The following is a 224603-nucleotide window of genomic DNA, read 5'->3' as shown; positions in this document are numbered from 1 at the left end:
TTCGACGATCACGTCGGTGACCGCGGTCGTGTCGAGTTCGGTCAGCGCGGCGTCGACCCGGCGCGCGGACTCCGAATCCGAGACGTAGACGTAGGCCCGTCGCGCCCCGGCGATCGCCGCCGCCAGCCGCAGCCCGTCCAGCACGAGATGCGGGCGGCGGCGCAGCAGCCACTTGTCCTTGACCGAGGCCGGTTCGCCCTCTTCGCCGTTGGCGACCACGACCGTCTCGTGGCCACGCCGCTGTGCGTCGCGCACGGTGGCCAGCTTCACCGCGAGCGGGAACGCCGCGCCGCCGCGGCCGCGCAACCCGCTGTGCCGGACCTCGGTGAGCAGCAGATCCGTGGCGCCCAGCGGCCCGTACCCGCCGACGGCCCGGTAGGCGGCCAAGTCCTCGACCTCGCCGACCGGCCGCAGCAGACGCGGCGCGCACCCGGGCAGCGCGCCCACGGTGAGCGCCCCGATCGCATCGAAAGTCTCTTGCATGGCAACCTCTTTCGGCTGAAGCTGACTCGCGGGGAAATCGCCCGTGCCGCTACGCTGGCGATCATGAGAACGGCGGTGGTGCGGATCGATGTGGATCCGGCCGGCGAATTGACCGGGGCGCGGCTGGCGGAGGGCGTGCGCGCGCTGCGGGGGAGCGCCGCGTCGCTCGGGGCCGAAGTGCTCGACAACGAAGTGGCGGGGAAGCCGCCGCATCGCCGGGAGATCCAACTGCTGGTCACCACCGACGATCCCGAGGCGACAGTGGCCGCGGCGGTGCGACTGTGCGCCACGGCGTTCGGCACCGAGCCGGTGCCCGGGGTCCTGACCTTCGTCAGCCGCGGCACCGACGACGACGCGCACGGCGTCCTCGCCGGATTCGGGCTCAGCGGCGAGGTCGTGCGGGAACCGGGCGGCGACGGCTTCGACATCGTCTACGTCACGCTGTCGGAGACCGAGCTGGCGCGGGTGCCGGAGAGCCGGATTCACACGGCCCTGGAGGCGTCGCTGAACTGTGAGGTCCGCATCCGCACCCGCTGAACGGCGCAGCCGGGCCACCGATCCCGGTAGCGGATAGCCGTCCATCAGTTGTCCAGGAACGACAGGATCGCTGGGGCGGCCCGCACCCAGGTCTCGAAGAGGTTGTAGTGCTGCACCTTTCCGGATCCGCGTGCCTCGACGGCCCGCTCCCAGGCATCCTCGGGCCACGGCGGATCGATCAGCGTCGAGCCCTCGATCAGGCAGCTCACCTCGAGCGAGGTGCGCTTGGGATGGTCGATGTCGTGCTCGCCGCCGCGAATGATCAAGGTGGGCACGCGAATTCGGTCGAACAGCTCGTCGTCCACGCCGGGAATGGTCTGTCCGGGCTTCGGGACGTACGCGTTGAGCCACCGCAGCGACAGCTTCACGAACTCGTCCCGGTCCAGCTCGAGCAGGCGCTGCTTGTTGCGCGGGTTCCGCTCGACGGCCTCCCGCCACTCCCGCATCCGCAGCAGCCCCGCGCTCCCGCCGCCACGCATGGCCTGCAGGCTCGGCAGCACGTAGTACGCGCCGAGATTGAACATGCCGTAAACCCCGCCGACGATGTTCCACAGCACCAGTTTGGTGACCCGCTCGGGGTAGAGGATCGTGGTCAGGATCGAGTCTCGCGCGCCGCCCGAACCGCCCGCGAGCACGCACGGCCCCGCATCGAGCGCCCTCAGCAGCCCGTCCAGCGTCTCGGCCCGCATGTGCGATTCGGTCTGCCCGTAGAACTGCACGTCGGAGGCGCCGCAATTGGGCCGGTCCCACAGCAGCACCCGGTAGCCGCCCGCGACGATCGCCTCGGCCAGCGGCCGCAGGCCGGGCACGTCCATGCCGAACCGTCCGCCCGGCGTCAGGACGACGAGTTCCCCGAGTCACCGAGGATTTCGTAGACGACCTCGCCGCCGTTCACCGCCACGGTGGGCATGGGACTTCCTTCCTGTTCTCCATACCGGCACGATCAGGCCAGCACGACGACGGAGTCACCGACGACGCGCACCGGATAGGTGCGGATGCTCCATTCGGGCTTCACCGCGGTGGTTCCGGTCGCCAGTTCGAAACCCCACTGATGCCACGGGCAGTAGATGAACTCCTGGTCGCGCACCATCACCTGGTCGCCGGGCACCGACTCGTCGACGATGGTGCGGCCGCGCGCGCGGCCCGCGCAGAGCGGTCCGCCCTCGTGCGGGCAGTAGTTCGCGATGGCGTAGAACGTCCCGTTGACGTTGTAGACGCCGACGCCGTGCCGCCCGATCGGCACCACTTTCGAAGAGCCGGGCGGGATCTCGTCGACCGTCGCCACGACATGCTCATGCCCCTGGGCGAGCCGGGGCTGTTCGGAGTCGGCCATCACAGCACCCGCCGCTGACCCTCGATGGCGGGCACCGACTCGGGCAGGTGATAGGTCTCGATCCCGTTGAGGTACATCACGCGGTCGCGGGCGTGCACCGGCAGGTGCTTCATCAGCCAGCGCGGATCGTCGAAGGTCCAGTGCGGGTAGTCCGAGGAGTACAGCAGGATCTTGTCCGCCGACATCCACTCGAACGCGCGGGTCAGTTCCGTCTTGTCGTCGGGGTAGTCCAGCGGCTGGGTGGTGAACTTGATGTGTTCCCGCACGTACTCCGAGGGCTTGCGCCGAATCCCGGTGAAGGACTTGCGCGCCTCGTAGATCGCGTCCATCCGCCACATCAACGGCAGGATCCAGGTGAAGGCGTGCTCCACGAACACGATCCGCAGCGTCGGGAACCGGTCGAAGACGCCGTCGAAGATCAGGCTCATGATCTGATTCGCCGCCAGCAGCGAGTAGGTGACCATGAAATCGTGGTTGTAGCTGGGGAATCCGACCGGCGGCATGGGCATCGTCTCGTACGCGCCGCGGCCCAGGTGGCAGCTCACCACCAGATCGTGCTTGGTGGCCGTCGCCCAGATCGGATCGTATTTCGGGTCGCCCCAGGACGGGCGCGGCTCCGCCTTGATCAGGATCTGCGCCATGAACGGATGCCCGGCCCAGTGCTCGATCTCGCGCACCGCGCTGCGCGGATCGTCGATGGCCGCGCAGATGGACCCGCGCCAACGCTGATGCCAGTTGTTCTTCGCGTCCAGCCAGTGGTTGGCGAGCCAATGGTTGACCCCGGTCGCCATCGCCGCGGTGGCCTCGGGCAGCCGGGTCGCCTTCACCGTCGGTTCCAGGATCGCGATATCCGATCCGGCGTCGACGATCAGCTGACGGAACGCCAATTCCGGGTCGCTGCCTGGGAATTCGCCGCCCTCGGGGAAGGCGTCGGCTCGCATCGCGAAGGTGTGCGCGTAATCGGGGGCGTCGTAGATGATCGTGTCGCCGACGCGATGGCTGAGGAAATAGTCGGTCCGGAACGGTTCGGGGATGTACTCCACGAGTTCCCCGCGCCGCGGCACGGGATGCACGTCCGAGTCGACCACCCGGACGGCGACCTGTTCGGGTGCCGGGGCGCGATGTTGCCGGTGTGCCAGCGTCATGGTCGTCTCCCTTTTCTGGACAGGGCTAGGTGGTGGCCGCCGCGGCCGGGACGTCGATGCCGTAGAGCCGGGACGCGTTGCGCCACAACACCTTCTCGCGCTGCTCGACGGTCAGCGCGGACGGCAGCGCGGGATCGGCGCCGCAATGCCAGTGCGGGTAGCTCGAGCCGAACATCACCATGTCCTCCTTGCCGGTGAAACCCAGCCATTCGGAGGCGAATTCGGTGTCGCCGGGGCCGTCGAGACCGCCCTGCACGAAGTACACGTGCCCGGGCAGGTAGTCGCTGGGCATGCGGGGCGCCCACGGTGTCTGTTCCAGATGGGGCCGGCCGAAGGTGTCCATCCGCCAGGTGAACGGGGTGAGCATGTCCGCGCCACCGTCGGCCCAGACGAATTTCAGCTCCGGGAACCGCTCGAAAACGCCCTCGGCGATCATGTTCATCAGGTGGTACACGTAGTTCAGCGACATGAACCCGAGGTACTGCTCGTAGGTCCGGGTGTGGCCCGAGGGAGTGGGCGGGAAGGCGATGCTCTCCCCGGTCTCGATGTGCGCGGCGACCGGCAGTCCGGCCGCGGCCGCGGCCTCCCACAGCGGCCAGAACTGCGGCTTGCCATAGAGTTCCCGCGATTGCAGCGGAATGCCGACCTGTACGACGCCGGGATGATCCGCGTACCTGTGGATTTCGCGCAGCGCCCCCGGAATGTCCTCGGGGTTGACCCGGATCGTGCCCCGGTATCGCGCGGCGAACCGGTTCGACTCCAGCCAGCGCGTCACCATCATCTCGTTGTGCGCGGCCAGTACCGCGGTGGTGAGATGCCGATCCGGCAGGATGCCGCGGGTCATCGGATGCAGCACCGCGACGTCCACGCCGCGTTCGTCGAACAGCTGCGCACCGGCGAACTCGGGATCCGAGCCCGGGTACCCCTTGTTCGGCCCGTGTTTGCTCGGCCCGCGCGTGCCCTCGGCATACTCCCCGCCCGGTGCGCCGTACCAATCCATTTCGGGATCCGGGATGCCGCGGCTGGCGAAGGGCTCGCGCAGGAAGCCGCGCATATCGCGGTTCGAGGTGAAGAAGATGTGCACGCTGGCGTCGATGACAGGCGTGCCGGTGCCGTCGGCCATCACTCGATGCGCGCCCGTTCGGGCCGCTCCGTCACCGGCGCGGCGAGTTCCTGCTTGTCGCAGATCCGCTGCAGCTTCTCCAGGGTCTCGTCCAGCCCGGGGCCCAGCCGCGGGCCGGGGGTGAAGGTGGCGGGCAGTTTCCGCATGCCCTGGATGACGCCGATGGTCTCGTAGTGCACGGTGCCCTCGGGATCGCAGCGGTAGTCGGGCATCCGGTCGAGCACGGCGGTGACCATCGACTTGAAGACGGTGCGCGCCACATTCGAGCCGATGCACCGGTGGATGCCGAGCCCGAAACTGAAGTGCCGGTTGCCCCTTCGGTCCAGTACGACCTCGTTCGGGTCGGGGAAGACCTGCGGGTCCCGGTTGGCCATCGCCCACGACAACCACAGGCGCTCACCCTCTTTGAATTGGGTGTTCACCAATTCCATGTCCGCGGCGATGGTCCGGCCGTCGCCGGGCGCCGGGGTGAAGTAGCGCAGGAACTCCTCGGTCGCGGAGTCGAGCAGGTGCTCGCGCTCCTTGCTGAGCAGTTCGCGCTGATCCGGGTGCTCCGACAGCCATTCCAGCGAATGCGCGGTGAGCGCGGTGGTGGTATCGAAGCCGCCGCCGATGATCAGCCCGAGCATGCCGAGCACCTCGAGGTCGGGCGCTGGTTCACCGTCGATGCGGAGCTTGACCAGACCGTCCACCAGGCCGGGCCGCGGGTTCTCCTTGATCTCGATCAGGTTGTTCAGCAGATCCAGACCCATGGCGCGGTGCATCTCCGCGACGCGCGGGGCGTCCGGCGAATCCTCGGGGGTGTACACCGCCGCGTGCACCGGCTCGCTGTACATCGACCACTGCCGCAACGGAATTCCGAGCATGGCCAGGGTCAGGACGGCCGGCACGATATTGGCGAGGTCGTCCACGAAGTCGATCCGGCCGCTCTCGATCTTCTCGTCGAGGGCGGCGCGGACGATCTCGTCGATCACCGGCTCCCAGCGCCGGACCGCGGCGGGGGACAGGTACGGGTTGACCGCCTGCCGATAGATCCGGTGTTCCGGGTCGTCCATCTCCAGGATGCCGCCGCGCACGGCCTGCACCCGCTGGGCGGTGGGGATCGAGATGCCCTTGTAGCCCTTGCGTTCTCCGCGCAGGTCGTGGTCGTTGGAGACGTGCGGGCAGCGGGCGAGTTCGAACACCTCGGTGCTGCCCGCGGCGACCCAGTGCCCGTCGTAGGTGTCACTCCAGGCCATCGGGCACTTGGCCTGCATCTCCTGGGTGATCTCCACGAACCGGTGCCGGTATTCGGGCGTGTGCCGATCGAAGTGGTACCGGTTCTTCTTACGGTCCTGGTCGGCGAGTGCGTCGTCGATGCTCACGATATTCTTCCTCCGCTGCTGACGGATCTCGTTGCCGCGCCGCGGGTTTCCCCGGCGATCAGATGTGGTAGTCGTACAACTTCAGATAGCCGCCGCCGTCGACGCGCATCTGCGTGCCGGTGACGTAGCGGGACTCCTCGGAGGCCAGATAGACCACCGCGTTGCTGATGTCCTCGGGCTCGACATACGGAATGGGCATGGCCTGCTGCACGCCGAACACCGGCTCGGCGTCGGCGCGGGTCGGGTTCTCCAGATCGGGTCGGAACGAGCGGTACATCGGCTCGCTCTGCAACATCGGGGTGTTGCAGTTGGTGGGGTGTACGACGTTGGCGCGGATGCCGCGCGGCGCCAGCTGGCGCGCCAGCTCGTAGACGTAGGCCGTCAGCGCCCGCTTCGAGTGCATGTAGGCCATGCCGCCCGGATCGTTGCCCGGGTTGTCGATCTTGTTGATATCGATCAGCGAGGCGGTGGAGCCGGTCGCGATGATCGACGCGCCCTCCTTCAGGTGGGCCAGCGAGACCTGGATGGCATTGATGGTGCCGATCAGGTTCGTGTTGATCACGTCGATCCAGGCTTGCAGGGCCGGTTGGCCCTTCATACCCGCGATACCGGCCTGCGCGATGACGATGTCGAGCTTGCCCAGTTCGCGAATGCCGTTGTCCACCGCGGCCTGCAATTGCTCGGCGCTGCGCACATCGGCTTTCGCGGTGACCACGCGCCGGCCGGTCTTGCTGACCAGGTTCGCGGTCTCCTCCAGGTCCTCGGGGCGCGCGAGCGCGTATCCGATGGTCGAGATGTCCTCGCACAGATCGACCGCGATGATGTCGGCGCCTTCCTCGGCGAGGCGGACCGCGTGGCTGCGGCCCTGCCCGCGCGCGGCACCGGTGATGAAAGCGACCTTGCCCTCGACACGTCCCACAGCTGACCCTTTCGTTCTTCTCTGCGACCGCGGCGGCAGCGGCGCCGTCGCGGCGGATCGCGCGCCTCGCTGAATGCCGTGGCGCCGACTGTGCACGGCCGCGGTGTCGCGGCCGTGACATGGAGCAAGAATTTTCCTTGCAGTAGATGAGAACGTTACTCTTGCCAAACTCTTGCCGCAAGGTCGCGCGGTGCCAAGGCATCTCCGGCGAACCCCTACTTGTGCTCGCCAAAAAGCCTGTCCACCACCGACGATCCCGCGAAACCTCGTTGAATCTCTGATTTCCGTTACATGAGAACGGTATTTTCATCGAAGGTCTGGAAGATCTCCTGGCGCGGCCCCGACCCGGTGGCCGCGATCGGTGTACATCGAGCGCGCGCGACGCGCCCACCTGCGGAAACGAGTGAGGCTCATGCGAACCGTCCCCGAGGAATTGCGCAACCGGTACGAGAGCGCGGGCTGGTGGCGCCGAGAAACGCTGGGCGACCTGCTCGGTCGCGGCCTCGCGACGGCGCCGGACGCCGTGTTCCGGGTGCACTCCGAGGTGCGCCCCTGGTCGGGCAGCGTGGGGGAGGTGGACCGGATCGCCCGGCGGCTGGCGGCCGGGTTACGGGCGCGCGGCGTCGGCCCGGGTGACGCGGTCGCGTTCCAGTTGCCCAACTGGATGGAGGCCGCGGCGACCTTCTGGGCATCGGCCTACCTCGGCGCGGCGGTCGTGCCGATCGTCCACTTCTATGGGCGCAAGGAGGTCGGGCACATCTTGACGACCGTGCGGCCCAAGGTCTTCATCGCCGCGGAACGCTTCGGCCGCACCGTCTTCGATCCGGAGGTGAGCGCGGCGGTGCCGATCGTCGGGGTGGTCGGCCGCGACTTCGACGACCTGCTGGCCGACGACCCGATGCCGGGCGTGGTCGCGGCCGATCCGGCGTCGCCCGCTCTCATCGCCTTCACCTCGGGCACCACGAGCGCGCCCAAGGGCGTGGTGCACAGTCATCAGACGCTGGGCTGCGAGGCGCGGCAGCTCGCCGAGCACAACGCGCTCGACCGGGGCACGATGCTCACCGCCACGCCGGTCGGGCATTTCATCGGGATGGTCGGCGCCTTCCTGCTTCCCGTGCTGCACGGCAAGCCGGTGCATCTGCTCGACGTCTGGGACGCCGGCCGGGTGCTGGCACTGATCAAGAGCGACGGGCTGACGGTCGGCGGCGGGCCGCCCTACTTCGTCACCAGCCTGCTCGATCATCCGGACTTCGCCCCCGAATATCTGGACAACTTCCGCTATGTCGGGCTGGGCGGTTCCACGGTGCCCGTCACGGTGACCCGGCGGCTGGCCGGTCTGGGCCTGGTCCCGTTCCGCGCCTACGGCAGTACCGAGCATCCCTCCATTACCTCCTCCCGCTACGACGCGCCGGAGTTCGAGCGCCTGTCGACCGACGGGCGGCCGCTGCCCGGCGTGGAGATCCGGCTGGCCGACGACGGCGAAATCCTCAGTCGCGGACCGGATCTGTGCCTGGGCTACACCGACGACGCGCTCACCGCGCGGGTCTTCGACGCCGAGGGCTGGTATCACACCGGCGATATCGGCGTCCTGCATCCGGACGGCCATCTGACGATCACCGACCGCAAGTCCGACGTGATCATCCGCGGCGGCGAGAACGTCAGCGCGCTGGAGGTGGAGGAACTGCTCGCCGAATTGCCGGAGGTGGCCGAGGCCGTGGTGGTGGCCGTGCCCGACGAGCGCCTGGGTGAGACCGTCGGCGCGGTGCTGCGGCTGCGGCCCGGTCATCGCCTGCCCGCGCTCGCCGCGGTGCGCGAGCACTTCGCGGCCGCCGGTGTCGCGCGGCAGAAGTGGCCGGAGCGGTTGTTCGAGGTCGAGGACTATCCGCGCACGCCCAGCGGGAAGGTCCGCAAACATCTGATCCGCGAGCGGATTGCCACATTCATCTGACGAGAATATGATTCTTGTCATTCGCGAATGGAGGTCTCATGAATTCTCCCGTCGATGTCGTCGTTCTGGGTAGCGGCGCCGCGGGCCTGACCGCCGCGCTGACCGCCGCCGTGCACGGCGCCTCGGTGGCCTTGTTCGAGAAGGCCGACACCGTCGGCGGGACCAGCGCGGTGTCCGGTGGCATCGCGTGGATTCCGGCGCACGACCGGGCTTCCGACGGCCCGCTGACCGTGGCCGACGCGCTGGCCTACCTGCACGCGCAGTCGCTGGGCTCGATGGACGACGAGCTGGTGGAGGTCTTCGTCCGCACCGGTGCGGCGATGGTCGATTTCGTCGAGGCGCACAGCGGGACGCGGTTCGAGATCGCCGATGGTTTCCCGGATTACAAGCCGGAGCTGCCCGGCGGCCGTCCCGGCGGCGGGCGGTCGCTGAGCCCGGTCGCCTTCGACCTCACCCGCCTCGGCGAGTGGCGCGACCGCATCACCTCCTTCCCCGCCGACTGGAGCAACGTCGGCTTCGACGCCGAGACCCGCGCCCGGCTGCACGCGCAGACCGGCAGCGACTCGGCCGACTTCTGCGTCGCCGGAACGGCTCTCGTCGCCGGGCTGCTGCGCGGCGTGCTCGACGCGGGCGTGGTGCCTCGCACCGGCGCGCGCGCCGTCGAATTGCTGTCCGAGGGCGGGGCCGTCACGGGCGTCCGGCTGAGCACCGCCACCGGCGAGACGGTCGTGCGGGCGCGCCACGGCGTCGTGTTGGCGACCGGCGGCTTCGAATGGGACCCGGGCCTGGTGCGCGCGTACCTGCGCGGCCCGATGCACGGCCCGGTGTCGCCGCCGAACAACACCGGCGACGGCCTGCGCATGGCGATGGCGCACGGCGCCGACCTCGGCACCATGAGCGAGGCGTGGTGGGTGCCGGTGGTGCGGATTCCGGGCGACACCATTCAGGGCAAGCCGCGCAGCCGCAGCGTGCGCCTGGAGCGGACCCGGCCGCGCAGCATCATGGTCAATCGCGCGGGGCGGCGGTTCGTCAACGAGGCGTCGGAGTACAACTCGATGGCGGGGGCGTTCCACTATCTCGACCCCAAGGGCGGCTACGTCAACGATCCGGGCTGGATCGTGTTCGACGCGGAACATCTGCGGCGCTACGGCTTCCTCGGCATCGCGCCGGGCGACGACGTGCCCGAATGGTTCTGCGAGTCGGCCGATTTCGCGGAACTCGGCGCGAAGACCGGTATCGACCCGGCTGGTCTCGCCGCGACGGTGGCCGCCTGGAACCGCAATGTTGCCGACGGGGCCGACCCCGACTTCGGTCGCGGCGCCAGCGCCTACGACGGCTGGTGGGGTGACGAGAACGCGGACACCGTCGCGGGCCGCACCCTCGGCCCGGTGGACACCGCGCCGTACTACGCCGTGCCGGTCACCGTCGGCGCCATGGGAACCAAGGGCGGGCCGCGCACCGACCGTGACGGCCGGGTGCTGCACGTCGACGGCCGGGTCATCCCCGGCCTGTTCGCGGCGGGCAACGCGATGGCCGGTGTCACCGGCCGGGCGTACGGCGGTGCGGGCGGCACCCTCGGCCCCGGCATGGTGTACGGCTTCCGCGCCGGGCACGCCGCCGCGACCGGCAAGTCGGTGGACATCTGAGCACGGCCCCGGGGGTCACGGAGGTAACGAATTTGTCTGAGTACGAAAGCATCTGGAGCGATCTGCAGGGCGTCGCGTTCACGCAGGGCTATCTGGAGGTCGGCGGCGTGCGCACGCGCTACCTGCACGCGGGCGACTTGAACAAGCCGGCGCTGGTGTTACTGCACGGGTCCGGCGGGCACGTCGAGGCGTATGTCCGCAACCTGGAAGCACACGCCGAACACTTCTCGACCTGGGTGATCGACATGCTGGGCCACGGCTACACCGCCCGCCCCGGCCATCCGCTCGAGGTGAAACACTATGTGGCGCACCTGATCGCGTTCCTCGACACGGTGGGCGTCGGGAAGGCCTGTGTCAGCGGCGAATCGCTCGGCGGCTGGGTGGCCGCGCGCACCGCCATCGATCACCCGGACCGGGTCGAGCGCCTGGTGCTCAACACCGCGGGCGGATCGCAGGCCGACCCGGAGGTGATGCGGCGCATCGTCACGCTGTCGATGGCCGCGGTCACCGACCCGACCTGGGAGACGGTGCAGGCGCGCATCAAATGGCTGATGGCCGACAAGTCGAAGAGTTACGACGACGTGGTAGCCAGCCGTCAGCGCATCTATCGGCAGCCCGGTTTCGTCGCCGCCATGCGCGACATCATGGCGCTGCAGGATCCCGAGATCCGGCAGCGAAATCTGTTGGGGCCGGACGACTACGGCCGCATCACCGCGCCGACACTGGTGCTCTGGACCAGTGACGACCCCACCGCCGATGTCACCGAGGGCAGGCGGATGGCGTCGATGATTCCGGGCGCGCGTTTCGAGGTGCTGCCCGGCTGCGGCCACTGGCCGCAGTACGAGGACCCCAAGGCGTTCAACGCCCTGCATCTGGAATTCCTGCTGGGCGGCCGGCCGTGACCGAGCAGAACAGTTCCGCCGCAACCGCTTCGGCTGTCGACGTCGACGTGCTGGTGGTCGGGGCGGGCCCGGTCGGCCTGACGCTGGCGAACATGCTCGGCATGTACGGCGTGCGCACCCGGGTGATCGAGGAGCGGCCGACGCTCATCGACTACCCGCGCGGCGTCGGACTCGACGACGAGTCGCTGCGCACCTTCCAATCGATCGGGCTCGTCGAACAGATCCTGCCGCACACGACACCGAACCAGATCATGCGGTTCGTCGACGGCAAGGGTCGGCTGCTCACCGAGATCGCCCCGAGCGACGCCTCATTCGGCTGGCCCAAGCGCAACGGCTTCGTGCAGCCGCTGGTCGACGCCGAGCTGCTCGCCGGACTCGACCGGTTCGAGCACGTCGAGGTGGTGTGGGGCACGGCCATGACCTCCTGCGCCGAGTCCGGCGAGCGCGTGACCGCGGAACTGACGGCCGAGTCCGGCACGTCCACCGTGACCGCGCGGTACGTGGTCGGCTGCGACGGTGGACGCAGCGCGACGCGGCGGCAGATGGGAGTGGCGTTCGAGGGCACCACCTCCTCGACGCGGTGGCTGGTCGTGGATTTGGCATCGGATCCGCTGGGGCACCCCAACAGTGAGGTCGGCGCCGACCCGGCGCGGCCGTACGTGTCGGTGTCGATCGCGCACGGCATCCGCCGCTTCGAATTCATGATCCATGACCACGAATCCGACGAACTGGCCGAGGATCCGGCGTTCGTGGCGCGGATGGTGGCGCCGTTCGTCCCGCACCCCGACCGTCTGGATGTGATCCGCCGCCGGGTGTACACGCATCATTCGCGCATCGCGAGTGCCTTCCGCAAGGGCCGCCTGCTGCTGGCGGGCGACGCCGCGCACCTGATGCCGGTGTGGCAGGGCCAGGGCTACAACAGCGGCATCCGCGACGCGGCCAACCTCGGCTGGAAGCTCGCCGCGGTGGTGCAGGGCCACGCCGGGGACGCCCTGCTCGACAGCTACGACCTGGAGCGCCGCAAGCACGCCCGCGCCATGATCGACCTGTCGACGATGGTCGGCAAGGTCATCTCGCCGACCGACCGCAAGGTCGCCGCGGTGCGTGACGTGCTGGTCCGGGCGGCCGCCGCGGTGCCGCCGGTGCGGCGCTATGTGCTCGGCATGCGGTTCAAGCCGATGCCGCGCTACGACCGCGGCGCGGTGGTGCACACCTGGTCCCGGTCCCCGGATTCGGCGGTCGGCACGCTGTTCATCCAGCCCCGGGTGGACACCCGCGAGCACGCGAACCTGCTGCTCGATGACGCGCTCGGACCTCGGTTCGCCGTGCTGTGCTGGAACAACCGGCCCCGCGAGGTGCTCGGCGCCGCGGCGTTCGAGGCGTGGAAGGCGTTGGGCGCGCGGTTCTTCGAGGCGCGGCCCGTGACCCAGCTGCACTGGACCGGTCACGACGATCCCGACGTCCTGGTGCTGGGCGACCGCGCGGGCGCGCTGAAGAAGTGGTTCGACGGCCAGCGCGACTCCGTGCTGTTCCTGCGGCCGGATCACTGCGTGGCGGGCGCGACCATCGCGCAGCTGGCCCCGGAACTGAGCGCGGACCTGCTGCGCACCCTCACGCTCCGACCGGGAGGAGGACACGATGCCGCTGGCCCTGTGCTGCGTCTCGCACAGCCCTCTGCTTGATCTCCCCGGACCGGAACGCGACCTGCTCGACGATATCGAGTCGGCGCTCGACCGGGCCGCGGAGTTCGTGCGCGAGTTCGATCCCGAACTGGTGGTGACGTTCTCGCCGGACCACTACAACGGGTTCTTCTACAAGCTCATGCCCCCGTTCTGCGTCGGTACGGCGGCGACCGGGGTGGGGGACTACGGCACCCACGCCGGCGCCCTCGACGTGCCCGCCGAGCTGGCCCGCGAGCTGGCCGAGTCGGTGCTCGCGGCGGGGGTGGACGTGGCCGTGTCGATGACGATGGAGGTCGACCACGGCACCGTACAGCCGTTGCAGCGGCTGCTGGGCGCGGCGACGGCCCGGCCGGTCGTGCCGATCTTCGTGAACTCGGTCGCGGTCCCGCTCGGACCGCTGCGGCGGGCTTCGGCGCTGGGAGCGGCTGTGGGACAGCATCTTTCGACCCTCGGCAAAAGGGTCCTGGTGCTCGGTTCCGGCGGCCTCTCGCACGATCCGCCGGTGCCGGCATTGGCCACCGCGACCGGTCCCGCCCGCGAACGCATCCTGCACGGCGGCACGATGACGGCGCGACAGCGACTCGCCAGGCAGGAGAGGGTGATCGAGGCCGCCCGCGAATTCGCCACGGGCGGTGGATCGTTGCGCCCGCTCAATCCCGAGTGGGACCGCGGCTTCCTCGCCGCGCTCGACGACGGCCGCCTCGGCGAGTTCGACACCTGGGAGAACGCCTGGATCACCGAGGTCGCCGGGAACTCCGCGCACGAGGTGCGCACCTGGGTGGCGGCCTTCGCCGCCCTCGCGAGCCAGGGACCGTACCGGACCGCGGTGCGCTACTACCGGCCCGCGCCCGCGCTGATCGCCGGTTTCGCCGTGCGGACCGCGCTGCCCGTGCACGACCTCGACTCGACCTCCGGGAGGCAACCGTGACCGTGGAACCCGAAGGCGCTCCGGCGACCTCCGCCGCACCGCGCGACGACTTCGACCACACCGTCGACGTCCTGGTCATCGGGTCCGGTGGCGGCGGGCTGACCGCGGCGCTCGCCGCCGAGGCGGAGGGGCTGGACACCCTCGTGGTCGAGAAGTCCTCGCACTACGGCGGTTCCACCGCGCTGTCGGGCGGCGGCATCTGGGTGCCGGGCGCACCGGCCCAGCGCCGCGACGGGTATCGGATCGACCCCGAGGACGTCGTGGAGTACCTGCGCCGGATCACCGAGGGCCTGGTCAGCGAGGAGCGGTTGCGCGCCTACGTGGCACGCGCGCCGGAGATGATGGAGTTCCTCGAGAACCGCAGCGACTGGCTGGAATTCGTGTGGAAGCCCGGCTACGCCGACTACTACCCGGAACTGCCCGGCGGCTCGCCCGAGGGCAGCACCATCAACGTGCCGCCCATCGATCTGCGCGAACTCGGTCCCGACGAGGAACTGCTGCTGCGCCCGCTGGCCCTCGCGCCCAAGGGAATCTGGCTGGGCCCCAAGGATCTTCGGCTGTTCTACCAGGTCCGCCAGCACTGGCGGGGCAAGGCCGTGCTGGTGAAGCTGGTATGGCGGATGTTCCGGGCCCGGGTGTTCGGCGACCGGATCGCCGCCATCGGCCAATCGCTGGTGGCCCGGCTGCGACTGGCGTTGCGCGAGCACGACATTCCGCTGTGGCTCGACGCCCCGATGACCGCGCTGATCACCGGCGCCGACGGCGCGGTGGTGGGCGCGGTCATCGAGAGGGACGGCCGCGAACTGCGCATCCGCGCCGAGCGCGGCGTGATCCTGGCGACCGGCGGCTTCGAGCACGACATGGCCTGGCGCAAGGAGCTGGAACCAGTTATCGACCAGGACTGGAGTTTCGGCAATCCGGCGTCGGTGGGCGACGGCATCCGCGCGGGCGAGCAGGTCGGCGCGGGCACCGATCTGATGGACGAGGCGTGGTGGTTCCCCGCCATCCAATGGCCCGACGGCCGTATGCAATTCATGCTCAACGAGCGCATGATGCCGTCCCAGTTCATCGTCAACGGCGCGGGCGAGCGGTACATCAACGAGGCCGCGCCCTACATGGACTTCGGGCACGCGATGATCGAGGGCCAGAAGTCGGGCGTCACGCACATCCCGAGCTGGCTCGTCACCGACACGCGTTCGTGGCGCCGGTATGTCGTGGCGGGACATCTGCCGATTCCCACCGTGCCGTTCGCGCCCGTGCCCACCGGCCGGAAGATGCCGCGCGCCTGGCTGGAGTCGGGCGTGGTCAAGACCGCGGACACGTGGGAGGAACTGGCGGCCAAGATCGATGTCCCGCCGGAACGCCTGCGCGCCACCGCGGAACGATTCAACGAACTCGCGCGCAAGGGCCACGACGACGACTTCGATCGCGGTGACAGCGTCTACGACAACTACTACGGCGATCCGACGCTGCCCAACCCCAATCTGTATCCGATCGGCAAGCCGCCGTACTACGCGTTCCGGATCGTCCCCGGCGACCTGGGCACCTCGGGCGGTCTGCGCACCGACGAGCACGCCCGGGTGCTGCGCGCGGACGGCACCCCCATTCCCGGTCTGTACGCGACCGGTAACACGTCCGCGGCGGTCATGGGCCGCAGCTACGCCGGCGCGGGCGCGACCATCGGGCCCGCGATGACATTCGGATACATAGCGGCCCAGCACATGACGTCTCATTCCAACGGAGGAAGCACATGAAGATCTCGCTGTTCTACGAATTCGCGCTGCCGCGGCCGTGGACCCACGACGACGAGCGCGAAATGTTCCAGGACGGCCTGGACGAGGTGGAGGCCGCCGACAAGGCGGGCTTCTCCACGGTGTGGCTCACCGAGCACCACTTCCTCGAGGAGTACTGCCACTCCACGGCGCCGGAGATGTTCCTCGCCGCGGCGAGCCAGCGCACCAAGGACATTCGCCTCGGCTTCGGCGTGATGCACATGCCGCCGGCCATCAACCACCCCGCCCGGGTCGCCGAGCGGGTCTCGACGCTGGACCGGATCTCCAACGGGCGCGTGGAATTCGGCACCGGCGAATCGTCGTCGGTAGGTGAGCTGGGCGGGTTCAACATCGACCCCGCCGACAAGCGCGGCCAGTGGGAGGAGGCCCTCGACGTCGCCATCCGCTGCATGATCGAGGAGCCGTTCACCGGTTTCAAGGGCAACCACATCGAAATGCCCGCGCGCAACGTGATTCCCAAGCCGCAGCAGCTGCCGCACCCGCCCGTCTGGGTGGCGTGTACCCGGCCGTCGTCGGTGCAGATGGCGGCCCAGAAGGGCATCGGCGCACTGAGTTTCGCCTACACCGGCCCCGGGCCGCTCGCCGAGCGCGTGCGCGGCTACTACCAGGAGTTCGAGGACAAGGCCGAACCGACCATCCCGCAGCTCAATCCGAACATCCTCGCCATCGGCGGCGACCTGTCGATGATGGTCGCGCCGACCGACGAGCAGGCCCTGCGGCGGCTCGACGTGGGTGGCGGCTTCTTCTCCTTCGGCATCATGCACTACTACATGACCGGCCAGCACACCCCCGGCCGCACCGGCGTCTGGGACCGCTACCTCGACGCGGTGAAGGAGGACGAGACGCTGGCCTACGGCCCCGGCCGCGGCGCGATCGGCTCGCCGGACACCGTGCGCGAATTCCTGCGCGGCTACGAGGAGAGCGGCGTGGACGAGATCATCCTGCTGCTCAACCCGCGCAGCCACGAGGGCACCATGGAGTCGATCGAGCTGATGGGCAAGCAGGTGCTGCCGGAGTTCATCGAACGCGACGAGAAGGCGGTCGCGGCCAAGGCCAAGCGGCTCGAGCCGATCATCGAGAAGGTGGAGGCGCGGCGGAAGCCGTTGGCCTCGCCCGCATTCGACGAGTCCTATGCCTTCGGCGGCCTGCCCACCGGCCGCGGCGGCAAGTTCACCGCCAGCGAGATCCCCGAGGCCATGGCCGAGATCAACGAGGGCCGGGTGCAGGCGGCGCAGCGCGCCAAGGACGAGCAGTAGCCGGACCGCGAGGACGAGGTGCCCGACGTGGGACGTGTGGACGAACTGTGGCGCTACGACGGCCGGCGGGTCGTCGTGACCGGCTGCGCCTCCGGGATCGGCGCGTGTGTGGCGGCTCAGGTCCGTGACCTCGGCGGCGAGGTCGTAGGGCTCGACATCGCCACGCCCGCAACCGAACTCGACGAGTTCCAGCAGGTCGACATGTCGGACGCCGCGTCGATCGACCGGGCCGTCGAGTCGGTCGGCGGTCCGGTGGACGCGCTGTTCAACGTCGCCGGGGTCTCGTCGGGCATCGGGGACCCGCTGCGGGTCGTCACGATCAATTTCCTCGGCCTGCGGCGGTTCACCGACGCGCTCACCGCGGCGATGGCCCCGGGATCGACGGTCGTGAGCGTCTCCTCGCTCGCCGCCGCCGGGTACCTCGCGCACCGGGAGCAGGTCCTCGGCCTGCTCGACACCACCGGCATGGCGGACGGAATCGCCTGGTGCGAAGGCAATCCCGACGCCCTCGCCGACGGCGGTTACCGGCTGTCGAAGGAAGCGATCATCTACTACACGATGCGGCAGGCCGTGCCCCTCGGGGCGCGCGGCATCCGGATCAATTGCACGGGACCGGGCGTCACCGAGACGCCGATCCTGGACCAGCTGCGCTCGGCGTACGGGCCGCAGTATCTCGACACCATCCCCAAACCGCTCGGCCGGGTCTGCGAGCCGGACGAGCAGGCGGCCGTCCTGGTGTTCCTCAACAGCCGGGCCGCGAGCTATGTGACCGGACAGGTGCTGTGGGTGGACGGCGGCAACGTGGCCGCGCGAATCACCGAAGGAGAATCATAAATGGCCAGCCTGACCGAATTCCGGCGCGTCGCAGCGGAAGTGAGCAACTGGGGTCGCTGGGGCGCCGCCGACGAACTCGGCACGCTCAACTTCATCACCCCCGACAAGATCGCCGCGGCGGCGCGGCTGGTGCGGCACGGCCGGGTGTTCCCACTCGGCATCGACTTCGACTCGTCCGGGCCGCAGGGCGCGTTCAAGTTCCGGCAGAACCCCGTGCACGTGATGACCGTCGACGGCGGCGACGCGCGGACGATGGCCGAATACGGGCCACAGTGGGCGGGCAACGGGTTCGGCCAGGAGTTCGGCGGCTTCTTCGCGGGCGAGGACAATCCGTTCCGGTTCAACGACGACATGATCATCATGCCGTTGCAGGCCGCGACCCAGTGGGACGCGCTGTCGCACGTGTACTACGACGACAAGCTGTACAACGGCTTCCCCGCCGACTCGGTGACCAGCGCCGGTGCGTTCCACTGCGGCATCGAGAAGGTCGACGGCAAGGGCATCACCAGCCGCGGCGTGCTGCTGGACCTGGTCCGCCACCGCGGCGCCGACGTGTTCCTGGAGCCGGGCAATCCCATCACCCCGGACGAATTGGACGAGGTCGCGCGCGCCCAGGGCGTCGAGGTCGGCCGCGGCGACATCGTGCTCGTGCGCACCGGCTGGCAGGCCCGATTCGCCGAAACCGGCGACGGCGCCGAGCCGTACTCGGGCTTGGACTGGATGTGCGCCAAGTGGTTACACGAACGCGAGGTCGCGGCGGTGGCGGCGGACAACCTGATGGTCGAGGACGTCGTCTCCGGGGTCGAGGGCACCTTCCTGCCGATGCACATGCTGTGCCTGCGCGATATGGGCCTGATGCTCGGCGAGTACTGGGACCTGACCGCGCTCGCCGCCGACTGCGCGGCGGACGGCGTCTACGAATTCCAGCTGATCGCACCGCCTTTGCGGGTCGTCGGCGCCGTCGGCTCGCCGCTCAACCCGATCGCCATCAAGTAAGCCAACCAGGAGGTTCCGGCTGTGACTGCAAGTACGACAAACGCGACCACCGCCGTCGGCATCGACGAGGGACGGCCGTTCGTCGTCGGCGTCGGCGGCACGTTGCGCGCGGATTCGTCGACCGAGCGCGCGCTGCGGCACTGCCTGACGGCGGTCGAGCGCCAGGGCGGGCGCACCGCGCTGTTCTGCGGCGCCGCGCTCGACCTGCCCATGTACAACCCGTACGACGCGAGCCGCACGCCCGGCGCGACCGAACTCGTCGACGCGCTGCGCCGCGCCGACGCCGTGGTGATCGCCTCGCCCGGCTACCACGGCGGCATCTCCGGCATGGTGAAGAACGCCCTCGACTACATCGAGGATCTGCGCGGCGACCCCACGGTCTACCTCGACAACAAGCCGTGGGGCTGCATCACCTGCGCCTACGGCTGGCAGGCAGCCGTCGGCACCCTGGGCCAGCTCCGCTCGATCGGCCACGCCCTGCGCGCCTGGCCCACCCCCTTGGGCGTCGCGATCAACTCCGCCGAGCCGATCTGGGGACCGGACGGCGCCCTCACCGACGACACCGTCGGCGCCCAACTGGAAGTACTGGCCACCCAGGTGCTGACCTTCGCCCCGACCGGCGGAGTACGGGCGTGAGCGTCCCACCCCGCGGGGCGGTCGTGGGGCGTTCGGTGGCTGCCGCCGTGGCCGCGCTGCGGGGTGGGCGCATGGTGCTCGTGGTCGGCGCCGAGAACGGCGGGTATCGCGGCCATCTGGTGCTGGCCGCCGAACACGCCACGGCCGAGGCGGTCAATGCCATGACGACGGTCGGGCGCGGGCTGGTGCAGGTGGCGGTGCCGTCGGCGGCGCTGGACCGGCTCGAGATTCCGCCCGCCGATCCGACGGCGACCGGACCGGGCCGTGAGTTGTTCCGAATGCCGGTGGGGCTCACGGGCGAGAGCGCCGGGGTGCGGGCGTCGCAGCGCGCGAGAACCATTCGGGCACTGGCCGATCCGGCCAGCCGCCCGGCGGACTTCACGCGTCCCGGCCACGTCTTTCCGTTGGGCTGTGCGGCCGGGGGAGTGCTGGCGGCGCCCGCGCCGCCGGAGGCCGCTGTCGACCTCGCCGGCTTGGCGGGGATGGCGGCCGCTGCCGCGCTGTGTGAGGTGTGTGCCGCCGACGGTGAGCTGGCGGAACTGCCCGAACTGCTCGAATTGGGCCGCCGTCATCGGCTGCCGGTCGTCTCGATCGACGATATCGTCACGTATCGCCGCCGTGAGCTGGCGCGTGTCCGCCGGTGCGGCACCGCGCGAATCCCCCTGTCGGCAGGCAGGTTCCGCGCGTACGGATTCACCGACGGGCTGGGCCGCGAGCACATCGCGCTCGTGTACGGGCATCCCGTCTCGAGTATCACTCCGCTGGTCCGAGTCCACGGGGAGTGCCTGTTCGGTGACGCGCTCGGTTCCCGGCTCTGCGGCTGTCGGACCGGCCTCGACCACGCCGTGGACCGCATCGCCCGCGCGGGCCACGGTGTGCTGGTCTACATCCGCACCGGCGGCGGCCGCGCACACCGCCCGACACCGTCCGGGAATACCGAGACACCGTATCCCGCAACACATCCCCTGGAGATCTGGGATCTCCGCACCGCCTTCGACATCCTGGACGAACTCGGCTTCCACGAGATCCGGCTCCTCGCCGACGACGGTCAGGCCACCGGCCCTGGGCACACCCAGCGGTCGGACCCCCATGTCCTCGATATCCCGGATTCCGCCAGTGATCCCGTGCGCATCCTCGAGCTTATTCCGCTGTGGGAGAACGCTTCCCGGGCGGAGACCGGGCCGCCTACCCCGGGTGCCCCCGGCGAAATAGGAAGGGCCTCATGAACGCACAGCGCAGGACCCTGGTTGTCGACGGCTCGACAACCAGCTACCTGGAGGCCGGATCGGGTGAACCGGTCGTGCTGCTGCACGGCGGTGAATTCGGGGTCGGCGCCGAAATCGGCTGGGAGCACACGATCGACGCCTTGGCCGAGCGCTACCGGGTGCTGGCGCCGGACATGCTGGGTTTCGGCGAGTCGGCGAAGGTGGTCGACTTCACCGACGGCCGCGGCCTGCGCATCCGGCACGTCGCGCGATTCCTCGCCCTGCTCGGCATCGATGCGGCGCATTTCGTCGGCAATTCGATGGGTGCGATCAACCTGCTGGTCGACGCGACCTCCGACGCGCCCCGGCTGCCGATGCGGAGCCTGGTGGCGATCTGCGGCGGCGGCGAGATCCAGAGCAACGAGCACATGCGCGCGCTCTACGACTACGACGCCACCTTCGCCGGGATGCGCCGCATCGTCACGGCGCTGTTCCACTCCCCGTCCTACCCGGCGGACGAGGCCTACGTGCGCCGTCGTTACGAGGCGAGCATCGCCCCCGGCGCATGGGAAGCGTTGGCGGCGGCCCGTTTTCGCCGCCCGGGCGCCGAGCCGCCGCCCGGCCCGTCGAGCAAGCGGGCGTACGAGCGCATCACCGTCCCCGCCCTCGTCGTCGAGGGAGCCGGCGACAAACTGCTCCCCGAGGGCTGGGCCGCGGAGATCGCCGGGCAGATCGCGGGCGCCCGCCACGCGACGGTGTCCGAGGCCGGGCACTGCCCCCAGATCGAGCGGCCCGAGATCGTCAACGACCTGCTGCTGACCTTCCTCGAAAGGAACGACATATGACCGACGAACTGACCGGCAAGGTCGCCGTCGTCACCGGCGGCGCCTCCGGAATCGGCGCCGCGACGGTGGCACGGTTCGTCGCCGCGGGCGCCAACGTCGTCGTCGGCGACCTCGATCCCGAGCGCGGCGCGGAGTCGGTGGCCGGCTACGGCGACGCGGTCGTGTTCCAGCAGACCGACGTCGCCGAACCCGAACAGGTCGAACGGCTGATCGACCTCGCGGTACGCACCTTCGGCGGCCTGCACGTCATGTGCAACAACGCCGGCGTGCCGGGCGCCATGCATCCCAGCCTGCTGGTCGACGACCTCGCCGACTTCCACCGGGTCCTCGGGGTGAATCTGCTCGGGGTGATGGCGGGCACCAAGTTCGCGGCCCGGCACATGGTCGACCACGGCGGCGGGTCGATCGTCAACCTGTCCTCGATCGGCGGCGTCCAGGCGGGCGGGGGCGTGCAGACCTACCGGGCCTCCAAGGCCGCGGTGATCCACTTCACCAAGTCCGCGGCGATCGAGTTGGCGCAGTACGGCATTCGGGTCAACTGCATCGCTCCCGGCAACGTGCCGACCCCGTTTCTCGCGGCGTCGGCCACCACGATGTCGGCCGAACGCATCGAGCGGTTCACCCGGTCGGTGCGGGCGTCGATGAAAGAGGACCGGCCGCTGCCGCGCGAGGGCACACCGGAGGATGTCGCGGAGGCGGTGCTGTATTTCGGCAGCGACCTTTCGGCATACGTCACGGGAACGGTGCTGCCCGTGGACGGCGGCACGGTGGCCGGTAAGCCGCTCAAGCCGCGCAAGAAGCCCGCGGAGCAGTCCGTCACCGCCCGTAGCTGATCATGCTCGCGTTAATTCAACTGCTTGACTTAAATCGCCCGGCGGCGTTGACTGGAAGTGCCGGTATTCGGAATCGAGAACGAGATTCCGATGCGGCCGCGCGGTCATCACGCCGTCCGGGCCGGGCCGGCGATCCGGAGGGAGCCGACATGGCTACGGTCGACAGATCCCGCGCCGAGCAGGTCACCACGACTCGCGAGGCCATTCTCGTCGCCGCGGAACGCCTGTTCGCCGAGCGCGGGATCGCGTCGGTGTCGAACCGGCAGGTGAGCGAGGCCGCGGGACAAGGGAACAACGCCGCGGTCGGCTACCACTTCGGCGCCAAGGCAGACCTGGTCCGGGCCATCGTGCGCAGGCATCACGCGCATACCGAGCAACTGTGCCGGGAGATGGTGGCGCGCGTGGGGGAGTCCGACGAATTGCGGGACTGGGTGAGCTGTCTGGTCCGCCCGGTCACCGAACACCTTGCGGCCCTGGGCAATCCGACCTGGTACGCGCGCTTCAGCGCGCAGTTGCAGCCGGACCCGGTCTTCCGCGATCTGATGTCGGACGAGTCGCTGGCCTCCCGGTCGCTGGTGCGCGTGGTGGACGGCCTGCAGCGCAGCCTGCCGGGCCTGTCACCCGAACTGCGCCGGGAGCGAAACTCCATGGCGCGCTTGCTGATCGTGCACACCTGTGCCGAGCGTGAGCGCGCGCTGGCCGACGACACGCTGCTGGGCCGCGCGAGCTGGGAGGAGACCGCGACCGGTTTGATCGACGCGATCACCGGGCTCTATCTGGCGCCGGTCACGCGATGACCGTCGTCACGCGGCCCCGAACGGCCGCGCGCAGAAAGGAAGTCGGGAGATGACGAGAGTCCCCCGCCGCACGGGTGTCTTGATCGTCGGCGCCGCGGCCGCCGGGCTGGCGACGGCGGAAGCGCTGCGCCGCCAGGGTTTCCGCGGTGCGATCACGATGCTGGGCGCGGAACCGCATCTGCCCTACGATCGTCCGCCGCTGTCGAAGCAGATCCTGTCCGGCGCCTGGCGGCCCGAACGTACCCTGTTGCGCGCGCCGCGCCTGCTGGCCGGGCTGGAGGTCGAACTGCTGCTCGGGCACCGGGCCCTCGCCCTCGACGTGGCCGGGCGCACGGTGCGCTCGACGGCGGGACCCATCACCGCCACCGACGCGGTCGTGATAGCCACCGGGGCCACCCCGAGGACGCTGCCGACCGTGCCCGGTCTGCGCGGCGTTCATGTGCTGCGCACCCTCGACGACGCCCTGGCATTGCGTGACGCGCTGACCCCCGCTGGGCTCGGGTACGCCTCGAGTGACCCTGGTCCGGCGCGGCCCCGGGTGGTCGTCGTAGGCGAGGGCGTCCTGGGCGCGGAAATCGCCGCGACCACAAGGCAATTGGGCCTGGACGTCACCATATCCGGCCCGCTGTCCGCCCCGATGGTGACCCAACTCGGCGAGTTCGCCGCCGCGCGGCTGGCCGAACTGCACACGCGCAACGGTGTCCGGCTGCGGCTCGGTGCGGGCGTCGACGGATTCACCGAGCGCGATGGTCGGGTCGCCGGCGTGACGCTGCGGACCGGCGAGACGCTGCCCGCCGATCTGGTCGTCGTCGCCATCGGCGCCGTGCCCGCGACCGACTGGCTCGCGGGCAGCGGGCTGACCCTGGCCAACGGCGTCGTCTGCGACGACAGCTGCCGGGCCGCGGCGGGTGTATACGCCGTCGGCGACGTCGCCCGCTGGCACGATCAGGACGCGAACGCGCCTGTGCGCCTGGAGAATCGGACGCACGCCTCCGAACAGGCGGGCGTGGTGGCGGCCAATATCGTCGGCGCCGAGCGGGTCTACCGGCCGATCCCGTACTTCTGGACCGACCAGTTCGACGCCAAGATCCAGGTGCACGGCACCATCACGCCCGACGCACAGGTCACGGTCGTGGACGGCGACCCGGCGACCGGCCGCTTCGTCGCCCGCTACGAGCGGGCCGGAGCGATCACGGCCGTGCTCGGCTGGAACATGCCCAAACAGGCTCGCATGCAGCGTCAGCATCTCGTGGATGCCCGCCGCGAGCCGCTCACCCCAGCGCACTCCCCGTAGGAAGAAGGTCCCGATGAAGGTGACTGTCGAACAGGACAAATGCATTGCCGCCGGGCACTGCGTCATGCATGCCGCGGCCGTATTCGATCAGCGCGACGACGACGGTGTGGTCGAACTGCTCGACGAGAACCCGCCCGCCGAACTCGCCGCCGACGTGCGGGAGGCGGCGGCGGTCTGCCCCGCCATGGCCATCCACGTCGAGGAATAGACCGAAAGCCTGCGGTTCGCCGCAGCCGACCACAGGAGTCACCGTGTCCGAAACACTGACCGACGCCACCGCCGCGACGGCAGGCATCCCCGACTATCCGATGCTCCGGTCCGCCGGCTGCCCGTTCGCGCCCCCCGAACAGGCGCTGCGGCTGGGCCGCGAGAAGCCGCTCAACCGGGTGCGGATCTGGGACAGCAGCACGCCGTGGCTGGTCACCGGCTATGCCGAGTTCAAGGCGCTGATGTCCGATCCCCGTGTCAGCGTGGACGATCACCGCCCGGGCTTCCCGCACTGGAACGAGGGCATGCTGGCGATCAAGGACAGCCGCCCCAAGTCGCTGTTCACCACCGACGGCGAGGAACACAGCCGGTACCGGCGAATGCTCACGAAGCCGTTCACGTTCAAGCGGGTCGAGGCGCTGCGCCCGGTGATCCAGCAGATCACCGACGAGCACATCGACAAGATCCTCGACGGCCCGCAGCCCGCCGATCTGGTTGCGGGACTGGCCCTTCCGGTGCCGACCCTGATGATCAGCGAGATGCTGGGCGTGCCCTACGACGACCACGAGTTCTTCCAGCTGCACGCCACCATGAACGTGGACCGGTTCGCGACCAAAGAGCAAGCGGCGGAGGGTCGTTCGCAGCTGGCGCGCTATCTGGTCGAGTTGGTCAAGAAGAAGCTGGACGAACCGGCCGAGGACGTGGTGACCGATATCGCCGAGCGGGTGCGCGCCGGTGAGATCGACATGCGCGAGGCCGCCCAGCTCGGTACCGGGCTGCTCATCGCGGGCCACGAGACCAGCGCCAACATGATCTCCCTCGGCGCGTTGGCCCTGATGGAGAACCCGGACCAGTTCGCGCTGCTGCGCGACACCGACGACCCGAAGGTCGTGGCGGGAGCGGTCGAGGAGTTGCTGCGCTATCTGAGCATCATCCAGAACGGCCAGCGCCGGGTCGCGATCGACGACATCGAGATCGCGGGCGAGACGATCCACGCCGGTGACGGCCTGATCTTCGACCTGGCCCCGGCCAACTGGGACGAGAAGCAGTGGGAACAGCCGGACAAGCTGGACCTGCGCCGCCCCGCCAACCTGCATGTCGGCTTCGGCTTCGGCCCGCACCAGTGCGTCGGGCAGCAGCTGGCCCGCGCCGAACTGCAGATCGTCTTCCACACCCTGGTCCGCCGCATTCCCACGCTGCACCTGGCGATTCCGTTCGACAAGGTGGAGTTCAAACACGACCGTCTCGCGTACGGCATCTACGAACTGCCCGTGGCCTGGTAGCCCGGCTGAGGCCTTCGTTCCGATCCACTGAGCGGCCGCTGCCGACCCCTATTACATCAAATCCATTTGATGTATTCTGCCCGTGTGGCAACCCAGACGCGAGTACCGGTGCCGCTGCTCATGCGGATAGCGGCACACCCGTTGCGCTGGGCGCTGATGACCGAGTTGGCGTCCAGTGACCGACGGGTGCGAGAGTTGGTCGCGGCCGTCGACGAGCCGCAGAACCTGGTGTCCTATCACCTGCGGCTGTTGCGCACGGCCGGTCTGGTGACGATGCGGCGCAGTAGTTTCGACGGTCGCGACAGCTACTACCACCTCGATCTGGCCCGCTGCGCCACGGCATTCGGTGACGCGGCCGACGCGCTGCATCCCTTGCTGGCGCCCGCCGAGCGGCAGTGGCCGAAGGGCGGCTCGGTGTTGTTCCTGTGCACCGGAAACGGCGCACGCTCACCGATGGCGGAGGCGCTGCTGCGGCGTCGCTGTGGCGGACGCGTCGAGGTGACCAGCGCGGGCAGCCATCCCAAGCCCGCCATGCACCCGAATACCGAACGCGTGCTGCGCGAGCACTTCGGCATCGACTTCGAACCCCGGCGGCCGCGGTCGCTGGAGGAGATCGCGAGTCGCCGTTTCGATGTCGTGATCACGTTGTGCGACAAGATCCGCGAGGTCCCGCGCGATCACGGCGCGGCGGTCACGACGCATTGGAGCCTGCCGGATCCGGCCGCCGCCGCGGCGACCGAGGAGGCGGCCTATCCCGAATTCCGGCGTATCGCAACCGAACTCGATACCCGCATCGGGTTCCTGGCTCTGTAGGGACGACAAGGAGGCCCGACCATGACCACCACCGCACCGAACGAACTCGCCCGCGTCCGATACCTCATCGACGATGTGCGCGAAGCTGTGGAGTTCTATACCACCCACCTCGGTTTCACCGTCGATTTCGATGCCGCGCCCGCATTCGCCGCCGTCGTCCGCGGCCCGTTGCAGCTGCTGCTCGCCGGACCCAAGAGTTCCGCGGGCCGCCCGATGCCCGACGGCGCCGTCCCGGTGCCCGGCGCGGGCTGGAACCGTATCCAGCTCGTGGTCGACGATATCGCCGCCGAGGTCGCGCGGCTGCGGGCAGCCGGTGTCACCTTCCGCAACGACATCCTCAGCGGCCCAGGGGGACAACAGGTTCTGCTGCAGGACCCGTCCGGCAACTTCGTCGAACTGTTTCAGCCCGCGCCCCGTCCCGCCCCGCGTGGATGACGGAACCCGACTCCACCGAGGTGGCGGGTCACGAGACATCGGGCCGGTTGCCTCGCCGTCTCGGGCTCGCCGATGCGGTGGTGATCGGGCTGGGTGCGATGCTCGGCGCCGGGATCTTCGCCGCGCTGGCTCCGGCCGCTCGTGCGGCGGGGTCGGGCCTGTTGATCGGCTTGGCCGTCGCGGCGGCGGTCGCGTATTGCAACGCCACCTCGTCGGCGCGGCTGGCCGCTCGCTACCCGGCCTCGGGCGGGACCTACGTGTACGGGCGCGAACGGCTGGGCGAGTGGTGGGGGTATCTGGCGGGGTGGGCGTTCGTGGTCGGCAAGACCGCGTCCTGTGCGGCCATGGCGCTGACCGTCGGGACCTATGTGTGGCCGCGGCACGCGCACGCGGTCGCGGTCGCCGCCGTGGGCGTGCTGACGGCGATCAACTATGTGGGAGTGCGGAAGTCGGCCTGGGTGACGCGCGGAATCGTCGCGGTCGTATTGACCGTGCTGGACGCCGTGGTCGTGGCCGCCTTCGGTTCCGGCGCGGCCGACGCGGCGCGCCTGGAGCTCGGATCCGATGTCACCGTGGCCGGTGTGCTGCAGGCGGCCGGGTTGCTGTTCTTCGCGTTCGCCGGGTACGCCCGCATCGCGACTCTCGGTGAGGAGGTGCGCGATCCGGCCCGCACGATCCCCCGCGCGATTCCCCTCGCACTTGCCATCACCCTGGTGGTCTATGCGATCGTCGCCGTCGCGGCGCTGGCCGTGCTGGGACCCGGGCGGCTGGCCGCGACGGTGGCGCCGCTGTCGGGCGTGGTCCAGGCCGCCGGTATGGACTGGCTGGAGCCGGTGGTGCGGACCGGTGCCGCGGTGGCGGCGCTGGGCTCATTGCTGGCGCTGGTCCTCGGCGTCTCCCGCACCACCCTGGCCATGGCTCGCGATCGCCACCTGCTGCACCGCTTGGCGGCGGTCCATCCCCGCTTCGGCGTGCCGCACCGCGCCGAACTCACCGTCGGGGTGATCGTCGCCGCGGTGGCCGCCGTAGCCGACGTGCGCGCGGCGATCGGATTCTCCTCGTTCGGCGTCCTGCTCTACTACGCCGTAGCCAACGCCTCCGCGTACACCCTCACCCCCGCCGAGGGCCGCCCGCCGCGCGCCGTACCGGTCCTGGGCCTGATCGGTTGCCTCGCACTGGCTTTCACACTGCCGCTGTCCTCGGTGACGTCCGGCGCGGCGGTGCTGGCGGCCGGAGCGGCCGTGTACGGCATCCGGCAGCGCGGCGCACATCGGCCGGTCAACCACACCAGCGATGCCGGAAAAGAATGACTGCGCGTGCCCGCCGATGATTCCTGGATCATCGGTCTCTGGCGATACTCGCACAGAGGGTGTGTCACGCGTCGGCGGAGTCGGAACCGTTGGGAGACAAGGCATCACCGTTCCAGGCTCGGCGTAGTTCTGCGAGCACGACGTGCAGCGCTGGGCTGTGGTGGCGGCGCGGGTGGGTTACCAGGTGGATGGCGCAGTGGGGGAGTGCGGGGCCGTCGAGGACGGTCAATGTGCCGGCGCGGATTTCGGACTCGGCGCTGATCGCGGGGAGGGCGGTCCAGCCCAGACCGACTGCCGCGCAACGCTTGATGGCCTCGATGCTGCCGAAGCGGGAGTGGCGTCCGGCGGTCGTGCCCGCCGCGGCGAGTTGGGCCGCCACATCGTCGCTGTAGCCGCAGCCCTCCTCGATGAGCAGGGCGTCGCGGGCGGCCAGGTCGGCCCACGTCACCGGGTCGCCGGCACGCTCGCTGTGGTCGAGCAGGAGCAACGGCTCCGTGCCGACCCGCTCGAGCGCGAGATCGGTGATCGGCGGCTGTGGCTCCATGGTCAGGGCGAGGTCGGCCGTGCCGCGGCGCACCGCGTCCAAGGCGTCGCCGACGCCGCCGGGGCTCAGCCGGATCCGCACCTCCGGCTCCCGCTCTCGCACCGCGCGGACCACGCCGGGAAGGCGGTAGGTGCACAACGATTCCGGCGCGATGATCCGGACCGTACCGGACGGGCGAGAACCCTTGCCGCCCAGCGCGATTGCCCGGAGCCGATCCTCCGCCGCGAGGACTTCCTCCGCATGCTCGATCAGCCGCGCGCCGACGTCGGTCACGACCACGCGCGTCGGCAGCCGGTCGAGCAACCGGCTGCCCAGCTGCCGCTCCAACTTCTGCACGTGACCGGTCACCGTCGACTGGGTGAAGCCGAGTTCGGCGGCCGCGCCGGTGAAACTTCCCGTCCGCGCGACGGCAAGGAAGCTGCGAAGGAGCCTCGTATCCATGGGCTATCGCAATCCGTGATCGCTGGTATCGATACTCATCGTTGGACAGAATACCGAGTCCGCCGAGAGGCTGGACCTGTGCTCGTGTTGCTGGTGGTGACCTTTCTCGCCTTCGTCGATTACGCCGCGCTGCTGCCGGTGGTTCCGCTGTGGGCCGCGTCGGGTGGCGCGACGGGCGCGGCGGTCGGTGGCACGACCGGCGTCATGATGGCCGCGACCGTCGCCACACAGCTGGCCGTGCCGTGGCTGTTCCGGCTCTGCACGCTGCGGACCATGATCATTGGCGGGGCGCTGCTGCTCGGCGCGCCGACGCCGCTGTATCTGCTCTCCACGGACCTCGCGCCGATCACGGCGATCACGGCCGTGCGCGGCATCGGATTCGCGCTCGTGGTGACCGCCGGGGCGACGCTCGTCGCGGATCTGGCGCCCGGCGGGAAGCTGTCGTCGTCGGCCTCGTTGTACGGCGTGGCCGCCGCGCTGCCCAATCTGGGTGCGCTCGCCGGCGGCGTCTGGATCGCCCGAAGCTGGGGCTTTCCAGTGGTATTCGGGGCGGCCGCGGTCGCCTGCCTGGCCGGTGCGGCGCTGGCCCCGCTGTTGCCCGGCGGGCGGCGCGCGGTCTTCCGGGCCGGATCGGTGGCCGACGGGCGCGCCATCGCCACGCCGATCGTGCTGTTTGTGGCGACGGCGGCATCGTTCGGTGCGGTGACGACCTTCCTGCCGGTGGAACTGCCGGAGGCGGGGATCGCGGCGTGGGCGTTGCTCGCGGCGTCCGTCGCCCTGGTGTTCGCGCGGCTCGGTGCCGGAGTGATCGGCGATCGATACGGCCCGGGTCGGTTGTTGCGAGGTTCGGTGCTGAGTTGCGCGGCCGGGCTGGCGCTCGTCGCGGCAGCCCCGAGTGCGCCGGTGCTGTCGATCGTCGGGGCGACGCTGCTGGGCGCGGGATTCGGTGCGTGCCAGAACGATTCGTTCGTGCTGACACTGTGCCGGCTGGGCGAGGGGCGCAGCGGCGCGGCGAGCACGATCTGGAACATCGCCTACGACGGCGGGCTGGGGCTCGGTGCCGTCGTCTTCGGCTGGTCTCTCGGCGGCCTGGGTTACACCGGCGCCTTCCTGGGGGCGGGCGGCGTCGTCGCGGTCGTGGTCGCGTTCGCCGGACAGTCTGTGCGGCGGGCCGTTCTCTCCGAACCACGTCGAGAATGACACTCTCTTCGCAGGAGAAGGTTAGTTGCCGCAAGGTATTGTTGCATTTACACTGAGATCACTTACCCCGAGGCTCGGTGTCGGCTGAATCCCGTCCGCGAACCGAGATGTAGTTCTGCGAGAGGTGAATCTCTGTGACCACCAGCGCGACCAGCGACGTCTACTACGACCCGTACGACGTCCGGCTCAATGCCGATCCCTACCCGATGTTCAAGCGGATTCGCGACGAACTGCCCGTCTACTACAACGAGCAGCACGACTTCTACGCGTTGAGCCGCTGGCAGGACGTCAATGCCGCGCTGCTGGACCACAAGACCTACAGCTCCGCGCGCGGCGCGATCATCGAGCTGATCAAGGCCGACATCACGATGCCGCCCGGCGTGCTGATCTTCGAGGATCCGCCGATCCACGACATTCACCGGAAACTGTTGTCGCGCATGTTCACTCCGCGCAAGATTCGCGAACTCGAGGTCAAGATCCGCGAGTTCTGTGCGCGCAGCCTGGACCCGCACGTGGGCACGGGGCGGCTGGACTTCATCGCCGACATCGGCGCGCAGATGCCGATGCGCACCATCGGCATGCTGCTCGGCATCCCGGAAGAGGATCAGGAAGCCATCCGCGACTTCGCGAACGAGCAGATGCGCACCGAGGAGGGCAAGCCGATGAAGGCCGCCGAGGAGGGCCTCGTCGGCGGCGACATCTTCGGCGCCTACATCGATTGGCGGGCCGAGCACCCCTCCGACGACATCATGACCGAGCTGCTCAATGTCGAGTTCGAGGACGAGACGGGTACGGTGCGGCGGCTGTCCCGCGACGAACTGCTGACCTACGTGAACGTCGTGTCCGGCGCGGGCAATGAAACCACCACGCGGCTGATCGGCTGGGCGGGCAAGGTACTCGCCGAGCATCCCGACCAACGGGCCGAATTGGTCGAGAACCCACGGCTCATTCCCAACGCGGTCGAGGAACTACTCCGATTCGAGCCGCCCGCACCGCATGTCGCGCGCTATGTGACCCGCGACGTCGAGATCCACGGCCGCACGGTGCCGCAGGGCAGCGCCCTGATGCTGCTCATCGGCGCCGCCAACCGCGACGAACGCCAGTTCCCGCCCGACGGCGACGTCTTCGACATTCACCGCGACACCCGCCAGCACCTGACCTTCAGCGTGGGCACGCACTACTGCCTGGGCTCCGCCCTGGCCAGGCTCGAGGGCCGAATCGCCCTGGAGGAGATCCTGTCCCGCTTCCCGCGCTGGGAGGTGGACCTGGACAACGCCAAATTGTCACCCACGTCCACCGTCCGCGGCTGGGAGACAATGCCCGCCAGCACATCCTGATCCGCGTGTCGGCCGCGCCGTGTGTTCACTGCGCGATGTGGCGTGCAGTTCCGTCGGCCGCCGATTCTTCGATGGTGGCGAGGAGTCGGTGGTGGCGCAACGCTGTCTCGAAGCTGGGATCGGGTTGCCGGCCTTCGGTAATGGCTTGGGCGACTTCCTGATAGAGGGCCGCGATGTTGGCCGGGGTGCCGGATCGCACGCCGGCGGGCACGGTGCGATACGCGTCGGGAACGGTCAGGAACTCGTCGCCGATCCGGATGTTCCAGTCGCCCCAGTGAATGTATTCCTCGGGCCGAGTCGGGGTAGCGGTCACTGTCGCGTCGCTACCGACGAGCTTCAGGAGGAATCCGTCCCGGGCTGGGCCGGTCCCGCCGTGCACGACGACGACGGCGGCCGCGCCGCCGGCCAGCATCCCGTGCAGCAGTACGTGATCGGGCGTGGCGTTGGGCGCCGTCCGCTCCGTTCCGGCGACGAGCACACGGTCGTGCGTGCGGGGTAACCGCGCGCTGACCTCGATCAAAGGGCCCGCGACGCGTTCGAGCGCGGACAAGAATTGACCGGCCATGATGGTCAGGATGTCGGTCCCCTCCGAAGGATCCAGCGCGAACGCCAGGTCCGGCCATATGCTGCCGCCGCCGAAAGGCGCGCCTTCGGCCGTCAGTACGACCGATTCGAGCGTGCCGATCCGGCCTCCGGCCAACAGGTCCGCGACGAAGCGGGCGCTCGGGGAATGCCGGCCCTGGAGAACGACCGCGTGCACCACACCGGCGGCGGAGGCGGCCTCGGTCAGCTCACCGGCTTCCTCGGCATCGATGCCCAGCGGCCACTCCGATACGACATGCTTGCCGGCGTCGAGCGCGGCCCTGATCACGGCGGCGTGCCCGGAGGCCCGCACCGAGACGACGACCATGTCGACCTCCGGGTGCGCGACGAGTGCGCGCGAGTCCGCGAAGGCATGCCGTACACCATGAGCGGCGGCCGCCCGGTCCGCGCTGGCCTGGTTGGTGGTCGCCACCGCGGTCACCTCGAACTGCTCGAGCGCGGCGAGCGCGGGCAAGTGTGAGCCGTCCGCCCAACCACTCGCCCCGACGACTCCGACTCGGATCATGTGCGGCCTCCTAGTTGTGTACCGTTAGGTATGAAACTAGAGGGGCGCGGCGCTCTGGCGCAAGAGGTAATGTACCGATAGGTAAAAAACACGACGAGAGTACGGAGGACGACATGCCCGGCGGACGCCCACGCTCGTTCGATGTCGACGCCGCACTCGATCGCGCGCTGGAGGCGTTCTGGCGGCAGGGCTACGAGGGCACCTCGCTGACGGACCTGACGACCGCGATGGGCATCAACAAGCCCAGCCTCTACGCCGCCTTCGGCAACAAGGAGGAACTGTTCGGCAAGGTGCTCGCCCGCTACCTCGGCGGCCCGGGCGCCTACGTCGACGAGGCACTGAACGCCGCCACCGGCCGCGAAGTCATCGAGCGGCTGATCCACGGCGCTATCGACCTGACCGCCGGCGAGGGCACGCCCCACGGATGCCTGTGCGTCAAAACCGTTCAAGCCTCCGGACCCGAGGCGCACGCCGCGCACCGAGACGCCGTCGCGGCACGCAAAGCCGGCGAGGTCGCCCTGCGCAAGCGGCTCGAGCAAGCTACCGACCTACCCTCCCGCCACGAACCGGCCACTCTGGCTGCACTCGTCCATACCGTCTCCGACGGCATCGCCGTCCAGGCCGCAGCAGGCCGCAGCCGCGCCGAACTACGCCGGATCGGCAACCTCGCCCTGCGCGCCCTGCTGGACTGAGATGGCTGGACCGATGACTTTCGGGTGAAACTTCCGTCGATACGACTGGGTGGATCGACGGATAGGAGTCCGGATATGGCGAGACCGTCTCGATCGAGCACTTCGGTGCGGGCGAACGGTGTGGATCTGGGTGTCGAAAGTTTCGGCGGCACGGAGGATCCGCTGATCCTGCTGGTCGGCGGGACGACGATGCTGTCCTGGCCCGACGCGCTGTGCGAGCGGCTCGCGGCGGGCGGGCGGCGCGTGGTGCGCTACGACCTGCGTGACTGTGGCGCGTCGACGACCCTCGACCCGGAGAATCCGGCCTACGACCTGCGGGATCTCGTCGCCGACGCGGCTGCGCTGGTCGAGGTGCTCGGTGCCGGGACCGCGCATCTCGGTGGAGTCGGCGTCGGTGGCATGGTCGCTCAGGTCGCGGCGCTGGACCACCCGGATGTGTTCTCCGCGCTGACCCTCGTCGGCACGCGGCCGGTGGCGCCGGGCCCGGTGGACGAGGATCTGCCGGACCACGACTCCGCGGTCATGGGTTCGCTGTTCTCCCACGCGCTGCCGGATTGGACCGACCGGGACGCTGTCATGGCGTTCGCCGCCGAGGGCGCCGAGTTGCTGGGCAACGATCCGGAGGAGGCGCGGGCGACGGCCGCCCGGATCTGGGACCGGACGCCGTCGAGCGATCCCGCTGTGCACCAAGCGAATCAGCTCGGGATGGTGTTCTCCCGCATCGACTGTGCCCCGCGCTGGCGGGGAAGGCTCGGTGAACTCGACGTGCCCACGCTCGTGGTGCACGGTCGCGCCGACCCGTTCTTCCCGGTCGGCAACGGCGCGGCTCTCGCCGCCGAAATCCCTAGGGCGCGACTGCTTGTGCTCGACGAGATGGGTACGGCATTGCGCCACAACACGTCCGACCAAGTCGCTGCCGCCATGCTCGCCCTGTAGCCGCCGCCTGGTCGCGCCGGCGTTCGCCGAGAGACTCGTTCAGCCGGCCGACCCGCTGGGGAGGCCCAGGAGAGCTTGCAGCGGTGAGGGCGCGGGAGGCTGCGAATTGTCCGGAACCGCACCGGTATACCGCGCATCCAGAACCGCACCCCTATGGATGTCGCCGGATTCCCAGCGCGGCTGGGGGTACACGAGGTAGCCGGGACTGTCGCTGTAATTTCCCGTGTAGTAGGGCGGGTCCTGCACCCATTTGCCCGGTTCCTGCTCGACGGGGCAGTCCGCGCGCATGCCCGCCCAGTTGTGCGGTCCGACCCAGGTCCGCTGCCCCGGAACCGTGACCCACTCCTGCGTCGCTCCGGGGTTGTGGCAGATCGCTTCCCAGTCGATGCGCTGGGTCTGATCGGTGTCATTGCGGCACACCATTGCCGTACACCAGACCCCGGGCGCGAGCGTCTCGACCTCCGGCCCCGGATCGGCGGCGGCCCGCGTTGCCAGCAGCCCCACCGCCACGACTCCGATCGCCGCAATCCCGACGGCCGTGCTCGCTCGTTGATTCACGTTGCGTCAACTCCTGTCTGGGCTATACCTAGGTGCCGACAATGACAGCGGCGCAGACTTGCGATCGTCTTAACATCGACTTGGGCGTCGCGAAATGCCAGATGGCACAGGGGAGTTCGGCGCTGCGGCGTAGATATCTACGCGACTGGTGACCTTACCGATTCGCGCCCCGTGTGGGCTGGTTAGTGTTTGAGCGATGACGGGAACGAGCGGTCCGATTCGGCTGTACATGTCGATGTCGGTCGACGGTTACATTGCCGGGCCGGACGATCGGCCGGGGCAGGAGCTCGGGCGTGGTGGTGGACGTCTTTTCAATTGGCTGGATGATCGGGAATCCGACGGCCCCAGCGGACAGGTTTATCGGGAGGCGCTGGCGACCGGCGCGGTGATCTCCGGACGTCGGACCTTCGAACTCGCCGGGCGTTGGCAGGGTGATCATCACGACGGGGTGCCGATCTTCGTCCTCACTCGGCATGTGGACGACGATGACGTGCCACCCGGCCATGCGCGATTCGTCACCGATGTCGAGGATTGCGCTCGTCGGGCTCGCGCGGCCGCCGGGGAGCGGCCGGTCATGGTCCATGGAGCGGGCGCGGCCCAAGCGCTCCTTCGAGCCGGGCACATCGATGAGATGGAGATTCATCTGGTTCCGGTCCTGCTGGGGGAGGGCCGTCGGCTCTTCGGCCATCTCGGCGGCGATCGCATCGAACTCGAGCTGGTCCGGCGGCTCGAGGACCGAGACGTCACGCACCTCCGCTACCGCGTGCGTCGACCCGAGGAGGTCGAGTGAAGACGCTTTTCGTCGCCTTCCGCGTGACAGACCTGGACCGCTCGCTCGAGTTCTACACCGTGCTGGGTTACGCCGAGCTGGGCAGGGTCGATGGGGGCGGCGGGAGTCGCCTCGTGATCCTGAAGTTCCCGGGCGAACCGGCGGCATCGCTCGAATTGGTCCACCAACCCGGTGGCGGGCCCGTCGACGGGGGCAGCGGCGTCGACCACCTCGCAATACAAGTGGATGACCTCGCCGCCACCGTGAAACGGCTGACCGTAGCCGGTCTAGAGCCAGGACCTGTCCAGCGCCCGGGCGGGCCCAGCGGCCCGATGACATCGTGGCTCACCGACCCGGACGGCTACCGAATCGAGTTGGTGGAGTGGCCTTCCGGACACGCCGACGGTCTCACCGCCGCAGACTTCTCTTGAAGTGCATTCCGGTCTGATCCTCAGACCCCGTGAGGATGAGCGAGATCATAAGCGCGCGAGAGCTTTTGGGGCACGACCATGCGCCAGGCGTCGACGACGAGCTCACGCGCCTCGGTCGGGTCCAAGGCCGCGAGGTCGGCGTGAATCCAGTTGAAGCGCATATCCGACGCCGACGGCAGCTGGAACTTGTGTGGCTCGCCGGCGACGAGCGCCGCGCGCTCCTCCTTGGGGAACGCGAAGCCCATCACGGTCTCGTCGAGAGAGAACGCCACGTACACGATCTGCTTGACACGGAACTTCAACCTGCCACGGACATAGACCTGGTACGACCGCTCCAACTCGGTCCCCAGCGAACTGACGTCCTCGATCACCGCCATGCCGGACTCCTGTCTCTCCCGAACTACGACGAGGGCACCACCCGAAATTCATCGGCGCGGTCGATCTAGGTTCATCGGGGTGAGCTTCAGAATCGCGGCATATGGTGTCTGCCTCGACCAACAGGCCACGTCACGTCGACTCCGGTCGGCGGCCTGATCCGGCACTGAACGCTCCCGAACACAGGCGTCGATTGCAGCAGGCCGAACGGGTACAGCTGCCACGGTGCGCGAACGGCTTGGGTGGTCCGGGTCGACATCGATGACGATATGGTCGGATGAATTCGTGGACAACCTGATTCCTGGAGGCCGAGTGCAGTCGATGACGGTGTCGGCCGATGATCGGGTTCTGCTTCATGTCGGTGTCGTGCCGTCGCCGCGGCGCGGTTGACGTTCCGGGTTCGGGTGGCTGTGGATCGATCGGCTACTGGTGCAGACTGGAGCGCATGGTGACAGATCCGATCGAGCTCGAACTCAGGCGCGGGGAACTGCTGGCGCAGTTGAGTGAGATGCGCCGCGCGGTCGCCGAACTGTCCGATGGGTATGCGGCTCTGCCCGAGTCGGGACTTGTCATCGATACCGTGGGAGCCGGGGCCCTGACCACCCCGGGCTACTGCATTGCCGGTGCGCGGGAAGTGTTGGCGGAGGCGCTGATCGAGTTGGATGCGGCCGGCGATGCGATGGAGCGGGCGGGGCAGTACACGGGTCGATTGCGCGGTGTCGTGTTCGACTGAAGGCGCTACCGCAGTCCGAGGGCGCGGGCGAGATAGGTTGTCCACCAGCGGATCTGGGGATCGTGGCCGGTCGCTTTCCGGCCGGTGAGTCCGGCGCTGCGACGGAACGCCGGACCGTACACGGACTCGGTGGCGAGGGCTTGATGGAGGGCGGCGACGGCGAGCCGGGTGTCGTCTATCGGGGTGCCGGCCGCATCGGGTCGCAGGGCGTGGAGTGCCTCGACGACCGGGTCGAGCATCCCGGCCCGCTCGTCGCGCCACCCGGCGGCGTGCAGCGCCACGCCCAGTTCGCCGTAGCCCCGGCGGTAGAACTCTGCCAAGACGTCGACCAGTTCGCCGAGATCGGCACCGTGGTCGAGCCAGGAGGACAACACCTCCTGCACTCCCTGGTGGATCTTCCTGCCGCCGTGCCGTAGCAGCGCTTGCAGCAATCCCTCCCGCGTGCCGAAGTGATGGTTGACCCCCGCATCGGTCATGCCGACGCGGGTGGCGACGGCTCGGACCTGCACGGCGGCCGGACCGCCCTCGACCAGGAGCGTCTCGGCCGCCTCCAAGATCAGGCGGCGTGCCTCGTCGGGCGTGCGGCGCACACGCGCATGTGTCATGCGGGCGACTTTACCTTGACAGGTCAAGGCGGTCTTCTTACGCTCTTACTTTGAACTGTCAAGGTAGTGGAGGAATCACCATGATCGACCTCACCGTTCCGCGCGCACGGCGACTCGCCCGCCCCGGGGCAGTCCTGTCCGGGGAGGAGGCCGGCGTAGGGCCGACCTACCTGCTACTTCACGCTGGTGGTGAACGCCGCCGGGTATGGCGGCCCGTCATCGACGTCCTCATCGATGCCGGATGCCGCTGCGTGGCCTTCGATCAACGCGGTCACGGTGACAGCGACGGCGAGCTGCGGGCGCTCGCCCCCTACGCGGACGACGTCGCTGCCATGCTCGATGCCGAGCCGCCGGGGTGCGTGGTCGTCGGCGCGTCCCTGGGCGGGCTCGCCGCGATGGCTGCCGTGGGTGATCCGGCGGTGCGCGCGCGGGTCGCGGGGCTGGTGCTGGTGGATTGCGTGCCCGACCTCGAACCCCATCGGGTTCGCCGCTTCCTCGCCGAGATCCGTGGGCTGCCCGCGAATCCCGAGTTCACCGACGATGCCCTCGCACACGTGGGATCGTTGCGGCGGGCCATGGCGGAGTTCGGGCGGCCCGTCCTGCTCGTCCGCGGCGGTGCGGGGTCGCCGGTCATTGACGACGACGTCGACCGGTTGTCGGAACTGGCCCCGCAGACCACCGTGGCCCACATCCCAGAGGCCGGACACCTCATCGCACGCGATCAGCCGGTGGTCCTGGCCGAGACCATCGCCTCCGTGACCGCCGACTGGCCGGCGCTGGCACTGCTGCGTGATCTCGGCGCGGGACACATCGACCACCCCGGCGGCAACCTGCTGGACCACCTTCAGCGCGTGAGTCGGCTCGTCACGACCTGGGGCGCGAACCGGCGTGTCCGCCTGGCCGCCCTCTGCCACGCCGCCTACGGCACCGACGGCTTCCCGCGCGTATTGCTGCCGCTCGATCAGCGCACCCGCCTGCGGTCCGCAATCGGTGACGAGGCCGAAGCTCTCGTCTACCGCTACGGCGCCTGCGACCGGAACAAGACCTACCCGCGCCTCGGCGCACCGCAGGTTCCCCTCACCGACCGCTTCACCGGCGAGACGTCCACCGTGTCCGGCTCCGACCTCGCCGACTTCGCCATCCTCACCATCGCCAACGAACTCGACGTCGCCCGCACCGCATCACTCACCCCCGACACCCGCCGCGACATCCGAACTCTCATCAGCGCATTGGAGACCTACGCGCCCGAGGCCGCAATTTCGGCCTCAGCCGACCCGGCCTTATCCTGAAAGATTCTCTAGCTCATCAAGCCGACAAATAGTGGCCCGTCCGCTGGCATCACACGTGAACCGCTGTCCGCCAACGTCGTTGGAGTATCGAAAGACTCTCGCCCGCTGATGCCCCGACCAGGATGGTGGATGGCTCGCCGGCCCCAGCCACCATCGCTCGCGGCCACCCCACGCTGGTTCCGCCGCACCCACCGAATGGAAATCGGCAACCGCCGAGCGTTTGAGCACCACTAAAGCGTCTATACGGCTGATGTGCCTCCTGCCGCGACCCGCCTCGCGCGACAGGGGGCACATTCACGTGATCGAATGCCCCGCCCGGCCATACCGCAAAGCCTCGAGATGGCGAGCAATCACCTGTGGCCGGTTGTGTTCGCGGAAGCCGTGTGCCCAACAGCGGCATAGAAGCTTGTGTGTGATTGCCCGACATCCGAGGATCAGACACCGACACCGAGCCATGCGAAGCCTCGGAGACTGTCCGTGCTGGACTGCTGCGGCACCACACACAATTCGCGGACATCGGCCATTCGCGATCATCCTCGGCGAGATGGCCCGGCCTGAGCGGACACTGATCGCGTGCTGGCGGCAGATTTCGCCGTGTAAAAGCGATCAGTGACCGGTTAGGCCGGGAGTGGGGATGGACCAGGGCATCGGGGTGAGTGTGTCACAGAGCGGGCTGATTGCCGTGCGCACGATATGGCGACGAATTCGGTATAGGTGGTGAGTCGAGGATCAGACCGCGAAGCGTCGAGGTGGCGGAGGAACGCGGCCCTTGGTCCGTAGTGAACGAAACCATCACCTCGTTGTCTCATAGGCAAGCCATTCGGTGAGGCTACGAGACCAGCCAGTGTTCGATCTGGTCCAGGTTCGGGGCGCGGAATATGGGTTCGCCGTGCTCGGCGTCGAGTAGCACCCAGTCGTACGGTGGACTGGGCGCATGGACGAGGTGATACCCCGCGCGAGTGGCTCGCATGGTGAGTTGCCTGGTTCGAGGTGAAATCGGGTCAGAGGTCACGGGTGCTCCAAAGTCCGTGTCGGCGCGATGAATCCGGGCTGATGCGTCCTGCGGCGACAAGCGCACGGAAGGCTGCGCGTTTGCGTGGACAGTCGTGGTCGCGGTGCAGTCGCATCGCGGTATGCGCGTCTGTGGGGGAGAGTGCGCCTTTTGGTGGGCCGCAGGTCCAAGCCTCCGGCCATGCGATCTGTCTTGGGCGGCCGCGGGTTTCGGTCCGCTGTGCGGAGGTGGGACGGTCCGGCGAAATGATCGGCCACACGCACCCCAACCCGAGTGCCGCGAAAATCCCGCCGCCTACGATCGCGAGGACGCTCTGCGCTATTTCCCACGCGCTCACTGGCGTTCACCGCTCGAGCCGGGTATTCCAGCCGGTGGGCGGAACCGCTAGCGCCGCGAGACCGTCGAGCACCTGCTGCAGAGTCTGCAGCTCCGTCGCGTCCGCGACGCTCGACGGGCCGATCCCGCTGCCGGCGAAGTCGATACCGCGTGCGTGTGCACGCTCCCGTGGACTCGACTGCTGCGGGGCGATCCGGCCGTGCTGGACCAATGTGCAGTAGGCGATCCACTTCCACCCGCACCGGTCGATTCGACAACTCCGATGCCGCTGCATTTGCTGGTGTGCGAGAGGAACTTCCGCCAATCCGCAGACGCGTGGCGTGGTGACGATCATGTCGCCGGTTACCTCGTGCATTCCGGGCGCTTCCTTTCCTCGAGCCGATGGCGGAGCCGAGTACCAGTGTTCGGCGCGCGGCCGGATCGCAGAACGACTAATAGTGGTCCATTCGAGGGAGAATGTGGGGAGGGTCGCACGATCGGGGACAACGTTGCGGCTCGGCTGGGAGGATGCGGCGTAGGGATCAGTCGAGATGGGGAGCGGGTGGGACGATTGACAGAACCGAACACCGAACTTGTCAATGCACGGAAGCGGGTTCGTTCGGCAACGACCGGGCATCCGCTGTCGCGCACGGAACTTGCCGAATCGGTAAACGCCTGGATATTCCGTGAACGTGGCCGGGTAATCCAATTGTCGGGGAACTACATCGGAAAACTCGAGCGCGGCCTGTTTCGCTGGCCCGGCGATGACTGCCGCGCCGGGCTGCGTGCTGTGCTCGGTACCGCGACAGACGCGGAACTCGGATTCCGTCGGCCGGACCGAGGACAAGGGACGGTTACTACGATGATGGCGAACGAGTCACCCACACCGGTGTCGGCAGGCGCGCGAGAGGAGGTGGACGAGGTGCTCCGTCGTACCTTCCTGACAAATGTCTCGCTTGCAGGGGTAGGTACCGCGCTGAGCCTAGAACTGGCACGGCACGGACTCAATCAGGCCGTGGCCGAGGGCGCGGTGGCAGACATCGCCGACTGGTACGAGATCGTGCGTGAATACGGCGACATCCATGTGACGGACACATCGAGTCGCCTGCATGAACTGCTGCTGACCGACGTGCTGAGCCTGCAGCTTGCCCTTGGACAGACTTCGAACGCTGAGCGGCGGCGGCGGTTCTACGAAATCGGAGCTCTACTGAGCCATTACATGGCGCAGGCGGTAGGTGATCTCGGTCAGCGCAGGGAAGCCATGCGGTGGTGGCGCACTGCTCGCCTCGCTGCCGAATCGTCCGGTGACCTGCATATCATGATGTATATCCGCGGCCGCGCGGCAATTCGGGAAATTTACGACGGCCGCTCACCTACGCTGATTCTCGAATCGATCGGCGAAGCCGACGAATTGATGGCTACCGGACCGGTAGTCGGGTTGCCGAGCTTGCTTGCGGCTCGAGCACAATCGTGTGCCCTGCTCGGTCGTGCGGACGAGGCCGAGGCCGACCTTCGAGCATTGCGCGACGTCTTCGCCGACCTCCCGTCGGACATGACGACATCTCACGGCTGGCATTGCTGGGCCTACCCCGAAGAACGAGTCCGGTTCGCAGAGAGTTTCGTTTACTCGCATCTCGGTAATGTCGCAGCGGCGGAAGCTGCGCAACAGGCGGCGCTCCGTCTATATCCGCCGAACATCGTGCGCGGGCCGACGCAGATCGAACTGCAGCGCGCCCTGTGCCATGTGCGTGGCGGAGACTGCACCGAAGGTGCTCGTCACGCGGTCGCGACGGTGGACCGGTTGCCTGTCGAATATCGCACTCGGTTCGTGATGGGTCTCAGCGAGCAGGTCTACGACGCGATTCCGTCGGGGGAACGCGGTCGAGCAGCAGTCGGGGACTTGCGGGAGTTGATCCGTTCGGATGCGATAACCTTGCAGCGCAAGGCGATTCGATCATGACCGGCACGGACTCGGAATTGAGTCTGGAGCGGTACGACGCAAGCGGCGCTCTGGCGTTGGCAGAGGAATTGAAGTCTGTGTATCTCGCGTCCCATCGAGAGCGGCAGGGGGATCCGTGGTACTCCCCGGAAAGGTTCTGGGATCGCCTCGAACAGTTGTATGCGCCGATACCGGAGTTCGAGTTGGTGGCGGGATGGGTTGACGGCAGGTTGATCGGATACGCGTTCGGCACACCGTATGGACGGCCGAAAACGGTGTTGGACAAGGCAGTACGTCGCTTCTCAGCTCTTGGCGCGGTGACGACCGATTCCGTCTACATCTTCCGTGAGTTCGGCGTGCATCCGGTGGCACGAGGCATGGGCTACGCGCGGCGCATTCACGATGCCTTGCTGGCCGAGCGTCCCGAATCGCTGGCGTACCTGCTCGTGCGTGAGGGCAATCCGGCGCGCAAGGTCTACGAGTCGTGGGGCTGGCGCGCCATCGGCCGGACACAACCATTCGCCGACTCACCGATCATGGTCGAAATGGCGAAACTTCTCTCCGTGTAGGCCGGGTCCCGGTGGGATGATCTGGTCTGTGCTGACACTGATCGTGTCGTGATGGCAAATTTCGCCTTGTGAGTGCGGTGAGTGATCGGGGGAGCAGGTTCCTATTCGGACTTCACGGGTGTGCGGACGACTGCCGGAGTCCCGCCGATGATGCCGTCATTCTCCAGTTGCAAGATCTCAGCCTTGGATAACCCCAGGCCCGTGAGCAATTCGGTGTTGTGCTGGCCGAGGAGGGGAGCGGGGGAGCGGTGGAACTGGTGGGGGCCTGCGGAGAAGCGGGCGGGGACGGTGCTGTGCCTGGCGGTTTCGGCGACCGGGTGGGAGACCGGTTCGAAGAAGGCGCGGTGATGTAGTTGGGGGAGCTCGGCCTGGCGGTGGGGTTGCATGACCTTGGCGACGGGGACGCCTGCGGGCCAGAGGGTTCGGATGATCTCGTCACTGTCGCGGGTCGCGCACCACGCGGCGAGATGCTCGTCGATCTGCGCATGGTGACGGCGTCGGCCCGCGGCGGAGGACAGTTCGGGCGTCAGTGCCCAGAAGGGATCGCCGAGTGCCTCGCGCAATGCGCGCCACTGCGCGTCCGTCGCTACGGCGATCGCGACCCAGCAGTCCGCCCTGCCGAATTCGTCCGAACCCGCTGCGCGGTACAGGTTCTGCGGCGCGGCCTCCGGCCCGCGGTTGCCGTCGCGTTCCAGCAGTGCGCCGTAGGCGGAGTACTCGATCACCTGCTCCGCGGCGACATTGAGGGCGGCGTCCACCATGGCGGCCTCCACCAGCACCCCTCGCCCGGTTTTCCGCCGGTGCTCCAACGCCAGCAGCAGCGCGTTCAACGCGTGCACCCCGGCGTTCGGGTCGCCGATCGAGTAAGGCTCCAACGGATTTCGATCCCGATGCCCGGTGAGCCAGGTCAGCCCGGAGGTGTCCTCGATGATGTAGGCGAAGGCGGGATTGTCACGCCAGGGACCGTCCAGGCCGAAGCCGGGCATCCGGACCATGATGGTGTCGGGCCGCCGCTCGCGCAGCGCCGGATAGTCCAGTCCGATCTGTTCCAGCACCCGCGGCGTGTAGTTCTCGACGACGACGTCGCAGGTGGCCGCCAGCCGCTTCAGCAGTTCGCGCCCGCGCTCGGTACGGAAGTCGACCGTCAGGCCCTTCTTGTTGGTATTGAGCCCGGAGAAGATCGGCGACTTCTCCCACCACTGATCCTCGGAGGCGGGCACACCCGCGATCAGCCTGGTGCCGTCCGGCCGTCCGGCGGATTCGACGTGCACAACCTCCGCGCCCAGCATGGCGAGGAAATGCGTGCACGACGGCCCGGCCCAGTACGTCGTCAGGTCCAGCACGCGAAGTTCCCGGAACGGCAAGGGATCCGGGCGCACCCGCGCGACGGCGGGCCGGTGCACCGGCGGGGCGGCGCGGTATCGCTCGGTGTGCTCACCGAGCCGCGGCGCGGCCGCCGGACCGCTCACCAGTCCGGGCCGGGTCCGATACGGCGGACCGGGCTGGACGAAACCGTCGCGCGGATTGACCGTGAAGGCCCGTCGCGCGACGTGATGATCCATGGTGGTGGCGTTGGCGCCGTGCACGACCGGTCCGTTGGGAATCCGGAAGGCGGTGGCGAGGTCGCGGATCACCTCGGCGGGCTGCTCGGCCAGCCAGGCGAAGATCTCGGGGGCGTGCTTGGTGGCGCGCTCGGTGATCGACAGGTCGGCGTCCTCGTCGATCCACTCCGCGTGCCCCACCATCGCGCACAGGTCGAACCACTGCTGCGCCGTGCCGCAACCCAGCGCCACCAGGCCGTCGGCCGCCGCGGCGACACCCGGCACGCTCAGCCGCCGCTCGGTGCGGAACGGCCGCCCCAGCGCCTCGAAGAACGAGACCGGGAAGTAGGTGAGGCCGAGAATCTGCGTCTCCAGGATCGACAGATCGACCAGCTCGCCGGCGCTCGAACCGAGCGTGCGCAGCCGGGAGGTCATGGTCGCCGCCGACGCGTACGCACCGGCGAACCATTCGCCGATCCGGCCGCCGACGTGCACCGGGGCCTGATCGGGTGCACCGCGCCCGAGTCCGACGATGCCACCGGACCACGCCTGCAGCGTGAATTCGGTTGCGGCGCGGCCACTCCACGGCCCGTCCAGCCCGAACGGCGTCACGGTGGTGACCACCAGGTGCCGGTGCGCGCGGCGGAGGACGGCGGGCGCGAACCGGGGATGCTCGGCCAGCCGCGAGCCCGGCGACCAGATCACGACATCGGCCGCCGCCAGCACCGCGTCGGCCAGATCGAGGTCGGCGGGGACATTCGGATCGGCGACCACACTGGCCTTGCCGCCCGCGAGAAATTCGAACAGCGCACCGTCACAGTCGTTTTCGATCTCGGCTCCCGAGGCCGACCACCGCCGGAGCGGATCACCCTCGGGCGGTTCGATCTTCACCACCTCGGCGCCGCCGTCGCGCAGCAGCTTGGTGCAGTACCCGCCCGCGATTCCCGTCGACAGATCGGCCACCACGCATCCGCGCAGCGGCGGCTCGACGGGCTGTTCGGTGCGTGCGGAATTCCTCGAAGCCATGTCTCCCACCAACTTTCTGCTCACCGATGCCCGCGCCGATCACTCCTGCTTGTCGCGGCCCGACTTGCTCAGCCGGAACTCCGGCGGGAACTGCGCGTCGTTGTCCTTCACCGAGTTGTTCAGCCCGCCCTCGAAGGCGTTGTCCAGCATCAGATCACCGTCGTCGTCGGCGTGGATGTGGCCGCCCATCGACTCGAAGAACCCGCTGAGCAGGCTGCCCATGTACTCGCCCTGATGCTGCTTCATCACCTCGAAGAAGACCTTCTGCATGAAAACCGTGTCGGTGGGCCGGTTCCGGGCACAGGCCAGCGCGTACTTCGCCGTCTCGGCCTCGAGATCCGCGCGGGCGACGACCTTGTTGAGGAAGTTGCAGTCGTACATCTCCTGCGCGCTGAACGCCCGCCCGGTGAAGACCATCTCCTGAAACCGCCGCAGCCCCATGGTCTGCGCCCACGTCCACATCCGCGGCCCCCAGCCGTAGTAGCGGAAGGACGGGTGGCCGAACAGCGCGTCGTCGGAGGAGATCACCAGGTCCGCGTCGGCGGCCTGATAGAAGTGCCAGCCGTAGCAGTAGCCCTTCACCTCGACGATGCTGATCTTCTTGAACTCCTGCAGGCTGCGGCACCCGGCCTGGGCATTGGCGTACCACTGACTGATGGTGGCGCCGTGCCGGAAGGACTCCTTCGGCGGATACCGCACCTCGTCCGGCCCGATCTTGTATTCGGCCAGCCGCGGCCCCTGCGAGGGCGAATTCTGCACCTCCATGAACTCGGGAAGGTCCGCGCCGCTGCCGAGGTCGTCGCCCGCGCCGCGCACGACCAGCACCTTCACCTCGTCGTCCACACTCGCGCGGTGCAGCAGGTCGGCGTAGCGCAGCCGCGCCGCGATGGTGGGCGCGTTGAGCTGATCGGGCCGGTCGAAGGTGATCGTGGCGATGCGGGTCTTCGGATCCTTGTCGAAGCGGATGATCTTCTCGGCCGCGGATCGGTCGTCGGAATCCGCCGTGGACTGGTCGGGTCCGGGCATGATCGGGGCTCCTTTGCCGGAGAGTGGAAGGGGAATCAGGGTTCCCAGTGCGGTGCCGAGGTCAGCACCTCGCGGCCGTCGTCGGTGATCAGGACCGCGTCGCGGCCGAACACCGCGCCGACGCCGGACTGCCACACATAGCCGGTGACCGACAGCACCATGCCCGGCTCCAGCCGCTCGGCCGCGGCGGTGGCCCGCAGGTGCGGCGACACGACCGGCGGGTCGAAGCCCATCCCGAGGCCCCGGGCGACCGGCATCGGCGGTAACGGTTCGCCCGCGGTCTCATAGGCGGTGAGCAGGTCGGCGGCCGCCGCGCCGGGCCGGCAGGCCTCGATCAGCCTGTCCCACAACGCGTCTCGCCGCCGGTACAACTTCGCGGCCTCGGCACCGGCTTCGCCGGCCGGATAGGTCCGCCCGACCTCACCGATGTATCCGTCGCCGAGGACACCGGCATGGACCGCCACCAGGTCGCCCGGGCGCACCAGCCGGTCAGATCCGGCCCGCCGCCACGGATGCTCCTTGGACGTCACCCAGACCGAATCCTGCGACGCGGGCGTGCTGACGCCACCGGCGGTCATCGCCTCCAGCAGCACGCCGATCAGCCCGTGCTCGCTACTGCCCGGCGTCAGCGCGGCGACCGTGGTCGCCAGGCCGGCCTCGGCCACCCGCAGCGTATTGCGCAGCACCGCGATCTCTTCCGCGGTCTTGATGCGCCGCGCGCTGCGCATGGCCTGCTCGCCGTCGACGAGTTCGGCGTTCGGGAACGCCAGCGGCAGCAGCTTCGCGAAGTTGGGCGAAAGCGCGTCCGTGCCAACCCGTTTCGCGGTCGCCGCGCCCTCGATGGCGCGCAGGACCGCGATGGTGGTCATCGGATTCCACGCGAGGCCGTAGAGGTGCTCGTGCGGAATGTCGTCGGGGATGCCCTCGTCCCAGGTGCTCAGCAGGTGCACCGCGCCCGTGTCGCGCACCACCGTCGCCACCGGCCCGAACGGCCGGGTCCCGGCGACCCACAGTTGCGGCGCGCCCGCGAGATAGCGGGCATTGGCCTGCCGGCCGAGAACGAGAATATCGAGGTCATGGGCTTGCATCTGTGCCAGTGCGCGATCGCGCCGCCCATGCCGCAGGGCGCGATCGTCGGGCATCACCTCAGTGGCCATAGGGCGCATACGGGTAGTCGGTGAGGGCGATCGAGCCCTCCTCGGTGATCACGATGATTTCCTCGCTTCGATAGCCGCCGGTGCCGTCCTCCCAGACCACCGGCTCCAGGACCAGCACCATGTTCGGCTCGAACACGAAGTTCTCGTCGAACTCGGGACCGAGATCGGTACCGATCATGGGCGTTTCGGCCGCGCTGACCCCGATTCCGTGACCCAGGTAGAAATGCGGCAGCCAGGGTTCGACGCCGTCGTTGGCGGCCGTCGCGGCCCGCGCGAGATCGGCCGCCGTCGCTCCGGCGCGGGTGACATCCAGTACGGCGGTGAGGATTTCGTGCCACCGCTCGAACTGCTTCTGCTGCCGCGCATTCGGCTCCTGACCGACCACCCAGGTGCGGCCGAAGTCGGAACAGTAGCCGCCGTAGGTGATGCTGACATCGGTCCACAGCACATCCCCGGCCTGCAATTCGCGCTCGGTGGTGAGCAGCGGCAGCGCCAGGTCGCCGTGGGTGGTCCAGACTCCCTCGGCCTTGGTGTCGGGCATGACCTGCCAGATCGCCTCCAGCATGGTGGCGGTGGCGCCCAGTTCGAAGGCCTGGCGGATGAAGCGCGCCGACAGGTCGATCTGCCGTCGTCCGGGCGCCAGCGCGGCCTGCACATCGACCATCGCCCGATCGGTGATGCGCGCGGCGGTGCGGATGCAGGCGATCTCGTCGGGTGTCTTGATCAGCTTCGCCGGGCCGACCACCAGCGCGGCGTCCGAGGGCGGTCCGCTCGGAAACAGACCGGACTCCGCCCGGCGCATGGCGCCGGTGCATTCGTCGACCGCGACCGTCGACCCGGACGGGATCAGATCGGCGAGCAGTTTCGCGAATTGCGCTACGCCCTCGTCGAATTCGAGATACACCGGCCCGTGCAGATGGTCGGCGGGCAGGTCGGTCTCCTCGGAGGTGCCCTCCCGGAACGGCAGGAACAGGTGCGGCCACGGGTCGCCCGCGACCACGACCGCGACCGGCCGTTCGACATGGGACAGCCCGGCGTCGCCGAGCGGCCAGTTGGTCCCGGTGGCGTACACGACATTGCTGTTGTTCAGCAGGACGAGCGCGTCGACGCCCTGCTGGGCCATGACCGAGCGCAGCCGCGCCCCCGTCTCGCGCCGCATGCGCGCCCGATCGGGAACCTCGGGAATCACGAGGGCCGGGGCGCCGGTGGTGGACGATGTCATGGCTACAGCCCCAGGAAATCGGTGATGTTGCCGCTGACGATCTTGGCGGCGTCCTCGGGGCCGACCGCCGCCACCACACCGGCGAGCGACTTTTCCGAATAGCCCCAGGTGCTTTCGTTGTGCGGGTAGTCCGACGACCACATGACGCGGTCCCGGCCGATGTGATCGATGAGCGACAGGCCCAGCGGGTCCACCATGAACGACGCCCGCATGTGGTTGTCCCAGTAGTACCGCACCTCGTGATCGATCGGGCGGTTGTACATGTGCTGGTACGACGCGTTCATGTGCTCGGCGTCCTGGATCGCCGACGGCACCCAGTTGATGCCGCCCTCGAACCAGCCGATGCTCAGGCCCGGATGCCGGTCGATGATGCCGCTGAACACGTACTTGGAGAACAACTCCCGGAACGGCGCGACATTGTGCATCATGCCGACCACCACGCTGTTGACCTCACACGGCGCCGACAGCGGCGATTCGCCGATGTGGTGGGAGACCGGCACCCCGGACTCCTCGATGGCATCCCACACCGGGATCATCGCGGTGCTGCCGTAGTCGATGACGTTGCCGTCGTCGTCCTTGCCGGCCGACAGCGGCAGCAGGAATGTCTTGAGCCCCAGCGACTTCAGCTCGTCGAGGGTGCGGCGAGTGCCGGCCGGGTCCCACCAGTTGATCAGGCCGACGCCGTAGAAGGAACCGCCGGAGCGTTCCTGCAGATCGGCGATGTACTCGTTGTAGACCCGGAACGCCAGCTCCCGGACCTCCTTGTCCGGGTAGAACAGCAACGCCAGCAAGGCATTCGGGAACGCCAGCTCCTTGGCGATGCCGTCGGCGCGCAGATCCGCGGCGCGCGCGTCGAAATTGGCGCTGCCCGAACCGTCCAGCGGGTCGTACTGCATCAGCACGCTGCTGAAATCGCCGGGCAGGAACGACTTTCCCTTGCGCCCGATCTGGTAGGCGCCGTCCTCGTACCAGATGCGCGGCGCGCGGTCCTTCATGTTCTCCGGGAACCGCTCGTAGAAGATGTCGTCGGCCAGTGAGATGTGATTGTCGGCCGAGAACACCTCGGTGCCCGCGGGCAGTCCGAGCGAACCCTGCGCGTGACCGCGGCGGTCCTTGGGTGGTCCGAAACCGCCGGGCGGGTACAACGAAGCACTGCTGGTCGAAACCGACATCTTGACCCTCCAATGGAGCTGTTCGTATCGCGGAAGTTCCCGTGCCGTCAGCGTGGATCGCGAGTGGCGGACCGCGCCGCGTCGATCCCCGTGGGAAGACTGCGGCTTCCGCATGGGAATGAAGTTATCACAGGAGGAGAGGAACGTATACACGTCTCGCTCAACACCGGCCATTTTCGGCGGTCTCATCTGCGAGAATGTGGTTACCGTCAGTATTCGCCGACATTGTCGCCATGCCGGGCAGGCATGAGACCCTTGTCACACCGGCAAAACCAACCTACTGTGTGTTCACTAGGTTTTGGAGAAGAGAGCAACTCGTGACTACTCCTCGTCCCTACGCCTCCCTGCTCGCCAAAGGGGAAGACCGCCGGCAGCGCATCCTGCGGGTCGCCCAGCGGCTGCTTACCCAGAATGGTTGGCGTAGTACAACTTTGGCCCAGATCGCCCGGGAAGCGGGGGTGAGCCCGGCCGGGCTGTTGCACCATTTTCAATCCAAGGACCAGCTGCTGCACGCGGTACTGGACGCGCGCGACGCCGCCGATGCCGCGGGCGCGGACCTCAGCGGGGACCTCATCGTGGAGATCCGCAAGGTCGCCGAACGGATCGAAAGCTCCCCGGATCTGGTGGGCACCTTCGTGGTGATGCTGGTGGAGAACCTGATGCCCGATGCCCCACTGCACGACCGCCTGCTCGACCGATGGAAGGTCGCCGTCGGCATCGTCGCCGACATCATCCGGCGCAACCAGGAGATCGGACGGTATCGGCCCGACCTCGACCCGGACATCCGGGCTATCGAAATCGTCGCTTTCATCAACGGAATGGAGATCTCATGGCTGCTCGATCACTCGATCCCGCTGACCGAGGTGTTCAACGAGTACACCCGGTCACTGGCCCGCGACTTAAGTCGGGACGGGGCACGATGAGGTACCGCCTCGACGTCGTCGCCACCAGCATCGTGGATGTCGTCGAGCACGCCGGGGGCTGGCTGTTCGATCGCGCCGTCGCCGGCTGGGATGTCACGGTGCTGCTGGCCGACCTGTCCGACTCCCGCCCGCTGCGCATTCTCGGCGCGGAGACGCTGGAGCTGGAATCGGTGCTCGCCGCGGGCGGTCAGGGTCGGCGGCCGCACGCGCTGGCGGTCGCGTGCGAGGTGTGCGAAGGAGACCCGCGCGCGCGACGCGGTCTGCTGAACGCGTTGGGGGACGGCGGAATCGAGGTCGTGGTCTGGGGCGAGGGCTGGCACACGCCGCCGGAGCACCGGGTGGATCCGGTGCTGCATCGGCTGAGCGTCGCGGCGCAGGCCTTCAAGGCCCAAGCCCTCACCGCCGCCGCGATGCCCGCCGCCGCGGTCGGTGCGACCGAAGTCTTCCGCAGCGGCCTGTCGGCATTGCCCTCGATCGGCGCCGACCTCAGCCCGGTGGGCTAGTTCGCGGGAGAAGGGCGGGACACACGAAAAGGGTTGCCCGCCTTACTCCCAGAGTGCTCCGCAGGGGAGCGGGGGAAGATCGGGGCGCACATCGTCGTCGACGGTGACCACCAGGCCCACGCACGCGAGTTCGGCCATGATGTCGGCGATCTGTTCCGCGCAGGCCTGGTAGTCCATGGCGAAGGCGCCGGTTTCGATCCGGATGTGCCGGACCCGCCGCGGTTTCCGCGCGGACGGGGCGTCCGCACTCCTACTCTGGGTAACCTCGTTACCAACCGGCGCGATCATGTCGTCGTCCTGCCTCACCGGGGGAGCCGGGCGGCTCGCTTTCGACGGAGGAGCGCCACGAGTAGTCCGGTGATCGCCAGCAGGGCCAAGCCGCCGTAGCGGGTGGCGTTGTTCGCGCCCGCGGCCGCCAGGATGTCGATCGGCTCGGCCGCCTTGCGCGGCGGCGCCGCCTGGGCGCTCGCGGGCGGCGGTGTGGAGGCGTTGTCGGCCCCGGGGAAGGCCGAGACATTACCGGCTTCGGCGGCGGCGGGGACCGACGAGGTGATCTCGTCGGCGAGGTTGGTGGCGAACTGGCCGATCAGCGTGCCCGCGACATCGGCCAGCGCGCCGCGCCCGAACTGCGCCGGCTTGCCGGTGATCGACAGATCGGTGTCGACGAAAACGTCGGTGGCGCCGTCGGTTTCGACGAGCTTGCAGGTGATGGTCGCCTTCGCCGTGCCGTTGCCGCGGGTCTCCCGGCCGCGCCCCTCGAGCACCGCGATGCCCGCGGCCTCGTCCTGGGAGACGACCTTGATGATGCCGCTGTAGCTCAGCCCGACCGGGCCCAGCTTGACCTTGATCTTGCCGTGGAAGTCGTCACCGTCGCGGGAGGTGATGGTGGCGCCGGGCACGCAGGGCGCGATGCGCTCCAGGTCGAGCAGCACCGACCACGCCTGTGCGGCGGGGACCGGGATGCTGAAGGTGTTGTCGAGTTTCATGGGAAGTCCTTCGCGGGGTCACGCTTGCTGTGTGCTGGGCGTGGCGGCATCGGGGGCGGCGGTCATCGAGTCGGCCGCGGCGCGGACCGCGCGGACGATGCCCTGATAACCGGTGCAGCGGCAGAGGTTGCCGGAGATCCCCTCGCGGATCTCGGCATCGGTGGGGTCCGGGTTGTCGCGCAGGAACGCCGTGACCGACACGATGAACCCCGGAGTGCAGAAGCCGCACTGTAATCCGTGCTCGTCGCGGAACGCCGCCTGCACGGGGGACAGTTGCCCGTCGGTGTCGGCCATGCCCTCGACGGTGGTCAGTTCCGCGCCGTCGGCCTGCACGGCGAACACCAGGCACGAGCGCACCGCCGCGCCGTCGAGCAGCACCGTGCAGGCGCCGCACACCCCGTGCTCGCAGCCGAGGTGGGTGCCGGTGAGATGGCACCGCTCACGCAAGTAGTCGGCCAGCGTCAGCCGTGGTGGCACCCGGTCGGTGCGCCGCGTGCCGTTGATGCGGACCTCGATGTCGACGTCAGTCATTGCTCGCCTCCTGTACGGCGCGCCGCCAGGCGCGCGCCACCATTGCCGCCCCGACCCGGCGCCGGTAGTCGGCGGACCCGTGCACATCCGAGGAGATGGCATCCAGCCCGGCCGTCGCCGAACGGCCGACCTCCTCGGCCTCCACCGCGTCGAGCGGCCGGCCGGTCAGTTCCGACTCGGCGGCGTGCGCCCGTACCGGGGTCGGCGCCAGCCCGAACAGGCCGATCGCGCAACGGTCGATCCGGGAATCGGCGTCCAGCCGGACCGCCACCGCGGCGCCCGCCATCGCGAAATCGCCACTGCGTCGGGCGAATTCCTCGATGGCGAAACCGCATCGGCCGTGCCAGGCGGGGAACGTGATCGCGGTGACGATCTCGTCCGCGGCCAGGTCGGTGGTCCACATTCCGGTGAAGAACTCGGCCGCGGGAATCGTGCGCTGCCCGCGTGGGGACAGGGCCTCGACGTCGGCGTCCAGGGTCAGTGCCACCACCGGGTACTCGCCGGCGGCGTCGGCATGGGCGATCGCGCCGCCGATCGTGCCCCGGTTGCGAATCTGGAAGTGCCCGATCAGCGGGGTCGCCCGCGACAGCAGCGGGACCGTCCGGCGGACCTCCTCGGAGCCGCCGACCTCGGCGTGTGTCATGCCTGCGCCGATCCGGACGCCGTCCGGACCGGCGGTGATGCCGCGCAGTTCGGTCACGCGGCGCAGATCGACCAGATGGTCGAACACCGCCAACCGTAGCGCCAGCATCGGGACCAGGCTCTGGCCGCCCGCGATGACTTTGGCCTCGTCGCCCAGATCCGCCAGCAGCGCAACGGCTTCCGACGCGGTCGCCGGGGCGTGATATTCGAACGTGGCCGGTTTCATCGGGTCCCCTCCTCGGCGGCGCGAGCCTGCTCGATCATGGTCACGATCCGGGACGGGGACAGCGGCAGTTCGCTGATCTCCACCCCGAACGGGGACAGCGCGTCGGCGACGGCGTTGAGGATCGCCGGCGTAGAGCCGATCGCGCCGCCCTCGCCCACACCTTTGAAACTGCCGGGGCCGGGGCTCGGCGTCTCGACGTGGCCGACCTCGATCGTCGGCACCTCCGCGGCGGTGGGCAGCAGATAGTCCAAAAACGTTGTGGCGACGGGGTTTCCGCTCTCGTCGTAGGCGAGGTGCTCGTAGAGCGCGCCGCCGATGCCCTGCACGGTCCCGCCGTAGATCTGGCCCTCCACCACACTGGGATTGATCATCGGGCCGCAGTCCTCGCTGACGATGTAGCGCAGCAGTTTCACCGCGCCGGTGTCGATGTCGACCTCGCAGGTGCATACGTGGGTCGCGTTGGCCCAGATGGCGATCTGCGGGGTCTTGTACCGGCCCGAGGACTCCAGTCCCGGCTGCATGCCCGGGGGCAGCGAGTCGGCCTGGAAGTAGGCGATATCGGCGATCTCCCGCAGGGTGAGGACGGACTCGGGCTTGCCGCGCACGGTGGCCCGGCTGGCGGAGAACTCGATCTCCTCCGGCGTGGTGTTCAGCCGGTGCGCCGCGATGGCGCGGATCTTCTCCCGCAGCACCGAGGCGGTCTGCTCGATCGCGCCCGCCGTCATCGACCCGGACCGGCTGCCGCCGGTGCCGCCGCCGAACGGCGTAACCGCGGTGTCGCCCTGGATGCTTCGCACATCCGCGAGCGTCACGCCGAGCGCGTCGGCGGCGAGCTGCACGACGGTGGTCTCGAGGCTGTTGCCCGCCGAGCCGCCCGCGACATACACGTTGACCTTGCCGCTCGGCTCGATCCGGATGGTGGCGCCCTCGGTGGCCAGGAACGGGCTGGCGCCGGTGGTCGGCTCCAGATAGGTGCAGGTGCCGACGCCGAGGTAGCGGCCCTGGGTGCGGGCCACGCGCTGGTCCTCGCGGAACGCGTCGTAGTCCAGCATCTCGATCGCCTGCTCCAGCGTCTCCAGCGGTGAGACGTGGTCGTGCGGCATGCCGTTCGGGTTCACCCGGGGGAATTCGTCGCGGCGCAACATGTTTCGCCGCCGCAGCTCGATCGGGTCGATGCCTATCTGCCGGGCCGCGTGGTCGAGCAGGACCTCGCGGCTGACCGACTCGAACTGCCACGGCCCGCGATAGGCCACCCGCCCGACCGTGTTGGAGTAGAGGAACTTCGCGTGGAAGGAGGCTTCGGTGATCCGGTACGGGCCGGGGAACAGCATCCCGACCGGAATGCCGCCGACCACCGGTGAGGGCGTCGGATACGCGCCGACGTTCTGGACGTGGGCGATGGACGCGGCGAGGATCGTGCCCTCGGCGTCGAAGGCCATGCCCACCGCGGCGTGCTCGTGCCGGGACATGCCGGAGGCCATCAGGTTCTCCTGGCGGTCCTCGATCCATTTCACGGCCGAGCCCAGCTTGCGGGCGGCCAGCAGCGCGCAGGTCTCCTCGCGCAGCGGCAACTGCTTGAGCCCGAACCCGCCGCCGGTGTCGCGGGCGATCACGCGCACCTGGTGCTCATCGATGCCGAGCAGCCGGGCGCAGAACGCGCGCACCTCGTGCGGGGACTGGGTGGAGACCCAGATGGTCATCTCCGCGCCCGGCGCGGACCACTCCGCCACGATGCCGCGGGTCTCCATCGGCACCGGCAGGTAGGCCTGCTGAAAGATCTTCTGGCGCACCACATGTGCGGCAGAGTCGAAGATCGGGTCGAGATCCGAGGCGGGGCGGCCGCCCATCTCCCCGGCCGAGTTGCCCGCGAAACCGGCGTGTACCAGGTTCGGGGACTCGTCGGCGGTGGTGTAGTCGACCACCGGGTCCAGCGGGTCGTAGTCGATGACGATCTGCTCCACCGCGTCCTCGGCCACGTACCGGTCCACGGCGATCACCAGGGCGACCGGGTCGCCGACGAACCGGACCTCCTCCTCGGCCAGCGGCGGCCGCGGGACCGGCGGCATACCGGCCATGTCGAGGTCGTAGGAGATCTCGTGGGCGCCGGGGTTGAGGTCGGCGGCGGTATAGACGGCCAGCACGCCGTCCATCTCGAGGGCGGCGGACACGTCGATCTCGCCGATCCGGGCGCGCGCCAGCGGGCTGCGGACGAAGCAGGCGTGCGCCATGCCGGGCCGCGTCACGTCGTCGACGAAGGTGCCCGCGCCGGTGACCAGGCGGGCGTCCTCGAGCCGCGGCACCCGGGTGCCGACGACGGTGGTTGTCGTGCTGGTGGTGGCCGTTTCCGTAGAACTCATCGGGCGGCTCGCTGACTGCGTCGACCGGCTTCGCCGGGCAACGGTGTGGTCGAAAACATCCGGCTCATCCTCTTGTTCGCCTCGGATACGGACGGAGCGCCTGCTGAGCATGTGTTTAGCATTAGCGTTCCCGCAGTGTCAATGTCATATATGTCGAATATGAGTATGACGCTAGAATATGATGAGAATAGCATTCTCGCCCAGGCTCGGGCGACGATCGCCGGGAGGTCACCGTGCGCGAACTCGCCGCGGAGCTGTTGCGCTGGCACGCCGCGAACACCGTCTATGCCCTCGCCACCATCGTCGGGGTGAGCGGCAGCGCGCCGCGTCCGCTGGGCGCGACGATGGCGGTGGACGAGGCGGGCAACGTCCGGGGCAGCCTCTCGGGCGGTTGTGTCGAAGGCGCGGTCTACGAACTGTGCCAGGAGGTCCTGGCCACGGGCGCCCCCGCCCGCCGCACCTTCGGCTTCAGCGCCGACGACGCCTTCGCCGTCGGCCTCACCTGCGGCGGCGAACTGGACGTCTTCGTCCACCGCGTCACCCCCGAGTCCTATCCGGCGATCGAGGCCGCCCTGGACATCGAGCACGCCGCGGCCATCGTGCGGGACCTGGACACCGGGGCGATCACGACCCTGCGGTCCCGTGTGGATATGGAGGCGGCGGATGGTGCGGGGGAGATCGTCGGGGTGGCAATGGATTCTGCGGTGGTGCGGGTGGGGTGGGCGATGCTGGAAAGCGGGGGGAGTGGGGTGCGGGTGGTCGGGTGTGCGGATCGGGAGCGGACCGTGTTTGTCGACTCCTTCGCGCCGCCGCCGCGGATGATCGTGTTCGGCGCTACGGATTTCGCTGTCGCGCTGTGCCGGGTGGGGAAGTTGCTCGGGTATCGGGTGACGGTGTGTGAGGCGCGGCCCGCCTTCGCCGACCGGGCGCGGCTGCCCGACGCCGACGAGGTGGTGCGGGACTGGCCGCATCGCTATCTCGCCCGGACGCCGGTCGATGCGCGGACCGTGCTCTGCGTCCTCACCCATGACCCGAAATTCGATATTCCCGTACTGAGCACGGCGCTGCGACTGCCGGTGGCCTATGTGGGGGCGATGGGTTCGCGCCGGGCCGATCGGGAACGCCGGGCGCAGCTACGTGCCGCCGGGGTCACCGAAAGTGAACTGGCCCTGCTGCATTCGCCGATCGGCCTGGAACTCGGCGGGCAGACCCCGGAGGAGACGGCGGTGGCCATCGGCGCGGAGATCGTGGCCGTCCGGCGCGGCGGGTCCGCGCGCCCGTTGTCCGCGACCGAACGGCCCATCCACCCGGAAGACGGCCCCCATGCGCCCCGCCGCCTCGCCGCGGGATGACGCCTCCGGGTCAGTCCAGGAACAGGTCGCGAGTGGGGTTCTCGCCGCCGCCGTAGCGGGTGAAGTCGGCGATCCCCGCGTAGCGCGACAAGGCGTCGACGTCGAGGAAGCAGTCACCGGTGACCCGCTTGGCCGGCTGCGTGACGATCGCGACCGCGGCATCGGCCATGATTTCGGGGCTGCGGGCGGAGGCGAGCTGCTGCTCGCCGTCGCGCAGGTTGGCGACCGCCGAGGTGGCGATGTAGGTCTCCGGCCACAGGCAGTTGAAAGCTATTCCGGCATCGGCGAATTCGGCCGCCCAGCCCTGCGAGAGCAACGTCATCCCGTACTTGGACAGGGTGTAGGCCGGATGCGCGCCGAGCCAGCGCGGTTTCAGGTTCACCGGCGGCGCGATGGTCAGCACGTGCGGGTTCGCCGAATCGCGCAGGTGCGGCAGGCACGCCTGGGTGAGCAGGAAGGTGCCGCGCAGGTTGATGTCCTGCATCAGGTCGAACTTCTTGGGCGACAGCCGCTCGGTGGGCTCGGTGGCGATGGCGCTGGCGTTGTTCACGCACACGTCGACCCCGCCGAAGCGCTCCACCGCGGTGTCCACCAGTCGCCGCACATCGGCCTCGTTGCGGACGTCGCCGACCACCGCGGCCGCCCGGCCGCCCGCGGCCTCCACCTCCGCGGCGGCGGTGTGCACGGTGCCGGGCAGCCGCGGATGCGGCTCGGCGGTCTTGGCGAGCAGGACGATATTCGCGCCCCGCCGGGCCGCGGCGAGCGCGATCGCCAGGCCGATACCGCGGCTGGCGCCGGATATCACCATCGTGCGATCGGTGAGCGGCTGTTGCTGGTCGGACATGGCACTCCTCGGGGCCGGAACCTGCCTTGAGCAGGCGTTCGCGCCAAACGGTATTGGCATTCTCCATTTACGGAAGTAGCATATTCGATGATGGACAACCAAGTGCACACCTCGTCCGGCATCCCGCTGGATCCGGTCTACGGGCCGGACGATCGGCGCGGCGACCCGCCCGCCCCGGGTGCCTATCCCTTCACGCGCGGCAACTTCGCGACCGGATACCGGGGACGGCTGTGGACGTTCCGCCAGTACTCCGGTTTCGGAACGGCGGAGGAGTCCAACCAGCGCTACCGGTACCTGCTCGAGCAGGGCGGCACCGGCCTGTCGGTGGCGCTGGACCTGCCCACCCAATGTGGCTACGACTCCGATGATCCCGAGGTGAGCGAGGAGGTCGGCCGCGTCGGCGTCGCCGTCGACACGCTCGCCGACGCCGAGGTGCTGTTCGACAGCATCCCGCTGGACAAGATCAGCACCAGCTTCACCATCAACGGCACTGCCGCGATTCTGCTGGCGTTCTACGTGGCCGCCGCGGAGAAGAAGGGCGTGCCGCGGGCGAAGCTCACCGGAACGATCCAGAACGACATCCTCAAGGAGTACGCCTCCCGCGGCACCTGGATCTGGCCGCCGGAGCCGTCGCTGCGGCTGATCGCCGACACCATCGAGTTCTGCGCGGCCGAGGTGCCGCGGTTCAACGCGATCTCGGTGGCGGGCGCGCACTTCCGCGACGCGGGCGCGAATGCCGTGCAGGAGATGGCATTCACCCTCGCCGACGGAGTCACCTACTGCGACACCGTGATCGCGCGCGGCCGGATGACGATCGACCAGTTCGCCCCGCAGATCTCGTTCTTCTTCTACACCCACGGCGACTTCTTCGAGGAGGTCGCGAAATACCGTGCGGGACGGCGTCGTTGGGCCACCATCGTGCGCGAGCGCTACGGCGCCGACACCGACAAGGCGTCGATGTTCCGGTTCGGCTGCGTCGCCGGTGGCGCGTCGCTGTATGCCCCGCAGGCGCAGAACAATCTGGTGCGGGTGGCCTACGAGGCGCTGGCCGCGGTGCTCGGCGGCGTGCAGTCGATGTTCACCGCCGCGTGGGACGAGCCGTTCGCGCTGCCCAGCGAGGAGTCGGCGACGCTGGCGCTGCGCACCCAGCAGATCCTCGCCTACGAGACCGGGGTGACCCGGGTGGCCGATCCGCTCGGCGGCTCCTACTTCGTGGAGAGCCTCACCGACGCCACCGAGGCCAAGATCATCGAGATCATGCACGACCTGGAGCAGCACGGCGGCATGGTGCGCTGCATCGAGGACGGATACCTGCAGGGCCTGATCGCGGACGAGGCGTATCGGCTGCATCAGGCGGTCGAATCCGGCGAGCACCCGGTGGTCGGGGTGAACCGATTCGTCTCCGATGAGCCGGCGCCCGATATCGGCACCTACGAATTGGACGCGGACGGCCGGGAGCGGCAGCTGAAACGCCTGGCCCGGGTGAAGGCGGAACGCGATTCCGCGGCGGTGCGCACGGCGCTCGCCGACCTGTCGCGGGCCGCGGAGGGAGACGACAATCTGATGCATCATCTGGTCGACTGCGCCAACGCCTACTGCACGGTCGGTGAGATCACCGCGGCGCTGAAATCGGTGTGGGGCGAATTCCAGCAGCCGGTGGTGTTCTGATGACGGCGCCCGCCCGCGTGCTCGTCGCCAAGCCCGGACTCGACGGGCACGACCGCGGCGCCAAGATCGTCGCCCGCACCCTGCGCGACGCCGGATTCGAGGTGGTGTACACCGGGATTCGGCAGCGCGTGGAGGACATCGTGTCGATCGCGTTGCAGGAGGACGTGGCCGTGGTGGGCCTGAGCATCCTCTCCGGCGCGCACCTCGCGCTGACCAAACGCGTGGTGGACGCGCTGCGCGCCGCCGGCGCCGGTGATATCGCGGTCGTCGTGGGCGGCACCATCCCGCAGGCCGATGTGCCGAAGCTGCTGGAATGCGGTGCGGCCGCGGTGTTTCCGACGAGCACCCCGCTGGAGACGCTCGTCAGCGAGATCCGTGCGCTGACCGGAAGCCCCGCGCAGTGAGCGGGCGCGATCCGGTGCGTGGCCGGAACTCTCACCCACGCAAGCAGTTTCGCGGCCGGGCGCCGCGCGCTGACCGCCACCGCGCCGCCGTGACCGGGCGCGACACGTATTCACGCAGTCTGGAGGACACGTGCGCATCGGAGTGATGATCGGGCCGGAGAAGGGGGACTCTGCGCGCAAGCTGGAGCGGATGCTCCGCGATATCGAGTGGGCCGAGTCCGCGGGACTGTCGACGGCGTGGATTCCGCAGATCCCCACCGACTTCGACGCCTTGATCACCATCGCCGCGATGGGGCTGCGCACCTCGCGCATCGAGCTGGGCACCGCGGTCGTGCCGTTGCAGGCGCAGCATCCGGTCGCGCTGGCGCGCCAGGCGCTCTCGGCGCAGGCGGCGGCCGGGGGACGGCTGGCGCTGGGCGTCGGGCCCTCGCACCACTGGATCATCCGCGACATGCTGGGCCTGCCCTACGAGAAACCGGCCACCTACACCCGCGACTATCTCGAGGTGCTGCGCGCGGGGCTGACCGGCCCCGGTTCGGTGGACGTGGAGAACGAGACGTTCACGGTGCACAATCCGCTCGATCTCGGGCCGGTGGCTCCGGTGCCGGTGCTCGTGGCCGCGCTCGGGCCGGTGATGCTGCGCATCGCGGGGGAGCAGGCCGACGGCACGGTGCTGTGGATGGCCGACGAGCGCGCGATCTCCGAGCACGTCGTCCCGAAGATCACCAAGGCGGCCGCCGACGCGGGCCGCTCCGCGCCGCGCGTGGTCGCCGGGTTGCCGGTGTGCCTGTGCGAGCCGGGGCGGGTGGACGAGGCGCGGGCACGCGCGAACCGGATTCTCGGCGAGGCCGAGGTGTCACCGAACTATCAACGACTGCTCGAGCAGGGCGACGCCCGCGACATCGGCGACCTGTGCCTGGCCGGTGACGAGGCCGAGATCGCGGCCGGGCTGCGGCGCTACGCCGACGCGGGCGCCACCGACATCTCGGTGCGGCTGCTGCCGATCGGCGACAACCGTGACGAACTCGTCGCGTCCAAGCAGCGCACGCGGGAGATGATCGCGGGCCTGGCCCGCGAAATGCGTTGAGCCGCAGGTTCAACCATGGCCGGGCGGCGCGCGGACGCCTCGCCGCATCCGGATGGCGGTGAAGGAGGAGCTGTGGGGTCGGACATGCCCGGAACGGATCGGGAGCGGCGCGGCGGGACCGGTTCCGGCCCACTGGCCGGAGTGCGGATACTCGAGGTCGGCACCATGCTGGCCGGGCCGTACGCCACCATGATGCTCGCCGATCTGGGTGCGGAGGTCACCAAACTGGAGCCGGCGGGTGGCGACATCTCCCGCAAGGTGAGCGACAGCTATTTCGCGAGCCTGAACCGGGGCAAGCGCAGCATCCGCCTGGAACTCGACAGCGAGCCGGGACGGAAACAGTTGGGTGAGCTGGTGGCGGAATCGCATGCGCTGCTGGTGAATTTGAAGCCGTCGGCGATTCGGCGGCTGGGGCTCACCTACGACGCGCTCCGGCGGTACAACGAGCGGATCGTCTGTGTCGCCATCACCGGCTACGGGCTGCACGGCGGCGACGATCCGGCATTCGACTACGTGATCCAGGCGGCGGCCGGGATCGCCGCGCTCACCGGCGATCCAGCGGGGCCGCCGACGCTGCCGGGGTACTCGTCGGCGGACAACTCGACCGGATTGACCGCGGCGCTGGGCCTGCTCGCCCAGATCGTCTCGGGTCGCGGCGGGCAGATCGACGTCTCGCTGTACGAGGTGATGCTCTCGCAGCTGAACTATCACGCCGCCGCCTACCTCAACGACGGCAAGCGCCCGCAACGCCGCCCCTTCGGCGCGCACTCGTATTACGTTCCCGCCCAGATCTTTCCGACCGCCGAGGGGCATCTGGCGCTGTTCGTCACGCACGACGGATTCTGGAAGAGTTTCGCCGCCGAGGCGGGCGTGGCGGGTTTCGAGCTGATGGCCGACCGGGTATCGCGCCGCGACGAGGTACTGGCCGCGGTCACCACCGCCTTGGCCGCCGACACCGCGACGGGCTGGGAAGCCCGCCTGCGCCCCCTCGGCATCCCCGCCGCCGCCGTCCGGGAACTACCCGACGCCCTCCACGCCAGCCCCGAGGCCGTCATCACCGCGGGCGAATACCGCTTGGTAGGCAACCCGATTCGTGTCGCGGGCTATGAGCCGGAGTACGGCCCGCCCCCACAGTTGGGCGAGCACGGGGGCTGAGTTCCCAGCCCGCCTCATCATCCCGGCGTCCCCAGCCCGTCCGTCATCCCGGCATGCTCTTGGCCGGGATCCATCGCGCAGACGTGGATCCCGGCCAAAAGCACGCCGGGATGACGGATGGCATGCCGAGTACGGGTGGAAGGCATGCCGTTTGTCGTTCGACCGCTCACTCGTCGTAGTTGACCGTGATGGATTCCGTGTCGGGGATGGCTTGGCAGGTGAGGACGTAGCCTTCGGCCAGTTCGTCGTCGGTGAGGGCGTTGTTCTGGCGGAGGGTGGCGCTGCCTTCGGTGACCTTGGCGATGCAGGTGGCGCAGTTGCCCTGTTCGCAGGAGAACGGGGGCGCCAGGCCGGCGCGGCGGGCGCTCTCCAGGAGGGTTTCGCCGTCCTTGCGTGGCACGTCCTTCTTCTTGCGGTTCAGTTTGATCGTCACCGTGCCCGCTCCGGCGGCCGAGACCTGGCCGGGCGCAGGGGCATTCGTGGCGGGTGAGGTGGCGGCCGCCTGCTGCGGTGCGTCGCCTTCCGGGACGGGCGCCGGTGCGCCGAACCGCTCGCTGTACACCAGGCCGGGGCCCGGCAGCGCCAGCTCGACCATCTCCATGAACGGTTCGGGGCCGCAGATGTAGGCGTCGGCGTGCGCGTCGGCGGCGACGAAGGCGTGGACCGCCGCGGCGTCGAGGAAGCCGCGGTCGGCGTCGAGATGGCGGACCACCTCCAGCCGGTCCGGATACTGCCGCACCAATTCGGCCAGCGCCGTCTCGAAGATCATCGAATCGGCATCGCGGTCGGCGCACAGCAACCGGACGCGCCGCCCGGTGGTCGCCAGGGCGCACTTGGTCAGCGACATGATCGGGGTGATCCCGCTGCCGCCGCTGAAGCCGAGCAGCGGCACGTCCGTCTCGCGCAAGCAGAACCGGCCCGCCGCGCCGGACATCTGGATCTCGTCGCCCTCGGTGAGGTTGTCCAGCATCCAGTTCGAGACCTTGCCGCCCGGAACGCGTTTGACCGTCGTCATCAGCTCGTCGTCGGTCTCCGGCGCGCTGGACATGGAATAGGAGCGGAAGAGCGCGGTGCCGTCCACGGGCACCCGGAAGGTGCAGAACTGTCCGGCCCGGTAGGTGATCGGCCCGCCGTGCGGCGCGAGCACGAATGTGCGCGCGTCCACGCTCTCCTTGACGATCCGGGTCACGGTCGCCGACTGGAACATCGAGGGTCTCGCCATGAACCGCATCCTCCTGGTAGGTAGATTCTAGTACTATGAGAATTATATTCTCACCCATGAGACGAGATCTCTCAAATATGTTCCCGAGCCGACTCCCCGAGGAGCGCCATGGATGTCCGTCTGACCAGCGAACAGCGCCAATTGCGCGACGCCGCCGCCAAATTGGCCGACGACCTGGGCCCCGGCTCGGTCGCCGACCTCGATGACGAGACCCGGCGGGCGCGGCTGGAGCGGGCCGTGGCGACGGCGGGCTGGCGCGATCTGCGCAGTGACGGCGCGTCCGGGGTCGAGATGGCGATCGTGGCCGAGGAGTTCGGCCGCGGCCTGGTCGACGTCGCGTTTCTCGGCCCGGCCCTGGCCGACGGGCTGCCGGGGCGGCCCGGCGACGGGCGCGGCTGGACCCTCGCGGTCGGCGATCGCGCGATCGACTCCCGCGGCAGCGATCGGGCGCTGATCGTGGACGGCTCCCGGATCCGCACCGCCACCGTCGGTGACGTGCTCCCCGGGGCCGACCTGACCCGTCAGACGGCCGCGCTCACCGGCGAATCGGAGACCGTCGCCGAACTTCCGGCCGACGACGCCACCCGCTGGCAGGCCCTGGCCCTCACCCTGACCACCGCCGATCTGCTCGGCGCCGCCCGCGGCGCGCAGGACCTCGCCGTCGACTACGCCAAGATGCGCGAGCAGTACGGCGCCACCATCGGCTCGTATCAGGCGGTGGCACATCTGCTCGCGGAGAACCAGGCCCTGATCGAGGGCGCGATCAGCGTGCTGCGGCACGCGGCGTGGGCGGTCGACGAACTCGCGCCCGCCGAGGCGTTGCGGGCCGCGCGCGTCGCGAAGGTCTACACCGCGCGGATGGCCCGCACGGTCTGCGAGGCGTCGATCCAGGTGCACGGCGGCATCGGCAATACCTGGGAGTGCCTCGCGCACGTGTATCTGCGGCGGGCACTGGTCTCGACCGAACTGTTCCCCGCCCGTCTGAAGGAGATCGATCTTGGACTTTCGTGATTCCCCGCAGGAGGCCGAGTTCCGGGCGCGGCTGCGCGCCTGGCTGGCCGAGACCGCGGGCCGGTTCCCCACCTCCGGTGACGAATACTGGGCCCGGCAGGGCGAATGGCATCAGGCGCTGTACGCGGCCGGGTTCTTCGGATCATCGTGGCCCAAGGAGTTCGGCGGGCACGAACTGCCGCCCGTGTACGACGTGATCGTGGACGAGGAACTGGCCATCGCCGGTGCGCCGCCCCGGCCCAGCCTCGGCTACCTGGTGCAGGGCCTGGGCCGGCACGGCAGCAAGGAACTCCAGCAACGGTTCCTGCCCGGCATGATCAACGGCACCGAGCGCTGGTGCCAGGGCTTCAGCGAACCGGGCGCGGGCTCGGACCTGGCGTCGCTGACGACCACCGCCACTCGCGACGGTGACGAGTACGTGGTGCACGGCCACAAGATCTGGACCAGCTACTCCGACGTCGCGGACTGGTGCCTGCTGCTGGCCCGCACCGATTCGGAAGTGCCACGGCACAAGGGAATTTCGGCGTTCATCATCGCCATGAAGCAGCCCGGCGTGGAACAGCGGCCGCTGCAGATGATCAGCGGCGTCACCCGCGAGTTCGGCCAGGTGTACTTCGACGGCGCGCGGGTGCCCGCCGATCAGATGGTCGGCGCGCCCGGCGACGGCTGGAAACTCGCCATGACCGTCGTCGGGCACGAGCGCGAGCCCTCCACCCTGGGATACGCGGCCCGGTACGGAAAGCTGGTGCGGCAGTTGGCCGCCCGGCTCGACGGCCCCGCGCCGGACGAACTGGCGTGGGCGGCCGTGCAGACCGAGATGCTGCGGCTGCATGTGCGCCGGCGGCTGTCCGAGCAATTGGACGGCGTGGTGCACGGCCCCGACGGCTCGCTCGACAAACTCCTCATGACCTGGGTGGACCAGTCGGTGGGTCATGCGGCCCTGGCCGTCACCGGCACGACCGACCCGGAACTGCTCGGCAGTTACTTCTACAGCCGCGCCCAGAGCGTCATGGGCGGCACCTCGCAGATCCAGAAGAACATCATCGCCTCCCGCATCCTCGGACTAGGAGTCTGACCATGTACGACCTACCGGACGTCATCGACGTCCAGTCCGACGGCCCGCTCCGGATCATCACGCTGAACCGGCCGGACGCGCTCAATGCCGTGAACGACGACCTGCACACCGGTCTGGCCCGGCTCTGGCCGCGGCTGGGCGACGACCGGGACGCCCGGGTCGCGGTGCTCACGGGTGCGGGCAAGGCGTTCTCCGCCGGTGGCGATTTCGCGTATCTGGCCGAGCTGAGCCGAGATTCGCAGTTGCGGGCGAAGACGATCGCCCACGGCCGCGACATCGTGCTCGGCATGGCGCGGTGCCGGGTGCCGGTGATCACGGCCGTGAACGGCCCGGCCGTCGGACTGGGTTGCAGCCTGGTCGCGTTGAGCGACATCGCCTACATCGCCGAGACGGCGTATCTGAAGGACCCGCACGTTCAGGTGGGCCTGGTCGCCGCCGACGGCGGGCCGCTGACCTGGCCGCTGCACACCAGCCTGCTGCTCGCCAAGGAGTACGCGCTCACCGGCGCGAAGATCGGCGCCGCGCGGGCCCGGGAGATGGGGCTGGTGAACCATGTGGTCGCCGATCCCATGTCCGAGGCGCTGGCCTGCGCGAAGCGCATTCTCGAACTGCCCCAGCAGGCCGTGGAGAGCACCAAGCGCCTGTTGAATCTGCATCTGGAGCGAGCGGTCCTGGCGACCTTGGACTTCGCCACCACCGCCGAGGACCTGTCGTTCCAGACCGACGACTTCCGGGCGGTGATCAGCAAGCTCACCGCGGCCAAGGAGTAACGGCGCGCGGTCGAAGGTCCCGGAACCCCCAGGCTCCGGGACCTTCGCGCGAAACTACTTGGGCGGGAATCGGAGTGCGCCGTCGAGACGGATGACCTCGCCGTTGAGGTAGTCGTTCTCGATGATCGAGGTGGCCAGCTGGGCGTACTCGACCGATCGGCCCATGCGCTTGGGGAAGGGCACCTGCGGGGACCAGTAGGCCTCGAGCTTGTCGGCGGCCTGTCCGTAGGCGGGCGTGTTCACGGTGCCGGGCGCGATCGTCACCACCCGGATGCCCAGCGGCGACAGGTCGCGCGCCGCGACCAGGGTCATGCCGACCACGCCGCCCTTGGCCGCCGAGTAGGGGATCTGGCCGGTCTGGCCCTCGAACGCGGCGATCGAGGCGGTGTTGACGATCACGCCGCGGGCGCCCTCGTCCAGCGGCTCGGTCTTGGCGATCGCGGCGGCCGACAGCCGCAGCACGTTGAACACCGCGGTCAGATAGAACTCGATCGTGGTGCGGAAGCCCTCGAGCGGCAGCGGCGAGCCGTCCTTGCCGACCAGCCTGCCGCCGGTGGCCGGACCGCCGTGGGTGTCGACCGAGATGCGCAGCGGGCCCAGCGATTCCGCCTCCGCGATGGCGGCGAGCACCGAATCCTCGTCGGTGGCGTCGGTGTGCACGTACCGGATCCCCAGCTCGGTTTCCAGCTGTTTGCCCTTGTCGTCGGCGACGTCGGCGACCACCACCTTCGCACCGGCGGCGTGCAGGCGTCGCACCGTCGCCTCGCCCAGGCCGCCGGTGCCGCCGACTACAAGGGCGGAGCTTCCACTGATCTGCATGTGATAATCCTATCTTGCAACTACGGCTCTCCTATTGAGAAAATAGCATTCTCGTCGTGTGTCGCACGAGCACCCGAGCGGTCGCGCCGAGTACCCGTCGCCGAATTGGAGGCCACCGAAATGCCTGAAGCCGTTATCGTGTCCGCGCTGCGGACCCCCATCGGTACCGCCCGGAAGGGAACCCTGCGCGACACCAACGCCTTCGATCTGGCGCACCACGTGGTGAGCGCGGCCGCCGAGGGGCTGGACGCCGCGCGCGTCGATGACGTCGTCTTGGGGGAGGGGCGGTACGGCGGCGGCGTGGTCGCCCGGCACGCGGCCGTCACCGCGGGGCTGACCGGCGCGCCGGGCCTGGCGCTGAACCGGCACTGCGCGGCGGGCATGTCCGCGGTGCAGACCGCCGCGGCCGGAATCCGCGCCGGCATGGACGAACTCGTCATCGCGGGCGGGGTGAACTCCGATTCCACCGCGCCGCGCGCTCGGTTCCAGGTCGGGCCGGACGAGTGGATCGATCCCTGGGTGTCGCCGAGCCATCCGGACCGCCCGGACGCCCCCGCCATGGACATGTCCATCACCGTGGGCTGGAACGCGGCCGTGCGGGCGGGTCTCACGCGCGCCGAACTCGACGCGTGGGCGCTGCGCTCGCACCTCAATGCGATCGCGGCCATCGACGAGGGCCGTTTCAAGGAAGAGATCGTGCCGATCGAGACGCCGCACGGCCTGTTCGACACCGACGAGCATCCGCGCCGCGACACCTCGCTGGAGAGACTGGCCGGGCTGAAGGTACTGCACCCGGAGATCGAGGGCTTCTCCATCACCGCGGGCAATGCCTGCGGCGCGAACGACGGGGCCGCCGCGCTGGCCGTCGCCAGCGACCGGCTCGGGCTGCCCGCGCTGGCCTATATCCGGTCGTGGGTGTCGGTGGGCGTCGATCCGGCCGAGACCGGCCTCGCCCCGATCGAGGCGATCACCCGGGCCGTCTCCCGCGCCGGGATCTCGCTGTCGTCGGTGCGGGTGATCGAGATCAACGAGGCCTTCGCGTCGGTGCCGATCGCCGCCATCCGCGCCCTGGACCTCGATCCGGACATCGTCAACGTGAGCGGCAGCGGCTGCTCGCTGGGCCACCCGGTGGCCGCCACCGGAGCGCGGATGATCGTCACCCTGGTACACGAATTGCGCCGCCGCGGTGGTGGTTTCGGTATCGCCGCGATGTGCGCGGGCGGCGGCATGGGCTCGGCGACGGTCATCGAGGTACCCGCTGCGTGAGTGCCGAGAACGAGCGTGGCGCAGCGGCTTCCGGAGTCGCCGGGGTAGTCGGCGCGTCCGTGGCCGATCTGCTCGCGCAGGCGCGATCCGGGTCGGCGCGGGCGGTGGGGCGGCTGCTCACTCTGGTGGAGGGGGAGCGGCGCGGCGAGGTGCGGGCGGCGTTGGAGCCGGTGCCGGTGCGGGTGGTCGGGGTGACCGGGCCGCCGGGCGCGGGGAAGTCGACCACCATCGCCGCGCTGGCGAGCGTCTATCGGGAGCGGGGGCTGCGGGTCGCGGTACTCGCGGTCGACCCGTCCTCGCCCTACAGCGGCGGCGCGCTGCTGGGTGACCGGATCCGCATGGCCCGGCACATCGATGACCCCGACGTGTTGATCCGATCGCTGGCGACCCGCGGCCATCTCGGCGGGCTGTCCGCCGCCGTGCCCGCCGCGATCCAGCTGCTCGGGGCGCTCGGCTACGACATCGTGCTGCTGGAGACGGTGGGCGTCGGGCAGTCCGAGATCGAGATCGCCGCGATCGCCGACCCCACCCTGGTGATTCTGAATCCCGGTGCGGGAGACGCGGTTCAGGCCGCGAAGGCCGGCCTGCTGGAAGTGGCCGACATCCTGGTCGTGAACAAGGCCGACCGGGAAGGCGCCCAGCAGACCGTCCGCGACCTGCGTGCCGAATCCGATGCCCCGATCCTCACCCTGATCGCCTCGCGCGGCGAACGCATCGCCGAATTGGCCGATGCGATCGAGGCCCACCACCGCACCGACACTCCCCAGCGCCGCACCGCCCGAGCCCGAGCCCAAATCCTCTCCCTCGCCCAAACCCGCCTCCGCACCCACGCCGACCTCGACCGCCTGGCCGCCGCCGTAGCCTCCGGCGAATGCGACGCCTACCACGCCGCCCAAACCCTGCTCCCCCTCGAGCACGAATAAGCGCTGTGCTCGAAGGGGAGCAGGGTATGCGGGCGCGGGAACGCCTACTGCTCGGGGAGGCGGACCATGGCTTCCTGGGCGTAGGAGGCGACGAGGGTGCCGTTTTCGGTGAGGATGTCGCCGCGGCCGTAGGCGCGGGCGTGGGCGAGGAGGGGGCTGTGCTGGCGGAGTAGGAGCCAGTCGTCGGTGCGGAAGGTGCGGTGGAACCAGAGGGTGTGGGAGGTGACGGCGGAGAGGAAGGCTGTGCCGTTGCCGCTTTGGGTGAAGCCCTCTTGCGGTAGCAGGGCCGTGCCGATCAGGGTGAGGTCGGTGGCGTAGGCGGCGATCGCGGGCGCCAGCGCGGGGTCGGCCTCCGGCGTGCGCATCCAGAACTCGAAATCCGGTGGGGCGGAGCCGAAGTCCTCGAGATCTACGACGGCCCGGGTCTCCCACGGGAGCAGATCCCACTGCACCTTGTGCTCGCCCGACAGCAGAGCGGGCGCGGCGGGTACGGTCTGCCGGTCCGGACCCTGCTCGGGAGTGTGCAGCGAGACCGACGCGGTCGCCACCACGCCCTTGGACTGTTCGGCGACGACCGAGACGGTGGCGAAGGAACGCCCGGCGTGATGGCGGTGCACTCGGTACCGGATCGGTTCGTCGGCGCTGCCCTCGCGCACGAAGATCGCGTGCAGCGACTTGATCTCTTTGTCCGGAACGCCTGCCGCGGCCGCTCGCGCGAACTGGGCGAGTAGCTGGCCGCCGAACACGCGGTGGTAGGCCAGGTTCAGGTTGCGGCCCTCGAATACGGCGTCGGCGTCCTCGGTGGACGATGCCGCGCTCAGATCGAGGCTGCTGACGAGATCACTCCACAAATCGGGCATGGCACCGAGTGTAAGACAATTCTCGCTAGACGAGAATATTATTCTCCGTGACGAGCGAAGCCGTGCGCGCAGAAATCCCACGCCTCGGCCGCCGTGATCGGGTGCTGGGTCTCCTCGGCGGAGCTGCCGGCGGACTGCGCGATGAACATCACGGTCTGCATCAGCATGGCCGATGTCCGACGGGAGTTGATATCCGCGCGCAGCTGACCGGCGGCCTTGGCCTTGTCCATCAGCTCGGTGAACAGCGACAGCATCGGCACGTGCGCGACCTTGACGTGTCCGGGGTGCGAGAGCAGCAGCTGCGGCGCGAAATCGGTGAACAGCGGGCGCCGGGCCGCGGGGTCGGGGCGGCACAATTCGAAGAGCAGCTCCACGGCCACCCGCAGCTTCTCTAGGGGTTCGGTCTGCCCGTCGGCGGTGGCGCGCAACTGGTCGGCGGTGCGGCCGAGGGCGTCCTCGAACAGCGCGAGCAGCAGTTCGTGTTTGCCGTCGAACTGCATGTAGAAGCTGCGCAGGGACTGCCGCGAGCGGTCCACCACCTCCTGCACGGTGAAGTCGGTGGTGCCCTTCTCTGTGATGATGGCCTGGGCGGCGTCGAGGAACCGCTGTACGCGCTGCTCGGCGCGCAGCTTGGCGGTGCGCAGCGAGCGCTCGACGGCGCGCTGCTTCCAGGCGGGCTTCTCGCTCGGCGTGGTCACCGGCGCCCCGGTTCTCGGTCATTTGAAGAGAACATGAATGTACTGTACCGGAGAACGACATGTTCAAGGTCGGTTCGGAACTAAAGCAATCTCCTTCTGGGAGACTTACCTTTCCTGACATGAGAATGTTATTCTCGCCTCACCCGATGACCGCGGCCGGCGCACAGTCCTGCCGACCCGGCGTTTCCCGGAGTTGAGGAGCTCGACGTGTACATCCGCTACGAGGCCGCCGATCGGATCGCCACCATCACACTCGACCGGCCCGAAGCGGCCAACGCGCAGAACCGGGAGTTGCTGGACGAACTGGACGCCGCCTGGGTGCGCGCCGCCGAGGACGAGGACGTGTCGGTGATCGTGCTGCGGGCGGAGGGCAAGCACTTCTCCTCCGGCCACGACATGCGGGCCACCGGCGGCGCGGACATCACCAAGATCACCCTGCAGCTCATCTACGAGACCGAGGCCCGCCGCTACCTGGAATATTCGCTGCGCTGGCGCAATATCCCGAAACCGTCGATCGCGGCGGTGCAGGGGCGGTGTATCGCGGGCGGCCTGCTGCTGTGCTGGCCGTGCGATCTCATCGTGGCCGCCGACGACGCGAAATTCTCCGATCCGGTGGTGATGATGGGCATCGGCGGCGTCGAATACCACGGGCACACTTGGGAAGCGGGCCGCGCAAGGCGAAGGAGATCCTGTTCACCGGGCGCTCGGTGACCGCCGAGGAGGCCCGGCAGGTCGGCATGGTGAATCAGGTCGTGCCGCGCGCGGAACTCGACGAGCAGACCAGGGCGCTGGCCGAGCGGATCGCGACGATGCCGCCGTTCGGGTTGCGCCAAGCCAAGCGCGCGGTCAATCAGACGCTGGATGTGCAAGGGTTCTACGCCGCGATCCAATCGGTGTTCGACGTGCACCAGACCGGGCACGGCAACGCGCTGAGCGTGAGCGGCTACCCGATCCTGGCCGCGCTGGACGAGATGAAGGCGAAGACCGAGTAGATCCGGCGACATCGTCTGCCGGGCGACCGGCAGCACCCGCACGGTCCGTCTCGCCTCGCGCAGGGGCACGGTGGCCGTACGGGACCACCGGCGCTCCGGGCGGACACGCTCCCGGCGCCACCGCTGTTCCCTTTCGAAACGAGGAAATCCATGCGCGATTCCATCCTTCGCCGGGCCGCGATCTGTTGCGGCGCGACCCTCGTCGCGGCCGTAGCGCTGACCGGCTGTGGGTCCGACGACGAATCCACCGACGCGTCGTCGTCCACGTCGGCCGCGGCGACCAGTTCGGCGGCGGCCCAAGCGGATCCGGCCACGACCAAGGCCGTCACCGACGTCTACACGACCTTCTTCGCCGGCACCACGCCGCCGCAGGACAAGGCCGCGGTGGTACAGAACGGCGATGTCTTCCGCCCGATCCTGGACGCGCAGGCGGCCAACCCGCAGGCGCAGGGCACCACCGTGACCGTGGCCGCGGTGAAGCCGGTGGACGCCGATCACGCCGACGTCACCTACACGCTGCTGATCGGCGGCAACCCGATGCTGCCCGACCAGACCGGCCAGGCGGTGCGGGAAGCCGGCAAGTGGAAGGTCGCCACCGCCACCTTCTGCGCCCTGCTGGCGATCCAGGGCGGTACCTCCCCGGCCTGCTGAACCCCTTACCCGGGAACCGAAAGTCCGGTGCCGCAACCCTTTCCGGCACCGGACTTCTCCATGTCGCCGCGGTAGCCCCTCGTCAGCGGATGTGCGGCTTCAGAGTTGGGCGAGGCGGGGGGCGGATCGCGACGTGCGGATGTGGGCGCCTGCGGCACGGGTGAGTTCCCTTGTGCTGCCTAGTAGGCCGTCCAGGACCAGGGTGCGGCGGATGTGGCGGTGCAGGTCGTGTTCGGCGGTGAAGCCGATGCCGCCGAGGACCTGTTGGCAGTGGCGGGCGGCGGTGAGTGCCGCCCGGCCCGCGGCGGCCTTGGCCAGGAGGGCGCCCAGATCGGTGTCGGCGTGGGTGAGGGCGGCTTCGGCGCCCTCCAGTGCTACGAGGGTTTCGGCGAGGCGGTGCCGGATGGCCTGGAACGAGGCGATCGGACGGCCGAACTGCTTGCGTTCCAGGGCGTGTCGGCGGGCGAGGGCCAGCATGGCGTGCCCGGTGCCGAGCAGCCACCAGCCGAGGGCGCGGCGTCCGGCGGCCAGCGCGGCGGCCGGGAGTTCGGCGCCGGAATCGACGGTTCGCAGCGGCAGTTCTTCGTCCACGGCGGAGCCAGGTTCGGCCGCCCGATCCCACATCACCCACGTGCCACCGGAGAACGGCAGCGGGATGGGTTGTGGCTCAGTCCATTCGGCGGCTTGCCGGACGACGTCGTCGAGTACGGCAGCGTGCGCCCCGGTCTCGCCGAGCAGCCGGAACACCAGCGGCACAGCGACATCGGGCAGCTCGACGAGCAACTCCGCCCACCCCAACTCGCCCAGCGCGTCATCGAGTTCGGCGGCGCTGCCGGTGGTCATCGCCTTGCGCAGCGCATCGGCGAGCAGATCCAGTTCGCCCGCGTCGAGATCGGTCATGCGCACTCCTCGTCCGCTAGTGCCTCGCCCAGAGGGATTGCAGTGGTAGGCCGTTCGTCATTCCGACATGGCCGATGACGGCAAGATGGCATCGGCCGCTCACTCCTTGCCCAGGTCCAGGAGGCGGCGGGCGATGATGTTGCGCTGGATCTCGGCGGTGCCGCCGTAGATGGTGGCGGCGCGGGAGTAGAGGTACTCGGTGCGCCAGTGGGGGTCGGTGAATTCCACTGCGCCGGGGAGCAAGTCGCGGGCGGTGTCGAACAGTCGTTGTTCGGCGGTCGCCAGCAGCACCTTGTCGATCGAGGTCTCCGCGCCCAGCCGGGCGCCCGCGGCGAGGCGGCGCTGGGTGGCGTGGGAGCGGCAGCGGACCGTGTGCAGTGCCAGGTACGCCGCGCCCAGCTCGGCGTCGTCGGGCTCGGTGGTCTGTTCCAGCACCTGGTCCAGCCGGGTGAACAGGTACGCGATCCGATGCCAGAAACACGTAGAGCGCTCGTAGGGCAGCAGATCCATCGCCACCCGCCAGCCGTCGCCGGGCCGGCCGAGCATGCGGTCGCCCGGGACCACCACGTCGTCGAAGAACACCTCGGCGAACTCGTCGACGCCGTGCATGGTGCGCAGCGGCCGCACGGTGATGCCGGGGGAGTCCATGTCGACGAAGAAGGCGGTGATCCCGTCGTGGCCCGGGCCGGTGCGGGTGAGCAGCACGCAGCGCGCGGCGTACTGGGCCAGACTGGTCCACACCTTCTGCCCGCTGATCACCCAATCACCGTCGCGGGGTACGGCTTTGGTGCTCAGCGAGGCGAGGTCGCTGCCCGACCCCGGCTCGGAGAAGCCCTGGCACCACTGCTCGCGCCCGGACAGCAGCAGCGGCACCATGGCCGCCGCCAGCTCCGGTCGCGCGTAGCTGATCATCGTGGGCGCGAGCACCTCGATCATCGAGTAGATGCCGGGTTCGGCGAGGTCGCGGGAGGCGACCTCCTCACCCAGCACCGCGCGCAGGGCGGCGGGCCCGCCGAGTCCGTTCACCTCGGCGGGCCAGCCGTAACGCATCCAGTCCGCGGCGTACAGCGCGCGCCGCACCCGCAGCAACTGCTCGACCTGCCCGTCCAGCGAGTGGTCCGGGCCGGGCGTCAGGTCGTTCGCGTCCAGCCAGTCGCGCAGGCCCGACCGGAATCGGGCGATCTGCTCGTCCGGGCCGGTCGTCGTGCCCGGCGCCGTCACTGCTCAGACCACCGGCTCGCGGACGATGTCGAGGTAGGCCGCGCCGGAGTCGGGCACCCGCGGCTGCTTCCACACCTCGACCGGGAACGACACCATCACCAGCGACTGCAGCAGGTGGAACAGGTTGCGCGCCTCGTCGGGCAGATCGCCCCATTCGTATTTGTCGCAGAACGCCATCGCGGCCTCGAGACGCGGGAACACCGTGTCGTAGAGGTCCTGCATCTCCGCCATCGAGGAGGCGAGCCGCTTCTGGTAGCGCTCCGGCTCGGTGGGCAGGATCCAGTCGGAGAACCGCGACCACTCGGCGAACTCCGCGGGGAGCTGCGGTCCGGTGCCGTTACTTTGCGCTGCCATTGCGGTACTCCTCGACGATTCGCTGGGCGGTCTTGTGCAGGTGGCGGAGCAGGATCTCCTGATCGTTGAGCGGGAACTCGGTGACCTCGCGGGTGGCGATCATGGTCTGGGTCGCCTCCAGGGTGTTCGCGTCCTGTAGCGCGTACTCCTTGAAGGTGACCGCGGCCAGTTCCTGGGCGAGCCGCTCGCGGGCGTTGCGGGCGGGCACGAAGTACAGGCTCGCCTCGAAGATGTGCCGGTCCACCGCGGTCGGCCAGTAGTGGTAGGTGAGGTACCAGCCGGGCGCCCAGAACAGCAGTGAGAAGTTCGGGAAGAACTCGAATTCGTCCACGCCCCAAGCTCGGTGGCGCGCGGGGTTGATGCCCTCGGGCATCGGGTCGAGCCCCTCGATGTCGGGCTTGTCCCACGGGCCGAACAGCCCGCTGCGCAGCACCCGCTCGATCGGCTTGACCATGTTCGGGTCCTTGGGCGGGGCCATGCCGCCCCAGGACGACACCATCGAGTGCGGCGCGTCGATCTCGTAGTGCAGCGCCTCGTAGCCGACGTTGGCCAGCTTGTCGGCCTCGTCCTTGACCGCCTGCTTCATGTGCAGGATCGGCGCGTGATAGAACTCGGCGAACGCGTCGATGAACAGCTTCCAGTTGCTGCCGATGTCGGCGCGGTAGCTGAACACCTCGGTCATCTGCTCGAACGGGTAGCCCTCCAGGCCCTTGGCGAATCCGCCCAGGTACTCGGTGAGCGGCTTGGCGTGCTCGTCGAGATTGACGAAGATGAACCCCTCCCACACCTCGCAGCGCACGGGCTTGAGGCCGAACTTGTCGGAGTCGAGGTCGAAGAATTCCTTCTCCTGCTGGACGAAGGTCAGCTCGCCCTCGAGGCTGTAGCGCCAGGCGTGGTACTTGCAGGTGAACTGGCGGCAGGTGCCGGCGGTCTCCTCGCCCGGGTAGTCGTCCCAGACCAGCTTGTTGCCGCGGTGCCGGCAGATGTTGTGGAACGCCCGCACCACGCCCTTGGTGTCCTTGACGATGATGAGCGAGGTGCCGACGCAGGCCAGCTCCTTGGTGAAGTAGCTGCCCGCGCGGGGCAGCCGGTTCACGCGCCCGACGTTGAGCCAGTTCTTGCGGAAGATCGCCTGGCGCTCGTCCTCGTAGAAGGCGGGGTCGATGGAGTCGGTGTAGTCGACCGGCTCGGTGCCCAGTTCCGGGTAGTTCTGGGTCCAGCTCCCGGCGGCCGGTTTGGTGAAGTGTGCCAACGGATTACCTTTCGTAGTCCGGCTGGTGCGCCGAAGGTGTCGGTAGACGGGCCGGCGGGCCGAGCCGGCCCGGATGCCGGTGGCCCTCCGGGCGTGCTTACGAGAATCACATTCTCATATTCGGCTATTAGGTTTCCATGCGGCTGCCATCGTGTCAACGGCCCACCCGCCGGAGCCCGCGAGGATCACACTCTCCAAACCGGGTGTATTGATTATCCAATTCTGAGAAGATAGTTTCCAAACCGGTGACAGAGCCCCTTTCGGGCGGCTCACGGAGGAGGAACCACGGTGAAACCGCAGCGCATAATCGTCGCCTTACTGGCGCTCGCGCTCCTGGTAGCGTCCGGCTGCGCCCGAGAGGGCGGCAGTCGCGGGACCGAGGAGGGCGGCTCGGGCACTGCCGCCGCGTCGGGCAACTTCGGCGACCTGACCGGCGTCTGCGGGCCGGGAAGCGCGAAAACCGCTTCCGCGCAGGGCGTGACGGCGAGTGAGATCCAGGTCGGGATGTTCTCCGACATCGGCTTCACGAAGAACCCCGACTTCGTCGACGCCGCCAAGGTGTTCACCTCCTGGTGCAACGCGGCGGGCGGCATCAACGGGCGCAAGATCGTCAACAAGCTGCGCGACACCAAGCTGATGGAGGTGCGCCAGCGCATGCTGGACGCCTGCCGTGAGGACTTCTTCCTCGTCGGCGGCAGCGCCGCCCTCGACGGCCTGGGCGTGAAGGACCGGCTGTCGTGTCTGCTGCCGGAGTTCCCCGCGCAGGTCACCCAGACCTCCAACACCGGCTCGGACCTGCAACTGGGCTCGGGCTCCTCGGCCTCGGAGCCGGTGAACCCGTACACCGGTTTCCAGGATTGGCTGATCAAGGAGGCCTACCCGGGTTCGGCCGGCGCGGTCGGCATGATCAACGGCGACTCGCCCATCACCAAGGTCATGGGCGACAAGATGGGCGAATCGCTCACCGCCGCGGGCGCGAAGATCGTCTACAACGAGCTGTACCCGATCGCGGGCGTCGCGGACTGGACGCCGTACGCGCAGGCGATCAAGTCCAACAACGTCAAGGGCCTGATCTTCTTCGGTGACTTCCGCTACCTGGCCAAGCTCGAAGACACGTTGACCAGCATGAACTACAAGCTGGACTGGATCGACGCGAACGCCAACTCCTACAACGACATGTTCCTCGACGCGGTCAAGAGTTCGCTGGGCACCCAGAACAACGTGCTCGACATGAGCGGCACCGCCCCGCTGGACGCGGCCGCGAAAGTGCCCGCGGTGCAACAGCTGAAGGATCTGTTCAAGCAGTATGCGCCCGACGCCGACATCACCTTCCAGGTGCTGCGCGCCTTCCAGTCGTGGCTGCTGTTCGCCAAGTCCGCCAGCGGCTGTGGCGACAACCTCACTCGCGCTTGCGTATACAACGCCGCGGCCGCCGAGACCGCGTGGACCGGCGGCGGTCTGCAGGCGCCCGTCGACCTGTCCAAGCCGCTGGCCGAGCAGACCCGCTGCTTCAACGTGCAGAAGGCCACCGCCGACGGCTGGGAGACCGCCGACTTCAAGCCCAACAACGGCGTGTTCCGTTGCGGTTTCACCGCGTACAAGTACACCCGGGACTTCGGCAAGCCGACCACCCTCGCCGATGTCGGCAAGAGCATGACCGATCTGAAGTGACGGAGCTGTCGCACTGATGGAGCAGTTCCTCGCCTTCGGGATCGTCGGTCTCAGCACCGCGGCGATCTATGCCGTGATCGGCAGCGGGCTGGTGCTCACCTACACCACGACCGGCGTGTTCAACTTCGCGCACGGCGCGGCGGGCATGATCTCGGCGTTCGTGTACTGGCAGTTGACCATCGGGTGGGGCTGGCCGGTGCCGATCGCGATCGTCGTGGTGCTGCTGATCTTCGCGCCGCTGTTCGGCTTGGTGTTCGGCAAGGCCCTGGCGCCGACCCAGGGTCTCGGCGACGCCGAGAAACTGGTGATGACCATCGCGCTGCTGAGCGGTCTCATCGTGCTGGCGCGGTGGGTCTGGGACCCCAACAAGTCGCGGTCGCTACCGCGGTTCTTCGCGGACCGGTCCTCGATCGATCTCGGCGCGGTGACGATCACCTGGCATCAGGCGCTCACCATGAGCGTCGCGGTGGTGGTGGCGGTGGCGCTGCGAATCCTGTTGTTCCGCACCAGGACCGGCGCCGAGATGCGGGCGACCGTGGACGACCGGGCGCTGGTGGGCCTCACCGGCGCCGATCCCGGCCGGGCCAACCGGGTCGCCTGGATCCTCGGCATCGAGCTGGCGGCGGTCGGCGGCATCCTCATCGCGCCGACCGTGGCGCTGGACGCCGCGCAACTGTCGCTGCTGATCGTGAGCGCTTACACCGCAGCCATTTTCGGCCGCCTGCGCAATCTGCCGATGACCTTCGCGGGCGCGGTGGTGGTCGGCCTGATGGAGAGCTATCTGACCGGATATCTGCCGCAGAACGAGTATCTGCCCGGTCTGCGGCTGGCGGCTCCCGCGCTGCTGCTGTTCCTGGCTCTGCTGATGTTCCCGCACGGCCGGTTGCGCGGCCGGGACCGCAAGCTGAAACCCGTTCCGCTGCCGACGATCAACGGGTCGCTGGCCTTCGCCGCGACCATCGTGGTGATCGGGCTGTTCCTGGCGACCATGCTCGGCGAGGCCGACCTGATCACCTACGGCGCCATGTTCGCCTGGGGCGTGATCGCGCTGTCGTACGTGCCGCTGCTCGGGTTCGCCGGGCAGATCTCGCTGTGCCAGCTCAGTCTCGCCGGGGTCGGGGCGGTGGCCTATTCGCACCTCGGCCCGGACGGCCAGTGGTGGGCGCTGCTCGCGGCGATGGCCATCGCGGGCGTGGTCGGCGCGGTGGTCGCCATCCCGGCGCTGCGGCTGTCGGGGGTGTATCTGGCCCTGGCCACGGCGGCGTTCGCGGTGGTGCTGGACCGGTGGATCTTCACGCTGCCGTCGTTCGAACTGTTCGGGGTGCGGATCGCGCTGTTCGATCAGGGCTCGGTGTCGCTGGTCGGTCCGGACCTGTTCGGCTGGAAACTGAACACCACCGCGGAGATCACCGTGTTCGCCGCGGTGTGCCTGGCGGTGGCGGGCCTGGGCATCGCGGTATTGCGGCGCAGCCGATTCGGGCGCCGACTGATCGCGCTGCGCGACAGCGAGGCCGCCTACGCCACTCTCGGCGGCAGTCTGCTCGCGGCGCGGGTGCTGGTGTTCGCGCTGTCGGCCGCCATCGCCGGACTCGGCGGCGCGCTGTACGGGATGCAGTTGCAGGCGGTCGCGCCCGACCAGTTCAATCTCGTTGCGGGACTACCGATTTTCCTGATCGTGACCATCGCCGGACTCGGCGCCGTGGGCGCGGGACTGTTCACCGGTCTTGTCTTCGCGGGGCCGCTCAACGTGATTCCCGTGCTGTGGCCCGGTTTGCAGAACCTGGCCCAGGTGCTGCCGTCGCTGGGCGGCATCGCGTTCGGCGGCGGCGTGCTCCGCGAGGGCGCCATCGGGCCGCTGCGCAAGGACTGGTTCCCGATGCTGCGCGACCGGATCGTCGGTCCCGCACTGATTCTCGTACTGCTCGGGCTGTGGGGCCTGCGCCTGATCGACACCATCGACGGCTGGATGTTCACCGCGGGAGCGGTGGTGGCCGCGATCGCCGCCCGTGTCTGGCACGGGGCCAGGACCCGGCCGGAGCCGGGACCGGCCGAGGTGCCGGTGGAGTGGTGGGGCATCAAGCGCCCGTGGAATTCGAAGGACGGGGAGGTGCTCGATCGTGCCGTCGCTGCTGGAAGTTGACGATGTCACCGTCGTGTTCGGCGGCAACCGCGCGCTCGACGGCGCGGGACTGCGGGCCGAACGCGGCGCGGTGACCGGTTTGATCGGGCCCAACGGCGCCGGCAAGAGCACGCTGTTCGACGTGATCTGCGGGCTGCGCAAACCGACCACCGGGCGGGTGGCCATCGGCGGGACCGACGTCACCCGGCTCGGGCCGTCGCGGCGCTCCCGGCACGGCCTGGCCCGCACGTTCCAGCGGCTGGAGTTGTTCGGGCGCTTGACCGTTCGCGACAACCTGCTGGTCGCGGCCGAACTCGGCCGGCACCGGCGGCAGGCGGCCGGGACCGTCACCGAGATCATCGAGCGGCTCGGCCTGCAAGAGGTGGCCGACACCTCCGCCGACGACCTGCCCACCGGCACCGCCCGGCTGGTGGAGGTGGGACGCGCGATCGCGGCGCGCCCGAGCCTGATCCTGCTGGACGAGCCCGCCGCGGGCCAGGACCACACCGAGACCGAGCGTTTCGGTGAGCTACTGCGCTCGCTCGCCGACGACGGCGCCGCGGTGCTGCTCGTAGAACACGACATGGGCCTGGTGATGAACGTGTGCGACGAGGTGTTCGTGCTCGATCTCGGCAAGGTCATCGCCTCCGGCCCGCCCGCGGTGATCCGCGAGGACGAGGTCGTGCTCGCGGCCTATCTGGGAGACGTATGAACGTACAGAGCGAACTCGGGACATCCACGGCCGCAACGGAATCGGGCGGTGCGACCCTGCTCGCCCTGCGCGAGGTGCGGGCCGCGTACGACGCCATCACGGTGTTGCACGGCGTGGATCTGGAGGTCGCGTCCGGGCAGGTGGTCGCGTTGCTCGGGCCCAACGGCGCCGGGAAGACCACCGCGCTGAAGGTGATCGCGGGGATCCACCCGATCGCCTCGGGTCGGCTGCTGCTCGGCGGGCGCGACCTGACGGGTGCGCAACCGCGCGACCTCGCGCGGGCGGGCGTGTGCCTGATTCCCGAGGGCCGCGGCGTCTTCCCGAACCTCACCGTGCGCGACAACCTGCTGATGATGACCTTCACCGGCCGCCCGCGCGCGGAGATCGAGGAGATCGCGTTCGCCCGCTTCCCGATTCTCGGCAAGCGCGCCGGGCAGATCGCCGGCACTCTCTCCGGCGGCGAACAGCAGATGCTGGCGCTGGCCCGCGGCCTGGCCACCGATCCCGCGGTGCTGCTGCTCGACGAACTCTCGATGGGCTTGGCGCCCTTGGTCGTCGGGCAGCTCTACGAACAGGTGGCCGAGATCGCCCGGCAGGGAGTCGCGGTGCTCGTGGTCGAGCAGTTCGCCGCCGCCGTGCTGGGCATCGCCGACCACGCCGCCGTGCTGGTGCGCGGCCTCGTCTCGCGGCGAGGACATCCGGATGCGATCCGCGACGAATTGGCAGCCCTCTACCTAGGAAGTTCGACATGACCGAAGCACGCGCGGACCGGTTCGTCCGCGAATTGCAGGAACTGAAGATTCCCGATCCCGCCGCCGGGCGCTCGGGACTGTGGCTGCGCCTGGGCGTGGTGCTCATGGTGGCCGGGCCGGTGATCGCGGTGCTGGCGTACTTCATGTCGCACGGCACCACCGACCCGCTGGCCCAGCGCGACGCCATCACCCTGGCGCTGGCCGGGGTGGCCGCGAGCGTGGTGGGCGCGGCGCTGTTCCTGCGCTATTCCCTGACCAATTTCCTGCGGTTCTGGCTGGCCCGGCAGTCCCACGATCTGGACGAACTCGGAAACCGGGTGGTGGGCAGCGAGATTCGGCTCGACGGCGTCACCTCGGCGTCCTGAGCCGCGCCGCCGGCCGGCGGCGGGTGTACCGAGATGGAGGTGTGGAGGTGTCCGATGACACGACTGCGGGAGGCATGAGTTTCGACCTGTCCGAGGACCAGGAGTTGATCCGGTCGTCGGTGGCCGAGCTGTGCCGCAAGTTCGACGACCAGTACTGGATGCAGAAGGACCGGGACCACGAATTCCCGACGGAGTTCTACCAGGCCATCGCCGCGGGCGGCTGGCTGGGCCTGACCATTCCGGAGGAGTACGGCGGGCACGGGCTGGGCATCACCGAGGCCACCCTGCTGGCCGAGGAGGTCTCCCGCTCCGGCGGCGGCATGAACGCCGCCAGCTCCATCCACATGTCGATCTTCGGTATGCAGCCGGTGGTGGTGCACGGGTCGGAGGAACTCAAGCAGCGGACCCTGCCGCGGGTCGCCACCGGCGACCTGCACGTGTGTTTCGGTGTGACGGAACCCGGTGCGGGACTGGACACTCCGCGCATCACGACGTTCGCGCGCCGCGACGGCGACCACTACATCGTCAACGGGCGCAAGGTGTGGATCTCGAAGGCGATGGAGTCGGAGAAGATCCTGCTGCTCGCGCGGACGCAGAGCTACGCCGAGGTCACCAAGAAGACCGACGGCATGACGCTGTTCCTCACCGATATCGACCGCGCGCACATCGACATTCGGCCGATCGCCAAGATGGGCCGCAATGCCGTCACCTCCAACGAGGTCTTCATCGATGATCTGCGTGTCCCGGTGGAGGACCGGGTCGGCGAGGAGGGCCAAGGGTTCCGGTACCTGCTCGACGGGCTCAACCCCGAACGCATGCTGATCGCCGCCGAGGCGCTCGGCCTGGGCCGGGTGGCGCTGGACCGGGCCGTGCGATACGCCAAGGAACGCGTGGTGTTCGACCGGCCGATCGGCAAGAACCAGGCCATCCAGTTCCCGCTGGCCGACTCGCTGGCCCGCCTGGACGCCGCCGAACTCATCCTGCGCAAGGCCACCTGGCGTTACGATAACGGGAAATCCTGTGGGCGCGAGGCAAATACGGCGAAATACCTGTGCGCCGACGCCGGATTCACCGCCGCCGACCGCGCCCTGCAGACGCACGGCGGCATGGGGTACGCGGAGGAGTACCACGTGGCCCGCTACTTCCGGGAGGCGCGCGTGATGCGCATCGCCCCGGTCAGCCAAGAAATGATCTTGAACTATCTGGGTTCGCACACCCTGGGAATGCCGAGGAGCTACTGATGACCCAGCAGGGACTGTTCGACCTCACCGGGCGCTCGGCGCTGGTCACCGGCGCGGCCGGGGGGATCGGCTCGGCCGTGGCGCAGGCGCTGGCCACCGCGGGCGCGGCCGTGCTGGTCACCGATCGCGACGGTGACGCCGCCGCGGCCGTCGCGGAGAAGATCACCGGAAACGGCGGCGCCGCGGCGAGTTTCGCGTTCGACGTCACCGATCGGGACGCGGCCGACGCCGCCGCCGAACGGGCCGCCGCGCTCACCGGCGGGGCGCTGCACATCGTGGTGAACAATGCCGGGGTCACCGCGCCCGCGATGTTCGCCAAGACCACCGCCGAATCGGTCAAGCGGCTGTTCGACATTCACGCGCTGGGCACTATCAACTGCACGCAGGCCGCGCTGGCCTACCTGCCCACCGACGGCACGGGGCGCGTCATCAACGTCACCTCCGCCGCGGGCCTCGTGGGCACGCTCGGCCAGGTGAACTATTCGGCCGCCAAGGCCGCCATCATCGGGATCACCAAATCGCTGGCGAAAGAGCTGGCGCGCAAGAACATTCTGGTCAACGCGCTCGCTCCGCTGGCCGCGACGCCGATGACCGAGACCATCCGCACCGACGAGAAGTTCTCCGGGGCGATGCTCGACCGTATTCTGTTGCGGCGCTGGGCCGAACCGGAGGAAGTGGCGGGCGCGTTCGTCTTCCTCGCCTCCGACGCGGCCTCGTTCATCACCGGGCAGGTGCTGCCGGTGGACGGCGGCACGGTGATCTGATGGACGCCCACACCGGGGGCCCGCTGGCCGGGATCACGGTCGTCGCCCTGGAGCAGGCGGTGTCGGCGCCCATGTGCACTCGGACGCTGGCCGATTTCGGCGCGCGGGTGATCAAGGTGGAGAACCCGGCCGGTGGCGACTTCGCGCGGTACTACGACGAGGTCGTGCACGGCCAGGCCGCCCACTTCGTCTGGGTGAACCGGGGCAAGGAGTCGGTGACGCTGGACCTGAAAACCGAAGCGGGAGTAGCACTGCTGCATCGGCTGCTGGCGCGGGCCGACGTGCTGGTGTCCAATCTGGCGCCCGGCGCGACCGCGCGGCTGGGGCTGGCGCCGGCCGATCTCGCCGCGCGCTATCCCGAGCTGATCGCGGTGGAGATCGACGGTTTCGGGGCCGGGGGGCCGCTGTCGCACAAGCGGGCCTACGACCTGCTGGTGCAGGCCGAGTCCGGGGTGTGCGCGGTGACCGGCACCGCCGATGCCCCGGCCAAGCCGGGGCCGCCCGTCGCGGACGTCACCACCGGACTGTATGCGGCGCTGTCGATCCTGGCGGCGCTGCACGGGCGCACGCGCGGATCGGCGCACGGCGGCACCATCGCGGTGAGCCTGTTCGACACGATGGCCGAGATGATGGGCTACCACCTCACCTACGCCCGGCATGCCGGAGTCGATCAGCAGCCGCTCGGGATGAGTTCGCCGGCCGTGGCGCCCTACGGCGCGTACCCGACCGCCGACGGCCGCACCGTGGTGCTCGGCACGACCAACGACCGCGAGTGGCAGCGGCTGGCCACCGAGATCCTCGGCCGCCCGGATCTGGCTGCGGCGGAACGCTTCCGGACCAACTCGGGCCGGGTGCGGCACCGGGCCGAACTGGACGAGGCGATCGGGGCGTGGTGCGCGCGGCACGACTTGGCGCACATCCAGAAGACCGCCGACGACGCCGGTATCGGCAATTCCTGCTACAACCGCCCCAGCGAGGTACTCGACCACCCGCAACTGGTGGAACGTGACCGCTGGCGCACTATCGACACCCCGGGCGGACCGATCCCGTCGCTGCTGCCGCCCGCCGTGCTGCCCGGATACGAGCCGCCGATGGGACCAGTGCCGGGCCTGGGTGAGCATACCGACGCCGTACTCACCGAAATCGGCTGTACGACAGACGAACTGGCAGCGCTGCGCGGTTCCGGCGCGATCGGAGCCGGGCGATGAGCGGGGCAGTGCGCGCAGGAGGGCCTGGGCGATCCGCGCTGGCGCCTATGCGGCGAGGTGGGATCCGCGGCCGTGGTCTGCCTTTGGTCTGTGCGGAAAGGTATCCGGCCTTGTGGCGGGCGTCGAGCACCGGGGCGAATGTCGACACGAGCTGCCTTCAGGCATATTTCCCCAGGGCAGGCGAACTGTGGCCGAATGAGGGCGCGGAATGAGTAGCGAGCCTGTGCTGCTGGTTGATGACCGGGACGGGGTGCGCACGCTGACGCTGAACCGGCCGCACCGCAAGAACGCTATCGACGCGGAGCTGTGGGTGGTGCTCGCCGAGGCGCTGCGGGAGGTGGCCGCGGATCGTTCGGTGCGGGCGGTGGTGGTTACCGGAGCGGGTGGGGCGTTTTGCTCGGGCGCGGATATTTCGGTGCCGGACAACAATCATCCGATCTATCGGATGCGGGCGCTGACCGATGTCGCGGTGTTGCTGCACGAGGTGCCGCAGCCGACAGTCGCGAAGGTCGGGGGCGTCGCGGTCGGGGCGGGGTGGAATCTCGCGCTGGGGTGCGATCTTGTGGTCGCCACTCCGGAGTCGACTTTTGCGCAGATCTTCGCCCGGCGCGGGCTCTCGCTGGATCTGGGCGGGTCGTGGCTGCTGCCCCGGTTGGTCGGGTTGCAGCAGGCCAAGCGGCTGGCGCTGCTGGCGGAGACCATCGACGCGAAGCAGGCGCGCGAGTTGGGACTGGTGACCTGGGTGGTGCCCGCGGACGAGATCGATGAGTTCGTGGTCGACCTGAGCGGCCGCCTGGCCGCCGGGCCCCCGGTGGCCCTCGCCCAGACCAAGGCCCTGCTGAACGACGGCGCGGACGCGACGCTGCGGGAGGCGCTCGCGGCGGAGGCACGCGCCCAGGGCATCAATTTCGCGACCGCGGACGCCCCGGAGGCGTTCGCGGCCTTCGCCGAACGGCGCGAGCCCCGGTACACCGGCCGCTGGACCGTGCACCGTCCGCCGCTTCGCGCGAGCAACGAGACCGAGAACGGGAGATAGCAGATGCGTGAGGTAGTCATCGCGGGAGCGGTCCGTACCGCCGTCGGCAAACGCAACGGCGGACTGTCCGGAGTGCATCCGGCCGACCTGTCCGCACACGTCCTCAACGCGCTGACCGAGCGCACCGGCTTGGACCCGGCGGTGGTGGACGACGTGATCTGGGGCTGTGTCTCGCAGGTGGGCGATCAGTCCAGCAATCTCGGGCGGTACGCGGTGCTGGCGGCGGGCTGGCCGGAGAGTATCCCGGGCACCACGGTGAACCGGGCGTGCGGATCCAGCCAGCAGGCAGTGGATTTCGCGGCGCAGGCGGTGCTGTCCGGGCAGCAGGATGTCGTGGTCGCGGGCGGTGTCGAGGTGATGAGCCGGGTGCCGCTGGGCGCGGCCCGTGCCTCCGGTCAGCCGTACGGGCCGAAGGCGTTGGCGCGCTACGACGACTTCTCGTTCAATCAGGGCCTCTCGGCCGAATTGATCGCGCAGAAGTGGGGTTTCAGCCGCACGCGGCTCGACGAGTACTCCGCGCTGTCGCACGAGCGGGCCGCCGCCGCGCAGGACGCGGGCGTGTTCGCCGGTCAGATCGTCTCCGTCGCAACGGATTCCGGCGTGGTGACCGAGGATGAGGGCATCCGGCGGGGTACCACGGTGGAGAAGCTCGCCGGTCTGAAGCCCGCGTTCCGCGAGGACGGGGTGATCCATGCCGGGAACTCCTCGCAGATCTCCGATGGCGCCGCCGCAGTGGTGCTGACGACCCCGGAGAAGGCCCGGGAAGCTCGGGCTGACCCAGTTGGTGCGCTACCGCGCGGGCGCGGTGGCGGGTTCCGACCCGGTGCTGATGCTCACCGGCCCGATCCCCGCGACCGAAAAGGTCTTGGGGAAGGCGGGTTTGGGGCTCGCCGACATCGGCGTGTTCGAGGTGAACGAGGCCTTTGCCTCCGTGCCGCTGGCCTGGCTGGCCGAGACCGGCGCGGATCCGGCGTTGACCAATCCGCTCGGTGGCGCCATCGCGCTCGGCCATCCGCTGGGCGGGTCGGGCGCGGTGCTGCTGACCCGGATGATCCACCACATGCGCGACAACGGGATTCGCTACGGGCTGCAGACCATGTGCGAGGGCGGCGGTACCGCCAATGCCACTGTGGTCGAGCTGATTTCCTGAACGGAGGCACGGCGTGCGACGAGAATTGTTCACCGGCGACCACGAGGCGTTCCGGCAACTGGCACGGGACTTCATCGAGAAGCGGATCGTGCCGGACTACCCCGAGTGGGAGAAGTCGGGCGTCATGCCGTTGGAGATCTTCGCGGAGATGGGCGAACTCGGGCTGCTCGGGTTCGCGCTGCCCGAGGAGTACGGAGGTGCGGGGCTGCGCGACTACCGCTACAACGTGGTCCTGCAGGAGGAGGCCGCCCGCGCGCTGGTCACCCTCGGCACCGTGCGTACCCAGCTCGACGTGATCCTGCCGTACTTCCTGGAATACGCCGACGCCGCGCAGCGAGAGCGCTGGTTCCCCGGCCTCGCGGCGGGCCGGCTGCTCACCGCCATCGCCATGACCGAGCCGGGCACGGGTTCGGACCTGGCCGGCATGCGGACCAGCGCGGTGCGCGACGGGGACCACTACATCCTCAACGGCGCCAAGACCTTCATCACCGGCGGCCTGCTCGCCGATCTGGTGATCGTGGTCGCCCGCACGGCCACCGATCCGGACAATCGCCGCGCCGGGCTCACCTTGCTGGTCGTCGAGGACGGCATGGCGGGTTTCACGCGCGGCCGCATGCTGGACAAGATGGGCTGCAAGGTGCAGGACACAATGGAGCTGTCGTTCACCGATGTCCGGGTGCCGATCGAGAACCGGCTCGGCGAGGAGGGCGCGGCGTTCGGCTACCTCGGCCACAACCTGCCGCAGGAACGGCTGACCGTGGCGGTCGGCTCGGTGGCCCAGGCCCGCGCCGCGATCGCCGCGACCATCGACTACACCAAGCAGCGCAACGCCTTCGGCACGCCGGTCGCCTCGTTCCAGAACACCAAATTCGAACTGGCCGCGATGTCCACGGAGGTGGAGGCGGCGCAGACGATGATCGACCGTGCGGTGCGCGATCTGATCGACGGCGTCCTGTCCGGCGCGGACGCGGCGCGCGTGAAACTGTTCTGCACCGAGGTCCAGGCCCGCGTGGTCGACCGCTGCCTGCAACTGTTCGGCGGATACGGGTACATGATGGAGTATCCGATCGCGCGCCTGTACACCGATGCGCGGGTGGCGCGGATCTACGCCGGCACCAGCGAGGTCATGAAGATGATCGTGGCGCGGGATCTGGGCTTGTAATTCCCGTGTCATGAGTTGAGGTAGTGCTCGATGTTCTCGAGGTGGCGGGATCGGATGAGTTCGTATCCGGTTTCGGCGTCGCACAGGCGGTAGCCGTCGCCGCCGGTGCCCGCAATCGAACGATCCATGCGGTATCCCGCTTTCTGAGCGCGCTTTTCGAGCCATGTCGCGCGTTCGCGGTCCGGGTCGTTGGTGAACATGTAGTCCGTGATCGGCATCAGTTGTAGCCGTCCGGGTTCACTCGCGCCGGCAGATCCAGCACCCTGCTTACGCACTGCTTCACAAAGTCCATGATTGTGGGGGCTCTCGATGGCTGTCCGGTTTTATGCGACCGGATTCGATCAGTGTCTGTAGGGCGAAGCGCTGTCTCACGCAGCGGCATTCGCGATGTAATTGCATTTCCCGATGCGCTTCCGCGATGCTCAGCGGGCGTGTCGGTGCGGTGCAGGAGGACAGGAATTCCTGTGCCGCATACGGATTCACGTCGCACGCGTGTGTGCGGTGCGTGATGGTGAGCGGGTGTTCGTCGTTGTTGTGGTCTGGGGGCCACAGACAGGACAGTCCGATAGCGATAGGAAACGCGACCGCGGACACCGAGACGGTGGTCAGCGCGATGGTCCATGCGTTCATTGGATTGATTTCATTGGTGGTAGCCCCCAGATGCGTCTAACTTGGTGTGTCGTAACGGGAATCGCGCTCGAAAAGAACAGCACAGCCATGCGGTGACTGCCAGTGAAACAGGCTATTCAGTCCAATGTCGCTTGAATTTATGGTGTTTCCGCATGATCCGACTCATGTTGTACGACTCACCTTGCGTGTTAGCGTTGATTCGCTTTAGCGCGGGGAGTCATCACTAGGAACGGGGAGGTTCGGATAGTGACAGACCACAGCCAGGCAGAAGAGAGCCCACGGATACCCACGCTCCCCAGAAGGCAGCTCGCCCGGATCCTGCGGGACGGGCGCGACACGGCCGGACTCTCCATCGCGCGTGCCGCGATGTTGGTCGACCTGTCCAAGGCCGCGCTACAGCGGTATGAGACTGGACGGAACGCACGAATCTCGCGCCCGCACATCCGCGCGCTCTGTGAGCTGTACGAGTTCGACAGTGAGCGAACGAAGTTCATGCTGGAGCTGGCGGAGGCGGCGCGGCAGCGCTCGCAGACCGAGAATTATGGGGACATCATCTCGGACACGTTCCAACTCTTCATCGGGCTGGAAACGATTGCTGTGAAGCAGTTTTCTTACTCGCTCATTGTGCCTGGATTGCTACAGACACGTGCATACGCTGAGGCGATCACAAGAAAGTACGTCGAAGAGAACGACGAGCTGACCGTTTTGGCAGTTGATAGGCTAGTGAATTTGCGGATCGACCGGCAACGCACAATCAAACGATCCGTCGACCCGATGCGCTTGGAGGCGATAATCGACGAAGCAGCTCTCTACCAGCAGGTGGGCAGCGCGGATATCATGCGCGAGCAACTGAGCTACCTGCTCGATATGAGCCAGAGCCCTAGTGTGACACTCCGTGTCCACCCGTTCTCCGCCGGATTTCCGCTCGGTATTCCGAACGCCACCTTCATGATTCTCGATTTTCCGGAGGCGCAATCGGGCGAAATACCGGAACCACCACTCGCTTTTCTGGAGTCATCTTGGAGCGATGCCTACATGAACGACGCCAAAACGCTGGAACAATACATAAAGTTCGCTGAGTCGGTGCGCAAGGAGTCCTACAGTCAAAGCGATACCCGCAAGATCATAAGAACAGTAATCAAGAGGTATGAGAAATGAACTGGTTCAAATCAAGCTACAGTGCGAACGCCGGTCAGTGCGTTGAGGTTTCGTGGTTGCCTGACGGCCAGGTCGGCGTCCGTGACAGCAAGAGCCCCGATGCGGGTCATCTGACGTTCGCGCCTGGTGAGTGGGACGCGTTCACGGCAGGTGTGGAGGGCGGGGAGTTCGAGCGTCCCAGCGCGTGATCGCTTTGTTTGCACAGTGATCGGTAGGTACGAGAAATGATATTGAAGTGGGTCAAGTCGAGTCGTAGCGCGGACCTGGCGAACTGTGTGGAGGTTGCCTGGCTGTCGAACGGAGATGTCTGCGTCCGCGACAGCAAGAGTCCCGATGCGGGCCGTCTGACGTTCACGCCTGGTGAGTGGGATGCGTTCACCGCAGGCGTGGAAGGCGGGGAGTTCGAGCGCCCCAGCGCATAGTTTGCTTTATCAAATCAGTGATCGTGAGGCATGAAAGATGTACTGGTTCAAGTCAAGTCGCAGTCAGAGTCAAGGTCAGTGCGTTGAGGTTGCGTGGTTGCCGGACGGCCGGGTCGGAGTTCGCGACAGTAAGGACCCCGATGCGGGTCATCTGACGTTCGCGCCTGGTGAGTGGGACGCGTTCACGGCAGGTGTGGAGGGCGGGGAGTTCGAGCGTCCCAGCGCATAACCGCTCTGTCGTAGGTTGCGCGGAAGTGATACGAGTCCGGTACCCGCCGAAGGGGTATCGGGCTCGTGTCGTCTCTGGAGAACCCTCACCGTCACCTCGTCATCGTTCCTGCTCGCCGATGGTCAGGACGAGTTTGCCGATGGTGCGGCCCTTTCCGACGAGTTGGTTGGCGGCGGCCGCGTGTTGCAGTGGTAGTTCCTTGTCGACGTGGACGCGCAGGGCGGAGTCGCGGACCAGGGTGGCAAGGGCCTCGAGCCCGGTGTGGTCGGGCTCGACCAGATACGCGGTGGCTCGTACGCCCAATTCCGCTGCACGGCGGGACATGCCGGGGGACCAGGCGCCCTGGGCGTTGACAAGAATGCCGCCGGGGCGCAGGCATTCGAGTGCGCGCAACGCGGCCTCGCCACCGAACATCTGGATCACGATGTCGGCGTCGCGGACCACCGTGGTGATGTCGGTGGTGGTGTAGTCGATGACCTCGTCGGCGCCCAGTGCGGTGACGAAGGCGTGTTTCGCGGCGCGGGCGGTGGCGATCACGTGGGCGCCGCGCGCCTTGGCGATCTGCACGGCCAGATGTCCGACGCCGCCCGCGGCCGCCGTGATCAGCACTCGGTCGCCCGGTCCGGCGCCGGCCACGTCGACGAGCATCTGCCACGCCGTGAGACCGGCCAGGGGGAGCGCGGCCGCCTGGGTGAAGCTCAGTTCGGCGGGTATGGGGGCGAAGTGGCGGGCGGGCGCGGTCACGTATTCGGCGTAGGCGCCCGCCGCACGCGGGAACCACGGCATGCCGAAAACCTTGTCGCCGGGACGGAATCGGGTCGTGCCGTAGCCGACCTGCTCCACCACGCCGGCGACGTCCCAGCCGTTGACGAAGGGCAGGTCGAGCACGCTGTTGTAGGCCAGGCCGCGGGCGGTGTAGTAGTCGACCGGGTTCACGCCCGCCGCAACGACTTTGACCAGGACTTCGCCGAAAACCGGTTCAGGTCGGTCGATTTCGGCCAGACGCATGTCCTCGGGGTCGCCCCACTCCTGCTGTACCACTGCTCGCATGTGCCGTCCTTCCATCATGTATGTGGACGACCGTACTATTAGTTTTTGGGCGATGTCCAGTGTGGATTCGCATATTGCGCGTTGAAGTGCGGAGATTTATAGTCCGATCGTCCAGAAAGTTCTGATTCGGAGGACGATGATGACCCCCACACCCACCGAGGCGATCCGGGCCTATGCCGAGGCCAAGTCGCGGGCCGACCCCGCGGCCGCCCTGGCCGTCTGTCACGACGAGGCGGTCTTCGAGACCATCCCGTTCCAGGCCGTCGCCCACGGCGCGGCCGAGGCCGCGGCCCACTTCGACGGCTTCTTCCGCGCCTTTCCCGATTACACCGTCGAGCTCGAATATCTTTGCGAGGCAGGCGATCGTGTCTTCGATTTCCACCAGAAGTGTGCACAGCTCGGCTTGTCCACCGACGATGCGGCGGCCCACTTCGCTGCCTGGCGGGCGGCCGCCTAGGGCGCGGATTGTCCGGACGACCGTCCATTAGACTGGCCGATATGGATAAGCGGGTCCTGCGTGGTCTCCAGTCCCGGCAGCTCATTCTGGACCGGGCGATGGACATCGCCTCGGTGGAGGGGCTGGAGAGCCTGTCGGTGCGGCGGCTCGCCACCGAACTCGAGGTGAGCAAGAGCGGCGTGTTCGCGCAATTCGGCTCCAAGGAGGAGTTGCAGCTGGCGACAGTGCGGGCGGCCATCGACGTGTTCACCGCGAAGGTCGTCCGTCCGGCCCGCAAGACGCCGGCCGGGATCCGCCGGGTGCGGGCGATGTCGGAGTCGTGGTTCCAGTACGTGCGACAGCCGGTGTTCGAGGGCGGTTGCTTCTTCATCGCGACGGCGCCGGAATTCGACTCCCGCCCGGGCCGCGTCCGGGACGCCATCGCTGCGGCTCGCCGCGATTGGCAGACCTTGTACGCCACCACGATCGCCGAGGCTCAGTCGATGGGCCAGATCCGCGCCGACTCGGATCCCGCCGATCTCGCTTTCGAACTCGACGCCTTCGCCCGCATGGCCGCCGAGGACGCCGCCCTGTTCGACGACGACCAGCGTTACGACCGTGCCGAGGCGCTCATCCTCGCCCGCCTCCGCGCTGTCGCCACCGATTCCGCTCTGCTCGGCGAGAGTCGGTAGTCGGTAAGGGTGGGTATTCGGCGTATCCGCCTAATGCGTTGTGCCGGTGAGCCGTTCGGCCAAGGCGAGCAGGCCTTCGGTGATGTCGTGCGCGTCGGGCGTGTGGTCCGGATCGAGGGTCTGTTGCATCAAGACGCCGGACATCAGGGCCAGTTGGACCGCGCCGATGGTCTGGATGTCTCGGCTGTCGAGGGTGTCCTCGGGGATGCCGAGTAGTCCGGCGGCGAGTCCGCTGCGCCCTTCCTGGATCGCGTGCGTCATGAGTTCGCGGACGCGGGGCGAGCGCTGGGCCTCGATACCGGCCTCGATCGAGACGAGCCACAGCTGCCGGTTCTCGGCGTAGGAGTCGATGGTCTGCCGCCAGAATGCCTCGTACCGTTCCCGGGGGCTCGCGTCCGGGTCGACCGTGGCATCGGCGTTCGCCTCGATTCGCAGGCCCCATTCCTCCATGGCCCGCATGAACGCCTCGGTCAACAGCGCGTCGCGGGAGCCGAAGTGATAGCCGATCGCGGCATGGTTGACCCCCGCCGCCGCGGCGATGTCGCGGACCGTGGTGCGGGCCCAGCCCTTGTCCTTCAGGCACGTCAGCGCCCCGGCCAGCAGATCCTCTCGGTTGCCCATTCCGCCGATGCTATCCAATCGCTTCATCCAAGCGTTTTATCCAATTGGATTGACCGTATGGATAAGACGTTTGTATGCTCGGCGAGCAAGGTTCGAGTCGACGCCGAGGAGCGCGCAATGTCCAGGTCCATCCTGATTTCCGGAGCCGGTATCGCCGGGCCGTCGCTGGCGTACTGGCTCGGGCGGCTCGGGCACGACGTGACCGTGGTGGAGCAGTCACCCTGCCTGCGCGACGGTGGCGCGGCGGCGGTCGACTTCCGGGGCGATCAGCTCGTGCTCCTGGAACGCATGGGCGTGCTCGCCGATATCCGGGCACAGCAGACCGGGATGGGCGATCAGCTGGTGGTCGACGCCTCCGGCCGTACCCTCGCGACGTTCCCGTCCGCGCTGTTCAGCGGCGAGGTCGAAATCGACCGTGGCGATCTGGCGCGAATTCTCTACGAGCACAGCAGGCACGAGGCGGAGTACGTGTTCGGCGACCGCGTCACCGCGATCGACCAGCATGACGACGGGGTCGATGTGCGCTTCGCCCACGGCCCCGCGCGCACTTACGATCTCGTCATCGGCGCGGACGGCTTGCATTCCGCCGTGCGGCGCCTGGCCTTCGGCGACGAGCACCGGTTCCGGCGCGATCTCGGCTACTACATCGCCGCCTTCGGCGCGCCGAATACCTTCGGGCTCAACCACAGCGGCCTGATCTACAACGAGCCCGGCCGGTACCTGTCGGTCGCCAGCGGGCGGGACACCGGCAGGGCCACAATCGGTTTCCTCTTCGCGGCCGACCCACAGGAATATGATCGCCACGACCTCGACGCGCAGAAGCGCCTCGTGGCAACGCATTTCGCCGACGTCGGCTGGAAAGCGCCCGAACTGCTCGCCGCCATGCGCGACTCCGGCGACCTGTTCTTCGACTCGCTCAGCCAGATTCGACTCGACCGCTGGTCCGACGGACGGGTCGCGCTGCTCGGCGACGCCGCCTGGTGCGCGGGCCCGGGCGGCAACGGCACCGGACACGCCATGCTCGGCGCCTACATCCTCGCCGGTGAACTCGCCGCAGCCGACGGCGACCACCGCCTCGCCTACTCCCGCTACGAACAGCGCATGCGCCCACCAGTGGACAAGTCGCAAAAGTTCGCCACCGGCGCCGGCCGCTTCCTCGCCCCCGCAACCCACTGGCAGATCCGCCGCCGCAACCTCACCTACCGATTCCTCTCCTCCCGCCCCCTGTCCAGCGTCTTCACCCGCCTAGCCGCCAAAAGCGGCAACACCGGCCAACTCCCGCACTACCCCCTCCCCGCAGCGGCGGCACACTGATCGGCCCTCAGCCACAATCGAATTGGTCACACCTTCGGTACCGCGCGGGCAACATTCACAGTGTGACCCATCATCTGTCGGTAAAGATCAGCGATGAACTCGAAGCCCGCTTACGCGCCGTCGCAGGCGTCAACCGCTCGCAATGGGTGAGAGAAGCTCTCGAGGAGCGGCTCGAACGCGATATGTGGGAGCGGTCGAAGGAAGCTGACCGACTTCTCGGAATCGGCGAAACTTGGCTGGAGCAGGAAAGAGCGGCCGTGGAGGCGGCGCAGCGCGCGGCAAGGTGAAATCTACCGTAGCGTGCGGGATTCAGCTCGGCGCGTCGTGCCCGGTGAGGACCTGGTACAAGCAGGCCGACGCGGCCGGTTCGGTGCTGAACCGTTCTCGCACATCGTATTTGCCGCGTTCGTAGGCGCCGACCTCCCAGTCGCCGCTGGGTCCGGGCCGCAGGAACCAGAAATCGGTGGGCAGGGGGTCGTGGGTGTGCACGCCGTGGATCTGGAAGGACTCCGGCGGCAGTCCGGCCGCCAGCAACGCGGCGCTGAGTTGTCGGCGATCCATCTCAGGCGGGCCTTTCTTCGACGAGGTATCCGTTCTGCAGCAGCCAGGTGACGTTCAGCGCCGCACCGGCCTCCGGCAGGTAGGTGGTCTGCAACAGGAACTGGGTTCCGCCGCCGGGCTGTTCGAACCATGCGGCGATGGGGCCCGCCTCGACCGTGAACGGCTTCAGCACACAGTAGAGGTGGTAGTTGCTCTGCGGGGTACCGGTGGGCGTGTTGAGGTTCTGCGGCGGCAGTGCGCGGGCCGAGAACGGGTCACCGGCCGGCGCGAGGAAACGCCCACCGGCGAAACCGAATCGGTCGATCCGCCGACCGGGCGACAATTGCTGCGGGTGCCGCGCGGCGTGCCCGCCGATCACCTGGAAACCGTCTTCCGGCGGATAGATCCAGCCGGAGTCGTTGCGGTACTCGGCAACGAAATCGTCCGCGGCGAGCCCGCCGAACCGCTGATACCCGGCCAGCAGCGGCTGCACCGGCGGCCCCTGCGGCAGCGGATCCGGCCCGAGATACTGCCTGTCCGGGTCGTAGAAATTCGTCGTCGGTGGCGCGGTATCCGGAGTGCCGGGGTGGCAGGCCGCTTGCGAAGGCCCCGGTTGGGCATGCGCGGCGGGTGCCGGACCGGCCAGCAGAAGAAGCAGTGAGGCGAAGATCGCGGTGACGAATGACCGATAGCGCACGATTACCCCCAAGCTGTGAAAGTGATTGTGGCTCAGAGGGTAACGGGGGAGCGTGCCGTGTCGGTCCGGATCGGTGCGCCCGCGGGCGTGGCGTCGTGAGACACGCCAGAACTTCGTCGCTCAGGGTTGGGGAGTGGGGGGTCGGCGATCGCCCTCCAGGTCGTGGAGGAGGGATTCGATGAGGTGGATTACGTCGGCGTGGCCGGCGGCTACCTCGAAGGCTTCTTCCATGCGGAGGAAGCGGGAGATGCTGGACATGAGCAGGACTACGGCGGCGGGGGTGTAGGTGTCGGATTCGTAGCCGTAGTCGGCGAAGATCTTGGTGACCGCTTCCAGTTGGAGGGTGCGGAAGCGCTTGGAGGATTCGGCGATCTCGGTGCGGATCGTCTTGCGGTGGTTGGCCAGGGCGACGAATTCCATCGTCAGCGCGTTCTGGGATTGTTCGTGGATCGACTCCCACAGCGACCACATCGGCTGCGGGGCGGACAGCGCCTCCACCTGTAGCTGGTAGCTGCGTTCGGCGCCGCGGCGGAACAACTCGGCGAACAGGTTGTCCATGGTGCCGAAGTAGTAGTACACGAGCGCGGAGTTGGCGCCCGCCCGTGCCGCCAGCCGCCGCGTGCTCACCGCGGCGTACCCCTCCTCGAGCATGATCTGCTGCGCCGCGTCGAGCAGGGCGGCGCGGGTGGCGGAGTTCTCGGGGTCGGCGCTGCGGCCCGGTTTCATCTGGTGGCCTCCTGGTCGGTGCGGCTCAGTGTACGGCCGTCCCGATCGGTGACCCGCCGGGGCGGCCGCGGGAAGTCCTCCGCGCGAAGGCTATTGACAGCCACGAACGGCCTGCCGTATATGTTAATCACTCGCCTAATTTAGGCAGTCGATTAACTCGGTCAGCCCGGTCCCCGAACAGAGGAGTCCGAACGATGAGCAGCTTCGCGGCCGCCGGCCGAACCTCTGATCCCGGCGGGCCGCCGCACGGCCGGGTCGCGGTCGTCACCGGCGGCGCATCCGGTATGGGATCGGCCATCTGCCGGGCCTTCGCCGGGCACGGCCATCGCACCGCCGTGCTGGACATCGATGCGGCCGCCGCGCAGCGGACCGCCGACGAACTGCGGGCCGCGGGCGGCACCGCGATGGCGTGCCCCCTCGATGTGACCGACCGCGGCGCGGTCGAGGAGGCGCTGGGCAAGGTCCGCGCCGAGTTCGGCCCCGTGGAGATTCTGGTGACCAGCGCGGGCGCGGTCGGGTTCGCGCCGTTCACCGAGATCACCCCGGCGCAGTGGCACCGCATCATCGAGGTCAACCTGACCGGGACGTTCCACTGCGTCCAGGCCGCGATCCCGGACATGGTGACCGGCGGCTGGGGCCGCATCGTGACGATCTCCTCGTCCAGCGCGCAACGCGGTTCACCGGGCATGGTGCACTACACCGCGGCCAAGGGCGGCGTCGTCGCCATGACCAAGGGCCTGGCGCGCGAGTACGCGACCCGCGGCATCACGGTGAACACCATTCCGCCCTCGGGCATCGACACCCCTATGTCGCGCCGCTCGCAGGACGCGGGCCACCTGCCCGACAACGCCACCATGGCGAAGGCGATCCCGGTGGGGCACCTGGGCACCGGCGACGATATCGCCGCGGCGTGCCTGTTCCTGTGTTCGGACGCGGCGGGCTACATCACCGGCCAGGTATTGGGCGTGAACGGCGGGTCGGTCATATGACCGCGGCACCCCGGCTGGCGCCGCTACCGCCCGAGCAGTGGGACGAACACGCGCGAAATATGTTGCGGGGCAAGGTGAGCCTGGCCGACCGCTATCTGTCCGGCGCGCCCGACGCCCCGCCGATGCCGAACATCCTCGGCGTGCTCGGCCATCACGCCGAACTGGCCGGCGCCTGGCTGGCCTACAACGGCACACTGCTGGAGCGGTCCGCGCTCGACGCCCGGGACCGCGAACTGATCATCCTGCGGGTGGCGTGGCGCACCGACTCTACCTACGAGTGGGTACAGCACGTGCGCCTGGCGACGCGCGCCGGTGTCACCGACGAGCAGATCGCCGCCGTGGCCTGCGGGCCCGGGTCGCCGGTGTGGACCCCGTCGGACCGAGTGCTGCTGTCGGCCACCGACCAACTGCTCGACCGGCACGGCGTCGACGACGCCACCTGGGCGGAACTCGTGCGGCACTTCGACATTCGGCAGGTGCTCGAGGTGCTGTTCGTCGCCGGCTCCTACCTGTGCCTGGCGATGGTGTTCAACAGCGTCGGGCTGCAACTCGATCCGGATATGGCCCCGCCGCAGACTTTCGCACGACCGGAAACGGAGGAACGACCGTGACCCAATGGCCCAAGCCCGCCGAGGGCAGCTGGACGCAGCACTATCCCGACCTCGGGACGTCGATGATCTCGTTCGAGGATTCGGTGTCCCCGGAATTCTTCGAACTCGAGCGCGAGGCGATCTTCAAGCGCGCGTGGCTCAATGTCGGTCGTATCGAACAACTCTCGCGCACCGGCAGCTACTTCACCAAGGAGATCGAGGCCGCGCGTACCTCGGTGATCGTGGTGCGCGACCGCGAGGGGGAGATCAACGCCTTCCACAACGTGTGCCGCCACCGCGGCAACAAGCTCATGTGGAACGACTTCCCGCGCGAGGAGGTTTCGGGCACCTGCCGCCAGTTCACCTGCAAGTACCACGGCTGGCGCTACGACCTCGACGGCTCCCTGAATTTCGTGCAGCAGGAGGGCGAATTCTTCGACCTGAACAAGGACGAGTTGGGCCTGGTGCCCGTGCACTGCGACATCTGGGCGGGTTTCGTCTTCGTCAACCTGGACCCGAATCCGCAGCCGCGCCAGACGCTGCGGGAGTTCCTGGGCCCCATGGTCACCGCCCTCGACGGTTACCCGTTCGACAAGATGACCGAGTGGTACGTCTTCAGCGCCGACAACCAGAGCAACTGGAAGTTGTTCGCCGACGCCTTCCAGGAGTACTACCACGTCCCGGGTCTGCATCCGCAGCAGGTGCCCAATCCCGTCCGCACCGGAAAAGGCTTCGAGTGCGCGCACTTCCAGGTCGACGGCCCGCACCGGATGGTGTCCACGGGCGGCGCGCGCCGGTGGACGATGCCCGCGGAATACATGTATCCGATCGAGCGCATCACCCGCAGCGGCCTGGTCGGGCCGTGGGAGTCGCCGGATATCGGTGAGCTGCCGCCCGGACTGAATCCCGGCCGCATCGAACCGTGGGGGATCGACAATTTCCAGATCTTCCCCAATATCGAGATACTCATCTACCGCGGCTGGTATCTGCTCTACCGGTACTGGCCGACCTCCTACAACACCCACCGCTTCGAATGCGTGCTGGCCTACCAGCCGGCCCGCACGGTGCGGGAACGGGTCGAACACGAGGTCTCCTCGGTGGTGTTCAAGGAATTCGCCCTACAGGACGCGGGCATGCTGACCGGCACCCAGACCGCGCTGGAATCGGCCTACCGCACCGCGGGCCTCACCCGATTCCCGGTCAACGACCAGGAAATCCTGGTCCGCCATTTCCACAAGGCCGTCGCCGACCAGGTCGGCGCGTACCAGCGCGAACTGGCGGGGGTGTGACCGCCGTGGCCGAGGACCTGCTACCCCCGGAATTCGCCGAGTTCGAGCCGTTCGCGCACACCTGGTGCCTGGCAACGGAATCCGAGCGCTGGGCGCGCCGCATGGCCGCCACCATGCCCGAGCTGGTGACCTTCCACGACGCCTTCCTGCCGCGTCTGGACGAGGCCATCGCCTACTGCGACAAATTCCCGCTCGACGACCTGCCCGACGACGCGCTGCACCTGCTGCACCTGGTGTATTCGCTGGTGATGGTCGCCATGGCGGTCGAAATCTTCCAGCAGACCAGACCGACCGACAGCGCCGACGCCGAGATCACCCGGGTCGCCGAGCCGCTGCCGTGAGAGGGACGAACGATATGACGATCACCATCGACAGGCTCGGCCACGAGGTCGGCGCGGAGGTCAAGGGCGTCGAACGCGATCAGCTGCTGGCCGACGACGCGGTCGCCGACGCGGTGCTGGCGGCCCTGGAGGACAACGGCGTGCTGGTCTTTCGCGACCTGCACCTGGACCCCGAGACGCAGGTGGCGTTCTGCCGCAAGCTCGGCGAGATCGACACCGAGGCCGGCCACCATCCGGTCAAGGGCATCTACCGGGTCAGCCTCGACACCACCAAGAACTCCTCGGCGAGCTATCTGCGCGCGACCTTCGACTGGCACATCGACGGCTGCACTCCGCAGGACGACGCCTACCCGCAGATGGCCACCATGCTGACCGCCAAGGCCGTGGCCGCCAAAGGTGGGGAGACCGAATTCGCCTCCACCTACAAGGCTTACGACAATCTCACCGAATCCGAGCGGACGCGGCTGGCGTCGCTGCGCGTCGTGCATTCGCTCGAGGCCTCGCAGCGGCTGGTGACCCCGGACCCGACACCCGAGCAGCTGGCCGTGTGGCGCAGCCGCCGGGTGAAGGAACATCCGCTGGTCTGGACGCACAAAAGCGGGCGCCGCTCGCTGGTGCTCGGCGCCTCGACCGATCACGTCATCGGCATGGATCCGAAGGAGGGCCGGGCGCTGCTGGACGACCTCCTGCAGCGGTGCACCGCCCCGGATCGGGTCTACCGCCACGAATGGTCGGTCGGCGACACCGTCATCTGGGACAACCGCGGTGTGATTCATCGCGCCGCGCCCTACGAGCCGGACTCGCCGCGAGAGATGTTGCGCACCACCGTGCTCGGTGACGAGCCGATCCGATAGCCACCGCCCCACCCACGCCAGGAGAACACCATGCCTCGTTGGCCCAAGCCCGCCGAAGGCAGCTGGACCCAGCACTACCCGGAACTCGGCACCGCGCCGATGTCCTACGACGACTCCATCACCCCGGAGTTCTTCGAACTCGAGCGGGAGGCGATCTTCAAACGCGCCTGGCTCAATGTGGGGCGGGTCGAACAGCTTCCGCGCACGGGCAGCTATTTCACCAAGGAGATCGCCGCCGCGCACACCTCGGTGATCGTGGTGCGTGACCGCGAGGGGAACGTCAACGCCTTCCACAACATCTGCCGCCACCGCGGAAACAAGCTGGTGTGGAACGACTTTCCGCGCGAGGAGGTCTCCGGCACCTGCCGCCAGTTCACCTGCAAGTATCACGGCTGGCGCTACAACCTCGACGGCTCACTGAATTTCGTGCAGCAGGAAGAGGAGTTCTTCGACCTGGACAAGGACGCGCTCGGCCTGGTGCGCGTGCACTGCGAGGTGTGGGCGGGTTTCATCTTCATCAATCTCGCCGCGCAACCGCGCCAGTCCCTGCGAGAGTTCCTGGGCCCCATGGTCACCGGGCTGGAGGGCTACCCGTTCGACAAGCTCACCCAGCGGTTCACCTACCGGTCCGAGGTCGGCGCCAACTGGAAGCTGTACATGGACGCGTTCCAGGAGTTCTATCACGCGCCGGTGCTGCACGGTAAGCAGACGCCGGACAACTACTCCATGGCCGCCCAGCAGGCCGGTTTCGAGGCGCCGCACTACCGCCTCGACGGCCCGCACCGGCTGGTGAGCACGTCGGGCGTGGTCACCTGGGAACTCGATCCTTCGATGCGCAAGCCCATGGAGGACATCACCCGCAGCGGCCTGTTCGGACCTTGGGACGTACCGGATCTGGGGGAGATGCCCGCGGGGCTGAACCCGGCCGGTTGCGAACCCTGGGGTCTCGACTCGTTCCAGCTGTGGCCCAACTTCGTGATCCTGATCTGGTCCGGCGGGTGGTATCTGACCTATCAATACTGGCCGACCTCGCACAACACCCACACCTTCGAGGGCAACCTGTACTTCACGCCCGCCCGCAGCGCGCGCGACCGGGTGGCGCACGAGATGGCCGCGGTGACGTTCAAGGAGTACGGCTTGCAGGACAGCAGCACGCTGGAGGCGACCCAGATCATGCTGGAATCCCGTGCGGTGACGGCGTTTCCGCTGAACGACCAGGAGATCCTGCTCCGCCATCTGCACAAGGTGGCCGGCGACTGGGTCGAGGACTACCAGCGCGAGCGCGCGGAGGCGGTGCGGTCATGAGCAACCTGCTGCCGGCGGAATTCGCCGAACTCGAACCGTTCGCCGAAAAGTGGTGCCTGCCAACCGAAACCGAGCGCTACGCGCAACGGCTCGCCAGTACCATGGACGAGATGCAGCGGTTCTACGACGCGATCACTCCCCAGGCGGAGGAGGTGATCGGCTACTGCGACAAGTTCCCGCTCGACGATCTGCCCGACGAGGTACAGAACCTGCTGTACCTGCTGTATTCGATGATCCAGGTGTCCTTCCCGGTGGAGGTCTGGAGCCAGCCCCGCATCCCGGACACGGGGGTGGCCGCGCTGGAGTGCGTCCTGGAGCCCAATCCATGAGCGAAAAGTACACCGTCCTGCGCGCGGCCCGCTGGGTCGACGTGGCCACCGGCCAGGTGCACTCGCCCGCGTCGATCCTGGTGGAGGACAACGTCATTGCCGCCGTCGATCCGGCGGAGACGCCCGCCGACGCGCGAGTGGTCGATCTCGGTGACCTGACACTGCTGCCCGGGTTGATGGATATGGAGATCAACCTGCTCATCGGCGGCCCGGAGAATCCGTCGGGACTGCCCCACGCGATGCACGGCGTCCAGGACGACCCGGTGTACCGGACACTGCGGGGCACGGTCAATGCCCGCACCACCCTGCACGCCGGATTCACCACGGTGCGCAATCTCGGCCTGATGGTGAAGACCGGCGGCTACCTGCTGGACGTCGATCTGGGCCGCGCCATCGAGCAGGGCTGGGTGGAGGGGCCGCGCATCGTCGGGGCCGGGCACGCCATCACGCCGACCGGCGGCCACCTCGACCCCACGATGTTCCAGCGCCTCGCCCCGCACATCATGCCGCTGAGCGTGGAGGAGGGGCGCGCCAACGGGGTGCCGCAGGTGCGGGAATGCGTGCGCTACCAGATCAAATACGGCGCCGAGGTCATCAAGATCTCGGCCTCGGGCGGGGTGATGTCGCACGGCACCGTTGCCGGCGCGCAACAGTATTCCGACGAGGAACTGGCCGCGATCGTCGACGAGGCGCACCGCGCCGGAGTCCGGGTCGCCGCGCACGCGCACGGCGACGCCGGGATCCGGGCATGCATCCGCGCGGGCGTGGACTGCATCGAGCACGGGTCGCTGGCCTCCGACGACACCATCGCCATGATGGTCGAGCACGGCACGTTCCTGGTGCCCACCAGCTACCTGTCCGAGGGCCTGGACGTCTCCAAAGCCGCTCCCGCACTGCAGAAGAAGGCCGCCGAGGTCTTCCCGAAGGCGCGCGAGACGCTGCGCAAGGCGATCGCCGCCGGAGTCAAGATCGCCTGCGGCACCGACGCGCCCGCCGTTCCGCACGGCGACAACGCCAAGGAACTGTGGGCCCTGGTCGACCGGGGCATGACACCCGCCCAGGCCCTGCGCGCCGCCACCGTCACCAGCGCCGAACTCATCGGCGCGGACGACCGCGGGCGACTCGAACCGGGTCTGCTGGCCGACATCATCGCCGTACCGGGCGATCCCACGGCCGACATCACGGTGCTGCAGGACGTGCGGTTCGTGATGAAGGACGGCCGGATCGCCAAGCAGCCCTGAGCGACCGAGCACACCGACAAGGAGATCGCAACATGGCCAAGGCCGTGCCGTCACGGCAGCAGCTGTACATCGGCGGTGCGTGGGTCGCGCCCGGCACCACGGACACCATCGAGGTGATCTCACCGCATACCGAGCAGCCCGTCGCCCGGGTGCCCGCGCCGGGGCACGCGGATGTCGATCGCGCGGTCGCGGCGGCGCGCACGGCCTTCGACGAGGGACCGTGGCCGCGGCTGGACCCGAGCGAACGCATTGCCGTGGTGCGCGAATTGGCCGAGCTGTTCCGGCCGCGCCAGGAGGAACTCGCCCAGCTGATCACCACCGAGATGGGCGCCCCGATCACCTTCTCCCGCTCGGCGCACGCCCGGCTGCCCGGTGCGATGATCGGCGCCTTCGCCGACGTCGCGGCCAAACACCCGTGGCAGGAGACGCGCGCCGGAGCCTTCGGCGGTGTGGTCGAGGTGTATCGGGAACCGGTCGGGGTGGTCGCCGCGATCATCCCGTGGAACATGCCGATGTTCCTGACCGTGGCGAAACTGGTGCCCGCCTTACTCGCCGGGTGCACGATCGTGCTCAAACCCTCGCCGGAGACGGCGCTGGACGCCTACTTCATGGCCGATCTGCTCGAGCAACTGGACCTGCCGCCCGGTGTGGTCAGTATCCTGCCCGGCGACCGCGAGGTCGGCCGGTATCTGGTTTCGCACCCCGGCGTCGACAAGGTGTCCTTCACCGGGTCCACCGCGGCGGGCCGGGAAGTGGCCGCCGCGTGTGGTTCCGCGCTGCGGCGGGTCGGTCTCGAGCTGGGCGGTAAATCCGCCGCGGTCGTGCTCGACGACGCCGACCCCGAGACCGTCGCCACGGGGATAGCCGTGGCGGGCCTGATGAACAGCGGCCAGGCCTGCGTCGCACAGACGCGGATCCTGTTGCCGCGCAGCAGGTATCACGACTACGTCGATGCCCTGGCGGGCATGGTGGAGAACCTCCCCGTCGGTGATCCGTTCGACCCGGCGACCCGGGTCGGCCCGATGGTGACCGAGCGCCAGCAGCTGCGAGTCTCCGGATACATCGAGCAGGGGCGGCGCGAGGGCGCCCGGCCGCTGGTGGGCGGCATCGGATTCCCCGACGGCATCGACCGCGGCTGGTACGTGCGGCCGACGCTGTTCGTCGATGTCGACAACGCCATGCGGATCGCCCAGGAGGAGATCTTCGGGCCGGTGCTCGGGGTCATCGCCTACGACGACGAGGACGACGCCGTGCGTCTCGCCGACGCCACCGAGTACGGGCTGTCCGGCTCGGTCTGGACCGCCGATGTCGACCGCGGTCGCGCCGTCGCGCGCCGAATCCGCAGCGGCACACTGGGAATCAACGCGGCCTACAGCATGGACCCGGCCGCGCCGTTCGGCGGGGTGAAGGCCAGCGGCATCGGGCGCGAGTTCGGCCCGGAGGGACTGGACGGGTTCCTCGACACCAAATCGGTCTCCGTCGCGGCGGACGTCCGGAGCGGAGGATAATCGTGCGATTGAGCTTCGACGAGGACGTGGAGCGTTTCCGCGCGGAGTTCGTGGCCTTTCTCGACGAGCATCTGCCCGCCGAGGCCGAGGCGGTCGAACGAGCCCGCTCCACCGCGCACATCCCCGAGTGGGCACGCCGCTGGCAGCGCGTGCAATTCGAGCACGGCTGGCTGATCCCGGGCTATCCGCCGCGCTTCGGCGGCCGCAACGCCGGGGTCCTGGAGCAGTACGTGCATCAGGAGGAACTGGCCAAGCGGCGGATCTATCAGACGTTCAACCCGCAGGGACTGGGGATCGTCGCCGCCTCGCTGATCACCTTCGGCACGCCCGAACAGCAAGAGCAGTGGGCGATCCCGATCCTGCGCGGCGAGCGTACTGCCTCGCTCGGGATGAGCGAGCCCGGCGCGGGTTCGGACCTCGCGGGGCTGCGCACCCGCGCGGTGCTCGACGGCGATCACTTCGTGGTCAACGGCCAGAAGATCTGGACCTCCGGCGCGCACGACGCCGATGTGCTGCTTGCCTTCGTCCGGACCGACCCGGACGCGGCCAAGCATCGCGGCATCTCGGCCCTGCTGATCCCCACCGACACCCCTGGCGTGGAACGCCGCCCCTTCGCCTCGGTCACCGCCAGGCACGACGTGGACCTGAACGAGGTGTTCCTCAGCGATGTCGTGGTGCCCGCCGGGAATCTGGTCGGCGAGTTGCATCGCGGCTGGGCCGTGGCGAACGGCTCGCTGGGCCACGAGCGGACCCTGCTGTGGCTCAGCTACGCCGACCGGCTCGACCATCTGGTCGAGCAGTTCCATCCGGTGACGGAACTGGACGCCGACCGCTACGCCGGTCTGGTCCTCGACAGCTACGCCCTGCGCCTGCTCGGCTCGGCCGCCCTGGCCCGCGCGGCCCAAGGCGACGTCGATGTCGCCGCCCTCTCGGTCCTCAAGCTGTTCGGCTCCGAAGCCATCCAGCGCGCCACCGAAAGCGCCCTGGCCGCAACGGGTTCCGACGGACTCGACCAGGACGTCGTCACCGCCCACTTCAGCCCGCTCAACCCCGAGGCCACCGCCCCCGGCTGGTTCGAACGCTACGCCCGCACCTTCGCCCACACCATCGCCGGCGGCACCTCCGAGATCCAGCGCAACATCATCGCCCAACGCGTCCTCGGCCTGCCCCGGTAGGCGCGACCCGGATCGACACCAGCTGCATGTACATGGTCTCCAGGTACTTCTCGAAGTCGTTCTCGCCCCTTTCGCGGCTGTTGCCACATGAATGATGTTGCGTAACATTGGTTTCCTTCATCAGGCGGAACGAGTCCTACTTGGCGGACTTGTCACCGCGCTCGGACTCGGTGTGTCGTGAGATGTCCTTCACTGAACAGTCGCCGGGGAACTCGAACAACCGTGATCGGGGTTTCATCGTGTATTGCCTCCCGTTGCTGATCGGTGAGGTCACCCGGAGTCAGAGCTGGCCCGCCGGAGTTTGTAGGAGTTTGCGTCGACCGGCCGAAAACGTTGTGTTTGAACGCATGTGAGGGTGATCATCGAGGCTGCAAGGCGCAACCCTCACAAACACAGAAGGCCCTCACCATGCGACTACTCGGCGGCCCCAGCGGCGTCAACGGATCACCACGGCTATGGACGGCGGACAACGGCGTCTACTTCGCACAGGGCTACCCTGTACCCGGCGAACCGGCCAAGGTGCGCATTCCTCACGATCTGCTCCATTACATGGAGCCCGGCATGTGTTTCGACACGGACCTGACCGACATCGGCAACGGCTGGTACGTAATGGTCGGGACCACCATCACCGACCAACAGGTCTTGAACACCATGCAGATACCCGGTCATGAGACTGCCGTGGCGGTCCCGGTCCGAAAGGACGATCGCTGATGCTTCTCATTCCGGCAGGCCCGGAGTTCGATCAACTGTTCCACGACGCCAAGGCTCGCGCGTTCCACCTTGAAACGCAGGACTCGTACGGGCAAGTCGCCGAAGAGATCGAGATGATGGGCAAGTTCCTGCGTGGCGAACCGTACGAGTACCCGCCGAACTGGGATCACTGGTTCCAACTGATGAAGACGACCACGAGCGCGGGCAGGTCGGTGCAGCGGGTCCGAGTGGTGACCGAGCCGCACGGCGACTACACCAGGTTCGCGCTCGACTACACCACTCGATTCAACCAGCCCTCCGGCGAAGATATCCGTTGGCTGCCGAGGCATTCCATCGACCCTGCCGAACTGACGCCGGATGACTGGTGGCTCTTCGACGACGACACTGTGTTGTTCACGATCTTTACCAGCGCAGGCGATTTCGCGGGAGGAGCCCTCACCCGCGATCCGGTCATCGCACAGCGTTGTGTGACCGTGCGGGACCGGGCGTGGCAACTGGCTACACCGCACGACAGATATATTGCGGCAACGTGAGCAGTGTTCAACAGGCCCGTGAGAACCTCGGCATCCGATTGCGGGAACTCCGCAGGGATGCCGGGCTCACGGGTGTCGGCCTCGCCGATCGCATCGGCTGGGATAACTCGAAGGTATCCCGCATCGAGCACGGACGGCAGACTCCCAACGAGGACGACATACGGGCCTGGTGCGCGGCCACCAACGCCACCTTGCATGTCCCAGATCTCATCGCGTTGGTACGCAATATCGAAGCGGCATGGGCGGAATGGCGGCGCATCGTCGGCCACGGCCACGCCGGACGCCAACGCAAGGCGGTCGCCGACGAAGCCGGAACATCACTGGTGCGTGCATTCGAACCGCTGATCGTGCCCGGCCTTCTGCAAACACAGAACTACGCGCGCCACATCATCGAAACCTGCATCGGGTTCGTGGGCGGCACAGACGATCTCGACGCAGCGATTACCGCACGCATGGAGCGACAGCGAGTCCTGCGCGAAGGCGTGCACCGATTCAACTACCTGATCGCCGAGCAAGTGCTGTCCACCACGGTCGGGTCCGATGCGATCATGGTCGAACAGCTCGAGCACCTGGCCGAGTTGATGCGGATACCGCGCCTGTCGCTCGGCATCGTTCCGGCAACTGCTGAGTTCGTCTATACGACAACAAACTTCGTGTTCTATGACCGTCGCATGGTGCAGGTGGAAACCATCACCGCCGAGTTGACGATCACTCAGCCGCGCGAACTCGCCTATTACGAGAAGGCATTCACCGCCTTGTCGGCGCAGGCCGTCGTCGGCGATGCAGCTCGTTCATTGATCGGGTCGGCACTCGACGCCCGACGCTCATAGAGCCAGGGGCGTCAGCGAAGGCGCTCGCCGCACGCTACCTGTGCGAACTCGTGCACAGATGGGCCGTCGACTACTGTGCCGAGGTGCCTCCCTACTCCGTCGCGTAGCCCAGGATGGCCTTGGTCTCCAGGTACTCCTCGAACCCGTCCTCGCCCCATTCGCGGCCGTTGCCGCTCTTGCGGTAACCGCCGAAGGGGGCGTGGAAGTCGAAGGCGTCGTTGACCGTCACCCAGCCGGCGCTGATGCGGCGGGCGACGGCGCGGGCCTGCTCGAGGTCGGCGCCGGCGACATTGGCGGCGAGACCGTACTCGGTGTCGTTGGCGATCTCCACGGCCTGGTCGAGATCGTCGTAGCCCAGGATGGTCAGGACCGGGCCGAAGATCTCCTCGCGGGCGATGGTCATGTCGTTGGTGACGTTCGCGAACACGGTCGGCTTGACGTAATAGCCCTTGGTCAGGCCCTCGGGACGGCCGGTGCCGCCCGCGACGAGAGTGGCGCCCTCGTCGATGCCCTTCTGGATCAGGGCCTGGATCTTGTCGAACTGCGCACCGGACACCACCGGACCCAGCGCGACGTCTCCGGTCGGATCGCCTACGGACAGTTGCGAAGCCGCGTCCCGGGCCGCCGCGATCGCGTCGTCCATGCGGGTGCGCGGCACCAGCATCCGCGACAGCGCGCTGCAGGTCTGGCCGGAGTTGTTCATCAGGGTCGCGACGGCGCTGCCGACATTGGCCGCCAGTCCCGCGTCGTCGAGGACGACGTTCGGGCTCTTGCCGCCCAGCTCCTGGGTGACCCGCTTGACGGTGGGCGCGGCGTTCTTGGCGATCTCGATGCCCGCGCGGGTGGAACCGGTGAAGGAGATCAGGTCCACGCCGGGATGCGCGGACAGCGGCGCGCCCACACTCGGGCCGTCGCCCTGCACGAGATTGAACACTCCGGCGGGAATCCCTGCGGCATCGAGGATTTCGGCGAAGATCTGCCCGCTGAACGGCGACTGCTCCGAGGGCTTGAGCACCACCGTGCATCCGGCGGCCAGGGCGGGGAAGACCTTCACCGCGATCTGGTTCAACGGCCAGTTCCACGGCGTGATCAGACCGCAGACCCCGATCGGTTCCTTGACGATCAGGGTGGCGCCGCGCGGCTGTTCGAAGGAGTAGTTCTCCAGGATCTCGATGACCGTCGCCAGATGCCCGGCGCCGAGATCGACCTGGAAGCCGCCCGCCAGCGCGGCCGGGGCGCCCATCTCCTCGGTCAGCGCCGCGGCGAGATCCCCACGGCGCCTGCCGTATTCGTCACCGATCGCGCGTAACACCGCGAGCCGATCGGTGACGGAGATGGCCGCCCAGCCCGGGAACGCCTGCCGCGCGGCCGCCACCGCCTGATCCACGTCGGCGGCCGAGCCGCTCGCGACCCGCCCGGCGACCTCCTCGGTGGCCGGGTTCACCACGTCGAATGTCCGCGGCTCGGCCGGATCGACCCACTTGCCGCCGATGTAGAACTTCGAATATTCGCGCATCACTGCTGTCCTTCCGCGTACCAGGTGCGGAACTCGTCGTAGCTCGGCATCTCCTCCGAGTTCGCCTTCGGATCGACGGCGACGTGGATGACGCCCGGCCGCCCGCTGGCGTAGGCCCGCTTGATGGCCGGTGCGATGTCCTCGTCGCGTTCGACGTATTCGCCGTAGCAGCCGAAGCCCTCGGCCACCTTGTCCAGCCGCACGTCCTTGCTCCAGTGCACGCCGGTCTCGAGCGACCCGTGCCCGAACGTGCGCTTGTAGACGCCGACCTCCAGGCCCCACGCATAGTCCACGGCGACCACGCAGACCAGCGGAAGGTTCAGGCGCGCAGCGGTTTCCAGCTCCGCGATCTGGAACTGGAACGACGAGTCGCCGGTGACCAGCATGACCGGCCGCTTACCGCCGTCGGCCACCGAGGCGCCCACGGCGTAGGGCAGGCCGGTGCCCAGATGCCCGAAGTTCTGGTTCCAGATCACGTCGTGCGGCTTGGCCTGGGAGTAGGTCCAGCCGAAGATCGTGGTGGCGCCGCCGTCGCGGACCATGATGCCGTCCGGCGGGAAGGCCTTGGTGGCCTCCACGATCATCCGCGCGGGATGCACCGGCGACTCGCCGGCGGGCGCGGTCTCGGCCAGCTCCGCCAGTTGCGCGGCGTCCTGTTCGATCCAGCGCCGCAGCTCCGGGGTCGGCGTGCGCGGAGTGTCTTGCAGCGCCTCCACCAGCTGCGGCACGATGGCCCGCAGATCGCCGACGAGCGGCACATCGATCGGCCGGTTCACGCCGATGGCCGCCGGATCCTGTTCGATCAGAATCCATTTCCGGTTGGCCTCGTTCGCCACCCAGTGCCGCCCGCGCCCGAAGTGCACCGGCTCGCCGAGTTCGGTGCCGATGGCCAGCACCAGATCCGACTGCACCACCGCCTCCAGCCCGGCCTTGGAGAAGCCGTACGGGAAGGTGCGATCCTCCAGCCCCTTGATGTAGGAGGTACCGCCGGAGGTCTGCAGCACCGGCGCCGCGACGAGATCGGCCAGCGCCTTCACCGACTCCCCGGCCCGCGCGGTGTGCACCCCGTGCCCGACCAGCAGGATGGGCTGCTTCGCCGCGCGGATGTATTCCACCGCCTCGGCCACCTTGTCGGGACCGGCGGTCTGGCCGACGAGCCGATAAGCCTTGGGGGGCAACACCGGTGGCACGTCGAGTTCCTCGGTGATCACGTGCGACGGGTACTCGATGTACACCGGTCCCGGCGTGCCCGACAGCGCCTTGCGCAGGCCCTCGCGGATGATCTCGTCGGTCTGGTCCGCGTATTCGATACTGGCGCTGTACTTCACGGAGTTCTCGATCAGCGGCGCCTGCTGCACGAACTGGATCCGGCCGCGCCGCACCCGCTGCTCGGTGATGCGGGCGCGCTGTCCGCCGAGGAAGACGATGGGGGAGTTCTCCACCTTGGCGCACATCACCGAACCGGCCAGGTTCGCGATCCCCGGGCCGAGTGTGGCGATGGCCAGCGCGGCCTTCCCGGTCATTCGCGACACCGCCTCGGCCATGAACCCGGCCGACTCCTCGTGGTGCGGCGCGACGACATTCCAGCCGCGCTCCTCGGCGAGATGGAACAGGTGCACGAAATTCGGGTCGGGGATGCCGAAAATCGTCCTGATGCCCTCGGCTTCGAAGAGGTCCAGAATGCGTTCGTAAACCTTGACTGCCATGCTTGTCCTCACTTCCCTGCCCTGGCCATCGCGAAGCTGCCGCCGATGTGGTCGACGTGAGCCGACGCGGGCGGCAGGATCCAGGAGTTGTCGGTATTGCGAATCTCGTCGATGCGCGCGGCGACCTCGCCGACGGTCCACGAGGGCTGATACACGCCCGGCGTCTCGGCGATGTAGGCACGCGCCACCCGGCCCGCGATCGACACCAGCAATTCGCCGCTGAGCGTGCAGGTTTCGTGCGCCAGATAGCCGACCGCGGGCGCCACGAGTTCCGGCCGCATGTCCGGATAGGCCGAGGTGTCGATGCCCGCGGCCATCCGGGTGAGCGCCGAGGGCACGATGACGTTGGACTTGACGCCCACCTCCGCCCCCTCCAGCGCGACCACGTTGGACAGCCCGATCACCCCGGCCTTGGCCACCGCGTAGTTGGCCACCGCCTTGTTGCCGTAGAGACCGCCGATGGAGGAGGTCAGGACCACCCGCCCGTATCCGGCCTTGCTCATCACCGGGAAACCGGCGCGCACCACGTGGAAGGCGCCGCGCAGGTGCACATCCACGACGGCCTCGAAATCCTCGTAGCTCAGTTCGGTGAGTGACCCGTAGCGAACGTTTCCCGCGTTGTGGATCAGGATGTCGAGGCGGCCGAAATGGTCCAGCGCCGATTCCACGATCGCCCGCCCGCCCGCGGGCGTGGCCACCGAGTCGGTATTGGCGACCGCCTCGCCCCCGGCGTCCGTGATGGCCTGGGCGGCCTCCGCGGCCACATCGGCCTCGAAGACGTCGCCGCGGGTGGTGCCGCCGACATCGTTGACCACCACCTTGGCGCCCAGGGCGGCAAGGAGTTCGGCGTAGGCGCGCCCCAAACCGCGGCCGGCGCCGGTGATGACGGCGACGCGATCGTCGAATCTCAAGTCTGACAAGGTGTTCGGTCCTCTCCGGGGTTCTCGGGGCGGGTCATCGGCCCAGCGCCAAACCCTCCAGGTCGCCGGCGTCGCGCCAGCCCTGCAACATCTCCTCCAGCACGTAGAAGCCGCCCCAGAACGGGTCGCCCAGGAACGAGCGGCCGTTCGGCTCGCCCTCGCTGTTGTAGTAGCCGGGCGTGCATTCCGAGACGAAGGTGCTGTTGTCGACGGTGTTCGCGCGGATGGTCTGCACCCAGCCCTCCTCGGCGTCGGCGGTGGGTTCCACCACGGCGACGCCGCGCTCCTGGGCCTGCTTCACGATGTAGGCGATGTGATCGGCCTGCTGCTCGAACATCAGGGTGGTGGCCGCGGTGACGCCGCCCTGGATGAACCCTGTGAAGTAGATGTTCGGGAAACCGTGCGTGGTGATGCCGTGCAGTGTCCGGAAACCCTTGCCCCAGTGCTCGTAGAGCGAGCGGCCGCCGCGGCCGGTGAACGGCTCGATGTCGTACTGGCGCTCGAGGGAGGTGGTGATCTCGAAGCCGCTGGCGAAGATGATGCAGTCCACCTCGTGCTCGACGCCGTGGGCGATGATGCCGTTCGCGGTGATGCGTTCGACGCCCTTGGTGTCGGACACATCGACCAGGGTCACGTTGGGGCGGTTGAAGGTCGGCAGGTATTCGTCGTTGAAGACCGGCCGCTTGCACATATTGCGGTAGTACGGCTTGAGCTTCTCCGCCGTCTGCGGGTCCTCGACGATCTCCTCGACGCGCCGGCGCAGCCGCTCCATCGCCCGATAGTCCTCGATCTCCTTGAGTTCCAGGAACTTCGCGGGATCGGCGAGCGCGGCCCAGCCGCCGGTCTCGTTCAGCTTCGCGGCCAGGTTGCGCGCGACCTCGGTCCAGCCGTCGCAGATCAGGTCCGGCTCGCCGGGGCTGTAGAACGCGAAGGCGGCGTTGTGGAAGTTGCGCTGCCGCTCGGCCCGCCAGCCCGGCCGCAGCGACTTCGCCCATTCCGGATCGGTCGGGTAGTTGTCCCGCTCGAAGATGTAGGACGGGGTGCGCTGGAAGACGGTGAGATGCTTCGCGCCGCGCGCCAGATGCGGAATCGCCTGCACCGCAGTGGAACCCGTGCCGATGATCGCGACTCGCTTGTCGCCGAGACGGTCCAGGCCGCCGTGCAGATTGCCGCCGGTGTACTCGTAGTCCCAGCGGGCGGTGTGGAAGGTGTGCCCCCGGAAATCCTTGATGCCGGGGATCCCGGGCAGTTTCGGGCGGTTGTAGGGGCCCTGGCACATCACCACGAAACGGGCGCGGATATCGTCGCCCCGATTCGTGCCGATCCGCCAGCGCTTGATCTGCTCGTCCCATTCCAGCGAGCGCGTCAGGGTATGGAAGATCGCCTTGTCGTACAGGCCGAAATGCTTGCCGATGCGCTGCGCGTGTTCGTAGTTCTCGTCGCCGTGGGTGAACTTCTCCGTCGGCATGTAGCCGGTTTCCTCGATCAGCGGCAGATACGTGTAGGCATCCGAGTCGACCTGAATTCCGGGATAGCGGTTCCAATACCAGACGCCGCCGAAGTCACCGCCCAGCTCCACGATCCGGAAATCGGTGACGCCCGCCTGCAGCAGCCGGTGCGCGGTGATGAGCCCGGCGAAACCGCCGCCGAGCACGACCACCTCGACATCGGCGTCGATCGGTGCGCGCGGTGTCACCGGCAGATGCGGATCGCTCTCGTAGAATTCCGCGAACTCGTCCTCGGCCTCGAGATACTGCTGCTGGCCCTCGGGCCGCAGCCGCTTGTCCCGCTCCGCCAGGTACTTGAGGCGTAACGCTTCCTTGTCGACGTCGGGCGTTACCGTGGGTTCGCAGTGCTGCATTCGGATGTCCTAGATCTCTTGCTCGAAGTTCGTGGGCGGGACGCCACGGTCAGGTCAGCTCGCGGGGCTCGCCGGTGCCCATATACGAGGCGAGGTTGTGATGCAGGTTGACGATGCTGCGTTCGCGGTACGGATTGGGCTTGGCGCCGGTGAAACCGCGCGACTTCAATCCCTTCTGCACGGCGGCCATATTCGAGAAGTCCTGCGGGAGAACGGTTCTCCAGTTGGGGTCGCCCTCGGGGGTGTACTCCCATTCCGTTTCCGGCTCCTCGCCGGGCGGGAACAGCTCGAACACCGCCGCCTCGAAGATGCACTTGTCGGGGTCGTAGCCGTAGGGCCGGAACCGGTAGCACAGCATGTTGTTCAGCGCGTGGCCGATCTGGAAGTTGGGGAAGATCTGCCATGCCGTCCCGGCCTGGGCGACGATGTCGGGATCGACCTTCGGCCAGACCACGCCGCGCGCCTCGTCCTCGGAGCGGGCGGTGTCGAGCCAGTAGCGCAGCACCTCGTTGGCCGGGGTGCCCTCGGGCAGCTCGTCGACCAGCCGATTCGCGACGTCGACCAGGGTGCGGGTGGTGTTGGTGTTGGCGTTCTCCCAGGTGAAGTTCTGCAGCGTGGCCGTCGACACCCGCGCGTCGGGACCGGCGCCCAGCCGCACCTTGGCCTGGTTCTCCTCCATGCCCTTCGGCGCGTCGTAGCCGATGTTGCTGTGCTTGCCCTGCGCCCGCGCCCAGCCGAGGAACTGGCCGAAATTCATGAACTCCGGGTGGGTGTAGGGCACGTGGTAGGTCTCCATGAACGCCTCGAAGGCGACCTTCCAGTTGCAGTCGAAGGTCAGCCACCGGCGCCACCGGTAACGCATGTTCTCCAGCTCGAAATGCTCGAGCAGACTGGCGGCGGGCTCCAGGTACTCACGCAGCGGGCCGGCGTCGGGGTCCAGATTGATCCAGATCCAGCCGCCCCAGGTGTCCACCCGCACCTGATTCAGTCCGTCGTTGCGGTTCAGCCCGCACGGCCAGTCCTCGCGTTCGGCCACGAAGGTGTTGTTGCCCTCCAGGTCGTAACGCCAGCCGTGGAAGCCGCAGACGAACTGCTTGCGGCTGCCGCGGGCGTGGTGCTCACCCGGCGGGGTATCGACGAGGCGGCGGCCGCGATGTGCGCACACGTTGTGGTAGGCGCGGATCGTGTCGGGAGCGGTGCGCACCACGATGATCGAGTCGTCCTGGATCTCGTAGGTGAGGAAGTCGCCGACGCGGGGAATCTCCTCGACCCGGTCGACCTGCTGCCACACCTTGGCCCAGAGTTTGTCGCGTTCGGCGCGCGCGTACTCCTCGGAGATGTACGCGTCGACGCCGATGACCAGCGGCGTCGACAGCGGTTCGGCCGCCTGCGGCGCCGTTGTGCCCGTGGCGTTTTCCGAGTGGGTATCGACGGTTTCGGTCATCACATCCTCCTCATGAGAACCGCGGTGTCAGCGTGTGATGGCGGCGCGGAACGACTCGTCCTTCAGGAACAGCGAGGTGTTGTCGGCGCCGAGGTGGGTCCATTTGAGATTCAGCCCGCCGTCGACCAGCAGCGTCTGCCCGGTGATGTAGGTCGACAGGTCCGACAGCAGGAACAGGATCGGCCCGGCCTGCTCGTCCGGGGTGCCGCGGCGGCCCATGGCGATGGCCAGCCGGTCGCGGTCGGGGGCCTCGTCGACGTAGGCGCCCGAGGCCGGGGTCTCGGTGACGCCGGGGGCGACGGCGTTCACCCGGATGCCGTCGAGGGCCAGTTCGACGGCCATGGTGCGGGTCGCCGACACCAGCGCGGCCTTGGCCGTGCCGTAGGCGATATGGAAAGGGGCGGTGTTCATTCCGCTGATCGAGGAGATCGACACGATCGACCCGCCGCGCCCGTGCGACTTCAGCTCCGCGGCCACCGCCTGGCTCATGAAGAACATCGTTTCCAGGTTCTGGGTGAACAGCCCGCGCCAGTCCGCCCGGGTCACCCGGGTGGACGGCATCCAGGTCGACGGTGCGGCGCCGCCGGCGACATTGACCAGTCCGTGCAGTTCGCCGTCGGCCCGGCGGGCGTGCTCGAGCACCGTCGCGATGCCCTCGTCGGTGGCCGCGTCGGCCGCGACCGGCAATACCGAAAGCCCCTCGGCCGCCAGGGGTTCGACGTGTTTCGCCAGATTCTCCGCCGACCTGCTGACCGCGATCACGGTGGCGCCCGCGCCCGCGACCTTGCGGGTCACCGTGGTGCCGATGCCGCCGCCGCCCGCGCCCGAGACGATGACGACGCGGCCCCGGAGCCCGAATCCGTTGTCACTCACGGCCGCTCACGCCTCCTCGCGCAGCGCCAGGACGCTGCCCTCGGCATCGGCGGAGACGTAGAGGGTGCCGTCCGCCGCGGCGGCGATCCCCGCGAACGGTCCCATCGGACCGGAGAACGGCGGCGTCCCGAGCAGCGGTTTGGGCACCACTCCGGGCGGCGCGCCGATCGGGAGGCCGGAGGCGAGCGTGGTGCGTGCCTTGGTCTCGAGATCGACCCGGACCACGTTCTTCGCACCGGCGTCGACGATGTGTAATTGCCCGTCGCGCACCAGGATTCCGTGCGGCGTCTCCAGCCCGTCCACCACCGTGTCGACACCGGCGGGACCGACCGAGACCACGCGCCCGGCGCCGGATTCGGAGACCAGGACCGTGCCGTCCGGGCCGAAGGCGACCCCCAGCGGCGCGTTCAGCCCGGCGGCCAGCACCTCCACCTCGCCCGGCCGCACCGACAGCACCCGGCCCGCGCCCAGCTCGGCGGCGACGATCGCGCCGCCGGGGGCGAGCCCGACACCGTAGAGCTGGTCGAAACCGTCCGCGACGACCTGTGGCTCCTCGGCCGAACCCGGGCGGTAGTAGGAGATCTGACCGGTAGAGGTGGCGCAGACGAACTCGCCCGGACCCACGGCCGCGACGCCGCGCACATAGCCGGGGTTACCCGGGCTGAAAAGCGAGGCGACAGTGTGCAATTCGCCGTCGCGCAGGACGTAGAAGAAGGTGCCGTCGGCGACGTAGAGGCTGCCGTCGGGGGCGACGGTGAGATCCAGCGGCCAGAGCAGGCCGCCGGGCAGCACCGGCTTTGTCTCGCCGCCGGTGCGGATTTCGGTGATCGCGCCGGAGAAGTGCGACACGAACAACCGGTCGCCGACGAAGGTGCAGTTGTCCAGGCCCGGCTCCAGGCGCGCCAGCACCTGCCGGTCGCCGGTGCGCGGATCGATGCGCAGCACCTCGCCCGACGCCGCCTGGGTGGAGACGAGGAAGCCGTCGGCGTCGAATTTCACCGAGTCGGGGGAGCCGAGATCGCCCGCGACCCGTTGCGGCGCACCGCCGTCGGGGTCGATGCGCCAGATGTCGTTGGTGCCCATGACCGGGTAGTAGAGGAGGCCGTCGGGGCCGACCTCCATGGCATTGGGCATCGGCAGGTTGTCCTGCAGCACGCGCGGCGCACCGCCGTGGAGGGGCAGTTCCATGAGCCGTCCGCCGATGCGGCACTCGTTGACGAACAGGCGGCCGTTGTGCACGGTGATGCCGTTGGCGCCGGGCAGATCGGCGCGGAGCACGCGGGTGCGGCCGTCGGTGCCGCGCACGCTGACTCGCGCGTCCATGTACTCGGTGGCGACGAGATTGCCCTCGGGGTCGAAGGCCAGGTCGTCGGGGGCGACGATGTCACCGCCCTTGGCGCTGACGGTTTCCAGCTCGCCGGTGCCGACGTCGAGTGCGCTGATCTGGCTGCCGGCGACCTGGGCCACGTAGATGCGGCCGTCGGGACCGGTGCGCAGACCGTTCGCGCCGAACAGGCGGCTCGGTGTGGTGAGCCGTTCCAGGCTCCAGCCCTGCGCGAGGGTGGTCGATGCGGTGCCGCTGTAGCGCGCCCCTGTAGTCAAGGCGGGGCCTCCGAGTGGTGAGAAGTTTGTTGGTCTTGTGGTGTCGCTGACCTGCTGCATTACGGAAATGTCATTCCGCTGGTATGCACCGCAGGCCCTGTAACGCGCATCACGCTACTTCAATCCTCATAAGGATAGCAATACTTGTGCCGTTACTTACCGTGGAGTAGTCGGTCGCCCGGCTGTTGTGGGTATGCGCGACTGTGCTCGGAAGGTGCACGGGTGCATGGCTATTCGCCGCTGGAGGCGTCAGGCGTGGCCCGGTGGCTGGACGGCAGGGCGGCGATGTCGATCCGGATTGCCTCCGGCCGTTCGGCTGATAATTGATTCTCATGAAAAGAGAATACGATTACCGTCCAGCTGGCGGACCGGCTTCACCCAACCGGGGAGACGCGGTCAGATCCGGGTGCGCGGACCGGACCGCATGGCGAGGCGGGCGCCGCTGCGGGAGGCGTTGACCACGCCGTCGTCGAAGCGTTCGAGGACCACGGCCTGGGTCGCGGCCAGGTGGGTGCGGTACAACTGCTCGGCCTCGTCGGCCCGGCCCGCCGCGATGTCCTTGACGAGGCGGCGGTGCGTGCGCACCGCCTCGGCGGCCTCGGCGGGGGACGGGTACTCGCCGCGGCGGGCCTGCGCCTCGGCCCACGTCTCCTCCTGGACCGACCACAGCGCGACCAGGGTGCTGACCACGTAGCGGACGGTGAGGTTCGGGGTGAAGGAGACGATGAGGTCGTGGAATTCGCGGGCGGTGTGGGTGAAGGCCACGCCGTCGTCGACGAGTTCGGCCGACTTGTCGACGTTCTCGGTGAGCGCCGGTATCACGGTTTCCGCGCGGTCGGGCCGCCTGGCGCACTCGGCCGCGCAGGTCGGCTCCAGCATGCGCAGGCCGGTGGCGAGGTCGCCCAGGGTGACGTGCGCGGCCTGCAGGGCGAGCCCGAGGTGATAGGCCGCCGACATCTCGTCGGGCCGGTGCACCTCCGCGCCGCCGACATTGCCCCGGCGCACCGTGACCAGGCCCTCGGTCTCCAGGATGCGCAGCGCCTCGCGGATCGAGGGGTAGCTGACGCCGAAGTCCTGCACCAGCTGGTCCTGGGTGGGCAGCCGGTAGTTCTCGTCGCCGGCCAGGATGCGCGAGCGCAACTCGGCGGCAACGGTTTCGGCGATCCGGCGCTGCGGCACGCGGCCGCGCTTGGCTGCGGTCATGCGGGCCGCCGCCCGGGGATCGTGCACGCGCGCGTCGCCTCGGTCATGGCGGCAGTGTAGTCAACGGCGAACTGACCATACAAATATTGCTATCCTTATGAGGATTGAAGTACTGTGCGGCAATGGACTTCACGATGGGTGAGTCCGCCGCGGAACTCCGGGCCGAGTTGCGGCGGCTGATAGCCGAGGAGGTCCCCGCCGATTATCTCGGCGCGTTCACCGACGATCCCGCCGATCTGGCTGTCGCCCAACGGTTCTGCCGGGTGCTCGCCGATCGGGGCCTGCTCTGCGCGGCCTGGCCGGAGGAGTTCGGCGGCCGCGGCGCCTCGGTGTGGGAGCAGACCGTCGTCCGCGAGGAGATGTGGGCGCACCACGAACCCCGCGGGGCGCAGTATATGGGAGTCAACTGGGTGGGGCCGACCATCATGCGGCACGGGACGCCCGAACAGCAGCGCAAGCATCTGCCGCCGATCGCGCGCGGCGAGGTCATCTGGTGCCAGGGTTTCAGCGAGCCCGACTCCGGGTCCGACCTGGCGTCGCTGCGCACCGCCGCGCGCCGGGACGGTGACGGCTGGCGCATCTCCGGGCAGAAGATCTGGACCTCCTACGCCACCATGGCGCAGTGGATCTTCCTGCTCGCGCGCACCTCCTCGGAAGGCCGGAAACAGCAGGGGCTCACGGTCTTTCTGGTGCCGATGTCGGATCCGGGGATCGAGGTACGGCCGATCCGGTCGATGCTCGGGCCGCATCATCTCAACGAGGTGTTCCTCGACGGTGTCCGCGCGACCGAGGCCGACGTGCTGGGCGAGGTCGACCAGGGCTGGTCGGTGGTCGGGGAGGTACTGGCCTTCGAACGGGTCGGCATCGCCCGCTACGCCCGCTGCGACCGCCTGCTGCGCGCCGCCCCCGAGGTGCTCGGGCCGCGCTGGGAACAGGTTCCGGCCGAGTTGCACGCACGCTGGATGCGGGCGCTGACTCGTGCCCGGCGGGCCCGGCTGCTGGCCTACCAGGTGGTCGCCACGCAGAGCGCCGGGCAGGTGTCGCCCGCCGACACCGCCGCCTATCGCATCGCGGTGACCAGACTGGATCAGGAGAGCGCGAGCGTTCTCAGCGAACTGTCCGGCTACGTCACCGCAGACGGCGACGCGCAACGCCGCTTCCGCCGCGCCGTGGAGGACCACTGGCGCTACGCCAACGCCGCGACCGTCGCCTCGGGCAGCGTCGAAATGCAGCAGATCCTCTTGGCCCGATCGCTCTTGGGCCGGTCCCGCCGAGCGGGTGCGGTCGCATGAGCGAGGCGAATTCGGCAGTGCGGCCGCAGGAACATCGTATGGAAATCGAATTAACCGGCGAGGCAACGGAATTCGGCAAACAGGTGCAGCGGGCGCTGGCCGCGGCCGGGGGCGACGAACTGGTGCAGGCCGCCGAGCGGGACCCGGGTCGCCGGACGGCGCTGGTCGAGCCCGTACTCGGTGCGCTGGGCGCCTGGGAGCTGGAGCCGCGGCGCGATGGCGAGGAGCTGGAAGCGGCGGCGGCGCTGTGCCGTAGTGCGGGATACTGGGCCGCGCCGTATCCGGTGGCGGAACGTCTGGCCCGGCCCGGGGACGGGAGCGCCGACGGACTGCTGGTAGTGGCGGGGGACGAACCCGCGGCGGCGGTCGAGGGGCTCGATCTGCGCTGGGCCACAGTGAGTTTCGAGGGCGTACGGGGCGCGGCGACACCGCGCGCGCCGCTGTCGCCCGCGCGTGCGACGGCGTTCGTGACGCGGTTGGACATCGAGCCGGTCGACGGTGACGGCGGCGCCGATCTCGCGCTCGCGGTGCTGCTGCCGTGCTGGACGCTGCTCGGGATGCTGGACCGCGCGGTGGAACTGGCTCGCGATCATGTGCTCGTGCGGGAGCAGTTCGGGCGGCCGCTCTCGGAATTCCAGTCGGTGCAGTTCCAGCTGACCGACGCCGAGGTGGAGCGCCGCGGCGCGGACATGCTCGCCCGCTACGCGCTGTGGAGCTGCCAGGCGCGCCGCGACGACGCGCTGGTGGACGCGCTCACGCTGCGTTCGGCGATGCTGGCGGCGGCGGACACGGTCTTCCGGATCGCCCATCAACTGCACGGCGCCTCGGGTTTCTGCGACGAATCGCCGCTGTCGTGGCTGTCGCGCTACAGCCTGCCGCTGCGCCGCCTCCCGCTCGGTGCGGTGGCTACCGAGGACCTGCTGATCCACCTGGCCGGGCGGGACGGCCCGGCGGGATTGTTCGAAGCGAACGGGGAGTACGGCCGATGAGTGACGACCTTCCTCCGGTGCTGACCGTGACGGCCGAGGGGCCGGTCCGGCTCGTGGTGATCAACCGTCCGGACGAGCTGAACGCGGTGAACGCCGACCTGCATCGGGCGCTGGCGGAGGTGTGGCGGGAACTGGCTGCGGACCTCGAGGCGCGGGTGGTGATCCTCACGGGTGCGGGCCGGGCCTTCAGCGCGGGCGGTGATCTGGAGTGGATCACGTCGTTTCTGGACGATCCGGCGGCCCGGGACGAGAGCATCCGCGAGGGCGCCCAGATCATCGAGGAGATGCTGCGCTTTCCGCTGCCGGTGGTCGCCGCGGTCAACGGTCCGGCGATGGGGCTGGGCGCCAGCATCGCCGTACTGTGCGATGTCGTGCTGCTGTCCGAGCGCGCCTATCTGGCCGATCCGCACGTGGCGGTCGGGCTGGTCGCGGGCGACGGCGGGGCGGCGTTCTGGCCGCTGCTCACCCCGATCCTGCGGACCCGCGAATACCTGTACACCGGTGACCGGATCGACGCCGCCACGGCGGTGGAGGTCGGGCTCGCGAGCCGGGTCGTGGCGCCGGACGATCTGCTGACCGAGGCGCGCAAGCTGGCCGAGCGGCTGGCCGCCCAGCCGCCGGAGGCGTTGCGCGGCACCAAGAGAGTCGTGAACATGTACCTGTCGCAGGCGCTCGCCGGGCCCATGCAGGCGGGGTTCGCCGCCGAGGTGGTCAGCATGCAGACCCCGGAACACCGGGAACGGCTGCTCGCGCTGCGGGACCGGACGCGGTGACCGGGCGCGAGCTCGAGGAGTTCCGCGCCGAGGTGCGGGAGTGGTGCCGCGCGCATGTGCCGTCCGACTGGCGGCAAACCCAGACCGGCGCCTCCGACGCGGAATTCGTTCGCTTCCAACAAGACTGGTTTCAGCAGTTGCGTGCGGCCGGATACGCCGTGCCGCACTGGCCGGTCGAGTACGGCGGCGGTATGCCGGTCGCGGAACAGATCGTGCTCTACCAGGAACTCGCCGCGCACGACGCGCCGCGGCTGGTGCTGGCGTTCGTGGCCGTGCACCACGCGGCGGCGACCCTGCTGGCCGCCGGCACCGAGGAGCAGCGGCGGCGGCACCTGCCCGCGATCCTCGACGGCGAGATCTGGGTGCAGGGCTTCTCCGAGCCGGGCGCGGGATCGGACCTGGCGGCGTTGCGCACCACCGCCCGCCGCGCGGGCGACGAGTACGTGGTCACCGGGCAGAAGGTGTGGGCGAGCGGCGCGCAGTACGCCGACTGGTGCCTGCTGCTGGCCCGCACCGACCCGAATGCACCTAAGCGGCAGGGCATCTCGTACTTCCTGCTCGACATGCGCACCCCCGGCGTCGAGGTGCGGCCGATCCGCCAGGCCACCGGGGAATCGCACTTCTGCGAGATCTTCCTGGACGAGGCGCGGATCCCCGCGGACCGGCTGGTGGGTGCGGAGAACACGGGCTGGCGGGTGGCACAGCAGACCTTGGGCGCCGAACGCGGGCTGACCATGCTGGAATTGGCGGAACGGCTCGGCAATGCCGGTTTCCGGTGGCTGGCCGAGGCCTGTGCCCCGATCGACGACCCGGTGGTGGCCGACCGCCTCGCGACCTTGGAGATCGAGCTCACCGGGCTGCGCGCGCTGTGCCGGGATCTGGTGGAGCGGCACGCGGCCGCGACCGCCGGTCCGGCCGACGCCTCGATCGTGAAGCTGTACTACAGCGAATTGTTGCAGCGGCTGACCGATTTCGGGGCGGAGGTGGGTGGCATGGCCGCCCAGACCGTCGTGCGCAAACCGATGTCGGGCGGCTGGGAATCGGGCGCCTGGGTGCTCGACTTCGTCGGCTCCTGGGAGTGGACCATTCCGGGCGGCACCAGCGAAATTCAGCGCACCATCATCGCCGAGCGCGGGCTCGGCCTGCCCAGGGCGTAGGCGGGAGCGTGATGAGCGAATTCGAGGAGATCCACGACGAGTTGCGCGCGGTGGCGCGCGGCCTGCTCGCCAAGACCGGTCACGAGACCGCAACTGACTGGTCCGCTCTCGCGCGGGCGGGATGGCCGGGGCTGGAAGCGCCGGCGGAATTCGACGGCGCGGGAGCCACTTTCGCGGAGGTGGCGGTGCTGCTCGAGGAGATCGGCCGGGCGGCCGCACTCACGGCGTTTCCTTCGGTCGCTGTCCTGGGGCTCGGAGCGCTCGGCATGCTGGCACCGGACACCTTGCGCGACAAGCTATTTCGGGAATCTGTGGCGGGCGGAGCGGTACCGGTCGTCGCCCTGCCGGGGGAGTGGGGAGCGGGCGCTGATACGGGCTCTCCTGTGGTGGACCCGGGGGCCGTTATGGCGGGAGTTACCTTCGCGCTCGCGGGGGAGTCTGGCGACCAATTCCTTTCCGGTGCGGCAGAATTCGTGTGTGACGTGACGGCGGCGGGTCCGCTGCTGGTCCCGGCCCGCGCGCCGGACGGGAACGTTGTGATAGCGGTGGTCGAGCCGGGAGCGGCGGGGCTGACTGTCACCGCGCAGCCCGTGGTCGATGCGACGCGAGTGTTCGGCCGCGTGGTCGCCGACCGGGTCGCGGTCGCGCCGGGTGCGGTGTTGCGGTTCGCGGGGGACGGCGCGGCGGCCCTGCGCCGGTTGTACGACCGTGCCGCGATCGCCACCGCGTGCGACAGTCTGGGGCTGAGCGTCGCCATGCTGGACGCGACCGTCGAATACGTCCGTGTGCGAGAGCAATTCGGCCGTCCGGTCGGCTCGTTCCAAGCAGTTCAGCACGCCTGCGCGGACATGCTGGTCCAGGTGACGGTGGCCCGGCAACTGGTGATGGCGGCCGTGCGCGGCGAGGTCGTGCGGTCGCCGGACGCCGCGGTGGCGGCGTCGAGGGCGAAGGCCTACGCGACCGAGGCGGCGGTACGGGTCGCGGGCAAGGCGATGCAGTTGCACGGCGGCATCGGTTACACCTGGGAGAGCGGAATTCACGTCTATCTGAAGCGTGCGACGCTCAACCGGTCGTTGTTCGGCACGCCGGCCGCCCACCGTGCCCGGCTGGCCCTCCGATTCCGCTGAGGTTACGCACGGCGACGACCACCGTGGTGCGGTGGATGAGTGGCTACCCACGGGTGGTGTGAGTTCCGGCGCGGCGAGACACCCGGCCCCCGCTAGGGTGCTCGGGTCGGGCGTTAACGATCGCTAGCAGTTTGCCGACACCAGTGTGTAGTCCGTTCTGCCTAGGGAGGAGCAAGAATCGTGCGAAATATCGTCCGTGCCGGGCTGTCCGCCGCTGCGGTGACCGCTGCCGGAATCATGGCGCTCGCGCCGTCGGCGGCTGCCGCGCCGACGTACTACGATCCCGAGATCTGGTCCTGCGGCCACCTTTTCCGCACTCCGCTGGAGGCGCCGCGGCCGGGCGCCGCGGCGTACTGGAGCCCGTTCGGCACCGCGAACATCGTCTGCTACGACGACGGCAGCGGGTTGGCGCGCTACTACCAGCGCGACCCGGGCGGCGCGTGGCACGACATGAACGAACTGGCTCCCGGCAACTTCTTCCCGGTCATCTTTTCGACCACCATCCCCGACCACGCGCACTGGCGCGCCGGATGATCACGGACCGATTCGCGGCCTCCGGCAGCGCGTGAATCACATTCTCATAGATAGAGAATTTTGATCTATCCTGGGTGAGTGTCAGCGATCGAAACCCGCCCGACCGTTCCCGTGTTGTTGCGGCGCAGTGCCGACGAGTTCGGATCCGAACGCTATGTGGTGACGCGGGACGACGGACTGACCTATGCCGCCGCCGAGCAGCGGTCGGGCGAGATCGCGCGGCGGTTGCTGCGTGCGCGGGTGGGGAAGGGGAGCCGGGTCGGGCTGTTCTTCCCCAACGGTGTCGAGTGGATCGTCTGGTGGCTGGCGATCTGCCGCATCGGTGCGGTGGCCGTTCCGCTCAGCACCATGTATACCCCGGCGGAGATCCGGAAAGTATTGCGGCTGGCGGATATTCAGGTGTTGATAGCCGCGGGCGCGGTGCTCGGGTCGGACACGGGGGAAATACTCGAGGCCGCGCTTCCCGGCTTGCCGGAAGGGACGGCCGGGGATCTGCACCTGATCGACACCCCGTATCTGCGGGACATCGTCCTGGTCGGCGACGCCCGCCGCGGCTGGGCGACGCGGTGGCACGACGGCTTGCCGGCGGTCCCGCCGGACATCCTGCGCGCCGTCGAGGCGGAGGTCTCGCCCGCCGACCCGGTGCTCATGATCCACACCTCCGGCTCGACCGCCGACCCCAAGGGCGTGCTGCACACCCACGGCACACTGGTCCGGCAGACCAGCACGTGGGCGGCGGCGATCCGGCACGCCACCGGTGTCGCCGAGACGCCGCGCGTGCTCTGCGCGATGCCGATGTTCTGGGTCGGCGGCCTCCTCGCCGCGGTGGGAGCGCTGCACGCACCGGCGACGCTGCTGCTGCAGTCGCGCCTGGAACCGGGGACTGCGCTGGACCTGATCGAACGGGAACGGGCCACCGGCGTGATCGGCTGGCCGGCCTTCACCCAGCGCCTGCGCGAACACCCGAGTTTCGAGGAGCGAGATCTGTCCAGCGCGCCACTGCTGCGGGACGGGCCGCTCGACCTCGCGATGATCGGTGTGCCGGACCGATATCCGGTGCACCGCAGCCTGACCGAGACCGCGGGCAGCTTCCACCGCACCGAAACCCGCATCGTCGGCAAGGACGGCCACGAGGTCCCCGACGGCACCGTCGGCGAACTGCTCATCCGCGGCCTCGGCGTGATGGCGGGCTACAACAAACGCGAGCGGTCGACCGTCTTCGACGCCGACGGCTGGTTCCACACCGGCGATCTCGTGTACCGCGACGCGGGCGACCCCCGGCTGTTCTACGTCGGCCGCACGAGCGAGGTGATCAAGCCCGCCGGCGCGAACGTATCCCCGCGCGAGGTCGAGGCGGTCGTCGAAACCTTCGACGACGTGCTGCAATGCGTGGTCGTCGGCCTCGACCACCCCACCCGCGGCGAGGAGGTCTGCGCCGTCGTGGTCCCGGCCGCCCCGGTGGTGGACCTCGACTCCCTCACGACCCGCGCCCGGGCGCAGCTCTCCGCCTATAAGGTCCCCACCCGCTGGATCGTCACCACCGCCGCGAGTATCCCCACTCTGCCCTCGGGCAAACTCGACCGCCGCCGCCTCCGCGGCCTCGTCGCCGACGGCACTCTGAAGTAGCGAATTGCCTACGCGCCCAATCGTTCTGCCGCCAGCTTCCGCAGATCACTGGACTTGATCTTGGCGCTGCCGGTCAGGGCGATATCCGTCTCGTCGAAGAACAGGACGTGGCGGGGGACCTTGTAGCTGGCCAGGCGTTCGCGGAGGTAGGCGCGGATCTCCTCGGCGTCGAGCCGGGCGTCCGTGTGCGGGACCACGCACGCCACGACGATCTCGCCGAGGGTGTCGTGCGGGACGCCGACGGTGCGGACGACCCGCACGCCGGGGAAGGGGAACAGGGTCTCGTCCACCTCGCGCGGGGAGACGTTCGCGCCGCCCGTCTTGATGATGTCGGTGAGGCGGCCCTCCCAGTACAGGCGGCCCGCGTCGTCGAGGTAGCCGCCGTCGCCGGTGTGGAAATAGCCGTCGGCGTCGAGGGTTTCGTCCAGCGGGGTGCCGAGGTAACCGAGCATCAGGGTGGGGCCCTTGACGCAGATCTCACCGCGGTCGCCGCGGGCGAGCACCGCGCCGGTCAGCGGATCGACGATCTTGACCGTATTGCCCGGCAGCGGTACGCCGCTGCTGCCCGCGATCTGCTCCTCTGGCGTATTGGCCGGGAAACACGTTGTGATGGTGAATGTCTCGGTATTGCCGTACGCGTGACCGGGTTCGGTGTACGTGGTCGACACGCTGGGATGCCGGGCGGCCGCGGTCGCCACGTCCACGAAACGCAGACTGGCGAGATCGGTGGCCGCCCAGTTCGGCGCGCCCTCCAGCTGTGCCCACTGATGCGGCCACGCGACGGGGAAATTGACCCGTTCGGCCTGCATGAGACGCAGCGCCGCCACCGCGTCGAAGGTCGATTGCAGCACCAGCGAACCGCCCGCGGCCAGCGTCGCGCCCAGGGCCATCCCGAAGTTGCCGGACCAGAAGAAGCCGTTGGCCGTCCAGCAGCGCACGTGATCGTCCGGCCCGAAGTCGTACATGCGCCGGAAGCGCCACATCTGGATGGCGACGCCGCGGTGCGCGCTGCGGATGCCCTTCGGCTTGCTGGTGCTGCCGGAGGAGAAGAAGATCACCGCCGTATCGCTCGGCCGCACCGCCGCCGCGGCGGCGTCGACGAGTTCCTGCGGCTCGGCGTCCCCGCGCGCGAGGAACTCCTCCCAGGTCTCGATCGCGCCGCCCGGCACCGGCTCCCCGACCATCGAAAGATGGCGCAGGAAGGGGTATTTCGCCGACCGCACCGCACCGGGGGCCGAATCCGCGACCGCCGGTTCGAGTTCGGTCAGGGCGGTCGCGAAATCCTTTCCCGCCACGGCGCGTTCGAACAGCAGCACCGACACCCCGGACACCGCGAGCAGATGATCCAGCTCCGCCGGAGTCGAGAAGGTGCTCAGCGTGACCGCGACGCCGCCGGCCAGGGTCGCGCCGAACACCGCGGCGAGCCACTCCGGACGGTTCGTCATCAGCACGCCGACCCGGCCGTCCTTGCCGATCCCCGCCGCCCGCAGGGCACGGGCGACGGCGTTCGCGCGCTCCCACAGCTCGGTGTAGGTCCAGCGGGTGTCGCCGGCGGCGAGGGCCTCCCGGTCGCCGTAGCGCTCGGTCACCTCGCGCAGGAAACCGGGCAGTGTCAGCGGCCCCAGACCCGGTTCCGCCGCCAGCGGCGGTCCCGAGACGATCGCATCGGTCACGGCGGGCTCTCCCTCTTTCCGTGCCGCCGTCAGTACGGCAGCTCGACCTCGGCGGTGCAGTCCACGAGCACGCCGAGATCCTGATTGGTGAGTTTCAGCCGCACCTGGACCAGCGGCACGCCCCACACCGATTCGGTTTCCTTGCCGATGATCTCGGCGTCGAAATAGGTTACGTCGCCCTCGAACGCGGGCAGGCGGAAGTTCGCCTTGGTGTGCCGCACCATGCCGTCCAGGCCCGCCCAGTAGGCGAGATAGTCGGTGCACCAGGCGCCCATGGTGGCCCCGTACCCGTAGGCGCGGGCCATGCCGACCTCGTCGGCCTTCTCGCCGTCGATGTGCCCGCGCGAGGGGCCCACGTACAGGCCGTCACGTTTGCGCGGATCGATGCGCGCGCCCTCCTCGTCGAACGCGAAACCCTCGGTCCAGCCCGGATCCTGGTAGATCCAGGGGTCCTCGATGCCCGGCGGCGCGGTCCAGTGGAACGTGCCCCAGATATTGAACAGGAAGGCGCGGTACTCGGTGGTGAAGGTCGCGATGCTGTGCGGCCCGATCACCCGGCGCGGCAACCGATCCCCGACCTTCACCTCGTCGAAGTGCGGGGAGACACCGGTGCGGTTGGACAGGATCCACTCGTGCCGCAGCGCCTCGATCTCCGTGAGTTCGGTTGCGGTCCAGGACTTCACGGTCCCGTTCTGATTGCTGTACATGCCCCGCTTGTGCGCCTCGTCGGCGAGATAGCGGATGGCGGTGGACCGTTCCTTCGCCACCAGGGCGCCGTGCTGGTTGGTGTGGGTGGTGTCGCCGCGCGACAGCATGGTGGGCCCGGCGAATTTCGTCTCCACGATCTTGTAGTCGTGGAAGCGGCGGGTCTGGAACAGCTTGTCGCCGGGGCGCACCGGGCAGCCGTAGAACCACCACTCCTCGCCGCCGAAGATCAGGTGGCTGCCGGGGATGTGGCCGACGCAGGCCGGTTGCGCGCCGTGCCCGTAATCCAGTGCCACGGCGATGGATTGGGGCGCGACCAGCCCGCCGTACCGGGACTCCCGGGCGAACTCCTCGTCCCAGTGCAGCGGGTTGGGGTAGTCCATCGCCATCACCCAGCGCCGGATGTCGGAGGTGCTGCACGGATCCCACAGCTGGCCGCCGCCGACCGGCTTGCCGACCCGGTGGTCGACGTCGCTGAGATCGAGTTCGACGGTGGACTCGCTCGTCTTCTTGCTCACGGGGTACTCCTCATCACCGATTCACATCGACGACGAAGCGCCCGCGCACGGCGCCGTCGATGAGTTGCCCGGCCGCCGTGATCGCCTCGCCCAGCGGGATCTCCCGGGCGATCGAGTCCAGCGCGGCGGGGTCGAGGTCGCGGGCGAGCCGGGCCCAGGCCTCCAGGCGGCGCGGCTTGGGCGCCTGCACGCTGTCGATGCCGAGCAGCGTGACGCCGCGCAGGATGAACGGCGCCACCGTGGCGGGAAAGTCCATGCCCTGGGCCAGCCCGCAGGCGGCGACCGCGCCGCCGTAGCGGGTCTGCGCGCAGACATTGGCGAGGGTGTGGCTGCCGACGGTGTCGATCGCGCCCGCCCAGCGCTCCTTCTGCAGCGGTTTGCCGCGCTCGGCCAGCTCGGCGCGATCCACCACGGTGCCCGCGCCGAGATCGTGCAGATATCTTGTCTCCGAGGACTTTCCGGTCGCGGCGGCGACGGTGAACCCGGCCTTGGCGAGCAGTGCGATGGCGATGCTGCCGACCCCGCCGGTGGCGCCGGTCACCAGGATCTCGCCCTGTTCGGGCCGGATGCCGTGCCGCAGCAGCGCCTCGACGCACAGGCTCGCGGTGTAGCCCGCGGTGCCGATCGACATCGCCTGGCGGGCGGTGAACTCGGTGGGCAGCGGCACCAGCCAGTCGCCGTCGAGGCGGGCGCGCTGGGCCAGGCCGCCCCAGTGGCCCTCGCCGACGCCCCAGCCGTTGAGGATCACGGAGTCGCCCGCGGACCAGTCCGGATGCGCGCTCTCGGTGACCACACCGGCGAGGTCGATGCCGGGCACCATCGGGAAGGAGCGCACGATCGGCGACTTGCCCGTGATCGCCAGGGCGTCTTTGTAGTTGAGCGTGGAGTACGCGACGTCGACGCGGACATTTCCCTCCGGCAGGTCCGCTTCGTCCACCTCCGTCGGCGCGACCTTCGGTCCCGTGTCGCCTTTTTCGATGAGCAATGCCGTAAACATTCGCCGGCGAGTTCCTTTCTCCGCCATGGGATGGCCACCCGCGCACATGATGTTCACTACGCGAGAATCTAATTCTCCATTATGGCGAATAATGCTTCCATTGTTGTTTCTGCCTGTCAACCGGCGTTCCACGGCCGGTCAGCGAGCGGTCCAGCCCCCGTCCACGACGATGGTCTGGCCGGTCACGTAGCGGGCGGCGTCACCGGCGAGCCAGACGATGGCGCCGACGATGTCCTCCGCCTTCGCCTCGGTGGGCAGCGGTGTGTTGCGGCGCAGATAGCGCGCGCCGCGTTCGTCGTCGTAGAGACTGTCGGTGATCTCGCTGCGGAAGAAGCCGGGCGCCACCGTGTTCACGCGGATCGAGTGCCGCGCCCACTGCACGGCCAGCTCGGTCGTGAGGCCCGAAAGCCCGGCCTTGCTCGCGGCATAGGACGCCTGCGGGATGCCGGGCACCCCGACGCGGCCGCTGATCGACGAGACGTTCACGATCGCGCCGCGGCCGAGGTCGCGCATGTGCGGGAACACCGCCTGGGCCAGCCGGAACGGGGCGACCAGATTCAGTGCGAGGGTGTTGTCGATCGCCTCGGCGGTCTCGGATTCCGCCGGAGCGTCACCGAATCGGTTCCCGGCCGCGTTGATCAGGATCTCCGGCGGCCCGAGCGCGGCGGCGACCGCCGGCACCACCGCATCGACGTCCACGGCCAGATCGCAGGGCACGGGGTGGCCGTCGATCCGCGCGGCGAGTTCGGCCAGCCGGTCCGCGCGCCGGGCCACGACCGCGACCCGTGCGCCGAGTGCGGCCAGGGTCTCCGCGACGGCCTCGCCGAGGCCCGACGACGCGCCGGTGACGATCGCGACCCGGCCGTCGAGGCCGAACAGCCGGGCGACGCGGTCCGGTGGCGTGCTCACTGTGGCCTCGCGGCGGGAGGGACGAGTTCGGTGAGGCGGGTGCGCTCGATCTTGCCCATCGCGTTGAGGGGCAGGGCGTCCACCCGTGACCAGATCTCCGGCACCTTGTAGCCGGCCAGTTCGCGGCGGCACAGGGCGGTGAGTTCGTCGAAATCGACTGTGGGGCCGGAACTCTCGATGAGCGCGGCGACCCGCTGGCCGAGGCGTTCGTCCGGCACCGCGCAGACCGCGACCTTGGCCACGCCCGGGTGCGCGCCGATGACGCGTTCCACCTCCAGCGGGTAGACGTTCGCGCCGCCGCGGATGATCACCATCTTCTTGCGGTCCAGCACCGAGAGCTGTCCCGCGGCGTCGACGGTGCCGATGTCGCCGGTCGGGAACGGGCCGGGCGGTGCGGGCCGTACGCGGCCGTCGGCCCAGTAACCGAGCAGCGGAGTCCACAGTCCGGCCCAGGGACCGGTGGTGGCCCCGGCCAGGCACAGTTCGCCGGGCTCGCCGGGCGGCAGCCGGTGGCCCTCGTCGTCGTAGGCGGCCACGTCGTACTGCGGCAGGACGCGGCCACTGCTGCCCGGAACCCAGTGCGTCCCCGGCGGATCGATCGCCACCACGGTCGGGGCCTCGCTGAGGCCGTAGGTGGCGCGGGGAACCGGACCGTGGGTCGCGGCGAAGGCGGTGCGTACGGAATCGGGGGTGTCGCTCGCGCCGCTCCACACCTCGCGTAGCGAGCCGAGGTCCAGGTGCGGGCGGCGCGCGAGATCGTAGAGCTGGGCGGGCGCGCCGTTCCAGACCGTGACGCGATGCTCGGCGATCCACTCGGCGACGCCGTCGACGTCGCGCCGGTCCATGATCACCGCGCACCCGCCGGCCTGCGCCGTCAGCAGCGTCGACAGCACCAGCATGTTGAGCACGGTGAACGGGAAGCTGTCGCCCTTACGCAGGTCCGGGCCCCAGCCGCGGGTCGCGACCAGGACCGCGCCGGGCAGCAGCAGGTTGCGCTGACTGTGCACGACGGCCTTGGGCGTGCCGGAAGTGCCACTGGTGAAACCGATTCCGGCCGGGGCATCGAGGTCCTGGTCCACCCGTGGCGCGGGGGCGGCACCCTCCAGCAGGGCCTTCCAGCGGTCGGGGTCGACCGTGGCGGGCGACTCCACCCGGCAGCGCGGCCCGGCGAGGACGGCGGCGGGTTCGCACAGATCGGCCAGGTGCTGCTGCTCGCTCGCCGACAGCGCCTCGCCGATGCCCGCCCAGACCGCGCCGATGCGCTGGGCGCCGTGGAAGGCCGCCACGATGTCGAGATCGTTGGGCAGACAGGCCGCGACCCGCTCGCCCGGACGCACGCCCAGTGCCCACAGCGCGCCGGCGGCGCGGTCGGCGCGCTCGTCCAGCTCGGCGTAAGTCCAAGCGCCCGAGGCGGCTTCGAGGGCCGTGGCCTCCGGACGGGCGGCGAGGGCCGCGTCCAGCACCCGGGCGATCGGCCGGAGAGGTCCCGGTGGGCGTTCGCCATTGACAGTGTCCACGCTGTCCTTGATATCACTATCCTTACAAAGATTCATCAGATAGACCGGATTGCGCCGAGAACCGGAAGCGCGCGGCCCCGGGGCCGGTTCGGTCGTGAACAAGGACGTGGCGATGGAACATGCAGGTCCGCTGTCCGGAATCCGGGTCATCGATCTGACGGCGATGGTCATGGGTCCGTATTGCACGCAGATCATGGCCGACATGGGCGCGGAGGTCATCAAGATCGAACCGCCCGCCGGCGACAACACGCGCTACATCTCCGTCGGCCCCGAACGTGGCATGGCCGGCGTGTTCGTCAACGTCAACCGGGGCAAGCGCAGTGTGCTGCTGGATCTGCGCACCGAGGACGGGAAGGCGGCGCTGCGCGATCTCATCGCGGAGGGTGACGTCTTCATCCACTCGATGCGCGCCGCGGCGATCGCCCGGCTGGGTTTCGCGTACGCGGACGTGGCGGCGGTGAATCCGGCGATCGTCTACACCAACTGCTACGGCTACGGCCGCCGCGGCCGCGACGCCGATCTCACCGCCTACGACGACACCATCCAGGCCGAATGCGGATTGCCGTACGTGCAACAGCAACTCACCGGCACCGCCAGCTACGTCGGGACCATCATGGCCGACAAGATCGCCGGGCTCACCGCGCTGTACGCGACCACGATGGCCCTGTTCCACCGCGAGCGCACCGGCGAGGGCCAGGAGGTCGAGGTCGCGATGTTCGAGACCATGGCCGCGTTCATGCTCGTGGAACACGCGAACGGCGCGATGTTCGACCCGCCGCTGGGCACAGCCGCGTATCCCCGGGCGGTGACGCCCAATCGCAAGCCCTATCGCACCGCCGACGGATACCTCGCCGCACTGGTCTACAACGACAAGCAGTGGACGGCGTTCGTGGAGGCGGTACACCCGCCCTGGGCCGGACCGGAGTGGGCCACTCTCGAGCAGCGCGCGGCCCGCATCGACACCGTCTACGCGCTGCTCGCCGAGACCTTCGCCGAGCGCACCACCGGCGAATGGCTGGAACTGCTTCGCGCCCTGGACATTCCGGCCGCGCCGGTGCGCTCGCTGGACGACCTGTTCGACAACCCGCACCTGCTCGACTCCGGCTTCTTCGAGACCGTGGACAGCCCGCACGGCCCGGTGCGCTTCCCGGGCCCGCCCACCTGGTTCTCGCGCACCCCCGGCCGGGTCGCGGGACCGGCTCCGCGACTCGGCGCCGACACCGAAGACGTGCTGAGCCGAGCGCGCGCCACCCGGACGAACGGGCGGGTGCGGGGATGACGGTGGTGCTCGCGGCGGGCGACCTGGATCTGCGCGAGATCCTGCGCCCCGGTGACCGCATCGTGGTCGGTCAGGCCTGCGGCGAACCGCCGACGCTGATCGAGGCACTGATCGCACAGGGCGGCGAGATCGGCGGGCTGTCGGTGTTCATCGCGACCAGCTTCTCGGGTCTGTTCACCCCGGCCGCGGCCGACTCGTTCGCGCTGTCGAGTATGGGGGCGATCGGTGCGCTGCGGGCCGTGAGCAAGGCGCATCGCCTGGCGATCGTGCCCTGTCATGTGAGCCGGGTGGGACCGCTGATCGAGGCCGGAATCCTCGGCTGCGACGTGGCTTTCGTCCAGGTGAGCCCGGCCGACGCGGACGGCATGCACAGCATGGGACTGATCAGCGACTACGTCCGCGCGGCGGTCGGGGCCGCCAGGGTGGTCGTCGCGGAGGTGAACGATCAGGTGCCGCACACCTGTGGCGAGCGGCTGGCGCCCGCCGAGATCGATTACGCGGTAATGGTTTCCCGGCCTCCGGTGCGGGTGCCGCCCGCGCGGATCGGGCCGGTGGACGAGGCCATCGCCAGGCACGCCGCCGCCTACATCGAGGACGGCGCGGTGCTGCAGACGGGCGTCGGCGCGGTGCCCGACGCCATTCTGCGACTGCTGCACGACCGTACCGACCTCGGGGTGCACTCCGGCATGATCGGCGACGGCCTGGTGGATCTGGTGGAGGCGGGCGTGATCACCAACGCGCGCAAGAAGATCGACCGCGGCGTGTCGATCACCGGCGCGCTCATCGGCACCGAGCGCCTGTACCGGTTCGCCGACCGCAACCCGGCGATCCGCATGTGCCCCACCGGATACACCCACGACGCGGCCGTGCTGGCGCGGCTGGAGCGGCTGGTCACGGTCAACTCGGCGATGGAGGTCGACCTGACCGGGCAGGTGAACGCCGAGCAGAGCGGTGCGGCCTACCTCGGCGGCACCGGCGGCCAGGTGGATTTCGTGCGGGCGGGCGCGCGGTCGCCGGGCGGGCACGCCCTCGTCGCGCTGCCCGCCACCGCCAAGGGCGGCACCGTCAGCCGGATCACCGCCGCCCTGTCCGGGCCGGTCACCACGGCACGCAGCGACGTGGACGTGATCGTCACCGAATTCGGCGCGGCCGAACTCACCGGGCAGACCCTGGCCGAGCGCACCCGGCGGCTGATCGCCGTGGCGCACCCCGATTTTCGTGACGAACTGGAACGGGCGGCCGACGTCGTCCGGCGGAGAGGTTTCTGATGTCCGAGGCCGTGTTGTTCGATGCCCGTCCCGACGGCATCGCCGTGCTCACCCTGAACCGCCCGGAGCGTCGCAATTGCCTGGACCCCGATGTGCGGGCCGGGCTGTTCGAGGCGTGGGACCGGTTCGAGCACGATCCGGCGCTGCGGGTCGCGGTCCTCACCGGCGCTGGCGCGAAGGCGTTCTGCGCCGGAGGCGATCTGGAGGAGATGGTCGCGACGGGGATGGGCGTGCCGCCGCGCGAAACGTTCCCCGTGCCCTACGACACCGTGGAGCTGTCCAAGCCGACCATCGCCGCGGTGAACGGCGCCGCGTTCGCCGGTGGCTGGATGATCGCGCAGGCCTGTGATCTGTGCGTGGCGAGCACCACCGCCACCTTCGCGGTCACCGAGGTGAAGGTGGGCCGCAGCTCGCCGTGGGCCGCGCCGCTGATCCACATGATCCCGCAGCGGATCATGATGGAGTTGCTGCTCACCGGAAAGCCGATCGACGCCCGCCGGGCCTACGAGATCGGCCTGGTGAACCGGCTCGCCGAACCGCACGAATTGCTGGACACGGCAATCGAATTGGCGACCGAGATCCTCGCGGGCGCCCCGCTGTCGGTGCGCGCCGCCCGCGATACCGTCATGCTCGCCACCGAGATGGGCCGCGCCGCGGCGTTACAGGCCGCCCGGCACGCCTCGGTGGAGTGCTACACCAGCGAGGACGCGCAAGAGGGACCGCGCGCCTTCGCGGAGAAGCGCAAGCCGCAGTGGCGAGGCCGCTGAGACGCCGCTCAGTCTTGCTCGCGGAGCAGGCGAAGGGGCGCGTGGTTGGCCCAGCCTTCCTGGGGCCAGTTGAACCAGCCCGAGGAGGCGTAGGTGCCGCCGTCGGGGTGCAGGGTGGTGCCGGTGAGGTAGGCCGACAGGCCCGACGCCAGGAACACCACGCAGTGCGAGATGTCGGTGGCCGCGCCCACCCGGCCCATCGGGATGGCGACGCGGACGCCCGCCGGATCGTGTAAGGCGTTGTCGGAGTGCGGCATCCGGGCCAGGCTCGGCGTGGGGACGTAGTCCGGCGCCACATTGTTGACCCGGATGCCGTCCGGGGCGACCTCCACGGCGAGGGTGCGGGCGAACTGCTCCACGCCCGCCTTGGCGGCCGCGTAGACGGCGAAACCCGGTGCGGCGCGGTGGGCTTCGATCGTGGTGATATTGACGATGCTGCCGCCGCGCCCACCCGCCCGCATCCGGGGCACGGCCAGCGCGCAGGCGTGCAGCACGGTGCCCAGATTGGCGCGGATCAGCGCGTCCCAACCCTTGGGCGTCGTCTCGGTGAACGGGGCGCGGAACGTGCCGCCGACCACATTGACCAGCGTGTCCACCCGGCCCCAGCGCGCGTCCACCGCGTCGAAGAACGACTCCAGCGTCGCCGGGTCGCGGGCGTCGCCGAGCTGGACCAGCGCGTCGTGGCCGTCCGTGGCCAACTCGCGTCCCAGTGTCTCGGCGGCCTCGGAGTCCTTGTCCAGCACCGCGATTCGTACCCCGTTGGCGGCGAGGTCGGTCGCGATCGCGCGCCCGAGGCCGCCGGCGCCGCCGGTCACCACGGCCACCGTGCCGTTCAGACCCGCCCGCTGCTCGAACCAGTTCACGACGCCGCCTTGCCGAGGTAGGTGTCGCCGAAGGCGGCGATGAAATCGAGGGTGGCCCGGTAGTCGCGGGTCCGGTGCGAGACCACCACCCAGTCGACGCCCGCCTCGGCCGCCGCCGCCAGCGCCGCGCGGTGCCGGTCGGCGTCGAGGTCCGGATTCTCCAGTCCCGCACCCTGATACGAGTAGACCAGGTCGATGTGGTCGGTGCGCCCGGCCGCCGCGGCGTCCGAGCGGATCTTCGCGATGGCGCGGCCGACGTCCGCGAGGGTGCCGAGGGCCGGGGTGCGCGCGGTCGTGCTGAGTTCCGCGCCGCCGGTCATCGGGATCCACCCCTGCGCGTGCGTGGTGACCCGGCGGCGGCTGAGCGCGGAGTTGCCGCCGACCCACATCGGGATGGGCCGCTGCACCGGCCGCGGCCGGGCCACCACGTCGCGGGCGTTGAAGTGGCGGCCCGCATAGCTGAACGGCTCGCCGCTCCAATGCCGGGGCAGCACCTCGAGCGCCTCGTCGAACAGGGCGTTGCGCTCGTCGAAATCGACTCCCAGGGCGTGGAATTCACTCTTCTGGTAGCCCGCGCCGAGCCCGAGCAGCATTCGCCCGCCGGACAGCTTGTCGAGGGTGGCGGCCGTCTTCGCCAGCAGCATCGGATTGCGGTACGGCGCGACCGACAGGTAGGTGAGCAACCGCAGCCGCTCGGTCGCGGCCGCCGCGAAGGCCAGGGCGACGAACGGGTCCAGCGTCTGATGCCCGCCCGCGCCCAGCCAGCGCGCGCCCGGCGCCGGATGCTCACTGAGCGAGATCGCGTCGAAACCGTACTGCTCGGCCGCGGCCGCGACCTCCGGTAGCGGCCCGGCGTCGAGCAGATCGCCCTCGTAGCCCGCGGATTCGGGGTAATGGAAGATGAATCGCATTGTGGGTGCCCGTCTTTCGTCAGCGTCGGCCGTGTTCGACCTGGTTGAACGGCACGTTGCGATCGGCGGCGTACTCGCGCGGCATACCGAGCACGCGCTCGCTGATCACATTGCGCGCCATCTCGGTACTGCCTCCGGCCAGGCCCCAGGCCGCCCGGAACAGGTAGTCCAGACCGACCTGCGCGGTGTCGGCCGGATCGCCGGGCGCGTGCGTCGCGGCCGTCGGTCCGGCGATGCGCACCGCCGTATCGATTTGCAGCCAGGCGTTCTCGGCGCTGAACAGCCGCGTGATGGCGCCCGCCGCGGGCGGTAGCGCGCCGCTGGTGATCGCGGCCGTGACGTGGTCGATGAGCTGGTCGCGCACGACGTTCATGGCGCGCGCCGCGCCGATGTCCTCGCGGGTGCGCTGATCGTCGAATTGCCCGGTGGCACGGGCGAGTTGGACGAGCTGGTCTGCCTCGCCGCCCAGGTGCGGGCGGGCGCCGCTGGTGTAGGGCGAGGTGCCGCCCAGCGCGGCCCGCTCGTGGCCCAGCAGCTGCGAGGCCGCCTCCCAGCCCGCGTCGACCTGGCCGAGCACCGCTTCGGGCGGCAGTGCCACGTCGTCGAAGAACTCCTGGCAGAACTCGGTCGAACCGGTCACCTGTTTGATCCGCTGCACCGTGACGCCCTCGGCGTGCACGGGCACCAGGAACAGGGTGAGCCCGCGGTGCTTGGGCACGTCCCAGTTGGTGCGGGCCAGGCAGAGTCCGTAGTCGGCGGCGTACGCGCCGGAACTCCAGATCTTGGAGCCGTTGAGAATCCAGCGCTCGCCGTCGCGGTCGGCGCGGGTGGTGAGCCCGGCGAGATCCGATCCGCCCCGCGGCTCGGACAGGAACTGCACCAAAATCTCCTCGCCGCGCAGCACGGCCGGCAGATGGGCGCGCTTCTGCTCCTCGGTGCCGAGATCGAGCAGGGTGGCCGCGCAGATGGCCAGCGTCGGCACGTTCAGCAGCAGCGGCATCTCGTAGGGGATCGACTCCTCGGTGAAGGCCAGCTGATGCGCCGGTGACAAGCCCTGCCCGCCGTACTCGGCGGGGAAGCAGATCCCGGCGAAACCGCCGTCGTACAGGATGCGCTGCAATTCCCGGGCCCGGTTCCACGCCTCCTCGGTGTAGGACTCGACATGTCCGGGGGGCGGGGGCGGCAGGTTGTCGCGCAACCAGTCGCGGGCGCGGGCGCGGAATTCGGCGACGGGCTCCAGTTCGGTGGCGGGCTCCAGGTCGATGGCCATGGCAACGCTGCCTTTCGGGGTGTCGGGGTGCGGCTCAGGCGGCCGCGGTGTCGAGCAGGTCGGTGATGTGGCGGTGGTGTTCCTCCGGCGTGCCGTACAGCGCCCGGCCGAGGGTGATCCGGCGCAGGTACAGGTGCAGGTCGTGCTCCCACGTGACGCCGATGCCGCCGTGCAACTGCACGCAGTCCTGGGTGATCACCGGAGTCTTCGCTCCCACATAGGATTTCGCGATGCTGACGGTCTCTTCGGTGGCCGGTGCGTCGTCGTCCCAGGCCGCGGCGGCGGCGGTCGAGGTGGCCCGGCACGCCTCCAGCCAGGTCTTGTTGTCGGCCATGCGGTGTTTGAGTGCCTGGTAGGAGGACAGCGGGCGGCCGAAGGTGTAGCGATCGGACAGCCAGCCCAGCGTGGCGTCCAGCGCGCGATCGGTGGCGCCGACCATTTCCGCCGCGGTGAGCGTGGCGGCGGTGAGCGCCTGTGCGCGGACGGCGGGTGCGGTGTCGTCTCCCGTGTGCACCACCGCGTCGGCGGTGATCGCGACGTCGTCGAACGTCACCCGGGCGGTGCGCCGGACCAGGTCCAGGGTCCAGCCCGGGGTTACCGTGACTCCGGGGGCATCGGCGCGCACCAGCACCTGCACCGGTCCCTGCGGACTGCTCGCCGTGACCAGGAACAGGTCGGCCTGATCGGCGGACTCGACCCGATCCTTCACTCCTGTGAGCCGGTAGCCGGTGCCGTCGGGTGCGGCTCGGGTGCCCATCGGGTCGATATTCAGGGGCGGAAAGCCGCGGCCGGGCTCGTAGATCGCCCAGGTCGCCACCTCGGTACCGGTGAGCACGGCGGTCACGGCCTCGGAGTGCGCGCTCGCGGCCGAGGCCAGGCCCGCGAGCACGGCGTTGGTGGTGACGAACGGCCCCGGTGCGCACGCTCGGCCCAGTTCGGTGGCGATCAGGGCCAGTTCGGTCATCGGCCGACCGGAAATCGTTCCGCCGCCGAGGCTTTCGGGCGCCAGCATGGCCGTCCAGCCCAATTCCGCGCCGCGCCGCCACCAGTGGCGGTCGAAGCCGGTCCCCGCCTCGCCGAGCGCGCGGACGGTGCTCACGGGCATCGTGTCGGCGAGGAAATCACGCGTGGTCGTTTGGAAGAACCGCTGGTCCGCGGTGGGGTCGTGGGGCATTGTGCCGGTCCTCTGGTTGACGCCGAGCTAGACTTGTGGAAATCTCATACTCACAGATGAGAGTCATATTCTCAATCGTGGAAGTCAACTGGCAACGTGGGTCGGGCGGTGTTCCGGCCGGAGTGTCGAAGGGAACCGTCGAGTCGTGAAAAACTTCGAAGAGCTGGACTTCTTCCTCGGACGGGAACTGGTCGACGATCCGTATCCGTATTTCGACGCGTTGCGCGCGCAATGCCCCGTCACCCGCGAGAAGCACCACGACGTGATGATGGTGACCGGGTACGACGAGGCGCTCGAGGTCTACAACGACGTCGATCGATTCTCCTCGTGCGTCTCGGTGACCGGGCCGTTCCCCGGCTTTCCGGTGCCGCTGGACGAGACCTCCGACGTGAACGCGCTGATCGCCGAGCACCGTGACTCGCTGCCGATGAGCGACCAGCTGCCGACTCTCGATCCGCCGGTGCACACCGACCACCGCGCCCTGTTGATGCGGCTGATCACTCCCAAGCGCCTCAAGGAGAACGAGGCGGCGATGTGGGAGATCGCCGATCGGCTGCTGGACCAGTACCTGGCCGGCGGCGGGGGCGATGTCATCCGGGATTTCGCCGGTCCGTTCACGCTGTACGTGATCGCGGACCTGCTGGGTGTGCCGGAGGCCGACCAGGAGGAATTCCTGCAAGCGCTGCAACGGGATCCGCACCGGGAGGGGTCCAGCGTCGGCAGCACCGACGGGGAAGGCATGTCGCACAACCCGATCGAGTTCCTGTACGCCCGCTTCTCCTCGTATGTCGAAGACCGGCGCGCCAATCCGAAAGGTGACGTGCTGACCAGTATGGCGACCGCGACGTTCCCCGACGGGCGGCAGCCGGAGGTCATCGATGTCGTGCGGGTGGCGGCCAATCTGTTCTCCGCCGGGCAGGAGACCACCGTGCGGCTGCTCAGCTCCGCGCTGAAGCTGCTGGCCGAGCGTCCCGACATCCAGCAGTATCTGCGCGAGGACCGCAGCCGGATCCAGAACTTCATCGAGGAGTCGCTGCGGATGGAGAGTCCGGTGAAGGGCGACTTCCGGCTGGCCAAGGTGCCGACCACGGTCGGCGGGACCGAGGTGCCGGTGGGTACGGTGCTGATGGTGGTCAACGGCGCGGCCAACCGGGACCCGCGCCGCTTCGACGACCCCACCACGTTCGAGGCGAGCCGTTCGAATGCCCGCCAGCACTTGGCTTTCGGCCGCGGCGTGCACACCTGTCCGGGTGCGCCGCTGGCGCGCGCGGAGGCCCGCGTGGCGATCGAGCGCCTGCTGGAGCGCACCGCCGAACTGCGGATCGACGAGAGCGTGCACGGACCGGCCGACGCCCGCAAATTCCACTATCTGCCGACTTTCATCCTGCGCGGGCTCACCTCACTGCACCTGACGTTCGACCTCGAGGAGAAAGCGCGATGAAGGTCACCATCGACGACGACCGATGCCGCGGCCACGGCGTCTGCCTCGGACTGTGCCCCGAGGTGTTCGAGCTGACCGACTACGGCTACGCCGAGGTCACCGTCACCGATGTGCCCGAGCAGTACGAGCAGGCGGTCCGGGACGCGGAACAGGCCTGCCCGGAACGGGCCATCGTGATCGAGTAAGCGGTGCCGGGGTGGGTCCGGCCGGGAGGAGTCGGACTGTCGTCATCGGTGATGCTCCGAACGATATCGCTTGTGCACGTCACGCCGGTTTCCAAGCTATCGCTATCGCACACAGGATTTCCCGTAACGAACTGGAGCGGCATTCGCCCGATGCCGCCCTGGATCGCCTGGATACAGATACGGTGCTCTCGACCGTGACTGGGGTAATCGAGCGCTCAGTGACCGACGTGGTAGATACGTGAGATGTTGCGCCGGTGTGCAGTCCAGCACCTGTATCTAAAGGTGGTCTGGTGTAATTGGAGTCGCCCCACTGGCTGCTGCGGTCCGGTCGATATCTCGTGCGAGGTCGAAGTCCAGCTCGGTCAGTTTCCGCCCGACATCGTGGGTCGTAATTCGGAACTCGATCCGCTCCCAGGTGATCAGCATGTCGGGGTGGTGACCGACCTCGCGAGCCTTCGCCGCGACGTACACCGCCAGGTGCACGCACTCGTGATAGGTATGGGCGAAGGTGCGCGTGATCTCATCTCCGTCACGCTTCCACCCGGGTAGTGCTTCAAGGCGGCTGGCGATCTCGTTGTCGTTCAGCGGCACTGGGGTCATGCAATCGATCCAATCAGGGTTCGCAGTTCTTGTCCGGCAGAGGTGTTCTGCCAGGCAAGAGCATGGGAGGGAAGGGCTTTCAGTTCGCTGCGCAGCCGGGCCGACCCCGTGACGATCACCGCACCGGTCGCTTCGGACGCCGCCCATACAGCTCGATCGGGGTCCGGGATTTTCGCGAGCGCAGTGGCCTGCCGGGCGCGGAACACCGCTTTGTCGCGGCGGGCAGACTCCGGTATCGAGTCGATGACCTCATCCCACAAAGCAACAGCAGCGGCGGCGTCCCGTGTGTCGCCAGTGCGGGCGTAGGAGGCCGCCCGCTGCACTTCGACATGGTGTGGGGTGCGGCGACACGCGTTTCCCCATGGATGCTCGTCATCGACGCGGCCGATCAGGGAGGCGAGGTCATCGAGAAGTCCGTCTGCGGTGACGCGGTCACCGAGTAGAGCGTGGCCTTGCGCCTGGTGCTGGATGGCTATCGCGCGGGCCTTAGGGGACAATTCCTGTCCGGCGGCGAGAGCGGCTTGAGCGTAATCGATTACTGCCCGACCGTCGCCGTGGTCGACGGCGAGCATCGCCATGTTGGAAAGTGCGTAAGAGACCATCTGCGGGTCGCCGCAGCGATGCGCGAGAGACAGGCTGGTTACCCGCCATCTCGCGGAGGCGGCCAGGTCGCCAGCGTCCTGATACAGCCAGCCGAGCAGAGCGGCGTACGCGGTGCCGGTTTCGAGAAGACCACGGCGTACGGGTCCCTCAGCTTCGCTTGCCAGGACTGTGATCAGCTCCGTTTGGGATCGTACGGTCGGGATGAGATAGAGGGGTCCCAAATACATGTCCGCCGTGTAGTGCCCGGTGAGCTGGGTTCGGAAGTAATCAACCAGTTCTGGTGCTACATGGTTGCCAGTCACGGCCCCCACGTGCGCCAACGTCTTTTCGAGCGTCATGTCGCCTATGGCAAGGATAGGCAGCCCCGCGATCGCGGTCCCGAAATCACGTCGTCTCACTTCATTGACCTCTTGCACGCCTGAACCGCCCGATGGTACGAGCCCACGCGGAGAAGGTCGGAGGGGGTCTTCGGACTCTTCCAGCACAGCAGATGCGCTCGTGCGAGAGTGCCGCTTCGTTTGCACATCGGCGTTGGCCCGGGTGCGGAGAGCGATCAGGGCGCCGTTGGCGCTGAGTGCGGTATCGAGCGCCGAGACTAATTCTTGTGAGGGGAGAGTGGCGTCTTCCCACTCCGTCATTGAGACGTACTGGCGTGAATAGCCAACCCTGGCTGCCAGGGCGCGCTGGCTGAGCCCTGCCTCGAGTCGCAGTCGTTTGATTTCGCGCGCCAATTCGTCGGCAACGTGTGCCAGCTGCCGTTCTGGTTGATCCGCCGGGTCGTTCGGAGTCCCCCTCATGATTTCATTCTGACCCATCGCACGGGGTGGCAAGCCAGCTTTCGGCCGACTTGCCACCTTTCTTGCCTGTCTGGAGGGGCATTTTGCTGGATGTGGGCACCGCGGAACCGGTCGCCCGGAATCGAGTGGGAGGCCGCAAGCCATGACGACAACGACCCGCCACGGCGTTCCGCTGCTGGCCGCTGAACAGCGAGTAGGGATGCGGCCCGAGTTGCTGGACGTGATCGAGTACCGCAAGTCCGGTTTGAGTCTGAACTGGATCGTCGGGTGTCCGCTGGATTGCGGTTACTGCGTGCGGCATTTGTTCGATAACTTCGCCATGAAGGTCCCGCGTGCGTTGATGGACGACGAGGAGGCCGCCGGCCTGCTGACGGGGCATCAATACTTCCGGCCGCACGTCACTCCGATTCAGCTGCTGAATCGGGCTACCGATCCGATGTTGCCGAGGGTCAAGCAGCACACGCTCAACATGTTGAGGCTGCTGGATGCGCGCGGGTTGACCAACCACGTTCTCGTGATCACCCGGTGGCGGATCGAACCCGAGGACTGCGTGGTGTTGAACTCGATCGAGAATCTGAAAGTCACTGTGCTGGTGACATATTCGGGTATCGATGACGCGCGGATCGAGCCGGTGGACTCGGCGATCGCGGCGCGGTCGCTGGCGACGGCGTTCGAGCAGGCCGACCGGTATCGGGTGGTGCTGTATTGGCGGCCGATCGTGCCGGGCCTCAACGACTCCGATGAGCATCTGCGCCGCGCGCTCGCCCTGAGCCGGCACGCACACGCGACGGTGTTCACCGGGTTGTTCTTCAAAGACCAGATCCGCGACTACTACCGCGCGAACGGGCTGCCGGAACCCTATCCGGAAGGGGCGCGGCGCAAGGTGTTCCCCGAGGCGCTGGAACGGCGGATTCTCGATGCCGCCGATAGGAATCGACCCGGTTCCCCGTTGTTCCGCAAGACCAGTTGCGCGGTTGCCTACGCGCACGGCGTCGCAGACTACAACGGCCATTACGGCATCCGGGAACTGTGCGACATCTGCCCGGCCGCGCAGCTGCGACGGTGCGCACAGGCGTGGCAACTGCCGGAGCAACGGCATGTCGCCGAAGAGACCGCGGTGTTGGGCGGCACCCTCGTACGGATCAACGACCGCGCTGTCGCGGTGTCGGGGTTGGATGAACAGCGCCGCTACTTCATGCAGCACGGTCTCGGTTACCAGGTGCACGACATCGACAAACCCCACCATGACCATCGACATGGCCGCGCCGATCTCGGCTGGCCTACAACGAGGGAGAACACGCCGCTATGACGAAGCCACTTCCGTTTCCGACCGCCTTGCGCGATCGGCAGTTGGCCGTGGTCGATGTGGAGGGTAACGGGCAGAGCCCGCCCGAGATCATCGAAATCGCGGTGCTGTTGGTGGACGGGCCGACGATGGCGGATGCGTTGCGGTCGTGGCTGATTCAGCCGCAGCAGCCCGTGACGACGATCGTGACTCGCAAGGTTCACGGGATCACGAACGCTGATCTCGCCGAATGTCCACGGTGGCACGAGATTGCCGAGGAGATCGATGAGGCACTGTGCGGGCGGGTGCTGATAGCCCACAACGCGACAGTCGAGCGGAAGGTCCTCACGGCGCATCTGCCCAACTGGAATCCGCCGCTGATACTCGACACGCTGCGGCTGGCGAAATCGGTGTGGCAGGGTCTGCCCTCCTATGCCTTGGACAAGCTCATCGACCGCGGCCAACTCGATACCACAGCCGTAGCCGACCAGGGCTACCACCGCGCTGGTCATGACACCTGGGCGGCCTGGCAACTGCTGTGCGCGTTGATCACCGACGGCGATCTGGACTGGCCGGCTCTGGTGTCGGCGGCAGGTCTGTCCGACTTCTTGCCCACACCCGAACCAGAAGGGGGATTGTGGTGAGCAGCAACGATCAACCGGTCACCATCGCGGTGGTCGGCACGCATTCCACTGGCAAGAGCACCTTCCTGGCCCGGCTGGCCCACGAACTGCGCCGGACCGGTTTGCAAGTCGCCACGGTCGCGGACCTGGGCGAGCAAGCCCAGCGGATGGGTATGCCGATCCTGTGGAACCACACCTGGACCTCGACGTTATGGATCGTGACCAGAGGCATCAGCAATGAACTCGAAGCATGGCTACACGGGGATGTCGTGCTGGTCGACCGCGCCGTCCCCGACGCGCTGGGCTACTACCGGGCCGCCCTCGCGTACCGCGGCGAGGCGGCCGACCGGGCGGGATGGGCGTATCTGGAGACTCTGGCCCGTGACCACGGCCACCGCTACAACCTGATCTTCCGTACCCAGCTCGACCCCGATATTCCGTTGGGCACCAACAAGACCCGCGATGCCAATCACCAGTTCCGGAAACTCGCCGACCGCCACGTCGGCGAGGTACTGGCGGAGCTGGCGCTACCGTGGCTGCCTCTCGCCGCTGACGGGCACGACGCAGCGCTAACTCTGGCCGTCGGCTTCGTTGCCGAACAGCTGGGTAACGACGCGATATCCGGCCCGACCAGGGCGACCGCATACACGGAAATTTCCCAGAACCATCAATCTGACGGTTTGCGGCGGTGATGAAAATGCAAGCAGCACAATCAGACCCACAGCACCATATATCCAGCCGGGAAATGGATGAAACCATGATCGTGACGCCGCCGCAGATCTGCGACTACGCCGATATCGCGTTGGCACACGAGCAGATGCGGCTACATCTTGCCTGTCGGGTCGATCGCTGCGTATGGAAAACAGCGGCCTACCACACGCTTGTGGAGGCAGGGCGACTCGCGCCACAGACATTGGCCCCGCGGGAGCGCGCCGCCGCACGAGGACTGCCGTTTCCGCCATTGGATTGCGAATCACCCACGGGCGCCGGGCCGACGCGGCAAACGTTGCGTGAGGTGTTGGACAGACTCTCCGAGCTGGCGCTACCTACGTCGAGCGCAGATAGCGACGGCAAACGATGAGCCTCGGAAGGGCGTGAGCAGTTCCCGAACCTATCTGACTTCGAAAGGTATTGTGGTGGACCCCGATCCGGAATCGGCGCGAGTGCGAGTGCTCATCAAGCGGGCCACACGAGCGGGCTACGGGCTGGTGCGCGGTTCCGGCTCGCCATACGCCTGGATTCTGCTCGACATCGACGACGGCGAACCGATCCATTCGGCCGCGACATTGGACGACGTCGAGAGCTGGTTGAATTCCTGAGTACTTTTCCAATTCTTTCGATGATGCGGAATGGCCCAGCATGCGGTTGTTTCATGCGCGGGATGGCGAGGGTGCGGACCACGACATGAGGACTTCAACCTCTATAGGTCCTGCCGCTGGATGAGGTGGGCTGTGCTGCTCGTGCTGGATGAGCGGCTGGTTCGCGGTTCTTATGTCTGGTCTGTTGCGGGCAGCCCGATGGTGATGGCGGCGTTCAGGATTCCCAAATCCGCGCCGAGTTCGGCGGCGAGGGTGCGGGCTACTGCGATGTCTTTGCCGAGGAATTCGCCGACCGAGGTGCGGAAGATGTCGACGGCGCCCTTGGCGGCGATGCTTGCCAGGGCGCGGCCGCTGCTGCTGGCGTGTGGCAGGGCGTCGAGCAAAGTCGATTCGTCGAGTCCGAGCTGGCTGCCGAGGCGTATGGCGTCGGCGACGAGGCCGATTTGGGCGGCGAACAGGGTGTTGTTGACCAGTTTGACGCGCTGGCCGGAGCCCAGTGGGCCGACGTGCAGCACCGGATCGGCGTAGGCGGACAACACTTCTCGGGCGCGATGCACTGCCGCGTCGGTCCCGCCCGCGAAGACGGTGAGTTGTCCCGCCGCGATATTGTGCGGGCCGCCGCTCACCGGCGCGTCCACCACCTCGAGGTCGTGCGGTCGTGCCGCGTCGGCGATGGCGGCCACGGTATCCGGGCTGCCGGTGGTGTGCACGACGAGCACCGCGCCGCGCGGCAGGGCGGACAGCACCGGGCCGTCCAGACACACCTCGCGCACCTGCTCGTCGCTGAATACGCAGACCACGAACACGTTCGCGCCCTCGGCGGCCGCGGCGACGGTTTCGACCGGCTCGGCACCGAGTTCGCCCAGCGCCGAACGACTCTCGGCCGACCGGCCCACCGCCCGCACCGTATGCCCGGCCCCCGCCAGCCGCTCGATCATGGGGCGGCCCATGCGCCCGGCCCCCGCGAACCCGATCAGCACCGCGACCCCCGCGGCGAATATGGCCCGCCGCAGCGGGGGTGGCGGTAAGGCATCGCGAATTCCCTTCAGCGCGTGCGGTGCATGAGGGCCAAGGTGGCGTCGGCGGCGTCGAGGACGGTTCCCGGTGGCACGCCCGCGGCGTCGGCCAGATCGGCGACCAGGCCGACGTCCTTGCGGAGCAGATCTCCGGCGTGTGCGGCGAGCCGGTCGAGGTTGCCGCCGGCGGAGACGACGCGGCCCAGGGCGAAGCTGTTCGCGGTGCCGTGCGTGATCACCTCGCCGAGGCGGTCGGAGCTGATGCCCAGTGACTCGGCCAGCCGCAGGGTGCTCTCGGCGGTCGCCAGATTCGCGGTGAACAGCAGGTTGTTGAGCAGCTTGGTGGTCTGCCCCGCCCCGACCTCGCCGAGGTGCACGATCGGGTTCGCGTAGGTCTCGAACACCGGCCGACTGCGTTCGACCGCCTCGGCGTCCCCGCCGATCATCACCAGCAGCGTCCCCGCCTCGGCCGCCATACCGCCGCCGCTGACCGGCGCGTCGATGAGCGAGACGCCCTGCGCGGCAGCAACTTTCGCCAGCTCGCGGCAGGTCTCGGGATGCACGGTGGAGTGCACCGCGACGATCGATCCCGCGGCGATTCCGGCCAGCACGCCGTTCGCGCCGGTGAGCACCTCCCGCACGTCGTCGTCGCCGACCACGCACAGGCACACCAGGTCGCTCCGCGCGGCCAGTGCGGCGGGGGAGTCGGCCGTGGTGGCCGGGGTGTCGGCGAAGGGTTCCAGCGACGCCGCGCGCCGCGCCCACAGCGTGGTGGGGTGCCCGCTCTCGGCGATGCGGCGCGCCATCGGCCCGCCCTGACTGCCCAATCCGATGAATCCGACTCGCATCAGCGCACCTCGTCCTTCGTAGTCGCGGGGGCGGGGCGGTAGAACACGGCGAGCAGCCCGGCCGTCGCCAGCACGCCCAGGATCAGCGCGATACCGCCACCGGCCCACCCGGTGATCTCGATGCCCGCGGCATGGTCCACCGACAGCCATCCCGGCCCCAGCAGACCGAGCGCCACCGCGACGACCGCCAGCACCAGCACGTACTCGTAACCCTCGTTCATCACGAAGAATCCGTTGCGCCGGTGCGCCAGCAGAGCGGCGACCAGCATCACGGACACGATCGCCGCCGCGGCGAACGGGGTGAGCAGACCGAGCGCCAGCAGCGCACCGGCCGCCACCTCGGTGAGCACACTCAGCCACGCCTGGAGCACGCCGTTGCGCAGCCCGAGCGAGGCGAACCAGCGACCCGTGCCCGCGATCTTGCCGCCGCCGATCCAGTGATTGACGCCGTGCGCGATCATCGTGCCGCCCACGACCAGTCGCAGCAGCAACAGCGCTACATCGCCGACCTCCATGTGCCTCACCTCCCTGGCGGCGTCTGCGCGCCGCCGTCGAATTGTCGTGTGGGACCGGAGAATTCACCGGTCGCGGCGGCCACCACGCACTCCTCGACGAAGGAGAGCAGCTTCAGGTGGTACGCCGCCGCCGTGTACCCCAGGCTGATGTTGTGCCCGGTGTTCGGCTGTAGATTGACTACCACCCGCGGCGCCGCGTGGAACAGTCCCGCGATCCCGGCGAGTTCCTCGGGATCGTTGCGCCACACCGTCTCGTGGTCACCCGCGGTCCAGCGCACCGGAATTCGCACCAGGCCGGCCAGCCGGGGGAGTTCGCGGTCGGGCCAATCGGTGATGGCCGCAGCCTCCAGTTTCGGGCCGGGCACGCCGATGGCCGCGCCGCCCACCAGGTCCGGGGGATACAGCCGGTCGGGATGCCACAGCAGCGCGCCGAGTCCCGGCGGCCGGGCGCCGGGCGGCCGCGGGCTCCAGAGTATGCGCTGGGCTTCCGGATGATGCCGCCGCCCGCTGCCCGCCAGCTCGACACCGAGCAGCGCGCGGCCGCGGTCGTCTTCGGCCGACATCCGCAGGGCGAGTTCGCATCCGGCCGAGTGCGCCAGCAGGAATATGCCCGCGCCACGGGGCCGGTCGCCGAGGTGGGCCTCGATACCGCCGTGCATCAGGCCGACGCGGCGCTCCGGCCGGGTGAGCCGGTCCGCGAACGGACCCGAACTCCCGTAGCCGGGTCGGTCCAGGGCCAGTACCGTGTATCCCAGTCGCCGGGCGGTGCGCAGCAGCGAGAGTTCGGGATGTCCCGGGCAGTCGAAGTACGCGGAGGTGGTGGCGCCTCCGTGCAGTGCGACCAGAACCGCGCGCGGCGACGGCGCTTCGGCCAGCAATCCCGACACCGGGATGCCGTCGACGTCGGCGACCACCGCTTCGGGTGCGCCGTCGTCGGAGGGCAGCAGGTCGGTCTGGGTGAGAGTCATCGCGCGCCGCTCGCGTTCCCGGCGTTCAGGATTGCGTCCGCAGCAGGATCGCGCCGCCGGGCGTGAGCCCGCCGCTGGACACGACCGCGACCCGGGCGCCGTCGACCTGTCGCGGGCCCGCGCTGCCGCGCAACTGCACCACCGCCTCGTGCAGCAGGCCCATGCCGTGCGTGCGGCCGTGCGAGAGCTGGCCGCCGTGCGTGTTGACCGGGATGGTGCCGTCGCGGGCGATGGCCTTGCCGCCGTCGAGGAAGTCCTTGGCCTCGCCGATGCCGCAGAATCCGAGCGCCTCGATCCAGGACAGGCAGTTGAAGGTGAAGCCGTCGTAGAGTTCGGCGACGTCGACGTCGGCGGGGCGCAGCGTGGTCCGGCTCCACAGGTGCGCGGCGGGCCCGAGGACCTGCGGCTCGTGGGTCAGCGTGCTCTGATCCCACTCGATGCGCTCGACGATCTGGGTGCCCACGGCCTCCACCAGCACCGGCGGCACCGCGAGATCCTGCGCGGCGTCCTTCGCCGAGACGATCACCGCGATGGCGCCGTCGCAGGGCACGTCGCAGTCGTAGAGACCGAACGGGGTGGTGATGGTCCGGGCGGTGAGGTAGTCGTCCATGGTGAGCGGATCCCGGTACACCGCAGTGGGTTCCAGCTCGGCGTTGGCGCGCTGGTTCAGCGCGATCCAGCCGAGCGTCTCGCGGGTGGTGCCATAGCGATGGAAGTGCCGCTGCGCGTTCTGCGCCAGGGTGTGCGCGGCGGAGGTGGCGCCGAAGGGCATCATCCAGCTGGTGGTGCGCCCGCCGGAGGGCTTGATCCGGCCGGTCTTCATCAGCTCGTTGAACGTCGCCTCCCACAGCGTGCGGAAGCACAGCACGTGCCGCGCCAGCCCGGCCGCCACCGCCGTCATCGCGGCGATCACCGAGCCGCCCGGACCGAAGGTCTCGATGCCGCCGTTGTGCCAGGTGGGCCGCAGCCCGAGGGCGGCCTCGAGGGCGGTGATGCCGCCCTCGCCGAACCCGCCCAGATTGCCGCCGCCCGGATAGGAGGCGAGACCGTCGATGTCGTCGAGGGTCAGCCCGGCGTCGGCGACGGCACGCTCGCACGCCTCCACGGTCAGTTCCAGCGGCGGCACCATCAGTCGTCGGCCCAGCCGGGACATGCCGATCCCGGTGAGCGCCACCTTGTCCTCGAACTTGTCCTGGCGGATCATCGGCCGCACGTGCTCGGCGAACCGGGCGGGGTCGATCTCGTCCACCGGCAGCGCGTCGGGCGTGGGCTGCTCGGCGGCGGGCCGGAACAGCGGCAGCCAGACGTCGTCGTCCTGCCGGAACACCACCTCCAGCCGCATCCCGAGCGCCAGCTCGTCGGGGTTGGCGTCGATGATGTTGGTGGTCAAGCGAACTCGCGGATCCTCCACCAGCGCGACCTGCGCCACCACGTAGGGCGCGGGGAGTCCGGGTACCGAGAACCGGTGATTCACCGTGAAACTCGACAGCACGGCCGCGCCGGACACCTCCCGCACGCCCAGGTCGTGCCCGCGGCAGTAGCGGCACAGCGGCTGCGGCGGATGGATCAGCGCCGCGCAGGACCGGCACTCCTGGATCCGCAGCGTGCCGTCGGCGCCCGCGGTCCAGAAGAATTCGGTGTCCGGGGTGAGCAGGGGCAGTGGCCGCCCGGACGGCTCGGCCCGCGATGCAGGTGTCTGCTCGGCCACAGCGCCTCCTCGTGATGTCGCAGCCGACGCCGCGGCCGGGACGGAGCGCCGCCGCGGCCGTGGTCGCCGGATGCTGTGTGGTGTCCGGCTATTCGGCGATCGAGATCGCGCGTTCGGGGCACGAGTGCACGGCCTCGCGCACCTGCTCGCGCTGGTCGTCGGGGACCGATTCGTCGACCGGGGACGAATGGCCGTCGATCTCGCTCAGTTCGAACGACTTCGGGGCGATCATCGCGCACAGCGTGTGCCCTTGGCAGCGTTCCTGATCGACATGGACCTTCACGACGTACTTCCTCTCGGATGTGACAGCGGTGGTGGCGGGCTCAGGTGTTGCGCCCGCCGTTGACGCCGATGATCTGGCCGGTGATGTAGCCGGCCTCCTCGGAGATGAGGAACGCGCAGGCCGCCGCGATATCGGCGGGCGTGCCGACGCGCCGGACCGGCGTGCGCTGGATGTGGTCCTCGACCGAGCCGCCGAGCCGGCGCGCCTCTTCGGAGCGGCGCAGCATCGGGGTGTCGATGAACCCGGGCGGGACGGCGTTCACCGTGATGCCCGACGGCCCGAGTTCCAGCGCCAGCGCCTTGGTGAGGCCGTTGACCGCCGACTTGGCCGACACGTAGTGCGACATGAACGGCTGGCCGGAGTGCGTGCTGGAGGAGGAGATGTTGACGATGCGTCCCCAGCTCGCCGCCAGCATGTCCGGCAGCACCGCCTGCACGCAGTGGAAGACGCCGTGGAGGTTGACGTCGATCACGCGCTGCCACTCGGGGAAGGAGATGTTCTGGAACCGCTTGAATCCGTCCACGCCCGCCGCGTTCACGAGCACGGTTACCGGACCGAGTTTGGCGCGGATGTCGGTCAGCGCCGCGGCGATCTCCTCGGGGTCGGTGACGTCGGCCCGGAAGGCGAAATCGTCGTCGGTGGACGGATTCAGATCCAATGCGGCGACGTGGAATCCGTCGCTGCGCAACCGCTGTGCGATGCCGAGGCCGATGCCCGAGGCGCCGCCGGTGACCACTGCCGTCTTCACGCGCGCCCCTTCCCGGTGATCCGGATACGCGCCGGGCGACTCGGCGCCCCCGTCACGAGAGTGCGTGTAGTCTCGAGCACAAGAATCTCCCTTCCAAGTATGAGAACCGTACTCTCGTCGCGATTGAGTCCGCAAGGGTCGCGCGCCGGGCCGCTCGGCCGCCCCGGCATTCGCGCCGGTCCCGAGAATTCGCGCAGCGCACCGGATTGTGGCGAGTTGTTACGGCCCTGGGCTACGAATGTTACATTCTCTGATATCGAGAATGAAGTTTCCACAGATCGGCGAGGAGACGGGATGTCAACGCAGGAACAGGCGCTAGCGGTCACGCGGCGGCTGCTGATCGATGGGCAGCTGGTCGAGACCGGCCGCACGCTCGCCTCGCTCGATCCCGCGACGGGCGCGGTGTACGGACACGCGCCGGAGGCGGGGGTGGCCGAGGTGGACGCGGCGGTCGCCGCGGCGCGGCGGGCCTTCGACACCACCGACTGGCCGACGAACCCGCAGTTCCGGGCGCACTGCCTGAACCAGCTGTACCAGGCCCTGCGCGACAACGTGGAGGAACTGCGGGAGCTGACGATCGCGGAGGTCGGCGCCACCCGCATGCTCACGCACGGCAATCAACTCGAGACGCCGTTCGAGATCGTGCGCTACTACGCCGGATTGCTGGCGGACTACCCGTGGACCGAGGATCTCGGCGACGTCGAGGTCCGCGGCCAGCAGCACCACCGCTGGGTGGAGAAGGAGGCGGCCGGCGTCGTGGCCGCCATCGCCGCCTACAACTATCCGCATCAGCTCGCGCTGGCCAAGCTCGCGCCGTCGCTGGCGGCCGGGTGCACCGTGGTGCTCAAGGGCGCGCCCGACACCCCGCTGGCCACCCTGGCGCTGGGCGAGATCATCGCGAACCACACCGACATTCCCGCCGGCGTGGTGAACGTCCTGTCGGGCTCCGACATCGAGGTCGGCAAGCGGATGACCACGCACCCGGACGTCGACGTCGTCACCTTCACCGGCTCCACCCCCGTGGGCAGGCAGATCATGGCCGCCGCCAGCGCGACGCTGAAGAAGGTGTTCCTGGAGCTGGGCGGCAAATCGGCGATGATCCTGCTCGACGACGCCGACTACACCAAGGCCGCTCAGTTCGCGGCGTTCAGCATCGCCAGCCACGCGGGACAGGGCTGCGCGCTGACCACCCGGGTCCTGGTGCCGCGGCAGGACCACGACAAGGTGGCCGAACTGATCGCCGCCACCCTCGGCTACGTGACCTACGGCGATCCCAGCGATCCGAAAACCTATATGGGCCCGCTGATCAGCGAACGCCAGCGCGACAAGGTCGACGGCCTGGTGCAGCGCGCGGTCGCCGCGGGCGCCACCCTCGTCACCGGCGGGGAGAAGGTCGACCCGGGCTACTTCTACAAGCCCACCCTGCTGTCGAACGTCGACCCGGACAGCGAGATCGCGCAGGAGGAGGTGTTCGGGCCGGTGCTCGCACTGATCTCCTACACCGACGACGACGATGCCGTGCGGATCGCCAACAACTCCATCTACGGACTGTCGGGCGCGGTGTTCGGCGCCGACGCCGACCGCGCCAAGGCGGTGGCCCGGCGCATCCGCACCGGCACGATGAGTGTCAACGGCGGCAACTACTTCCACCCCGACGCCCCGTTCGGCGGCTACAAACAGTCGGGCATCGGACGCGAGATGGGCCGGCTCGGGCTGGAGGAATTCCTGGAGCACAAGACGCTGGCGGAGGTGGTGTCGTGAGCAAACCGCTGGAGGGCATCCGGGTGCTCGAGGTCGCGATGTACGGTTTCGTCCCGTCCGCGGGCGCCGTGCTGTCGGACTGGGGCGCGGATGTGATCAAGGTCGAGCACGCCGTCACCGGCGACCCGCAGCGCGGGCTGCGCCAGGTGGGCGCGTTCAAGATCGAGGGCGACCCGAATCCCAATGTGGAGCATGCCAATCGGGGCAAGCGCAGCATCGGTGTGGACATGTCGGTGGCCGAGGGCCGCGAGGTGATCTACGACCTGGCGCGGCGCGCGGATGTGTTCCTCACCAGTTTTCTGCCGCAGGCCCGCGCCAAGTTCGGCATCGACGTGGACGACATCCGCACGGTGAACCCGGGCATCATCTACGCCCGCGGCAGCGCGCTGGGTCCGCGCGGCCTCGAATCCGATCGCGGCGGGTACGACATGACCGCGTTCTGGTGTCGCGGCGGCGTGGCGGCCACGGTCACCCCGCCGGGCACCGAGGGCATGATCTCGCCGCCCGGACCGGCGTTCGGCGACACCATCTCCGGCACCAATCTCGCGGGCGGCATCGCGGCCGCGCTGGTGAAGCGGGAACGGACGGGGGAACCCTCGATCGTCGACGTGTCGCTGCTCGGCAGCGGCCTGTGGTCCATCGGCCACACGGTCGCGCTGTCGGCGTATCAGGACAAGCCGATGGTGGCGCCGGTGCCCGGCACGCACGGTGCGCCCACCAACCCGCTGTCGGGGCTGTACGCCACCTCCGACGACCGGTACCTGTCGTTCGTGATGCTGCAACCGGCCAAGTTCTGGGCCGACGTGTGCCGCCACATTGATCGGCCGGAACTGGCCGACGACCCGCGCTTCGCCGACACCGCGAAGATCGCCGAGCACACCGCCGACGCGGTGCAGATCCTGCGCGAGGTGATCGGGAAGCGGACGCTGGCCGAGTGGACCGAGCGCTTCGCCACCCTCGCCGGACCGTGGGCGCCGGTGCAGGATTCGCAGCAGGTGACCGCCGACGCACAGATCCGCGCGAACGAATATCTGCTCGACGCGGGCCACATGGAGCTGGTCTCCAGTCCGGTGCAGTTCGACGTGCACGCGCCGGAGCTGCGGCCCGGGCCCGAGTTCGCGGCCCAGACCGAGGAGGTGCTGCTCGAACTCGGGCTGGACTGGGACCGCATCATCGCCCTGAAGGCCGCCGGCGCGGTCGCCTAGGACGGGTGAAGGAGGCACCGATGCCCTACATCGCGTCGATGGGGACGTACCTGCCCTGCTGGGGCAGCCGGGACAGCCGCGTGACCGGTGACGACGAGGACGCCGTGACGCTGGCGGTCGAGGCCGGGCGGGCGGCGCTGGCGGGCGGCGTGCCGGTGGAACGCGTGGTGCTGGTCAGCCGGGACCTGCCGCTGGTGGACAGCAGCAATGCGGCGGTGCTGCTGGCCGGTCTGGGGCTGGATCCGGAGCTGGAGGTGATCGAGCGGCTGGGCGGCGCCCCGGCGACGCTGGACGCGCTGAGTTCGGCGCGTCCGCGCACGCTCGTCATCGGTGTCGACGTGGAGCCCGCGGGCGCCGCGGCGGCCTGGGTGTCCGAGCGGGAGGGCCTGCAGGTCCGGATCGCCTCCCGGGTCGCGCGCAGCCTGCCCGCCCGGACGCGCAACGCGGTCGGCACGGTCCATGATTACGGCGATCCGCGGCTGCTGCGCGAGCGCGGGCTGGTGGCGTCGCTGTCGGCGGCGTGGCTCGACACTCCCGTGGCGGTCGCGGGGGTCGACCACAAACAGGCTGCGGCGCATAGTCTTACGCCGCCGCGGCTGCCCACGCTGGGCGCCAGCTCCGGGCTGTTCGCGCTGGCCTGGATGGGTGAGCGGGGCGAGGCCGGGTTGCTGGTGGGGGTGGAGCAGGCAAACCTGTCCGGGGTCACGGTGGTCGCCGGGCCGACCGCGGTGCGGCGCAGCGAACCGGTCGCGCGGGCGTTGCCCGCGGGCGAGTACATCCCCGGCGGGGATCTGCCGATCTCGCTGGCCGCCTACGAGCGGGCGTTCGAGGCCAAGGTGCGCTGGGAGGCCGGACGGCACGGCGACGGTGGGGAATTGGATTTCCCGCCGCGCTACCGGCTCGGTCCCGACGGCACGCTGAGTACCGACTACACGCTGGTGCCGTTGCCGCGCACCGGCACCGTCTACGCGGAGACGACCGTGCGCATCCCCGTGCCCGGCTCGCGCAGCCCGTATTCGCTGGTCCTGGTGGAACTCGACGACGTGGGTGTGCGGGCGCTGGCCAAGGTGACCGGCGCCGATCCCGGGAGCGTCGGCATCGGCGCCCGCGGGCGCATGGTGCTGCGCCGGGTGGCGGTGCGCTCCGGCGTGCCGGACTACGGCTATGCCTTCGAACCGGCGGGAGAGTCGAAGTGAGGGAGTCGGCATGCGCAAGGTAGCCATCGTCGGTGCGGGGATGACGCCGTTCGCCGAGCACTTCGCGCTCGGGATCAAGGACCTGCTGCCGATGGCCTTCGCGGAATGCGCGGCCACCGTCGACAAGGGCCTGCGGCCGGGCGACCTGCAGGCCGCCTGGTTCGGGGCCATGGGCACCACCGACGGCCCGCCCTCGGGTGTGCTCGCCGACGCGCTGAGCCTGCCCGAGCTGCCCGTCACCCATATCGAAAACTCCTGTGCCACAGGCAATGACGCGGTACGCAATGCGCTGTTCGCGATCGCCTCCGGCGCGGTGGACGTGGCGCTGGTGATCGGCGCGGACAAGCTGCGCGAGACCGCCCAGAAGGACCTGCTCGGCGAGTGGGGCATGCTGATGCGGGACACCGCCTGGGACTATCAGCTGGGCCTGTTCGGGCCCGCCGGTTTCGCGCTGCACGTCAACCGCTACCTCTACGAATCGCCCGCGACCCGAGAGCACCTGGCGATGGTGGCGGTGAAGAACCATCGGCACGGGGCGCGAAACCCCAAGGCGCGCTTGCGTTTCGAGATCACCATGGAGCAGGCGTTGCAGGCGCCGATCGTGGCGGACCCGCTCGGCGTCTACGACTGCGTCCCGCAGAGCGACGGCGCGGCCGCCCTGGTGCTGGCCGCCGAGGACGTGGTGGACCGCTACACCGACCGCCCGGTGTGGGTGCGCGGCGTGGGGCTGGGCCTGGATTCGGTGATGCACCAGCACAAGCGGGACATGACCACCTTCCCGGCGACGGTCCGGGCGGCCCGTGCGGCATTCACCATGGCGGGCCTGCGCCCCTCCGACATCGACGTCGCCGAGGTCCACGATTTCTTCACCGGCATCGAGCTGATCAGCTACGAGGACCTGGGTTTCGCCGACCGTTTCGAGGCACACAAACTCCTGGACGCGGGCGTCACCACCATCGGCGGCAGCCTCCCCGTCAATCCGAGCGGCGGCCTGAAATCCAAGGGCCACCCGCCGGGCGCAACAGGCGTAGCCCAATGCGTGGAACTGTTCGAACAATTGCGCGGCACCGCGGCCAACCAGGTCGACGGCGCACGTATCGGCTTGGCGCACAACCTCGGTGGCCCGACCGCGGTGTCCGCGGTGACCATCCTGGAGGGCCCGCGTTGATTCCGGCCGAGGCGGCATAGGAATTTCCTATGCCGCCTCGGGCGGTGACACAACACGGGAGGTGGCGCGGTTACTCCTGGAGCTGGTCCTTCATTACCTTGCCGGTGGCGTTGAGGGGGAGTTCGTCGAGGAAGCGGATGGAGCGGGGGACCTTGTAGCCGGCCATGCGGTCGCGGCTCCATGTGATCAGGTCGGCTTCGGTGAGGGTGCCGCGTTTCACTACGAAGGCGCGGCCGACCTGGCCGAGCCGGTCGTCCGGGACGCCGATGACGGCGGCCTGGACCACTGCGGGGTGTTCCAGCAGGAAGCCCTCGATTTCGGCGGGGTAGGCGTTGAATCCCCCGACGATGAACATGTCCTTCTTGCGGCCGGTGATGATCAACCGGCCCTCCGGGTCGAGCCGTCCCAGATCGCCGGTGTGCAGCCAGCCTTCGGCATCGATCGCGTCGGCGGTGGCCTTCGGATCGTCCAGGTAGCCCTGCATCACGCTGTAGCCGCGGACGAGGACCTCGCCGTCCTCGGCGATGCCCACGTCCACGCCGTCGCAGGGTTGTCCGGCGGTGGTGGCGATCTGCTCGAAGGTGTCGCCGGGCCGCGAGGCGGTGGCGGTACCGGCCTCGGTGAGGCCGTAGCCGGTCATGATCGACCGGAACGGCAGCTCCTCGCGGACGCGGCGGATCAGCTCGACCGGGATATCGGCCGCGCCCGTGACCGCCGCCCGCAGCGAGGACAGGTCGTACTCGCCCCGGGCCGCCAACAGCGAGTGGTAGAGCGTGGGCGGGCCGGGGAGCATCGTGATCCGTTCGCGCGCAATCATTTCCAGCACGCGGTCCACCTCGAACACCGGGACCGGCAGCATCGTCGCGCCGCGGATCAGCGACGAGATCAGGCCCGCCTTGTAACCGAAGGTGTGGAAGTACGGGTTGACCATGAGGTACCGGTCGCCCTCGCGCAGATCGGCCAGATCGCACCACTCGGCGTAGAGGCGCAGCGTCTGCAGGTGATTCATCATCACGCCCTTGGGCCGCCCGGTGGTGCCCGAGGTGTAGACGATGTCGGCGATATCGGTGCCCGCGATCTCCGCCTCGAAAGGCGTTCCGCCGCTGAGGAATCCGGACTTCAGATCGATGACCGGTACCGCGGCGGTGTACTCGGTGCCGAGGAAGCCCTGCTGCACCAGCACCAGCTTCGCGCCGCTGCGGGTGATGATGTCACCGGCCTCCTCGGCCTTGAGCCGCGTGTTCACCGGCACCAGCACCCCGCCCGCGGTGAGTACGCCGAACGCCGCGACGATCCACTCCGCCGAATTGGGCGCCCAGACCGCGACCCGATCGCCCTTGCCGACACCCGCCGCGGCGAATGCGCCGGCGGCCCGGCGCACCCGATCGGCGAGTTCGCGGAAACTCCAACGGATCTCACCGTCGACGACCGCTTCGGCGGCGCCGAAGCGGTCGGCGGTGCTCAGGACCATCTCCGGGATGGTCTGCCAGCTCATACCTTCAGCAACCGCGCCAGATTGCCGCCCATGATCTTGGCCTGTTTCTCCTCGGGCATGTCCTTGATCTCGTGGATGTAGCGCGCCGGCTCGGCCAGGCCCTCCGGATGCGGCCAGTCCGAACCGAACAGCACGTGGTCGGCGCCCATGACCTGCGACAGTCGCTCCAGGTCCTCCTCCCAGAACGGGCTGACGTAGAGGCTCCGCTTGATGGTCTCGACCGGGTCGCGGAAACCGAAGCCCTCCGGCGCCTTCTTGTACACGTCGGTCAACTGCTGCAGCAGCGGCTCCAGCCAGGCCGAGCCGTTCTCGATGACCGCGATCTTCAAGTCCGGGAACCGATTCAGCGCACCGTGGCACACCCAGGACGCGACCGCGTCGGTGACCGGCCGCCACTGGTTGGTCATGGCGAACGTGTTGGTCTTGAACGGCAGCATCTCCAGGCTGTTGCCCTCCCACTCCGCGTCGTAGCGGGAGTAGCCGCTGTCCGAGGAGTGCATGGTGACCAGCACGTCCAGCTCCACGACCCGCTTCCAGAACGGATCGAACTCGGGCAGCGCGAACGAGCGCAGGCCCTTGAAGCCGGGCACCGGAGCCGGGCGCACCAGGATGGCCTTGGCGCCGTGTTCCATGACAGCCCAGTTCAATTCGGCGATCGCGCGCTCGACGATCGGCAGCGTGATCACCGGGACGGTGAAGATGCGGCCGGAGTGCACGAAACTGCCGTCCTGGCCCCAGTCGTCCAGCATCCAGCGGTTCAGCGATTCGATCACCGCGTGGATCAGCTCGGGGTGGTGGCGCATGCGCTCCTCGACCAGGCTGGCCAGGGTCGGGAACATGAGCGCGCGCTGCAGCTGCAGGTCGTCCATGACCTTCAGCCGCGCCTCCGGATTGCGGAAGGCGTCGATCGCCTTCATCGACTTGCCGAAGATCTCCCGCCGGCTCTTGCCCTCGGGGTTGCCGTGCTTGAAGTACTCCTCCATCGCGCCGGGGCGAGCCACGACCTCGAAGGTGGGGTTGGGGATGTACTCGCTGATCTGGCCGAGCACCGCGATCTTGGTGCGGCCGTTGATCTCGACGTACTGGATCGTTCCCTCGTACTCCTTGGGCAGATGCCGGGTGAGGGCTTCCTTCGTCTCGTAGAGATGGTTGTCCGCGTCGAAGAGCTGGTAGGGCAGCTCGACCTTCGTCATGGAATCCTCCTTGTCGTTCTATGAGAATGTTATTCTCTTCACTGGTGAGCCGCAATGCCCTCGCGGCGCGCGGCCGCCAGGTCGCGGCGAACCACGAACTTCTGGATCTTGCCGCTGGCCGTGCGCGGGAAATCCGCGACGACGTGCACTTCCTCCGGCCACTTCTGTTTGGCGGGACCGGCCGCGGCGAAGTGGGCGCGCAACTGGTCCAAGGAGGGCGAGGCGTGCCCGGGGAGCAGGCGCAGCACCGCGGCCGTGCGCTCGCCCAGCCGCTCGTCGGGAACCGCCACCGCGATCGCCTCGGCCACGCCGGGCAGCGTCAGCAGCACCTCCTCGACCTCGAGCGCGCTGATGTTCTCGCCGCCGCGAATGATCATGTCGGACTTGCGATCCGTGATGGTCAGGTAGCCGTCCGCGTCGAGGGCGCCGATGTCGCCGGTGTGGTACCAGCCGTTCGCGTCGAAGGCGGCGGCGGTGAGTTCGGGATCGGTGTAGCCGAGGCAGAGATCCGGTCCGCGGCTGAGGATTTCGCCGTCCTCGGCCAGCCGCACCTCGACTCCCGGCAGCGCCCGGCCGTCGGTGAACAGCCGCTCGTCCTCCGGCGCGGTGTGGTGCGAGCCGGTGATCGAGGGATGCTCGGTGCTGCCGTAGGAGCGGTAGACCACGATGCCCAGCCGCGCGAGCCGGGTGGTCACCGCCGCGGGGACCGGCGCGCCGCCGAGTCCGGCGTAGCGCAGGTAGGGCAGGTGCTCGGGGGTGTAGTCGGGATGGTCGAGCAGACTGGTCATGTAGTACGGCACGCCGCCGCCGACGGTCAGTCGCCGCGCGGTCATCAGGCCGAGGATCGCGGCCGGATCCCAGGCGTCGGCGAGGTTGATCGGCACCCGGTCCAGCACCGGGATCAGCAGCGCGTTGATCATGCCGATGAAATGGCCGACCGGCGCCGCGGTGAGCTGGTCGCCGCGGTCGGCCGGATACATGCCGGCCAGCTGCCGGGTCTCGTAGACCAGGGTGCGGTGGGTGTGCACCACGCCCTTCGGTGCGCGGGTGGTGCCGGAGGTGTAAGCGATCAGCGCGGGGTCGGCGGGGTCGACCCGCGCCGTGCCCGGCATCGGCTCGGCGTCGAGCAGCTCCTCGAAGTCCCGGCCGACCACCGCGACGACGGGGACGCGCTCGCGCAATGCGGCGCTGTCGGGACGGTCGGTGGTGACGAAGACCTGCGGCCGTGCCGCGTCGAGGATATAGGTGAGTTCCTTGCGCCCGTAGAAGTGCACGATCGGGACCACCACGGCGCCCAGGAACGCCGACGCCCAGAAGACCGCCGCGGCCTCCATCGAATTGGGCAGCTGGAAGGCGATGGTGTCGCCGTGCGCCACGCCGCGGCGGCGCAGTCCGGCCGCCAGTCGCCGAGCCACCCGTTCCACCTCGCCGAACGTGCCCGACCACGGCCGCGTGGCCGAGTGGATGCGGAACTCGGTGCCGGGCGCGGCGGCCAGCCCGTCCGACAGCAGATCGCCGATCGTCTCGTCGGTCCACCAGCCCTCCGCCCGATAACGCCGGACCAGATCGGGGGGATCGTGCGCATGGTCGAACTCCCGTCGGGGCAGGGGGACTCAACACCCGTTACGCTATTCTCTCATTAAGAGAACCACATTTCCCCAGGGGAGAACAAGACATGGTAGAGCTTCGAGCTGGACGACGGTCTGGCGGTGGTGACCATCAATCGCCCGCATGCCCGCAATGCCATCGCGCCCGACACGATGGATCAGCTGGACAAGGCGATCGATGCCGCCGCCGGGGCCCGGGCGCTGGTGCTCACGGGAGCGGGTGACCGTGCCTTCGTCTCCGGCGGCGACCTCAAGGAACTGGCCGCGCTGCGGACCGAGGCGCAGGCGGCCGAGATGGCCTGGCGGATGCGCGGCATCTGTGATCGCCTCGCAGCCTTCCCGGGCCCGGTGGTGGCGGCGCTGAACGGGCATGCGCTCGGCGGCGGGGCGGAGGTCGCGGTGGCCGCCGACATCCGGATCGCGGCCGACGACATCAAGATCGGCTTCAATCAGGTGTCGCTGGCGATCATGCCCGCCTGGGGCGGCGCCGAGCGGCTGGCCGCGCTGGTCGGTCGCAGCCGGGCGCTGCTGCTCGCGGGTTCCGGGGCGATTCTCGACGCCGCGGCCGCCGAGCGGGCCGGGCTCGTCGACCGGGTGCTGCCCCGCGCCGAGTTCGACCAGGGCTGGCGCGCGCTGGCGCGCTCTCTGACGACGGCGCCCGCGGCCGATATCAAGCGCGTGATCGGGGGAGTGCCGCCCGCCGAGGCCGTCGCGGCGTTCGCGCGGCTGTGGGTCGCCGACGAGCACTGGGTGGCCGCGGATCGAGTGATGAACCGCGCCAAGTGATTTCGTCCCATGAATGCGCGCGTCCGGGGTATTGTACCGGCAGTCCGGGGCGGCGGTAGGCATGTTGCATAATCCCGTTTCAGAGTGACGTAGATCACAAAACCACTCGAGTGAGGTCCGCATCGCAGCACGGGTAACCGGGTTACCGTGTTGATCGGTAGATTCCCCCCGTGGATGACGCGGCACTGGTCACCGGCCCTGACTCGTCGCACGTCCACCGGAGCGAACGTCGGCTCTTTCCGGTGAGCCCGCCGCCTGGAAACGGCGGCTCACCGAGCCGGCCGACCGCCGGACGGCGGGGTGCCCGTACAGTGGCCCGGCCGTTGGACCTGCCGCGATCTTCACATTCGAGAGGCGGGATGAGAACCATGGCTACACGATCCGTCGACCCCATCGAACAAGGCGTCCGGGTATTGGATTCGGCCGCGCGCTGGCGAGCACACGCGCGACGGCGACCCCTGCGCCACAGACTGGCGGTCGTCGCACCGAGTGCCGAGGATGTCATCCGCCACGTCGGGGGCTGGGTGTTCGACCGGACCTACGCGGGCTGGGAGGTGACGGTCCTGGTGTCCGACTGCGCGAATGTCCGTCCGCTGAGCATCCTCGGCGCGGAGGTGCTCGATCTGGAACAGTCGCTGGCCGCGCCGCTGCACGACACCTGGCCCAACGCCGTCGCGGTGGCGGCGCAGACCTACCGATCCGACGGCCGCGTGCGGGCCGGTGTGCTGGAATGCCTGGATCGCGGCCTGGTCGAGGTCGCGGTCTGGGGCGACGGGCTGCCCGCCGAACTGGACGACCGGATCGCGCCCGTGCAGCACCGGGTGAGCGTGGCGGCCCGGGCGTTCAAGGCGTGTGCGCTGGCCGCCGCCGGTTTCCCGGCGGAGCAGGTCGCGGTGTCCGAAGCGTTCCACACCGGCGAACTGCCGTCGGATTGCCGGCGGGCGGGCGATCTCGTGTCGGCCCGGCCGGTCGCGGGAGTCTGATTCCGCCATAGTCGCGCGGTGACGGCGGCGATACCGGGTGTCTCCCGGTCATCGCCGCCGTCACCGTGTCCGGATGCTGTTCGCGCCGCGCCGAATCCGCGCCGCACCCATGCCCCCGCGGCGTCGCATAGATGATTGCGCAAGTCTGAGAATGATATTCCCGGTCTCCGGTAACTGTGTTACCGTCCGTAGTGGTTGCCTCGATCAACGCCAGGAGTTCTCCGCATGACTGATTTCGATTCGGTGGACTACTTCACCGATCCCTCGCTCGTTCCCGACCCGCACCCGTACTTCGACCATCTGCGATCGAAATGCCCGGTGACGCGGGAATCGCAGCACGGCGTGTACGCGGTCACCGGATACGAGGAGTCGGTGGAGGTCCTGAAGGACGCCGACCTGTTCTCGTCGGTGATCGCGGTGGGCGGTCCGTTCCCGCCGCTGCCGTTCGAGGTGGAGGGCGACGACATCGGCGCCCTCATCGAACAGCACCGCACCCAGATGCCGATGTTCGAGCACATGGTGACGATGGACCCGCCCGACCACACCTACGCGCGTTCGTTGCTGGCCCGGCTGCTGACCCCGGCCCGGCTGAAGGAGAACGAGGACTTCATGTGGCGGCTGGCGGACCGCCAGCTCGACGAATTCCTCGAGCAAGGCAAGTGCGAGTTCCTCACCGAATACGCCAAGCCGTTCTCGCTGCTGGTGGTCGCGGACGTGCTGGGCGTGCCGGAGGAGGACCATCAGCAGTTCCGCACGGTGCTCGGCGCCGACCGGCCCGGCGCCCGCGTCGGGTCCCTCGACGACGAGGTGCTCGTGTCCAACCCGCTGGAATGGCTGGACGACAAGTTCGTCTCGTATATCAGTGAGCGCCGGGAGAATCCGCGCGACGACGTACTGACGTCGCTGGCGCTGGCGAAGTATCCCGACGGTTCCACGCCCGAGGTCATCGACGTGGTGCGGTCGGCGACATTCCTGTTCGCCGCAGGGCAGGAGACCACCGCCAAGCTGCTCAGCGCGGCGCTGCGCGTGCTCGGCGACCACCCCGAGGTGCAGCAGCAACTACGCGAGGACCGCAGCAAGATCCCGGCCTTCATCGAGGAGACGCTGCGCATGGACTCGCCCGTCAAGAGCGGGTTCCGGCTGGCGAAGCGCGGGTCGACCGTCGGCGATGTCGAGATTCCGGTGGGATCGACGGTGATGGTCTGCCCCGGCGCGGCCAACCGCGATCCCCGCCGCTTCGAGCAGCCGCACGAATTCCGCTTGGACCGCAAGAACTTCCGCGAGCACATGGCGTTCGGACGCGGCGTGCACACCTGCCCCGGCAGCCCGCTGGCCCGTGCCGAGGGCCGGGTGTCGATCGAGCGGATCCTGGACCGGATGCTCGACATCCGGATCGACGAGGAGCGGCACGGCCCCGCGGGCGACCGGCGCTACGACTACGAGCCCACCTACATCCTGCGCGGCCTGTCGAACCTGCACATCACCTTCACACCCAACCCCTGAGCGGAACGCCCGCGCTGCGGTGCAACAACGAAACGAGGTAACCATGACCGGACGGGTCGACGGGAAGGTCGCATTCATCACCGGCGCGGCGCGCGGCCAGGGCCGCAGCCACGCCGTGCGGTTGGCGCAGGAGGGCGCCGACATCATCGCGGTCGACGTCTGTAAACCGGTCAGCGGTACGGATCTGATCCCCGCCTCCACGCCGGAGGATCTGGCCGAGACCGCCGACCTGGTCAAGGGGCTGGGCCGCCGCATCGTGACGGCCGAGGTGGACGTGCGCGAGTACGACGCGCTGCAAGCGGCCGTCGACAGCGGCGTGGAGCAGCTGGGCCGGTTGGACATCGTCGTGGCCAACGCCGGCATCGGCAACGGCGGCGAGACGCTGGACAAGACCAGTGAAGAAGACTGGCAGACGATGATCGACATCAACCTGGGCGGTGTCTGGAAGGCCGCGAAAGCCGGTGTGCCACACCTGATCGCGGCCGGTGGCGGCTCGATCATCCTCACCAGTTCGGTGGGCGGGCTCAAGGCGTACCCGAACACCGGGCACTACGTCGCCGCCAAGCACGGCGTGGTCGGCCTGATGCGGGCGTTCGCCGTCGAGCTGGGCCAGCATTCCATCCGGGTCAACTCGGTGCATCCGACGAACGTGAACACCCCGATGTTCATGAACGAGGGCACGATGAAGTTGTTCCGGCCGGATCTGGAGAACCCGACCAAGGAGGACTTCGCCCCGGTGGCGCAGTTCATGCACACCCTGCCGGTCGGCTGGGTGGAGCCGGTCGACATCAGCAACGCGGTGCTGTACCTGGCGTCCGACGAGGCGCGTTACGTCACCGGCGTCACGCTGCCGGTCGACGCGGGCAGCCTGCTCAAGTAGCGCTCGTTTCAGCCGTCAGGCCCGCCGGAGATCCGGCGGGCCTGACGGTTTCCGCGTGATCGACGATGTCGGCCCGGCGGGCACGCGTGGCGCCCGCAACCGGTGTCAATCGATCGTGCAGCCCGGGAGCGGTGCGACGGCGAACCGATCCGGTGGACGGTGGGACACCAGCACGGTAACACTGTTACCGGGCGTCACGACCTGTGAGTTGTCACAGCGGTTCGCCGTCGCCGGTGTTGTTAGGGCCCGGCTCGTAGGGCGAGATGAAGGAGGGACGCAGCACCAGCGTGGGCGCCTCGCCGGGCTGCGGGCGCTGGGCGGCGGCGGGCGCGGCGAGCGGTTCGTTGTTGGTGGTCAGCCGGTAGACGATGCGCTCGAGTGCGGGCAGGATCTCGGTGATCTCCAGCGAGCCGGCGGCGAACCGGCCGATGAGGGCGTAGGTCATGTTGGTCAGCACCATCCCGATGTCCGCCACATAGTCGGGGTCGATGTCGTCGAACAGCGCGCTGGCGGACGGGAGGATGGCGTCGAAGCCCTGCTCGTCGAGCAGGTGGCCGCGCGGGCCGGACCGCGCCTGGAAGTACGCCTCGAGCATGCGCGGATGGTGTTCCCACGGCCCGAACACGCCGCGCAGCAGGCGGACGATGCCGTCGCGCAGGGACTCGCCCTCGGGCGCCTCAGTCAGCATGCCGTAGGTGTTGGTGGCCAGCCACTGTTGTACGGCGGCCAGCATCAGGTCGTCCCGCGTCGGGTACAGCTTGTAGACCGTCGTCAGTGAAACCCGTGCCCGCCGGGCCACTTCGCGTAACTGGACCGCGTCGTACCCCTCGGTTTCGAGCAGTGTCAGCACAGTGTCGATGATCTTGGCGGCCGAATCCTGGTTGCCCGTCCTGTCCACGAAACAACAGTAACGTAGTTATTTCAGTAACTTGATTACTCGAGTTGCTCCGGAACTCTTGACACCGTTGATCTACGGTGTCTAAATTGCGAATACCGCCCCGGGACCAGGGTTTTCAGCGTGCAGTCGCCGAGTGGTCCCCCTGGTAGCCGGTGCCGACCGGCCGTGAGCGCGATGTCCCCGGCGTCATCCGCGCGGGGTGTGTTCCGTCTGCGTTCTGGAGGTCGTTCGTGTCTGCATTCACCCGCCGTTCCTTTCTGGCCGGTACCATCGCGGCGGGGGCGGCGGTGGCGACCCCCGGCCTCGCGCGTGCCGGGATCGGAGCGGACGTGGGGCGCGTGCGCGCCGTGCGCGAGGACCATCGGGTGGTCGTGATCGGCTCGGGTTTCGGCGGCGGGGTCACCGCGCTGCGCCTGGCCGAGGCCGGCGTCCCGGTTCTGGTGCTCGAGCGTGGGCGGCGCTGGCCGACGGGGCCGAACGCGGAGACGTTCCCGCACGCGACGGCGCCGGACAAGCGCATTCTCTGGTATCGGTCCGCGCCGCAGCTGTTCGGCGTCCCGGTGGCGTTCGAGCCGTACGCCGGTCTGGTCGAGGCCGTGCCGGGGGAGAACATGACGGCGCTGTGCGCGGCCGGCGTCGGCGGCGGATCGCTGGTGTACCAAGGCATGTCGCTGCAACCGGCCGAGGACGTGTTCAACACGCACTTCCCCGAGGACCTGGATTGGGCGACGATGAACCGGGTGCACTACCCGCGCGTCGCGCGCATGCTGCAACTCGCCACCGCCCCGGACGAGTTGATCGATACGCCGAACTATCGGGCCGCGCGGGTCTTCGCCGAGCACGTCCAGCGCGCCGGGCTGCCGCTGTCGAAGATCCCGATGCCGATCGACTGGAACTACGCGCTCGACGAACTGCGCGGCCGGATGAAGCCGTCCTACACCAACGGCGACGGCGCGATGGGCGTGAACAACGGCGGCAAGCACTCGGTCGATGTCACCTACCTCGCCGCGGCGGAGGCGACCGGCAAGGTCACCGTGGCGCCGCTGCACCACGTCACCGACATCGAGCGCGGCAAGGACGGGCGGTGGACGGTGTACGTCGACCGCATCGACACCTCGGGCACGGTGGTGGAGAACAAGATTCTGACCACCGACACGCTGGTGCTGTCGGCCGGCAGTCTCAACACCACCCGGCTCCTGGTCCGCGCGGCGGCCAAGGGCCAGATCCCGGACCTGCCGGACGAATTGGGCGGGGGCTGGGGCACCAACGCCGACCGCATCTACGCGTGGACCTGCTTCGGCGACAATGTCGGCGCGGCGCAGGGCGGGCCCGTCGTCTACGGCAGTCTGAACTGGAGTGATCCCGCGAAGGCGGGCACGGTGATCCAGGCGTCGATTCCGCCGCTGCAACTCGACGCGCGCAGCACGATGCTCGTCGGCTACGGCGTCAGCGCCGCGCGGGGGCGTTTTGTCTACGACGCGGCCACCGACGACGCCCGGCTGCACTGGCCCGCGGCGGGCGACGAGATCGCGCAGAACGGCACCATCGGGCCGCTGGTCGAGCGCATCGCGGGCTCGGCGAGCGTGCTCACCGATACCAACGCGATCTTCCCCTCCACCTGGCATCCGCTCGGCGGTGCGAGCATGGGGTCGGTCTGCGATCTGAACGGCCGCGTGCTCGGCCAGCGCGGCCTCTACGTCCTCGACGGCGCGCTGATGCCGGGCAACTCCGCCGCGTGCAATCCCTCCATGACCATCGCGGCGGTCGCCGAACGCGCACTGGATCACCTGGTCCGCGAGGACGTCGGCAGCGTCATCTGAGCGTTGTCGCCCCCGGCATGCCCATGCTAGTGTTCGGACAGGTGTCCGGCCATGTGTTTCAGTGAGAGGGCAAGCCATGCCACGTTTCGAGCCGAATCCCGCTCGCCGTCCCGTGCTGATCGCGGGAGCGTCCTCGGGGATCGGTGCGGCCAGCGCCGTCGCGCTGGCCGCGCTCGGCCATCCGGTCGCGCTGGGAGCCCGGCGCGTCGACCAGTGCGAAGAGCTGGCGGAGAAGATTCGCGCCGACGGGGGCGAGGCGATCGCTCTCCGCCTCGACGTCACCGACCAGGCATCGGTCGACGAATTCGTGACGGCGGCCGAACAAGCGCACGGGCCGACCGAGGTCCTCGTCTCCGGCGCCGGTGACCTGGAGTTCTCGCTCATCCACGAGATGGATCCGGAGCGTTTCGCGGCGCAGGTGCAGGTGCATCTGATCGGGCCGCAGCGGCTCGCGCATCGGGTGCTGCCGGGCATGATCGAGCGGCGGCGCGGTGACTTCGTGATCATCGGCTCGGACTGCGCGCCGGATCCGCGGCCGCGGACGGGCGCCTACAGCGCGTCCAAGGCCGGTCTGGAGGCGCTGACCGACCAGCTGCGAATGGAGTTGGAGGGCACCGGAGTTCGCGCCTCGCTGGTCCGGCCGGGCCCGACCAAGACCGGCATGGGCGGCGACGCGTCGTCCGAGGTCATCGGCCCGCTGATCGACGACTGGGTGAAGTGGGGCTTCGCCCGCCATCCCTATCTGCTGCGCGCCTCGGATATGGCGGCCGCCGTCGTGGCGGTGGTCGGGACCCCGCGCGGGGCGCATCTCGTGCTGGTCGAGGTACAGCCCGAGGCGCCGTTGCGCGATCTCGCGGAGCCCGCTCGGGAGGAGTGAGGGCGCGGCTCCCACGCTACGAAAGTCGCCCGGCCGGTGGTGAATTCACCACCGGCCGGGCGACTTTCGTATGTCCGGCTAGGTCTGTTCCCGCGCGATCTCGCCGCTGCCCACGCCGAGGCCGGTCCCGAGGCCACCCAGCGCCAGCCGCGCGAGCGGGAGGTCGACGCCCAGTCGCCGCCCGAGATCCAGGGCGAGGGCGAGGTCCTTCTCGCCGAGGTCGCGGACGTGGCTGAGGATGGGGTGCCAGAAGTCGTCCGGTGCGATCTCGGCCGTGGTGTCGCGCAGCATGATCGCGCCGGCGCCGCCGGTGATGGCGTCGGAGTGGCGGACCACCTTGCCCAGCGCGGTGATGTCGAGGCCGGCGGTCTCGGCGAGCCGCTGTGCTTCGGCGGCCGCGGTGAACGCGACGAAGTGCAACAGGTTGCGCGCCAGCTTCATCCGGGTGCCCGCACCCACCTCGCCGGCGTGCACGACCAGTCCGCCGAAGGTCTCGAACGGCGCCCGCACCTTCTCGAACGCCGCCGCGCTGCCGCCGACCATGACCGCCAGGCTGCCCTGCTTCGCGCCCGCCGCGCCGCCGCTGATCGGCGCGTCGACGAATTCGACGCCGTGTTCGGCACATTCGGCCGCCAGCTCGACGGCCGTCCGGTCGCTGATGGTGGAGTGTACGGCGACGACGGCGCCGGGCTTGGCGGAACCCAGGATGCCCTGCGGGCCCGCCACCACCGACCGCACCTGATCGTCGTCGACCACGACGATCGAGATCACCGCGGCGTGCGCGGCCAGCTCCGCCGCCGACGGCGCGGCCTCGGCCCCGCCGGTGACGAACGGCTCGAGCGCTTCGGCGCGCATATCGCAGACGGTGAGACCGCCCGGCCAGGACAGTAGGCGCTCGGCCATCGGCGCGCCCATATTGCCCAGGCCGATGAACCCGACCCGATCCTCGCCGCCGGTCATCGGATGATCTGTCCGCCGTCGACATTGAGGATGTGCCCCGTGACCCAACTCGCCTCGTCGGACAGCAGGTACAGGCAGGCGCCGACGAGATCATCCGGAGTTCCCATGCGCTTCAAGGGAAGTCGCTGCACCATGTCCTGGACGATGGTGCCCGGGGTGACGGTCTTGGTGGCCTCGGTGTCGATCGGGCCGGGCGCGATGGCGTTGACCCGGATCTTCGAGCCGCCGAGTTCGGTGGCCAGCTGCTGGGTGAGGCCGTTGACGCCGACCTTGGCCAGTCCGTAGAAGCCGGAGTAGAGCCAGGCGGCGGTGGAGGACTGGTTGACGATGGAGCCGCCGCCGTTCTTCGACATCGGCTGCCACACCGCGCGGGTCACGTTGAGCGCGCCGTCGAGGTTCACGCTCATGAACTTCTTGTAGTAGTCCCACGGCACGGTCAGCAGCAGGTCGAGTTTCATATCGCCGTAGATGGCGGCGTTGTTGACCAGGTGGTCGATGCCGCCGAACTTCTCGACGGTGAATTCGGCCAGGGCCGTGGCGGATTCGGGATCGGCGACGTCCACGGTGTGGAAGACGGCGGTGCCGCCGTCGGCGGTGATCTGCTTGGCGACCGCCTCGCCCTTCTCGGCGTTGAGGTCGGCGACGACGACGCGGGCGCCCTCGGCGGCCAGCGCCTGGGCGTAGGCGGCGCCGATGCCCTGGGCGGCGCCGGTGACGATCGCGGATCGTCCGGTGAAGCGTGCCATGATGAAAGCCTTTCTGCGGCAGTGTTGTTCGGGTGCCTATTCGGCGGTAGCGACGAGCTTGGTCTCGGTGTACTCCTCGAATCCGGCGACGCCCAGTTCGCGGCCGATGCCGGACTGCTTGTAGCCGCCGAACGGGGCGTCGGCGGCGTACCAGATGCCGCCGTTGACGCCGAGCGTGCCGGTGCGCACGCCGCGCACGACGTGTTCGATGCGCTCGGGATCGGTGCCCCAGACCGCGCCGGAGAGACCGTAGGGGGATTCGTTGGCGAGGCGGACGGCGTCGTCGTCGCCGTCGTGCGGGATCACCACCAGCACCGGCCCGAAGATCTCCTCCTGGGCGGCGGTGGCGGTATTGGGCAGGCCGCTGATCAGGGTCGGTTCGACGAACCAGCCCGGCCGGTCCGGGCGGCCGCCGCCGGTGACGATGGTGCCTCCCTCGGCCTTGGCGATCTCGATGTAGCGCTCCACGCGGTCGCGCTGCCGCTCGGAGATCAGCGGCCCGCACACGGTGCCGCCTTCGGTGGGATCGCCGGGCTTGATTCCGCCCATCGCCTTGGCGGCGGCCTTGACCGCGGCGTCGTAGGACGCGCGGGGGACCAGCAGGCGGGTGGTGAGCGCGCAGCCCTGCCCGGCGTGCACGCAGACCGAGAATCCGGCATAGCTCGCGGCGGCGGCGATGTCGGCGTCGTCGAGCACGATGAACGCCGACTTGCCACCCAGTTCGAGGAACACCTTCTTCAATGTCGTTGCGGCGGTGGCCATCACGGCCTTGCCCGTGGCGGTCGAGCCGGTGAACGACACCATGTCCACGCGCGGATCGCCCGCGAGCTGCGCGCCCAGGGCGTGGTCGTCGGAGGTCACGATGTTGACCACGCCCGCGGGGATGTCGGTCTGCTCGGCGATAACCTTGCCGACCAGCGCCGCGCACCACGGGGTGTCGGGGGCGGGCTTGAGGACCACCGTCGCGCCCGCGGCCAGCGCCGGGCCGAGTTTGGCGAAATTGATCTGGTGCGGGAAGTTCCACGGCGTGATCGCCCCGACCACGCCCACCGCCTCCCGCCGCAGCTTCCGGCCGGACTTGATACCCATCGGCGACGCGACGCCGAGATCGGTTTCCCACGCGTAGTTCTCGGCCAGATCGGCGAAGTACCCCAGATCGCCGATCGGGCCCTCCAGTTGCGGGCCGCTGGTCAGCATGCGCGGCGCGCCCACCTCGGCGATGGTCAGCTCGCGCAGCTCGTCGATGTTGTCGCGCAAGGCATCTCGCAGCTGCAGCAGGCAGGCCGCGCGGAACGCGTGATCGCGCGACCAGCCGGTGTCGTCGAACGCCGACCGCGCCGCCGCGATCGCGGCGTCCATATCGCCGGCGTCGCCGTTGGCGGCCTGGCCCAACACCTCCCCGGACGCCGGATTCACCGTGGCGAACACCCCGGCGCCGCCCGGCACCAGTTTGCCCCCGACCAACAGCTGCGAGCCTTCCGCGCTGGGCAACAGTTTGCTCATGCATTTCTCCGAGATCTGTCTGGACACCTGTACGGACTATAGTTCGATAACTGGTTCGGGTACAAGAACGCGTTGCAGGAGGAATGGATATGGCCGAGGAGCAACTGCTGGCCGGGATGGGTGCCGTGGTCGTGGGCGGGGGGAGCGGTATCGGTCTGGCGGTAGCCGAGACGCTGGCCGCGCACGGGGCGGGCGTGGTGGTCAACTCGCGGTCCGCGGCGGCCGTCGACCGGGCCGCCGACGCGATCCGGCGGGCGGGTGGCCGGGCGCTGCCGCTGGCCGGCTCGGCCGCCGACGAGATCGTCGCGGAACGCCTCGTCGAGACGTGTGCCGACGCGTACGGCGCGATCGACATCCTGGTGAACTGCGCCGCCGTCCCCGAACCGCCGCGCTCGTCGATTCTCGATGTGCGCCACGAGGATTGGCGGACCCTGCTGGATTCGCATCTGGTGACGGTCTTCAACACCTGCCGCGCCGCGGCGCCCCGCATGGCCGCGCGGGGCTCGGGCTCGATCGTCAACACGGGTTCGTTCGCCTACCTCGGCGACTACGGCGGCACCGGATATCCGGCGGGCAAGGGCGCGGTGACCAGCCTGACCCTCGCCGTCGCCGCGGATCTGAAGGAGCACGGCGTGCGGGCCAACGTCGTGTGCCCGGGCGCGAAGACGCGGTTGTCGACCGGGGTCGACTACGAGGCGCACATCCGGGACCTGCATCGGCGGGGCCTGCTGGACGAGGCGACCATGCGCGCCTCGCTGGACGCGCCGCCGCCGGAGTACGCCGCCGCGCTGTATCTCTACCTGGCCTCGGACGCGGCGGGGGCGGTCAACGGCGAGATATTCATCGCCGCAGGCGGTTTCGTCGGGCGCTTCGAGCGGCCGGCGATGACGCCGCTGGGCTACCGAGACCACGAGGGTCAGCCGCCGTGGACCGTCGCCGAGCTGGCCCGGATGGCCGAGCGGTGAGTTCGGACCGGCCATATCGGAAAGGACCGTTGTCGAGACATCGGTCCGGTGGTAGTTTCCAGACAGGTGTCCGGCCTTGTGTCTCGCGGAGAGGTGCCGATGAGTTTCGATATGAACCTGTTCCAGTTGCCGGGGTGGTCCCGATGACGGCGTCGTCGGTGGAACCGCTGCTGTTCGATCCGTACGACTACGGCTTCCACGACGACCCGTACCCGGTCTACCGGCGGCTGCGAACCGAATCGCCGCTGTACCACAACCCGGAGCTCGGCTTCTGGGCGTTGTCGCGGCACGCCGACGTGACCTCCGCGTTCCGCGACAGCACGCGGCTGTCGAGCGCGAACGGGGTGTCGCTGGATCCGGCGGCGTGGGGACCGCACGCGCACAAGACGATGTCGTTCCTGGCGATGGACGATCCGCGGCATCTGCGCATGCGCCAGTTGGTGTTCAAGGGTTTCACCCCGCGCCGGGTCACCGAGATGACCGGGCGGATCGAGGAATTGACCGTCCAGCACCTGGAACCGGCGCTGGCGAGCGGCAGCTTCGACTGGATCGAGGAGGTCGCGGGCAAGCTCCCGATGGACGTCATCTCGGAGCTGATGGGCGTGCCCGAGACCGACCGTGCCGAGATCCGGCGGCTCGCGGATCTGGTGGTGCATCGCGAGGACGGCGTCCTCGACGTGCCCGCCGCCGCCATCGACGCCTCGCTGCAACTGGTCGGCTACTACGCCGACATGGTCGCGCAACGCCGTAGCGCCCGCACCGAGGACCTGACCTCGGCGCTGGTCGATGCCGAGATCGACGGGGACAAACTCTCCGACGACGAGATCATCGGCTTCATGTTCCTGATGGTGGTGGCGGGCAACGAGACCACGACCAAACTGCTCGGCAACGCGCTGTACTGGGCGGGCCGCTTCCCCGACCAGTTCGCGAAGGTGCGCGCCGACCACGATCTGGTCGGGGCCTGGGTGGAGGAGACGCTGCGTTACGACACCTCGAGCCAGATGGTGGCCCGGTCGGCGTCGGCCGACATCGAATTCGAGCACGGCCTGGTCCCCGCGGGCGCCAAGGTGCTGTTGCTGATCGGCTCGGCGAATCGTGACGCGGCCGTGTTCGACGACGGCGACGTCTACGACATCGAGCGACCGGACAAGGGCAAGCTGGTCAGCTTCGGCAGCGGCGTGCACTTCTGCCTGGGCGCGCACCTGGCACGGCTGGAGGCCGGAATCGCGTTGCGCGCCTTCGTCGATCGCGTCCGCGACTACCGCGTCGACGAGAGCGGCATCGAGCGCGTGCACTCCACCAACGTGCGGGGCTTCGCCACACTCCCCATCACCGTGGAGGTTTCGCCATGACGATACGGATCGAGGTGGATCTCGACCTGTGCCAGGGCCACGCCGTGTGCCAGGCCGAGTCCCCGGAGATCTTCTCCGTGCCCAAGCACGGCAAGGCGCAGCTGTTGCGTGCGCCGGACGACCGTGACCGCGCCGACGTGGAGAACGCCGTGCGGTACTGCCCGACCCAAGCGCTGTCGGTCGTCGAGGACGACCGGACCCCGGAAAACGAAGGATCGTGACCCATGGCCGCATTCGCACGCGACGAGCTCGACGAGATGGTTCGCCGCTGGGAGGACGAGAACAAGCGATGTGAGGAGCTGGGCGACTGGCGTCCGCTCGCGGAGATGTACACCGAGGACGCCACCTACGGCTGGAACTACGGGCCGACACAGGAATTCATGGCGGTCGGGCGCGCGGAGATCCGGGACCTCGCCCTCGGTCAGGAGATGGACGGCCTCGAGGGGTGGACGTACCCGTACCAGGAATTCGTGATCGACGACCGCAGCGGCACGGTGATCGGGTTCTGGAAGCAGATCAACGAGAAGACCCGCGACGACGGCCGCCCCTACATGCCGGAGGGCATCGGCGGCAGCTGGTTCCGATACGGCGGCGACTTCCAATGGTCGTGGCAGCGCGACTTCTTCGACTTCGGCAACGTGTCGGCGCTGTTCATGGAGATGATCACCGCCAACGCGCTCTCGCCCGGCATGCAGAAGCGCATCGAGCGATCGGCGTCGGGACCGCTGCCGGGGTGGTATCGCATCGGCACCGCGCCGGCGCAGCTGTGGGACCGATGATGTCCAGCCGGTTCGCCGACCTCTCGCGCGAACAGCTCGCGGTGCTGGTGCCGGAGCTGCTGCTGTGCGGGCACCTCATCGACCGGTCGGGAATGGCGCATTCCATCGCGGCGTTCGGCCGGGATGGCATGGCGGAGATCGCGATCGAGGAATGGCAGCTCGCCAGCCCGGTGTACACGCGGCGGATGCGCGCGGCGCTGCGCATACCCGGCAACGGCGTCGAGACGATCTTCAAGGGATTGCAGCTGGACATCGGGGCGCCGCCGCAGTTCATGGATTTCCGGTTCCGGATCGACGACCACGACCACGGCGAGTTCTGGCTCGATCACTGCGGGGCGCTGGCGGACGTGGAGCCGATGGGCGAGGACTTCGTGGTGGCCATGTGCCACACCATCGAGGACCCGACCTTCGACGCGACGGCGCTGGCGACCAATCCGCACGCGCAGGTGCGCCCGATCCACCGTCCGCCGCGGCGCCCGGCGGACCGGCATCCGGTGTGCGCGTGGACGGTGATCATCGACGCGGCGCACGAGCCGCCGGCGGTGCCGGTGCACGCCCCGCTGGTGGAGAACTCGGCGGCCGCCCGCGTGGAACTCGACCCCATCGATCCGGACGACCCCGGCAACGCGGATTACGCGGGCCCGCTGCTGAGCGATATCCGCTTCGCCGACTTCTCGCGGTCGGCCCTGGTGCGGATGGCCGACGAGGTGTGCCTGCAGCAGCACCTGCTGACCCTCGGTTTCCTGATCGCCGTGCGGGAGCGCGGCGGCGCGGACCGGGCCCGCGAGATCGGGCGCAAGCAGTTCACCGGCATCGCCGGGCTCACCGCCGAGCGGATCCGCAAGGCGCTGGGCCTGGGCGACGACCTCGCCGCGCTGGTACAGGTGCTGCGCCTGCATCCGGCCTGGAACCCCGCGGCCTACGTCGGGCTGGAAATCTCCCCCGACGGCGACGGCGTGCTGCTGCGCTTGGACCGCACCGGCGGCGGCGTCACCGACGGCGCGTGGCCCGCGCTGGTCGAACCCGATCACCTCGAACCCGTCGACGCGATGATCCGCGGGGTGAACCCGCGGTTCCGGTCGCGGGTCCGCGCCGCCGACGACACCACCCTCACTATCGAGATCACCACCGCCGCAGAGCCTTTCAAGGAGGCCTCGGAGGTCGCCGTGACGCGCTTCAGTACCGGCGCCGACTTCGCCTTCGCCGACCGCGGCATCCCGCTGCCGCTGTCCGTCGTGTAAGCACCATCGAAAGAGCCGAACACCATGCCGAACAATTTCGCCGACCTGTTCGAGCACGCCGTCGACGCGATGCCCGACCGGGTCGCGCTGATCCAGGGTCCGCGCCGGCTCACCTTCGCGGAACTGGATGCTCGCGCCGGTCGGCTGGCGCGCTACCTCACCTCGATCGGGGCCGGCGCCGGAACACATGTCGGGTTCCAGATGCACAACTCCCTCGAGACGATGGAGACGCTGATCGCCTGCTTCAAGGTGCGGGCGGTCCCGATCAACATCAACTACCGCTACGGCGCGGAGGAGTTGCGCTACGTCTACGACAACGCCGATCTGGAGGTGCTGGTCCACCACCGCTGCTACTCGCCGGTGATCGAACAGGTGCGGCCGCTGGTGCCCGGACTGCGGCACGCCGTGGTCGCCGAGGACGGTCTGGGCTCCGGCGCCGAGAGTAGCTCCGTGCCGTATGAGCAAGCGCTGCAAGGCTTCTCGCCGGATCGCGAATCGATCGAGCGCAGCGCCGACGACCTGTTCATGATGTACACCGGTGGCACCACGGGCCTGCCCAAGGGCGTGATGTGGCGGCAGGAGGACATGTGGCGGGTGCTCGGCGGCGGCATCGACTTCTACACCGGTGAGCCGGTCGCCGACGAGTACCAGCAGTCCCGGGTGGGTGCGCAGAACCCGGCCATGACCTGGCTGGTGCTGCCGCCGCTGATCCACGCCTCCGCCATGATGCCCACCTTCAACGCGCTGTGGTCGGGCAACGCGACGATCTTCCTGGCCGCCTTCGACCCGGCCGAGGTGTGGCGGACGGTGGCTCGCGAACGTCCGCAGGTGCTGGTGCTGACCGGCGATGCCATGGCCCGGCCGCTGCTCGACGCGCTGCGTGCCGAGCCGGCGGACACCTCGTCGCTGATGGTCGTCGCCTCGGGCGCGGCGCTGCTGTCGCAGCCGGTGAAGAACGAACTGCTGGAGCTGTTTCCGCAGGCGCTGGTCTCGGACTCCATCGGATCCTCCGAAACCGGTTTCGGCGGTATGGGTTTCGCGCAGAAGGACGACGATCCCGCGCGCGGCCCGCGCGTGCAGGTCGGCCGCGGGGCGGTGGTCGTGGACGACGAGGCCCGGCCGGTGGCACCGGGCGGTGAAGGCTGGCTGGCCAAGACCGGCTCGGTCCCGATCGGCTACTACAAGGATCCGGCCAAGACCGACAAGCTGTTCCGCACCGTCGACGGCGCGCGGGTCGTGGTCACCGACGACCGCGCCCGGGTCGAGGACGACGGCTCGATCACCCTGATCGGCCGCGGCAACATGGTGATCAACACCGGCGGCGAGAAGGTCTTCGCCGAGGAGGTGGAGGCCGTGGTCAAGGCGCACGAGTCGATCTACGACGCCGTGGTGATCGGCGTGCCGCACGACCGCTGGGGCCATCAGGTCGCCGCCGTGGTCTCCGCGCATGCTCCGGACGCCGTCGACTTCGCCGCGCTGGAACGGCATGTGCGCGCCCATCTGGCCGGATACAAACTGCCCCGGCGTATCTGGGTGACCGATGTGGTCACCCGCACCCCCAGCGGAAAGCCCGACTACCGAGCGGCCAAGGCCTGCGCGGAATCCCGGGAACCGGACCATGTCGTCAGCGCTTCGCAGCGACGCGGACGCGAGGAGGAAAAGTGACAGCTCCGTCGATACCGAGCGGATTCGATTTCACCGACCCGGGACTGTGGGAAACCCGCAGTCCCGTAGCGGAATTCGCGGAACTGCGGCGCACCGCGCCGGTGTGGTGGAACGCCCAGACCCCCGAACAGGCCGCTCCGTTCGAGGACGGCGGGTACTGGGTGGTCAGCCGCCACGAGGACATCAAGGAGATCTCGCGCCGGGCGGACGTGTATTCCTCCGAGCAGAAGGGGTCGATCATCCGGCTGCCCGGCTTCGCGACCCCCGAGCAGCTGGCGGGCACGAGCGCGCTGCTGGTCAACATGGATCCGCCGAAGCACAGCAAGATCCGCCGCATCGTCTCCAAGGGCTTCACGCCGCGGGCGGTGGAGGGCCTGCGGGCGGCGCTGACCGCGCGCGCCGAACGAATCGTGCACGCCGCCAAGGCTTCCGGCGGCGGTGACTTCGTCGAGCAGGTGGCGTGCGAGCTGCCGCTGCAGGCGATCGCGGAACTGCTGGGCGTGCCGCAGGACGACCGGCACAAGCTGTTCGACTGGTCGAACCAGATGCTCAACTACGACGACCCGGAGTACGGCGACCCGGTGACCGCCTCCGCCGAGATCCTCGGCTACGCCTGGAACATGGCCGAGCGGCGGCGCGCGGAGCCCGCCGACGACATCGTCAGCCAACTGGTGAGCGCCGACATCGACGGCGAGGCACTGGGTTCCGACGAATTCGGGTTCTTCGTGATCCTGCTGTCCGTGGCGGGCAACGAGACCACCCGCAATGCCATCACCCACGGCATGAAGGCGTTCGTGGACCACCCCGAGCAGTGGGAGCTGTACCGGGAGCAGCGGCCGCGCACCGCCCCGGACGAGATCGTGCGCTGGGCGACACCGGTCACGGCATTCCAGCGCACCGCGACTCAGGACACCGAACTGGGCGGGCAGCGCATCCGCGCGGGGGAGCGGCTCGGATTGTTCTACAGCTCCGCCAATTTCGACGAGGACGCGTTCGACGCGCCGTTCACCTTCGACGTGCTGCGCGACCCCAATCCGCATCTGGGCTTCGGCGGCACCGGCGCGCACTTCTGCGTGGGCGCCAATCTGGCCCGGCTGGAGATCGACCTGATGTTCAATGCCATCGCCGACGCCATGCCGAACCTGCGGCAGGTCGCCGATCCGGTGCGGCTGCGGTCCGGCTGGATCAACGGCGTCAAGCATTGGCAGGTCGCCTACCACTGACCCACGGCATACGACGGGCGGGGATCCGGAATCCGGATCCCCGCCCGTTCGTGCTCTGCGCCGTTACTTGCGTTGCAGCCGTTCGTCGTACGCGCGGCGGGCATCCCGGTCGACCTCGTCGGTGAAGAGGCGATCGACGCCGAGCCGCCGCGCGAAGAACTCGCCGATCGGCCGCGGGGTGAGACCGTTGAACACCGCGAGCACCCCCGCCAGCCGGGTGACGGTGACCCGGCGGCGGGGACGGACGATCAGGCCGGCGACGGCGCGCGCCACGTCGCCGGGATCGGCGAGCAGGCCCATCGGCGCACGGGTCCCGGCGATCAGTTCGGTACGGGTGAACGTCGGCAGCACCGCCGAGAACCGCACGCCGCTGCCGCGGTGCTCCAGCCGCATGACATCGGTGAAGCCGAGGACGGCCTGTTTGCTGGCGCAGTAGGTCGCCATGCCCGGCGTCGGATTGGTCCCGGCCAGCGAGGCCACGGTGATGATGTGGCCGCGCCCGCGCTCCAGCATGCCGGGCAGCGCCAGCTTGGTGCCGAGCAGCACGCCGTACACGTTGATGTCGAGGATGCGCCGGGTGATGGCGTCCTGCTCCGCGGCGAATCGCCCCACCGGCATGATGCCCGCGTTGTTGACCAGCACATCGAGCGGCCCGGCGGCCGCCTGCGCGGCGTCGAGGAAGGCCCGGAACGACTGCGGATCGGTGACGTCCAGCGGCAGCGCCGCCGTGAGCGCGAGTTCGGCGCCCGTCGCCGCCGCCGCGTCCGCGTCGATATCGCCGATGACCACGCGCGCGCCGGCCTCCGCGAGGACACCGGCGATCGCCCGGCCGATGCCGCGCGCCCCGCCGGTGACGGCCACGGTCCGGCCCGCGAGACCGGCCCGCGCGGTCATCGCACCCGCCGCCGGAAGCGCACGGCGCACGGCTGCTGCAACTGCACGACCATCTTGGAGTGATCGTTGCGGTAGCTGTCGGACGGCTGCGCCATCTCGAACTCCCAGTCCCGCAGCAGGATCGAGAAGATCGCCTTGAGCTGCATGAGCGCGAACGCCGCGCCGACGCAGCGGTGCCGCCCGGCGCCGAACGGGATCCAGGTCCAGCGGTTGATCAGGTCGGCCTGGTTCGGATCGATGTAGCGACCCGGGTCGAACCGGTCGGGCTCCGGGAAATCCTCGGGGATGCGGTTGGAGACCGCGGGCGTGGCCGCCACGAGATCGCCCGGCGCGATGCGGTTTCCGCACACCTCGAACTCGTCGCGGGCCACCCGCATGAGGATGATCAGCGGCGGGTGCAGCCGCAGCACCTCCTTGAGCACCGCCTCCAGATGCGGAATCTGGCGCAGCGCATGGAAACTGACGTCCTTGCCGTCGGCGTAGAGTTCGTCGAGTTCGGTCACCACCCGCGCCAGCTGGTCGGGATGGCGGAGCAGTTCGATGACCGTCCAGGCCGCCGTGCCCGAGGTGGTGTGGTGCCCGGCGAACATCATCGAGATGAAGATGCCGGTGATCTCGCTGGCGGAGAAGCGCGGGTTGCCCTCCTCGTCGCGGATCGACACCAGCACGTCGAGCATGTCCCGATCGTCCTTGCCCTGCGGGGGATTGGCGATGCGGCCGTTCATGATTCCCTGCACCAGGTCGACCAGTTCGGCGCGCGCCTCGTCGCGGCGGCGGAAGCTGTCGATGGGAGCGTACGGGTCGACGTAGCACAGCGCGTCGGTGCCCTGTTCCAGTTCGTGGTACAGGTGGGCGAACCGCTCGTCGAGTTCGTCGCGGAACTTCACGCCGATCAGGCACGCCGAGGACGTGTAGATGGTCAGCTCGGCGAAGAACTCCAGCAGGTCGATCTCGCCGCTCTCACCCCAGCGCGCCAGCATCCGATCCACTTCGCGCGCAATGGTTTCCGCGTGCCCGCGCATGTGCTCGCCGCGCAGCGCCTGATTGTGCAGCATCTCCTTGCGGCGTTCGGGGCTGGCGTCGAACACCACGCCCTCGCCGAAGATCGGCTTCATGAACGGGTAGGCCGCACCCTGGTCGAGGTCCTCGTCGGCGGCCCGGAAGAAGAACTCGTTGGCCTCCGAGCCCGACAGCAGGATCACGTCCTTGTCGGCCAGGCGGAACGAGCCGACGTCGCCGCACTCCGCCCGCACCCGGCGCATCAGCGCGATCGGATCGGTGCGGAACTCCTCGAGATGCCCGTGTTCGTGTTCGCCCCCGGAGACCTGCCGCGGCTTCACCAACGTCATCGCCAATCCTCCCGATGATTCGATCCAGACAGTGACCTGGACATGTGTCTGGACGGTACTACGCCGAGGCGCGGCGAGCAAGGTCGGGGCGGTCAGTCGAACCATCCGCCCACCGCCGGAGCGGTGTTGTGCCAGATGTGTTTGGTCTCCCGGTACTCGGCCAGCCCGCCCGGCCCGAGTTCGCGGCCGGTGCCGGAACGGCCGAACCCGCCCCACTCCGCGGCCGGCGTGTAGCAACCGAAGTCGTTGAGCCACACCGTGCCGTGGCGCAGTGCGCGCACCACCCGTTCGCCGCGGGCCGGATCGGCGGTGCGGACGCCCGCCGCCAGGCCGTAGGCGGTGTCGTTGCCCAGGGCGATGGCCTCGGCCTCGGTGCCGAACCGCTCGACGGTGAGGATGGGCCCGAAGGTCTCCTCCTGGACGATCCGCATGCCGCGGTGGCAGTGGTCGAAAATGGTGGGCAGGTAATAACTTCCGGCCGCCAGCCGCGGATCGTCGGGCCGCTTGCCGCCGGTGATCAGCGTGGCGCCCTCGGCGATGCCGAGCGCGACGTAGGCCTCCACCTTCGCGCGGTGCTCCTCGGACACCAGCGGTCCGGTCCGGCTCGACGGGTCGGTGCCGGGCCCGACCCGGATGCGGGCGGCCCGGTCGGCGAGCGCCGCGACGAACTCGTCGGCGACGCGATCCTGCACGATCAGCCGGGTACCGGCCGAGCACACCTGTCCGGAGTGCAGGAAGACACCGGTCAGCACCGCGTCGACGGCGCTGTCGCGCTCGGCGTCGGCGAATACGAGATGCGGGTTCTTGCCGCCGAGTTCCAGCGCGACCCGGGTGAGGTGCGTGGCCGCCCGGCGGGCGATGTCGGCGCCGGTGGCGGCGCCGCCGGTGAAGGAGATCAGGTCGACGTCCGGACTGCCGGTGAGCGCGGCGCCCGCCACGGCCCCGGCGCCCTGCACCAGATTCACCACCCCGGGCGGGGCGCCCGCCCGGTCGATCAGCCGCACCAGCGCGATCGTGCTCAGCGGCGTCACCTCGCTCGGCTTGGCGACCACGGTGCAACCGGCCGCCAGCGCGGGCGCGATCTTCCACGACATCTGCAGCAGCGGATAGTTCCACGGGGCGATGAGCGCGCAGACTCCGACCGGCTCGTGCACGACGCGGCTGAGCACCGCCGGGTCGCCGGTGTCGACCAGCCGGTCGGCGTCGACCGCGACGAGATGGGCGTAGTACCGGAACACCGCGATCACGTCGTCGAGGTCGATGTGGCTCTCGCGCAGCGTCTTTCCGGTGTCGAGGGTCTCGATGCGGGCGATGTCGTCGCGGTGTGCCTCGAGCAGCTCGGCGATCCGCACCAGCAGCGCGGCCCGCTCCGCCACCGGGGTGGCGGGCCAGTCGCCCGCGTCGAAGGCGGCGCGCGCCGCGGCGATCGCGCGGGCCACGTCGTCCGGATCGGCCTCGTCGACGACGGCGATCACCTCGCCGTCGGCCGGGTTCCGGATCTCGCGGGCGCCGCCGCCGGACGCACGCACCCAGGTTCCGCCGAGGTGCAGGTGCGGTGCGCGGAGCAGTGGCTCGTCGGTGAGGATCATCGCACCACAGTGCCGCAATGGTCAGGCGCCCGGCGCGGTAGGCCTCCCGCGCGTCGGCCCGCCGGGTTTCGATCCGGGTGACCGTAATCCTGGCCCCCGGGTGGAGCGGATGGTTTCGTCGGATCGATTGTCAGGTTCGAGTGAAAGGTCCCCGGTATGTCCGTCGACATCGCAGCCGACGCCCGGACCACCGTGCGGGTGGTCAAGCTCGGTACTCACCTCGGCGCGCGGATCGAGGGGGTCCGGCTCGGCGGTGGCCTGGACGCGGACACCGTCGCCGCCCTCCGTGCGGCGCTCGCCGAGCACAAGGTGATCTTCTTCCGCGACCAGCACCACCTGACCGAGGACGGCCAGTACGAGTTCGCGCAGCTGCTGGGCACGCCGACGATCCCGCATCCGACGGTCCGGTCGGCGGGCGTGAAGAGCCTGGCCATCGACTCGCACCAAGGGCGTTCCAACAGCTGGCACACCGACGTCACCTTCGTCGACCGGGTGCCGAAGGCGTCGATCCTGCGCGCGGTCACGCTGCCGAGCTACGGCGGCTCCACCACCTGGGCCTCCACCGTCGCGGCGTACGACTCGCTGCCGGAACCGCTCAAACGGCTGGCCGAGAGCCTGCGCGCGCGGCACACCAACCGCTACGACTACGCCGCGACCGCCGAGGACAACCACCGGGGCGAGACCATCGAGGCCTACCGCGGCGAGTTCGAATCCACCTACTACGAGACCGAGCATCCTGTGGTCGAGGTGCACCCGGACACCGGCGAACGCGCGCTGCTGCTGGGCAATTTCGTGCAGCGGATCGTCGGCCTGCCGGGCAACGAATCGCATGCGTTGTTCCGGCTGTTCCAGGACCGGGTGGCCCGGCTCGAGCACACCACCCGCTGGGACTGGTCGCTCGGCGACGTCGCCATCTGGGACAACCGCGCCACCCAGCACTACGCCATCGACGACTACGACGGCGCCGAACACCGCAGGCTCACCCGCATCACCCTCGCCGGGGAGGTCCCGGTCGGCGTCGACGGCCGGCGCAGCACGGTGATCGCCGGAGACTCCGAGCACTACTCCGCCCCGGCCGCACGAGCCGCCTAGCCGCGCGGATATCCGGCCCGCCGCGCGTCGTCCGAAGCGGACCGCGCGGCGTCGATTACCCTGTGACGACTCGCATCCAGGGCTACGCACAGGCAGGACCGGCACATGGTCGGCTGACGAGGGGAATCCCGTGGATTTATGGAGCTACGTCCGAGGGCGCGGCGGGACCTTGGCCTTCCTCATGTATCAGCATGCCTCCCTGGCCTTTCAGACGGTGCTGGTCGGCACCGTGGTCGCGGTGCTCATCGCGGTGGCGGTGTACCGGATGCCGCTGCTGTCCCAGCTCTCGCTGACCTCGAGCCGGGTCGCGCTGACGATCCCGTCGCTGGCGCTGCTCGCGCTGCTGCTGGTCCCGTTCGGGCTCGGCGTGGTGCCGTCGTTCGTGATGCTGGCGTTCTTCGCGGCCATGCCGGTGATCGGCAACGCCATCGTGGGACTGCGGTCGGTCCCGCCCTCGGTCGTGGAATCCGCACGCGGCATAGGCTTTTCGCGCTCGCGGATCCTGCTGACCGTCGAACTGCCGATCGCCTGGCCGGTGATCCTGACCGGCATCCGGGTCTCCACCCAGATGATCGTGGGCGTCGCCGCCATCGTCGCCTACGTCCTCGGCCCCGGCCTGGGCTCGCTGATCTTCAACGGCCTGTCCCGCCTCGGTGGCGCGAACGCTCTCGAAATGGCGCTGACCGGCACCATTCTCATCGTCATCATCGCGTTGGTGTTCGACGCGCTGCTCGTCCTGCTCGGACGCCTCACGATCGCAAAGGGACTGTCATGACCGCTGATGTGACCGGCAGGCCCGCTCCGGCGGCGCCGGAGCGCAATGTGACCGGGGCGTCCATCACGCTGGACGCGGTGGTGAAACGCTATCGGGGACAAGAGAAGCCGGCGGTGCAGCGGCTCGACCTGGAGATCGAGGCGGGCGAGATCGTGGCGTTCGTCGGGCCGTCGGGGTGCGGCAAGACGACGACGCTCAAGATGATCAACCGGCTGATCGAGCCGACCGAGGGCCGCATCTTCATCGGCGGGCGCGACGTCACCCGGGAGGATCCGGACAAGCTGCGGCAGTCGATCGGATACGTCATCCAATCCGGGGGACTGTTCCCGCACTGGTCGGTCGCCAAGAACATCGCCGCCATCCCGCGGGTACTGGGCTGGGACAAGCGGCGCATCGCCGAGCGCACCGAGTACCTGCTCGATCTGGTCGGCCTGGACTCCGCCACCTTCGCCGACCGGCTGCCCAAGGACATGTCCGGCGGCCAGCAGCAGCGCGTCGGCGTCGCCCGCGCGCTGGCGGCCGACCCGCCGGTGCTGCTCATGGACGAGCCCTTCGGCGCGGTCGATCCCATCACCCGGGTTCGCTTGCAGGACAGCCTGATCGCGATCCAGCACGAACTCGGCAAGACCATCGTCGTGGTCACCCACGATTTCGAGGAGGCCACCAAGCTCGGCGACCGGGTGCTGATCCTGTCCGAGGGCGGGCACGTCGAGCAGTACGCGAGCCCGGAGGAGATCCTCACCAATCCGGCCACGCCGTTCGTGGAGGAGTTCGTCGGATCCGGTGCGAAGCTGGCGTATCTGACCGTGTCGCGGGTGCGCGACGTGGCGACCGACGACGTGGTCACCGCGCGGGTGGGCGAGCCGTCGCAGGGCGTCATCGAACGGGCGCGGGCCGCCGGGCACACCTGGGTGGTCGTGGTCGACGGGGCCGGGCGGCCGCGGTCCTGGCCGACCCTGGACGAAGTGGCCACCAAGCCCGAGGTCTCCGACTACCTCGACCGGCGGCTGCCGGTCGTGGCCCGATCCTCCACCCTCAACGACGCGCTCGACGCCATGCTCGCCGCCAGCCAGGGCGCGACGCTCGTCACCGACGGCCGCGGCGCGGTGGTCGGGTCGCTGGGCATCGCCGCGGTGACCGAGATGATCCAAGCCAAGCTCGCCGACGGCCGCCCCGAGGAGGCGGAACGATCCTACGAAACCTACGTCGACGGCAGCGAGAACGTGCCGACGCCGGTGGTCGCCGCCGACGAGGAACCCGGATCGGGCGAGCCGTCGTGAAGCGCTTGCGCCGCATACCGATGGACGTGTGGTTCGAGCCGCTGCTCATCCTGGTCATCGGCATCGGATACGTGCTCTGGTATCGGGCGACGACGTTCACCCCGACGGAGAAGGCGTCCCTCGGCTGGGACAATTTGCAGACCACCATCCTGTCCCACATCAAGCTGACCGTGGTGGCCACGCTGATCGTGGTGATCGTCGCGATCCCGCTGGGCGTCGCGCTGACCCGGCCCGCGCTGCGGCGGCTCGAGCCGCTCGCGGTCAACATCGCCAATATCGGCCAGGCCGCGCCCGCGGTCGGCCTGCTGGTGCTGTTCACCTTCTGGCTCGGGACCGGATTCCGCACGGCGATAGTCGGTTTGGTGGTGTACGCGATCCTGCCGATCCTGCAGAACACCATCGTCGGGCTGCGGCAGGTGGATCAGCGCACCATCGAGGCCTCGCGCGGCATCGGATTCTCCGGCGCCCGCACGCTGTTCCAGGTGGAGCTGCCGCTCGCGGTGCCGGTGATTCTCAACGGGGTGCGGACCGCGCTGGTCATTCTCGTCGGCACCGCGACGCTGAGCACCTTCATCGGCGCCACCAGCCTCGGCACGCTGATCACCACCGGCGTCACGCTGTTCCTGCCCAAGCTGCTGGTCTCCGGCGCGATCCTGGTCGGATTGCTGGCGCTGACCATCGACTGGCTCGGCAGGCTGGTCGAACTGGCCGCGACCCCGCGAGGTATCTCATGAGATCACCACGAGCGCGACTGGTCACCGCGATTTCCGCACTGGCCGTGGCGATGTCGATGCTCGCCGGGTGCGGCCTGGTGAGTTCGTCGGGCACGTTCCACGAGGCGAGCCTGCCCGACGGCGATCGCCCGCTCGACGGTGCGGAGCTGGTCGTCACGTCGAAGAGCTTCACCGAGGGCGTGCTGCTGGGCAAGATCACCGCGACCTACCTCGCCGCCGCGGGCGCCGAGGTCCGCGATATGACCGGGGCGCCGGGCTCCGCGTCGTCGCGCCAGGCGCAGCTCAACGGCGACGCCGACGTGCTCTGGGAGTACACCGGCACCGGCTGGGTCAACTACCACAACCAGAGCGAGACGATCGCGGACCCGCACGAACTGTGGCAGCGCGTGCACGACATCGAGCGCCGCGACTACGACCTGGAGTGGCTGCCGCCGGCGAACTTCAACGACACCTACGCCTTCGGCGCCGCCACGCCGACCGCGCAGCGGCTGGGCGTGCGGTCGCTGTCCGACGTGGCCGCGCTCCCGGTGCCGGACCGCACCTTCTGTGTCGACGACGAATTCTTCAGCCGCTCCGACGGTTTCGTGCCGATGCTGCAGAAGTACGGCATTCCCTACAACGACCCGAACGGGGTGCCCGCCGGCAATGTCACGCGGATGGACTCCGGCGTCGTCTACACCGCGACGGCCAAGGGCGCGCCCTGCCACTTCGGCATGATCTACACGACCGACGGCCGGGTGAAGAACCTGAACCTGGTGGTCCTCGACGACGACAGGAAGTTCTTCCTGCCCTACAGCGGCACCGCGGTCGTCCGGGGCGCGGTCCTCGAGCGCTACCCCCGACTGCGCGACCTGATCGGCACGATCTCCGAGCATCTCACCGACGACCTGATGCAGGAACTCAACGGCCGCGTGGACATCGACGGCGAGGATCCCGCCGACGTCGCCTACGACTGGCTGCGGAGCGAGAAGCTGGTGCGATAGCCGGGGCCGGAGCCGGAAACCCTTGTGGTTCTTGTATGTTGATCTCATGCAGGGCAAGCACGACCTGAAGCAGCACGAGCCACACATCGCTCGCATGTACGACTACTACCTCGGCGGCAAGGACCACTACCAGGTCGACGCGGAGGCCGCGGAGAAGGTGCTGGAGGCGCTGCCCGAGGTGCGGGTCGCCGCCCAGGCCAACCGGGGCTTCATCCACCGCGCCACGCGCTATCTCGCGGGCGAGGCCGGCGTGCGCCAGTTCCTCGACATCGGCACGGGCATCCCGACCGAGCCGAACCTGCACCAGATCGCGCAGGAGCAGGCCCCCGACGCGCGGGTGGTGTACGTGGACAACGACCCGATCGTGCTCGCCCACGCCCGTGCCCTCATGGTCGGGACCCGAGAGGGCCGCACCGACTACATCCAGGCCGACGCGACCGAGCCCGAGGCGATCCTGGCGGCCGCGGCCCGCACCCTGGACTTCTCGCAGCCGGTCGGGCTGTCGCTGATCGCGCTGCTGAATTTCGTTCCGGGCGCCTACGAGGTCACCGCCACGCTGGTCGACGCGCTGGCGCCGGGCTCGTACCTGGCGATGACGCACCTGACCGCCGACTTCGACCCCGAGGGTGTCGGAGCGACCGTCAAGGTCTACACCGAGCGCGGGCTGTACTGCCATCCCCGCGACAAGGCGGAGATCGGCCGGTTCTTCGACGGGATGGAACTGGTCGAGCCCGGCGTGGTCCCCATCCACCGGTGGCGCGCGCCGGTCGAACCGCCGAAGACCATGGACGTCAAGGTGCCCGGCTACGCCGCCGTCGCGCGCAAGCCCTGAGCGGCGTTGCGTGCCGCACGCACGGCGGCGGCGGCCGGGCTCAGCGCGGCGGTGAGTACAGTCCCCGGCCGGTGATCAGCGGAAGGTCGAGCGTCGTCCGGATGCCCGGCGCCGCCGCGACCACGGCGGGAATCGCGTTCACGATGCGCCCGGCCGCCGCGGCGATCGCGGCGTGGTTGTGGTCGCCGTGCCGGCTGGTCGGGCAGATGTCGACGGTGTAGGAGGGCTCGCCGGTGATCTCGACGCGGTAGGAGCCGCCCGGCTGGGCGGGCTGCGGCCAGTCCGGCCGGAGTTCCGCGCGCAGCCGGGTGACGTGTTCGATGACGATCGCCGGGTGCCCCTGCACCATGCCGCGGATCTCGAAACGCACTGCGGCCGTGCCGCCTTCGGGGATATGCCCGGCGGCGACATCGAATGCCGCCGGCGCGGGTTCGCGCACCGCGGTGTCGGTGATCTCGTCGACGGTGATGCCCAGCCCGGCGGCCAGCTGGCGGATCGCGGTGCCCCAGGCGATGCTCAGCACGCCCGGTTGCAGCAGCATCGGGATCTCCTCGGGAGGCTTGCCGAAGCCCATCACGTCGAACATCACCGTCGAGCCGTCGTAGGTGGCGTAGTCGGCGATCTCCGTGCAGCGGATCTGCTCGACGGTGCGGCAGGTCCCGGCGAACGCGAACGGGATCAGATCATTGACGAAACCCGGGTCCACGCCGCTGATGAACAGGCTCGTATTGCCTTCGCGCGCAGCCTCTTCCACCCGATCGATGTACTTGTCGGGCACCACCTGCCACGGGTACTGCAGCACGCCGGGCGCGGAACCCACGACGTTCACGCCGTGCGCCAGCAGCCGCCGGCAGTCGGCCATCGCCTCGGGCAGCCGGGTGTCGCCCATCGCGCAGTACACCGCGCAGTCGGGCCGGGCGGCGAGGATTTCGTCCAGGTCGCCGGTGGCGGTGATGCCGGTGACCACGTCCAGCCCGGCGAGTTCGCCCGCGTCCTTGCCGACCTTGCCCGCCGTGGCGACCCAGACGCCGGTCAGCTCGAACTGCGGATTGGTGATCAGCTCGATCAAGGCCAGGCGGCCGACGTTCCCGGTGCCGATGTGCGCGACGCGGATGGGCATGAATTACTCCTCTGGACAACGGTTTCGGTGGTTCCGAGCACCATTCTGGAACAGTGTCTAGAACATGTTCTAGTTCGTATGGTAGCGTCGCGCCATGGGACGTGTAGACGGAAAAGTGGCACTGATCAGCGGTGGCGCCCGCGGGATGGGCGCGGCCCACGCGCGGCTGCTGGTCGCCGAGGGCGCTCGGGTGGTGGTCGGCGACATCCTCGACGACGAGGGCAAGGCGCTCGTCGCGGAGATCGGCGAATCCGCCCGCTTCGTACATCTGGACGTGACCGATCCCGATCACTGGGAGTTGGCGGTCGCCACGGCCGTCGAGGATTTCGGCTCGCTCGACGTTCTGATCAACAACGCCGGCGTGGTGAACGGCAGCCCGCTGCAGAAGTTCGACCTGGCGCAGTGGCGGCGGATCCTGGACGTGAACCTGACCGGCACGTTCCTCGGGATGCGGGCGGTGGTCGAGCCGATGATCGCCGCGGGCGGCGGGTCCATCGTCAACGTGTCATCGATCGAGGGCCTGCGCGGCGCGCCGTGGGCGCACGGCTATGTGGCGTCCAAGTGGGGCGTGCGCGGGCTGGCCAAGTCGGCGGCACTCGAGTTGGCGCCGCACAAGATTCGGGTCAACTCCCTGCATCCCGGCCTCATCCGCACCCCGATGACCGCGAACATCCCCGACGACCTCGTGACGATCCCGCTGGGCCGCCCGGCCGAACCGGAGGAGGTCGCCACCTTCGTACTGTTCCTGGCCAGCGACGAGTCGGCCTACGCGACCGGATCGGAGTTCGTCGTGGACGGCGGCCTGGTCACGGGCGTCCCGCACAAGACCTCCTGAACCGAGCCCCGCGGCGCGGTCAGTGCAGCGGGGCCGACCAGCGCAGGCAGGTGCCGCGCGGAACCGAGCCGTCGGCGGGGGCGACGGCTCGGACCGTGAACTCGCCGCCGCCGGTCTCGGCGCGGTGCGCCAGATCGGCGAGCCCGCCCGGGGTGACGGCGTCCGGAATGCCGCGGCCGTCGTCGGTGACGGTCACGGTGAGGTTGTCCGCGACATCGATCTCCACGTCGACGGTCGCCGGATCGGCGTGCCGCACGGCATTGCCGACCGCTTCGCGGACAACGGCTTCCGCGTGATCGGCCAGTTCGGGACTCACCACCGACAGCGGTCCGGTCACCCGCAGCGAGGTGCGCACGGCCGTGGCCGCGGTCTGCTGCCCGACCGCCTGCTCGATGCGCTGGCGCAAGCGGGTGCCCTGCGTGCCGCCGCCGTGCAACTCGAAGATCGACGTGCGGATCTCCTGGACCACTTCCTGCAGGTTGTTGATCGCGTCGGCGAGTCGCTCCTGCACCTCGGGGACGCGGGTGCGCGGCACGGTGCCCTGCAGTGACAGGCCGACGGCGAACAACCGCTGGATGACATGGTCGTGCAGATCGCGGGCGATGCGGTCGCGATCGGTGAGGATATCGATCTCGCGCATCTGCCGGTGCGTGTCGGCCAGATGCATCGCCAGCGCGGCCTGATCGGTGAAACCCGAAGCCAGCTCCAGGATTTCGTCGTCGTACGGAGCGGTCTCGACCGGGCGCACCGCCACCAGCACGCCCAGCGACGCGTCCGGGGTGTGCAGCGGCAGGACCAGCGCGGGCCCGGCGCCGGGGAACAGGCGGGCGAGGTCGGTCTGGCGAGCGTCGTCGAGCCGCCGGGCCGAGCGCTCGGTGAAGACCGTGCCCAGGGTGGTGCCCTCGAGGCGCAGGCCGCGGCCGGCGTGGTCGTCGGCCGCGCCGGAGCTGTGGGTGATCACGAGCCGGTCGACGTCCTCGGGCCGCAGGTCCGGCTCCTCGACGATGGCCAGATACACCTGTGCCGAACGGGTGAGCTGCCGGGCGTGATCGGCCAGGTGGGCCAGGACCACGGATTCGTCTGTGCCCGCGAGGAATTCGGTGGTCAGGTCGCGGGTGGCCTCGATCCAGGCCTGCTTGGCGCGGGCGGACTCGTAGAGCCGGGCGTTCTCGATGGCGATACCGGCCGCCGCGGCGAGCGCCTGCACGATCAGCTCGTCGTCCTCGGTGAACAGCTGCCGCCCGGACTTCTCGGTGAGATAGAGGTTTCCGAAGATCTCGTCGCGAATACGGACCGGGACGCCGAGGAACGATCGCATCGGCGGATGGTTGGCCGGGAATCCCACGGAGGCGGCGTGCGCGGCCAGGTCCTCGAGCCGGATCGGCTTGGGCTGACGGAACAACAGGCCGAGCACGCCGTGTCCCTCCGGGAGGTCGCCGATCAGCGACCGGGTGTCGCCGTCGATGCCCTCGTAGATGAACTGGGACAGCTGCTCCCCGTGGCCGCGGATGCCCAGTGCGCCGTACCGGGCGTCGACCAGGCTGATCGCGGTGCGCACGATGGTGCGCAGCGTCTCGTCCAGGTCGAGGCCGGAGCTGACCGCGAGCATCGCATCGACCAGCCCGTCCATGCGGTCACGGGCGTCGATGATCTGCTCGACGCGGTCCTTCACCTCGGTGAGCAGCTCGCGTAGCCGAAGCTGGGACAGCGTCTCCCGCACGGAGTAGGAACCGGTTCGCGAATCGTCGGTCACTTCGGCAATTCCTGTTGTCCAGCGGGTCCGAACTCGGATTCGAAAATTCTACGCGCACCGCGGGTCTCGCACGGCATCGGTCCGCGACAGGGATTATCCCAGGGGCGGCGGGGTGCGGTGGTGGGTGGCCTGCTCGTAGGCGTACGCCAGGGCGAGGAGCTTTCCGTCGTCGAGCGGTCGGCCCAGCAGCTCGACGCCGATCGGGAGGCCCGCGTCGGTGAACCCGGCGGGCACGGTGATGGCGGGCAGCCCGGTGACCGGACTGCGGCCCTCGGCCAGCATGTCCACCGTGCGCATCGCCCCCGGCGCGTCGATCGGCGGGGCCGGGGTCTGGGTCGTCGGGTAGAGCAGGGCGTCGAGCCGGTTGTCGCCGAGCACGCGCAGGGTGTACTCGATCATCGCCGTACGAGCGGCGAAGGCCGCCTGGTACATCGGGGATTCGGTGGTGAACGGCAGATAGGCGATGAGCAGCGGCTGCACGTCGGGCACGGTGGTGTTGGAGGTGATGATCTCCCACAGGTTCCGGGCCGGCGGCGGCGTCACGGACCCGGCCAGGTACGCGTCGATGGCCTGCCGGAACTCGTACTCGGTGAGTTCGGCGGCCAGCGAGGTGAGCGGGCCCAGGTCGCCGATGTGCACGAAATGCGCACCGAGCGCGGCCATGTCGCCGATGGCCCGTTCCACGACGGCGTTGGTGGCCGCGCAGTCCGGGTCGGCGGGGTCGCCGAAGAAGTCGTCGACGATCCCGATTCGCTTGCCCGCCAACGCGTTCGGATCGAGGAACGACAGATAGCTGCGGCCCGGACGGCCGGAGCCCAGCGTGCTCGGGTCGGCCGGATCCGGCCCGGCGATGGCATCGAGGATCAGGGCCGCGTCGGTAACCGTGCGGGTGATCGGCCCCGCGGCGTCCTGCGTGGTCGACAGCGGGATGATCCCGGCCCGGCTGACCAGCCCGGCGGTGGGCCGCAGGCCGACGCAGTTGTTGCGCGCGGCCGGGATGCGGATGGAGCCGAGCGTGTCGGTGCCCAGCCCGGCGGTGGCGAAACCGGCGGCGACGGCCGCGGCGGTGCCGCCGCTGGAGCCGCCGGGACTGCGCTGCGGATCGTAGGGATTGCGGGTCTGCCCGCCCAGCGAGCTGACGGTGCTCGCGCCCATCGCCCACTCGTGCATGTTCGTCTTGCCGACGACGATCCCGCCCGCCCGGCGCAGCAGATCGGTGACGGTGGCGTCCTGGCCGGGAACGTAGTCGCGGAACAGTGCGTTGCCCGCGGTGGTCGGGAGGTCGGCGGTATTGAAATTGTCCTTCAGGACGATCGGAATGCCGTGCAGCGGACCGCGTGTGCCCGTGCGGGCGCGCTCCTCGTCGAGTTCGGCGGCGGTGTCCTCGGCGGTGTGGTCGACGGTGATGAACGCGTTGATCGCCGGACCGGCCTTGTCGAGAACGGCGATTCGATCGAGGTGCTGCGCCACCAGCTCCCGCGACGTCAGGGCGCCCTGGTCCAACGCCCGCGTCAGCTCCTGAATCGACATCTGCGTGGGGGACCGCGCGGGGTCGGTCCGCGCCGGGGCGGTGGACCAGGCGGGCAGGGCGAGCCCCAGGCCGGCGGCGCCCACGCGGGCGAGGAACGTGCGCCGCGACGGTCGGGCGTCGCGGGGCCGCGCGGACGGGATCGTGCCGGCGCCTGCCATCGTGCCTCCTGAGTGCGTGTCACCGCCCGTCCGACGGGTGCCGGCGGGTGAAGGTTGCTCGAGAATGTCGGCCGAGATCTGCTCGGGCGTTACCGCGGCGCGCCGAGCGGGCGAAGCGGATCCAGCATAGGCCGTGCGGGTCCCGGCTCCCGGCATCTGGGCAGGCGTTCAGCTATCAATGACAAATCGGTCATTTGTCCGAGTATGCGCTGCTGGCGGCGATCCTGTGGAAAACATATGAGCGAGATCACGATTCGGTCGCGGCAGCAGCTTTCTCACTGCAAACAGTTTCCATGTCCTTTGCGGATTCTTTACTATTGATCGGTCTTCGCATTCGGAAGACATCTGCTAGAGGTTCCACCGCCGCGCACACGTTCTCGCTGTCCGCGGCGCTCGCCCGCCAGCTGCTCGATGCCAGAACATGTTTGACCCGATGAACCGAACCGTGGCCCGGTTCGGCGAAGGAGAAATATGTCAACCGACATTGACCCTGCCCGACGGACGTCGCTCCCCGGTCTCTCCGTGGTGCTTCGCCATGACCTCCCCGCCTCCGTGGTGGTATTTCTCGTCGCTTTACCCCTGTCCATCGGCGTCGCCGTGGCCACCGGCGCGCCGGTGGCCGCCGGTCTGCTGGCCGCCGTCGTGGGCGGCCTCGTCGCCGGTCTGCTGGGCGGATCGTCGCTGCAGGTCAGCGGGCCGACCGCCAGTCTCACCGTGGTGGTGGCCGAAAGCATTCATCAGTTCGGCTGGGCCACAACGTGTTTCATCACGATGGGAGCCGGGCTCTTACAGATCCTGTTCGGCCTCGGCCGGATCGCGCGCGGCGCGCTGGCCATCGCACCGGTCGTGGTGCACGGCATGCTCGCCGGGATCGGCATCGTCATCGCGCTGCAGCAGCTCCACGTCCTGCTGGGTGGGCAGTCGCTGAGTTCGTCCTGGGACAGCATCACGCAATTGCCGCATCAGCTGGCGGCGGCCAAGGGCGGCGATGCCCTGGTCGGCGGTGTCGTCATCGCCATCCTACTGGGCTGGCGGTATCTGCCGCCGCGGATCCGCGCGGTGCCGGCGCCGCTGGCCGCGGTGGTCGCCGCCACGGCCCTGGCCATGGTCGTGCCGACCAGCATCGAGCGAATCGTGTTGACGGGCACGCTGTTCGACGACATGTCGCTGCCGGCCATCCCGCACGGCGGCTGGTCCGCGGTGGCGCTGACGATGGTGACCATCGCGCTGATCGCCAGTGTGGAGACGCTGCTGTCGGCGGTGGCCGTGGACCGGCTGCGCCCGCAACAGCGGACCGATCTGGACCGCGAGCTGATCGGCCAGGGCATGGCGAACATGACCTCCGGGCTGATCGGTGGCCTGCCCATCGCCGCGGTCATCGTCCGCAGCATCACCAACGTGAAGGCCGGGGCGCGCACCAAGGCCTCGACGATGCTGAGCGGTCTCTGGGTGCTGATCTTCGCGGTCCTACTGGTCGAGGTCGTGCGGCAGATCCCGAAGGCCGCGCTGGCGGGGGTGCTGATCGTGATCGGCATCGGGCTGGTGAAGCTGGCCCACATCCGGCTGGCCCGCCGCACCGGCGACCTGTTCGTCTACGCGACGACGGTGCTGGTGGTCGTGTTCGCCAACCTGCTGATCGGCATGCTGGTGGGGCTGGCGCTGTCGTTCGCGCTGCTGCTGTGGCGCGTGGCGAAGGTGACGATCACGGTGCAGCCGCTGGGCGTGCGCCGCGTGGTGACCATCGACGGCACCTTGACGTTCATGGCGGTGCCGCGGCTCACCGGCGAACTGGCCGAGATCCCGGTCGGCGCCCCGGTAACCATCGAGATGGCGGTGGACTTCGTCGACCACGCGGCCCACGAGGCGCTGCACGAATGGGCGCAGCAGCACGAGAGTTGCGGCGGCACGGTCGAATTCGTCGAGATGGGCGCCGCGCGCATCGCGGATCTGGAGGCCGGCCCGCCCACCCGCGGGCACGCCCGCCGCATCCTGAACGAGACGCTCGGTCCGTGGCGGCGCACCGCCCGCACCGACCCGATCGCCGCCGGCGTCGCGGCCTACCACCGCGGCCACGCCCACGTGGTGCGCCCGCACCTGGGCGAACTGCAGGACAGCCAGAATCCGGACTCGCTGTTCCTGACCTGCGCCGATTCCCGGATCGTGCCGAACGTCATCACCAGCAGCGGTCCGGGCGACCTGTTCACCGTCCGCAATATCGGCAATCTCATCCCCGCCGACGGGCGCGACACCTCGGTGGAAGCCGCACTGGTCTATGCCCTGGACAAGCTGGACGTCCGGTCGGTGGTGGTGTGCGGGCACTCGGGCTGCGGCGCGATGGACGCGCTGTACCACGAACGGGTGACCGGTTCGGGGCTGGACGCGTGGCTCGTGCACGGCCGGCCCGCGCTCGAGCGCTTCCGCGCCGGGCATCCGGTGGCGGTCGCGGCCGCGGCGGCCGGGTTCAACGAGGTCGATCAGCTGGGCATGGTGAATGTCGCGGTCCAACTGGAGGTGCTCTCGCGGCACCCGGTGGTGCGCCTCGGCATCGAGCAGCGCGGCGTGGTCCTGGCCGGGTTGTTCTTCGACATCTCCACCGCGCGCGTCATCGAGATCACCGCCGACGGCATCGGCGAGATCGATGACGCCGGAAGGCAAGTCACGGCACTACCGGTGTAGGCGAACCCGGCCGTGGGCGACGGCCGGGACGGTAGGTCGGGCAACGCCCCGGGGTGAGCACCCGGGGCGTTGCCGCTGTTCGGGGCACAGTGTGAGGGCCGTCACCTCGAGATGCGGAAGTGTCCCCAGCTAAATATCCTTTTCTCAGGCTTTGCTTAGTCTTTACTATTAATCTCGCCTTACTTCCGGGTGACTGCCGGACAACGCCGTCCCGCAGCTGCTTTCGATGCCTGGAGAACATGTTCGACCAACCGGGACCGGCGACACCGGCCTGGTGAAGGAGCAATATGTCCACCGACACCGATACGACCTCCAGATCGGACGCCGCGCCGGAGAGATCGTGGTCCGATCGTTTGTCTTCTGTTTCTCGCCATGATCTGCCTGCGTCGATCGTGGTGTTTTTGGTGGCCCTGCCGTTGTCGCTGGGTATCGCTATCGCGTCGGATGCGCCGATCGCGGCGGGGTTGATCGCGGCCGCGGTGGGTGGGATCGTGGTCGGGTTCGTGGGTGGGTCGCCGTTGCAGGTGTCCGGTCCGGCCGCGGGGTTGACGGTGGTGGTCGCGGAGACCATTCATCAGTTCGGGTGGAAGACAACGTGTTTCATCACGGTGGCGGCGGGGTTGCTGCAGGTGGTGTTCGGGTTGTCGCGGATCGCGCGGGCGGCGTTGGCGATCGCGCCGGTGGTGGTGCACGCGATGCTGGCCGGGATCGGGGTGACGATCGCGTTGCAGCAGGTGCATGTGCTGCTGGGCGGGGCGTCACGTAGTTCGGCGTGGGAGAACCTGACCGAGTTGCCGTCGCAGTTGCTGCATTTGCATGGTGCGGATGTGGTGGTCGGGTTGATCGTGATCGGGATCATCGTGGCGTGGCGGTGGGTGCCGGCGCGGGTGCGGATCGTTCCCGGCCCGTTGGTGGCGGTGCTGATCGGTACGGTGTTGTCGCTGGTGTTGCCGGGGGAGCCGGTGCGGATCGTGATCGACGGGTCGTTGTTCGACGCGATCGGGCTACCCGGCCTGCCGTCCGGGGAGTGGGGTGCGATCGTGCTGGCGGTGCTGACGATCGCGTTGATCGCCAGCGTCGAGTCGTTGTTGTCGGCGGTGGCGGTGGACAAGCTGCATACCGGTGAACGCACCAACTTCGATCGGGAGTTGATGGCGCAGGGCGCGGCGAACGTGACCTCGGGGCTGCTGGGTGGGTTGCCGGTGACCGGGGTGATCGTGCGTAGTTCCACCAACGTCGCGGCGGGAGCGCGGTCGCGGGCGTCGGCGTGGTTGCACGGGGTGTGGATTCTGGTGTTCTCCATCGCGCTGGTCGGGGTGGTGCAGCAGATCCCGAAATCGGCGTTGGCGGGGTTGTTGATCGTGGTCGGGATCCAGTTGGTGAAGCTGGCCCATATCCGGCTCGCGCGGCGTACCGGGGATCTGGCGGTGTATGCGGTCACCATGGCCGCGGTGGTGTTGTTGAACCTGCTCGAGGGGGTGTTGATCGGGCTGGCGCTGGCGTTCGTGCTGTTGCTGTGGCGGGTGGTGAAGGTGTCGGTGCACGCCGCGCCGGTCACCGGGACCGGCCGGTGGATCGTCAGTGTCGACGGCACCTGCACCTTCCTCGCGCTGCCGAAACTGACCAAGGAACTCGCCAAGGTCCCCACCGGCACCGACGTGCTGGTCGAACTCACCGTCGACTTCCTCGACCACGCCTCCTACGAAGCCATCCACGACTGGGCCCGCCAACACGAAAACACCGGCGGCAACGTCGAATTCGTGGAAATCGGCACGGCGCGGATGGCACACGCCACGGCCGGTCCGCCCAAGCGCGGCCAGGCCCGCGGCCTGCTCGACGAGGTACTGGGCCCGTGGCAGGAGCGGTCCGACAATCCGGTGGCGACCGGTGTGGCCGCCTATCACCGCAGCCACGCCCACGTGGTGCGGCCGCACCTGGATGAACTGCGCGACCGGCAGGACCCGCATTCGCTGTTCCTGACCTGCGCCGATTCCCGGATCGTGCCCAACGTGATCACCAACAGCGGTCCGGGCGACCTGTTCACCGTCCGCAACGTCGGCAACCTCATCCCCGCCGACAGCTCGGACACCTCGCTGGAGGCGGCCATCGCGTTCGCGGTGGACAACCTGCAGGTGCGCAATGTGGTCGTGTGTGGTCACTCGTCGTGCGGCGCCATGAAGGCGCTGCTGTCCGGCGCCTCGGCCGGACCGGGGCTGGACAACTGGCTGGCCCACGGCCGGCCCAGCCTGGAGACCTACCGGGCCGGGCATCCGGTGCGGGCCGCCGCCGCGGCGGCCGGTTACGACGAGGCCGCCCAGCTGAGCATGGTGAACGTCGCCGTGCAGCTGGAGACCCTGCACGCCCACCCGGTGATCCGCCGGGCGGTCACCGAGCGCGGTCTCACGGTGTCGGGGTTGTTCTTCGACATCTCCTCGGCCAACGTCCTGGAGGTCACCGCGGAGGGCATCAGCGAGATCGTGGATCAGCCCACCGCGCCGGTCACGGTCTGACAATCCGCCACAACCGCCCCGCCCACGCGCTCGCCGACGATGTCGAGTGCGTGGGCGGGGTCGTGTGTGCCCGCACTCCGTCCGCATGCTCGGGCGGCGCGCGGGGCGGTGATCATGGGCGCGAGGGGCGCGGATCCGTAGGGTGGTGATCGTGGTTTCCGAGTTCAAATCCTGGCGCGCGGCGGTCGCCGAACGGCCGACGTTGAACCTCGTCTATCGGGTCGTGGTCGGGGTGCTGGGGGTCGCGGTGCTGGCGGCCGGGATCGTCGCCATTCCGTACCCGGGGCCCGGCTGGCTGATCGTGTTCGCGGGGCTGGGCATTCTGGCGACGGAATTCGTCTGGGCGCATCGACTGCTGGAATGGACGCGGGAGCGCTACCGCCGGGTCATGGACTGGTACGCCGGGCAGGGTCTCGTGGTGAAGACGCTCGGTGCGCTGCTGACCCTGGCCGTGGTGCTGGTGACGCTGTGGTTGCTGGGCACGTTCGGCTGGGTCGGCGGCTGGTTCGGGCTGGACTGGGACTGGTTGCACAGCCCACTGTTCTGAGGGTTCGATCAAGAGGTTCGATCACATCGGCGGGAACGGAGTCGGATGGACATGGTCGCGGAATCGGTGGCGGCGGCGCGCGGTGCGGTGGTACCGGGCACGACGCTGACCAGACCGCAGTGGTTGAGCGAGCGCATCGCCGACATGGGAATCTCTTGGGGCACCGGCAACTCTCGCGTCGCGGGCACCCTCTGGTGGTGCATGGCCGCCTCCTCTCTGGTCGACCCGATCGCCACCGCCTACGCCGAGGGCCGCGCCGCCACTCCGCCCGAACTCGAACAGCTCCGTTGCGAGATCCGTCCCGACGGCGGCGTGGAACGCGTCGTCGTCGTGGACGCGACCGAGCGGGCGAGCGATCCGACGGACGTCGGTCCCGCCCTGCGAAAGACGTTGGGGCGCATTATCCCCGCCGTCGCCGAGGTCTCGGGAGCGGGTGCCGCGTCGCTGTGGGCGATCGTGGCCGACGCGATCGGCAACCGTGCCCTCGACGCCGGAGACGCCGAGGCCGGGGCACGGCTGGCCCGCGAGGTGGCCGGGCGGCTGCCGGTGCCGCGATTCACCGACGTCGGATCGCGCACCTTCGTCCGCCGGATCTCGTGCTGCCTGGTCTTCGAGGTCCCGGGCTGCCAGATGTGCACGTCCTGTCCCAAACGTCCCGCCGCCGAGCGGCAGACCCTCCTGGCGCGGCTGGCGGCCGGGGCCTGAGGCCGCGACAGGCGAGGTCCATCGCCACATGCCCGGGATGCTCCCGATAGCATGGTCGCGCCGGGCACTTCCGCGTGTCCGGCCTGGACTTCCGAGTCCGGCCGCGGGGAATCCTCGCGGCAGACACCGCGGGCAGCCCGCCCGCCCGAACCTCAAGGAGAGCGCAGCCGTGACCACCTCAGCCCGCACCACCCCGACCGCCCTCGTTCGGGTGCCGGCCGGGACGACGGCGGGCGCCGCGGTGCGCGAGGCGGGCCTGCCCACCAAGGGCCCCGACACCGTAGTCGTCGTGCGCGACGCGGAGGGCAACCTCAAGGACCTGTCCTGGATCCCCGACACCGATGTCGAGGTCGAGCCGGTCGCCGCCGACACCGAGGACGGCCGCAGCGTGATCCGGCACTCGGCCGCGCACGTGCTTGCGCAGGCGGTGCAGCAGGAGTTCCCGGAGGCCAAGCTGGGCATCGGCCCGCCGATCAAGGACGGCTTCTACTACGACTTCCAGGTGGACCGTCCGTTCACCCCCGAGGATCTGGCCAAGCTGGAATCGCGGATGAAGAAGATCGTCAAAGGCGCCCAGCGCTTCTCGCGCCGGGTGGTCGAGGTCGAGGAGGCTCGCGTCGAGCTGGCGAAGGAGCCGTTCAAGCTCGAGCTGATCGGCGACAAGTCCGGCATCGACGACCCGGAGATCATGGAGGTCGGCGGCAACGAGCTGACCATCTATGACAACCTCGACCCGCGCACGGGCGAGAAGGTGTGGGGCGACCTGTGCCGCGGCCCGCACATCCCGACCACCAAGTTCATTCCGGCGTTCAAGCTGACCCGCAGCTCCGCCGCCTACTGGCGCGGTGACCAGAACCGCGAGGACCTGCAGCGCATCTACGGCACCGCGTGGGAGTCGCAGGAGGCCCTCGACGCGCACCTGCACCTGCTGGAGGAGGCCGAGAAGCGCGACCACCGCAAGCTCGGCCTGGAACTGGACCTGTTCTCCTTCCCCGACGAACTGGGCTCGGGCCTGCCGGTGTTCCACCCCAAGGGCGGCATCATCCGCAAAGAGCTCGAGGACTATTCGCGGCAGCGGCACGTCGAGGCCGGCTACGAATTCGTCAACACCCCGCACCTGACCAAGGCCCACCTGTTCGAGGTGTCCAAGCACCTGGACTGGTACGCCGACGGCATGTTCCCGCCCATGCACCTGGACGCGGAGTACAACGAGGACGGCACCGTCCGCAAGCCCGGCCAGGACTACTACGTCAAGCCGATGAACTGCCCGATGCACAACCTGATCTTCCGGTCGCGCGGCCGGTCGTATCGGGAGCTGCCGCTGCGGATGTTCGAATTCGGCTCGGTGTACCGCTACGAGAAGTCCGGCGTGATCCACGGCCTGACCCGGGTGCGCGGCATGACTCAGGACGACTCGCACATCTACTGCACGCAGGAGCAGGTGGTCGAGGAACTCACCAGCATTCTGCGGTTCGTGCTCGACCTGCTGAAGGACTACGGCCTCGACGACTTCTACCTCGAGCTGTCCACCAAGGACCCGAAGAAGTACGTCGGCTCCGACGAGCTGTGGGAGGAGGCCACCGCCACCCTGGCGCGGGTCGCGGAAACCTCGGGCCTGCAACTGGTTCCGGATCCGGGCGGGGCCGCGTTCTACGGCCCGAAGATCTCGGTGCAGACCAAGGACGCGCTGGGCCGCAACTGGCAGATGTCGACCATCCAGCTGGACTTCTTCGAACCGGAGCTGTTCGAGCTGGAGTACACCGCCTCCGACGGCACCAAGAAGCGCCCGGTGATGATCCACCGCGCGCTGTTCGGTTCGATCGAGCGGTTCTTCGGTGTGCTCACCGAGCATTACGCCGGGGCGTTCCCGGCATGGCTGTCGCCGGTGCAGGCGGTCGGCATCCCGGTCGCGGACGCCTTCGTGCCGCACCTTGAGGACGTCGTGGCGCGGCTGCGGGCCGCGGGCGTGCGCGCCGAGGTGGACGGCAGCGACGACCGGATGCAGAAGAAGATCTTCAACCACACCGCCCAGAAGGTGCCGTTCATGCTGGTGGCGGGCGAGCGCGACGTGACGGCGGGGGCGGTGAGTTTCCGGTTCCGCGACGGCACCACGGTCAACGGCGTGCCGGTCGCCGATGCCGTTGCCACCGTGGCGGATTGGGTCCGCCGCCGCGAGAACGCGTCGCCGACGGCGGCGGGATTCGAGATCCGGACCGGTGGGAATGAGTGAGCGAACCGTGGACGAGGCTGTATCGCACCAGGATTCGGCCCGCCCGGATCCGATTGTGGACACCGGCGCGGGTGATCCCGACCGCCTGCAGCGGCTGTGGACGCCCTACCGGATGTCCTACATCACCGGGGCCGTGGCCGACCGGGACGCGCGCAAGACCGACGCGGGCGCCGAGCCCGCGAGTTCGGGGCATCCGTTCACCGAGATCCCGAAGATGTCCGACGAGGACGGCCTGGTCATCGCGCGCGGTGAATGGGTATACGCGGTGCTCAACCTGTACCCGTACAACCCGGGCCACATGATGGTGGTGCCCTACCGCCGGGTGGCCAACCTCGAGGACCTCACCGCCGAGGAGAGCGCCGAACTGATGGCGTTCACCCAGCGGGCGATCCGGGTGATGAAGCAGGTGTCGCGGCCGGAGGGATTCAACGTCGGCCTGAATCTCGGTGGCGTGGCGGGCGGTTCGCTCGCCGACCACCTGCACCAGCACATCGTCCCGCGCTGGGGCGGGGACGCGAATTTCATCACCGTTGTCGGCGGAGTGAAGGTGATGCCGCAACTGTTACGGGAGACCAGGGCTCTGCTGGCCGGTATGTGGAAGGACGTCGAGTAGCGTGCTCAGCTTCTTCGGTCGTGAGACATTCGCCAAAGCGACTGCGCCCCTGGGCAAGGCGCTGGTGAGTACCGGGCTCACGCCCGATGCGGTCACGCTGATCGGCACCACGGCCTCGATCGTGGCGTCGGTGACGTTGTTCCCCACCGGACATCTGTTCTGGGGCACGATGGTGATCTGGTTCTTCGTCATGTTCGACATGCTCGACGGGGCGATGGCGCGGGCCCGGGGCGGCGGCACGAAATACGGTGCGGTGCTGGACGCCACCTGCGACCGGATCGCCGACGGCGCGGTTTTCGGCTCGCTGGCCTGGTGGTCGGTCTACCACGCGCAGAGCAAGCATCTGTTCGTCGCGACCCTGGTGGTGCTGGTGACCTCGCAGGTGATCTCGTACGCCAAGGCGCGCGCGGAGGCCAGCGGGCTGTCGGCCGACGGCGGGCTGATCGAGCGGCCGGACCGGCTGGTGATCGTGCTCGTCGGCGCCGGATTCACCGGCATCGGCGGCTACTGGGACATCGAATGGTTGTCCTACGCGGTGTATCTCGCGATGTACGTGCTCGCCGTGCTGAGCGTCGTCACGGTGTGCCAGCGGGTCTTGGCCGTCCGCAACTCCGCCGGCGCCCGCGACGTGATCGCCATGCCGGGGCGGGCGCAGGGGGAGGGGCAGTGAACGCTCGAGCAACGGCAGCGCCGGAGTCGGTGGCATAGGGGCAGTGGGATGAGCGGTATGAGATCCACGCTGACCGACCGGGCGTACGCGGCGGGGTGGCGGCTGGTCCGGGGCCTGCCCGAGCCCGCCGCGCGCCGACTGTTCGATGTCGGGGGCGACTGGGCCGGCCGCCGGGCGAACCGCGCCACGCATCGCAGCGGCACGCCGAACCAATTGCGCCGCAACCTTTCTCGCGTGCTCGGCGTCGACCCGATGGCCGTGCCCGACGAGCTGATCCGGGACAGCATGCGCTCCTACGCCCGGTACTGGCGCGAGGCGTTCCGGCTGCCGACGCTGGATCACGCGACGCTGGCGAGATCACCGCTGATGCCGCCGGCGATCGGGATCGAGAACGTCGACGCCGCGCTGGAGCGCGGCCGCGGCGCGGTGCTGGTGCTGCCGCATTCGGGGAACTGGGATATGGCCGGGGTGTGGCTGGTCCAGCACTACGGCACCTTCTCCACGGTGACCGAACGGCTGCGGCCGGAATCGCTGTTCGAACGGTTCGTCGCCTATCGGGAAAGCCTGGGCTTCGAGGTATTCCCGCACACCGGCGGTACCCAGCCGCCGTTCCCGCAGCTGGCGGAGCGGCTGCGGCAGAACAAGATCGTCTGCCTGATGGGCGAGCGCGATCTCACCGGCAAGGGCGTGCCGGTGACATTCTTCGGCGAGCGCACCTGGATGCCCGCCGGCGCCGCCAAACTGGCGATCGAGACCGGTGCCGCGATGCTGCCCGTGCACGCCTGGTACACCGTCGACGCCGCGGGCAACGAGGGGTGGGGTCTGAAGACGGATGCCCCGCTGGATGTTTCGCGGGGCGTGGGCCCGGCAACCCAGGCCATGGCGGACTGGTTCGCGGCGAATATCGCCTTGCACCCCGCCGACTGGCACATGCTGCAGCCCATGTGGGAGGCGGACCTCTCCGAGGCCCGCCGCGCCCGGATCGCCGCGGCCCAGGCGGCACTCGGCGCGGACGGTCGCGCGAGCGCGGACGCCAGCGCGCGGGACGGTACGGCCGCGGGAGACGAGGCGGTATGAGAATCGGCATGGTCTGCCCGTACTCGTTCGACGTACCGGGTGGAGTGCAGTCCCATGTCGTGGAGCTGGCGGAGGTGCTGATCGAACGCGGGCACCGGGTCAGCGTGCTGGCGCCGGCGGCCGAGGACACCCCGCTGCCCGCCTTCGTCGTCTCCGCGGGCAAGGCGGTCGCCATTCCCTACAACGGGTCGGTGGCGCGGTTGTCCTTCGGACCCACCGCCTATAACCGGATCCGGCGCTGGATCGCCGACAACGACTTCGATGTGCTGCACATCCACGAGCCGAACGCGCCCAGCCTGTCGATGCTGGCGCTGAAGATCGCCGAGGGACCGATCGTGGCGACCTTCCACACCTCGACCACGAAATCGTTGGTGCTCAGCACCTTTCAGGGCGTGCTGCGGCCCTACCACGAGAAGATCAGCGGGCGGATCGCGGTCTCGGAGCTGGCGCGGCGCTGGCAGGTGGAGGCGCTCGGCGGTGACGCGGTGGAGATCCCCAACGGCGTCGACGTCCCCGCCTTCGCGCACGCCCCGCTGCTCGAGGGCTACCCGCGGCCGGGCGGGACGGTGCTGTTCCTGGGCCGCTACGACGAACCGCGCAAGGGGATGGCGGTGCTGCTGGGGGCGCTGCCGGAGCTGGTGCGCCGCCACCCGGAGGTCGAGATCCTGATCGTCGGGCGGGGCGACGAGGAGCGGCTGCGGCGCGAGGCCGGTGAGCTGGCCGGGCACCTGCGCTTCCTCGGGCAGGTGTCGGACGCGGAGAAGGCCTCGGCGATGCGCAGCGCCGAGGTGTACTGCGCGCCCAATCTCGGCGGCGAGAGCTTCGGCATCGTGCTGGTGGAGGCGATGGCGGCGGGGACCGCGGTGGTGGCGAGCGAACTGGACGCCTTCCGCCGCGTGCTGCGCGACGGGACGGCGGGAATGCTCGTCCCCATCGGCGATTCGGCGCGGCTGGCGGCCGCGCTCGGCGAGCTGCTCGGGGCCGCCGACCGCCGGGAGAGTCTGATCCGCGCGGCGAATCAGGTTGTGGGCGAATACGACTGGCCGGTGGTCGCCGAACAGATCCTGCGGGTGTACGAGACGGTGACCGTCGGCGACACCCGGGTGAGGACCGCCGGATGATCACCTTCTCCGCGACCACGATCCTGGTCCTGGCGCTGATCGCCGCGCTGATCGTGGCGGCCGGCGTGTGGGCGTACTCGACGGCGAATCGGCTGGACCGCCTGCACGTGCGCAGCGATCAGGCGCGGCACGCGCTCGAGGCGGCGCTGGCCCGCCGCGCGGTGGTGGCCCGCTCGGTCGCGCTGGCGCTGACCAATACCGGGTCCGAGGCGGTCGGCGAGCAGGCCCGGCGCCTGCACGCCCTGGCCGCCCGCGCCGAACGCGCCGACTGGACCGATCGCGAGACCGTGGAGAACCAGCTGGCCGCGGCGCTGACGGGCATCGACATCACCCTGCTGCCGCCGCAACTGGTGGCCGAGCTGGCCGACGCCGAGGCGCGCGTGCTCATCGCCCGCCGCTTCCACAACGACGCCGTGCGCGACACCCTCGCCCTGCGCACCCGCCGTCCGGTCCGGCTGCTGCACCTGGGCGGTACCGCGCCGCTGCCCACGTACTTCGAGATCGCCGAGCGGGTCACGGCCGCGGCCACCACTGGGCTCGAGGTGGACACGGTGCGCACCTCCGCGCGCGTGGTGCTGCTCGACGAGCAGGACCGGGTGCTGCTCCTGCGCGGCCACGATCCCAAGACGCCCGACCTGCCGTTCTGGTTCACCGTCGGCGGCGGCATCGAACCCGGGGAGACCCTGCGCACCGCGGCGGTGCGGGAACTGTGGGAGGAGACGGGCCGCGCGCTGGACTCCACGGCGTTGCGTGGGCCGATCTGGCGGCGGGTCGCGGTCTTCCCGTTCGACGGCGAACTGGTCCGTTCGGAGGAACTGTTCTTCGTCGCGCGCACCACGGCGTTCGAGCCGCGGGCCGCGAATCCGACGGTGTGGGAACGCCGCTGCGTCACCGACGACAAGTGGTGCACCGCCGAGGACATCGTGACACTGGATGCCATGGGGGAGACGGTGTATCCGTACCACCTCGATCAGCTGCTGCCGGAGGCGGCGGCCGTCGCGGGCAGCGACGCCGAGCCGGAGGTGCGTTCGATCCGCTGAGTTCAGCGGGCCATGGTCATCGCCAGCATCGCGAGGCCCGCGTCGCGGATCATCCCGTCCAGGTCGTCGAGGAGCACCGTGGTGGCCGACTCGGGCCCGCCGGACAGCGCCCGGAGCGTGTGGAGCTGCAAGCCGACATCGAACAGGTGCCGGACCAAGCGGTCGTTGGCGTCGGCGAAGGCCACGGCGTCGCCGGACGGTGGCGGCGCGGGGGTGAACAAGCCGTACGGGGGAGGCGTCGAATCGGCGATCGAACCGGTCGGCCGGTCGGTCAGCAGGACATCGTCCATGTCCGGGCTCCTGACTCGCTGTCGAGCCGAATCCTCTGACGCGGTGCGGGATTCGGAGGTCGATGGGCACAACGACGTGCTCACGAGTCTACGGTTCCCCACGGCGGCCGCTAGAGTCGTTGGTCACCGACGAGGCGTCGCCCCCGGGGGGAATCCCATACTTCGCGCCGGGTTCCGCGTTTCCCGCGCCGTCGCCTCGCCGACGTGGAATTATCGGTGGCGCAACAGGTTCGACGATCTCCGAGGTCATCGTGGAGGAAACGCTCGGCTCACGTGAACTGTCGACCGCCCAGTCGATGCGGTTGCTGTCCGGCGTGCGGTTCGGCCGGGTGGTGTTCTCCCGCTACGCCCTGCCGACGATTCGCCCCGTCAACCACGCCGTGGTCGACGACGCCATCGTCATCTACGCCAACCCCGGCACCACGCTGAGTTCCGACCGCCAGGTGGTCACCTACGAGGCCGACACCCTCGACCCGGCCACGCTGCTCGGCTGGTGTGTCGTCGTCACCGGCGCCGCCGAGGAACTGACCGACCCGGACGAGATCCGGCGGTGCCGCCCAGTACTCCCGGCCGCCCTGCCCGGACCCCGGGACCGGATCATCCGGATCCACCCCGACATCGTCCTCGGCATCGAATACCTGGCTCCCACGGCGGTCGGCAACTCCGGCCCCGGGTGGCCGCCGGACTGAAGCCCTGTGGCGAACGTCATGTTCGGTTATGGTCGGAGTCGGTTTGCCGACCGCGCACCCTGGCGAACCGGTATCTGGAGGTGAAGTACCGCATGCCGATGTCCTACCTGCTCTACGACTTTCTGCTGCCCTATCTGGGCAACGAGGCCGCCACCTACTGGGCTCAGTTACTGGTGATCAACCCGATCTGATCGCATCCATCACGTAGCGGCGAGATAGCGGGAACTCCTGGTCCTCGCGGGTGTGGGTGTGGTCAGCAGTCCAGTGCTCTCGGACTGGCTATCTAGTGGCCTGATCGACCCGCCTAGAATCGTGTCGTTCGATTCCGTATGACCCGATTACCCCGATGATCAGGAGTTTGCCGTGACTACGCCCGAAACCAGCCCGACGACCGGCACCGCCCGCGTGAAGCGCGGCATGGCCGAGATGCTCAAGGGCGGTGTGATCATGGACGTCGTCACCGCGGAGCAGGCCAAGATCGCCGAGGACGCCGGGGCGGTGGCCGTCATGGCGCTGGAGCGGGTGCCCGCCGACATCCGCGCGCAGGGTGGCGTGGCGCGCATGAGCGACCCGGATCTGATCGACGGCATCATCGGCGCGGTGTCCATCCCCGTGATGGCCAAGGCGCGGATCGGCCACTTCGTGGAGGCGCAGGTGCTGCAGAGCCTCGGCGTCGACTACATCGACGAGTCCGAGGTGCTCACCCCGGCCGACTACGCGCACCACATCGACAAGTGGCAGTTCACCGTGCCGTTCGTGTGCGGCGCCACCAACCTGGGCGAGGCGCTGCGCCGGATCACCGAGGGCGCGGCCATGATTCGCTCCAAGGGCGAGGCCGGCACCGGCGACGTGTCCAACGCCACCACCCACATGCGCAAGATCCGCCAGGAGATCCGCCGCCTGCAGTCGCTGCCCGAGGACGAGCTGTTCGTGGCCGCCAAGGAACTGCAGGCGCCCTACGAACTGGTCCGCGAGATCGCCGAGACCGGCAAGCTCCCGGTCGTGCTGTTCACCGCCGGCGGTATCGCCACCCCGGCCGACGCCGCCATGATGATGCAGCTCGGCGCCGAGGGCGTGTTCGTCGGCTCCGGCATCTTCAAGTCCGGCAACCCGGCCCAGCGCGCGGCCGCGATCGTGAAGGCCACCACCTTCTACGACGACCCGGACGTGCTGGCCAAGGTGTCGCGCGGCCTGGGCGACGCCATGGTCGGCATCAATGTCGAGGAGATCCCGGAGCCGCACCGGCTCGCCGAGCGCGGCTGGTAACGGCCCGCGACTGCAGGCAGGCCGGGCCGAAGAGGGCCTTGAGTTCGCCCATCAGGGCGGGGGAGGGCTGGACGCGGTAGCGCGGGTCGATCGCGAGCAACTGCGGGCCCTTCCTGCCCACCAAGCGAATTCGCACCTCGGTCGGTCCGGGGTGGTGCTGGAGGGTCTCGCGGAGGCCGCGGACGGCCGCGGGTGTGCAGGCCGGAACGGGAATGGTCACGGTGATCGCGCCGGCCGCCGCGAGCCCGGCCAGTTCCGGCACGGTGACCTGGTCGCCGAGCAGCGACATCCGGCCGTCCCGGATGCTGACGTGCGCGGCGACGAGCAGCACCGCGTCCTCGGTGAGGGCGGTGGCCGCACTCGCGTAGGCCGCGGGGAAGAACAGGATCTCCACGGCCGCCTCCAGGTCTTCGAGCCGCACGATCGCCCAGGGTTCGCCCTTCTTGGTGACGCGGCGGTCGACGGCGGCGACGAGCCCGCCGACCACGACCTTCCTGCCGTGCCCCACCCGGCCCTCGACGAGCGCGGAGATCGGGGTGTCACGCCGCGTCGCGAGTGCCTGTGCCACCTCGTCGAGCGGATGTCCGGAGACGTAGAGCCCCAGCATCTCCCGCTCGAATCCCAGCAGTTGCCGGGTGTCCCATTCCCGATCCGGCACCGGTACCTCGAAAACCGCCGCGGCATCGCCTGATTCGTCCACCGATCCGGAGAACAGGTCGAATTGCCCACGCGCCGCGGCCTTCTTGGTGCCCATCGCGGCGTCCACGGCCTCGCCGTGCACCAGGTACAGGCCGTGGCGCGGATGGTGCAGCGAATCGAAACCGCCCGCCTTGATGAGTGATTCGACCACCTTCTTGGCGCAGGCGGTGGCGTCGGCCTTGGCCAGGTAGTCGGAGAAACTGGTGAACGCGCCGGATTCCCGTGCCCGCACGATGGATTCGACCACCGGCTCGCCGACGTTGCGCACCGCGCCCAGCCCGAACCGGATATCGGCGCCGACGCAGGTGAAGGTCGCGGCGGACTCGTTGACGTCCGGGGGCAGCACGCGGATGCCGCGTTTGCGGCAGTCCGACAGGTAGATCGCGGACTTGTCCTTGTCGTCGCCGACCGAGGTCAGCAGCGCCGCCATGAACTCGGCCGGATAGTTCGCCTTGAGGTAGGCGGTCCAGTACATGACCAGGCTGTAACCGGCGGCATGCGACTTGTTGTAGGCGTACCCGGCGAACGGCAGCACCGCGTCCCACAGCGCCGTCACCGCCTCGTCGCGATAGCCGTTGCCGCGCATGCCGTTACGGAAGTTCTCGAACTCCTGGGCCAGCACCTCCGGCTTCTTCTTGCCCATCGCGCGGCGCAGCAGATCCGCCTGGCCCAGTGAGTAGCCCGCCACCCGCTGCGCGAGTTGCATGATCTGCTCCTGATAGACGATCAGCGCGTAGGTTTCCGCCAGGATCTCCCGCAGCGGCTCGTCCAGGTCCGGGTGAATGGGCGTGACCGGCTCTCGTCCGTTCTTGCGGTCGGCGTAGGCCCAGTGCGCGCCGACTCCCATCGGACCCGGCCGGTACAGCGCGTTGGACGCCACCAGGTCGTTGAATTCGGTGGGCGCCATCCGCAACAGCAGCTCCCGCATGCCGGCCGAATCCATCTGGAACACACCGAGATTGTCGCCGCGGGCCAGCATGGCGTAGGTCTTGTCGTCGTCGAGGCCCAGGGTGTCGAGGTCGATCTCGATGCCGCGGTTGTCTCGGATATTGGTCAGGCAGTCGCCGATCACCGTAAGCGTGCGCAGGCCGAGGAAATCCATCTTGAGCAGGCCGATCGCCTCACAGGAGGGATAGTCCCAGCCGGTGATGATCGCCCCGTCCTGCGGCCGCTTCCACAGCGGGACGACGTTCATCAGCGGTTCGCTGGACAGGATGACCGCGCAGGCGTGCACGCCCGCGCCGCGCACCATGCCCTCCAAACCCACCGCGGTGTCGTAGATCCGGCGCACGTCCGGATCCGCGTCGAGCAGTGCGCGGACCTCGGCCGCCTCGCCGTAGCGCTCGTGCGCGGGGTCGGTGATCCCGGCGACCGGAATGTCCTTGGCCGCCACGGCGGGCGGGAGCGCCTTGGTGATCCGGTCGGCGAGGGCGAATCCGGGCTGCCCGAAATGCACGCGCGCCGAATCCTTCAGCGCCGCCTTGGTTTTGATGGTGCCGAACGTGATGACCTGCGCGACCTTGTCCGCTGCCCCAGCGTTCGGTGGCGTAGCGGATCATCTCGCCGCGGCGGCGGTCGTCGAAATCGATGTCGATATCGGGCGCCGAGGGCCGCTCGGGATTGAGGAATCGTTCGAACAGCAGCCCGTGCTCGATCGGGTCGATATTGGTGATGGCGAGGGCGTAGGCGACCAGCGACCCGGCGGCCGAACCGCGCCCCGGCCCGACCCGGATGCCCACCTCGCGGGCGTGCGCCACCAGGTCGCCCACCACCAGGAAATAGGCCGGAAAACCCTTGTCGCGGATGATGTCCAGCTCGTACGCGGCCCGCCGCAGATACTCCGCGGGGACTCCGGCGGGGAAGCGCCAGCGCAGGCCCGCGTCGACCTCGTGGCGCAGCCAGCTGTCCTCGGTGTGCCCGTCCGGGACCGGGAACACCGGCATGCGGTCCCGGAACTCCCAGATGTCGTCGTACGGTTCGATGCGCTCGGCCACCGCGAGGGTGGCGTCGCAGGCGCCGGGCACCTCGCCGTCCCACAGCGCCCGCATCTCGGCGGCCGATTTGAGGTAGTAGCCGTCGCCGCCGAACCGGAAGCGGGTCGGATCGGACAGGGTCTTGCCGGTCTGCACGCACAGCATCGCCTCGTGCGCCGCCGACTGCTGCTTCAGCACGTAGTGACAGTCGTTGGTGGCCAGCGGTGTCAGGCCCACCTTCTCGCCGATCGCCAGCAGGTCCGCGCGCACCCGCCGCTCGATCGACAAGCCGTGGTCCATCACCTCGAGGAAGAAGTTCTCCGCGCCGAAGATCTCCCGCCACCGCCCGGCCGCGTCGTACGCCGCGTCGAATTGCCCCAGGCGCAAACGGGTTTGGACCTCACCTGACGGGCAGCCCGTGGTCGCCATGATGCCCTCGGCGTGCTCGGCGATCAGCTCGGCGTCCATCCGCGGCCACTTGCCGAGCTGCCCCTCGAACGAGGCCAGCGACGACAGCGTGAACAGATTGCGCAGGCCCACCGCATTTCTCGCGAACATGGTCAGGTGCAGGTAGGCGCCGGATCCGGAGACGTCGTCGGACTTCTGCGACGGGTCGCCCCAGAACACGCGCTTGCCGGAGAACCGGGACTCCGGGGCGACGTACGCCTCGATCCCGATGATCGGGGTGATCCCCGACGTGCGCGACTGGCGGAAGAATTCGGCGGCGCCGTACATGTTGCCGTGGTCGGTCATGCCGACCGCGGGCATTCCGAGGCGCTCGGCCTCGGCGAACAGCGGCGCCACCTTCGCCATGCCGTCGAGCATCGAGTACTCGGTGTGGTTGTGCAGATGGACGAAGGACGCGTCGCTCATCGAATCACCCTGTGGTCGATCGGGGTCGGAATAGGTTGTGTGGACACACCGTTCCGGCCATGGCTTCTCGGCTAGATACGACCAGGTGAGGAGGCGGTCAGTCGAACAAGAGACACGCTAGGATGCACAACCGTAGGTTGTATCGGGAGGATGTCATGACGGATCTGGATCTCGCCGCCGTCCGCGCGTTCGTCACGGCGCTGGACGAGGGGCAGTTCAGCCACGCCGCGGCGGTGCTCGGCATCAGCCAGCAGGCGGTGTCCAAGCGCGTGGCCAAGCTCGAACAGCAGCTCGGGGCGGCGCTTTTCGACCGGGTGCCCACGGGGATCACGGCGACCGCGGCGGGCGCCCGGCTGCTGCCGCATGCCCGCACGCTGCTGAGCGCCGCCGACGACGCGGTGACGGCGGTGCGGGAACGGGTTCGCCCGCTGCGCGTCGCCGTGCTCGGAGAGCGGCAGGCGGAGATGGAGTCGCTGCGCTTCTACCTGTACCGCCATCCCGAGCGCGACACGGAGGTCGTGATCTCCAACGTGATCACCACGACGCGCGACGCCCTGCTGCTCGGCCACCCCGGCACGCTGCGCGCGCACGGCACCGCGCGCGACACGCTGGTCGGCGGTCGCGTCGACGCCGCCTTCGCGCGGGCGTACGGCGGGCCGCGGCCGCTGCCGCCCGAAATCGCCGCGGTGCCTTCGTATCTGGAGCCGTTGCAGCTCGTCGTCGGCAAGGACCATCCGCTGGCCGGGCACGCGGCGACCACCCTCGCCGAGGTCCGGCCGTTCACCGCGTGGGTGCCCGGCACGGCGGTGCCGTCGGAGTGGGCCGACTACTACCGGCATCTGTCCGAATACAGCGGGGTCACAGTCGAATCCGGCGGGCGGCCGGAGCCGATCGAGGACATCCTGGAACGGGTCGCCGCGTCCGAGACCTTGGTCAGCTTCACCGGGGTGGGATTCCGTACGCCCTGGCATCCGCACATCCGCCGGGTTCCGGTGGTCGATCCGATTCCGGCGTACCCGCACGCGCTGCTGTGGTCGACCGCCAATCCGCATCCGGGACTGCCGGATCTGGTCGCGTATTTCCGCGACAACTACAACAGCGACATCGCCGACGAGTGCTGGATCCCGGAGCCCGACCGGGCGCTGTTCCGGCCGTGACTCGCCAGGGGGTCGCCGCCGTTCAGTCCTCTGTGGCCTGCTCGGCCAGGGCGGTGGTGTATGCCCGCAGGATGGCGTCCTCGTCGTGCACGACCACCGGCCGCAGCCATTGCTCGGCGTCGACGATCATTCGCACGGTGCGGGGCGCGCCGCGTTCACGACTTCGCTCCTGCGCCGCTTCTTCCGATCGCCGCTGCGGTACCGGCACCTGCCACCCACTCACCACTCGACACCCCTCGTCCGTACTCACCTGGTACTGCAGTACCCACGAGCATCCCGGTGCTAGCTTGCGGGTGAGCTAACGAACACTGAACTTGCCCATTTCGGAGTGTGACCGTCGCGACGGAAATGCCTTCGACTCCGGTACGCGATCTTGTTACCCTCGACGTCGTGCACTTGTACTTCCTCTAGAAGCTCCGGGCCCGCGTCCGCACCGGCGGATCGCCGTAGGCCCCGTTCCGATGTCCCGTCGCGCCGTCGGCGCGCATTCATCGATCAAGGCGCACTTCCCTTTCCGCGATGCGGTGTCGTGTGCCCGGAGGAAGCTATGACCATCCGGATTCGGCCTGCCGGTGCGCGGGCCCAATTGACCTGTTCGGACATCCGTGTGCGGCGCGGTGAACGCACCGTGCTCGACGGTGTCGACTTGACCGTCTCACCCGGTTCGCGGTGCGGTGTCGTCGGCGAGAACGGGCGCGGCAAATCCACGCTGCTGCACGTGCTCGCCGGACTGCTGGCACCCGACGCGGGCCGCGTGCAGCGGATCGGCACGCTGGCGCTGGCCACCCAGGAGATGCCCGACCACGACGAGCGCACCGTCGGGGACATCGTCGACGAGCACCTGGCGGCGGCCCGGGAGGCCGTGCGGCGGCTCGACGCCGCCACCGCGGCGCTGACCGAGGGGCTGCCCGGGGCCGACGAAGAGTACAGCGCCGCACTGGATCTCGCGCAACTGCTCGACGCGTGGGACGCCGACCGGCGCGTCGACGTCGCCTTGGCGGGACTCGGGGCCGTGACCGATCGGGAGCGTCCGCTGCGGACGTTGTCGGTGGGACAGCGGTATCGAGTACGGCTGGCGGTGCTGCTGGCGGCGGGCGACGACTTCCTGCTGCTGGACGAACCGACCAACCATCTCGATCGGGCCGCGCTGGAGTTCCTGACCGCCCGGTTGCGCGCCTTCGCGGGCGGAATCGTGGTGGTGAGCCATGATCGGGCCCTGCTGTCCGATGTCGCCGAGACGATCCTCGACCTGGATCCGACTCGTGACGGCAAGCCGCGTATCTATGGCGACGGGTACTCCGGCTATCAGGCCGGGCGGCGCGCCGAACTCGAGCGCTGGGCGGAGGAGTATCAGCAGCAACAGACCGACCGCGCGCGGCTCGCGCAGGATCTGTCGGCGGCGCAGAACCGATTGGTCACCGGGTGGCGGCCCGACAAGGGCACCGGGAAACACCAGCGCGCCACCAGGGCCGGGTCGCTGGCCCGCGCCGTGCACCGGCGGCAGGACGAACTGGAACGGCATCGGATCACCGCGCCGACGCCGCCGCAGCGGTTCGCGATGCCGGAACTGCCTGTGCGCCCGGGGGTTACGCTCGTGCGGGCCGAGAATGTGACCGTGGACGGACGCTTGGCGCGGCCGGTCGAGCTGTCGGTGGACTCCGGTGACCGCCTGGTGGTCGCGGGTCCCAATGGCGCGGGTAAGTCGACGCTGCTGGCGGTGCTCGCCGGAGTGCTCGAACCCGGTGCGGGGCAGGTGCATCGGGCTCGCCGGGCGCGAATCCATTTGCTGCGGCAGGAGTCTCGTTATCCGCCGCGGCGGCGGGCGCGTGAGCTGTTCCGGGCGCACGTGGAGGCGGCAGTGACGGCGGGGCTGCTCACCGAGGCCGAGGTGGTCGGCCTGTCGTCGCTGGGTCTGCTCAGTTCCCAGGAGGTGAACAAGCCGATCGGCGAACTCTCCATGGGGCAGCAGCGCCGTCTGGACCTCGCCTGCGCCTTGGCATTCCGGCCGCATCTCCTGCTTCTCGACGAGCCGACCAACCACTTGTCGATCACCCTCGTCGACGAACTCACCGAGGCCCTGCGCGCCACTCCGGCCGCGGTCGTGGTGGCCACCCACGACCGCCAACTGCGGCGCGATATGCGGGACTGGCCGCGTCTGACCCTGCACCGGTCGGCCGCGGTCCGCCGCTGATCTTCGGCGGGTCGGCGCTCGTAGCGTCAGGGCTCGAGATGCCGGTCCACCAGGGTGGCCGCCAGGTGGATCGGGTCGGTGCCCGGGGCGACGAGGGCGAGGCTGCGGTTGGCCACCAGGACCGCGGTGCCGTGCACGCTCGCCCACAGTTGAAGCGCGCGCTGCCCGCTGTCGTCGGCGGTGCACTCGGCGACGAGGCCGGCGAAACGGCGGTACATCGGGAGGGTCCGGCGGCGGAGTTGCTCGCCGGACCCCTCCAGCAGGTCGTGGCGGAACATGAGGTTGAACATCTCGGGCCGGTCGGCGGCGAAGCGCACGTAGTCCGTGGTCATCGCGCCGATCCGGGTGCGCGCGGGCTGCTCCGGGTGTGCTTCGAAACGCGTGTGCAGATCGGCGAATCCGCGCGCGGCGATCGCCGACAGCAGCGCCGCGTGCGTCGGGAAGTACCGCCGGGGCGCCCCGTGCGAGACGCCCGCCTGCCGCGCGATCGTCCGCAACCCGAGCCGCGCGACACCCGCCTCCTCCAGCAGCTCGACCCCGGCCGCCACCAGGCGCTCGCGCAGCGACTCCTCAGTCATGGACGCCATTGTAGACACTGTCTGCCAACTCTGGTAGACAGTGTCTACGCAACTCTGGGAAAGGTGATCGATGGCGTATCGGCTGTTGAAGTACGTGCTGCTCGGACCGCTGCTGCGGCTCCTCGGGCGACCGAAGGTCGAAGGGCTGCACCATGTTCCGCGCACCGGCCCGGTGATCGTGGCGGCCAATCACCTGGCCGCCATCGACTCGCTGTATCTCGCGCTGGTGCTGCCGCGGCGGATCACGTTCATCGCCAAGCGGGAGTACTTCACCGAGCGCGGGCTGCGCGGCCGGATCAACCGATGGGTGATGACGGCGACCGGCCAGGTGGCGGTGGACCGCTCCGGCGGGTCCGCCTCGGCCGCGGCCCTGGACGCGGCCGTGCGCATTCTCGAATCGGGCGGCGTCTGGGGCATCCACCCAGAAGGCACCCGCTCCCCGGACGGACGGGTCTACCGCGGCCGCACCGGCGCGATCCGAGTCGCCATGCACACCGGCGCCCCCCTGATCCCGGTGGCCCTGTCGGGCACGGACCTGGTGAACCGCCGCGGCCGCCGCCTGCTACGCCCCGCCCGCGTCCACATCGTCTTCGGCCACCCCCGCACCTTCCCACCCCTCGACCGCACCACCGTCCGCACCGAAACCGACGCCCTGATGACCGAACTGGCCCACCACTCCGGCCGCCACTACGTAAACCACTACGCCGCCCACTTCACCCCCACCCCGACAATCGACTAGCCCTGTCTCCCAATAGTTTTTGCATGACTGTCCCGCTGCGCGGGCCGGTTCTGCATGACGGAAAGCCGTGGGAGCTGCCGGAATTGCTGCTGTCCAGATCCGAAGGCCACGTCGGCCGCCGTGCCATCCGTGACGGCGTTGACGGGCTGACTCGCTGGGATGAACCGTAGTCGACGTAAGACGTGGTCTCACCCAATGGTTTCCTGCGCCAATACTTTCCGAAAGGCACCGATCTGAGTGCCTACAGGATCAAGGTCCGAATACCTATTTCGGCCAATACCAGAAAAACCATACCCCGGCGGAACCCAATATGCAGTCCGACGTATTATAATAGCGACTATACTCACCCTTGGTCCGGAAACAACTTCGTTCCGTTGAGTGGTTGCCGCTAATCTTCGGATAATCTCCCTGGGCGTGATTCGGAGTCGGTGTTGCCGCTGCCATCCCACCGGAGATGGCAGTCAGACCGGCGACGATCACCGAGAACGCAAGGATCCGTGTTCGCAATTCTTGCCCTTTCATCGTTGCTTTTGAATGGCGTCGATAGCACGATCACCCGTAGTGCAGGTTTCGCATCATTTACGACTAGATCGATTAGCCCTCCTCGGCGGCGGAAAACACGGCGAAAGCAAGTCTGGGTCCACGTGTCGACCCGGGTTGGCGCTGTTCCAATCGTGTCGAAACCGGCCCGTTCCCTCCGTCTCACCACTTGCATTCTGTGCTGCACAAGACGACTTGGGTATCACGTGAATCGCCGGTGTTCCCCCGAGAAGCGGTGGTCACTGGTTCGAACTCCTACAATGAGGCACCCCTCGCTGCGCTTCGGCGCTCTCGACTCACCGGTCGGCATACGACGGGCACCCCCGGTGGGTGGCGGCCCCCGGGGTGTCGTGTCGCCGGCCTCCACCGGCAGCATCTATGCCGGTGGAGACGAACACCAACTCGACACGGTTACCAAACCGACCTACCTCGACAAACCGCTAGCCCCACCGCCGCCGCAGCCACTCCCGCGTCACGTCACCCGAACGGGCCTGGTGGGCACGGAGTTTCGGCGATCGCGGCGGGATCGGCAAGCGGCTGTTGTACGCCCAGAATCCGGTCAGTGCGCACACGAGCGCGTCGATGGATATCGGGTCGACGGCGCGGGTGACGGGGTGTACGGCGAGAATCGGATCGGGGTCGATCCCGGCGAGGGCGATCGACGGCGCCAATATGACGAGGTCTGCCCAGGCCGCGCCGCGGCACGGTGCGGCCCAGTCGACGATCGACACGGTGCCGTCGGAGCTGAGCAGCATATTGTCCGGCCGAAGGTCGGTGTGCAGCAACGTCTCTCCGGCGCAGCGCTCCGGCCAGGTGGCCTCGAAGCTCGGCCAGCCGGTCCAGGTTGCGTCGCGACCAGTCGTCGAGGTCCGGTGGCGGGCCGTGCTCGGCGAACTGCTGCCAGCGGCTCAGCGCGGGCCCGTAGGAGTCGGTGACGGTGCGCACCTCGGGCAGCGGGCTCGGCGTCAACACTTCCGCCAGTCGCTCGATGGTGGCCAGCACGGCGGCCAGGTCCGCGGGATCGCCGAGGCGGGGATGGCGGCCCTCGACATCGTCGAACACCATCGCGAACCAGCCGTCGGTCTCGGCGGTGAACCGCAGCGGTGGCGCGGGCACCGAGCGCGGCAACCCGGCCGTGATCATGGCCTCCGCTCGGTATATTCCGGCCAAGGCGTCATCGACGGGAATCGCTTTGGCGAAAGCCCTTCGGTCGTCGGCGAGAACCAGCCGGGTTGCCACGCCGTGAGTGAACCCGCCCGTCTGCCCAACCGCCGCCCGGACCGGGCTGCCGAGCCCGCGCTCGACTTCGGCCCGGACCGATCGCGGCAATTCGGCCCAGCCGGTCCTGAACGAGGTATTTTCCCCGACCACCATCGCACCATCGTGAGCCGCGCCGGTGCGATTCTCCACCTATTTGTTCCGGCACCACCTAGGCGGCCAGCAGGTCGAGGAGGGAGCCGAGGATGAACAGGAACAAGGCTGTCCAGCGCAGTGGGTGGGCTGGACGTTCGCGGTTCATGACCCAGACGATCGATCGGGTTATCGGGACGGGCAGGCAGGACATGGCAACCCAGAGCCAGGCCAGAGCCGCCCCGGTGCGGCGGCGTCTGTCGGGGTCGGTCGTCAGGTACGCCGACACCGCGAGCGTCGCCACCGCGACCGGGATTCCCGCCGCGAGTCCCGGCAGCTGCCACCAGTCCTGCGACTCGGCGACGATCAAGGTCACGCTGCCGAGGACGAGTGCCCACAGCAGGGTCGTGCCGAGCGGCTCCACCCACCGGTCGACGTCTTCGGCATTACGCCACGCTGTTCGCTCCTTTTCGGTCAGCTCCCGGACGAAAGTCGCTTCGACCCGGGTCTCGAAAGCCTTCCGGCCGTGCGAGCATTCCCATTTGTAGATGCGGGGATCCGGTGCGGGCACCGGGAATTGATCAACGGTCGAAAGTTGTGGCATGGCGTATTTGCAAGAGTTGCAGGTGAGTTCGCCGTCGAACGCGTCGGCTATGGCGTCCAGCAGTGCCTCGTACTCGGGGGTGCCGTGCTCTCGGTGCTCGCCGGTCAGATCGGATTTCACGCGAGACTCGAACGCGCGCAGCCGTTCCAGCAATCGTGCCGCGTCGCGCGTCGCCGTGATCCTGGCCCTCGCCGCGCGCAGGCGCTCCGCGTACCGGCTGCCGAAGTCGTTCAACGCGGCCGCGCCGAGTAGATCGAAGACGACGGGGAGGCCGGCTACGAGCTGAAGTCCCTTCCCGAGACGCCCCCAGAACAGCACCGAGTGTCCCAGTAGGTGATCGGCCTCGGGTAATGGGCCGCGGGACCACCTGACATACAGCTCCCACCACCAGCCGCGGAAAGCCACCACCGCGACGAGCAGGAGCGCGCCGGTCAACCACCATGCGCGGCGGCCGATTCGATGCCGCTCCCGTGCGGTGTCCTCTGCGCCCACGCCTACGACAATCGCGCAATCCCTCTGTGCCCGTCCAGCCGACGGCCCGCGAGGGCACTATTCGCTCCGGATGGCGGGGCGGTCTCGGTGGTCCCAATTGACAAGTACGTCAGGCTGTTCGGGGGTGTCGCGGCGGTGGCGTAGGAGCGCGTCGATGGTGAAGGGGTCGGTGGTGGTGCGGCGCAGGGCGCCTTCCGACAGGC

The 224603-nt window shown here is 69.0% G+C and carries 216 protein-coding genes and 5 pseudogenes (2 of these 221 cut by a window edge); 135 read left to right on the top strand and 86 right to left on the bottom strand.

Annotation, left to right across the window (positions count from 1 at the left end; all coding sequences use genetic code 11):
* Nucleotides 1-483 carry the start of an NADH-ubiquinone oxidoreductase-F iron-sulfur binding region domain-containing protein gene (locus ACFMRZ_RS08780; RefSeq protein ID WP_400178656.1) on the bottom strand. The gene continues 825 nt to the left of window position 1, outside the view, so the window shows 483 of its 1308 coding nt (coding positions 1-483); it begins with the start codon at nt 481-483; its stop codon lies beyond the left edge, outside the window.
* Nucleotides 484-546: 63 nt separating this feature from the next.
* On the opposite strand from ACFMRZ_RS08780, the gene ACFMRZ_RS08775 reads away from it, so the two are divergent.
* Nucleotides 547-1020 (top strand): hypothetical protein, encoded by a 474-nt coding sequence (locus tag ACFMRZ_RS08775; RefSeq protein WP_400178655.1) that lies wholly within the window; start codon nt 547-549, stop codon nt 1018-1020.
* Between the two features lie 44 nt (nt 1021-1064).
* Here the strand turns inward: ACFMRZ_RS08775 and ACFMRZ_RS08770 are convergent.
* The 6 genes and pseudogenes from ACFMRZ_RS08770 to ACFMRZ_RS08745 all read right to left on the bottom strand — a co-directional run bounded on the left by ACFMRZ_RS08770 (nt 1065) and on the right by ACFMRZ_RS08745 (nt 6904).
* Nucleotides 1065-1930, bottom strand: a pseudogene (locus ACFMRZ_RS08770) (alpha/beta fold hydrolase).
* 33 nt (nt 1931-1963) lie between these two features.
* Nucleotides 1964-2353: a Rieske (2Fe-2S) protein gene (locus ACFMRZ_RS08765; protein WP_400178654.1), complete on the bottom strand. Its 390-nt coding sequence runs from the start codon at nt 2351-2353 to the stop codon at nt 1964-1966.
* On the bottom strand, nt 2353-3498 hold the full coding sequence (locus ACFMRZ_RS08760) for an amidohydrolase family protein (protein ID WP_400178653.1): 1146 nt from the start codon (nt 3496-3498) through the stop codon (nt 2353-2355). The genes ACFMRZ_RS08765 and ACFMRZ_RS08760 overlap by 1 nt, the downstream gene beginning before the upstream one ends.
* A 25-nt stretch (nt 3499-3523) precedes the next feature.
* Nucleotides 3524-4621, bottom strand: a complete 1098-nt coding sequence (locus ACFMRZ_RS08755; protein ID WP_400178652.1) for an amidohydrolase family protein — start codon at nt 4619-4621, stop codon at nt 3524-3526.
* A complete protein-coding gene (locus ACFMRZ_RS08750) occupies nt 4621-5985 on the bottom strand; it encodes a cytochrome P450 (protein WP_280273914.1) in 1365 nt (454 codons plus the stop codon). The genes ACFMRZ_RS08755 and ACFMRZ_RS08750 overlap by 1 nt, the downstream gene beginning before the upstream one ends.
* Nucleotides 5986-6043: 58 nt before the next feature.
* The gene (locus tag ACFMRZ_RS08745; protein ID WP_400178651.1) at nt 6044-6904 is read right to left on the bottom strand and encodes a mycofactocin-coupled SDR family oxidoreductase; all 861 of its coding nucleotides are present in this window, start codon (nt 6902-6904) and stop codon (nt 6044-6046) included.
* A gap of 412 nt (nt 6905-7316) precedes the next feature.
* Between ACFMRZ_RS08745 and ACFMRZ_RS08740 the strand changes: the two genes are divergently transcribed.
* The 20 genes from ACFMRZ_RS08740 (at nt 7317) to ACFMRZ_RS08645 (ending at nt 28547) form a co-directional block, all read left to right on the top strand.
* Nucleotides 7317-8852, top strand: a complete 1536-nt coding sequence (locus tag ACFMRZ_RS08740; protein WP_400178650.1) for an AMP-binding protein — start codon at nt 7317-7319, stop codon at nt 8850-8852.
* Nucleotides 8853-8890: 38 nt separating this feature from the next.
* Entirely contained in the window at nt 8891-10498 is a 1608-nt protein-coding gene (locus tag ACFMRZ_RS08735) for an FAD-dependent oxidoreductase (protein ID WP_400178649.1), read from the top strand.
* Nucleotides 10499-10530: 32 nt separating this feature from the next.
* Nucleotides 10531-11400, top strand: coding sequence for an alpha/beta fold hydrolase (locus ACFMRZ_RS08730; RefSeq protein ID WP_400178648.1), 870 nt, complete (start codon nt 10531-10533; stop codon nt 11398-11400).
* A complete protein-coding gene (locus ACFMRZ_RS08725) occupies nt 11397-13082 on the top strand; it encodes a bifunctional 3-(3-hydroxy-phenyl)propionate/3-hydroxycinnamic acid hydroxylase (protein WP_400178647.1) in 1686 nt (561 codons plus the stop codon). Before ACFMRZ_RS08730 ends, ACFMRZ_RS08725 begins: the two co-directional genes overlap by 4 nt.
* Nucleotides 13039-14010, top strand: coding sequence for a 3-carboxyethylcatechol 2,3-dioxygenase (locus ACFMRZ_RS08720; RefSeq protein WP_400178646.1), 972 nt, complete (start codon nt 13039-13041; stop codon nt 14008-14010). Before ACFMRZ_RS08725 ends, ACFMRZ_RS08720 begins: the two co-directional genes overlap by 44 nt.
* 2 nt (nt 14011-14012) lie before the next feature.
* The gene (locus ACFMRZ_RS08715) at nt 14013-15764 is read left to right on the top strand and encodes an FAD-binding protein (protein WP_400182806.1); all 1752 of its coding nucleotides are present in this window, start codon (nt 14013-14015) and stop codon (nt 15762-15764) included.
* Complete coding sequence (locus ACFMRZ_RS08710; protein WP_280368772.1) at nt 15761-17059, top strand: LLM class flavin-dependent oxidoreductase; 1299 nt, start codon at nt 15761-15763, stop codon at nt 17057-17059. The genes ACFMRZ_RS08715 and ACFMRZ_RS08710 overlap by 4 nt, the downstream gene beginning before the upstream one ends.
* A gap of 27 nt (nt 17060-17086) precedes the next feature.
* Nucleotides 17087-17893: a coniferyl-alcohol dehydrogenase gene (locus ACFMRZ_RS08705; RefSeq protein WP_280273922.1), complete on the top strand. Its 807-nt coding sequence runs from the start codon at nt 17087-17089 to the stop codon at nt 17891-17893.
* Nucleotides 17894-18889: a cyclase family protein gene (locus ACFMRZ_RS08700; protein WP_280273923.1), complete on the top strand. Its 996-nt coding sequence runs from the start codon at nt 17894-17896 to the stop codon at nt 18887-18889.
* Nucleotides 18890-18910: 21 nt separating this feature from the next.
* Nucleotides 18911-19525 (top strand): NADPH-dependent FMN reductase, encoded by a 615-nt coding sequence (locus tag ACFMRZ_RS08695; protein ID WP_400178644.1) that lies wholly within the window; start codon nt 18911-18913, stop codon nt 19523-19525.
* Nucleotides 19522-20751, top strand: a complete 1230-nt coding sequence (locus ACFMRZ_RS08690) for a 3,4-dihydroxy-2-butanone-4-phosphate synthase (protein ID WP_400178643.1) — start codon at nt 19522-19524, stop codon at nt 20749-20751. Before ACFMRZ_RS08695 ends, ACFMRZ_RS08690 begins: the two co-directional genes overlap by 4 nt.
* A complete protein-coding gene (locus ACFMRZ_RS08685; RefSeq protein ID WP_400178642.1) occupies nt 20748-21575 on the top strand; it encodes an alpha/beta fold hydrolase in 828 nt (275 codons plus the stop codon). The genes ACFMRZ_RS08690 and ACFMRZ_RS08685 overlap by 4 nt, the downstream gene beginning before the upstream one ends.
* Complete coding sequence (locus ACFMRZ_RS08680; protein ID WP_400178641.1) at nt 21572-22408, top strand: SDR family NAD(P)-dependent oxidoreductase; 837 nt, start codon at nt 21572-21574, stop codon at nt 22406-22408. Before ACFMRZ_RS08685 ends, ACFMRZ_RS08680 begins: the two co-directional genes overlap by 4 nt.
* Nucleotides 22409-22557: 149 nt before the next feature.
* A complete protein-coding gene (locus tag ACFMRZ_RS08675) occupies nt 22558-23205 on the top strand; it encodes a TetR/AcrR family transcriptional regulator (protein ID WP_400178640.1) in 648 nt (215 codons plus the stop codon).
* 49 nt (nt 23206-23254) lie between these two features.
* Nucleotides 23255-24499 carry an NAD(P)/FAD-dependent oxidoreductase gene (locus tag ACFMRZ_RS08670; RefSeq protein ID WP_400178639.1) on the top strand — a complete coding sequence of 415 codons (1245 nt, stop codon included), beginning with the start codon at nt 23255-23257 and terminating at the stop codon, nt 24497-24499.
* A gap of 13 nt (nt 24500-24512) precedes the next feature.
* Nucleotides 24513-24707, top strand: coding sequence for a ferredoxin (locus tag ACFMRZ_RS08665; RefSeq protein WP_280273930.1), 195 nt, complete (start codon nt 24513-24515; stop codon nt 24705-24707).
* Nucleotides 24708-24750: 43 nt separating this feature from the next.
* Nucleotides 24751-25989 carry a cytochrome P450 gene (locus ACFMRZ_RS08660; protein ID WP_400178638.1) on the top strand — a complete coding sequence of 413 codons (1239 nt, stop codon included), beginning with the start codon at nt 24751-24753 and terminating at the stop codon, nt 25987-25989.
* An 84-nt stretch (nt 25990-26073) separates the two neighbouring features.
* On the top strand, nt 26074-26802 hold the full coding sequence (locus ACFMRZ_RS08655; protein ID WP_400178637.1) for an ArsR family transcriptional regulator: 729 nt from the start codon (nt 26074-26076) through the stop codon (nt 26800-26802).
* A gap of 21 nt (nt 26803-26823) precedes the next feature.
* The gene (locus tag ACFMRZ_RS08650) at nt 26824-27237 is read left to right on the top strand and encodes a VOC family protein (protein WP_400178635.1); all 414 of its coding nucleotides are present in this window, start codon (nt 26824-26826) and stop codon (nt 27235-27237) included.
* Entirely contained in the window at nt 27234-28547 is a 1314-nt protein-coding gene (locus ACFMRZ_RS08645; RefSeq protein WP_400178633.1) for an APC family permease, read from the top strand. The genes ACFMRZ_RS08650 and ACFMRZ_RS08645 overlap by 4 nt, the downstream gene beginning before the upstream one ends.
* A gap of 64 nt (nt 28548-28611) precedes the next feature.
* Here the strand turns inward: ACFMRZ_RS08645 and ACFMRZ_RS08640 are convergent, their stop codons facing one another.
* Nucleotides 28612-29532, bottom strand: coding sequence for a LysR family transcriptional regulator (locus tag ACFMRZ_RS08640; RefSeq protein WP_400178632.1), 921 nt, complete (start codon nt 29530-29532; stop codon nt 28612-28614).
* Nucleotides 29533-29610: 78 nt separating this feature from the next.
* Here ACFMRZ_RS08640 and ACFMRZ_RS08635 point away from each other — a divergent pair, with 78 nt between their 5' ends.
* Together ACFMRZ_RS08635 and ACFMRZ_RS08630 are read left to right on the top strand one after the other, a co-directional pair.
* Nucleotides 29611-30732: an MFS transporter gene (locus tag ACFMRZ_RS08635; RefSeq protein WP_400178631.1), complete on the top strand. Its 1122-nt coding sequence runs from the start codon at nt 29611-29613 to the stop codon at nt 30730-30732.
* Nucleotides 30733-30866: 134 nt separating this feature from the next.
* Entirely contained in the window at nt 30867-32069 is a 1203-nt protein-coding gene (locus ACFMRZ_RS08630; RefSeq protein ID WP_280368814.1) for a cytochrome P450, read from the top strand.
* A 25-nt stretch (nt 32070-32094) separates the two neighbouring features.
* On the opposite strand, the gene ACFMRZ_RS08625 is transcribed toward ACFMRZ_RS08630, so the two are convergent.
* Nucleotides 32095-33177, bottom strand: coding sequence for a Gfo/Idh/MocA family protein (locus tag ACFMRZ_RS08625; protein ID WP_400178630.1), 1083 nt, complete (start codon nt 33175-33177; stop codon nt 32095-32097).
* 113 nt (nt 33178-33290) lie between these two features.
* Between ACFMRZ_RS08625 and ACFMRZ_RS08620 the strand changes: the two genes are divergently transcribed.
* The gene (locus tag ACFMRZ_RS08620; RefSeq protein WP_400178629.1) at nt 33291-33869 is read left to right on the top strand and encodes a TetR/AcrR family transcriptional regulator; all 579 of its coding nucleotides are present in this window, start codon (nt 33291-33293) and stop codon (nt 33867-33869) included.
* 75 nt (nt 33870-33944) lie between these two features.
* Nucleotides 33945-34805 carry an alpha/beta fold hydrolase gene (locus ACFMRZ_RS08615; protein ID WP_400178628.1) on the top strand — a complete coding sequence of 287 codons (861 nt, stop codon included), beginning with the start codon at nt 33945-33947 and terminating at the stop codon, nt 34803-34805.
* 39 nt (nt 34806-34844) lie between these two features.
* Here the strand turns inward: ACFMRZ_RS08615 and ACFMRZ_RS08610 are convergent, their stop codons facing one another.
* Complete coding sequence (locus tag ACFMRZ_RS08610) at nt 34845-35363, bottom strand: hypothetical protein (RefSeq protein WP_400178627.1); 519 nt, start codon at nt 35361-35363, stop codon at nt 34845-34847.
* A gap of 196 nt (nt 35364-35559) precedes the next feature.
* Between ACFMRZ_RS08610 and ACFMRZ_RS08605 the strand changes: the two genes are divergently transcribed.
* Complete coding sequence (locus ACFMRZ_RS08605) at nt 35560-36153, top strand: dihydrofolate reductase family protein (RefSeq protein ID WP_400178626.1); 594 nt, start codon at nt 35560-35562, stop codon at nt 36151-36153.
* Nucleotides 36150-36563: a VOC family protein gene (locus ACFMRZ_RS08600; protein WP_400178625.1), complete on the top strand. Its 414-nt coding sequence runs from the start codon at nt 36150-36152 to the stop codon at nt 36561-36563. Before ACFMRZ_RS08605 ends, ACFMRZ_RS08600 begins: the two co-directional genes overlap by 4 nt.
* A gap of 20 nt (nt 36564-36583) precedes the next feature.
* Here the strand turns inward: ACFMRZ_RS08600 and ACFMRZ_RS08595 are convergent, their stop codons facing one another.
* Nucleotides 36584-36940 (bottom strand): hypothetical protein, encoded by a 357-nt coding sequence (locus ACFMRZ_RS08595; protein WP_280368828.1) that lies wholly within the window; start codon nt 36938-36940, stop codon nt 36584-36586.
* A gap of 335 nt (nt 36941-37275) precedes the next feature.
* Between ACFMRZ_RS08595 and ACFMRZ_RS08590 the strand changes: the two genes are divergently transcribed.
* Nucleotides 37276-37671, top strand: a complete 396-nt coding sequence (locus ACFMRZ_RS08590; protein ID WP_400178624.1) for a hypothetical protein — start codon at nt 37276-37278, stop codon at nt 37669-37671.
* Nucleotides 37672-37676: 5 nt separating this feature from the next.
* Here ACFMRZ_RS08590 and ACFMRZ_RS08585 read toward each other — a convergent pair whose 3' ends face one another.
* Nucleotides 37677-38276: a TetR/AcrR family transcriptional regulator gene (locus tag ACFMRZ_RS08585; RefSeq protein WP_400178623.1), complete on the bottom strand. Its 600-nt coding sequence runs from the start codon at nt 38274-38276 to the stop codon at nt 37677-37679.
* A gap of 80 nt (nt 38277-38356) precedes the next feature.
* Here ACFMRZ_RS08585 and ACFMRZ_RS08580 point away from each other — a divergent pair, with 80 nt between their 5' ends.
* On the top strand, nt 38357-39565 hold the full coding sequence (locus tag ACFMRZ_RS08580; protein ID WP_400178622.1) for an alpha/beta fold hydrolase: 1209 nt from the start codon (nt 38357-38359) through the stop codon (nt 39563-39565).
* A gap of 829 nt (nt 39566-40394) precedes the next feature.
* Here ACFMRZ_RS08580 and ACFMRZ_RS08575 read toward each other — a convergent pair.
* Nucleotides 40395-40577 carry a hypothetical protein gene (locus tag ACFMRZ_RS08575; protein ID WP_400178620.1) on the bottom strand — a complete coding sequence of 61 codons (183 nt, stop codon included), beginning with the start codon at nt 40575-40577 and terminating at the stop codon, nt 40395-40397.
* A 343-nt stretch (nt 40578-40920) separates the two neighbouring features.
* Nucleotides 40921-41268: a hypothetical protein gene (locus ACFMRZ_RS08570; protein WP_400178619.1), complete on the bottom strand. Its 348-nt coding sequence runs from the start codon at nt 41266-41268 to the stop codon at nt 40921-40923.
* Nucleotides 41269-41463: 195 nt separating this feature from the next.
* Here ACFMRZ_RS08570 and ACFMRZ_RS08565 point away from each other — a divergent pair, with 195 nt between their 5' ends.
* Both ACFMRZ_RS08565 and ACFMRZ_RS08560 read left to right on the top strand, forming a co-directional pair.
* Entirely contained in the window at nt 41464-42852 is a 1389-nt protein-coding gene (locus tag ACFMRZ_RS08565; RefSeq protein ID WP_400178618.1) for a hypothetical protein, read from the top strand.
* Entirely contained in the window at nt 42849-43400 is a 552-nt protein-coding gene (locus ACFMRZ_RS08560; RefSeq protein WP_400178617.1) for a GNAT family N-acetyltransferase, read from the top strand. Before ACFMRZ_RS08565 ends, ACFMRZ_RS08560 begins: the two co-directional genes overlap by 4 nt.
* 101 nt (nt 43401-43501) lie before the next feature.
* Here ACFMRZ_RS08560 and ACFMRZ_RS08555 read toward each other — a convergent pair whose 3' ends face one another.
* From ACFMRZ_RS08555 to ACFMRZ_RS08535, 5 genes are read right to left on the bottom strand one after another with little or no spacing between them, the layout of a single operon-like run.
* The gene (locus ACFMRZ_RS08555) at nt 43502-45967 is read right to left on the bottom strand and encodes a CoA transferase (RefSeq protein WP_400178616.1); all 2466 of its coding nucleotides are present in this window, start codon (nt 45965-45967) and stop codon (nt 43502-43504) included.
* Between the two features lie 39 nt (nt 45968-46006).
* Entirely contained in the window at nt 46007-46993 is a 987-nt protein-coding gene (locus ACFMRZ_RS08550) for an enoyl-CoA hydratase/isomerase family protein (protein ID WP_280368837.1), read from the bottom strand.
* Between the two features lie 35 nt (nt 46994-47028).
* Nucleotides 47029-48150: a M24 family metallopeptidase gene (locus ACFMRZ_RS08545; protein ID WP_400178615.1), complete on the bottom strand. Its 1122-nt coding sequence runs from the start codon at nt 48148-48150 to the stop codon at nt 47029-47031.
* Complete coding sequence (locus ACFMRZ_RS08540; RefSeq protein ID WP_280272835.1) at nt 48140-49372, bottom strand: Xaa-Pro peptidase family protein; 1233 nt, start codon at nt 49370-49372, stop codon at nt 48140-48142. Before ACFMRZ_RS08540 ends, ACFMRZ_RS08545 begins: the two co-directional genes overlap by 11 nt.
* Nucleotides 49373-49374: 2 nt before the next feature.
* Nucleotides 49375-50544 carry an amidohydrolase family protein gene (locus ACFMRZ_RS08535; RefSeq protein ID WP_280272834.1) on the bottom strand — a complete coding sequence of 390 codons (1170 nt, stop codon included), beginning with the start codon at nt 50542-50544 and terminating at the stop codon, nt 49375-49377.
* Between the two features lie 317 nt (nt 50545-50861).
* On the opposite strand from ACFMRZ_RS08535, the gene ACFMRZ_RS08530 reads away from it, so the two are divergent.
* Together ACFMRZ_RS08530 and ACFMRZ_RS08525 are read left to right on the top strand one after the other, a co-directional pair.
* The gene (locus ACFMRZ_RS08530) at nt 50862-51467 is read left to right on the top strand and encodes a helix-turn-helix domain-containing protein (protein WP_280272833.1); all 606 of its coding nucleotides are present in this window, start codon (nt 50862-50864) and stop codon (nt 51465-51467) included.
* Complete coding sequence (locus tag ACFMRZ_RS08525; protein ID WP_280272832.1) at nt 51464-51970, top strand: hypothetical protein; 507 nt, start codon at nt 51464-51466, stop codon at nt 51968-51970. Before ACFMRZ_RS08530 ends, ACFMRZ_RS08525 begins: the two co-directional genes overlap by 4 nt.
* A gap of 42 nt (nt 51971-52012) precedes the next feature.
* On the opposite strand, the gene ACFMRZ_RS08520 is transcribed toward ACFMRZ_RS08525, so the two are convergent.
* From ACFMRZ_RS08520 to ACFMRZ_RS08500, 5 genes are read right to left on the bottom strand one after another with little or no spacing between them, the layout of a single operon-like run.
* The gene (locus ACFMRZ_RS08520) at nt 52013-52258 is read right to left on the bottom strand and encodes a hypothetical protein (protein ID WP_280272831.1); all 246 of its coding nucleotides are present in this window, start codon (nt 52256-52258) and stop codon (nt 52013-52015) included.
* A gap of 14 nt (nt 52259-52272) precedes the next feature.
* Complete coding sequence (locus ACFMRZ_RS08515) at nt 52273-52956, bottom strand: SRPBCC family protein (RefSeq protein WP_400178613.1); 684 nt, start codon at nt 52954-52956, stop codon at nt 52273-52275.
* An 18-nt stretch (nt 52957-52974) separates the two neighbouring features.
* Nucleotides 52975-53487 (bottom strand): (2Fe-2S)-binding protein, encoded by a 513-nt coding sequence (locus ACFMRZ_RS08510; protein WP_280272829.1) that lies wholly within the window; start codon nt 53485-53487, stop codon nt 52975-52977.
* Entirely contained in the window at nt 53480-54355 is an 876-nt protein-coding gene (locus tag ACFMRZ_RS08505; RefSeq protein WP_400178612.1) for an FAD binding domain-containing protein, read from the bottom strand. Before ACFMRZ_RS08505 ends, ACFMRZ_RS08510 begins: the two co-directional genes overlap by 8 nt.
* Nucleotides 54352-56712: a xanthine dehydrogenase family protein molybdopterin-binding subunit gene (locus ACFMRZ_RS08500; RefSeq protein WP_400178611.1), complete on the bottom strand. Its 2361-nt coding sequence runs from the start codon at nt 56710-56712 to the stop codon at nt 54352-54354. The genes ACFMRZ_RS08505 and ACFMRZ_RS08500 overlap by 4 nt, the downstream gene beginning before the upstream one ends.
* Nucleotides 56713-56945: 233 nt before the next feature.
* On the opposite strand from ACFMRZ_RS08500, the gene ACFMRZ_RS08495 reads away from it, so the two are divergent.
* Nucleotides 56946-58064: an XdhC family protein gene (locus tag ACFMRZ_RS08495; protein ID WP_400178610.1), complete on the top strand. Its 1119-nt coding sequence runs from the start codon at nt 56946-56948 to the stop codon at nt 58062-58064.
* 10 nt (nt 58065-58074) lie between these two features.
* Here ACFMRZ_RS08495 and ACFMRZ_RS08490 read toward each other — a convergent pair whose 3' ends face one another.
* A complete protein-coding gene (locus ACFMRZ_RS08490) occupies nt 58075-58908 on the bottom strand; it encodes an SDR family oxidoreductase (protein ID WP_280274040.1) in 834 nt (277 codons plus the stop codon).
* 90 nt (nt 58909-58998) lie between these two features.
* On the opposite strand from ACFMRZ_RS08490, the gene ACFMRZ_RS08485 reads away from it, so the two are divergent.
* The 4 genes from ACFMRZ_RS08485 (at nt 58999) to ACFMRZ_RS08470 (ending at nt 63222) form a co-directional block, all read left to right on the top strand.
* Nucleotides 58999-60576, top strand: a complete 1578-nt coding sequence (locus ACFMRZ_RS08485) for a methylmalonyl-CoA mutase family protein (protein WP_400182805.1) — start codon at nt 58999-59001, stop codon at nt 60574-60576.
* Nucleotides 60576-60980, top strand: coding sequence for a cobalamin B12-binding domain-containing protein (locus tag ACFMRZ_RS08480; RefSeq protein WP_400178609.1), 405 nt, complete (start codon nt 60576-60578; stop codon nt 60978-60980). Before ACFMRZ_RS08485 ends, ACFMRZ_RS08480 begins: the two co-directional genes overlap by 1 nt.
* Before the next feature lie 130 nt (nt 60981-61110).
* Nucleotides 61111-62067 carry an LLM class F420-dependent oxidoreductase gene (locus ACFMRZ_RS08475; RefSeq protein WP_400178607.1) on the top strand — a complete coding sequence of 319 codons (957 nt, stop codon included), beginning with the start codon at nt 61111-61113 and terminating at the stop codon, nt 62065-62067.
* A gap of 84 nt (nt 62068-62151) precedes the next feature.
* Nucleotides 62152-63222, top strand: coding sequence for a CaiB/BaiF CoA transferase family protein (locus ACFMRZ_RS08470; protein WP_400182804.1), 1071 nt, complete (start codon nt 62152-62154; stop codon nt 63220-63222).
* A 166-nt stretch (nt 63223-63388) separates the two neighbouring features.
* Here the strand turns inward: ACFMRZ_RS08470 and ACFMRZ_RS08465 are convergent, their stop codons facing one another.
* Nucleotides 63389-64444 carry a 2Fe-2S iron-sulfur cluster-binding protein gene (locus ACFMRZ_RS08465; RefSeq protein WP_400178606.1) on the bottom strand — a complete coding sequence of 352 codons (1056 nt, stop codon included), beginning with the start codon at nt 64442-64444 and terminating at the stop codon, nt 63389-63391.
* 108 nt (nt 64445-64552) lie between these two features.
* Between ACFMRZ_RS08465 and ACFMRZ_RS08460 the strand changes: the two genes are divergently transcribed.
* Genes ACFMRZ_RS08460 through ACFMRZ_RS08450 form a run of 3 tightly spaced genes read left to right on the top strand, consistent with a single transcriptional unit; the run spans nt 64553 to nt 67300 of the window.
* Entirely contained in the window at nt 64553-65455 is a 903-nt protein-coding gene (locus ACFMRZ_RS08460; protein WP_400178604.1) for an acyl-CoA dehydrogenase family protein, read from the top strand.
* Nucleotides 65442-66530, top strand: a complete 1089-nt coding sequence (locus ACFMRZ_RS08455) for an acyl-CoA dehydrogenase family protein (protein WP_400178603.1) — start codon at nt 65442-65444, stop codon at nt 66528-66530. The genes ACFMRZ_RS08460 and ACFMRZ_RS08455 overlap by 14 nt, the downstream gene beginning before the upstream one ends.
* 2 nt (nt 66531-66532) lie before the next feature.
* Nucleotides 66533-67300, top strand: coding sequence for an enoyl-CoA hydratase/isomerase family protein (locus ACFMRZ_RS08450; protein ID WP_280271318.1), 768 nt, complete (start codon nt 66533-66535; stop codon nt 67298-67300).
* 54 nt (nt 67301-67354) lie between these two features.
* On the opposite strand, the gene ACFMRZ_RS08445 is transcribed toward ACFMRZ_RS08450, so the two are convergent.
* Nucleotides 67355-68119: an SDR family NAD(P)-dependent oxidoreductase gene (locus tag ACFMRZ_RS08445; protein WP_280271317.1), complete on the bottom strand. Its 765-nt coding sequence runs from the start codon at nt 68117-68119 to the stop codon at nt 67355-67357.
* 120 nt (nt 68120-68239) lie between these two features.
* Here ACFMRZ_RS08445 and ACFMRZ_RS08440 point away from each other — a divergent pair, with 120 nt between their 5' ends.
* Both ACFMRZ_RS08440 and meaB read left to right on the top strand, forming a co-directional pair.
* Nucleotides 68240-69385 (top strand): thiolase family protein, encoded by a 1146-nt coding sequence (locus tag ACFMRZ_RS08440; RefSeq protein WP_400178602.1) that lies wholly within the window; start codon nt 68240-68242, stop codon nt 69383-69385.
* A gap of 59 nt (nt 69386-69444) precedes the next feature.
* On the top strand, nt 69445-70308 hold the full coding sequence (meaB, locus tag ACFMRZ_RS08435) for a methylmalonyl Co-A mutase-associated GTPase MeaB (protein ID WP_400182803.1): 864 nt from the start codon (nt 69445-69447) through the stop codon (nt 70306-70308).
* A gap of 44 nt (nt 70309-70352) precedes the next feature.
* On the opposite strand, the gene ACFMRZ_RS08430 is transcribed toward meaB, so the two are convergent.
* Nucleotides 70353-71168 (bottom strand): acyl-CoA thioesterase, encoded by an 816-nt coding sequence (locus ACFMRZ_RS08430; protein ID WP_400178601.1) that lies wholly within the window; start codon nt 71166-71168, stop codon nt 70353-70355.
* A gap of 38 nt (nt 71169-71206) precedes the next feature.
* Nucleotides 71207-71866 (bottom strand): TetR/AcrR family transcriptional regulator, encoded by a 660-nt coding sequence (locus ACFMRZ_RS08425; protein WP_280271314.1) that lies wholly within the window; start codon nt 71864-71866, stop codon nt 71207-71209.
* A 207-nt stretch (nt 71867-72073) separates the two neighbouring features.
* Between ACFMRZ_RS08425 and ACFMRZ_RS08420 the strand changes: the two are divergent.
* Both ACFMRZ_RS08420 and ACFMRZ_RS08415 read left to right on the top strand, forming a co-directional pair.
* Nucleotides 72074-72858, top strand: a pseudogene (locus ACFMRZ_RS08420) (enoyl-CoA hydratase).
* Nucleotides 72859-73008: 150 nt separating this feature from the next.
* A complete protein-coding gene (locus ACFMRZ_RS08415) occupies nt 73009-73509 on the top strand; it encodes a hypothetical protein (RefSeq protein WP_280271312.1) in 501 nt (166 codons plus the stop codon).
* Nucleotides 73510-73608: 99 nt separating this feature from the next.
* Here the strand turns inward: ACFMRZ_RS08415 and ACFMRZ_RS08410 are convergent, their stop codons facing one another.
* From ACFMRZ_RS08410 to ACFMRZ_RS08395, 4 genes are all read right to left on the bottom strand, one after another.
* A complete protein-coding gene (locus ACFMRZ_RS08410) occupies nt 73609-74409 on the bottom strand; it encodes an acyl-CoA dehydrogenase family protein (RefSeq protein ID WP_400178599.1) in 801 nt (266 codons plus the stop codon).
* Between the two features lie 99 nt (nt 74410-74508).
* A complete protein-coding gene (locus ACFMRZ_RS08405) occupies nt 74509-75630 on the bottom strand; it encodes an acyl-CoA dehydrogenase family protein (RefSeq protein WP_400178598.1) in 1122 nt (373 codons plus the stop codon).
* A gap of 3 nt (nt 75631-75633) precedes the next feature.
* Complete coding sequence (locus ACFMRZ_RS08400; RefSeq protein WP_400178597.1) at nt 75634-75984, bottom strand: hypothetical protein; 351 nt, start codon at nt 75982-75984, stop codon at nt 75634-75636.
* The gene (locus ACFMRZ_RS08395) at nt 75968-77236 is read right to left on the bottom strand and encodes an aromatic ring-hydroxylating dioxygenase subunit alpha (protein ID WP_280271308.1); all 1269 of its coding nucleotides are present in this window, start codon (nt 77234-77236) and stop codon (nt 75968-75970) included. Before ACFMRZ_RS08395 ends, ACFMRZ_RS08400 begins: the two co-directional genes overlap by 17 nt.
* A gap of 288 nt (nt 77237-77524) precedes the next feature.
* On the opposite strand from ACFMRZ_RS08395, the gene ACFMRZ_RS08390 reads away from it, so the two are divergent.
* The 11 genes and pseudogenes from ACFMRZ_RS08390 to ACFMRZ_RS08340 all read left to right on the top strand — a co-directional run bounded on the left by ACFMRZ_RS08390 (nt 77525) and on the right by ACFMRZ_RS08340 (nt 89416).
* A complete protein-coding gene (locus ACFMRZ_RS08390; protein ID WP_400178596.1) occupies nt 77525-78907 on the top strand; it encodes an ABC transporter substrate-binding protein in 1383 nt (460 codons plus the stop codon).
* A 16-nt stretch (nt 78908-78923) separates the two neighbouring features.
* Entirely contained in the window at nt 78924-81047 is a 2124-nt protein-coding gene (locus ACFMRZ_RS08385) for an ABC transporter permease (RefSeq protein WP_280271306.1), read from the top strand.
* Complete coding sequence (locus ACFMRZ_RS08380) at nt 81025-81738, top strand: ABC transporter ATP-binding protein (protein WP_280271305.1); 714 nt, start codon at nt 81025-81027, stop codon at nt 81736-81738. Before ACFMRZ_RS08385 ends, ACFMRZ_RS08380 begins: the two co-directional genes overlap by 23 nt.
* Complete coding sequence (locus ACFMRZ_RS08375) at nt 81735-82490, top strand: ABC transporter ATP-binding protein (RefSeq protein WP_400178595.1); 756 nt, start codon at nt 81735-81737, stop codon at nt 82488-82490. Before ACFMRZ_RS08380 ends, ACFMRZ_RS08375 begins: the two co-directional genes overlap by 4 nt.
* A complete protein-coding gene (locus ACFMRZ_RS08370) occupies nt 82487-82855 on the top strand; it encodes a hypothetical protein (protein WP_280271303.1) in 369 nt (122 codons plus the stop codon). The genes ACFMRZ_RS08375 and ACFMRZ_RS08370 overlap by 4 nt, the downstream gene beginning before the upstream one ends.
* A gap of 74 nt (nt 82856-82929) precedes the next feature.
* A complete protein-coding gene (locus ACFMRZ_RS08365; protein ID WP_280271323.1) occupies nt 82930-84096 on the top strand; it encodes an acyl-CoA dehydrogenase family protein in 1167 nt (388 codons plus the stop codon).
* Entirely contained in the window at nt 84096-84860 is a 765-nt protein-coding gene (locus tag ACFMRZ_RS08360; protein WP_400178594.1) for an SDR family NAD(P)-dependent oxidoreductase, read from the top strand. The genes ACFMRZ_RS08365 and ACFMRZ_RS08360 overlap by 1 nt, the downstream gene beginning before the upstream one ends.
* Entirely contained in the window at nt 84860-86068 is a 1209-nt protein-coding gene (locus ACFMRZ_RS08355; RefSeq protein WP_400178593.1) for a CaiB/BaiF CoA transferase family protein, read from the top strand. Before ACFMRZ_RS08360 ends, ACFMRZ_RS08355 begins: the two co-directional genes overlap by 1 nt.
* A gap of 208 nt (nt 86069-86276) precedes the next feature.
* Nucleotides 86277-87104: an enoyl-CoA hydratase/isomerase family protein gene (locus ACFMRZ_RS08350; protein WP_400178592.1), complete on the top strand. Its 828-nt coding sequence runs from the start codon at nt 86277-86279 to the stop codon at nt 87102-87104.
* A gap of 3 nt (nt 87105-87107) precedes the next feature.
* Nucleotides 87108-88254, top strand: a pseudogene (locus tag ACFMRZ_RS08345) (thiolase family protein).
* A gap of 13 nt (nt 88255-88267) precedes the next feature.
* A complete protein-coding gene (locus tag ACFMRZ_RS08340; RefSeq protein WP_280271298.1) occupies nt 88268-89416 on the top strand; it encodes an acyl-CoA dehydrogenase family protein in 1149 nt (382 codons plus the stop codon).
* Nucleotides 89417-89424: 8 nt separating this feature from the next.
* Here ACFMRZ_RS08340 and ACFMRZ_RS08335 read toward each other — a convergent pair whose 3' ends face one another.
* Both ACFMRZ_RS08335 and ACFMRZ_RS08330 read right to left on the bottom strand, forming a co-directional pair.
* Entirely contained in the window at nt 89425-89634 is a 210-nt protein-coding gene (locus ACFMRZ_RS08335) for a hypothetical protein (protein ID WP_400178591.1), read from the bottom strand.
* A gap of 61 nt (nt 89635-89695) precedes the next feature.
* Nucleotides 89696-90046: a hypothetical protein gene (locus tag ACFMRZ_RS08330; RefSeq protein WP_400178590.1), complete on the bottom strand. Its 351-nt coding sequence runs from the start codon at nt 90044-90046 to the stop codon at nt 89696-89698.
* 246 nt (nt 90047-90292) lie between these two features.
* Here ACFMRZ_RS08330 and ACFMRZ_RS08325 point away from each other — a divergent pair, with 246 nt between their 5' ends.
* The 4 genes from ACFMRZ_RS08325 to ACFMRZ_RS08310 are packed head-to-tail and all read left to right on the top strand — an operon-like array spanning nt 90293 to nt 91855.
* Nucleotides 90293-91204, top strand: coding sequence for a helix-turn-helix domain-containing protein (locus ACFMRZ_RS08325; protein WP_400178589.1), 912 nt, complete (start codon nt 90293-90295; stop codon nt 91202-91204).
* Nucleotides 91201-91392 (top strand): DUF397 domain-containing protein, encoded by a 192-nt coding sequence (locus ACFMRZ_RS08320; RefSeq protein ID WP_400178588.1) that lies wholly within the window; start codon nt 91201-91203, stop codon nt 91390-91392. Before ACFMRZ_RS08325 ends, ACFMRZ_RS08320 begins: the two co-directional genes overlap by 4 nt.
* A 36-nt stretch (nt 91393-91428) precedes the next feature.
* On the top strand, nt 91429-91626 hold the full coding sequence (locus ACFMRZ_RS08315) for a DUF397 domain-containing protein (protein WP_400178587.1): 198 nt from the start codon (nt 91429-91431) through the stop codon (nt 91624-91626).
* Nucleotides 91627-91663: 37 nt separating this feature from the next.
* Nucleotides 91664-91855 (top strand): DUF397 domain-containing protein, encoded by a 192-nt coding sequence (locus tag ACFMRZ_RS08310; RefSeq protein WP_400178586.1) that lies wholly within the window; start codon nt 91664-91666, stop codon nt 91853-91855.
* A 99-nt stretch (nt 91856-91954) separates the two neighbouring features.
* Here the strand turns inward: ACFMRZ_RS08310 and ACFMRZ_RS08305 are convergent, their stop codons facing one another.
* Nucleotides 91955-92905, bottom strand: coding sequence for an NADP-dependent oxidoreductase (locus ACFMRZ_RS08305; RefSeq protein WP_400178585.1), 951 nt, complete (start codon nt 92903-92905; stop codon nt 91955-91957).
* A 139-nt stretch (nt 92906-93044) separates the two neighbouring features.
* Between ACFMRZ_RS08305 and ACFMRZ_RS08300 the strand changes: the two genes are divergently transcribed.
* Both ACFMRZ_RS08300 and ACFMRZ_RS08295 read left to right on the top strand, forming a co-directional pair.
* On the top strand, nt 93045-93362 hold the full coding sequence (locus ACFMRZ_RS08300) for a nuclear transport factor 2 family protein (RefSeq protein WP_400178584.1): 318 nt from the start codon (nt 93045-93047) through the stop codon (nt 93360-93362).
* 41 nt (nt 93363-93403) lie between these two features.
* A complete protein-coding gene (locus tag ACFMRZ_RS08295) occupies nt 93404-94033 on the top strand; it encodes a TetR/AcrR family transcriptional regulator (RefSeq protein WP_400178583.1) in 630 nt (209 codons plus the stop codon).
* A gap of 30 nt (nt 94034-94063) precedes the next feature.
* On the opposite strand, the gene ACFMRZ_RS08290 is transcribed toward ACFMRZ_RS08295, so the two are convergent.
* The gene (locus ACFMRZ_RS08290) at nt 94064-94654 is read right to left on the bottom strand and encodes a TetR/AcrR family transcriptional regulator (RefSeq protein WP_400178582.1); all 591 of its coding nucleotides are present in this window, start codon (nt 94652-94654) and stop codon (nt 94064-94066) included.
* A 117-nt stretch (nt 94655-94771) separates the two neighbouring features.
* Between ACFMRZ_RS08290 and ACFMRZ_RS08285 the strand changes: the two genes are divergently transcribed.
* Together ACFMRZ_RS08285 and ACFMRZ_RS08280 are read left to right on the top strand one after the other, a co-directional pair.
* The gene (locus tag ACFMRZ_RS08285) at nt 94772-95968 is read left to right on the top strand and encodes an FAD-dependent monooxygenase (RefSeq protein WP_400178581.1); all 1197 of its coding nucleotides are present in this window, start codon (nt 94772-94774) and stop codon (nt 95966-95968) included.
* A 62-nt stretch (nt 95969-96030) separates the two neighbouring features.
* The gene (locus ACFMRZ_RS08280) at nt 96031-96255 is read left to right on the top strand and encodes a hypothetical protein (RefSeq protein WP_400178580.1); all 225 of its coding nucleotides are present in this window, start codon (nt 96031-96033) and stop codon (nt 96253-96255) included.
* A 22-nt stretch (nt 96256-96277) separates the two neighbouring features.
* Here ACFMRZ_RS08280 and ACFMRZ_RS08275 read toward each other — a convergent pair whose 3' ends face one another.
* The 3 genes from ACFMRZ_RS08275 to ACFMRZ_RS08265 form a co-directional block, all read right to left on the bottom strand.
* A complete protein-coding gene (locus tag ACFMRZ_RS08275; RefSeq protein WP_400178579.1) occupies nt 96278-96529 on the bottom strand; it encodes a hypothetical protein in 252 nt (83 codons plus the stop codon).
* Between the two features lies 1 nt (nt 96530).
* On the bottom strand, nt 96531-97217 hold the full coding sequence (locus tag ACFMRZ_RS08270) for a TNT domain-containing protein (RefSeq protein ID WP_400178578.1): 687 nt from the start codon (nt 97215-97217) through the stop codon (nt 96531-96533).
* A 108-nt stretch (nt 97218-97325) separates the two neighbouring features.
* Nucleotides 97326-97931, bottom strand: coding sequence for a TetR/AcrR family transcriptional regulator (locus ACFMRZ_RS08265; protein ID WP_400178577.1), 606 nt, complete (start codon nt 97929-97931; stop codon nt 97326-97328).
* A gap of 194 nt (nt 97932-98125) precedes the next feature.
* On the opposite strand from ACFMRZ_RS08265, the gene ACFMRZ_RS08260 reads away from it, so the two are divergent.
* The 13 genes from ACFMRZ_RS08260 to ACFMRZ_RS08200 all read left to right on the top strand — a co-directional run bounded on the left by ACFMRZ_RS08260 (nt 98126) and on the right by ACFMRZ_RS08200 (nt 109626).
* Nucleotides 98126-98920, top strand: a complete 795-nt coding sequence (locus ACFMRZ_RS08260) for an SDR family NAD(P)-dependent oxidoreductase (RefSeq protein ID WP_280271285.1) — start codon at nt 98126-98128, stop codon at nt 98918-98920.
* The gene (locus ACFMRZ_RS08255; protein ID WP_400178576.1) at nt 98917-99531 is read left to right on the top strand and encodes a carboxymuconolactone decarboxylase family protein; all 615 of its coding nucleotides are present in this window, start codon (nt 98917-98919) and stop codon (nt 99529-99531) included. Before ACFMRZ_RS08260 ends, ACFMRZ_RS08255 begins: the two co-directional genes overlap by 4 nt.
* Nucleotides 99528-100799: an aromatic ring-hydroxylating dioxygenase subunit alpha gene (locus ACFMRZ_RS08250; RefSeq protein WP_280271283.1), complete on the top strand. Its 1272-nt coding sequence runs from the start codon at nt 99528-99530 to the stop codon at nt 100797-100799. The genes ACFMRZ_RS08255 and ACFMRZ_RS08250 overlap by 4 nt, the downstream gene beginning before the upstream one ends.
* A 5-nt stretch (nt 100800-100804) precedes the next feature.
* On the top strand, nt 100805-101140 hold the full coding sequence (locus tag ACFMRZ_RS08245; protein ID WP_280271322.1) for a hypothetical protein: 336 nt from the start codon (nt 100805-100807) through the stop codon (nt 101138-101140).
* 14 nt (nt 101141-101154) lie between these two features.
* Nucleotides 101155-101994: a TauD/TfdA dioxygenase family protein gene (locus ACFMRZ_RS08240; protein WP_400178574.1), complete on the top strand. Its 840-nt coding sequence runs from the start codon at nt 101155-101157 to the stop codon at nt 101992-101994.
* Nucleotides 101995-102024: 30 nt separating this feature from the next.
* Entirely contained in the window at nt 102025-103299 is a 1275-nt protein-coding gene (locus ACFMRZ_RS08235) for an aromatic ring-hydroxylating dioxygenase subunit alpha (protein ID WP_280271281.1), read from the top strand.
* Nucleotides 103296-103628 carry a hypothetical protein gene (locus tag ACFMRZ_RS08230; protein ID WP_400178572.1) on the top strand — a complete coding sequence of 111 codons (333 nt, stop codon included), beginning with the start codon at nt 103296-103298 and terminating at the stop codon, nt 103626-103628. The genes ACFMRZ_RS08235 and ACFMRZ_RS08230 overlap by 4 nt, the downstream gene beginning before the upstream one ends.
* Complete coding sequence (locus ACFMRZ_RS08225) at nt 103625-104869, top strand: amidohydrolase family protein (RefSeq protein WP_400178571.1); 1245 nt, start codon at nt 103625-103627, stop codon at nt 104867-104869. Before ACFMRZ_RS08230 ends, ACFMRZ_RS08225 begins: the two co-directional genes overlap by 4 nt.
* 32 nt (nt 104870-104901) lie before the next feature.
* Nucleotides 104902-106377, top strand: coding sequence for an aldehyde dehydrogenase (locus tag ACFMRZ_RS08220; protein ID WP_400178570.1), 1476 nt, complete (start codon nt 104902-104904; stop codon nt 106375-106377).
* 2 nt (nt 106378-106379) lie between these two features.
* Nucleotides 106380-107552, top strand: coding sequence for an acyl-CoA dehydrogenase family protein (locus tag ACFMRZ_RS08215; RefSeq protein ID WP_280271277.1), 1173 nt, complete (start codon nt 106380-106382; stop codon nt 107550-107552).
* A 408-nt stretch (nt 107553-107960) separates the two neighbouring features.
* Nucleotides 107961-108263, top strand: coding sequence for a hypothetical protein (locus ACFMRZ_RS08210; protein ID WP_400178569.1), 303 nt, complete (start codon nt 107961-107963; stop codon nt 108261-108263).
* Nucleotides 108263-108796 carry a DUF6879 family protein gene (locus ACFMRZ_RS08205; protein WP_400178568.1) on the top strand — a complete coding sequence of 178 codons (534 nt, stop codon included), beginning with the start codon at nt 108263-108265 and terminating at the stop codon, nt 108794-108796. Before ACFMRZ_RS08210 ends, ACFMRZ_RS08205 begins: the two co-directional genes overlap by 1 nt.
* Nucleotides 108793-109626, top strand: a complete 834-nt coding sequence (locus ACFMRZ_RS08200; RefSeq protein ID WP_400178567.1) for a helix-turn-helix domain-containing protein — start codon at nt 108793-108795, stop codon at nt 109624-109626. The genes ACFMRZ_RS08205 and ACFMRZ_RS08200 overlap by 4 nt, the downstream gene beginning before the upstream one ends.
* A gap of 91 nt (nt 109627-109717) precedes the next feature.
* On the opposite strand, the gene ACFMRZ_RS08195 is transcribed toward ACFMRZ_RS08200, so the two are convergent.
* From ACFMRZ_RS08195 to ACFMRZ_RS08160, 8 genes are all read right to left on the bottom strand, one after another.
* Complete coding sequence (locus ACFMRZ_RS08195) at nt 109718-111142, bottom strand: aldehyde dehydrogenase family protein (RefSeq protein ID WP_400178566.1); 1425 nt, start codon at nt 111140-111142, stop codon at nt 109718-109720.
* Nucleotides 111142-112848 carry a thiamine pyrophosphate-binding protein gene (locus ACFMRZ_RS08190; protein WP_280271275.1) on the bottom strand — a complete coding sequence of 569 codons (1707 nt, stop codon included), beginning with the start codon at nt 112846-112848 and terminating at the stop codon, nt 111142-111144. The genes ACFMRZ_RS08195 and ACFMRZ_RS08190 overlap by 1 nt, the downstream gene beginning before the upstream one ends.
* 8 nt (nt 112849-112856) lie before the next feature.
* A complete protein-coding gene (locus tag ACFMRZ_RS08185) occupies nt 112857-113768 on the bottom strand; it encodes an SDR family NAD(P)-dependent oxidoreductase (protein ID WP_400178565.1) in 912 nt (303 codons plus the stop codon).
* Nucleotides 113769-113802: 34 nt separating this feature from the next.
* On the bottom strand, nt 113803-115629 hold the full coding sequence (locus tag ACFMRZ_RS08180) for a flavin-containing monooxygenase (RefSeq protein ID WP_400178564.1): 1827 nt from the start codon (nt 115627-115629) through the stop codon (nt 113803-113805).
* A 49-nt stretch (nt 115630-115678) separates the two neighbouring features.
* The gene (locus ACFMRZ_RS08175; RefSeq protein ID WP_400178562.1) at nt 115679-117073 is read right to left on the bottom strand and encodes an SRPBCC family protein; all 1395 of its coding nucleotides are present in this window, start codon (nt 117071-117073) and stop codon (nt 115679-115681) included.
* Nucleotides 117074-117100: 27 nt separating this feature from the next.
* Complete coding sequence (locus ACFMRZ_RS08170; protein WP_400178561.1) at nt 117101-117946, bottom strand: SDR family NAD(P)-dependent oxidoreductase; 846 nt, start codon at nt 117944-117946, stop codon at nt 117101-117103.
* 6 nt (nt 117947-117952) lie between these two features.
* The gene (locus ACFMRZ_RS08165; protein ID WP_400178560.1) at nt 117953-119608 is read right to left on the bottom strand and encodes an SMP-30/gluconolactonase/LRE family protein; all 1656 of its coding nucleotides are present in this window, start codon (nt 119606-119608) and stop codon (nt 117953-117955) included.
* Nucleotides 119609-119944: 336 nt separating this feature from the next.
* Nucleotides 119945-120751 carry a FadR/GntR family transcriptional regulator gene (locus tag ACFMRZ_RS08160; protein WP_280271269.1) on the bottom strand — a complete coding sequence of 269 codons (807 nt, stop codon included), beginning with the start codon at nt 120749-120751 and terminating at the stop codon, nt 119945-119947.
* 122 nt (nt 120752-120873) lie between these two features.
* Between ACFMRZ_RS08160 and ACFMRZ_RS08155 the strand changes: the two genes are divergently transcribed.
* The 7 genes from ACFMRZ_RS08155 (at nt 120874) to ACFMRZ_RS08125 (ending at nt 128249) form a co-directional block, all read left to right on the top strand.
* A complete protein-coding gene (locus tag ACFMRZ_RS08155; RefSeq protein WP_400178559.1) occupies nt 120874-122043 on the top strand; it encodes an acyl-CoA dehydrogenase family protein in 1170 nt (389 codons plus the stop codon).
* A 38-nt stretch (nt 122044-122081) separates the two neighbouring features.
* Nucleotides 122082-123032: an acyl-CoA dehydrogenase family protein gene (locus tag ACFMRZ_RS08150; protein WP_400178558.1), complete on the top strand. Its 951-nt coding sequence runs from the start codon at nt 122082-122084 to the stop codon at nt 123030-123032.
* Complete coding sequence (locus ACFMRZ_RS08145; RefSeq protein WP_400178557.1) at nt 123029-123805, top strand: enoyl-CoA hydratase/isomerase family protein; 777 nt, start codon at nt 123029-123031, stop codon at nt 123803-123805. The genes ACFMRZ_RS08150 and ACFMRZ_RS08145 overlap by 4 nt, the downstream gene beginning before the upstream one ends.
* Entirely contained in the window at nt 123802-124962 is a 1161-nt protein-coding gene (locus ACFMRZ_RS08140) for an acyl-CoA dehydrogenase family protein (protein WP_400178556.1), read from the top strand. Before ACFMRZ_RS08145 ends, ACFMRZ_RS08140 begins: the two co-directional genes overlap by 4 nt.
* 11 nt (nt 124963-124973) lie before the next feature.
* The gene (locus ACFMRZ_RS08135) at nt 124974-126089 is read left to right on the top strand and encodes an acyl-CoA dehydrogenase family protein (protein WP_400178555.1); all 1116 of its coding nucleotides are present in this window, start codon (nt 124974-124976) and stop codon (nt 126087-126089) included.
* Between the two features lie 180 nt (nt 126090-126269).
* A complete protein-coding gene (locus ACFMRZ_RS08130; protein WP_280371317.1) occupies nt 126270-126623 on the top strand; it encodes a hypothetical protein in 354 nt (117 codons plus the stop codon).
* 78 nt (nt 126624-126701) lie between these two features.
* Complete coding sequence (locus ACFMRZ_RS08125) at nt 126702-128249, top strand: class I adenylate-forming enzyme family protein (protein WP_400178554.1); 1548 nt, start codon at nt 126702-126704, stop codon at nt 128247-128249.
* A gap of 8 nt (nt 128250-128257) precedes the next feature.
* On the opposite strand, the gene ACFMRZ_RS08120 is transcribed toward ACFMRZ_RS08125, so the two are convergent.
* The 5 genes from ACFMRZ_RS08120 to ACFMRZ_RS08100 form a co-directional block, all read right to left on the bottom strand.
* Nucleotides 128258-129922 carry a class I adenylate-forming enzyme family protein gene (locus tag ACFMRZ_RS08120; protein ID WP_400178553.1) on the bottom strand — a complete coding sequence of 555 codons (1665 nt, stop codon included), beginning with the start codon at nt 129920-129922 and terminating at the stop codon, nt 128258-128260.
* A gap of 29 nt (nt 129923-129951) precedes the next feature.
* Nucleotides 129952-131145: a MaoC family dehydratase N-terminal domain-containing protein gene (locus ACFMRZ_RS08115; protein WP_400178552.1), complete on the bottom strand. Its 1194-nt coding sequence runs from the start codon at nt 131143-131145 to the stop codon at nt 129952-129954.
* 13 nt (nt 131146-131158) lie between these two features.
* Complete coding sequence (locus ACFMRZ_RS08110; protein WP_400178551.1) at nt 131159-132142, bottom strand: MDR family oxidoreductase; 984 nt, start codon at nt 132140-132142, stop codon at nt 131159-131161.
* Nucleotides 132143-132280: 138 nt separating this feature from the next.
* Nucleotides 132281-133051 carry an SDR family NAD(P)-dependent oxidoreductase gene (locus tag ACFMRZ_RS08105; protein WP_400178550.1) on the bottom strand — a complete coding sequence of 257 codons (771 nt, stop codon included), beginning with the start codon at nt 133049-133051 and terminating at the stop codon, nt 132281-132283.
* Nucleotides 133048-134568: a class I adenylate-forming enzyme family protein gene (locus ACFMRZ_RS08100; RefSeq protein ID WP_400178549.1), complete on the bottom strand. Its 1521-nt coding sequence runs from the start codon at nt 134566-134568 to the stop codon at nt 133048-133050. The genes ACFMRZ_RS08105 and ACFMRZ_RS08100 overlap by 4 nt, the downstream gene beginning before the upstream one ends.
* Nucleotides 134569-134680: 112 nt before the next feature.
* On the opposite strand from ACFMRZ_RS08100, the gene ACFMRZ_RS08095 reads away from it, so the two are divergent.
* Genes ACFMRZ_RS08095 through ACFMRZ_RS08085 form a run of 3 tightly spaced genes read left to right on the top strand, consistent with a single transcriptional unit; the run spans nt 134681 to nt 137882 of the window.
* Complete coding sequence (locus ACFMRZ_RS08095) at nt 134681-135847, top strand: CoA transferase (RefSeq protein ID WP_280371333.1); 1167 nt, start codon at nt 134681-134683, stop codon at nt 135845-135847.
* Nucleotides 135844-137115: an acetyl-CoA hydrolase/transferase family protein gene (locus ACFMRZ_RS08090; protein WP_400178548.1), complete on the top strand. Its 1272-nt coding sequence runs from the start codon at nt 135844-135846 to the stop codon at nt 137113-137115. Before ACFMRZ_RS08095 ends, ACFMRZ_RS08090 begins: the two co-directional genes overlap by 4 nt.
* Nucleotides 137115-137882, top strand: a complete 768-nt coding sequence (locus tag ACFMRZ_RS08085; protein WP_400178546.1) for an enoyl-CoA hydratase/isomerase family protein — start codon at nt 137115-137117, stop codon at nt 137880-137882. The genes ACFMRZ_RS08090 and ACFMRZ_RS08085 overlap by 1 nt, the downstream gene beginning before the upstream one ends.
* A gap of 8 nt (nt 137883-137890) precedes the next feature.
* Here the strand turns inward: ACFMRZ_RS08085 and ACFMRZ_RS08080 are convergent, their stop codons facing one another.
* From ACFMRZ_RS08080 to ACFMRZ_RS08065, 4 genes are read right to left on the bottom strand one after another with little or no spacing between them, the layout of a single operon-like run.
* Nucleotides 137891-138745, bottom strand: coding sequence for an SDR family NAD(P)-dependent oxidoreductase (locus tag ACFMRZ_RS08080; protein WP_400178545.1), 855 nt, complete (start codon nt 138743-138745; stop codon nt 137891-137893).
* Nucleotides 138742-139656 carry an LLM class F420-dependent oxidoreductase gene (locus ACFMRZ_RS08075; RefSeq protein WP_400178544.1) on the bottom strand — a complete coding sequence of 305 codons (915 nt, stop codon included), beginning with the start codon at nt 139654-139656 and terminating at the stop codon, nt 138742-138744. The genes ACFMRZ_RS08080 and ACFMRZ_RS08075 overlap by 4 nt, the downstream gene beginning before the upstream one ends.
* Nucleotides 139657-139675: 19 nt before the next feature.
* Entirely contained in the window at nt 139676-140926 is a 1251-nt protein-coding gene (locus ACFMRZ_RS08070) for an acyl-CoA dehydrogenase family protein (protein WP_400178543.1), read from the bottom strand.
* Between the two features lie 34 nt (nt 140927-140960).
* On the bottom strand, nt 140961-142100 hold the full coding sequence (locus ACFMRZ_RS08065) for an acyl-CoA dehydrogenase family protein (protein WP_400178542.1): 1140 nt from the start codon (nt 142098-142100) through the stop codon (nt 140961-140963).
* A gap of 145 nt (nt 142101-142245) precedes the next feature.
* Here ACFMRZ_RS08065 and ACFMRZ_RS08060 point away from each other — a divergent pair, with 145 nt between their 5' ends.
* From ACFMRZ_RS08060 to ACFMRZ_RS08050, 3 genes are read left to right on the top strand one after another with little or no spacing between them, the layout of a single operon-like run.
* Entirely contained in the window at nt 142246-143541 is a 1296-nt protein-coding gene (locus ACFMRZ_RS08060) for a cytochrome P450 (RefSeq protein ID WP_280271249.1), read from the top strand.
* Entirely contained in the window at nt 143538-143726 is a 189-nt protein-coding gene (locus ACFMRZ_RS08055; RefSeq protein WP_280271248.1) for a ferredoxin, read from the top strand. Before ACFMRZ_RS08060 ends, ACFMRZ_RS08055 begins: the two co-directional genes overlap by 4 nt.
* An 11-nt stretch (nt 143727-143737) precedes the next feature.
* The gene (locus tag ACFMRZ_RS08050; protein WP_280271247.1) at nt 143738-143968 is read left to right on the top strand and encodes an HAD family hydrolase; all 231 of its coding nucleotides are present in this window, start codon (nt 143738-143740) and stop codon (nt 143966-143968) included.
* Between the two features lie 34 nt (nt 143969-144002).
* Here the strand turns inward: ACFMRZ_RS08050 and ACFMRZ_RS08045 are convergent, their stop codons facing one another.
* Nucleotides 144003-144326, bottom strand: coding sequence for a 4a-hydroxytetrahydrobiopterin dehydratase (locus ACFMRZ_RS08045; protein WP_400178541.1), 324 nt, complete (start codon nt 144324-144326; stop codon nt 144003-144005).
* Nucleotides 144323-145726 (bottom strand): helix-turn-helix transcriptional regulator, encoded by a 1404-nt coding sequence (locus ACFMRZ_RS08040; RefSeq protein WP_400178540.1) that lies wholly within the window; start codon nt 145724-145726, stop codon nt 144323-144325. The genes ACFMRZ_RS08045 and ACFMRZ_RS08040 overlap by 4 nt, the downstream gene beginning before the upstream one ends.
* Before the next feature lie 142 nt (nt 145727-145868).
* Here ACFMRZ_RS08040 and ACFMRZ_RS08035 point away from each other — a divergent pair, with 142 nt between their 5' ends.
* Genes ACFMRZ_RS08035 through ACFMRZ_RS08015 form a run of 5 tightly spaced genes read left to right on the top strand, consistent with a single transcriptional unit; the run spans nt 145869 to nt 148953 of the window.
* Nucleotides 145869-147035: a radical SAM protein gene (locus tag ACFMRZ_RS08035; RefSeq protein WP_400178539.1), complete on the top strand. Its 1167-nt coding sequence runs from the start codon at nt 145869-145871 to the stop codon at nt 147033-147035.
* On the top strand, nt 147032-147655 hold the full coding sequence (locus ACFMRZ_RS08030) for an exonuclease domain-containing protein (protein ID WP_400178538.1): 624 nt from the start codon (nt 147032-147034) through the stop codon (nt 147653-147655). Before ACFMRZ_RS08035 ends, ACFMRZ_RS08030 begins: the two co-directional genes overlap by 4 nt.
* Nucleotides 147652-148326 carry an AAA family ATPase gene (locus ACFMRZ_RS08025; protein ID WP_400178537.1) on the top strand — a complete coding sequence of 225 codons (675 nt, stop codon included), beginning with the start codon at nt 147652-147654 and terminating at the stop codon, nt 148324-148326. The genes ACFMRZ_RS08030 and ACFMRZ_RS08025 overlap by 4 nt, the downstream gene beginning before the upstream one ends.
* A 53-nt stretch (nt 148327-148379) precedes the next feature.
* A complete protein-coding gene (locus tag ACFMRZ_RS08020; RefSeq protein ID WP_400178536.1) occupies nt 148380-148715 on the top strand; it encodes a hypothetical protein in 336 nt (111 codons plus the stop codon).
* A gap of 55 nt (nt 148716-148770) precedes the next feature.
* Complete coding sequence (locus ACFMRZ_RS08015) at nt 148771-148953, top strand: hypothetical protein (RefSeq protein WP_400178535.1); 183 nt, start codon at nt 148771-148773, stop codon at nt 148951-148953.
* A 170-nt stretch (nt 148954-149123) separates the two neighbouring features.
* Here ACFMRZ_RS08015 and ACFMRZ_RS08010 read toward each other — a convergent pair whose 3' ends face one another.
* The 7 genes from ACFMRZ_RS08010 to ACFMRZ_RS07980 all read right to left on the bottom strand — a co-directional run bounded on the left by ACFMRZ_RS08010 (nt 149124) and on the right by ACFMRZ_RS07980 (nt 155039).
* Nucleotides 149124-149933 (bottom strand): NAD(P)-dependent oxidoreductase, encoded by an 810-nt coding sequence (locus ACFMRZ_RS08010; protein ID WP_400178534.1) that lies wholly within the window; start codon nt 149931-149933, stop codon nt 149124-149126.
* A 65-nt stretch (nt 149934-149998) separates the two neighbouring features.
* A complete protein-coding gene (locus ACFMRZ_RS08005) occupies nt 149999-150817 on the bottom strand; it encodes an NAD(P)-dependent oxidoreductase (protein ID WP_280270589.1) in 819 nt (272 codons plus the stop codon).
* Nucleotides 150817-151332 carry a DoxX family protein gene (locus ACFMRZ_RS08000; protein ID WP_400178533.1) on the bottom strand — a complete coding sequence of 172 codons (516 nt, stop codon included), beginning with the start codon at nt 151330-151332 and terminating at the stop codon, nt 150817-150819. Before ACFMRZ_RS08000 ends, ACFMRZ_RS08005 begins: the two co-directional genes overlap by 1 nt.
* Before the next feature lie 5 nt (nt 151333-151337).
* Nucleotides 151338-152300 carry an alpha/beta hydrolase gene (locus tag ACFMRZ_RS07995; RefSeq protein WP_400178532.1) on the bottom strand — a complete coding sequence of 321 codons (963 nt, stop codon included), beginning with the start codon at nt 152298-152300 and terminating at the stop codon, nt 151338-151340.
* A gap of 25 nt (nt 152301-152325) precedes the next feature.
* On the bottom strand, nt 152326-153960 hold the full coding sequence (locus ACFMRZ_RS07990) for a thiolase C-terminal domain-containing protein (protein WP_280270596.1): 1635 nt from the start codon (nt 153958-153960) through the stop codon (nt 152326-152328).
* 136 nt (nt 153961-154096) lie between these two features.
* On the bottom strand, nt 154097-154291 hold the full coding sequence (locus ACFMRZ_RS07985; protein ID WP_187688258.1) for a ferredoxin: 195 nt from the start codon (nt 154289-154291) through the stop codon (nt 154097-154099).
* Between the two features lie 40 nt (nt 154292-154331).
* Nucleotides 154332-155039, bottom strand: a complete 708-nt coding sequence (locus ACFMRZ_RS07980) for an SDR family NAD(P)-dependent oxidoreductase (RefSeq protein ID WP_280270586.1) — start codon at nt 155037-155039, stop codon at nt 154332-154334.
* A gap of 294 nt (nt 155040-155333) precedes the next feature.
* Here ACFMRZ_RS07980 and ACFMRZ_RS07975 point away from each other — a divergent pair, with 294 nt between their 5' ends.
* From ACFMRZ_RS07975 to ACFMRZ_RS07960, 4 genes are read left to right on the top strand one after another with little or no spacing between them, the layout of a single operon-like run.
* The gene (locus ACFMRZ_RS07975) at nt 155334-156800 is read left to right on the top strand and encodes an aldehyde dehydrogenase family protein (RefSeq protein ID WP_400178531.1); all 1467 of its coding nucleotides are present in this window, start codon (nt 155334-155336) and stop codon (nt 156798-156800) included.
* Nucleotides 156797-158005, top strand: coding sequence for a CaiB/BaiF CoA transferase family protein (locus ACFMRZ_RS07970; protein WP_400178530.1), 1209 nt, complete (start codon nt 156797-156799; stop codon nt 158003-158005). Before ACFMRZ_RS07975 ends, ACFMRZ_RS07970 begins: the two co-directional genes overlap by 4 nt.
* Nucleotides 158006-158025: 20 nt before the next feature.
* Nucleotides 158026-159201 (top strand): OB-fold domain-containing protein, encoded by a 1176-nt coding sequence (locus ACFMRZ_RS07965; RefSeq protein WP_400178529.1) that lies wholly within the window; start codon nt 158026-158028, stop codon nt 159199-159201.
* Nucleotides 159202-159211: 10 nt separating this feature from the next.
* Nucleotides 159212-160369 carry a thiolase C-terminal domain-containing protein gene (locus ACFMRZ_RS07960; RefSeq protein WP_400178528.1) on the top strand — a complete coding sequence of 386 codons (1158 nt, stop codon included), beginning with the start codon at nt 159212-159214 and terminating at the stop codon, nt 160367-160369.
* Between the two features lie 70 nt (nt 160370-160439).
* Here ACFMRZ_RS07960 and ACFMRZ_RS07955 read toward each other — a convergent pair whose 3' ends face one another.
* Genes ACFMRZ_RS07955 through ACFMRZ_RS07945 form a run of 3 tightly spaced genes read right to left on the bottom strand, consistent with a single transcriptional unit; the run spans nt 160440 to nt 164664 of the window.
* Nucleotides 160440-161864 (bottom strand): FadD3 family acyl-CoA ligase, encoded by a 1425-nt coding sequence (locus ACFMRZ_RS07955; RefSeq protein WP_400178527.1) that lies wholly within the window; start codon nt 161862-161864, stop codon nt 160440-160442.
* Nucleotides 161861-163057 carry an amidohydrolase family protein gene (locus ACFMRZ_RS07950; RefSeq protein WP_400178526.1) on the bottom strand — a complete coding sequence of 399 codons (1197 nt, stop codon included), beginning with the start codon at nt 163055-163057 and terminating at the stop codon, nt 161861-161863. Before ACFMRZ_RS07950 ends, ACFMRZ_RS07955 begins: the two co-directional genes overlap by 4 nt.
* Nucleotides 163058-163095: 38 nt before the next feature.
* Nucleotides 163096-164664 (bottom strand): AMP-binding protein, encoded by a 1569-nt coding sequence (locus ACFMRZ_RS07945; RefSeq protein ID WP_400182802.1) that lies wholly within the window; start codon nt 164662-164664, stop codon nt 163096-163098.
* A gap of 102 nt (nt 164665-164766) precedes the next feature.
* On the opposite strand from ACFMRZ_RS07945, the gene ACFMRZ_RS07940 reads away from it, so the two are divergent.
* The 4 genes from ACFMRZ_RS07940 to ACFMRZ_RS07925 all read left to right on the top strand — a co-directional run bounded on the left by ACFMRZ_RS07940 (nt 164767) and on the right by ACFMRZ_RS07925 (nt 168816).
* The gene (locus ACFMRZ_RS07940; RefSeq protein WP_400178525.1) at nt 164767-165450 is read left to right on the top strand and encodes an enoyl-CoA hydratase/isomerase family protein; all 684 of its coding nucleotides are present in this window, start codon (nt 164767-164769) and stop codon (nt 165448-165450) included.
* A gap of 458 nt (nt 165451-165908) precedes the next feature.
* Nucleotides 165909-166433: a hypothetical protein gene (locus ACFMRZ_RS07935; protein ID WP_400182801.1), complete on the top strand. Its 525-nt coding sequence runs from the start codon at nt 165909-165911 to the stop codon at nt 166431-166433.
* 225 nt (nt 166434-166658) lie between these two features.
* On the top strand, nt 166659-167936 hold the full coding sequence (locus ACFMRZ_RS07930) for a cytochrome P450 (RefSeq protein ID WP_280274985.1): 1278 nt from the start codon (nt 166659-166661) through the stop codon (nt 167934-167936).
* Nucleotides 167937-167979: 43 nt separating this feature from the next.
* Nucleotides 167980-168816, top strand: coding sequence for a mycofactocin-coupled SDR family oxidoreductase (locus ACFMRZ_RS07925; protein WP_280274984.1), 837 nt, complete (start codon nt 167980-167982; stop codon nt 168814-168816).
* Nucleotides 168817-169027: 211 nt separating this feature from the next.
* Here ACFMRZ_RS07925 and ACFMRZ_RS07920 read toward each other — a convergent pair whose 3' ends face one another.
* Nucleotides 169028-169714, bottom strand: a complete 687-nt coding sequence (locus ACFMRZ_RS07920) for a TetR family transcriptional regulator (protein WP_400178524.1) — start codon at nt 169712-169714, stop codon at nt 169028-169030.
* Between the two features lie 230 nt (nt 169715-169944).
* Here ACFMRZ_RS07920 and ACFMRZ_RS07915 point away from each other — a divergent pair, with 230 nt between their 5' ends.
* Together ACFMRZ_RS07915 and ACFMRZ_RS07910 are read left to right on the top strand one after the other, a co-directional pair.
* Entirely contained in the window at nt 169945-171534 is a 1590-nt protein-coding gene (locus ACFMRZ_RS07915; protein ID WP_400178523.1) for a GMC oxidoreductase, read from the top strand.
* A gap of 76 nt (nt 171535-171610) precedes the next feature.
* The gene (locus tag ACFMRZ_RS07910) at nt 171611-172411 is read left to right on the top strand and encodes an SDR family oxidoreductase (protein WP_400178522.1); all 801 of its coding nucleotides are present in this window, start codon (nt 171611-171613) and stop codon (nt 172409-172411) included.
* Nucleotides 172412-172489: 78 nt separating this feature from the next.
* Here ACFMRZ_RS07910 and ACFMRZ_RS07905 read toward each other — a convergent pair whose 3' ends face one another.
* From ACFMRZ_RS07905 to ACFMRZ_RS07895, 3 genes are read right to left on the bottom strand one after another with little or no spacing between them, the layout of a single operon-like run.
* Nucleotides 172490-173371, bottom strand: coding sequence for an NAD(P)-dependent oxidoreductase (locus ACFMRZ_RS07905; RefSeq protein WP_400178521.1), 882 nt, complete (start codon nt 173369-173371; stop codon nt 172490-172492).
* The gene (locus ACFMRZ_RS07900; protein ID WP_280277173.1) at nt 173368-174117 is read right to left on the bottom strand and encodes an SDR family oxidoreductase; all 750 of its coding nucleotides are present in this window, start codon (nt 174115-174117) and stop codon (nt 173368-173370) included. The genes ACFMRZ_RS07905 and ACFMRZ_RS07900 overlap by 4 nt, the downstream gene beginning before the upstream one ends.
* A 36-nt stretch (nt 174118-174153) precedes the next feature.
* Nucleotides 174154-175620, bottom strand: coding sequence for an aldehyde dehydrogenase (locus ACFMRZ_RS07895; protein WP_400178520.1), 1467 nt, complete (start codon nt 175618-175620; stop codon nt 174154-174156).
* An 89-nt stretch (nt 175621-175709) separates the two neighbouring features.
* Between ACFMRZ_RS07895 and ACFMRZ_RS07890 the strand changes: the two genes are divergently transcribed.
* The 7 genes from ACFMRZ_RS07890 (at nt 175710) to ACFMRZ_RS07860 (ending at nt 182845) form a co-directional block, all read left to right on the top strand.
* Nucleotides 175710-176585 (top strand): SDR family NAD(P)-dependent oxidoreductase, encoded by an 876-nt coding sequence (locus ACFMRZ_RS07890; protein WP_400178519.1) that lies wholly within the window; start codon nt 175710-175712, stop codon nt 176583-176585.
* 143 nt (nt 176586-176728) lie between these two features.
* Nucleotides 176729-177937: a cytochrome P450 gene (locus ACFMRZ_RS07885; protein WP_400178518.1), complete on the top strand. Its 1209-nt coding sequence runs from the start codon at nt 176729-176731 to the stop codon at nt 177935-177937.
* Nucleotides 177938-177939: 2 nt separating this feature from the next.
* Nucleotides 177940-178158: a ferredoxin gene (locus ACFMRZ_RS07880; protein WP_280277175.1), complete on the top strand. Its 219-nt coding sequence runs from the start codon at nt 177940-177942 to the stop codon at nt 178156-178158.
* Between the two features lie 3 nt (nt 178159-178161).
* Nucleotides 178162-178716 (top strand): nuclear transport factor 2 family protein, encoded by a 555-nt coding sequence (locus ACFMRZ_RS07875; RefSeq protein ID WP_280277169.1) that lies wholly within the window; start codon nt 178162-178164, stop codon nt 178714-178716.
* Nucleotides 178713-179957 carry a hypothetical protein gene (locus ACFMRZ_RS07870; protein ID WP_400178517.1) on the top strand — a complete coding sequence of 415 codons (1245 nt, stop codon included), beginning with the start codon at nt 178713-178715 and terminating at the stop codon, nt 179955-179957. Before ACFMRZ_RS07875 ends, ACFMRZ_RS07870 begins: the two co-directional genes overlap by 4 nt.
* Nucleotides 179958-179981: 24 nt before the next feature.
* Complete coding sequence (locus ACFMRZ_RS07865; protein WP_400178516.1) at nt 179982-181622, top strand: acyl-CoA synthetase; 1641 nt, start codon at nt 179982-179984, stop codon at nt 181620-181622.
* Nucleotides 181619-182845, top strand: coding sequence for a cytochrome P450 (locus ACFMRZ_RS07860; RefSeq protein WP_280277166.1), 1227 nt, complete (start codon nt 181619-181621; stop codon nt 182843-182845). Before ACFMRZ_RS07865 ends, ACFMRZ_RS07860 begins: the two co-directional genes overlap by 4 nt.
* A 63-nt stretch (nt 182846-182908) precedes the next feature.
* On the opposite strand, the gene ACFMRZ_RS07855 is transcribed toward ACFMRZ_RS07860, so the two are convergent.
* The 3 genes from ACFMRZ_RS07855 to ACFMRZ_RS07845 all read right to left on the bottom strand — a co-directional run bounded on the left by ACFMRZ_RS07855 (nt 182909) and on the right by ACFMRZ_RS07845 (nt 186677).
* Nucleotides 182909-183739 carry an SDR family oxidoreductase gene (locus tag ACFMRZ_RS07855; protein WP_400178515.1) on the bottom strand — a complete coding sequence of 277 codons (831 nt, stop codon included), beginning with the start codon at nt 183737-183739 and terminating at the stop codon, nt 182909-182911.
* Complete coding sequence (locus ACFMRZ_RS07850) at nt 183736-185088, bottom strand: cytochrome P450 (protein ID WP_280370073.1); 1353 nt, start codon at nt 185086-185088, stop codon at nt 183736-183738. Before ACFMRZ_RS07850 ends, ACFMRZ_RS07855 begins: the two co-directional genes overlap by 4 nt.
* Before the next feature lie 92 nt (nt 185089-185180).
* The gene (locus ACFMRZ_RS07845; protein ID WP_400178514.1) at nt 185181-186677 is read right to left on the bottom strand and encodes an aldehyde dehydrogenase family protein; all 1497 of its coding nucleotides are present in this window, start codon (nt 186675-186677) and stop codon (nt 185181-185183) included.
* Nucleotides 186678-186833: 156 nt separating this feature from the next.
* Between ACFMRZ_RS07845 and ACFMRZ_RS07840 the strand changes: the two genes are divergently transcribed.
* The 6 genes from ACFMRZ_RS07840 to ACFMRZ_RS07815 all read left to right on the top strand — a co-directional run bounded on the left by ACFMRZ_RS07840 (nt 186834) and on the right by ACFMRZ_RS07815 (nt 192373).
* On the top strand, nt 186834-187769 hold the full coding sequence (locus ACFMRZ_RS07840) for a TauD/TfdA dioxygenase family protein (protein ID WP_400178513.1): 936 nt from the start codon (nt 186834-186836) through the stop codon (nt 187767-187769).
* 130 nt (nt 187770-187899) lie between these two features.
* Nucleotides 187900-188544, top strand: a complete 645-nt coding sequence (locus ACFMRZ_RS07835) for an ABC transporter permease (RefSeq protein ID WP_400178512.1) — start codon at nt 187900-187902, stop codon at nt 188542-188544.
* On the top strand, nt 188541-189824 hold the full coding sequence (locus tag ACFMRZ_RS07830; RefSeq protein WP_400178511.1) for an ATP-binding cassette domain-containing protein: 1284 nt from the start codon (nt 188541-188543) through the stop codon (nt 189822-189824). Before ACFMRZ_RS07835 ends, ACFMRZ_RS07830 begins: the two co-directional genes overlap by 4 nt.
* On the top strand, nt 189821-190558 hold the full coding sequence (locus ACFMRZ_RS07825; protein WP_400178510.1) for an ABC transporter permease: 738 nt from the start codon (nt 189821-189823) through the stop codon (nt 190556-190558). The genes ACFMRZ_RS07830 and ACFMRZ_RS07825 overlap by 4 nt, the downstream gene beginning before the upstream one ends.
* Nucleotides 190555-191541, top strand: coding sequence for a glycine betaine ABC transporter substrate-binding protein (locus ACFMRZ_RS07820; RefSeq protein WP_280274580.1), 987 nt, complete (start codon nt 190555-190557; stop codon nt 191539-191541). Before ACFMRZ_RS07825 ends, ACFMRZ_RS07820 begins: the two co-directional genes overlap by 4 nt.
* 46 nt (nt 191542-191587) lie before the next feature.
* Complete coding sequence (locus ACFMRZ_RS07815; protein ID WP_400178509.1) at nt 191588-192373, top strand: SAM-dependent methyltransferase; 786 nt, start codon at nt 191588-191590, stop codon at nt 192371-192373.
* 40 nt (nt 192374-192413) lie between these two features.
* Here ACFMRZ_RS07815 and ACFMRZ_RS07810 read toward each other — a convergent pair whose 3' ends face one another.
* Nucleotides 192414-193493 (bottom strand): diacylglycerol kinase, encoded by a 1080-nt coding sequence (locus tag ACFMRZ_RS07810; RefSeq protein ID WP_400178507.1) that lies wholly within the window; start codon nt 193491-193493, stop codon nt 192414-192416.
* A 94-nt stretch (nt 193494-193587) separates the two neighbouring features.
* On the opposite strand from ACFMRZ_RS07810, the gene ACFMRZ_RS07805 reads away from it, so the two are divergent.
* Nucleotides 193588-194328, top strand: a complete 741-nt coding sequence (locus ACFMRZ_RS07805) for a glucose 1-dehydrogenase (RefSeq protein WP_280274577.1) — start codon at nt 193588-193590, stop codon at nt 194326-194328.
* 19 nt (nt 194329-194347) lie between these two features.
* Here the strand turns inward: ACFMRZ_RS07805 and ACFMRZ_RS07800 are convergent, their stop codons facing one another.
* Nucleotides 194348-196081: a GAF domain-containing protein gene (locus tag ACFMRZ_RS07800; protein ID WP_400178506.1), complete on the bottom strand. Its 1734-nt coding sequence runs from the start codon at nt 196079-196081 to the stop codon at nt 194348-194350.
* Nucleotides 196082-196174: 93 nt separating this feature from the next.
* Nucleotides 196175-197770: an amidase gene (locus tag ACFMRZ_RS07795; protein WP_400178505.1), complete on the bottom strand. Its 1596-nt coding sequence runs from the start codon at nt 197768-197770 to the stop codon at nt 196175-196177.
* Nucleotides 197771-198241: 471 nt separating this feature from the next.
* On the opposite strand from ACFMRZ_RS07795, the gene ACFMRZ_RS07790 reads away from it, so the two are divergent.
* The 10 genes from ACFMRZ_RS07790 to ACFMRZ_RS07745 all read left to right on the top strand — a co-directional run bounded on the left by ACFMRZ_RS07790 (nt 198242) and on the right by ACFMRZ_RS07745 (nt 210959).
* Nucleotides 198242-200446: a SulP family inorganic anion transporter gene (locus ACFMRZ_RS07790; RefSeq protein WP_400178504.1), complete on the top strand. Its 2205-nt coding sequence runs from the start codon at nt 198242-198244 to the stop codon at nt 200444-200446.
* A 287-nt stretch (nt 200447-200733) separates the two neighbouring features.
* A complete protein-coding gene (locus tag ACFMRZ_RS07785; RefSeq protein WP_400178503.1) occupies nt 200734-202956 on the top strand; it encodes a SulP family inorganic anion transporter in 2223 nt (740 codons plus the stop codon).
* A 151-nt stretch (nt 202957-203107) separates the two neighbouring features.
* Nucleotides 203108-203503 (top strand): TIGR02611 family protein, encoded by a 396-nt coding sequence (locus tag ACFMRZ_RS07780; protein ID WP_400178502.1) that lies wholly within the window; start codon nt 203108-203110, stop codon nt 203501-203503.
* Nucleotides 203504-203548: 45 nt separating this feature from the next.
* On the top strand, nt 203549-204208 hold the full coding sequence (locus ACFMRZ_RS07775) for a (2Fe-2S)-binding protein (protein WP_280371697.1): 660 nt from the start codon (nt 203549-203551) through the stop codon (nt 204206-204208).
* 169 nt (nt 204209-204377) lie between these two features.
* Entirely contained in the window at nt 204378-206438 is a 2061-nt protein-coding gene (gene thrS, locus ACFMRZ_RS07770; protein WP_400178501.1) for a threonine--tRNA ligase, read from the top strand.
* Complete coding sequence (locus tag ACFMRZ_RS07765; protein WP_400178500.1) at nt 206431-207051, top strand: HIT family protein; 621 nt, start codon at nt 206431-206433, stop codon at nt 207049-207051. The genes thrS and ACFMRZ_RS07765 overlap by 8 nt, the downstream gene beginning before the upstream one ends.
* A 1-nt stretch (nt 207052) precedes the next feature.
* Nucleotides 207053-207721, top strand: coding sequence for a phosphatidylinositol phosphate synthase (pgsA, locus tag ACFMRZ_RS07760; RefSeq protein WP_280272551.1), 669 nt, complete (start codon nt 207053-207055; stop codon nt 207719-207721).
* Nucleotides 207722-207769: 48 nt separating this feature from the next.
* Nucleotides 207770-208798, top strand: coding sequence for a phosphatidylinositol mannoside acyltransferase (locus tag ACFMRZ_RS07755; protein WP_400178499.1), 1029 nt, complete (start codon nt 207770-207772; stop codon nt 208796-208798).
* A complete protein-coding gene (locus tag ACFMRZ_RS07750; RefSeq protein ID WP_280272549.1) occupies nt 208795-209919 on the top strand; it encodes a glycosyltransferase family 4 protein in 1125 nt (374 codons plus the stop codon). Before ACFMRZ_RS07755 ends, ACFMRZ_RS07750 begins: the two co-directional genes overlap by 4 nt.
* Nucleotides 209919-210959, top strand: a complete 1041-nt coding sequence (locus tag ACFMRZ_RS07745; RefSeq protein ID WP_280272557.1) for an NUDIX hydrolase — start codon at nt 209919-209921, stop codon at nt 210957-210959. Before ACFMRZ_RS07750 ends, ACFMRZ_RS07745 begins: the two co-directional genes overlap by 1 nt.
* A 2-nt stretch (nt 210960-210961) precedes the next feature.
* On the opposite strand, the gene ACFMRZ_RS07740 is transcribed toward ACFMRZ_RS07745, so the two are convergent.
* Nucleotides 210962-211249: a hypothetical protein gene (locus ACFMRZ_RS07740; protein WP_400178498.1), complete on the bottom strand. Its 288-nt coding sequence runs from the start codon at nt 211247-211249 to the stop codon at nt 210962-210964.
* 251 nt (nt 211250-211500) lie between these two features.
* Here ACFMRZ_RS07740 and ACFMRZ_RS07735 point away from each other — a divergent pair, with 251 nt between their 5' ends.
* Nucleotides 211501-211938, top strand: coding sequence for a pyridoxamine 5'-phosphate oxidase family protein (locus tag ACFMRZ_RS07735; RefSeq protein WP_400178496.1), 438 nt, complete (start codon nt 211501-211503; stop codon nt 211936-211938).
* A gap of 363 nt (nt 211939-212301) precedes the next feature.
* The gene (pdxS, locus tag ACFMRZ_RS07730; RefSeq protein ID WP_280272546.1) at nt 212302-213204 is read left to right on the top strand and encodes a pyridoxal 5'-phosphate synthase lyase subunit PdxS; all 903 of its coding nucleotides are present in this window, start codon (nt 212302-212304) and stop codon (nt 213202-213204) included.
* Here the strand turns inward: pdxS and dnaE are convergent.
* Nucleotides 213152-216749, bottom strand: a pseudogene (gene dnaE / locus ACFMRZ_RS07725) (DNA polymerase III subunit alpha). The gene pdxS and the pseudogene dnaE overlap by 53 nt on opposite strands.
* A 155-nt stretch (nt 216750-216904) precedes the next feature.
* Here dnaE and ACFMRZ_RS07720 point away from each other — a divergent pair.
* Nucleotides 216905-217906, top strand: coding sequence for a LysR family transcriptional regulator (locus ACFMRZ_RS07720; protein WP_400178495.1), 1002 nt, complete (start codon nt 216905-216907; stop codon nt 217904-217906).
* 22 nt (nt 217907-217928) lie between these two features.
* On the opposite strand, the gene ACFMRZ_RS07715 is transcribed toward ACFMRZ_RS07720, so the two are convergent.
* A complete protein-coding gene (locus ACFMRZ_RS07715; RefSeq protein ID WP_400178494.1) occupies nt 217929-218129 on the bottom strand; it encodes a hypothetical protein in 201 nt (66 codons plus the stop codon).
* Between the two features lie 324 nt (nt 218130-218453).
* On the opposite strand from ACFMRZ_RS07715, the gene ACFMRZ_RS07710 reads away from it, so the two are divergent.
* The gene (locus ACFMRZ_RS07710) at nt 218454-220097 is read left to right on the top strand and encodes an ABC-F family ATP-binding cassette domain-containing protein (RefSeq protein ID WP_400178493.1); all 1644 of its coding nucleotides are present in this window, start codon (nt 218454-218456) and stop codon (nt 220095-220097) included.
* Nucleotides 220098-220123: 26 nt separating this feature from the next.
* Here the strand turns inward: ACFMRZ_RS07710 and ACFMRZ_RS07705 are convergent, their stop codons facing one another.
* Nucleotides 220124-220675: a TetR/AcrR family transcriptional regulator gene (locus ACFMRZ_RS07705; RefSeq protein WP_400178492.1), complete on the bottom strand. Its 552-nt coding sequence runs from the start codon at nt 220673-220675 to the stop codon at nt 220124-220126.
* A 70-nt stretch (nt 220676-220745) separates the two neighbouring features.
* Between ACFMRZ_RS07705 and ACFMRZ_RS07700 the strand changes: the two genes are divergently transcribed.
* Entirely contained in the window at nt 220746-221414 is a 669-nt protein-coding gene (locus tag ACFMRZ_RS07700) for a lysophospholipid acyltransferase family protein (RefSeq protein ID WP_400178490.1), read from the top strand.
* Nucleotides 221415-221437: 23 nt separating this feature from the next.
* Nucleotides 221438-221584: a hypothetical protein gene (locus ACFMRZ_RS07695; protein ID WP_400178489.1), complete on the top strand. Its 147-nt coding sequence runs from the start codon at nt 221438-221440 to the stop codon at nt 221582-221584.
* An 810-nt stretch (nt 221585-222394) separates the two neighbouring features.
* Here ACFMRZ_RS07695 and ACFMRZ_RS07690 read toward each other — a convergent pair.
* From ACFMRZ_RS07690 to ACFMRZ_RS07680, 3 genes and pseudogenes are all read right to left on the bottom strand, one after another.
* Nucleotides 222395-222745 (bottom strand): annotated as a pseudogene (locus ACFMRZ_RS07690) (phosphotransferase); the annotation flags it as partial.
* Nucleotides 222746-223383: 638 nt separating this feature from the next.
* Nucleotides 223384-224400, bottom strand: coding sequence for a hypothetical protein (locus ACFMRZ_RS07685; RefSeq protein ID WP_400178487.1), 1017 nt, complete (start codon nt 224398-224400; stop codon nt 223384-223386).
* A gap of 57 nt (nt 224401-224457) precedes the next feature.
* Nucleotides 224458-224603: the final stretch of a hypothetical protein gene (locus ACFMRZ_RS07680; RefSeq protein WP_400178486.1), read on the bottom strand. The gene runs 457 nt beyond the window's last position; 146 of the gene's 603 nt are visible here — the last part of the coding sequence; its start codon lies beyond the right edge, outside the window; its stop codon occupies nt 224458-224460.

The sequence above is a fragment of the Nocardia sp. N2S4-5 genome, assembly GCF_044628355.1.
Classification (GTDB): Bacteria; Actinomycetota; Actinomycetes; order Mycobacteriales; family Mycobacteriaceae; genus Nocardia; species Nocardia wallacei_B.
This window is presented reverse-complemented; position numbering and strand designations above follow the sequence as displayed.

What these genes read in the sequence shown, in the direction of transcription:
- ACFMRZ_RS08775 (WP_400178655.1), top strand. Translation starts at nt 547, where the DNA reads ATGAGAACGGCGGTGGTGCGGATCGATGTGGATCCGGCCGGCGAATTG.
- ACFMRZ_RS08765 (WP_400178654.1), bottom strand. Translation starts at nt 2,353, where the DNA reads ATGGCCGACTCCGAACAGCCCCGGCTCGCCCAGGGGCATGAGCATGTC.
- ACFMRZ_RS08760 (WP_400178653.1), bottom strand. Translation starts at nt 3,498, where the DNA reads ATGACGCTGGCACACCGGCAACATCGCGCCCCGGCACCCGAACAGGTC.
- ACFMRZ_RS08755 (WP_400178652.1), bottom strand. Translation starts at nt 4,621, where the DNA reads ATGGCCGACGGCACCGGCACGCCTGTCATCGACGCCAGCGTGCACATC.
- ACFMRZ_RS08740 (WP_400178650.1), top strand. Translation starts at nt 7,317, where the DNA reads ATGCGAACCGTCCCCGAGGAATTGCGCAACCGGTACGAGAGCGCGGGC.
- ACFMRZ_RS08735 (WP_400178649.1), top strand. Translation starts at nt 8,891, where the DNA reads ATGAATTCTCCCGTCGATGTCGTCGTTCTGGGTAGCGGCGCCGCGGGC.
- ACFMRZ_RS08720 (WP_400178646.1), top strand. Translation starts at nt 13,039, where the DNA reads ATGCCGCTGGCCCTGTGCTGCGTCTCGCACAGCCCTCTGCTTGATCTC.
- ACFMRZ_RS08710 (WP_280368772.1), top strand. Translation starts at nt 15,761, where the DNA reads ATGAAGATCTCGCTGTTCTACGAATTCGCGCTGCCGCGGCCGTGGACC.
- ACFMRZ_RS08700 (WP_280273923.1), top strand. Translation starts at nt 17,894, where the DNA reads ATGGCCAGCCTGACCGAATTCCGGCGCGTCGCAGCGGAAGTGAGCAAC.
- ACFMRZ_RS08685 (WP_400178642.1), top strand. Translation starts at nt 20,748, where the DNA reads ATGAACGCACAGCGCAGGACCCTGGTTGTCGACGGCTCGACAACCAGC.
- ACFMRZ_RS08680 (WP_400178641.1), top strand. Translation starts at nt 21,572, where the DNA reads ATGACCGACGAACTGACCGGCAAGGTCGCCGTCGTCACCGGCGGCGCC.
- ACFMRZ_RS08675 (WP_400178640.1), top strand. Translation starts at nt 22,558, where the DNA reads ATGGCTACGGTCGACAGATCCCGCGCCGAGCAGGTCACCACGACTCGC.
- ACFMRZ_RS08670 (WP_400178639.1), top strand. Translation starts at nt 23,255, where the DNA reads ATGACGAGAGTCCCCCGCCGCACGGGTGTCTTGATCGTCGGCGCCGCG.
- ACFMRZ_RS08665 (WP_280273930.1), top strand. Translation starts at nt 24,513, where the DNA reads ATGAAGGTGACTGTCGAACAGGACAAATGCATTGCCGCCGGGCACTGC.
- ACFMRZ_RS08650 (WP_400178635.1), top strand. Translation starts at nt 26,824, where the DNA reads ATGACCACCACCGCACCGAACGAACTCGCCCGCGTCCGATACCTCATC.
- ACFMRZ_RS08645 (WP_400178633.1), top strand. Translation starts at nt 27,234, where the DNA reads ATGACGGAACCCGACTCCACCGAGGTGGCGGGTCACGAGACATCGGGC.
- ACFMRZ_RS08640 (WP_400178632.1), bottom strand. Translation starts at nt 29,532, where the DNA reads ATGGATACGAGGCTCCTTCGCAGCTTCCTTGCCGTCGCGCGGACGGGA.
- ACFMRZ_RS08625 (WP_400178630.1), bottom strand. Translation starts at nt 33,177, where the DNA reads ATGATCCGAGTCGGAGTCGTCGGGGCGAGTGGTTGGGCGGACGGCTCA.
- ACFMRZ_RS08620 (WP_400178629.1), top strand. Translation starts at nt 33,291, where the DNA reads ATGCCCGGCGGACGCCCACGCTCGTTCGATGTCGACGCCGCACTCGAT.
- ACFMRZ_RS08615 (WP_400178628.1), top strand. Translation starts at nt 33,945, where the DNA reads ATGGCGAGACCGTCTCGATCGAGCACTTCGGTGCGGGCGAACGGTGTG.
- ACFMRZ_RS08605 (WP_400178626.1), top strand. Translation starts at nt 35,560, where the DNA reads ATGACGGGAACGAGCGGTCCGATTCGGCTGTACATGTCGATGTCGGTC.
- ACFMRZ_RS08595 (WP_280368828.1), bottom strand. Translation starts at nt 36,940, where the DNA reads ATGGCGGTGATCGAGGACGTCAGTTCGCTGGGGACCGAGTTGGAGCGG.
- ACFMRZ_RS08590 (WP_400178624.1), top strand. Translation starts at nt 37,276, where the DNA reads ATGATCGGGTTCTGCTTCATGTCGGTGTCGTGCCGTCGCCGCGGCGCG.
- ACFMRZ_RS08585 (WP_400178623.1), bottom strand. Translation starts at nt 38,276, where the DNA reads ATGACACATGCGCGTGTGCGCCGCACGCCCGACGAGGCACGCCGCCTG.
- ACFMRZ_RS08580 (WP_400178622.1), top strand. Translation starts at nt 38,357, where the DNA reads ATGATCGACCTCACCGTTCCGCGCGCACGGCGACTCGCCCGCCCCGGG.
- ACFMRZ_RS08570 (WP_400178619.1), bottom strand. Translation starts at nt 41,268, where the DNA reads ATGCACGAGGTAACCGGCGACATGATCGTCACCACGCCACGCGTCTGC.
- ACFMRZ_RS08560 (WP_400178617.1), top strand. Translation starts at nt 42,849, where the DNA reads ATGACCGGCACGGACTCGGAATTGAGTCTGGAGCGGTACGACGCAAGC.
- ACFMRZ_RS08555 (WP_400178616.1), bottom strand. Translation starts at nt 45,967, where the DNA reads ATGGCTTCGAGGAATTCCGCACGCACCGAACAGCCCGTCGAGCCGCCG.
- ACFMRZ_RS08550 (WP_280368837.1), bottom strand. Translation starts at nt 46,993, where the DNA reads ATGCCCGGACCCGACCAGTCCACGGCGGATTCCGACGACCGATCCGCG.
- ACFMRZ_RS08545 (WP_400178615.1), bottom strand. Translation starts at nt 48,150, where the DNA reads ATGGCCACTGAGGTGATGCCCGACGATCGCGCCCTGCGGCATGGGCGG.
- ACFMRZ_RS08540 (WP_280272835.1), bottom strand. Translation starts at nt 49,372, where the DNA reads ATGACATCGTCCACCACCGGCGCCCCGGCCCTCGTGATTCCCGAGGTT.
- ACFMRZ_RS08535 (WP_280272834.1), bottom strand. Translation starts at nt 50,544, where the DNA reads ATGTCGGTTTCGACCAGCAGTGCTTCGTTGTACCCGCCCGGCGGTTTC.
- ACFMRZ_RS08525 (WP_280272832.1), top strand. Translation starts at nt 51,464, where the DNA reads ATGAGGTACCGCCTCGACGTCGTCGCCACCAGCATCGTGGATGTCGTC.
- ACFMRZ_RS08520 (WP_280272831.1), bottom strand. Translation starts at nt 52,258, where the DNA reads ATGATCGCGCCGGTTGGTAACGAGGTTACCCAGAGTAGGAGTGCGGAC.
- ACFMRZ_RS08515 (WP_400178613.1), bottom strand. Translation starts at nt 52,956, where the DNA reads ATGAAACTCGACAACACCTTCAGCATCCCGGTCCCCGCCGCACAGGCG.
- ACFMRZ_RS08510 (WP_280272829.1), bottom strand. Translation starts at nt 53,487, where the DNA reads ATGACTGACGTCGACATCGAGGTCCGCATCAACGGCACGCGGCGCACC.
- ACFMRZ_RS08505 (WP_400178612.1), bottom strand. Translation starts at nt 54,355, where the DNA reads ATGAAACCGGCCACGTTCGAATATCACGCCCCGGCGACCGCGTCGGAA.
- ACFMRZ_RS08500 (WP_400178611.1), bottom strand. Translation starts at nt 56,712, where the DNA reads ATGAGTTCTACGGAAACGGCCACCACCAGCACGACAACCACCGTCGTC.
- ACFMRZ_RS08490 (WP_280274040.1), bottom strand. Translation starts at nt 58,908, where the DNA reads ATGTCCGACCAGCAACAGCCGCTCACCGATCGCACGATGGTGATATCC.
- ACFMRZ_RS08485 (WP_400182805.1), top strand. Translation starts at nt 58,999, where the DNA reads ATGGACAACCAAGTGCACACCTCGTCCGGCATCCCGCTGGATCCGGTC.
- ACFMRZ_RS08480 (WP_400178609.1), top strand. Translation starts at nt 60,576, where the DNA reads ATGACGGCGCCCGCCCGCGTGCTCGTCGCCAAGCCCGGACTCGACGGG.
- ACFMRZ_RS08470 (WP_400182804.1), top strand. Translation starts at nt 62,152, where the DNA reads ATGCCCGGAACGGATCGGGAGCGGCGCGGCGGGACCGGTTCCGGCCCA.
- ACFMRZ_RS08465 (WP_400178606.1), bottom strand. Translation starts at nt 64,444, where the DNA reads ATGGCGAGACCCTCGATGTTCCAGTCGGCGACCGTGACCCGGATCGTC.
- ACFMRZ_RS08460 (WP_400178604.1), top strand. Translation starts at nt 64,553, where the DNA reads ATGGATGTCCGTCTGACCAGCGAACAGCGCCAATTGCGCGACGCCGCC.
- ACFMRZ_RS08450 (WP_280271318.1), top strand. Translation starts at nt 66,533, where the DNA reads ATGTACGACCTACCGGACGTCATCGACGTCCAGTCCGACGGCCCGCTC.
- ACFMRZ_RS08445 (WP_280271317.1), bottom strand. Translation starts at nt 68,119, where the DNA reads ATGCAGATCAGTGGAAGCTCCGCCCTTGTAGTCGGCGGCACCGGCGGC.
- ACFMRZ_RS08440 (WP_400178602.1), top strand. Translation starts at nt 68,240, where the DNA reads ATGCCTGAAGCCGTTATCGTGTCCGCGCTGCGGACCCCCATCGGTACC.
- ACFMRZ_RS08430 (WP_400178601.1), bottom strand. Translation starts at nt 71,168, where the DNA reads ATGCCCGATTTGTGGAGTGATCTCGTCAGCAGCCTCGATCTGAGCGCG.
- ACFMRZ_RS08415 (WP_280271312.1), top strand. Translation starts at nt 73,009, where the DNA reads ATGCGCGATTCCATCCTTCGCCGGGCCGCGATCTGTTGCGGCGCGACC.
- ACFMRZ_RS08410 (WP_400178599.1), bottom strand. Translation starts at nt 74,409, where the DNA reads ATGACCGATCTCGACGCGGGCGAACTGGATCTGCTCGCCGATGCGCTG.
- ACFMRZ_RS08400 (WP_400178597.1), bottom strand. Translation starts at nt 75,984, where the DNA reads ATGGCAGCGCAAAGTAACGGCACCGGACCGCAGCTCCCCGCGGAGTTC.
- ACFMRZ_RS08385 (WP_280271306.1), top strand. Translation starts at nt 78,924, where the DNA reads ATGGAGCAGTTCCTCGCCTTCGGGATCGTCGGTCTCAGCACCGCGGCG.
- ACFMRZ_RS08375 (WP_400178595.1), top strand. Translation starts at nt 81,735, where the DNA reads ATGAACGTACAGAGCGAACTCGGGACATCCACGGCCGCAACGGAATCG.
- ACFMRZ_RS08370 (WP_280271303.1), top strand. Translation starts at nt 82,487, where the DNA reads ATGACCGAAGCACGCGCGGACCGGTTCGTCCGCGAATTGCAGGAACTG.
- ACFMRZ_RS08365 (WP_280271323.1), top strand. Translation starts at nt 82,930, where the DNA reads ATGAGTTTCGACCTGTCCGAGGACCAGGAGTTGATCCGGTCGTCGGTG.
- ACFMRZ_RS08360 (WP_400178594.1), top strand. Translation starts at nt 84,096, where the DNA reads ATGACCCAGCAGGGACTGTTCGACCTCACCGGGCGCTCGGCGCTGGTC.
- ACFMRZ_RS08355 (WP_400178593.1), top strand. Translation starts at nt 84,860, where the DNA reads ATGGACGCCCACACCGGGGGCCCGCTGGCCGGGATCACGGTCGTCGCC.
- ACFMRZ_RS08350 (WP_400178592.1), top strand. Translation starts at nt 86,277, where the DNA reads ATGAGTAGCGAGCCTGTGCTGCTGGTTGATGACCGGGACGGGGTGCGC.
- ACFMRZ_RS08335 (WP_400178591.1), bottom strand. Translation starts at nt 89,634, where the DNA reads ATGCCGATCACGGACTACATGTTCACCAACGACCCGGACCGCGAACGC.
- ACFMRZ_RS08330 (WP_400178590.1), bottom strand. Translation starts at nt 90,046, where the DNA reads ATGAACGCATGGACCATCGCGCTGACCACCGTCTCGGTGTCCGCGGTC.
- ACFMRZ_RS08320 (WP_400178588.1), top strand. Translation starts at nt 91,201, where the DNA reads ATGAACTGGTTCAAATCAAGCTACAGTGCGAACGCCGGTCAGTGCGTT.
- ACFMRZ_RS08315 (WP_400178587.1), top strand. Translation starts at nt 91,429, where the DNA reads ATGATATTGAAGTGGGTCAAGTCGAGTCGTAGCGCGGACCTGGCGAAC.
- ACFMRZ_RS08310 (WP_400178586.1), top strand. Translation starts at nt 91,664, where the DNA reads ATGTACTGGTTCAAGTCAAGTCGCAGTCAGAGTCAAGGTCAGTGCGTT.
- ACFMRZ_RS08305 (WP_400178585.1), bottom strand. Translation starts at nt 92,905, where the DNA reads ATGCGAGCAGTGGTACAGCAGGAGTGGGGCGACCCCGAGGACATGCGT.
- ACFMRZ_RS08300 (WP_400178584.1), top strand. Translation starts at nt 93,045, where the DNA reads ATGACCCCCACACCCACCGAGGCGATCCGGGCCTATGCCGAGGCCAAG.
- ACFMRZ_RS08295 (WP_400178583.1), top strand. Translation starts at nt 93,404, where the DNA reads ATGGATAAGCGGGTCCTGCGTGGTCTCCAGTCCCGGCAGCTCATTCTG.
- ACFMRZ_RS08290 (WP_400178582.1), bottom strand. Translation starts at nt 94,654, where the DNA reads ATGGGCAACCGAGAGGATCTGCTGGCCGGGGCGCTGACGTGCCTGAAG.
- ACFMRZ_RS08285 (WP_400178581.1), top strand. Translation starts at nt 94,772, where the DNA reads ATGTCCAGGTCCATCCTGATTTCCGGAGCCGGTATCGCCGGGCCGTCG.
- ACFMRZ_RS08275 (WP_400178579.1), bottom strand. Translation starts at nt 96,529, where the DNA reads ATGGATCGCCGACAACTCAGCGCCGCGTTGCTGGCGGCCGGACTGCCG.
- ACFMRZ_RS08265 (WP_400178577.1), bottom strand. Translation starts at nt 97,931, where the DNA reads ATGAAACCGGGCCGCAGCGCCGACCCCGAGAACTCCGCCACCCGCGCC.
- ACFMRZ_RS08260 (WP_280271285.1), top strand. Translation starts at nt 98,126, where the DNA reads ATGAGCAGCTTCGCGGCCGCCGGCCGAACCTCTGATCCCGGCGGGCCG.
- ACFMRZ_RS08255 (WP_400178576.1), top strand. Translation starts at nt 98,917, where the DNA reads ATGACCGCGGCACCCCGGCTGGCGCCGCTACCGCCCGAGCAGTGGGAC.
- ACFMRZ_RS08240 (WP_400178574.1), top strand. Translation starts at nt 101,155, where the DNA reads ATGACGATCACCATCGACAGGCTCGGCCACGAGGTCGGCGCGGAGGTC.
- ACFMRZ_RS08235 (WP_280271281.1), top strand. Translation starts at nt 102,025, where the DNA reads ATGCCTCGTTGGCCCAAGCCCGCCGAAGGCAGCTGGACCCAGCACTAC.
- ACFMRZ_RS08230 (WP_400178572.1), top strand. Translation starts at nt 103,296, where the DNA reads ATGAGCAACCTGCTGCCGGCGGAATTCGCCGAACTCGAACCGTTCGCC.
- ACFMRZ_RS08225 (WP_400178571.1), top strand. Translation starts at nt 103,625, where the DNA reads ATGAGCGAAAAGTACACCGTCCTGCGCGCGGCCCGCTGGGTCGACGTG.
- ACFMRZ_RS08220 (WP_400178570.1), top strand. Translation starts at nt 104,902, where the DNA reads ATGGCCAAGGCCGTGCCGTCACGGCAGCAGCTGTACATCGGCGGTGCG.
- ACFMRZ_RS08210 (WP_400178569.1), top strand. Translation starts at nt 107,961, where the DNA reads ATGCGACTACTCGGCGGCCCCAGCGGCGTCAACGGATCACCACGGCTA.
- ACFMRZ_RS08205 (WP_400178568.1), top strand. Translation starts at nt 108,263, where the DNA reads ATGCTTCTCATTCCGGCAGGCCCGGAGTTCGATCAACTGTTCCACGAC.
- ACFMRZ_RS08195 (WP_400178566.1), bottom strand. Translation starts at nt 111,142, where the DNA reads ATGCGCGAATATTCGAAGTTCTACATCGGCGGCAAGTGGGTCGATCCG.
- ACFMRZ_RS08190 (WP_280271275.1), bottom strand. Translation starts at nt 112,848, where the DNA reads ATGGCAGTCAAGGTTTACGAACGCATTCTGGACCTCTTCGAAGCCGAG.
- ACFMRZ_RS08180 (WP_400178564.1), bottom strand. Translation starts at nt 115,629, where the DNA reads ATGCAGCACTGCGAACCCACGGTAACGCCCGACGTCGACAAGGAAGCG.
- ACFMRZ_RS08175 (WP_400178562.1), bottom strand. Translation starts at nt 117,073, where the DNA reads ATGACCGAAACCGTCGATACCCACTCGGAAAACGCCACGGGCACAACG.
- ACFMRZ_RS08165 (WP_400178560.1), bottom strand. Translation starts at nt 119,608, where the DNA reads ATGCAGCAGGTCAGCGACACCACAAGACCAACAAACTTCTCACCACTC.
- ACFMRZ_RS08160 (WP_280271269.1), bottom strand. Translation starts at nt 120,751, where the DNA reads ATGACCGCAGCCAAGCGCGGCCGCGTGCCGCAGCGCCGGATCGCCGAA.
- ACFMRZ_RS08155 (WP_400178559.1), top strand. Translation starts at nt 120,874, where the DNA reads ATGGACTTCACGATGGGTGAGTCCGCCGCGGAACTCCGGGCCGAGTTG.
- ACFMRZ_RS08150 (WP_400178558.1), top strand. Translation starts at nt 122,082, where the DNA reads ATGGAAATCGAATTAACCGGCGAGGCAACGGAATTCGGCAAACAGGTG.
- ACFMRZ_RS08145 (WP_400178557.1), top strand. Translation starts at nt 123,029, where the DNA reads ATGAGTGACGACCTTCCTCCGGTGCTGACCGTGACGGCCGAGGGGCCG.
- ACFMRZ_RS08135 (WP_400178555.1), top strand. Translation starts at nt 124,974, where the DNA reads ATGAGCGAATTCGAGGAGATCCACGACGAGTTGCGCGCGGTGGCGCGC.
- ACFMRZ_RS08110 (WP_400178551.1), bottom strand. Translation starts at nt 132,142, where the DNA reads ATGTTTACGGCATTGCTCATCGAAAAAGGCGACACGGGACCGAAGGTC.
- ACFMRZ_RS08095 (WP_280371333.1), top strand. Translation starts at nt 134,681, where the DNA reads ATGGAACATGCAGGTCCGCTGTCCGGAATCCGGGTCATCGATCTGACG.
- ACFMRZ_RS08090 (WP_400178548.1), top strand. Translation starts at nt 135,844, where the DNA reads ATGACGGTGGTGCTCGCGGCGGGCGACCTGGATCTGCGCGAGATCCTG.
- ACFMRZ_RS08085 (WP_400178546.1), top strand. Translation starts at nt 137,115, where the DNA reads ATGTCCGAGGCCGTGTTGTTCGATGCCCGTCCCGACGGCATCGCCGTG.
- ACFMRZ_RS08075 (WP_400178544.1), bottom strand. Translation starts at nt 139,656, where the DNA reads ATGCGATTCATCTTCCATTACCCCGAATCCGCGGGCTACGAGGGCGAT.
- ACFMRZ_RS08070 (WP_400178543.1), bottom strand. Translation starts at nt 140,926, where the DNA reads ATGGCCATCGACCTGGAGCCCGCCACCGAACTGGAGCCCGTCGCCGAA.
- ACFMRZ_RS08065 (WP_400178542.1), bottom strand. Translation starts at nt 142,100, where the DNA reads ATGCCCCACGACCCCACCGCGGACCAGCGGTTCTTCCAAACGACCACG.
- ACFMRZ_RS08055 (WP_280271248.1), top strand. Translation starts at nt 143,538, where the DNA reads ATGAAGGTCACCATCGACGACGACCGATGCCGCGGCCACGGCGTCTGC.
- ACFMRZ_RS08045 (WP_400178541.1), bottom strand. Translation starts at nt 144,326, where the DNA reads ATGACCCCAGTGCCGCTGAACGACAACGAGATCGCCAGCCGCCTTGAA.
- ACFMRZ_RS08040 (WP_400178540.1), bottom strand. Translation starts at nt 145,726, where the DNA reads ATGAGGGGGACTCCGAACGACCCGGCGGATCAACCAGAACGGCAGCTG.
- ACFMRZ_RS08035 (WP_400178539.1), top strand. Translation starts at nt 145,869, where the DNA reads ATGACGACAACGACCCGCCACGGCGTTCCGCTGCTGGCCGCTGAACAG.
- ACFMRZ_RS08030 (WP_400178538.1), top strand. Translation starts at nt 147,032, where the DNA reads ATGACGAAGCCACTTCCGTTTCCGACCGCCTTGCGCGATCGGCAGTTG.
- ACFMRZ_RS08020 (WP_400178536.1), top strand. Translation starts at nt 148,380, where the DNA reads ATGGATGAAACCATGATCGTGACGCCGCCGCAGATCTGCGACTACGCC.
- ACFMRZ_RS08005 (WP_280270589.1), bottom strand. Translation starts at nt 150,817, where the DNA reads ATGCGAGTCGGATTCATCGGATTGGGCAGTCAGGGCGGGCCGATGGCG.
- ACFMRZ_RS08000 (WP_400178533.1), bottom strand. Translation starts at nt 151,332, where the DNA reads ATGGAGGTCGGCGATGTAGCGCTGTTGCTGCTGCGACTGGTCGTGGGC.
- ACFMRZ_RS07995 (WP_400178532.1), bottom strand. Translation starts at nt 152,300, where the DNA reads ATGACTCTCACCCAGACCGACCTGCTGCCCTCCGACGACGGCGCACCC.
- ACFMRZ_RS07975 (WP_400178531.1), top strand. Translation starts at nt 155,334, where the DNA reads ATGTCAACGCAGGAACAGGCGCTAGCGGTCACGCGGCGGCTGCTGATC.
- ACFMRZ_RS07965 (WP_400178529.1), top strand. Translation starts at nt 158,026, where the DNA reads ATGCCCTACATCGCGTCGATGGGGACGTACCTGCCCTGCTGGGGCAGC.
- ACFMRZ_RS07960 (WP_400178528.1), top strand. Translation starts at nt 159,212, where the DNA reads ATGCGCAAGGTAGCCATCGTCGGTGCGGGGATGACGCCGTTCGCCGAG.
- ACFMRZ_RS07955 (WP_400178527.1), bottom strand. Translation starts at nt 161,864, where the DNA reads ATGAGCTGGCAGACCATCCCGGAGATGGTCCTGAGCACCGCCGACCGC.
- ACFMRZ_RS07950 (WP_400178526.1), bottom strand. Translation starts at nt 163,057, where the DNA reads ATGACGAAGGTCGAGCTGCCCTACCAGCTCTTCGACGCGGACAACCAT.
- ACFMRZ_RS07930 (WP_280274985.1), top strand. Translation starts at nt 166,659, where the DNA reads ATGACTGATTTCGATTCGGTGGACTACTTCACCGATCCCTCGCTCGTT.
- ACFMRZ_RS07925 (WP_280274984.1), top strand. Translation starts at nt 167,980, where the DNA reads ATGACCGGACGGGTCGACGGGAAGGTCGCATTCATCACCGGCGCGGCG.
- ACFMRZ_RS07910 (WP_400178522.1), top strand. Translation starts at nt 171,611, where the DNA reads ATGCCACGTTTCGAGCCGAATCCCGCTCGCCGTCCCGTGCTGATCGCG.
- ACFMRZ_RS07905 (WP_400178521.1), bottom strand. Translation starts at nt 173,371, where the DNA reads ATGACCGGCGGCGAGGATCGGGTCGGGTTCATCGGCCTGGGCAATATG.
- ACFMRZ_RS07900 (WP_280277173.1), bottom strand. Translation starts at nt 174,117, where the DNA reads ATGGCACGCTTCACCGGACGATCCGCGATCGTCACCGGCGCCGCCCAG.
- ACFMRZ_RS07895 (WP_400178520.1), bottom strand. Translation starts at nt 175,620, where the DNA reads ATGAGCAAACTGTTGCCCAGCGCGGAAGGCTCGCAGCTGTTGGTCGGG.
- ACFMRZ_RS07890 (WP_400178519.1), top strand. Translation starts at nt 175,710, where the DNA reads ATGGCCGAGGAGCAACTGCTGGCCGGGATGGGTGCCGTGGTCGTGGGC.
- ACFMRZ_RS07885 (WP_400178518.1), top strand. Translation starts at nt 176,729, where the DNA reads ATGACGGCGTCGTCGGTGGAACCGCTGCTGTTCGATCCGTACGACTAC.
- ACFMRZ_RS07875 (WP_280277169.1), top strand. Translation starts at nt 178,162, where the DNA reads ATGGCCGCATTCGCACGCGACGAGCTCGACGAGATGGTTCGCCGCTGG.
- ACFMRZ_RS07870 (WP_400178517.1), top strand. Translation starts at nt 178,713, where the DNA reads ATGATGTCCAGCCGGTTCGCCGACCTCTCGCGCGAACAGCTCGCGGTG.
- ACFMRZ_RS07865 (WP_400178516.1), top strand. Translation starts at nt 179,982, where the DNA reads ATGCCGAACAATTTCGCCGACCTGTTCGAGCACGCCGTCGACGCGATG.
- ACFMRZ_RS07855 (WP_400178515.1), bottom strand. Translation starts at nt 183,739, where the DNA reads ATGACCGCGCGGGCCGGTCTCGCGGGCCGGACCGTGGCCGTCACCGGC.
- ACFMRZ_RS07850 (WP_280370073.1), bottom strand. Translation starts at nt 185,088, where the DNA reads ATGACGTTGGTGAAGCCGCGGCAGGTCTCCGGGGGCGAACACGAACAC.
- ACFMRZ_RS07845 (WP_400178514.1), bottom strand. Translation starts at nt 186,677, where the DNA reads ATGATCCTCACCGACGAGCCACTGCTCCGCGCACCGCACCTGCACCTC.
- ACFMRZ_RS07840 (WP_400178513.1), top strand. Translation starts at nt 186,834, where the DNA reads ATGTCCGTCGACATCGCAGCCGACGCCCGGACCACCGTGCGGGTGGTC.
- ACFMRZ_RS07830 (WP_400178511.1), top strand. Translation starts at nt 188,541, where the DNA reads ATGACCGCTGATGTGACCGGCAGGCCCGCTCCGGCGGCGCCGGAGCGC.
- ACFMRZ_RS07820 (WP_280274580.1), top strand. Translation starts at nt 190,555, where the DNA reads ATGAGATCACCACGAGCGCGACTGGTCACCGCGATTTCCGCACTGGCC.
- ACFMRZ_RS07815 (WP_400178509.1), top strand. Translation starts at nt 191,588, where the DNA reads ATGCAGGGCAAGCACGACCTGAAGCAGCACGAGCCACACATCGCTCGC.
- ACFMRZ_RS07810 (WP_400178507.1), bottom strand. Translation starts at nt 193,493, where the DNA reads ATGCCCATCCGCGTCGCGCACATCGGCACCGGGAACGTCGGCCGCCTG.
- ACFMRZ_RS07805 (WP_280274577.1), top strand. Translation starts at nt 193,588, where the DNA reads ATGGGACGTGTAGACGGAAAAGTGGCACTGATCAGCGGTGGCGCCCGC.
- ACFMRZ_RS07795 (WP_400178505.1), bottom strand. Translation starts at nt 197,770, where the DNA reads ATGGCAGGCGCCGGCACGATCCCGTCCGCGCGGCCCCGCGACGCCCGA.
- ACFMRZ_RS07790 (WP_400178504.1), top strand. Translation starts at nt 198,242, where the DNA reads ATGTCAACCGACATTGACCCTGCCCGACGGACGTCGCTCCCCGGTCTC.
- ACFMRZ_RS07785 (WP_400178503.1), top strand. Translation starts at nt 200,734, where the DNA reads ATGTCCACCGACACCGATACGACCTCCAGATCGGACGCCGCGCCGGAG.
- ACFMRZ_RS07775 (WP_280371697.1), top strand. Translation starts at nt 203,549, where the DNA reads ATGGACATGGTCGCGGAATCGGTGGCGGCGGCGCGCGGTGCGGTGGTA.
- ACFMRZ_RS07765 (WP_400178500.1), top strand. Translation starts at nt 206,431, where the DNA reads ATGAGTGAGCGAACCGTGGACGAGGCTGTATCGCACCAGGATTCGGCC.
- ACFMRZ_RS07755 (WP_400178499.1), top strand. Translation starts at nt 207,770, where the DNA reads ATGAGCGGTATGAGATCCACGCTGACCGACCGGGCGTACGCGGCGGGG.
- ACFMRZ_RS07750 (WP_280272549.1), top strand. Translation starts at nt 208,795, where the DNA reads ATGAGAATCGGCATGGTCTGCCCGTACTCGTTCGACGTACCGGGTGGA.
- ACFMRZ_RS07740 (WP_400178498.1), bottom strand. Translation starts at nt 211,249, where the DNA reads ATGGACGATGTCCTGCTGACCGACCGGCCGACCGGTTCGATCGCCGAT.
- ACFMRZ_RS07720 (WP_400178495.1), top strand. Translation starts at nt 216,905, where the DNA reads ATGACGGATCTGGATCTCGCCGCCGTCCGCGCGTTCGTCACGGCGCTG.
- ACFMRZ_RS07710 (WP_400178493.1), top strand. Translation starts at nt 218,454, where the DNA reads ATGACCATCCGGATTCGGCCTGCCGGTGCGCGGGCCCAATTGACCTGT.
- ACFMRZ_RS07705 (WP_400178492.1), bottom strand. Translation starts at nt 220,675, where the DNA reads ATGACTGAGGAGTCGCTGCGCGAGCGCCTGGTGGCGGCCGGGGTCGAG.
- ACFMRZ_RS07700 (WP_400178490.1), top strand. Translation starts at nt 220,746, where the DNA reads ATGGCGTATCGGCTGTTGAAGTACGTGCTGCTCGGACCGCTGCTGCGG.
- ACFMRZ_RS07695 (WP_400178489.1), top strand. Translation starts at nt 221,438, where the DNA reads ATGACTGTCCCGCTGCGCGGGCCGGTTCTGCATGACGGAAAGCCGTGG.